We start from the raw sequence: 230,686 nt of genomic DNA, 5'->3' as shown, positions 1-230,686 counted from the left end.
CGGGGCGCAGCTGCGCGGCCAGCGACGCCACCAGCGCCGGCTCGATCACCCGCCGCTTGTGGTGACTCTTCTTGACCCACGGGTCGGGGAACAGCAGGTGGAAGCGGTCGACGCTGGCCGGCGCGAACACCACGTCGATGTCGACGTTGAGGTTGACGTAGCCGAACAGCAGGTTGGACAGGCGCTCTTCGGCGGCGCGCACGCGGTTGCGGGCCAGGCAGGGCTCGCGGATGTCGAGCCCGACCATCAGCATGTCCGGGCGAGCGGCCGCGCGGGCGAAGCTGAACTCGGCGTCGGCGCAGCCGAGCTCGACCTCGATCGGGCAGCCGGGCGCGAGCTCTGGCGGGCGCGCGACCGGCTGGGCGCGCGTCACCATGAAGTGCGCGCTCAGCGGGTTGACGTGCTGGCGGATCTTCCGCATGTCCTTACCAGCATGTCCTCAAGGACAGGCGCTCAGCTCTTCTTGGCCGCCGGGATCTTGGCGGCGTCGGCGAGGAAGCGGGCCAGACCGGCGTCGGTCAGCGGGTGCTTGATCAGCTGGTGGATGACCTTGAACGGCAGCGTCGCCACGTGCGCGCCGATCCGGATCGTCTCGAGCACGTGCAGCGGCGAGCGCACCGACGCGACCAGGACCTCGGTCTTGTAGCCGTAGTTGGCGTACGCCTCGACGATCTGGGCCACGAGCTCCATGCCCTCGTGGCCGATGTCGTCGAGCCGGCCGACGAACGGCGAGATGTACGTCGCGCCGGCCTTGGCCGCCAGCACCGCCTGGATCGGCGAGAAGCACAGCGTCACGTTGGTCTTGATGCCCTCGCCGGTCAGCGCCTTGACGGCGCGCAGGCCGTCCTCGATGAGCGGCACCTTGACGACGATGTTGGGCGCGATCGCGGCGAGGTCGTGGGCCTCGTCCATGATCTCCTTGAACGTCGTCGCCAGCACCTCGCCGCTGACCGGGCCGTCGACGATGCCGCAGATCTCCTGAAGCACCGACCGCATGTCGCGCCCGGTCGCCGCCACGAGGGACGGGTTGGTGGTCACGCCGTCGAGGAGGCCCATGGCCGCCGCCTCGCGGATTTCCTTCACGTCCGCCGTATCGATGAAGAGCTTCACCCGGCGCCCCATAGCACACAGCGGGCCGCGCTTGTATATGCCTCGCGTCCGCACTAGCCTCCGGCCGCCATGCCCCGCCTCGGTGTCATCCTTCAGGACGAGCACGCCCTCCGCGCCGCGCGTCCCGCCCGGCCCGATCCTTCTGACGAGGCCGGCGACGAGGCCGTCGATCCGGTCCAGCTCGTCGTCCTGCGCTCGACCCTGCTGAACCCGCCGCGCGCCGCGGCCGCGCGGGCGCTCGCCGAGCACGTGCGCAGCGTCCATCCGAACGCCGTGTTGGTGCCGTACGTGTGGCACCTCGTCAGTCACAGCAGCAGCGATGGTCTGCGCGAGGCTGCCACGCGCACGCTGCCCGGCGAGGCGCGGCGGTTCGGCCACCTGCAGGACACGCCCGAGGTCCAGAGCGCGTGGGACATCACGCTGCGCTGCGCCAAGGAGATGGGCGCCGACACCGTCATCCTGCGCACCCCGCCGAGCTTCACGCCCGGCTCGGTGAACCAGGCCCGCCTGGCCGCCTTCACCGAGGCGCGCGCCGCCGAGGGTCTGCGCGTGGTGTGGGAGCTCGACGGGCTGTGGGAGGCGGCGGCGACCCTGGCGCTGGCGCGCAAGCTGTCGCTCGACACGCTGGTGCCCGCGTTCGAGGGCACGGGTCGCCCGGTCCAGCAGACCTACGAGCGCCGGTGGCTGCGCGTCGACAGCGCGGGCGCGACCGAGCGGCTGCGCGGCGCGCTCGCCGAGAGCCTGGTGTTCGCGCTCGCCAACGCCGACGCGCTCGAGGACACGACCATCCTCTTCAGCGGGGCCCGCGCGCACGCCAACTTGCGCTCTTTCGTCCGCTCGCTCGACGCCGCCGACCTGTAGGGACGCGCCGGGCGCACGCGGCGAAACCCCGAGTTTGGCCGCGGGCGGCGTTTCCTGCGCATTTCGGGGCGCATGCGCGCGGGCGGGCGAGGTCGCGCGAGCGCGCGCATCGGAGCTCGATCTTGCGCGTGAACCAATGAAAATCGCCGCGACCTGGGCAGGTTCGCGGCGATTTTCGTGCGAATCGGGGCTCGGTCTGCCCCAAAAAGCACAGCTTACGCGGCGGAAGCGCGCTTGCTGGTCTTCTTGCCCGCCTTCTTCGCGGTCTTCTTCGCACCGGCCTTGGCGGTCTTCTTGCCAGTCTTCTTGGCGGCCTTCTTTGCACCGGTCTTCTTGGCGGCCTTCTTGCCCGCCTTCTTCGCGGTCTTCTTGGCGCCGGTCTTCTTGGCGGCCTTCTTGCCGGTCTTCTTGGCGGCGCCGGCCTTGGCGGCCTTCTTCGCGCCCGCCTTCTTGGCGGCCTTCTTGCCCGCCTTCTTCTTGGCGGTCTTGCGCTTGGAGGCCTTCTTGCCCTCCTCGGGCGCAGCGTTCGTGTTGGTATCGTCGGTGAGCATCGAGTGGTCCCTCCTTCAGGGGCTACGTACTCAAAACGCTACATATAAAGAGCATGTAGTGTCAACGCCAATTAACATCTTTTTTACTCAATTATAGGAAGGTGAACGATCTTTGTAACACCTTAGGGGTTCAGGTGTTCGGTTCGCCGGAAATTTTGCGTGCAATCGCGCGTATGGCGTGGTTTTTGCGAGTTGCTCCGTGAGTCCCCTCCGGTGCCCCGATCGGCTTGCGGCGGGCACGGCGGTGGGGGACAACAGCCGACATGCTCAGCATCGAGTGGACTTCTCAGGAGGGGGCGGGCGCCGGCCATCACCTGCTGGCGGTGGCGGTCGCCAGCAACGACTCGGGCCCCGCGATCGAACGCCGTTTCGGCGCCGTGTTGGCGCGGGCCGCCCACGCTGCGCGGTTCCGCGGCGAGCCGGGGGAGAAGTTCACCTTCTTACGCGAGCACCAGGGGGAACCACAGCAGGTGCTGCTGCTCGGGACCGGCGCGAGCGCGCCCGCGGCCGGCGCGGTGCGGACGCTCGCGTTCGACGCCGTGCGCGCGGGTTCGGCGGCGGGCGTCACCGAGGTCGTCCTCGATCTGCGCGCGCTCGGCTCCACGGGCGAACCGGCGCACTTCGGCGAGCTCGTGGCGCAGGGCCTCCAGCTCGGCGCCTACCGCTACGATCGCTGGCTCAGCGAAGCCAAGCGCAAACCCACGACCGTGAAGCGCGTGCGCGTGCTCGGCGAGGCCGCTGCCGGCGAGGGCATCGCGCGCGGCCAGATCGTCGCGGCGAGCGTGACGCGGGCGCGTGACCTGGTCAATGGGCCAGCCAACCTCGTGACCCCGACCCACCTCGCCGACGTGGCGCGCGAGATCGCCGACAACCTCGCCGATCGCGGCGTGCGGGTCACCGTGCTCGAGCGCGAGGACTGCGAGAAGCTCGGCATGGGCTGCTACCTCGCGGTCGCCCGCGGCAGCGCTCAGCGGCCCAAGTTCATCCATCTCCAGTACACGCCCAAGGGCGCCGCCAAGGGTCGCGTGTGCCTGGTCGGCAAGGGCGTGACGTTCGACTCGGGCGGTCTGTCGCTCAAGCCGAGCGACGCGATGATGGACATGAAGATGGACATGGGCGGCGCGGCGGCGGTGCTCTCGGCGCTCGAGGGCGCGGCCAAGCTCGGCGTGCCGTGGGAGGTCCACGCGATCGTCGCGGCCACCGAGAACATGATCGGCGGCGACGCCTATCGCCTCGGCGACGTGCTGACGGCCAGCAACGGCAAGACCATCGAGATCGACAACACCGACGCGGAGGGCCGGCTGACGCTGGCCGACGCGCTGGTCTACGCCGGCAAGCTGCAGCCGACCTACCTGTTCGACTTCGCGACCCTGACCGGCGCCTGTATCGTCGCCCTCGGGCCGCGCTGCGCTGGCGTGATGTCCCGCGACGACGCGCTCGTCGACCTGTGGACCGGCGCCAGCGAGCGCGTGGGCGAGGAGATGTGGCGGCTGCCGCTGCCCGAGGCGCTCAAGGAGCAGCTCAAGAGCCCGATCGCCGACATGCGCAACACCGGCGACCGCTACGGCGGCGCCATCACGGCCGGCCTGTTCCTCTCGGAGTTCACCGCCGGCCAGCGGTGGGTCCACGTCGACATCGCCGGCCCGGCGATGGTCCGCAAGCCGTTCGGCATCTGCGACGAGGGCGGCTCCGGCTTCCCGGTGGCGACGATCCTCGAGTTCCTCGGCCGGCTCTGAACCTGTCCCGCGAGACAGGTCGACGCGCGAGCGATTCTGGTCTTCGGGGCAGCTTCACCTGTCCCGAAGACCAGGCAGTTCAGTTGAGGTACTTGACCTCGGTGATGAGGCCGTTCTCGACCGCGACCTCGACTTCGCTGGACGTGCCGTCGCAGGCGAGGTTGCTGGCGACCCAGCGACCGACGCGCGGCCCGCTCGTGCAGCGGATGAAGGTGTGGAAGCGGACGCTGCGCTCCGGCGTCTTGCTCTCCTGCGTGTCGGCCGGGGCGCCCCACGCCATCAGCGCGGTGAACTCCTTGTAACCAGCCTTGACCTCGCCGCGCTGAGCCGCCTCGCGCTCTGCGGGCGGCAGCTCCATCCACCGGGTCCACAGGCCCTTCTGCTCGAGGAACGGCTTGCGCTCGGTCTCCTTGAGCTTGAGGAACTTGGCCTTGTCGTCGGCGGAAGGCAGCGTGTAATAAAATTGGCGGTCAGGCGGGGGCAATCGATCGGGGGTCATCGCGCACGCCAGCGGGCCGAGAAACGCGAGGCCAAGGAGGAGCCGGGCCGCGGCCCGCTGAAGGCGCGGGCGCAGAGAGGGGCGCGAGGTGGTGCGCGGTGACATGGGGCGCATCATAGGAGAGCGGCGTTTGGGTTCAAGAATGCGGCGATCGATCTGCCCCAGCGGGCTCATCTTGTGGATTTCCTCACGCTTTCAGCGAGGTCATCCGGGCGCAGCGGCCGCCACATGCGTCATCTCGTTCGGTCTCCACTCGAAGGTTGACAAAACTGCGCCTTTTTGTCATTGTTTCGCCGCTTTTGGGCTGGGAAGGGCCGTCTTTGAAGGCGCTCCATGAGCGAGTTCAACATCGGTGACAAGGTCGTCTACCCCGCCCACGGAGTCGCGGAGGTCACTGGCGTCGACAAGCGAGAAATCGCCGGGTCCGCCATGGAATTCTACGTCCTCCGGGTGCTGGAGAATGACATGAAGGTCATGGTCCCGAAGAAGAACGCGGGCTCGGTGGGCCTGCGTCCGATCGTGGACGACGTGCAGGTCCAGGAGGTCTACGAGGTCCTGGCCCGCCGGGGAGAGAAGATCTCGACGGCGACCTGGAACCGGCGCTACCGCGAGTACATGGAGAAGATCAAGACGGGGTCGCTCCTCGAGATCGCCAGCGTCCTCCGCGACCTCTCCATCCTTCGCGCCGACAAGGACCTGTCGTTCGGCGAGAAGAAGATGCTCGACACGGCGCGCACCCTGCTCGTGCAGGAGCTCGCGCTCGCCAAGGGCGTCGAGGGCATCGACGTGCTCCGCGAGCTCGACGAGATGTTCCCCGCCCACGCCTGAGGGCGCGGGAGAATCACCCGCGAGCGACTCGCGCGAGGAGAGCCGGTGGCGCTCCAGCGCGGGTCGCGTACGTCACGCGGTGGACGTGCATGTCCGAAAGGACATGTCACCCGGACGATCGCCGCGCCTCACAGGTCGGCGGTGCGCATGAACATCGGCTGGGCCAGCAGCCACAGGCTGAGCAGGCTCATGAGGATCATGCCGGCCATCATCACCAGGTGGACGCGCAGGGCGGCCTTGCGGTCGTCGGCGTAGAGGCGGTTCGACTCGCGCTGGGCGACGTAGATGCCGTAGATGTGGCCGATGACGATCAGCGCCACCTGGACGTACCAGATCGTCTCCGGCGACCACAACGCGGTCAGCGGCGCGCGGGCGGTGCCGAACAGGTCGTGACCCCAGCCGAGCGGATCGCTGACGAGGCGCCGCAGCTTGGACCACTCCCAGAACACGTGCACGGCGTTGTGCGCCAGGTGATAGAAGAGCGCGATCGGCAGCAGCGTGTAGCTGAACTTGACGAACAGCTTGCGCGTGGTGATGTCGCGGCGGCCGCTGGCGAGGCGCATCAACCAGCACAGCGCGACGTAGATGGCCGCGGGGCCGAGGATGCAGGCGAGCATCATCAGCGTGAAGGTCATCGTGCCGCCGTGGCTGCCGGCGAAGCCGAGCACGTCGGCGCCGAGCAGCGCGGTCTGGCCGTCGATGATCGCGGTCCGCAGCGCGTTCTCCCACTCCATCCACAGCGGGATCATGGCCGCGCCGTGGAAGGCGCTGACGATGAAGATCAGCAGCGCCATGTAGGCCTCGTCCGAGCGCGAGCGGTGGGCGTGCAGCACGTCCTCGCCGCTCGGCCGCAGGTTGAGGGCGATGTTGTCGTGCGGGCAGCTCTTGACGCACTCGGTGCACAGCGTGCAGTACTGATTCTCGTTCATGGCCCCCATGAACTCGTGGGTCGGGCAGGCGTAGCCGCGCGGGCTGCCGCGGTAACAGTCTTTGGTGGCGCAGTGGCGGCAGACTTCGTTGTCGCGCCGACGTAGCTCGAGCATCCCCATCATCGCGTACTGACCGGAGACGCGGCCGACGTAGCAGACGTAGCGGCACATCGCCTTGCGCTCGTACACCACCAGCAACACCCAGCTCAGGAGGATCATGAAGATCCCCAGCACCGACGTCAGCCACGGGCGGTTGGCCGCGTCGTACACGATCTCGAGCCAGGTGATGAACGCGAACAGCACGATCGCCGGCCACATCCACAGCTTGAGCCGCGGGTACTTCTTCGCCAGCGAGGCGATCGGGCGCACCTTGGTGAAGCTGCGGCGCATGATCCAGTCGGGGATCGCGGTCCACGGGCACATGAAGCACCACAGGTTGCCGAACAGCAGCACCATGAAGATGAGGCCGATCCACCAGATGTTCCAGGTGAGCACCGGCGCGAGGTTGCGGCCCGGCTCCTGCGAGCCGACGAGGCCGACGACGATCACGCCGAGGAACGCGAGCACGACGGGGATCTGGACGGCCGGCTGAAACCACCGGCTCTTGATCGCGCGCCGTAGCCAGGGGAACTTCGTCAGCTCGAGGTGCCAGTAGTTGCGCGCCCGCTTGTCGCGGCTGCCGTGGCGCTCGAACAGGCTGAACGACAGCAGCAGGATCAGGACGACGCCGGCGAAGAACGCCTCGTTGGGGATCCCCGGCATCAGGTGGACGTAGGCCTTCTTCTTGACGGTCTTGACGTCGTCGAAGGCCGTCGGATCGAAGAAGCCGCCGCTGGCGATCGCCTGCCGCTGCTGCGTCGGCAAGCCGAGTGACTCGTCGGGCTCGCCCTCCTCGAGCACGAGCGCACCAGTGCCGGTGCGCTTGCGGCCGAACTCGTCGACGGTCTCGCCGGGCTTGCGCGGCGGCGTGATGTCCTCGACCGGTGGCGGCGGCGGTGTGCGAGCCGGCGTGATGTCCTCGACCGGAGGTCGCGGCGGCGTGATGTCCTCGACGGGCGGCTGCGGCGGCGTGCGAGCCGGCGTGATGTCTTCGACCGGAGGTCGCGGCGGCGTGATGTCCTCGATCGGCGGCTGCGGCGGGGCCTGCAGGGCAGTGTGGACGAGGACCACGGAGTCGGCGGTGTCGCGGGCCTCGACGCGTTCGCTGACGATCCAGACCAGGCCGATCACCGCCAGCGACGCCGCGAACCAGCGGGCGAAGCGGCCGCCGCGGAGGAGCTCGAGCGGGTCTTCGTCGCCGCCCTCGAGTCGGGGTTGCAAGATCGGGAGACGCCGCCGCGTCATCACGAGCCTCCGAGCTCGGCGATGTGCAGCAGGTTCGGCGCGCGCACCCAGGTGCGCGGGTCGGTCGCCACGAATGTCCCTTCGGTCAGGTCGACCACGTCGGTGGCCGCGACCGCGCAGCTGTCGAGCTCCGAGACGTCGAGGGTCGCCCACAGCACCTGGCCGCGCCCCTCGGCGAACGGTGGGTTGCTGACGGGGCCGGCGCCGATCGCCAGGCGCGTGCGCGTGGCGTCGAGCGTGAGCGCGAACGGGGCGTTCTCCGCGGTGTCGATCGCATCGAGGCCGCTGACCTGGCCGCACACCGTCGGCGAACCGCCACCGCGCACGATCAGCACGCCCGGCGCTGGCGTCTCGCTGGCGAGCAGCCACATCGCCGGCTGGCCACCGCTGGCGGGGCGCAGCAGGACCGGCTCGCGGACGACGCGGACGGCGGCGAGCTCGGGCGGGAGCTCGTCGCCAGGGGCGCCGCCGATCCCACAGTTGCCGTTGATGCTCCACAGCCGGGGCGGCTCGAGGATCTGCGACTGCACGGCGAGCAGGCCGCCGGCGCCGTCGGGGGCGACGAACTGGGTGCTGATCGTGCCGCTCGCCAGCGGCGTGCTGCAGGCGCTCATGCCCGCGGCGGCGTCGGCCGGGGCGAGTTCGGCGAAATCACCGGGCAGGCTGACCACCGCGATCGCGTCGTTGCCGTCGCAGGCGACCGCGACGCGCGAGACATCGTCGTCGAGGGCGGTGAGCTTCCAGCCGCCGTTGCACGGGGTGGTGTCGAGGTCGAGGCTGAACGCGCCGATGGCCTCGGGGCGCAGGTCGGCCGGGTCGACGACGAGCAGCTCGCTCGGCTCGGGCCAGCTGGCGGCGCGGAGGTCGTTGGCGAACACGCCGACGAGGATCCGGCCGCTCGGGTGCGGCACGAGGAAGATGGCCTCCTGCCGTCCGAAGGGCAGGTCGAGCACGCCGGCCGAGAACTTGCTGGCCGCGAAGTACTGCGACTCGGCGAACGTCCCGCCCTGGGTGACGTCGGCGAAGGCCGCGTGGGGAAAGGCCAGCAGCGAGCCGCGGTCGGTGTCGGGGTAGTGACCGATCGCGGCCCAGAGATAGTTGTCGTCGAGGATGAGGCCGTAGGGCTCGTCGAGCAGGTTGCCCTGGGTCTGCTCGCCGGAGGGGTCGGGCTTGAGGTCGGTGCCGATCCGTCCGCGCAAGAACGGGGTGGCGGTGACGTCGTAGATGTCGATGCGATCGTCGAGGGTCTGACTGACGACCAGCACGGTGCAGGGCGGGGCGGCGCAGGCGAGCAGGCCGTCCTCGGCGCCAGCAGTGGTATCACCGGTGGCCGCGGTAGGATCGTCGGTGCCCTGCGAGTCGGTCGGCTCGATCGGGTTTTCCTCGAGGCATCCGGTCGTCAGCACGGAGCTCGTCGAGCAGAGCACGAGGCCGAGGCTGCGGAGACGGAGCGCGCGGGACGATGCCATCGCCCGACACGCTAGCACAGTCGAGCGCAGCGGTTCAGCCGTCGCGCCGCCCCAGCGCGACCTTCATCAGCAGCAGCGCCTCGCGGGCGGCGTTGCCGACCAGCTGGCTCTCTTCGGGCTCGCCGGACACGGCGACGAGGCCGCCGGTGCCCATCTTGAAGTTGGAGTTCAGCTCGCGGCCGCGGAGCTGGTTGAGGAACGCGTCCTGAGCGAGGGCGAGGTTGCCGCGGTAGTCGTAGACCTTGATGCGGTTGATCTTGCCCTCGGCGTTGACACCGATCCCGACTTCGAGAGTCAAAATGCCGCCATCGAGGATCTTCGGCTTGGTGCGCGGGTCGATGAAGATGGCGACGCCGAGGAACTTGCCCTGCGCGTCCGAGGCGATGAAGAACTCGGGCTGCTTGTCCTCGGGGTAGAGCTCGAAGCCCAGCTCGGCCTCGAGCTGCTTCACTTCGCTGTCCGAGTACTGATAACGCTTGATCCGCCAGCCGTTGGGCTCCGCCTCCGGGAACAACTTCATCAAGTTCCGGTGGGTGATTTCCCAGCTGCCCCACTTCGCCAGGTGCGCCTCGGACTGCTGCGGCGCGAGCGAGAGGCAGAAGAGCAGTCCCAAACAGACCTTGGCGACGAAGCGTGGAAGGCGGGTCATGGGCGTCCTGCGGGGCTTCAAGGTGAAGCATCCCCGCGTGATGGGCGGGACGTCAAGGCGCCCGAAAAGCTTCAGCGAACCGAACCGCTGCACCGGGGCCCCTGTGCGGGCTCGCACGGGCGCCCGCGGCGCTAGAAGTCGGCCACGGCTTGCAGGCTGAAGGCGTCGTTGAACACGCGGTTGCTGCGCCCGCCTTCTTCGCGCACGAACATGTATTCGCCCTTGAGGTTGAAGCGCGGCAGCACCGGGAAGCGCATGCCGACCACGTGCGCCTGCAACGCCTCGTCGAACAGGTAGCGGTCGGCGAAGTCGGACAGGACGACGCCATTCTTGGTGCGGCCCGGGACGTTGCGGTCGGGGTCGGCGAAGTCGAACCGGTATTGCACGATGAGGCCAGGAAGCCGCGTCTTCTTGCGCCGCCACAGCGGCTGCGCGATCTGGGCGTAGCCGCCGAGCATGCGGCGGTCGGCGAGCGCTTGATCGCCGAGCATCATCGCCTGGGCCCTGCCGACGCTGTCGACGCCGTACACGACCTCACCGCGCAGGTGCGGCAAGGGGAAGCGGCTGGCGACGACCTCGTCGAGGTTGAGGTCGAGGTGCCCACCGACGCGCCAGGTCGGCGCCTGCACGGTGTCGGGATAGCCCTTGCCCATGTACTGCGGCGAGGGAAACTGACTCTGCGGGTGCGTGCCCCAGATGTACGAGCCGCCGAAGTTGAGCGCCGGCACCGGACGGATCTGCAGGCGAGCGAGCAGCGACTTGTTGCCGTTGTTGTCGGGCGTGATGCCGAGGACAAACCCATCACCCCGCGGGACCTCGACCTCGCGCAGCTGCCGTTCACACGGCGGCACCGACTGACCCACCGGCTGATAGCGATAGAGCGCGTCCATCGTGCGGGTCTGCGTGCAGGCGTCGCCGTTGACGACGCCGAGGTCGATCTCGAGCGGGCGGATCGGGCGAGCGCCGCCGAAGGTCGGCTTCCACTTGATGGTGACGCCCATGTCGATCCACGAGCCGGGATAGACGCGTCCGCTGCTCATCGCCAGCGGCCGCGTGACCCACCAGCGCACCGGGGCGTCGTGCTCCTCGTCCTCGAGGCCGAACGGGACGATGAAGACGCCGCCCGAGATCTTGAAGCCCTCGGCGAACCATCGCGGGCCCTTCTTGGCCCACGCGAACGGGTTCACCTCGAGCACCGCGGCCTCCATGAGCACGATCGGGGCGTAGTTCGGGGTGACGTCCGGCGCGACGGGGCTGGCGCGCGGGATCGAGATGAACTCGAAGGCGATGCGGGCGTAGACGACGTCGCTGTAGATCGGGGCGCCGACGTAGAGGTTGGCCGCGCCGCCGCCGAAGTACGGCAAGGTCTTGAGCCGCGGGAAGGTGCCGGTCTCGGGGTCGCGCGCGCTGAGGTCGGTCCGCTGGGCGACGGTGAAGTTGAAGCCGAGATAGCCGCGGATCTGGATGCCGCCACCGCCGCCCGGGCCGGTGTCGTCGAGCTTGCCGGGGTCGAAGAAGCCGACGCCGCCGCCGCTGATCGGCTTGCGATCCTTGGGCCCGAACAGGGCCGCGATGCCAGGTTTCTTGGCGGGCTGAGGCGAGCGCGAGGGGAGCTCCTCGATCTCCGGCATCGGCGGGGCCTGGCTCGGACCCTCGCTCGCGGGTCCTGGCGCAGGCGTTGCCGGGACGACGTCGCCGGCGAAGAAACCACCACCGCTCGCCGCGGGCTTGCTCGGCTCGCCGCTCGGTGCTTCGCCGCCGCCCGCGTCCGGCGACTCGGCGGAGCGGCCGCCGGCGGGTTCGCTTGCGAGCGGGACCTCTTCCGGTAAACGTGCGCTGGAGGCCGTCTCCGGCGGCGCCGGTGCGAGCCAGAGGAGGAGGACGGGCGCGAGCATGAGCCGGCCGGACTCTACCGCAAGGTCCACGCATGTGGTACGCCGGTAACGTGCCGAGGCGCATCCTGCTCCTGTTCACTGCCGCCGTGGCCTGTAGCAGCGAGGCCGGCAAGCCCGCCCCGGCGGCGCCGACGACGATCGTGGAGCCCTACGTGGCGATCCAGGAGACGCTGGCGAACGACCGCCTCGACCAGCTGCCCGAGCTTTCGGCGCAGGTGGTGGTCACCGCGGAGCCGCTGCAAAAAGAGGCGGGCATCCCCGAGGTCGTCGCCGGCGCAGGCCGCGTCGCCGCGAAGGACATCGACACCGCCCGCGCGGGCTTCGAGAAGATGAGCATGGGCCTCATCGCGTACCTCAAGCAGCACAGCGACCAGCGCGCCGGCTACGAGGTCGTCTTCTGTCCGATGGCCTTCAACAACAAGGGCGCCTACTGGGTCCAGAAGACGGGCGAGATCGTCAACCCGTACCACGGGATGATGATGCTCCACTGCGGGGACAAGGTGGCGTGGGAGAAGGCGCCGGGCTGATCCGGCTGGCCTTCGGGACAGCCGATCGTCGGCGTCCATGACGACGAAAGGACATGTCCTTTCGGGCATGTCCTTTGTCTTTCGCTCTTTCGGGCATGTCCTTTCGGACATGCCCGAGAGGGCGACCTCAGATGTCGAGGTTGCGGGCGTCGAGCGCGTTCTGGGTGATGAACTCGCGGCGCGGCTCGACGTTGTCGCCCATGAGCACGGCGAACACGTTGTCGGCCTCGAGGTTGTTGCCGACGCTGACCTTGAGGAGCGCGCGGCGGCTCTTGTCCATCGTCGTGTCCCACAGCTGCTCGGCGTTCATCTCGCCGAGGCCCTTGTAGCGCTGGATCTGCACACCGCTGCGGCCGAGCTCGCCGATGTGGTGGACGATGTCGAGCAGGCGCTTCGGGCTGGCGATGACCTCGTCCTTGCGGCGCAGGGCCAGGTCGCCGGTGCCGTAGTCGACAAGCTGGCGGCGGATCTTGAGCAGCTCGGTCAGCTGGTAGCCGCCGAGCAGCTCGACGTTGACGAGCTCGTCGTGGCGCACGCCGTCGACCAGAATGTGCACGCGGAGCTGCTTGCGCGCGGGGTCGGTCGGGTCGGCCTCGATCGAGACCTCGATGCTCGGGTTGTTCGGGATCCGCGGGGCGACCTCGGTCTTGAGCGCGGCGCCGAGGGCGGCCACCGCCGCCTCGTCGGTGAAGCTCGCGGCCAGGTTGGCGTCGGCCTCGAGCTTCTCGACCAGGAACTCGACCACCTGCGCCCGGTGCTCGCGCGCGAGCGACTCGACCAACTGCTTGTAGCGCGCGCCCTGGCGGGCGATCGCGGCGAACACCTCGCCGGAGACGGCGTGGTTGCCGATGACGAGCTCGAGGTCGCCGACGGCGTTGTTGATGATGAACTCGTCGAGCGCGGCCTCGTTCTTCAGGTAGGTCTCGACCTTGCCGACCTTGACCTTGTAGAGCGGCGGCTGAGCGATGTAGAGGTGCTCGCGCTCGATGATGTCGGGGAAGTGGCGGTAGAAGAACGTCAGCAGCAGCGTGCGGATGTGCGAGCCGTCGACATCGGCGTCCGTCATGATGATGATGGTGTGGTACCGCAGCTTGTTGATGTCGTAGCTGTCGGGGCCGATGCCGGTGCCGAGCGCGGTGATGAGGGTGATGATCGCCTCGCTGGAGAGCATCTTGTCGACGCGCGCCTTCTCGACGTTGAGGATCTTGCCGCGCAGCGGCAGGATCGCCTGGGTCCGGCGATCGCGGCCCTGCTTGGCCGAGCCGCCGGCGCTGTCACCCTCGACGATGAAGATTTCGGCGTGCTCGGGGGCCTTCTCCTGGCAGTCGGCGAGCTTGCCCGGCAGCGAGAGGCCGTCGAGGATGCCCTTGCGGGTGATGGTCTCGCGGGCCTTGCGGGCGGCCGCACGGGCGCGGGCAGCGAGGATGGCCCGATCGACGACGAGCTTGGCCGAGCGCGGGTTCTCCTCGAGGTACTTGGCGAGCTCCTCGTTGACGACGGTCGAGACCAGGCTGGTGACCTCGCCGGAGACCAGCTTGTCCTTGATCTGCGAGCTGAACTTGGGGTCGGGGTGGCGGATCGAGACGATGGCGACGAGGCCCTCGCGCACCTCCTCGCCAGCCAGGTTGGTCTTGTGGGCCTTGAGCTGGCCGCTGCTGTCGGCGTAGGCGTTGACGACCTTGGTCAGCGCGGTGCGGAAGCCGGTGAGGTGGGTGCCGCCGTCACGGTTGGCGATGTTGTTGGTGAAGCAGAGGATCGTCTCCTGGTAGGCGTCGGTCCACTGCATCGCCACCTGGACGCCGAGCGTCTTCTGCTCGCCCTCGTACTCGAAGTCGATGTCGCGGTTGAAGGCGACGAGGTCGCCGACGACCTCCTTGTGCTGCGTCAGCAGCTTGACGAAGCTGGGGATGCCGCCCTCGCCGTCGAACACCCGCTCGCGGCCGCTCCGGAGGTCGCGCAGGTGCATCCGCACGCCCTGGTTGAGGAAGCTGAGCTCGCGGAAGCGGCTGGCCAGGATCTCGAAGTCGATCTCGGTGGTGCTGAAGACGAGCGGGTCGGGATGGAAATGGACCCGCGTGCCGCGTCGCTCGGTGGGGCCCGCAGGCTCGACGCCGGTGACCGCGTCGCCGCGCTCGAAGCGGACGTTGTGGATCTTGCCGTCGCGCCAGATCTCGAGCTTCAGCCAGTCGGACAGGGCGTTGACGACCGAGACGCCGACGCCGTGGAGGCCGCCGGAGACCTTGTAGTTGTTGTTGTTGAACTTGCCGCCGGCGTGGAGGACCGTGAGGATCACGATCGCGGCGTCGAGCATCTTGCCGCTGACTTCCATCGGGCCGACGGGGATCCCGCGGCCGTCGTCGTCGACGCTGACGGAGTTGTCAGGATGGATGGTGACATCGATGTTCTTGCACCAACCAGCGAGCGCTTCGTCGATCGAGTTGTCGACGACCTCGAAGACCATCTTGTGGAGGCCGGAGCCGTCGCTGGTGTCGCCGATGTACATGCCGGGCCGCTTGCGCACGGCTTCCAGACCCTCGAGCACGGAGATCGAGTCGGCGTTGTAATCGGCGGCGGGAGCTTGCGTCTTGTCGACTTCTGACATGGGACTTCCGAGGGCGCGGGCGACGGCCCTGCGGCTGAAAACAGCGCCCGGATCCTACCACCCGAAGGTCGCGCGTGCCACGCCCAAACGGGCGTTTTTCCGGGTTTTGAGCCGGTTACGGGCCGCTGTCGCCGCCGAGTTTGATGTGACCCTTGTCGACTTCGATGTAGCGGCAATCGGCGCCCGCCGGCAGGCCGATGAAGTGCGGGGCAGTGGTCGTGAGGACACACTGGCCAGCCTCGCGCAAAAGCGCCTCGAACAGCTGGGCGGAGCGCTGTGGGTCGAGTTCGCTCGAGACGTCGTCGAGCAGCAGGACAGGAGCCTCTCCAGCGCGGGCGCGGGCGTCCTGCAGCTCGGCGATCTTGAAGGCGAGGATGAGCGCGCGAGCCTGACCCTGCGAGGCGAAGGCGCCCGCGTCCTGGCCGTCGAGCCGCACCTCGAAGTCGTCGCGGTGCGGGCCGACGGTGGTGGTGCCACGCACGAGGTCGTGCCGCCGCGCGCCGCGCAAGGCGTCGGCGAGGCGCGCCTGCGGGTCGGCCGCAGCCACCCCGGGCTCACCGGCGAGCTTGCTGAGGTACTCCAGGGTGACGCCGAGGTGGCGGCCGTGGATCTGGGCGAAGGCCTCGGCAAAGGCGCCGCGCAGGTCGGTGAGCAGCCGCTCGCGGCGGACCCATATGCGGGCCCCTGCGGCGGCCAGGCCGGCGTCGTAGGCGTCGAGGAGGCCGTCCTGCTGCCCGCGGGCGATGCCGGCGTCCTCGCCCCGCAGGACGCGGTTCCGCGAGCGCAGGAGCTTGTCGTAGTCGGCGATGTCGGCGATGTGGGCGCGATCGCGCGCGAACAGAGCCCGATCGAGAAATTGGCGCCGCCCGGTCGGTGAACCGCGCAGGACGCCGAGGTCCTCGGGGGTGAAGAGAATGGCGCGCAGGCGGCCGTAGAAGTCGGGGCCGGAGCGCACGGTCTTGCCGTCGGCGATGGCGAGTCGGCGCGTCTGGCGGGCGGTGCGGGCGAGGTGGACGGCGAGGCGGGTGCCGAGGTCGAGCTGGCGGTCGTGGCCGCTGACCTCGACCCGGGCCTCGGCGGCGCCGTGGCGCACGAGCGGGCCGAGGTCGGCCGAGCGAAACGAGCGCAAGGTGGCGACCAGGTAGAGCGCCTCGAGGATGTTGGTCTTGCCGACCCCGTTGGGGCCGTGCAGGACGGTGAAGCGGGCGCCGAAGTCGAGGTCGCCCGCGGCGAAGTTGCGGAACTCGCGGAGACTCAGGTGTTGCAGCAGCACGCGCGGGTACCGAGACCTGTCCCGAAGGTCAGATGCGCATCGGCATGACGACGCCTAGGAGGTCGACGTCGCCGACCGGACGGACGACGCAGGGGTCGAGCTCGCCCTGGAAGTCGAGGTGGACCTCCTTGGCGTCGATGGCCTCGAGGACCTCAATCAAGTAGCGAGCGTTGAACCCGGCGACCAGCGGCTCGCCCTCGAAGTCGATCTCGAGCTCCTGATGGGCGACGCCGAGGTCGGGGTTGTCGGCGGTGAGGTGCAAGGTGCCCTTGTCGAGCTGGACGCGCACGGTGGCGGTCTTTTCGGGGGCCATGACCTCGGCCCGCTTGAGGGCGTCGGTGAGCTCGTCACGGGCCGCCGTGACGCGCCGCTTGTGCTCGCCCGGGATGACCTTCTCGTAGGGCGGGAAGACGACGTTGTTGAGCTTGACCGAGAGGGTGAGGTCGGCGGCCTGGACGAAGATGTGCTGGCCGTCGACGGCGAGGCCGACCTCGCCCTGGACGCGGTCGAGGACGCGCTTGATCTCCATCATGCCCTTGCGCGGGATGATGATGCCGCGCTCGAGCTTGGGGCCGGCGAGCGGGAGGCTGTACTTGGTGAGGCGGTGGCCGTCGGTCGACACCATGGTGCCGGTGACGCCGTCACACTCGAAGAGGACGCCGTTGAGGTTGACCCGCGCTTCGTCGGTTGACACGCTGAACTGGGTCTTCTGGATCAGGTCCGAGAAGGCGTGGCCGGGGATGGTGATGAAGCGCTGACCCTTGGTGTCGGGCAGCTCGGGGAAGTCGGTGTGGACCTGCCCCATGAGCTTGAAAGAGCTGCGCGCGACCGCCAGCTCGGCCCAGTGGTTCTCGGCCGACTTCACCCGGATCGGCTTGTTCGGCAGGGTGCGGACGACGCTGTGAAGGGAGCGAACGCCGAGGGTGAGCGCTCCCGGGGTCTTCACCTCGACGGGGATGCTCTCGGTGATCGAGATCAACATGTCGGTCGCGCTGCAGACGAGGCGGTTGTCCTTGGTCGTGCGCAGCAGGACGTTCGCCAGGATCGGCATGTTGTTGCTGCGCTTGTCGGCGACGGTCTGCGCGAGCGCGAGTGCGGAGAGGAACCTTGCTTGATCGATCTCGAATTCCATCGAGGCCTCGGGAGGATGTGGGCTGTAGATCTGTTAAGGGTTAAAGGGCAATTTTAAAAGCTCGTCCTCGTGATCGTCGCTGTGAGTCGGGGGCAGAGGCGGCGATCGGTCCGAGATGATTGGCGGATCGAGGAAAACGGCGGGGGTGAAAGAGCGGGGAGAGAAGCCAGAGTTACCCCCGACGCCGGGGCGAGGCAAGAGTCCCCAGGTAGTTCGCAGGCTACTCCACAGGTCGTTGTGGAAAGTGTACCCGGGGCCGAGAAAGCAAAAAAGCCGGGCCGCACGGGGCGGCTCGGCTGAGGTCGAGGCGGCGGCGATGCCGGCGGCCTTGGCGTGACGGCGAGGAGGTCGCGCTGAAGCGGGCCGTGCTGGCGTTCGGGTCGGCGCGGCCAGGCGGGGCGACGAGGTCGTGGCGAGGCTCGCAGGCAGCTTCCGGTGGGAGCGTGCCGAGCCACGGGCCGATCGATCACGCAGGGTCGAGGTCGCAGACCGTTCACCCGCGGCTCCAAAATCTTGGGCGCTCGAGTCGGAGGTTGGTCGCCTCACTTCGACGGTGAGGGCGCCGGACGACGGCGGCCGCCAGCAGCATGATCGTCGCCCCGGTCGACGGCCAAGCGTCGCCGGAGCGGAGCACAGCAGCTTCGTCGGGGCGTCGATCAGGACGGCAGCGGAGCGGCGTGGACCGGCTCGTGGGCGAGGAGCTGACGCAGGGCGGCGACCGTCTCGCGGAGCTCGCTGTCCTCGCTCTGGATGCTCTCGATGCGCTTGCAGGCGTTGATGACGGTCGAGTGGTCCTTGCCACCGAAGCGCAGGCCGATCTCGGGGAAGCTGGCGCCGGTGAGCTGCCGGCTGAGGTACATCGCGATCATCCGCGGGCGGGAGATGCCCTGGTGCCGACGGGGGCCCTTGAGGTCGGCGATGCGGACGGAGAAATGGCTGGCGACGACCTTCTGGACGTTCTCGATGCTGATGGGCGCCGGCTGCGCGGGAGCGCTCGAGATGCCGAGGGCCTCGCTCACGAACTCGCGGCTCAGCGGCTGGTTCTTGAGCGCGGCGAAGGTGGAGACGCGGACGAGCGAGCCCTCGAGCTCGCGCACGTTGCTGCGGACGTGGGTGGCGAGGTGGAGCGCGACGTCGTCGGGCAGGTCGATGCGATCGACGTCGGCCTTCTGCTTGAGGATGGCGACGCGGGTCTCGAGGTCGGGGGCCTTGATGTCGGCGACGAGGCCCCAGTTGAGGCGGGAGATCAGGCGGTCTTCCATGCCCTGCATCTCGGAGGGCATGCGATCGGCGGTGACGACGATCTGCTTCTCGGCCTCGTAGAGGGCGTTGAAGACGTGGAAGAACTCGTCCATCGTGCGGTCGCGGCCGGCGATGAATTGGATGTCGTCGATCAGCAGGACATCGCACTGCTCGCGGTAGCGGGCCCGGAACTGGTCGAACTGATTGAAGCGCACGGCCGAGATGAACTCGTTCATGAACCGCTCGGCGCTCTGATAGACGATGCGGAGGTGCGGCCGGTGGACGTGGATGTGGTGGCCGATCGCGTGCAGCAAGTGGGTCTTGCCGAGGCCGACGCCGCCGTAGATGAAGAAGGGGTTGAAGCGGGCGCCGGGGTCCTGCGCGGCCGACCAGGCGGCGGAGGCGGCGAGCTCGTTGGAGCTGCCCTTGATGAAGTTGGAGAAGCGGTAGCGACTCGACAACCCGATCGGGGGCAGCGCGGGCAGGGGCGGCAGGGGCGGAGGCGGCGGTTCCGGGCTCGCCTGGGGCCCGGCAGCAGCGGCGTTGGGGGCGGCCTCGGCGGTGGCCGAGACATCGATCTCGATGTGGTAATCCTGCGCTGTGCGCGCGCGAAGCTCGGCGAGGACGACGTCGCGGTAGTGGTTCTCGAACCACTCCTTCATGAACCGGTTGGGAGCCGTGAGAAGAAGGCGCTGTCCTTGAACCTGGCGCAATTCGAGCGGCCGGATCCAGAGGTCGTAGGTCTGTGCGCCGAGCCGCGGCTGCAGTCCTTGAATCGCCTCGCTCCAGATATTGGTCATGAAGCCTCCGTCCACAGGTTGAAAAGACCTGTGGATTGCGTGAAAAGCCCAATAGTCTCGGATAGATCGCCGAATGAGTTCGGCGATTCTCCACATCTGTGAATTTTTAAGGGCCGCGCGGGGGCGGCGAGAAAAATTCAGGGCCCGGGGGCCGAATTTCGGCCTACCGGGCCGGAGACAAGGGGCTGACTGTCCGGTCTGGGGGGTGACCGTGGAGCAACTGTCCGGCGTTATCGCCGTCGCTCCGGTCGCTGAGGTTCCGCCGCGGCGCCGGGCGACGCGGGAGGGCTCTTTTACTCGGGGCTCGGAGCGAGGGGCAAGGGTGGAGGGGCCGGAAAGTGTAAGTGGCCAAGATCGTTCGGGAAGGGAGGCGCGCGCCGCGCGGTAACAGCGCGGTATCGATCTGCCGCGGGAGCCAGGTCGACCCTGGCACGCACCCTTGGCGGAGCGTAATCCGGTGCTGTGGGGGAGGGTGGTAAAGCGGCTCTCCAGGCAAGCGGCTTTGCGTGCAGCCGGGCGCGGAAGTTGGCTTGTGGAGCCGACGAGAGGGCCGCACTGAAAGTCGCGTCTCGCTGCCGGAGCGGTCGCGGAGCTAGCGCGGGCGCCGTGTGGGGACTGAACAGATGAGGCGTGGGCCGCTGTTCTACGCCCATCTGGTGAGATGCACTACTGAAGAGGCAAAAGCGCCGGCCGCGGGAGCGACTTGCGATGGACCGCGGCGACATGAGAGGGATCGCAGGGCTGCGGACGGGCCGCCGGCCAGGCGGGCGTTTGACAGGAGGGAGGTCCGCTGGTATCGATCCGGCCCCTTGTTCACAGGCGCTCGTCCGGGGCAATTTCCGCCTCCGCGTCGACGCAGCCGCCGAATCACCCAGGGAACGTCCCGATGTCGAAGCGCACCTACCAGCCCCACAACGTCAGCCGCGCCCGTACGCACGGCTTCCGCGCCCGTATGTCCACCCGCGGCGGTCGTCAGGTCATCGCGGCTCGTCGCCGCCGCGGCCGCAAGCGCCTCGCCGTCCAGCTCAGCGGCAAGTGAGCCGCGCTGGTTCTGGACCGTCAAATGAAGCCTGAAGGGTTCCCTGCGATCTTCCGCTTGCGGAAGCGCAGGGACTTCTTGCGGGTCCAGAACGGCGGCGGAAAGCACCACACGCGACATTTCCTGGTGTTCGTGGCGCCGCCCGGTCAGATTCCGGCGAGCGAACAGCAGAATGGCGTCGAAGAGCTCGCTGCGATGGTTCGCCTCGGCATCACGGTCACGCGAAAGGTCGGCCCGGCCGTCGTGCGAAATCGCATAAAGCGCCTCGTACGCGAGGCTTTCCGGCGGAAACGCAGCCAGTTCGCATTGCCGTGCGATATGGTCTGGGTCGCCAAACAGAGCGCGTCGACCGTGCGCTATGCTGAAGTCGTGGCGGCGATGGACGCCATGTCTCGGAGAATCTCTCCACGGCCCCCCGGGCCTGGACCTCTGCCAGGGTCGTCTGCGTGCTAGGGCGCATCATCATCGCGTTGATCCGCGGCTACCAGGTGGCAATCTCGCCGCTGCTCGGGCCGTGCTGCCGTTTCACGCCGAGCTGTTCGCGCTACGCCTGCGCGTGCATCGCCGATCACGGAGTGCTACGCGGCAGCTGGTTGACCGCGCGGCGGCTGCTCCGCTGTCACCCGTGGCATCCCGGCGGCGTCGATCTTCCGCCGGCGGCCCTACCACCCGAAAGCTGCTGAGCCGTGGATTTACAGCGTCGTACCCTGTTGGCGATCGTCTCGTGCGTCGTAATCTGGCTGGTCTACGAGCGCTTCTTCGCGCCGCCGCTGCCCGAGCCCTCGGTGCAGCAGCAGCAGCAAGTGGAGAGCGCCCGGAAGGAAGCCGACGCCAAGGCCGCCGAAGAGCGGGCTGAGGAGCGCACGGCCGCCGCTGCGGCCCCCAAGGTCCCCGTCGCCGAGCACCGCCTCAAGTCGGAGCTGCTGGCGCTCGACGTGACCAACCACCGCGGCCTCATCCGCGGCACGGAGCTGCTCAGCAAGCACTTCATCAACCCGGACGGCAAGGGCGAAGACTTCCTGAAGCTCGACGGGACGCGCAGCCTGGTGATCGGCTTCGACGGCTCGGAGACCGACTTCAAGTTCCCGCGCGACCCGGCGTGGGAGCCGACCGGCCAGAGCGACACCGACTGGTCCGTCGCGTTCAAGAACGCCGACGTCGAGGTCAAGAGCACGCTGCAGCTGACGAGCGGCTACGAGGGCCGGCTGACGGTCGACGTCGCCAACCGCTCGGCCGAGCCGCAGCAGCACCGACTGACGCTGCAGAACGCGTTCGGCATCGGCGCGGAGAACAGCTACGACGTCCATCGTGGCGTGTGCGCGACGGCCGACGACTGGGAGGCCTACACGCCCAGCGACGTGAAGGACAGCTCGGGCGAGGTCCGCGGTCGCATCCGCTGGGCGGCGCTCGACAGCAAGTACTTCGCGACCGCGGTCGTCCCGACCCCGGAGGTCGCGGTCCAGTCGTGCCGCGTCGGTCAGAGCACCGACGGCAAGGCGCTGACGACGACGCTGTCGGTCGAGCCGGTGACGCTCGCGGCCGGTGAGTCGCGTCAGTACGTGTTCGGCGTCTACTTCGGGACGAAGGAGCTCGAGCGGCTCGACAAGTTCGCCGTCGTGCCCGGCGCCCACCTCGAGGACGTGATCGACTGGGGCTGGTTCGGCGGCCTCAATCGCATCCTCGGCGAGTGGATGATCTGGCTGCTCCGCGCCTTCTACAACCTCACCGGCATCTGGGGCGTCGCGATCATCCTGCTGACGGTCGTGGTCAAGCTGATCACCCTGCCGCTGACGTTCAAGCAGATGCGGTCGATGAAGAAGATGCGCGAGATCCAGCCGGAGCTCGAGGACATCAAGAAGAAGTACGGCGAGGACCGCGTCCGCCAGGCCCAGGAGATGCAGGCGCTGTTCCAGCGCGCCGGCGTCAATCCGCTGGCCGGCTGCCTGCCGATGCTTATCCAGCTCCCGGTGTGGATCGCGCTCTACGCGACCCTCAATACGGCCGTCGAGCTGTACCGCGTGCCGTTCTTGTGGCTGCCCGATCTGACCCAGCAGGACCCGTACTACATCCTGCCGCTGGCGATGGGCGCCCTCATGTACATCCAGATGAAGGCCACCCCGTCCGGCGTGGACAACGAGCAGGCGCGAATGATGGCGTGGATGATGCCGATCATCTTCACCGTCATGATGCTCTTCCTCCCGTCCGGCCTCGGGGTTTATATCTTCGCCAACGTGTTGCTGTCGCTCATCCAGACCCTCATCCAGGTCCGACCGACACAGACCGCGGCCGTGAAGAAGTCCTAGGAGGCGATCCCAGCATGCCCGAAGCCAACGCCAACGATGCGCAGCTCAGCGCCGACGAACGCTACGCAAAAGCCGTCCCCGTCGTCCGCTCCTTCCTCGAGTCCGTCCTCGGTCTCCTCGGCGTCGAAGTCGAGGTCGACATCGATGTCGAGGAGGACGGTCTCCACTGTGACCTCAACACGTCGGAAGAGGACGGCGGCCTGCTCATCGGCCGCCACGGCGCGACCCTCGACGCGCTGCAGTACCTGACGCTCCGCGTGCTCCAAGCCGAAGGCTTCGAGCGCATGCGGATCACCCTCGACGTGGGCGGCTACCGCATGCGCCGCGAGAAGAGCCTCCGCGAGCTCGCTCAAGGCATCGGTCAGAAGGTGCTCAGCACCGGCAAGCCGTATCACTTCGACCCGATGAGCGCGATGGAACGCCGCGTCGTCCACCTCGCCCTCGTCGAAGTCAACGGCCTGCGCACCGAGTCCGAAGGCGAAGGCCGCTTCCGCCACGTGGTCGTGTTCCCCGCGCGCGACGGCGATCCGCCGCGCCGCGGCGGCAACGACTACGACGACGCCCGCGCTTGACCCGGCCGCGCGCCTCGCAGAGCCCCGATTCGACGATCGTCGGCGTCGCCACCGGTACCCCCGACGGCGGCGTGGCGATCGTTCGCGTCAGCGGGCCCGAGGCGCGTACGTTCGTCGAGGCGCTGGTCGACAGCCTGCCGCCGCCGCGAGTGCTCGCGCGTCGTCGCGTGCGTGACGGCGAAGGCGCGGGAGACGACGCGCTGGTGGCCTGGATGCCCGGACCGAACTCGTTCACCGGCGAGGACGTGGTCGAGCTGCATGTGCACGCCGGCGCTCGCAACGTCGGACGCGTGGTGGCTGCGCTGCAAGAACGAGGGGCTCGCGCGGCGGGTCCCGGCGAGTTCACGCGCCGGGCCTTCGAGCATGGCCGCTTGAGCCTGGAGCAGGCGGAGGGGATCGCGGCGCTGATCGCCGCGCGCACGTCGGCGGCGATCGATCAAGCGCGACGCCTGGTCGCCGGCGAGCTCGGTCGCACGGTGGAATCCCTGCGCAGCGCGGTCGGAGATCTGCGCGCGGAGATCGAAGCAAACCTGGATTTCCCCGAGGACGTCGCGGACGGCGATGTGAGTCGCTGGCGCGCGGCGCTGTTGCAGCAAGAGGCGACGACGCGGTCATGGCTGGGGAGCTTCGCGGCCGGCCAGCGCGCGCGTGAACGTGCGCGCGTGGTGATCGCAGGGCCGCCCAACGCCGGCAAGAGCGCGCTGTTCAACGCGCTGCTCGGCCGCTCGCGGGCGATCGTGTCGCCGACGCCAGGGACGACCCGCGATTATGTGGAGGCGGAGCTGCAGCTCGAGGGGATCGAGCTGGTGGTGGTCGATACGGCCGGGCTGCGCCAGGCGACCGACGATTCGATCGAGCACGAGGGGATCGGTCGCAGTCGCGAGCAGATCGCGGGGGCCGAGGTGGTGCTGTGGCTGGAGCCCGCCGACGCCGAGCCGAGCGAGTCAGTGTTTCCGGCGGCGCTGCAGGTGGAGAGCAAGCGCGACCTGGGAACGCGCCGCCCCGAGTGGATCGGCGTGAGCGCGCAGACCGGCGAAGGTTTGATGGGGCTGCGCGCCGAGCTTCTGAAAGTGGTGCGCGGGGACGAGAGTGCCCCGTGGATCGGGCTGGCACGTCACCGCGACCGGGCGTCCGAAGCAGCAGCGGCGTTGTCCTCGGCGCTGGCGCTGCTGGAGCGCATGGCGCCGCTCGAGCTGGTGGCGTTCGAGCTCGGGGTGGCGGAACGTCAGCTGGCGGAGATCACCGGCCGCGATGCGCTGGGCCCGATCGGCGAGGACGTGCTCGGGCGGATCTTCAGCCAGTTCTGCATCGGCAAGTGAGGCCTGGCGCCGGGATCGCCGGGTAGGGCAGGTCGCCTGTCAGCGGCACCACAGGTGCGCAGCTGGTCGGCCAGGGGAGCGGGGCTCGTGCTGAGGGCCAGGCTGCGGCTCGGTCTCACTTGAACGGCGGTGACGGATGTGTCCTTGGGGACAGTCGTCAGCGCAGGCCGCTGGGCTCGGCTGTTTCGATCCGCCGTCGTCGGAGCTGTCCCAAGAGACAGATGATTCTGGGCGACGAGCGAGTTGTGGCGGTGACCCCGCTGCAACATGGCTCAAAGACCAGGTGGATATGTGCCTCGGCATGTCTTTAGAGACATGTCCCGAGGGACAGCGAAAGGGCGCTCAGCGCGGGTCGGTAAGCGGCTGGGTGTCGGCGAGCGAGAGGCCGTGCCGCTGCAGAAGGGTGCGGAGATCGGCGACGAGGCCGTGGATTTGCGCTTCGTCGTGATCGGCGGTGACGGTGAGTCGCAGGCGGGCAGTGCCGACCGGGACGGTGGGCGGGCGGATCGCCTGGACATGCCAGCCGCGTTCGCGCAGCGCATGACTGATCGTCACGGCGAGCTGGTTGGCGCCGATGAGCACGGGGAAGATGGGGGAGACCGGCGGGGTGCGCTCGAGGGCGGCGGCCAGGAGCCGGGCGTTGTTCCACAGGCGGGCGCGGCGCTCGTCGCCGTCGGGACCGGTCAGCAGAGTCGCAGCGAGCCGGGCCTGTTCGGCGAGCGCGGGCGGGTTGCCGGTGCTGAACACGAAGCTGCGGGCGCGGGTGCGGATCCACGTGCAGACTTCGCGGCTGCCGGCGGCGAAGGCCCCGGCCAGACCGAACGCTTTGCCGAGGCCACCCATGAGCACCGAGGTACGAATGCCGTGGTGACGGGCGAAGCCTGCGCCGCCAGGGAAGAGGCCGAGGCTGTGGGCCTCGTCCAGGTAGAGCATGCCGCCGCGCTCGCTGAACTCGCGCAGGCGAGCGGGCTCGGCGGTGTCGCCGTCCATAGAGAAGATCGATTCGGTCACCCACCAGCGCGGGGTGGCGATCGGCGGTGGAGCGGTGCGATGCGGGAGGATCGTCGGACGGGCGCGGGCAAGGCGTAGTCCGTCGATGAGGCTGGCGTGGTTGAGCGCGTCGCTAAAAACGGTGTCGTCCGGCTCGATCAGAGCGGGCAGCACGCCGACGTTGAGCTGGAAACCGCTGGGGAACAGGACGGCGTCGTCCGAGCCAGCCAGGGCGGCGAGGGCCTGCTCGGCGGCGCGGTGCGCGGGAAGGTCGCCGGCGACGAGTCGGGAAGCGGTGGCACCAGCCGCGTCACCCGACGCGAGCGTGGCGAAGTTCGAGGGGCGCAGGCGCGGGTGGTTGGCAAGACCGAGGTAGTCGTTGCTGCAGAAGCCGGTGACCCAGGCGCCGTCGAGCTGGTAGCGGACTCCGTCACGCTGACCGATCTGCGGCAGCTCGCGCGCGAGGCCTTCGGCATGCAGCGCGGCGAGGTGGCGACGGAGTCGCTGGTTCAACAGCTCGGACATGCTGCTTGACAGAAGGGAGGGCTCTTCTTACTCCGCGAGCGTGCAGGGGAGCAATGTCGATATTGGCGGTGAGCTCGAGGCGGCGGCGACGCGCTTCGGGTTCAACCTCGAGGCCGCAGCAGTGGACCGGCTGCGGCTGCTGCTGGGGCTGTGGCAGCGCTTCGGTCGTGCGTTCAACCTGAGCGGGGCAACCGATGAGGCAGGTCTTTTGGGACATGTCCTCGAGGGCCTGCAGGTGGTCGGCCTGGCGCACAAAATCGGGACACGACCCGAGCAGCGCTGGCTCGATGTCGGCTCGGGTGCCGGCTTTCCTGCGCTGGTGGTTGCTGCCTGTCTCGAGGTGCAGGTGACGCTGATCGAGCCGCGGGAACGGCGGGCGTCCTTTCTCGACATGGCGGTGCACCAGATCGGGCGGCGAGATTGCGGGGTGCTGCGCGGACACGTCGAGGGGGCGTCTTGGCGGCCGGTCAAGAATGGTGGGGAGCTGGTAACGCCGGGGAGCTTCGACTGGGCCAGCGCGAGGGCGGTGTTCAGCCCCGAGGTTTGGGTGGAAGTGGGCCGGCAGTGGGTCAAGCCGGGCGGGGTGGTCGTCGCCCATGTGCGGGCGGAGACGGGGGTCTTCGCGGGCGAGGTGGGGCGGGTGGATGATGCCCGGTGGTCGATCCGCGGGGTGGCGCGGGGGTGAGCGTTTCACGTGGAACGGTGAAGGGGTGCTCCATCGGTGGCGGAGATTCCTGCGTGGGTTCCGTGCTGGGTCAGCAGATCGCTGAAGTCAGGCAACTCCGCGGCCGCGCTGCGAACGAGCTGAGCGCGGAGCGGGATACTCGGTGACGTCGGCGAGGTGTGCTCGAGGGAGACACGAGGGGGCCTCGTGTCTCTCCGCTGCTCAGGCCGAGCCTCGTGTCTCTCCGCTGCTCAGGCCGTCAGCCCGCGGCAAGAGTCAGGTTGGGCTCTTCCTTCAACGCTGGCTCCGCTCATGACAAATTGGGTTTGAGGCGGGAGGTACCCGAGGAGCCTGGGCGGCGAATGGGAAAGTCGCCGCCCAGGTCCAGAAGGCAGAATCGATCGCCTGGTGAGCGGCGGAAACCGATGCTTGAGTTCGACCCTGGTGGGCGTAGTGATCGGCGGGAGAGCTCATCCCTCTTCCGGGAGCGAGCGCCCCGAGGACTTGATTGGCCCGGGCGGGGACCGGCACCGCGGTCCGGGCAAGTGGGTGGCGGAAAGAGCTTCTTTTCAACTAGCTGGAGCGGGACAGTCGACGCTCCTTCAGCCCCGCTACAAACAGGTTTCACTTAGACTTCTGGAGAAGCGGCTAGAGCGCGGAGTCGGCCTGTCTGGGCTCAGGGCCAATTCTTCAGGCCCCAGGTTCACGTGAAACACGGGAAGGCAGCCCTGAGCGCGAAGAAGCTATCCAGGCTCAGGGCTCATTTGAGCGCCTGGCAGCGGTGGAGAGTCGTCACGTGCTTATCTCGGGCGATGTAGCGAACGCCCAGGAAGGCAGGACTTAGTGATCGCTTGGGCGCGAGCCGGGGGCAGGCAGTAGCAGAGCCAGGAGTTCCCTCGAGGCGCTGCAACTGGTCATGAGTTCCACGTGGAAACCTTTGGTCCTTGGTCCCGGCTTGGGGAAGGATCCCTCAGAGGCCGCAAGCAGAGAGCTTCGCGCGGACCGGCTGAGGTCATGAGGCGGGAGAGAACGCTCCGCAGGCGGCCTGTGCATTCGGGGCGGCATTTCTGAAGCAGATTTCGAGCTAGGCTCGACGCCAGCGCTCGAATCGACTCGGCCTGAACTTGGAGGGATGGTACGCCGCCGATAGGCTGCAGGGACCCCAGAGGCGGCGTCGGAGCCGAGTTCGGTCTGCCGGCGCTGGGACTGCAGTTCCAGGTCCTCGACAATGAATGCCCCATGCTGCTGCGGGACTATCTCCGGGCGGGTCGTCGACCCGACCATGGCCGCGCGGGTCGCTGTGAAAGCACTCGATAGACGAGACCCAGCGAGAGTGGACGAAACTCCTCCGAGGCCAGATAGCCGGCTAGCGTGCATGACTGGTCGCTACAGTCGCAGGTTACAGGCGACCCCTCGGCGACCGCATTTGGCGATTCGCTCGCCAGTAGCTTCAGACCGAGGTCACCGCAGCCGGCCTTTGGGAACGCGCCCATGCGGCGCCCGCCGGGCAGCGATGACTGTCAGAAGGGCCCAGTCATCAAGCCGTTGGGCGCAGCGGAAGCTGGCGTCGTTCACGTGGAACATCAGGCTGTGCGAGCCTGAGGTGCTGGCCTCTTGCTAGGCCTGTTGAACGAGCTGGTTTCGGAGTGTTTCACGTGGAACACTCCGGGGACGGCCTGCGATCCGGCGGCGGCGTACTCCAAACCCGCGAAGAGAGTCAGAGGGACTGAGTCCAGCACCGTGTGGGCTACGGGCGGCGGCCCGTATGAGCTACATGCGACCGGTACCTCCGCCTGGCCGGAAATCGTCATGTTTCACGTGGAACATCAGGCCATGCGAAGTCTGAAGACCGTCTTGCTGGGCCTGGCGAAGACCGGGCTCAGAGTGTTTCACGTGGAACACCCGCGGCCGAAATGCAGGCCGCGAGGTGCGCGGCAAGCTCGCCACGTTTCACGTGGAACATCAGGCTGTGCGGGCTGAAGAAGCCCGGCTCTCGCTCGGCGATGAGCCGGCTCAGAGTGTTTCACGTGGAACACTCGGCGCCGCGGCCGAGGCGCAGCCTGCGAGGTGCTCGTCGACTTCCGGGAAGCGCTCGCTCGCTAACCAGGCGGCCGCTTGGAGCGCGTGGGTGCCGGCGGCCGGATGACCTTGGCGGCACCAGATCCATCCGAGGGTATCGAGGTAACTCGGATTGAGGTGGTTCGTGGCGAGGGCGGCGAGGGAGAGGGACTCGGCGCGGTCGAGCTCGACGCCGTCGACGGCCAGTTGGTAGGCGACGGCGTTGCGGAAGCTGGCGTTGTCGGGGTCGAGCTCGAGCCCTCTATTAAAGAGGATAAGGGCGTCGGCGGGGCGGTCGTCGGCGAGCTGGCGGAAGCCGAGGATGGCGTAGTAGTTGGTGCGGTGGGTGGGGCGGGCGCCGAGCCAGGCGAGGCCGCCGAGCAGGAGGGCGAGCGCGAGGGAGAGGGCGAATTTCCCGGCGCGCCTGCCGGTGACCCAGGCGCCGCCGAGGAGAAGGCCGGCGGCGAGACCTCCGAGGTGGCCAGCCTGAGCGATGCCGGGGACGAGGAGACCAACGCCGAGGCAGATGACGATCAAGATCGCCAGGCTGGTGGCGGAGATCGGCGCGAGCTTGTCCTGCAGGATGGGCGAGCCCCAGCGGCGAGCGAGCCAGATAGCACCGGCCTGGCCGAGGATCCCCGCCGAGGCGCCGAGCACGATCGGGGACTCGCACCACGCGAGCGAGGCGAGGGCGCCGCCGATGCTCGCCAGCGTGAACAGCGCGAGCGTGCGAAAATGGCCCCAGGCTTGCTCGACCCACTCACCGACCGAGAGCAGGGCGATGCTGTTGAGCACCAGGTGCAGCAAGCTGCCGTGAAGCAGGCCGGTGGTAGCGACGCGCCACCACTCGCCGTCCAGCCACACGCGCGAGAGCTCGAGGGCGCCGAGCTGACGGAAGATGTCGGTGCTGTCGGTGAGGCTCAGGCTCCATACGCTGCGCATCGCCACGTCCAGCGGGTCGGGGGCCTGCGCGAGGGTGGCGATGAAGGTGATCGCGTAGAGGACGATGCACACGCCGAGCAGCGCGGCGGTGACGGGCGCCTGGCGGAGGCGGACGCGAAGCGTCTCGGGCGGCAGGGGGAGCGCGGAGGGCGGGGAATCGGCGTGCATCGACCGGGTGTCTCGCGGCGACGGCTCACAGAGTTCGATCGGTCACGAGGACCCCGGGCAGCCGTGGGCGTCCCGGGGGAACTGCGCACGGAAGCACGATCGGCGAGGACGAGCGCACCAAGGATCGGTGGAGCTTCGCCTCGGCCGCGCTCCAGGTCGACGGTGACCTCGGCGAACCGGCTCGGTCTGGGCGTCGATGACGCGGGTCGCTGGCCAGGCGAGCAGCAGGAAGTCGGGCTAGCGGCCGCCGTCGAGGTCGTCGCGGCCCACGTCGGTTACGGATGATCCCCGAGGCATGTACGCGTCGGCAGCGAGTGACGGCTGCAGGCGTGGTCTCGAAGGGATGGAACGGCACGCCGACCACTCGGGCAAGCTAGCAGAGAAACGCGGAGCACGGAAAACACGAGCGCGCGCTAATGTCCATGGTCGCTGGGACATGTGGATGGTAGCGGCGATGTCTCGGCGTCCGCCGGGAAGCGGAGCTCGATCGACGGCCACGACGGTGCAGTGGGACCCCACTGGAATTGGTGAGCTTCTGCTGGGCTTGGCGGGGGAACGCGGCCGCTTGTCGCTCAATCACGGGGCCGCCCTCGGGCGACGAGCCATGGGGAGGCGCGCTAACGTCCGTGGCCTTTGGGACATGTTGGGCCGCCTGCGCGCGGCAGCTTGCGCTCGCAGCCACGTCAACCGAGCGGCACGACGAGCCATGGAAGGCGCGTTAACGTCCAAGGCCTTTGAGACATGTTGGCCGCCGGCAACGTGGCTGCTCGCCGCTCGGTTGACGGGCTGCGAGCGGTCGACGAGCCTTGGGGAGGCGCGCAAGCGTCCATGGCCTTCGGGACATGTTGGGCCGGCAGCTCGCCGCTCGGTTGACGGGGCTGCGAGCGCACGACCATGGGGAGGCGCGTTAACGTCCATGGCCTTTGGGGCATGTGAGCCGCCGGCGGCGCGGCCGCTCGCCGCACGGTTGATGGGGCTGCGATTGAACGACGAGCCACGGGGAAGAGGCGCGTTAACGTCCATGGCCTTTGAGACATGTTGGTCGCCAGCGGCGCGGCCGCTCGCCGCTCGGTTGCCGGGGCTGCGATTGCACGACGAGCCGCGGGGAAGAAGCGCACTAACGTCCATGGCCTTTGGGACATGTTGGCCGCCAGCGCGCGGCGCGGCCGCTTGCCGCCCGGTTGACCGGGTTGCTATCGTTTTACGAGCCGTGGGGAATTCCGGGGGAGCAGGCGCGTCGTGGAGCCGGGGAGCCGGGGGCTCCCCCGCAGGTGAGGGCACATGGCCCGGCAAAACCTGCTGATCGTCGACGCGGACGCCCGGACGCGGCGGGTGCTCGAGGTCAGCCTCCGCAAGGCCGGCTACAGCATCACCGCGGCCGAGAACATGCTGCAGGCGCTGCAGTTCCTCGATCTGACGGATCCTGAGCTGATCGTGTCGGATACGCGGCTACCCGACGGCAGCGGCTTCGAGTTCTGCCGGATCGTCAAGAGCCACGCCAAGTGGGGCCAGATCCCCTTCATCTTCCTGACCTCGGCCACCGAGCTGGAAGACAAGGTCCACGGGCTCGAGCTCGGCGTCGACGACTACCTGACGCGGCCGATCTACGTCAAAGAGATCATGGTCCGCGTGAAGATGCTGCTGCAACGAAAGCAGCAGGAGCGGATCGGCAAGAAGGACGCGCGTACGAAGTTCAGCGGGCAGCTCGCCGACATGGCGATCGTGGACCTGATGCAGACGATCGAGATCTCGCGCAAGAGCGGGACGATCGAGTTCGAGACGGACCTGGGGCGGGCGGCGGTGTGGTTCCGCGACGGGCGGCTGATCGACGCGGAGATGGGGCGGCTGCAAGCGGACGCGGCGGTGTTCCGGCTGCTGGGGCTCAGCGACGGCCGGTTCGAGGTCGAGTTCAAGGCGATCAGCCGGGTGCCGACGATCGAGGAGTCGACGCAGAGCCTGTTGATGGAGGGGATGCGGCGGGTCGACGAGTGGGGCCGCCTGCTCGAGGGGCTGCCGCCGCTCGACCACGTGCTCATCATCGACACGAGCCTGGCGGCGAAGTCGGACCCGGAGCTGACGCCACAGGAGCAGACGATCCTGCGCCGCTTCAACGCCCGGCGGACGATCATCCAGGCGATCGACGACTCGGGCCTCGACGACCTGCAGGCGCTCGAGCACGTCAGCGAGCTCTACTTCAAGGGGCTGCTGCTCGAGCCGCACGAGTCGGCGCTGGAGCAGTCGCAAGAGACGCCGGTCGAGGGCAACCTGGAGCTGTGGGACCTCCACAAGGCGACTTCGATGGCGATCCAGGTGCCGCCGCCCGAGCTCACGCCGCCGGCCCAGGCGGCGGCCGATCTGCCGCCGATGCCGAGTTACCCGCAGCCGTTCCCGGGCTCCGGCGGGGCGGAGCACGACGATGTGCTGGTCGGCGGGATTCCGGACGAGTCTCACGGGCCAGGTGACTCGCCAGAGGTGACCCCGGTGGGTCATCCTGATCGCGTGACCGATCGCCTGGGCCCGTTCACGATCGCGTCGCCGATGGGAGCGCCGAGCGCGGAGGCCGTCGGCGAGCTGGTGATGCCGCGCGACGTGCCGACGCCGCGGGCGCGTCCATCCTCTTCGGTGATCGTGCGCAGGCGCGAACACAGCGGCGCGATCCCGACGATCAGCGCGTTCGAGTCGTCGCCAGGCGACGGGCAGCCGCTGCTCTCGGAGAGCGCGGCGGACCTCGGTCGCCTCAACGAGCTGGTGGCGCAGACGCTGGCGATGAACTCGGGAGTGACGCCGGCGCCGTCGCAGGTGTCGGCGGCGAACTTCGCGGTGGCGGCCGAAGAGGCGCCGCGGCGACGCTCGCTGTGGCCGTGGGGGTTGATGGCGGTGGGCGCCGCGGCGGTGGCAGCGCTGCTGTGGCGGCCGACTTCGGCAGATGTCCCAAGGGACAGGTTGCTGGCGGGGGCGAGCAAGCAGGCGGTCGAGCCGGTGGCGGGGGCCCAGCCGGAGCCGGAGCCGCAGAAGGTCGAGCCGGCGAGGGTCGAGCCGGCGAAGACGGAGCCGACGACGCCCGAGAAGGTCGCGGTGATCGAACCTGCGCCCGAGCCGCCGCCAGCGACGGAGCCCACGAACGCGGTGGCGCCGCCGCCGGGGACGCCGATCTCGCCGGAGCAGCAGGCGAAGCTCGAGGCGGCGCAGAAGCAATACAAGAACGGCAAGGCGAAGGACGCCGAGGCGACGCTGGTCGAGCTGGTGACGGAGGCGCCGGGCTACGCGGAGGCGCAGGCGCTGCTGGCCAATGCGCGGCTCGATCAGGGCAAGTTCGCGGAGGCCCTGCCGGCCGCCAAGGCGGCGGTCGAGGCCGATGCGGGGCTGGCCGACGCGCAGCTGGCCCTCGGGGTGATCGCGCAAGAGCTCGGCGAGGTCGCGACCGCGGTCCACGCATACGAGCGCTATCTTGAACTCGACCCCAAGGCGCGCTACGCCACCACGGTCCGCGCGCAGTTGCGCTCGCTCCAGCGCAAGCTCCCTGCGCCGTGACCGAAAGGTCGATGGCCGGTCCCCGCATCCTCGCGCTCGAGTCGTCGTGTGACGAGACGGCCTGCGCCGTGGTCGAGGGGCTGCATGTGCGCGTGAGCGTGATCGCCTCGCAGGTCGAGCTGCACGCGCAGTTCGGCGGGGTGGTGCCGGAGCTGGCGAGTCGCCATCACCTGACGGCGGCGGTGCCGGTGGTCCGCGAGGCGCTGGCACGCGCGGGGGTCGGCTTCGAGTGGTTCGACGCGATCGGGGTGACCGAGGGGCCAGGGCTGGTGGGGGCGCTGCTGGTGGCGGTGCAGCTGGCGCGCGGGCTGTCCCTTGCGACAGGTCTGCCGCTGGTCGGGGTGCACCACATGGAAGGTCACCTGGTGTCGCCGTTCCTCGGGGACGACGAGGTACCGCCGGCCGAGTTCACGCCGCACCTGGCGCTGTCGGTGTCAGGCGGGCACAGCGAGCTGGTGCACGTGCAAGGGCTCGGCCGCTACGAGGTGCTCGGCAGCACGCGCGACGACGCGGCGGGGGAGGCGTTCGACAAGGCGGCGAAGCTGCTCGGGCTCGGCTACCCCGGCGGGCCGGTGATCGATCGACTGGCGGCGGAGGGCGACCCGACGGCGGTGGCGTTCCCGCGGGCGATGCTGGGGTCGCGCGAGAACCTCGAGTTCTCGTTCTCGGGGCTCAAGACGGCGGTGGCGGTGTACGTCGATCAACACGGGCAACCGTCGTCGCGGCAGGCGCTGGCCGATGTGTGCGCGTCGTTCCAGGCGGCGGTGGTGGCGGTGCTGGTGGCGAAACTGCGCGTGGCCCGCAAACGGGTGGGCGCGAAGCTGGTGACGATCGTCGGCGGGGTGTCGGCGAACGGCGGGCTGCGGGCGGCGCTGGCCGAGGCGGCGAGCCGCGAGGGGTTCGTGCTGCGGGCGCCGCCGCTGCGCTACTGCGGCGACAATGCGGCGATGATCGGCGGGGCGGCTGCGCTGCGCTGGGCGGCCGGCCGGCGCCGTGAGCCGCCGGTCGAGGTCTACGCGAGCCTGGCGCTGGACGAAGGGCGGGCCCGCGAGTGATGTGGCCGCAGGGACAGGTCGACGCGCGCGAGGCGATATGTCCCGAGGGACAGGTCATTCGCGGCGCGAGGTCGGGAATCAGATGTCCTGAGGGACAGGTCGAGGTGCGAGCATGACGATCGATTCGCCAGGGGCGCTGCTCCGCCGCTACGGGCTGCAGGCGCGCCACAGCTGGGGGCAGAACTTTCTCATCGCGGCCGAGGTGCACACGGCGATCGCGGTGGCGAGCGAGGCGCGACCGGGCCGAAGGGTCATCGAGATCGGCGCAGGCCTGGGGACGCTGACGGACCGGCTGCTGGCGACCGGGGCGGAGGTGTGGGCGATCGAGCGCGACCGCGATCTGTGCGCGGTGCTGCGGGCGGAGCTCGGCGAGCGGCCGAACTTCGTGCTGCACGAGGCCGACGCGGTGCGCTTCGACTACGCGGCCGCGATCGCGGAGCAGGCGGAGCCGGTGGCGATCGTCGGCAACCTGCCGTACCAGCTGACAGGGCCGCTGCTGTTCGCGCTGCTCGAGCAGGTGCCGACCGGCGGGCCGTGGGTGGTGATGGTGCAGAAGGAGGTCGCGGACCGACTTTGCGCGCGACCGGGCGAAGAGGACTACGGCGGGGTGACGGCGGTGCTGTCGCGGGTGCGGGCGATCTCGCGGGTGCGCAATGTGCCGCGTGGCTGCTTCCTGCCGGCGCCGCGGGTCGATTCGGCGGTGATCAAGCTCGAGGCCCGGCCGGAGCCGCTGGGCGCGGTGGGCGACGAGGCAGGGCTGCGTCACCTGGTGCGGGCGGCGTTCCAGCAGCGTCGCAAGGTGCTGATCAACTCGCTGGCGTCGCTCGGCAGCCGGGCCGAGGCGCAGGCGTGGTGCGCGGCGGCGGGCATCGATCCAGGCGTGCGGCCCGAGACGCTGGGGCCGGAGCAGTTCGCGGCGCTACAGCGGGCGCGGGAGGCGGCCGGTGCCGGAGCTGCCTGAGGTCGAGTCGGTCCGCCGCGGGCTGCAGGCGGCGCAGCTGCGCGCGCCGGTGGTCGAGGTGTGGCGCAGCGCGTTCAAGCTGCGGGTCGGCAAGAGCTGGGCGGAGGAGAATCTCGCCTGTCTGAAGGACAATGTCCCGAAGGACATCCGCAGACGCGGCAAGTACATCGTGTGGGAGTTCGCAGATCCGGACGGGGAGACCAACGGGCTGGTGATCCACCTGGGGATGAGCGGGCGCTGCGGCGTGACGACGACGGCCCAGCCGAAGGTGGCGCACACCCACTTCGCGCTGCGTCTGGGCGACGACCGCGAGGTCCGGCTGGTGGACCCGCGCCGCTTCGGCGGGCTGCGGGCGGGGCGGCTGCAGGATCTGATGGCGAGCGAGCCGCTGGGGACGCTGGGGCCGGAGCCGCTCGAGAAGGGGTTCGGCGGCGCGGTGCTGGCCGAGCGGCTGGGATCGTCGCGCCGGCCGATCCGCGACGCGCTGCTCGACCAGGAGGCGATCGCCGGGCTCGGCAATATCTACGCGGTCGAGGCGCTGTTCGCGGCGGGGATCTTCCCCATGGTGGAGGCGCAGCGGCTGCACGCGAGCGCGTGGGAGCGACTGGCGGGCACGATCGTGGCTGTGCTGCAGCGGGGGATCGACAACGGCGGGACGACGCTGAAGGACTTCCGCAACGTGGAGGGCGAAGTGGGCCGCAATCAGGACGATCTGCGCGTCTACGGCCGCGCCGAGGAGCCGTGCCCGCGCTGCGGCCAGGCGCTGGTCGGTTTCGTGTCCGGCGGCCGCAGCGGGGCGTTTTGCCCGCGCTGCCAGCCGCGACCCCGCACCCGACTGGTCCGCTGAGGCGGCCGGCGGGCGCTTTGGCCTGAGTCTTGCCAGAGCGCAGGCGGTGGGCGCACACTGAGGGCCGCCATCGAAGGCATGGACGACCCGCACCGCAACGGCCGCCCGCCCGAGCCGCGCAGCGACGAGGCGCTGATGCTGAGCTTCCGCGACGGCGACGCGCGGGCGTTCGAAGAGCTGGTCGCGCGCCACCGCCGCGGGCTGTTCAACTTCCTGCTGCGCAGCGTGCAGAACCGCAGCCGCGCAGAAGAGCTGCTGCAGGAGGTGTTCCTCCGGGTGGTCCGCTCGAAGGACCGCTACGAGCGCACGGCCAAGCTGACGACCTGGCTCTACACGATCGCCCGCAACCTGTGCGTCGACGAGAGCCGCCGCGCGAAGTTCCGCCGCACGACGTCGCTCGATACGCCCCGCCGCGGGGTCGACGACGAGGGGCCGGCGATGGTCGAGACGGTGGCCGCCGACGAGGTGCCCACCGACGAGCGCGCAGCAGCGCCGCAGATCCGCCAGCGGATCGCTCGCGCGATCGACCTGCTCCCGGAAGACCAGCGCGAGGTGTTCCTGATGCGCCAGATCAACGGGCTTTCTTTCAAGGAGATCGGCGACGTCGTCGGGGCGCCGGAGAATACCGTGAAGAGTCGCATGCGCTACGCGCTCGAGAAGCTCCGGCAAGATCTGGCCGACTTCAAGGGCGAGTAGAGGATGGCGAAAGGGACATGTCCTCGGCGGCATGTCGCGAGAGACATGTGGCAGAGAGCATGATGTCTGGGACATGTGCTCTTGAGCATGTCTCGTGAGACATGAGTGCCTGTCTCATGGGACAGCTCGATTCATCGCTCACGTCGGTGAAATGAGCTGTCTCGAGAGACAGGCCGGCCGCGAGCGGTGCTGTCCCGGGGGACAGGTCACTCGGCCATCAGCGAGAGCTGGGCGCTGGTGTCGACCTTCTCGGCGCCCCAGCTCTTGCGGGCCTCGGGCGGGAGGCGGGCGTGGACCTTGTTGTAGGCGTCGAGGAAGCGGCGAGTGGCGGCGTTGAGGTAGCCGCCGCCGGCGATCGGGCCGAAATCGGCGGCGTAGCGGGCGGCGATGGCGGCGAAGGCCTCGTCGCGCGCGTGCTTGGCGATGATGGAGGCGGCGGCGACGGCGATGTGGGCCGACTCGCCCTTGTCGACGGCGCACAGGCGCGGGAAGCTGCGCTGCAGCGGAGTGAAGATCCGGCAGCCGTCGGCGATGATGTGGGCGTCTTCGGGGGTGCCAGCGTCGATGAGCAGCTGCAGGGCGGTGCGCTGCTCGAGCACGTTGAGCTGCCCGCGGAAGGTGTGCTCGTCGATGATGTCGACGTGGATCTCGACGCAGACGCAGACGCGGGCGAGGCGGCGGATCTCGACGGTCAGGTTGGCGCGTAGCTCCTGGGCCTTGGCCCCGGTGCCGAAGCGCTTGCTGTCCTGAACTCCGAGAGCGCGCAGCTCGGCGGCGGCTTCGACGTCGAGGGCCACCAGCGCCAGGGTCATGGGGCCGAGGATCGGGCCGCGACCGGCCTCATCGAGGCCCCAGGCGGGCCAAGTGTGTTCAAGGCTCATGCTCGAGGACGGACAATAGCGCATCGGCGCGGGGGCGGAACAGGTCGGGGCGAGCGGGGACGGGAGGCGCACCACGCCGCGCCCGGCGACCCTGCACACAGGTCCGGGCGTCAGAGGAGCCTGGCTCTCCGTGCCCTCACAGCGCTGAACGCGGCGGCCGCGAGCCGCGGCCGCCGGCGCAAGAGAATGGAGACGAGGAGCCCTCCAGCGGTCCGAAGGAATCGGTCCGCCGCGATGGGCTCACGCGGGTCGCGTCAGGGGGCGACCTGCTCGAGGCCCGAGAGCAGCGCGTCGACGCCGGCGAGGGTGGTGGCGCGCAGGCGCAGGGCTTCGGCGCTGGGGGCGGAGGTGGTGCGGTGCTGCATCTGCGCGATGCTCTGGCGGATCGCCCGGACCTGCCCGCGGATGAACTTGCGCCAGCTGGCGGCGACCGGGGCGAGGGCGCTGCGGTAGCGCTCGCGCAGGGCCGCCTCGCCCTTGGCGACGCCGTGGCCGTGCTCGTGGATCAGCGAAGCGATGAAGCCCGACGACTCGAGGCTGTCGAGGTAACCCTGGGCCCACGGGACCAGGCGCGCGGCGAGGATGTCGGAGAAGGCGTCGGAGTCTGGCTCTTGGGACAGCTCGCCGAGGTCGGCCTGAAGGGCGCGCAGGATGCTGTCCCGAAGGACAGCCGTCAGGTAGGTGACGTCCTGGTCGGTGACGAGGATCTTGCCGCCGGCGCCGGCCCGCAGGACGCCGAGGGCGAGGCACTCGCGGGTGAGCAGATCGTCGAGGGCGAGCAGCTGGCCGTAGACCTTGTCGCCGAGCGCGACGAGGCGACCCTCGAGGTGCACGGGGTCGGAGCCGACGGGGCCGCTCTGGATGGCCTTGGCCTCGAGGCCGGCGATCGCGTGGCGGACGGCGGCGCCGGTGCCGGCGAGGGCGTCGCCGAGGCGACGGGCGGCGAGCGAACGCTTGAGCTCGCGGGCGTGGGCGAGGAAATGCTTCTCGAGCGCGTCCTCGACGGCGCGGAACGGATCGTCGTGGCGCGCCGACGGATCGGCCGCGCCGGTGCGCAGCTCGAGGGCATCACTCGCGCACACCGGGATGATGTCGAGCAGGACGTCGCCGAACTGCTGCTTGAGATAGTCGGTGAGCTCGGCGCGCTCCTCGGGGTCGAGGGTGTCGACCTTGTTGAGGACGCCGAGGACCTGGCGGCCGTCGGCGCGCATGCTCTTGAGCACGCCCGCCTCCGATGCCGCGCCGCCGCGCGTCGCCGAGAAGATCCAGATGATCGCGTCGGCCTCGTCGACGAACTCGCGGGCGACCCGCTCGTGAAAGCCGTCGAGCGCGTTGAGGCCCGGCGTGTCGACCACCGCCGCCTCGCCCATCCGCGCCGAGGTGCGCTCGATCTCCATGTGCCGCACCCGGCTCGCCGCCACGTCGTCGAGGCCGCGCAGGAAGGTGTGCACCTCGCCGCGCGCGACCGTGCTGATGCTGCCGTCGCGGTAGTGCACGCGCGCGCCGCCAGTCGGGCCGCGGCGGAAGAAGTTGATCGTGGTGGTGGTAGGCAGCACGCCCATCGGCGCGACGACCTCGCCGAGCAGCGCGTTGACGAAGGTGCTCTTGCCGGACGAGAACTCGCCCATGACGGCGATCGTCAGCGGCCGGGCCAGGCGCTCGCGGGCCGCGATCACGCCGGAGAGCGCGTCGGCGACGCCGGTGATCGGGACGCCGAGGACGCGGCTGGGGATCGCGGCGAGCAGGGCGGTGGCCGCCGCGAGCAGATCTTCGAGGCGGTTGCTCTGCAGCGGCTGGGCGAGCTGGGCGAGCAGGGCCCGCGCCCGGACGTGCTCGGGGGCCTCGGTGAGGACCTCGACGAGGTACTCCTGCGCGGCCTCGTTCAGGTTGACGGGCTGGCTGTCCTCGAGGACATGGCTCTTGAGGCAGAACTCGGCGGACGCAAGGGCCCGCTGGCTCCGCAGGACGCCGAGGCGCTGGCTGGCGTCGCGTAGCGGGGAGATCTCGTCGGGGCCGAAGGGGCCGCCGAGGTCGGGCTGGCTGCGGAAGCGCGGCGGCGGGCCGGGCAGAAAATCCTCGGCCGCGCGCTCGTCGTTGTCGTGCAGGCGCCGACGCGCGTGCACGAGCCGCAGCTCCTCGGGCGCCGAGACGGCCCCGTCCTGCAGTCGCTTGCGGATCAGCGCGACTGTCCCATCGGACAGGAGGTCGGCGCGCAGGGCGACGTGGGCGAGCTCGTGGAGGTACCGCTCCTGGCGCTCACCGGCGGCCGAGGCGGCGGCGTCGACGAGGGCGTCGAGCACGGTCGAGCGGATCGCGGGCGTAGCGTCCGAGCCGCCGACCGGCCAGGCAGCGACCTCGCACAGGGCCCACAGCCGCTTCCGCCGCGGGTTCTGCGGGTCCTGCTGGAGGTGGCGGAGGGCGAGGGTGCGCGCCTCGGCACCTGTCCCGAGGAGCAGGTGGATGCGGACGAGGTGCTCCTCCCACTCGGACCGGGCGGCGATCTTGCTGCGCACGGCCTCGGCGCCGATGCGGTCGCCCTTGGCGGCGAGGGCGACGGCGAGGTAGGCCCGCGCGGCGGCGGTGCCCTGTTCGACCTCGGCAACACCGCCGCCGAGGTCGGCCTCGCCGGTGAGCCAGGCGATCGCCTCGTCGAGGTGATCTTCGGCGAGGAGCAGCTGCGCGCCCTCGCGGACGAGCAGCGCGCGCAGGGGACCACGTGTCCCTTCGGGCAGGCGCGCGCGGGCCCGCTGAAACTCGAGCAGGCCGCGCTCGAAGCGGCCGCGGCGGACCTGAAGCAGCGTGGTGAGCAGGTTGAGGAGGAAGCGACCGTCGAGCACGGCGGGCTCGGAGGCGTCTTCGATCAGCTTGCGGCCGCGGCGGAGCTGGTCGAGCGCGGGGTCGAACTCGTCGCGCAGGAGCAGCCGCGTGGCCTCGGCGAGGGTCTCGGGCAGGGCCCGCTCGCCGCGCTTGTTGGCCGGCTCGGCGAGCTCGAGCAGGACGCTCAGGTGGGCGTTGCCGGTGAGGACCTGGGAGACGCGGGTGATCGCCAGCGCGAGCTTGAGGTAGGGGTCCGCGGGGCGCTGCGTCAGCGGCTCGCGCAGGCGGGCGGCGGCGCCGGCATAATCGCCGCCGAGGCTGAGCTCGCGCGCCTGGCCGATCGCTCGCGCGACCTCCTCGGGCGGGCCTTGCTGGGTGACCTCGCTGAGGATCGTGCCCACGCGCTTGGCCCACCCGCCGAGGGCGGTGCCCATCGAGCGCAGCGGGTTCTTGTCGTCGTCCTTGGGCTTGCGGGTGTCGTCGCTGCTCATCGGGCGTGCTCGATCGGGACCGCGGCGATCTGCGCGCGGAGCTCGGCGAGCCGGGGCTCGAGCGCGCGGAGCTCGGCGGCTGCGGTCTTGCGCGCCTCGCTGGCTGAAGAGACAGGTTGCGGGACGGGCTCGTTCGCGGCGGCCTGCGGCGGATCTGCGGCGGGCAGCGCGGGCTGGTCGTCGAGGTCGAGGACGCGCTGCAGCAGGGACTGCAGCTGATCGCCGAGCTGGCCGTGGGCGAGCACGAGGATCTCCTCGAGGGTGGCGACGTGGTCGTCGATGGCGCGGACGAGCGCGGACTCGAGGTCACCGAAGGCGAGGGCCAGCGCCGGGGGGACGCTGGCGCGCGCGGCGTCGCGGACCTCGCGGACCGAGCGCTCGCGCAGCACCATGGTGGCGAGCGGGGCGGCGACGGTCATCACCAGGCCGGTGACGATGTTGCCGAAGTACATCACCGCAGTGCCGGCGATGCCGACGACCAGAGTGCCGGCCTCGACGAACACCGAGGGCGGGCGGATGTGGATGACCGGGCCGCGCAGGCCGAGGCCGAGCATGGCGGCCGCCAGGCGCCGCTGGGCCTGCTCGCCGGCGGTGTGCAGGACGTCGCGGGTGAGGGCCTCGAGCGCGAGCCGCAGGCGCTCGGCTTCGCTGTAGACGAAGTGCATCAGCGCGTCTTGCGAGGCGGTCGGCAGCAGCTCGGCGGAGATGCGCAGGTCGGGGCGCTCGAGCTGCTTGAAGATCGCGGCCTCGAGCTCGCCGCGGAAGTTGGCCAGGTGCTCGCGCGTGCGAGCGACGATCTCGGTCCGCTGAGCGGCGATCGTGGCGCGCTGTTGTTCGACGTCGAGCTGTTGCTCGACGAAGGCCTTGCGCACGGCGTCCAGCTCCTCGCGCACGGCCGCGTGCTCGAGCCGCAGGGCGCGGGCCAGAGTGGCGGCGTGGTGGGCGAGCAGGTCGGCGTTGCGCAGCAGGTAGGTGCGCGCGCGCGGCGGTGAGAGGTCGCGGGTCCGGCCGGCGAGCTGCTTGAGGCGCTCGCGCAGGCGCAGCACCTCGCGCACGCCGAGGCTGTCCTTGGCCGGATCTTTGACGGCGGTGCGCGCGTCGGTCTGGAAGATCTCGAGCGGGCCGGGGATCATGCTAGCGAGCTGGGCCTCGATATGCGACATGACCGCGGGGCGCTCGGCCTCGGGGATCAGGTCGACGCGGTTGAGCGCCAGCAGCAAGGTCGCTCCGCTGTCGCCGAGGCCGCCCACGGCGATCAGGGCGTCGCGCAGGAAGGCCAGCTCGGTGCGCTTGAGCACCTGCGTGGCGTCGAGGACGAGCAGCAGGACGTCGCCGCGCGGCAGCTCGCCGCGGCTGATGAGCGTGCGCAGGCGGAGGATGTCGTTGATACCGGGGGTGTCGATCAGCTCGAGCTCGGCCGGCAGCTGCTCGCTCGTGGTGGTGACCACCAGCGAGCCCTCGATCGGCGACTTGCCGCGCGCGAGCTCGGTGAAGCGCTCGGGCGCGAGGACCTCGGCGCCGGCGGGGCCGAGGAGGCGGCGCTCGGTGACTTCACCGCGGACCAGCTGCACGACTGCGCCAGTGGTGGGCGTGACGCCGGTGGGCAGCAAGGCCTCGCCGAGGAGCGCGTTGATGAGAGTGCTCTTGCCCTGCTTGATCTCGCCGAGCACGAGCACGCGCAGGCGCGACTCGGTGAGCCGGCGAGAGGTCTCTTGCGCGACCTGGGCGCCGAGCCGCGGCAGGCCGAGCTGATCGGCGACCTGGCGCAGGTGGTCGGCGAAGGAGAGGAGGGCAGAGGAAGCGGGATCCGGAGGGGAGCTCGTCATCACAGGAGCCTCAGTCGCGTGGTGAGGCGCTGATCACAGCGCGCGAGCGGCCAGGCGTCGGCCGGGACCTCGGCGGCGGGTGCGTCCGCCGGCTGCGCAGCGGCGCCGGGGACCTCGCCGCTCTCGAGCGCCGCGACGATCTCCTCGGGTGGGATTCGCTCGCGGCGGTGGCGTTGTTGCGAGCGAATGCGCGCGACGACGCGGCTGCGCTCGAACTCTCGTAAGGCGCGCTCGCGCTCGGCTCGCGGCGAGAACGTGGGCAGCCAGTCGGGCTGCGGCCTGCCGCGTCGATCGAGGGCGAGCAACGCGGGTTCGAGCTCGCCCGCGGCGAGCAGGCCGGCGCGGTCGGCCGAGAAAACGGCGACCTGACTCCACGAGCGGAGCAAGGCGCGGACGAGGCCGTGCGTGACGCGGTCGCGCGCGCTCATGAGATGCGCCATGAACAGGCCACCGTGGCCGCATTGCAGATGAGCGAGGCCCTGCGCGAGGAAGAAAGCGCGGACCTCCGGGGCCTCTGCTTGCAGGCGGTCGTGGTCGAGGACGAGCCAAGCGTCGCCACCGCGAGAGTTGGAGAGCGGCGCCACGAGCGGCCACATACCCGACGCGCGGGCCTTCGCAGAGACGAAGCGGATGCCGGGTAAACCGGCTCGCAGGAGCTCGGCGATCCCGATGAGCTCTTGCAGAATCGGGAGACTCTCGGCACCTTCGGGGTACTGTAGGTCCCCTGCGGTCATCAGCGACGTCGCATGTTCACTCCACCGCAATTCGAGCGCGCGCATGGCGGTTTGGGCCGCCAGCGATTGGCTGAGCCACTGGAAGCGGCGAAGATCGACACCGTAGGCGTAGCTGCCGCGGGCGAGGTCCTGTTCGTAGCCGCGGAGCTGACGGCGCTGGACGAAGCGGCCGAGGTCGAGTGGGGAGCTCACCGGAGCGATTCTAGCAGGCGTGCCACGCGATCTGTCGCCGGTCCGCCCGAAAAGCCGGCGCGGGCGCAAACTAGCTTGCAGGGCTGCGCCGATCTAGGTATGCCCGGCTGCGGATAACTCATGGCAGGTCCCAAACACAGCGAGCTCCCGGCCGTCGTGGTCCCGCAGCATCTCTGGCTGCGGAGCCCCCGCCCCGTCCAGGGGAAGGTCGTGCAGTGGGCCGTGCCGGGGGTCCTCGTCCTGATCGGGCTGCTGATGTCGACGACGCCGACGCGCGTCAGCTTCGTGCTCGCGGGCTTCGGTGTGTTCCTGCTGCTGCCGGGCCTGGTGACGGGCCGACTCGAAGCGCTCGGCCGCGAGGTGCTGGCCGCCGATCGCTCTCGCGCGAGCGAGCTGATCACGGAGTTGCCCACGCGGCCGATCGTCCGCCTGTTCGCGCCGGCCGCGTGGCGCACGCTGCAGCTCGCGCTGCTCAACCTCAAGCTGGGCGACGGCCACGCGGCCGCAGCCGGCTTCGCCGAGACGGCCGAGCTGTGTGGCCAGCCCGAGGCGGTGATGTTGATCAGCGCGCAGGCCCACGCGCACGTGCTCGCCGGTGAGCGCGGCAAGGCCCGCGACCTGTTGCAGAAGCTGACGACGGCGGGCCTGCTCGGGCCGCGCGACCAGCTCGATCTCGGCATCGTCCTGGCGATCGAGAGCAAGAAGTTCAAGCAGGCGCTGGCCTACGTCGAGGCGGCGCGCAAGACGATCGGCGACAACCCGCGGATCCTCGCCGCGCAGGCGCTCGCGCTGCAGAAGCTCGAGCGCATCGACGAGGCGTCGGTGCTGCTCGAGCAGGTGCAGATCGCTATCAAGGACGCGGCGGTCGACCCGGTGACCGACGACCTGATCAAGCGCGCTCGCAAGGGTCTGCAGGACTACCTCGAGGCGCAGCTGCGTCGCGAGCGTCGCGCCCGTTCGCGGCGCACGACGATCGTGGTCTCGAGCGAGGCGGCGGCCAGCGAGATCGTGTCGGGCGAGATCGGCAGCGGCGGCGAGCCGACGGCCACCGAGACGGCCCTGAACGACGCGCGCTCCGAGATCGCCGAGCCGACGCGGCGGTTCGTGGCGGCCGAGACCGGGCCGATGGCGTCCGCGCCGGTGCCCGCCGCGGCGCCGCCGAAGCCCACGGCGCCGATCGAGCGCGACCCCGACGCGCCGCATCCGGGCCTCGAGATCGATCTGTTCTCGATGCCGCACACGTCGGCGCCGCCGCTGTCGGAGCTGCTCCGCGATCGCAACAGCGACGACTCGAAGCCCCGCATCGACTCGGTGGCCGCCGCGCTGTCTTCCGAGGTGCCCGCGGGTCCGATGGCGCCGCCCAGCCTCATCATGCCGGACATCGGCCACACGCCGCTGCCTGTGGCGCCGCCGATCATCGGGGTGCCGCGCGTCGGCGGGACGATGCCGTTCACGCCGGGGGCCGCGCCCGAGCTGAAGTCCGAGAGGCCGGCCGCTCCCGCCGCGGTGCCGCCGGCCCCGGCTCCGCGCGCCACTTCGCTGTTCATGGCCGGGCCGGTGACGCCGGCCGCGAGCGCGCCCGAGGCCAAGCCTGACAGCGACGCGCCGATGGTGCGCCGGCGTCAGACGCTGCTGGGCGTGTTGCCGACCAACGAGCCGAGCAAGCCGCCAGCGCCGAGCTTGCCGTCGCTCAACAACGTCAGCACTCCGCCGCATGGCACTGCGTTGCCCCGCACGGGCCTGCCCACGCGCGGGACGACGCGGCTCGATCTGCCGGCGATCGGCTCGACGCCCTCGACGGGCCCCTCTCCGGTGTTCCGCGCGCCGCCGAAGCCGAAGAGCGACGAGAAGTGAGCGGTTCGCTGTCGCTTCGGTGACGCACGCGAGCGTCGCCGTGAGCGAGGCGCGGCTCTTCGCTCGACGGCAGGTGGTGACGCGACGCGGACTCGCGGACCGATGTCTGCCAGGTCAAAGAGAGCTGGAGGCATGCGGGCCGAAATCCGATGCCCGTCCTCTGACGCGACGATCTTGAGACGAGGTTCGAGGCAGCCCTGACGAGCGACGCGCGAGGTATGACGCGCTCGTGGTGGCACGATCGCCGCCGACCGAGGACCCGATCGAAGCGTTCATCGGTCCCCAGGCACAGCCAGTAATCGCTCTCCAGATGTGCGAAGGGCCATGTCGCAAGCGACATGGCCCTTGAGGCAGGCACGGGAAGGAGGCTCAGCGGATGCCGGCCAGCGGGTCGTCGGTCGACTCGATCTTCGTGGCCTTGTCTTCCTTCTTCTTCTTCGGCTCGGTCGACGAGGGCGCGGTGTTGCTGCTGCCGCCGCCGCTGCCACCGCTGGGACGGCGGTCCGTCTCCTTGATGTGGGCGCCGTGGGTCGCGTCGATTTCGCCGCCCTTGGCGGTGCGCGGGCCCTGCGTGTCGGGCGGGACCTCGCCGCTCTTGATCACCTTGATCTCGGTGGGAGCGACCTGCGGGGCCGGCTCCTCGGCGGGTTTGCGGCCGAGGGCGAAGTACGCACCGGCGCCGCCGATCACGAGGACGAGGCCGATGATGATGCCGATCTTGCTGCCCGAGCCGCTGCTCTCGACATCGTCGCCGGCGTCGAACGAGGCCGCGGGCGACGGGGAGAACGCGGGGATTTCGGCGGGGGCCGAGGCGAACGGGGCCGCGGCGGGCACTTCGCCGAACGGCGAGACCGGTGCCGAGTCGAACGATGCCGCCGCGGGCGCAGCGGAGCCGAACGGAGAGGTTGCGGGCGCGGCGGAGCCGAACGGAGAGGCCGCGGGCGCGGCGGAGCCGAACGGAGAAGCCGTGGGCGCAGCGGCCGGCGCGGGAGCGGGACGGGCGGGCGCGGCACGAACGGGCACCGGCTCGGGCGCGGCGTCGAGGTCGTCGTCGCTGTCGGCGACATCGGCATCGTCGTCGGAGTCGTCACCACCATCCTGAGCGGCGACGGCTTCGAGCTCGGCGTAGAGCGCCCGGATCTTCACCTCGAGGCGCTCGACGGCCTGCGTGTGCATGCGGAGCGTGGCGGGATCGCTGGCAGTCTCCAGCGCGTCCTCGTGCTTCTTCCGCTCCTCTTCGAGGCTCTCGAGCCGCGCGAGGGACTCCTGAATCCATTCTTCCGTGGCCATGATGGGGCTTCCGCTTCGGTCAGGCGGCTCGCGCGAGGCTGCGCGACCACACGAGGGGATAATACACAGCGTTAGAGGCGCTCCAACTGATTAATTCGGCCTCTCGCGCCCGTAAGGCGGAGAACGCGTCGAGCGAGCGGCCGGTGTCCCGCGGTGGAGAGCGTCACCGCCTGCAGTCGCGTCTCCATGAACCGTGACTTTAATCTCCACGCGGACATGCCACGCGACCGGCGCCGGCGATCACCACAAGCGGCTGTCGCAAGGGACCTGTCCGTTGCAACATGTCCGGAAATACAGCAGAGAGCGAGCTGCGCTCGCGCTGGATCAGGTGCCCTTGCGCAGCTCGGCGAGCACTTGCTTGGCGAGCGCCTTGAGCGTGTCGAACACGCCCTGACCGTTCGGTGCGATGGCCTCGAACTCGGGGACGCGAGTCGGGTTGAGCGTGGAGGACAGCTCCTCGATCGTCATCGCGTTCGGGAGGTCGCGCTTGTTGTACTGCATCACGTACGGCAGCTTATCGAGGTCGTAGCCCTGCTCCTGGAGGTTGATCCGCAGGTTCTCGAGGCTCTCGATGTTGGCGTCGTAGCGGGCGTCTTGCGAGTCGGCGACGAAGCACACGCCGTCGACGCCCTTGAGGATCAGCTTGCGGCTCGCGTCGTAGAACACCTGGCCCGGGACGGTGTACAGGTGGAAGCGCGTCTTGAAGCCGCGGATCTCGCCGAGGCTGAGGGGCAGGAAGTCGAAGAACAAGGTCCGCTCGGTCTCGGTGGCGAGCGAGATCATCTTGCCCTTCGCCTCCGGACGCGTCTTGTTGTAGATGTACTGCAGGTTCGTCGTCTTGCCGCAGAGTCCTGGCCCGTAATAGACGAGCTTGCAGTTGATCTCGCGCGAGCTGTAGTTGATGAACGACATCGGTTCTCGCTAGTCGTTGAACAGGTTGTCGATGTCCTGGTCGGTGATCTCCGTCCCGAACGGGCTGGACGGCTGCGTCGTCGCCAGCTTCGCCAACTCTTCGAAGATCGGGACCAACTCGTCCTGAGCTTTCTTGACGCGGAGGCGCACCAAGCCCTGCGTGGTGTTCTTGTCGAACAGCACGACCAGGATGATCCGCCGACCCACCAGCGACATGTGGATCGACATGCCCTTGCCCTCGTGGAACTGGGCGGTGAACTCGTCCTCGCGCAGCAGTTGGGCGATGCCACCGGTGGCGGCGACGTTGCCGGCGACCAGAGAGCTCAACGAGGTCGTGTCGAGGGCGGCGCTGTCGCCTGCGGCGGCGACGAGCTGTCCGTTCTTGTCGATGAGGAGAATCGTTCTCGCTCGCGAGTCCTGATGCAGACGCTCAGCGACCACCTGGATCTGCTTCTGCTGCACTTCATACATCACGAGCTGGGGATTCAGCGGGTTCAAGGGTGAGACTCCTGATGCTCGACGTGGGGACCCGGACCTATGTCCATGGGCGCCAAAACCGTAACAAAGTCATCCGGGCAAGTCCATCACGGATGGCAGCCTTCGACGACGATGGCGTAAAGCGTCTCCGTGACCATGGCCCGACCTTCAAGGTCACACGAGCGCGCGGCGCTTCGACCGCGTGCCGCGGCCATGGCGCGCGTGGGCATCGAGACCCCCGACTTCGCGACGAGTCGTTCCGCGCGCCCTCGGGCCCTACAGCGCGCGCCGATCCGCGAGCGCCCGATTCAAGGTGTTCATGTCGGCGTACTCGAGCTCTCCACCAACGGCGACCCCGCTGGCGATCCGCGAGACCTGAACCCCCAGCGGGCGCAGCAGCTTCGCCAGATACACCGCGGTGGCGTCACCCTCGACGTTGGGGCTCGTGGCGACGATGACCTCGCGGACACCGTCGCCCTGCAGCCGCCGCAGCAGCTCCTTGACCCGCAGCTCGTCGGGGCCGATGCCGCCGAGCGGGTCGAGTACCCCGTGGAGCACGTGGTAAAGCCCGTGATACGCGCCGGTGCGCTCGATGGCCATCCGGTCCTGCGGCTGCGCCACGACGCAGATGATGCCGGTGTCGCGGCGCCTGTCGCGGCAGCGCTCGCAGATCCCGCCGCTGCACAGGTCGAAGCAGACCTCGCACAGCCCGACCTGACGATGCACGCCCGCGATCGCGTCGGCCAGCGCCGTCACGTAGTCGCCATCGGCCTTGACCAGCGACAGCGCCAGGCGCATCGCGGTCTTTTCGCCGATCCCTGGCAAGCGGGTCAGCAGCGCCGCCAGGCGCTGCAGGGGGTTTTGCGCGTCGTCGCCGGTCACAGGCCGGGGAAGCCGCCGGGGCCCATCATGCCCGGAGGGATCAAGTGGCCGACCCGTTGCTGCTGCAGCGACTTGGCCTTGTCGAGCGCGTTGTTGACCGCGGCGACGATCAGGTCCTGCACCATCTCGCGGTCCTCGGTCATCGCCGCCGGGGCGAGCTCGATGCTGATGAGCCGCTGCGTCCCCGAGGCCTTGGCCTTGACCAGGCCGCTGCCCGCGCTGCCCTCGACCACCTCGTGGTCGAGGTTCTGCTGCATGCTCTCGAGCTGCTGGCGCAAAACCTGCGCCTGCCGCATCATTGCTCCGAGGTCAAACTCGCTCATGAGCCTCATCCTACTCCGGAAAGCGCCGGGGCACAGGTCCAAAAGGCTCGGTGGCCCCGCCTGAGCGCCCTTGCCTGGCTCCGGTCGCTCACTTGGCCTGCGGCGCTCCCAGCGGCCGGACCTGCTTGAGCTGCCCCTCGAATTGGGCCAGGAGCGCCTGGATCTGCGGGTGCGTGCGCGCCTCCTGCAGCACCTCGGCCTGTAGCGCCTCCTGCCGCTGGCGCTCGATCTGGCGCAGGCTCGGCGTCTCCGGCAGCACTGGCTCGCCCTCGACCAGCTCGAGGCGGAACGGCATCCCCATGTGCAGATGCAGCGCCTCGTCGATCTGCCCCCGGTGTTGCTGGAGCATGTCGCGATAATAGGTACTGCCGATCAGCCGGACGACCCCCTCGCCGAGGCCCAGGAGCCCGAACTCGGCCAGCAGGGCGAAGATCGCCATCTCTTCGCGGCGCACCCGGTTCAGGAACTCCTCCCACGCCACGAACGGCGGCAGGCTGGCCCAGGCGATCGCCATGCCGGTGGCCTCGCGCGGGCTGCCTGGGCACACGGCGCACGCCTCGGCCGCCGCGGCTGCGACGGCTGCCGCTTGCGGCGGAGGCGGTGCCGGAGGTGGCGGCGAGGGCTCCGGGCGGCGTACGGGCGTCGGAGCGGGGGGCGCAGCGGCTCGCGGGACCGACTCCCGCGGTGGGTCTGGCGGCCGCTGCGGCGGAGGGCTTGCCGGTTGCGGCGGAGGACTCACCGATTGCGGCGGCGCGCTCGCAGCCGCGCTCATGGGCGGCTTCAGGTTGGCGAGGAAGCTGTCGATCGAGTCCCCGCCGCTCGCGCGCTGCGGGGGCCGCGGCGGAAAATCTGGGGCCTGTCGCTGAGGTCTGGGTGCCTCACCCGAACCGCGAGACGGCGGCCCTCCGGGCGCGAACCCGCCGCCGCCGCCGCCGCCCGGACCCGGACCCGGGGCCGAGATCTGCTCCAGGCGATCGAGGAGATCGCCGAGCGGCATGAGCGGTTCGGTGTGGACCAGGTCGAGCAGACCCATCTCGAGCACGAGCCGCGGTACGCGCGTGCGCTGCAGGGCGTCGACGACCCGGGTGAAGCGGTCGAACAGCTGCGACAGCGCGGTGGCCTCGACGTCGGCGGCCTGGCGGCCGAGGTGCTCGAACTCCTGGTCGGAGGCGTCGAGCAGGACGTCGCGGCTGCCGGTCAGCTTGACGACGGTGAGGTCGCGGAGGTGCTTGAGGAGCTCGAGGGCGAGGGCCAGGAGATCTTGCCCGGAGGTGAAGATCTCGTCGAAGCGCCGCAAGGTGAGGGTGGCGTCGCGGGCCAGCACCGCCTCGACGAGGCCGGCGACCGCGAGCGTGCTCGGGACCCCGAGCACGACCCGGACCTCCTCGGCGCTGACCTTCCCGGTGTCGCTGGCGAAGGCGATGACCTTGTCGAGCAGCGTCAGCGAGTCGCGCACCGAGCCGTCACCGGCGCGGGCGACCGTGTAGAGCCCGGCCTCCTCGACGCTGACGCCCTCGCGGGCGAGGATCGACTTGAGGTGACCGACGAGCTGCGCGCTCGACAGCCGGCGGAAATCGAAGCGCGACACTCGCGAGAGGATCGTCGCCGGCAGCTCGTGGACCTCGGTGGTGGCGAAGATGAAGGTGACGTGCGGCGGCGGCTCCTCGAGCGTCTTCAACAGCGCGTTGAAGGCCGAGCCGGTCAGCATGTGCACCTCGTCGATGATGTAGATCTTGCGGCGGGCGGTCTGCGGCAGGTAGCGGACCTGCTCGCGGATGTTGCGAACGTCCTCGACGCGGTTGTTGCTGGCGCCGTCGATCTCGATGACGTCGACCGAGCGGCCCTCGGTGACCGCGACGCACTCGCTGCAGACGTTGCACGGGTCGATCGTCGGGCCCTCGACGCACACCAGGCACTTGGCGAGCAGCCGCGCGGCCGTGGTCTTGCCGAGGCCGCGCGCGCCGCAGAAGAGGTAAGCGTGGTGGACCCGGTCGTGGGCGATCGCGTTCGCCAGCGTGCGCGTCACGTGCTCCTGGCCGACGAGGTCGGCGAAGCGCTGCGGGCGGTACTTGCGGGCGAGGACGACGTAGGCCACGGGGGCTCGAACCCTAGCACGGCGGGGTCGCCGGCGGGCTGGCGAGCCTCCGCCGCCCGTGTTAATCAGGTGGGCGTGAACTCGGCGGTCCGCCCGTGCCCGGCCTGCGACGGCCCTCACGCCGACTTCGCGTTCCGCGTCCGCGACTTCGACCACGCCCGCTGCCGCCGCTGCGGCACCGTGTTCGTCACGCCGCTGCCCGACCCGCAGGCGCTCGAGACCCTCTACCTCGCGCCCGACTACCACGACAGCGCGGAGGGTCAGGAGTCACGCATGCGAGCCGAGGGCGACGCGCGCGCCGCCATCCTCCGCCGCTTCGGCGTGCGCTCGGTGCTCGAGGTCGGCTGCGGCCCGGGTCATTTCCTCGACGCCTGCCGCGACCTCGGCATGCAGGTCGAGGGCGTCGACCGCGCTCGCACGGCCGAGGGCCCGCGCCGCCGCGGTCACGTCGTGCACGAGCTGTGGTTCTCCGACTTCGGCCCGCCGGCGCCGCGCTTCGACGCGGTGGCGCTGTGGGAGGTCGTCGAGCACGTGGCTGTCCCCAAGGACATCTTGCTGCAGGCCCGCAAGTGGCTGCGTCCTGGCGGCTTTTTGGCGCTCTCGACCCCGTCGAGCTCGGGCCTGCCGGCGCGCGCGCTCGGGCCCCGCTTCCCGATGGTGATCCCGCCCGACCACCTGTCGCTGTTCAGCCGCCGCGGCCTGCAGACCCTGCTCGGCGCCGCCGATTTCGACCCGGTCCGCTGGACCAGCTTCTCCGGCCTCGACCGCGCGGCCCTCAGCCGCGGCTTCCAGCGCTTCGCCCTCGGCAGCTCGCTGCCCGCCCGCGCGGTGTCGGCGGGCCTCGCTCTCGCCGCCGAACCGGTCGCCCGCCTGGTCGACCGCGCCGGCCTCGGCACCGGCTTCGAGGTCTACGCGGTGGCCCGCTAGAAACCTCGGCGCTTCGTGGTGGGCCCGGGCGTCGCGCTGGCAGACGCTGCGGCGCCACGCACCGTCAGCCGCGCGACGTACGTCGCCGTGAGAGTCACTCGCCCTTGCGTCGCGGCCCGTGCCACCACGCGCCGAGCTGCACCGCTTCGGCGAAGGCCAGCCCGATCGGCGACGCGACCAGCCCCACGAGGCTCGCGCCGAACCCGAGGATGAGCGCGCGACCGGCGATCCCGCCGAGGTCCCACGCCAGCAGCCCGCGCGGGTCGGCGGCGACCTGTGACTGCCTGCCGATCGTGTTGGCGAGGCGCAGCCCGGCGAACGGCGCGCTCCACAGGATCAGCAAGCCCGTCTGTGCCGCCACGTCCCAGCCGATCGCCCGATCGACCACCGTCGCCGCCGGCTGCCACGTGAACAGCAGCCCCACCGCCGCGACCGCCCCTGCGCCGGTGAACCCGCCGAGCACCGCCCAGCGCCGCAGCGCCGCGTGGGCGCGTGCCGGGTCGCCGGCCGAGGCCCGCAACGCCACCACCGTCGCCGCGGCCGACGGCACCATGATCGCGGCGTTGACGAACAGGTAGGCGTAGTTCAGCCGCGCGAACCCGCCGACCACGAACAGGTGCGACAGCGCCGCGTCGAGCAGCCCGAGGTTGGCGTACACCAGGGCGTCGATCAGCAGCGCCCGCGTCCGCCCGGGTGTCTCATGGGGCATGTCCTTTGTGTCATGTCCTCCGGGACAGCGCGCAGCAGGCCACACCCCCGCGACGCCGACCGCCAGCCCCGCGACCAGCCCGAGCGAAGGTCCCAGCGCCCCGCCCGGCAGCAGCGTCGCCCCGGCGATGGTCCCGAGCGGGATGCCCCACTCGAGCGCGAACCCGCGGCGCTCCCGTCCGGCCCGCTCGGCCAGGGCGCGCAGCGCCGAGCCGTGGACCGCGAGGCCCACGCCGACCGCGAACACCCACACGGTGGGGTCGGCCCACGCGTGCGGCCCGACGATCGCCAGCAGCGCGGCCACGCCGGCCGCGGCCATCGCCAGGCTGACCCATCGCTCCTGTCGCAGGAGCGCGGTCCCGAGCAGCTCGCGCGGCGCGGGGAACCACCGCGACCGATACAGCGACAGGCCGACCATGCGGGCCGCCGAGATCGCGACCAGGCCGCGGAAGAACAGGTCGGCCGCGCCGCTGGCCCGCAGCTCGCGGGCGATCAGGAACTCGCGCGTGGCCCCGAGCAGCAGCGTCACGACCGACAGCCCGGCCATCCACGCGAACGCCGACCTGTGCCCGCGCGGAGCCGGCTGTCGCCGCTCGCTCACCGCGCGCCGCTCGCTCGCTCGCCCACTACCGCACCCTCTCGAAGGCCACGCGCGCGAGGATCGAGTCGCAGCCGACCAGGCGGAAGCCCCACTCCGGGTGCGTCGCCCAGAACTCCTCGAACGCGCGCAGCTCGTGGTTGCGGTCGGCGAACTCGTCGAAGATCAAATATGTCCCGACGGACATGTGCGGCTCGAACGCCTGCAGGGCCGTGCGCGTCGAGCTGTAGAGGTCGGCGTCGAAGTGCAGCACCAGCCGCTCGTGCGGCGGCACTTCGAAGGCCGGCAGCGTCGCGTCGAACCAGCCCTTGACGAACGACACCCGCGGGTCGCTCAACGCCGGCGCCGCGCCCCCGGTCGAGAACGTGCCCTTGCGGTCGATCGCGGTCCAGTCCTCGGGCAGGCCCTCGAAGCTGTCGAAGCCGACCAGCCGGCAACCTGGACCCTGGAGCAGCTCGGACCAGCGCGCGATCGACTCGCCGCGGTGCACGCCGAACTCGAGGTAGAGCACCCGCGCCTCGCCGAGCTCGCGCGCGATCTGCTCGTAGATCTCGAAGCGGTGGGCCGCGCGGCGCGACGTGTCGAACCCGCGGGCCGCCATCCACCGCCCGACCTCGACGTAGTTGAGCGCCGCGTTGAATTTGTGAACTGTCCGCGAGGACAGGCGCGCGCCGATCCGCGTCAGCAGCCCCTTGAAGAAGCGCGCCGCCACTACGCGTCCTCCCCGCCCCAGCGAGGCGCGAACTCCTCGTCGAGCTTGCCGGCCCGGCGCAGCAGCTCCTCGTGGATCAGCAGGTCGATCAGCATCGGGTACCACAGCGCGTGCATGCCGGCGTGCAGGACCCCGGGGATCCCGTCGCGCCAGGCGCCGAGGCCCATGGCCCGGCTGAAGTTGATGAACGGCCGCACGAACAGCGGCAGCTTGTTGTAGACCCGCCGCAGCACCGCCACCCGCCCGGCCTTGGTGCGCAGGTGCAGCTCGGCGAGCCGCTGCTGCTGGCTCAGGCCGTCGACGTAGACCCTGGCCTCGCGCGCGGCGTAGCCGACGTGCTTGCGGAACAGCTCGGACATCGGCTTGGCGTCGCGGTGGATCATGCGCGCCTTGAGCACGGTGATCCGCAGGTCCTTGTCGTCGACGCGCTCGTTGATCCCGCGGCTGAAGCGGGCCACCTTGGGCCGCATCAGCCGCAGCATCATCGCGTGGGTGAACTCGCCGTGCTTGAGCTTGCGGCCGAGGATGCGCACGTCCCAGCGGACATAGGCGCCGTCGAGGTCGTCGCGCCGGATCGTCGCCTGGACCTCGTCCCACAGCGCCGGCGTGAACTCCTCGTCGGCGTCGAGGAAGTAGATCCACTCGAACCGGTCCTCGACCTGCTCCAGCGCCCAGTTGCGCTGCTTCGAGTAGTCCTCGAACTTGTGGACCACGAACTCGGCCTTGTACTCGCCCGCGACCGCCTCGGTGCGGTCGACCGAGTTCGAGTCGACGATCAGCACCGGGCAGCGGCCCGCGATCGACGCCAGCGCCTTCGGCAGGTTGAGCTCCTCGTCACGCGTGAGGATGACGACGGCGAACGGTGTCATGAGCTGGCCTTCGAGACATGTTGTTGCCGCGCCGGCAGCGAGACCTGCAGCGCCGCGCCGACCACGATGCCGACCATCGGCACGAGGATGTAGCTCTTGTACGACGCGGCCGTGACCACGTACAGCATCACGGCCGCCGCCCCGGCGAAGATCGTCGCGCGCAGGTGCTGCGGCGCCCGCATCGCCTGGCGCGCCAGCGAGAACACCGGCAGGGCGAACAGCGCCGAGCCGACCAGCCCGAACTTCCACAGGTGGTACGCGACCATGTTGTGCACGTAACTGGCATGATGGCCGTCGACCTCGAGTTCCGCCCCGAGGCCGGCGCCGAAGATCGGGTTCTCGGCGAAGATGTGCAGGCACTCCTCGATCTCTCGCACCCGCGCGTCGACCGTGCCCTGCTGCCCCAGGCGCAGGTACGTCACCGCGAAGTCCGACAGCACCGTGGCGAACACCACCGCCCCGATCACCCCGAGCCCGACCACCAGCGCGCCCTTTCGCGGCGAGCGGACCGTCAGGCTCGTCAACCAACCGAGCGTCATGCCGAGCACCATGCCGCGGCTCACCGTGGCGACGACGACGACGATCAGCACCGCGTGCGAAAGCGAACAGACCCGCCGCAGGGTCCGGTTGCGCACGAAATGCAGCAGGAACGCGGCGCAGAACAGCCCGACCAGCGGGTGCCCGATCGCCATCTTAAAGTAGTTGTAGACCGAGCGGTAACGGCTGAGGTCCCACGTCGGCATCAAGTACAGCGAGGCCACGCCGTCGACCACCGCGACCAGCAGCACCGCCGCGAACAGCCACAGCGGCCGGTACGCGGCTCGCCCGGCGCACAGCCCGAGCGCGAACAGCACGTACGAGAGGGCGTCCTCCAGCGACTGCCCGAGCGAGTTGCCGCCGATCGTGCCGACGGCGAGGCCGACGATCAGCGCCAGCACCCACGGCAGCAGCAGGGTGACCTGCGCCCGGGCCGCGGACGAGCGCAGGAACCCGCCGAAGCCCGCCAGCACCACCAGCAGCAGGTACATCGTGATCGGGATCGTCAGGCCCTGCGGGAAGGGCGGCAGGGCCAGGGTCAGGACCATGGCGGCCGCGGCGAAGACCGTCGTGAACACCCGGTCCTCACGCTACCACGCCGACCCCGCCGGACACCGACCCCGACAGGCGTGAGGGGCCGTCACGAGGCCGCGGACGGGCCTGTCAAATTTTCGGCGATTTTCGCCGGGGCCACGCAGCGCCGCGAATTTCCGGCGATCGGCCGCAGTACCCGCCCGCTCTGCCCCTCCCGGGGCACGTGGTGGATCTAGCAATCCCCACGGCCCGCTCGAGCGATCTCCGGCGCGCCGCGGGCCTTGCATGGCCCCTTTTCGTTTCGTAGGTTGCCTGTCTCCGCGAGCGGCCCATGCAGCGTCAATGGTTGGACTGGCAAGGGCCGCTGCTCCCCGCGGCCGCCGCCTGGCTCATCGAGCGCCACGCCGAAGGTCGTCGCTGCGACCTGCGGGCGGTCCGCTGCGTGCTGCCTGGCGCCCGCGCCGGCCGGGTCCTGCTGCACCTGCTGCTCCGCCAGTGCGCCGAGCGCGGCCTCCGCCTGGTCCCGCCGCAGGTCCTGACCCCTGGGGCCCTCGCCGAGCTGCTGGTCCCCGGCGACGCCCGCACCGCTTCGCCCCTGGAGTGCACCCTCGCGTGGATGCACGTGCTGCGGGAGGCCCGCCCCGAGCACATCTCGCCGCTGCTGCCGACCCGCCCCGACTTCTACGACTGGCCGGCCTGGCACGAGCTCGCGGGCACCGTCGCCGGCGTCGTCGACGAGCTGTCGGCCGAGCTGCTGGCGCTCCGCGACGTCGCCCGCGTCGCCGCCCGCATGAGCATGGACCGCGAGGCCGAGCGCTGGGCCGTGCTCGAGCGCCTCGAGGGCCGCTACCGCGAGCGCCTCGGCCGCGAGGACCGCGTCTGCCCGCACGAGCGCCGGCGCGAGGTCATCGCCGCCCTCGTCGACGGCGCCACCCCGGTCGACCCGGACCACCAGCTCGTGCTCGTCGGCGTCGTCGACCTCGCCCGGGTCCACCGCGCCATCGTCCGCGCCTACGGCGACCGCGCCACCGCCCTGATCCACGCCCCCGAGCAGCTCTATTCCGGCTTCGACGCCGACGGCTGCGTCGAGCGCAACTTCTGGTCCGGTCGCCCGATCGAGATCCCCGACGACCAGCTCATCATCGCCGACCGCCCCGCCGACCAGGCCCAGGCCGTCATCCGCTGCCTCGCCGACCTCGGCGGCGCCTACCGCCCCGAAGAGGTCACGATCGGCCTCGGCGACGAGAAGCTCGCGCCGACCATGACCCAGGCCGGGCAGTGGGCCGACATCGGCGTGCACGACCCGCGCGGCCTCCTGGCCCTCCACGGCCGCCCGTTCCGCCTGCTGCAGGCCGGGCTCGAGTGGGTCCGCGACTCGCGGTTCTTCCCGTTCGCCGCGCTGATCCGCCACCCCGACGTCGAGGGCTTCGTCCGCCGCCTGCTCGGCAAGGCCAAGCCGCCGGCCGGCCCCGCGCCCGAGTGGGCCGAGGCCAAGCCCGCCGAACAGGTCCCCGAGGACGTGCCCTTCAGCGCAGGTCTCGAAGGACAGGTCCCAAAGGACAGCAAGGACGACGTCGCCGCCGACGACCACACGATCGTCGAGTGGTTGACGGTGCTCGACCGCTATCACACCGAGCACCTGCAGGACAACCTCGGTAGCGCGTGGCTCGGCGACGAGAAGGTCGCGCGGCGGATGCAGATCCTCCACGACATCGTCGCCAAGCTGTACTCGCCGCTGGTGGGCGACCGCCGGCCGCTGACGCAGTGGTTCGAGCCGATCCTCGAGGTCCTGCGCAACGCCTACGGCCACCTCGACGTCCACGCGCGGGCGATCAGCGACCAGCGGGTCGCCAACACCTGCATCGAGATCGCCAAGAACCTCGGCAACCTGACCGGCGCCGCGCCCGGGCTCCAGCCCGACGTCGACGGCCCGACCGCGCTGCGCCTCGTGCTCGCGCAGCTTGCCGGCCTGCGCGTGCCCGAGGACCCGCGCTCGGGCCAGATCGAGATGCTCGGCTGGCTCGAGCTGCACCACGATCCGGCGCCGGTGCTGGTGCTCGCCGGTTGCAACGACGGCGCCGTGCCGCAGGCCGTCACCGCCGACGCGTTCCTGCCCGACGGCCTGCGTGAGCACCTCGGCGTGCTCAGCAACGGCCGCCGCTACGCCCGCGACGCCTACCTCATCGAGGCGATCCGCCGCAGCCGCGTCAAGTGCACCTTCATCGCCGGGCGCCAGGCCGCCGACGGCGAGCCGCTCACGCCTTCGCGCTTGCTGCTCGCCGGCGACCTCGAGCTGCTGCCGGCGCGGATCCTCCGGCTCTGCGATCCGAACCATGCCCGCCGCTGGGCCCTGCCGTACGGCGCCCCGCCCTCTAGCGCGACCTCCGGCTTCCGGATCCCCGAACCCGGCCCGCCGATCGAGCCGCCGGCCATGACGGTCACCGAGTTCGGCCTCTACCTGCGCTGCCCGTTCCGCTACTACCTCAAGTACGTCCGCCGCCTGCGCCTGATCGACGACAGCGCCGTCGAGCTCGACGCGCTGCAGTTCGGCAACCTGACCCACGACGTCCTGCAGCGCTTCGGCGAGGACCCGGCGATCGCCGACAGCGTCGACCCCGAGGCGATCGCCAAGTACCTCGACGGCGTGCTCGACGACCGCGCGCGCGAGACCTTCGGCGCCCGCCCGCTGCCGGCGATCCGGATCCAGATCTCGCGCCTCCGCCAGCGCCTCGCCTCGTTCGCGCCGCACCAGGCCCGCCGCCGCGCCGACGGCTGGAAGATCCGCCGCTGCGAGTTCGAGCTGCCCGAGGAGACCTACCTGCAAATTCCCGATCAGCCGAAGATGCGGATCAAGGGGAAGATCGATCGCATCGATCAAAACGTCCGCGACGGCTCGTGGATGATCATCGACTACAAGACCAGCGAGTCGGGCCACAGCCCCGACAAGACGCACCGGGCGGCCCGGGGTTCGGCGAGCCAGTGGAGCGACCTGCAGCTGCCGCTCTACCACCACCTCGCGGCCCAGCACGGCTACTCCGGGCCGGTCCAGCTGGCTTACATGAACTTGCCGAAGAAGCCGGAGCAGGAGGCGCTGCACATCGCCCGCTGGACCCCGGCCGACCTCGATGACGCCGTCGGCACCGCGCGGGACATCGTCCGCAGCATCCGCGCCGGCCGCTTCGACATCATGGGCGACTTCGCCGCCCGCTACCAGGACGACTTCGCCAACATCTGCCAGACCCGCGTGTTCGGCGGCGCCGACGACCTGGAGGCCGAGGCGTGAGCGACCCCGAGAAGCCGCCGCGCCCGGAGTCGCTGTGGCTGTTCGGCGAGCCCGATGCCGCGGCGGCGCCACCACCTGTCCGCAAGGCCAGGCGCAACCGCACCGCCCCGCGTCAGGTCGCCCGCCCCGCGCGCGACCTTTTCAACGCGGTCGCCGGCGCCTTCGCCCGCAGCGCCGAAGCAGCCGCGCGCCCGGCCCCGCAACCGGAGCCCGCCGCCGAGCCGCGCCGGCGCGGCCGCAAGGGCGACCGCGGCGAGCCGCCGACGATCTCGAAAGCCGGCGGTGCGAGCGAGACCGAAGCGGGCGGACCTGTCCCGACGGACAGGAGAGCCCGCGACACCGGCGACCGGATGGGCGAGGCGTCCTCTACTCCTTCGAACAGGAGGCCCGGCGGCGCGAGCGAGACGCAGGCGGGCGGACCTGTCCCCACGGACAGGAAGCCTCGCAGCGCGAGCGAGCCGCCGACGAGAGAACCTGGCCCTGCGGACAGGAAGCCTCGCGGCGCGAGTGAGGCGCAGGCGAGCGGACCTGTCCCGACGGACAGGAGGTCCCGTGGTGTGAGCGAGCCGCCGACGAGAGAACCTGGCCTCGCGGACAGGAAGCCTCGCAGCGCGAGTGAGCCGCCGACGAGCGGTGAGGCGCGCGGTGAGGCGCGCGGTGCGAGTGAGCCACAGGCGGGAAGACCTGTCCCGAAGGACATGGCGCGCGGCGCGAGTGAGCCGCGGGCAGGCGCGCCTGTCCCGTCGGTCAGGACATCTCGCCACGCGAACGATGCCCTGTCCGATGAGCCTGTCCTCGAGAGCGACGCCGCCGCCGAGGAGCAGAGACAGAGCGTGAGCTCGGTACATGTCTCTTCGGACAGGACGTTCCATGTCCTGGACGGGGAAGCGCCAGCGCGCGTCGCCGAAGTCGAGGCCTCCGTCGCTTCGAGCAGGCGCGCGCGCGCCGTCAGCGACCGTGCGCGCGACGAATCGCCTGTCCTTTCGGACGGTGGCCCGGACGACCGCGAAGGAGCCGACCGCGCGGGCGCGACGGGCCGCAACGCCCCCGGCGAGCCCTCGCGTCGCGCAGAGACCCTCGTCGAGCGACCTGTCCGCGAGGACAGCCGCGACCAAGTCCCGTCCGAGCCTGTTCAAGAGGACATCTCGCCCGCCGACGCCGAGTGGCTCGAGCCCGGGGACGGCGAGCTGCACGCGAGCCAGGTCGCCGTCGAGCCGCCACGGACCCGGCGCTTCGTCCCGGACGAGATCGACGCCCTCGCGCACGCCACCGATCTCCCGGGCCCGGCCGACAACCTCGCCGACGCGATCGCCCTCGCCGAGGCCGTCGTGCTCGACCCGCCGCACGCGCGCAAGCGACCTGGTGCCAAGGTCAGGTCGTATGTCCCCGAGGACATGCCGCCCGCCCCGCGGCAGGACGTCCTCGCCGTGATCGCCGAGGCCGAGCGGGTCGCCGAGGCCGCGTTCGACCTCCCGCCCGACCCGCGGCTCACCGGCGGGCACCGGCTCGAGCACATGCGGATCCTGGCCTCGGCCGGCTCGGGCAAGACCTACCAGCTCACCAACCGCTACTTGCAGATCTTGAGTCGGGGCGCCTTCCCCTACTCGATCCTCGCCAGCACCTTCACCCGCGCCGCTGCCGGCGAGATCCGCGACCGAATCTTGCGCACCCTCGCCGAGGCCGCCGACGACGGCGCCAAGCGCGAGGAGCTCGGCCACCGGCTCCACCGCGACCTCGCGCGCACCCGCGTGCTCGACCTCCTGGCCAGCCTGGCCAACAACCTCCACCGCCTGCAGATCCGCACGCTCGACAGCTTCTTCGGCACGATCGTGCGCTGCTTCTCGCTCGAGCTCGGGCTGCCGACCGACGCCCGGATCGTCGACGAGGACGAGGCCTTCCGCCTGCGCCGCGAGGCGATCGGGCTCATGCTCGAGGAGGGCGACACCGAGGCGATCATCGAGCTGCTGGCGTCGCTGACCGAGGGCAGCTCCGAGCGGGCCGTCACCGACACCATCGACAACACCGTCAGCTCGCTCTACGACCTCTACCGCGAGGCCCACGACACCTCCGCGTGGGAGGCGATCGCGCCCGAGCCGACGCTCGGCGAGCAGGAGCTCGACGACGCGATCGCGACCCTGCGCTTCGCCGTGCCGACCGACCTCGGCAAGCGCGGCATCGAGGCCCACCAGAAGGACTGTCAGCGCGCCGAGCAGTGCCGCGGCGGCAGCTCCGACGACTGGATGGAGTTCTTCACCACCGGTCTGGCCAAGAAGGTCGCCGAGAACGAGCTCGTCTACTACAACAAGCCGATCGCGCCGGGCACCGTGTTCGCCTACCGGCGCCTGCTCGGCCACGCGCGCGGGGTGTTCCGCCGCCGCGTCATCGAGCAGACCCGGGCCACCTGCACCCTGCTGCAGCTGTTCGACAGCTGTTATCGCCGGGTCAAGCGCGAGCACAAGGTCATCACCTTCGCCGACCTCACCGTCGCGCTGGCGCAGGCCGACCTCTCCGGCCACCTCGACGAGATCTGCTTCCGCATCGACGCCCGCCTGCGCCACGTCCTGCTCGACGAGATGCAGGACACCAGCATCCAGCAGTGGAACGCCCTGCGGCCGATCGTCGACGAGACCGTGTCGTACTCGACCGACGAGCGCAGCTTCTTCTGCGTCGGCGACGTCAAGCAGTCGATCTACGGCTGGCGCAACGCCTGCCCCGAGATCCTCTCGCGTCTCGACGACCTGCTCCATCGGCCAGGTGGTCAGGTGCTGCACAAGGAGACCCTCGCCACCAGCTACCGCTCGTCGCCGGCGGTGATCGAGGTCGTCAACAAGATCTTCACCAACCTCAAGGACAACCCGACGCTGCTGCGCTACCCGTACGCCGCGCGCCGCTGGGACTCCGAGTTCGAGCAGCACACCACCACCCGCAAGCTGCCCGGCTACGTGCAGGTGCGCGCGGTCGGCCGCTGCGAGGACCAGGGCAAGCGGCAGCAGCTGCGCCTGCAGGAGGCCGCGGCGCTGGTCGCCGAGCTGTACCACCGCCACCCCGGCAAGACGATCGGCGTGCTGCTGCGGACCAACGGCGCCGTCGGCCGCGTCCTCTACGAGCTCGGCCCGACCCGCCTCAAGATCCCCGCGACCGGCCGCGGCGGCGGCCCGCTCACCGACGCCCCCGCGGTCAACGCGATCCTCGACCTGCTGCGCCTCGCCGACCACCCCGATCACTCGATCGCCGGCTTCAACGTGTTCGCCAGTCCTTTGGGACAGGTGGTCGGCTTCGACAAGGACGACCGCAACCTGCAGCGCCGCGTCGCCGCGCGGGTGCGGCGGCAGATCGCCAGCGACGGCCTGGCGCCGACCCTGCAGCAGTGGGTGCGGGCGATCGCCGGCCAGGTCGACGAGCGGCAGTACCGGCGCTGCATGCAGCTCATCCAGCTGGCGCAGGTGTGGGACGAGCGGCGGACCCTCCGCTGCGACCAGTTCGTCGCCATGGTCGAGACGCGGCCCGTCGCCGACCCGGCCGCCTCCGCGGTCCAGGTGATGACGGTCCACCAGTCGAAGGGCCTCGAGTTCGACATCGTCATCCTGCCCGAGCTCGAGACCGAGCTGGCCTCGACGCGCACGCTCAAGGTCGTCTACGAGCGCGACGGCGACGCCGGCCCGGTGATCCGGATCGCCCGCCATGTCTCGAAGGACATGTGGCAGCAGTTCGACGACCTGCGCCCGATCTTCGAGCAGCACATCGACCGGCTGGCGCACGAGAGCCTGTGCCTCCTCTACGTCGCCGTCACGCGCGCGCGCGAGGGCCTGTTCATCCTCGTCGACCCGCCGAGCGAGGGCAGCCGCGGCGCGCCGGCCAAGGCCGCGGCGCTGGTGATCCACGCGCTGCACGAGGGCCCGGTCGAGCCCGACAGCGTGCTGTTCGAGCACGGCGACCGCAGCTGGCTGGCGCCGCACGCCTACGTCGAGCCCGGCCCCGTCGACCCCTCGGCGCCGCACCTCGAGTCGGCGCCGGCGGGAGCGGGTGAGCGGCCGGCGGCGGTGCCGGTGAGCGAGCCGACGAGCCTCAGCTTCTTGCCCTCGCAGGGCCCGCTGGTGCGCGCCGCCGTGCTCGCGCAGGACCCGGGCCGCACCGTCGCCGACCACATGCACCTGGCGGACACGCCGCTGTCGCACTGGGGCGCGGCGATGCGGGCCCTGTTCGCCGAGATCGCCTGGTTCGAGGAGTTCAACCCGAGCACCCCGAGCCTCGAGGCGATCGTGCGGGCCGCCGCGCCGAGCCGCGACGAGACGTGGGTGCGGGCGCGGGTGCAGGAGTTCTTGCGCGTGCTCGAGGGCCCCAACCTGCGCGCCGCGCTGAGTCGCGGCGCGCGCGACCCGTCCGCGACGCGGGTCGAGCGGCAGGTCCCGTTCGCCCGCCTCGACGGCAGCGGCGCCCTCCAGACCGGCGAGATCGCCCGGCTCGTGCTCGACCTCGACCCCAACCTCGAGCTCGGCCTCGACGAGGTCGATGCGACAGGTCTCGAGGGCCATGTGCAAAAGGCCGTCGTCTACGGCCTCTGCCTCGACAACATCGAGAAGCAGTCCGAGGCCGAGGAGCGGGCCCGCCTCTACCGCGACGCGGTGACCGCCTGGCGCGCGGCCGCGGCCGAGCAGGCCGGCCTCGAGCGCAAGCAGGTCGAGGCGGTGCTGCTGTTCCCCGCGGCCGACGTCGTGCTGGCGGTGTGACGCGCTCGCGCGGCGGATGCGGGGGCATGCCCGAAGGGACATGCCTCGAAGGCCAGGCGGCAAGCGTCAGGGTCCATGTCGATCTCCGCGGCTGGCGGCGCGAAGCTCGAGCCGCAGCGACCGAGCGTCAGCAGCCGATCGAGCAGGTCGAAGCGGTGCTGCTGCCCGCGGTCGACGTCGTGCTGGGGGCGGCCGAGCGCAGCATGAAGCCGGGCACCCAGTCCGCTGGCGTCTCTCCGTCAGCACGACAGCAACCGCTGGAGACCGGCTGCAGGACGCGTCCGACGCGGCGAGCCGCGAGGTCGTACCTGCGGATGCGACGGCGCAACGTCTATGGGACATGTTGTGAAGGGCATGTCGAATCAGACATGTCTTTAAAGACATGATTCTTTAAACATGTCTATCGGGCCCTGCGAGCGAGCGTGACAAACTTTTAAAGGGGCTCTGCGATCGCCGAGCTGCCGGGGCGTCAGTCTCGGCGTGGCGCTGCGGCCTCGTCCGCGCGCGCGATGAGGAGATCTCCTTCTCCGGCCGGTTCTGTGGTGTTCAGGGCGATCGTGCTCAGCCCGCGAGACTTGCGCTCGACTGCGCCGACGGCGACCGCCGTCGTCAACATCGAAGCACGATCTTGGTTGCGGCCGTGGGAGCGGTCCCCGAGTCTTCGCTGGAAGTCAGGGAGCGCCTGGACCTGGTAGTGCCAGCGCGGATCGCCCTCGCCGGCGCTCTCCCACGTCGGGAAGCGGTCGTGGATCGTCCGCAGCAGCGCGCTGCGCGGGGAGCTCGGCAGCGCTGCCACGTTGGCGGCGAAGCGGTCGGTGTAGAACAGATAGTCTTCGGCGTTGCTGAGGTAGAGGACCGTCACCGGCAACGCGAGCGCGCGAGTCGCCGCGGCGATGTCGGCCATCGTCGTTTTGCCGGTGAGGTTGCCCTGGAGCACGCGGATCCGTCCGGCCGCGAACATCTCGCGGACATAGGTGTATGCCGCGGGATCGGCCAGCCACGAGCCGATCTGTTGGTCGCGCACCCGTTGCAGGTACACCGCCAGCGCCGCGCGTTCGCCCGCGAACAGCGCCTGCACGCGGCCCTGCTGGTCGCGAGGCTGGTGCGCCAGCCCGGCCGCGATCGCCTGGCGCGCGGCCTCGCCGGCTCCGGGCTCGAACAGCGCCAGGAACCCCGCGGGCTCGGGGGCCGCGGCGATCAGCGCCGCGTAGATCTGGTGGAGGTCGACGACCTTGCGGTCGATGTCGACGATGAACGCGACCTCGCTGCGGGCCGCCGCCAGCAGCGTGTAGTTCTGGTCGGAGGCCACGCCGACGTAGGCCCCGCCGAGCCCTTGCACGAACGGGAACCACAGCGCGTGGCGGTATTCGTTGCTGGCCGTGAAGTGCAGGGGCGGGGTGACGAAGATCCGCTCGGCCCGCACCCGCTCCAGCGTCGCCCGCTGCTCGGGTGACAGCGGCGCGGGCCCGGTGGGGGCTGGCGGCTGGCCCCGATCGGTGTCTGCGGACGCCCCGCCGTCCGGTGTAGCTGCAACCCGCAAGGACGCCGGAGGCCCCGCGGACGCGACCCGGGGCGGCTGCTCGGCAGCGCGCGCGCGAGGGCCCGCAGAGGCGTCGCAGCCGGCGTTCACCAGCCATCCGCCGGCCACCAGGGTCAACAGTCCACGCACCGACAAGCGGCGAGGATAACCCGTGGCCCATGGGCCGGACGCCGCGCTTTCTCGCTCCTCGCGGCGGCGGTAGCATGCTGCGAGCGTTATGAACCGCAAGCTGTTGCGCGGCGAGCACGTGGTCTCCACCTGGCGGGACATCACGCTGACATCCCACCGGGTCTGGCAGAGCGCGCGCGAGGGCTCGTCGGCGGCGCTGACTTCGATCCCCGTCGCCGCGGTGCAGTGGGTCCGATTGGGACGTCACCATCTGCCGTGGCTGCTGTGGCTCGCGGCCGTGACCGCGGTGCTCGGGATCGCCGCCCTCGAGTACGACCGCACGATCACGTATGGGCTGTTCGGCGTGGCGCTGCTGCTCATGCTGCTCTACGGCACCTCGCGCCGGCTCGTGCTCGAGATCGGGGCGGGGACTGGCACGATCGTGGTGCAGGTCGTGGGCGAGGGGGCCAGCGTCGACGCAGCGGTCGAGTTCCTGTACCAGGTCGAGGACAGGCGGCTGGTGCACGGGCCCGACGCCGACGCCCGCAGCGGAGCCTCCGCGAGCGGCGCATGACCGGGGCGGACGGGGCCGTGGGACGAACGACCGGGCCGCGGCGCGCCCCCTCCGCCGTATATACTTGCGGCCATCCAGGAGACGATAAAAGGAGGGGTCGACGCGGGAATGATGTCGGCCGGCGGCGAATGGACCCTTCCACAACAGTTCGATGAGTACCGCCTCGTCCGCGGGCTCGGCAGCGGCAGCATGGGCGTCGTGTTCCTGGGTCACGACACGATCCTGGACCGGCCGGTAGCGATCAAGTTCATCAACGCCCGCGACGCGAATCCGCGCACGCGCGAGCGGTTCGTCACCGAGGCCCGCGCCGCGGCCCGGATCGCCCACCCGAACGTGATGGCGATCCACCGCATCGGCGAGCTCGAGGGGCGGCTCTACATCATCTCCGAGTACGTCCGCGGCCAGCCGCTGTCGGACATCAAGAGCGCCTTGCCGTGGCAGGAGGCGCTGACGATCGGCGTCGGCCTCGCCCGCGGGCTGGCGGCGGCGCACCGCCAGGGCGTGCTGCACCGCGACATCAAGCTCGCCAACGTGGTCCGCAACGAGCTCGGCGAGGTCAAGCTGCTCGACTTCGGGCTGGCCAAGCTGGTGCCGCAGGGGGCCGCGCGGCGGCCCGACATCAAGACGCCGGCGCCGGTGATGCTCGGGGTCGACAACCATATCGGCGACACGGCCGAGTTCGGGATCCCGCGCGTCGACATCGTCGCGCCGCTCGACAGCACGATGGCGGGCCGGGCGTCGGGAGAGGACGCCGACGACGAGGTGATCGTCGGCACGCCGTATTACATGGCGCCCGAGCTGTGGCGCGCCGAGCCGGCCACCCGCAGCTCCGACATCTACGCCCTCGGCGCGCTGCTCTACATCCTCTGCGCCGGGCATCCGCCGCTCGAGGCGACCAGCACGCTCGAGCTGGCCCGCCTGTCCCAAGAGACATCTCCGCGGCCGCTGCAGGAGGTCGCGCCCGCGGTCGACAGCCGGTTCGCGGCGCTGATCGACCGCTGCCTGCAGCGCGCGTCCTCGGCCCGGTTCGCCTCGGCCGACGAGCTGTGCACCGCGCTCGAGCTGCTGCTGACCACCGGACCGATCGCCGAGGTCATCCACGGCAACCCGTACCGCGGCCTGCAGGCGTTCGAGGCCCGCCACCGCGCCGTGTTCTTCGGCCGGGTCGCGGAGATCCGCACCGTCGTCGATCGCCTGCGCGTGCAGTCGTTCGTGCTGGTGGCCGGCGACTCGGGCGTCGGCAAGTCGTCGCTGTGCCGCGCCGGCGTGCTGCCGCAGGCGAGCCAACCTCCCGGGGTCGGCGGCCGCACGTGGAGCAGCCTGGCGATGATCCCCGGCCGGCGCCCGCTGCAGACCCTGGTGTCCGCGCTCGCTTCGCACTTCACGCTCAAGGAGGAGGCCCTGCGCACCCTGCTCATGGGCGAGCCCGAGGGCCTGGTGCGCCTGCTCGCGCGCCGCCAGGGCAAGGACCGCGGGTTCGTCCTGTTCATCGACCAGCTCGAGGAGCTCGTCACCCTCAGCGAGGCGCCGCAGGTCGAGCCGTTCGGCCGCTTCCTCACCGCCTTCGCCTCCGGCGTGCCGAGCCTGCGCCTGCTCGCCAGCGTGCGCGGCGACTTCTTGACCCGCGCGGCCGCGCTGCCGCAGCTCGGGCCGTTCATCAACCCCGCCGTCTACCTGCTCACGCCGCTCACGCGCGAGGGCATGCGCGAGGCGATCGTCGGCCCGGCGGCGCTGCAGGGCGTGCACTTCGGCTCGGAGGGCCTCGTCGACGAGCTGATCCAGGCCGGCGTCGAGGGCAGCCTGCCGCTCTTGCAGTTCGCGCTGGCCGAGCTGTGGGAGGCGCGCGAGGCCGGCAGCAAGATCATCACCGCCGCCGATCTCGAGCGGATCGGTCGCGTCACCGGGGCGCTCGCGCGCCACGCCGACAACGTCGTCGCCGGCCTGCCGCCGTCGCAGCGGATCGCCGTGCGCCGGCTGCTGATGCGCCTCGTCACCATCGAGGACACGCGCGCGAGCCTGCCGGTCGAGGACCTCGTCAGCGGCGACCCGGCCAGCGAAGCCGCGCTCGAGGCCCTGGTCCGCGGCCGCCTCGTGGTCGCGCGCGAGGCCCAGGACGGCACCGTCCACGAGATCGCCCACGAGGCGCTGATCCGCAACTGGAGCGCCCTGCAGCGGTGGATCAACGAGGAGCGCGAGTCGCGGGAGATCCGTCATCGCCTCGAGCAGGCGGCGGTCGAGTGGCAGCGCCTCGGGCAGGGCCAGGTGGGCCTGTGGACGGCCGAACAGCTGGTCGAGTCCGACAAGCTCGAGGCCGCGAGCCTGCGGGCGCGCGAGCGCGAGTTCCTGGCCGCCAGCGCGGCCGAGCTGCGGCGCCGTCGCTGGCTGCGCGGGGTGGCGATCGCGACCCTGCCGCTGGTCGCCGGGCTCGCGTTCGCCGGGGTGAAGGTCCAGGAGGCGCGAGCGCTGGCGGGCAAGGTCGACGACCAGCTCACGCGCGCGCGCGAGGCGTTCGCGGCCGCCCACGCGCACGACCAGGAGGCGCGGACCAGCCGGGCCCACGCGCTGCGCAAGTTCGACGGCCGCGACGTCCCGGGCGGCGAGGAGGAGTGGGCGCGCACGCTGCACCGCTTCGACGAGGCCGACCGCACCTACAAGGAGGCGATCTCGGCCTCGGAGGTGGCTCTCGGCTTCGACCCCGCGCACCCCGAGGCCAAGCAGCTGATCGCCGACGCGCTGTACGAGCGGGCCGCGCTGGCCGAGGTGCGCTACAGGCCCGAGCTGGCCGAGGAGCTGGTCGCGCGCGTGAGGCTCTACGACGACGGCACGCGCCAGGCTCGCTGGAGCGCCCCGGCGACGCTCTCGGTCGCGGTCGGGCCCGACGCCGCCACGGTCAAGCTGGCCCGCTACGAGCGCGACGACGACCACCGCTACGCTCTGGTCGAGCCGCGCGAGCTCGGCCTCGCCCCGGTCGCGCCGCTCGAGCTGGCGCCCGGCTCGTACTTGCTCGAGCTCGCGATCGACGGTCGCGAGCCGATCTTCTATCCCGTGCTGCTGGGGCGCGGCGAGGCGAAGCAGCTCGCGCTCGACATCCCCCTGGCCTCGTCGATCCCGCCCGGCTTCGCGTTCGTGGCCGCCGGCGCCGCGCTGTTCGGCAGCGCCGACGAGGACACGATCCGCCGCAAGTTCTTCTTCGCCGCCCCGCAGCACGAGGTCACCACCGGCAGCTACGCGATCGCCCGGCGCGAGACCACCTGGCGCGAATGGATCGCCTTCCTCGACGACCTGCCCGCGGCCGAGCGCGCGCTGAGGACCCCCGGCGTCGAGGCCGACAAGTTCCACGTCGGCGTCCGCCTCGAGCCGGTCGAGCGCGGCTGGCGGCTGGTGATGAAGGCCGGCGAGGCCACCTACGCCGCGCGCATGGGCGAGCCGCTGCGCTACGCCGGGCGCGACGCGCTGGCCGAGCAGGACTGGCTCGACATGCCGGTCTCGGCCATCTCGTGGGACGACGCGAACGCGTACCTCCGCTGGCTCGATCGCTCCGGGCGGGTCCCGGGCGCCCGGCTTTGCTCCGAATGGGAGTGGGAGCGAGCGGCCCGCGGCGCCGATGCCCGCAACTTCCCCCACGCCGACTCGATCACGCGCGCCGACGCCAACTACGACGAGACCTACGCCCGCGTCCCCGAGCACGGCGGGCCTGACGTCGGCGGCGCCCACCCGGCCTCGCGCAGCCCGTTCGGCGTCGACGATCTGGTCGGCAACGTCTGGGAGTGGACGACTTCGTCCCTCGCGCCGAACGAGGGCATCATCCGCGGCGGGGCTTATTATTACGACGAGGTGACCTGTCGCTCCGTGAACCGCTATCCGTGGTCGCCGGACACCCGTGATTCGACGCTGGGGTTGCGTGTTTGCGCCTCGGTCGCGCCCGCGAGGCCGACCGGCGGATCGTGAAGAGGCCGTCAGTCGTCAGTCGCGGAGCGGCGATTCGCAGACCACACGCGCGGGCGGGCGCCGGGCGGGCGCCCGACGGCGACTGCGAATATTTCGCGGTGTGCTGTCACTCGTAAAATCGGATCACCCGCGATATGAAAGATGGTGAGGCCGGTTTTTCGGCCCTTGGAGGGGGAAGCCATGTTTTCGGTTCATAAGCATACTTTGGTGGTCGCGGCTTTGAGCATCGGGCTCGTCGGATGTGACGAGGTGGCCGAGCACGCCCAGGTCGGCACGCCGATCGACGACGGCGTCACGTTTCGCACCGTCATCGACAACGGCGTCCAGGTCAACGGACCGCTCGTCAACGGCATGCGGATGAACGGCATGCGGATGAACGGCGAGGTGATGAACGGGATGCGCATGAACGGGATGCGCATGAACACCTCCGAGCTCGACAGCTTCGCCATCACGTCGGGCAGCCTCATCACTGCGCTGCTCGACTCGATCCAGCGCTCGGGCGCCGAGCTCGTCGACGCCGAGTACGAGTTCGACTACGAGATCTCGCCCGGCAGCTTCGAGAACAAGCGGCTCAAGATCTTCAGCGTCGTGCAGAGCGGCTCCGACGACGACATCTACTTCAACGACGTGCGCTACCAGGTCGACGCCACCACCTGGGAGTATCTGTGCCGCGACGGCGCCAGCAACCCGACCGAGGCGATCGCCCTCAACTTCGCCTGGGACGAGCGCACCGGCTCGCGCATCGAGTACGCCGACGCGTTCACCTGGGCCTGTCGCGGCGCCGCCCTGGCCAAGGCGGTCGAGTGGGGCTACGCGCCGTGGCGCAGCGTCGGCGCGACCTCGCTGAAGGACGCCCACCAGGCCGCGGTGCGCATGATCCGGGCCGACTACTGCGGCACGGGCGCGAGCCACACCGTCAACGGCAACCCGATCGACGTGAGCGACAAGTGGGGCATCCAGCAGCCCGGGACCGCCTGGCCGGTCGAGGCCAAGTGGGGCCCCGACGGCGCGGTCTGCCTCAACACTCCGCGCCGGCTGTCGTGGACGCGCGCCGCGGTGATCGCCGAGTGTGTGGCCGCCGGCAAGGGCGTCCTGCCGACCTGCAGCACCACCAGCCCGTCCGAGAACGGCGGCCTGTTGATGACCCAGACCCAGGCGCTCTGACCCGCGCCGCCGCCCGCGCCCCCCTTGCACCCGGCGCGGGCGGGCTGCTAGCAGGGTAGGGCCGTGCGCACTCCCCTCGTCGCGACGCTCACCCTGCTGGCCGCCTGCGCCCCCCCGAGGGCGGCCAAACCGTATCCGAACAGCGAGCCGCCCGCGGGCGCGGCCAAGCCCGAGGCCGAGGTCGGCGTGGTCCGCTATTTCGACCGCGCCGTCGACCTCGCGCCGTTCCTCACCGGCTTCCCGTATACGCAATGGATGCCGAGCCTGCGCACCGGCAAGCTGTTCGTGCTGAAGACCGGCGAGCGCTACGAGCTGCAGGTGCTCGACCTCGCCGACGACTCGATCCGCGACCCGATCCAGGCCACCAAGGTCTCGGACGTCGATTGGTCCCAGCGCAGCCTGTGGCGCCTGCACCACCACGCCGCCAGCGCGACGCTGTGGCTGCACGCCGATGCTCGCAATGACGAGCGCATGAATCTATGGACCCTGAATCTCAAGACAGGGGCGCTCGAGCAGGTCACCGACCACGATTACGTCTACGGATTCGGCCTCGACGACGCTGAATCGCAGATCGCCTACCTCCCGCGCGCCGGTGAGGCGCCGCCGTACCGCACCTGCCTGCGCGTCCTGGACATCGCCAGCAAGGCGGCGCGCGAGGTCGTCTGCGACACGCCGGCCCTGACCTTCACGTGGTCGTCGCCGCGGTTCTCACCCGACGGCCGCGAGGTGTTCTTCGCCGCCCAGGTCGACGGCGATCGCAACCGGACCCAGCTCGTCGCGGTCGACCTCACGGCCGCGCGCCCGGTCGTCCGCGTGCTCACCGACCCCAAGGTCACGCGCACCGACGCCGAGCTGCTCGAGGGCTGGCTCGACGCCGACACCGCGCTGCTGCTCGCCAACGACGACGGCTACCGCAACCTCTACAGCCTGTCCCGCAAGACAGGTGCGATCAAGCAGCTCACGCGCTTCACCGAGGACCTGACCTCGGCCTTCATCACCGCCATCGGCGTGGTCGGCGTGCACCGCAGCCCGCTCGGCTCGTCGCTGGCGGTGATCGATCCGCGCACCGGCAAGGTCCTGGCCGCGCGCCCGCTGCCGGGCGCGGCCGACGTGCTCGAGGGCCGCGACGGCCGGGTGATCTGGACCCACGAGGCGCCCGACCAGTACTTCGAGCTCAACGTCCAGCCGGTCCACGCCGACGCCCAGGGCCCCGCGTTCGGCCCCGGCTTCAGCCTCGGGCCCGCGCCCGCCGTGCGCGAGGCCGTCGCCCAGTGCCGCGCCGAGCGGGTCAAGATCCCGACCTTCGACCGCGACAAGGCCACCGGCAAGCCGCGCGAGCTGCACGCCTTTGTCCTCACCCCGCGCCGTCCGCCCGCGGACCCCGGCCACCGGCTCGCCCTCGTCGAGGCGTTCTACGGCGGCGAGAACCACTACAGCACCTTCGCCAACGTCATGTGCGCGGCCGGCCTGACCGTCGTGTCGCCGACGGTGCGCGGCGGCGACGGCTTCGGCAAGGCGTTCGCGGCCCTCAACGACCGCGACCTCGGCGGCGACGAGATCGTCGACCTGTTCCACGTCGCCCGCTGGACCGAGCGCACGCTCGGCCTGAAGCCGGCGCAGATCGGCGTGTTCGGCGGCAGCCACGGCGGCTACGCGACCATGCGGGCTCTGACCTTTCCGCCAGGTACCAAGGGACATGCCGAGCGCTACGAGTTCGGCTTCGGCCTGGCCCACGCCGGCTTCTCCGACATCAAGAGCTTCCACGACCAGTGCAACATCCCCGACTGGGTGGTGCTGGAGAGCGGCGATCCGAGCCGCCCCGAGGACCTGGCGCGCATGAAGGATCGCAGTCCGCTCTCGCACGTCGACCTGCTCGCCGCCCCGCTGCTCCTCACCCACGGCAGCAACGACTGGCGCGTGCCGGTCGGCGAGTCGCGCGCTTTCCACGACAGGGCGCGCGCGCTCGGCAAGCCGGTCACGCTCGTCGAATTCGCCGGCCAGGGCCATCACATCGAGGGCCTGGGGCGGATCGCCGAGCTCTATCAGGCGCGCTTCGACCTGCTGCAACAGGTGGCCGCGAGCGCGGCCGGGCCTTGATTCACGGGCCCGCTATTTCGTTGTGGAGCGCGTCACTGTGGGGCGCGCGCATGGGCCTTTCCGCCCGTTTCTGGCCCACCGGTCGGGGGGGCGTGTTAGGGTGCGGCGGAAAGGGCGCGCGGCGCCCCATCAGGAGGCACTGACCTATGATTCGCAACTTCTTCTTCAGCTCGATGACGGCCCTCGGCCTGCTCTCGCTCGGCGCTTGCGGCGACGACGGCAAGACCAGCGAGACCAACGTCCAGGCGACCGAGGCGACCACCGACACCGGCACCTCGAACGGCTCCACCGAGCCCGCCACGACCGACACCACCGAGGGCACCGGCACCTCGATCACCAGCGACGACCCGACGACCACGACGCCGGCGACGACGACGACCACGACTTCGACGACGACGACCGAGGGCCCGATCGACACGACCACCGAGCCCGAGACCACCGAGAACCCGGGCACGACGTCGACGACCGACCCCGGCACGACGACCGAGGACACCAGCACCACCGATCCCGGCACCACCACCGACGACCCGCTGATGCAGTGCCTCGACAGCGTCAACCCGGGCGACCCGTGTGGCGAGTGCGCCTGCACCGAGTGCCTCGAGGAGCTGCAGATCTGCGCGGCGGATGCCGGCTGCCAGGCGATCCGCGACTGCGCGCAGGAGTCCGGCTGCGGCGGCATCGACTGCCTCGGGCCGTGCGGCACCGTCATCCAGATGAACGGCGGCCCGTTCGGCCCCGCCGGCATGAAGGCCCAGGCCATCGGCACCTGCGTCGACACGCAGTGCCAGGGCCAGTGCTGAGCCCCGACCCGCACGCCTCGCACCGGCCCTGAACCCACCGGTGCTCCACGCCGGCGCAGCCCCTGCGTCGGCGTCTTCGCGACCTGCCGCCGGGAACAGGCGTCGGTCGCAGCCGCTGCGAGGGGGGCTCCGCGACGGACGCCTGGGGCGGGCCCGCACCGCTCCGCGCCGGCATCGTCGCGATCGCGAGTCCAGCTTGCGGACCCCGGGCGAGGTCACATTCGCGCCTGCTGCGCGATTTTGACCGGCGCGCAAGCGAGCGGCTATCGTCGGCGCCATGCCCCGCCTCCCCCCTGCGGTCCTCGCCTCGGTGCTCGCTCTGGCCGCCTGCGGCGATGGTGGAGGCGGCGCGACGGCCGATGTCGCCAGCACCACCAGCGCCGTCACCAGCGCCGCGCCCGACACCACCGGCAGCTCGACTTCGAGCAGCACCAGCAGCACGGGCAGCAGCGGCGACCCGACGACGACCACCACGACGGGCGAGCCGTCCACGAGCACGACGTCGAGCAGCACGACGTCGACGACGACGACGACGGGCGAGACGACGACCGGCGATGCGAGCAGCACGACCGCGCCCGACCCGATCGAGGCGTGCCTGGCCGAGGTCGACCCCGGCAACGAGTGCGCCGCCTGCATCTGCACCGACTGCATGGCGCTGTGGGACGCCTGCCACGCCGACGAGGGCTGCGCGGCGATCCAGCAGTGCGCGCAGTCCAGCCTCTGCTACGGCCTCGACTGCCAGGCCCCGTGCGAGTCCGTCATCAACCTCTACGGCCTGATGGGCGGCCCGTCGTGGAACCTGTGGAAGCCGATGTCCGACTGCCTCGCCGCGACCTGCCGCCCGCTGTGCGCGTGGGGCTGAAAGCTGACCCTTCGGACAGGTAAAGGCCCCTCGCATCACCTGTCCCCGAGGACACCTTATTAAACCGTCCCGAGGGACATGCTGCGATCACGGGTCGTAGGCGCAGCGGAAGCCGAGGTCGGGCCGCCGGTCCTTCACGTCGCGCAGGCGTCGGGCCGTGGTGCGCACGTCGTTGTCGTCGGTCGAGAGGAAGCCGCCACCGCGAGTGGCGCGGCGGCCGGTGTCAGGCCCGCCCCAGCCGACGTTCTGCTCCTCGCCGGTCTGATACGAGATCTCCTGGCTCGCGGTCCACTCCCACACGTTGCCCGCCAGGTCGGCGACCTGCCCGCGGCCGCGCCCGGCGGCGTAGCTGCCGACCCGCGCCGTGCCGACCTCGCCGTCGCTCTTGCCGTGCAACTTGAGCCATGTCTCCGGGGGCATGTCCTGAAGGCCATGTTTGAGCGCCGGCTGCAGCCGGGCCCGCGCCCGCGCGCACTCCTCCCCGCAGGCGTTGACCAGCCGCGGCCCCGGCTCCTGCTCGCCCCACGCGTAGGTCCGCTCCTGCTCGCCGCCGCGGGCCGCCCACTCCCACTCGACCTCGGTCGGCAGGCGCCCGCCGGCCCACTGGCAGTAGGCCGCGGCCTGGTTCCAGCTGATGCAGTTGATCGGGTGGCGCCGCCGGCCGGCGCGGTCGCCGTTGCACTGCCCGTTGGCCCACGCGAGCTCCTCGTCCGCGCCCTTGTAGCGGGCGCTCGTGGCCGCCTCGGAGCACGGCCCCTTGGCCGCGCAGGCGGCGTAGTCGGCCACCCGTACCTCTTCGCGGTCGAGGCAGAAATCGGCCAGCTCGACCTGACCGCCGACGCTGGCGCGGAAGCGGCCGCCCTCGACCAGCGCCGCGTCGCGCGGGCACACCTGGCGAGCCCGCGCCGCCGCCACCTCCGCCGGCTCGCGGATCGCCGTGACCTCGACCCGCAGCAGCGCGCGGCAGCGGTGCGGCGGGCCGTCGCCGCCGGCGTCGCCGCAGGCCGCGAGGTCGCCGTCGCTGCGCACCAGCCCGCGCGCCGCAGATGATCCGGCCCCGGCGCCCACCTGCATCCACCCGACCTCGCCGCGGATCTCCGCACCTGCCTCGGAGGACAGGCGGAACGCCCCGACCGACAGCCCCGAGATCACGTGCGTCGCCTGATCGCAGTCGCCGCGCAGATCGATCCGCGCCGGCCGCCCGTGGCCGCCCTGCCAGCGGCCCACCACCGTCATGCCGAGCGTCAGCGCGCCGTGGCGCTCGAGCTCCGCCTCGAGGTTGGCCGCGCCGAGCGGGATCTTGGCGTAGAGGTCGTCGGCCCGCTTGAACACGTAGTCCTCGCGCTTCGGCTGCACGCCCTGGTAGCGGTAGCTGCCGGCGGCCGAGCAGCCGCGCAGCAGCTCCATCTCGCAGCCGGCGAAGCGGACCGCGATCATGCGCTCGCCCTCGGCCACCAGCGTCTCGAGCTCGCTGCGGTCGTGCGCCGGCCACTCGATGATCAGCGGCCGCGCGTGGCTGCGCGCGACGCCGCAGCGGGTCTGGCCCTCGGGCTCGTAGCTCGGCGTCTGGGCCATGACGCTGGCGAGGTTGGCGTTGCGGCAACCTGTCTCTGCGGACAGGAGCGCGGCGAACCCGAGCGCGAGCGCGGCCGGACGGGGGGCGGTCACCCTGCCAGAGTACCTCAATCGCGCGCGCGGCGGATGGCCTCGACGGCGCGGTCCATCGCCCCGACGCCGTCGCCGGGGAGCGAGCGCCAGCGGACCCGCCCGCCGCGGTCCAAAACGAGGGTCGCGGGGATCTTGTCGACGCGAAAGCGGGCGGTGAGCACGAGGCCGCTGTCGTGCACGACCGGGAATCCGACCCCGAGCGCGCGCACCATCGCCAGGGTGTCGCCCGCGAACTCGTCGGCGCCGATGCCGATGACCACGACGTCGCGCTGCCGCGCGGCCCAGCGCTGGACCTTCGGCAGGTGCTTCCAGCACGGCTCGCAGTAGCGGGCGAAGAACTCGACCACCACGACCCGGTCGCGCAGCGCCGCGAGGTCGACGGTGCGCCCGTCGAGGCCCCGCCGCGAGAACTGCGGCGCAGCCTCGCCGAGCAGGCTGGTGGGCGCCGACGGCGGCAGCTCCGGCGGCCGACAGCCGGCGGCCACCGCCACCAGCCCCAGCACCCGCCGCCTGCTCCAAGGCACGCTCTCCTCTACCGCGAACCCGCCCGGCCGCGATAGTCGAGGCGACGGCGGATCCGCCTCGGCGAGATGTCTCTCGGGACAGCTCCCGGGCGGCCGTGCCCGATCTCGAGCGCCCGCCGGATTCCCCGGCCCAGGCCGCGCCAGTAGCCTCTAGATCGCCAGTCACGCAAAATATGCGCGTGGCCCGCGGGCGCTGAGGAAGGTCTGCGCCGTGCTAGTGTCGGCGGCCTCACCCGCATGTTGGCACCCGAGGCGCTCGACTTCAGCCGCGTCCCCCCCGAGCTCGGCAGCCACGTCGGCTGGCTCTGTCTGGCGGTGGTGGTGGCGACGCTGGCGTGGGCGGCCACGCGGATGGAGTCGGTGCGGCGCAGCCTGCTCGCGCTCGAGGACCCGCGCATGTTCGCGACCCTGCGCATCGGCACCGCGCTGATGACGATCCAGTGCTTCTGGAACCTGCACCCGTACTGGCGCATGTTGTGGAGCGACGAGGGCCTCTACGACCTCGACGAGACGCGCTCGCGGTTCGGCAGCTCGGCGCTGATGGGCTGGACCCCGGAGGACGGCTTCCTCGATCATTGGGGCGTCTTCAAGTTCCTGTGGGGCAAGCACTCGCTGTTCTACTTCTGGTCGGCGCCCGACGGCGTCGAGTGGGTGATGTACGCGATCTTCGGCGTGCTGCTGCTGTACGCCGCCGGGGTGTTCTCGCGGCTCACCGGCGTGCTCTCGTGGCTGCTGGTGTGCAGCGTCTACAACCACAACGGGCTCTACCTCGAGGGCACCGACACGGTGTACCGCACGCTGTGGTGGGTGCTGATCTTCGCCCGCACCGGCGACGCGTGGAGCTTCGACAACTGGGTCCGCTGCAAGCTGCTGCGCCGCGCCGGCAAGCTGCAGGAGGTCGGTGAGCCGGCCCAGCCGGGCAAGCAGCCGGTCTATCGCCTGATCCCGAGCTGGCCGCGCTACCTCATCATGGCCCAGCTGGCGGCGATCTACACCGCCACCGGGATCGTCAAGACCGGCAACGTGTGGATGCAGGGCGACGCGCTGTACTACGCCCTCAACATGGACCACTTCTACCGCTTCGAGGACTGGACCCAGCAGGTCTCGGCGGTGTTCGGCACCAACCTGTTCCGGTTGATGACGTGGGTGACGCGCTGGTGGGAGGAGCACTTCGCGATCGCGATCCTCGGCGCGATCCTCGGGTTCCAGCTGCGCCACCGCGACCAGCCGTGGTTCATCGCCCAGGACCGCCCGTGGCGCCGCTGGCTCGGCCGCCTGGCCCTGCTGCTCGGCTACGCCGCGCTCTACCGCGTCAGCGTGCTCGCGTATCCGTACGTGGTCGAGCTGCCGAAGAACCAGCCGGAGCAGGCGCGGGCGCTGGTCGCCACCGGCGTCGGCCACGTGCACCTCGTGCTGGGCGTGATCGTGCCGCTGCTCATCGTCGCCTGGTTCGCGCTCGGGCGCTGGCCGCTGCGGGTGCGCGGGTGGACGATCGATCAGTCGTTCGTGCAGCGGTGGCTGCTCGGGCGCCGGCTGTGGCTCGGCCTCGGGCTGCTCTTCCACGGCTTCCTGATCCTGTTCATGAACATCGGCATGTTCCCGTTCATCATGCTGATGGTCTACGTCGCCTGGCTGCGCGGCGAGGAGATCGCCGCGGCGCTGCACTGGCTGTGGCGGCAGGCCCGGCGCACCGGCCTGCGGCGGGTCTTGCCGGCCGGCGGCGAGCGCCTGTTCGGCCCGGCCCAGCGGCCCGAGGACCTGCCCGCGCGCGGCCGGACCATCCCCGACGCGATCGTCGTGGTCCTCGGCGCGCTGCTGCTCGCCATCATCTACAAGCGCATCGGCGGCGACCGCGACGTCGGCGGCCTCGTCTACGCCTGGCTCGGCCTGGTCGCCGCGGTCGCGCTGGTGTTTCGTCTGTTCACAAGGCCCTTGAGACATGTCTTCAAGGGCATGTCCGGAGTGCCAGCCGACGCCGCACCCGGGGGCACGCCGGGGCTGGCTGGCGGGGCGCTGTTCCGGGCGGTCGTGCTCGGCCTCATAACGTGGCACTTCAGCGCCGTCGCGCTGGCGCTGTTCCCCAGCAGCAACGTGTTCAGCCAGTGGCGGTCGGCCGCGCGCGGGGTGTTCGGCAGCTACCTCACCGTCACCGGCACCTCGCAGAGCTGGAACATGTTCGCGCCCAACCCGCCGCGGGCCAACACCTTCATGAAGACGGTGGTGGTCTTGCCCGACGGGACCCGCTGGGACATCGGCTACAACAGCTACAGCTACCGGCCGTTCCCGTGGATCTACAACGACCGCATGCGCAAGATGCATCGGCGCATGATCGGCAAGGGCAAGTCGTACCTGCGGCCGTGGTCGTTCTTCGTCTGTCGCAACTGGTTCATCGAGTACGGCGAGCCCGCGGCCAAGGTCGAGACCTGGCGGATCACCACGAAGATCCCCACGCCCGAGCAGGTCCGCGACAAGGGCTGGTACCGCCCGGCCGACCTCAAGGCCACCTACGAGCTGCTCGAGACCCATAGCTGCCTCAAGCAGGGCCAGCTGCCCGCCTTCATGAAGCAGCGCTACGGGGTCCCGCTCGACGAGGCCGACCAGCGCGAGCTCGAGGCGGCCGCGGAGAAGCAGGCCCGCCAGGCCGACCAGCGCCGCCGCAGCTGGGCCACCCGCCGCGACTGGGGCGGCAACCCGCAGCCGCGCGCCGCCAGCGTCACCTCGCCGCGCCCCGCCGCGGCGCCCGAGCCCGCGGCCGAGCCGGCGCGCGGGGCCGAGGACGAGGGAGGCGGCGATGGCGAGTAGACCGCGGCTGGCCCCGCACGGCGCCGGGCCGCCGGGGCCGTCCGGCGTGGGAACCTCGTTATCTTTGAAGCTGGCGCATGGGACATGTCATGAGGGACACGTGGGGTGCCTTGTATTGATGGCCAAAGCGACATGTCCCGAGGAGCATGTCCCGTGAGTCGGCCATCCCACGACGGCACGACGAGGCTGGCCGACGCGCTGCTGCGGGCGCCGCCGGCCGAGGACGTGGGCGACGGGCCGTGGGCCTACCGCGGGTGGGCGGCGCTGCTGGTCAGCCTGTTCGTCCTCTATCACACGGTCGCGCTGCTGCAGCACACCACCCCGGCGAGCGGGCTGTCGGAGCGGTTCAACCGCCGGCTGGCCGAGCTGCTGCGCTCCGGCGCCTACATGCGGGCCACCTCGAGCGTGCAGAGCTGGGCGATGTTCGCCCCCAACCCGCACCGCACCAACATGTTCTTGCAGGTGCGGGTGGTGACGCAGGCCGGCGAGGAGATCGACCTGCTGCACGACATCTACGGCCGGCGCGACTACCCGTACTTCTTCTACGACCGCATGGGCAAGATCAACCGGCGGCTGCTCGAGCAGGAGCGCTACCAGTCGCCGTACGCCGCGTGGGTCTGCCGCGAGTGGGCGCGCACCCACGGCGGCGAGCCGCCGGTGCGGGTCAACTTCACGAAGATGTGGACGAAGGTGCCGCACCCGTCGAAGGCGATCGAGACCATGGGCTTCGACCCGTTCGAGCTCAAGCTCTACAAGGAGGACCTCAAGGGCTTCGACTGCGCGACCACCCCGCACGCGCAGCTTCCCGACCAGATCCGCGCCCGCTACGGGTTCGCGCCGCTGCCGGCCGGCAGCTTCGTCGAGGTCGACACCACGAGCTGGCGCGAGCGGGCCGCGGCGCGGGCCAAGATCCTCGAGCGGCGACGGGCCGTCGACGGCAAGCGCAAGCGCGACGTGGCCCCGGTCGAGGACGGCGACGAGCCGGCGCTGCCGGCCGAGGGCGGCGGCAACGAGGGCGGGGCCGAGGTCGGCGGGGCCGACGGGGGGGGTGATTGATGCTGGCCGCGCTGCTCGCTCCGGCCGCCAAGGGGCCCGCGATCGACCTCTCGGCGCACATGTCCCTTGCGACAGGTGCGCTGTGGCTCGGCCTCGGCTGCGCGCTCGCGTTCTTCTTGGTGCGCCCCGAGCTGTGGCGGCGACTGTGGCTCGAGCGGGTCGACCCGCGGCCGGCGGGGCTGCTGCGCATCGTCTACGGCGTGGTCGTGCTGTGGACGCTGCTCGACCTGATCCCGCTGCTGCGGTTCTTGTTCACCGACGAGGGCCTGTGGCTGCCGGCGATGGCGCGCAAGAACTACGGCGGCGAGCTGCGGCGGCTGTGGGACCCGGAGCACGGCTTCGAGAGCTGGTGGAGCGTGGTCCAGGCGCTGTGGGCCAAGTTCTCGCTGTTCCACCTGCGCGCCGACCCGGCCTTCGTGTGGGCGGTGTTCGGCCTGACCTGCGCCAGCGTCACGGCGATGATCCTCGGGATCAAGACGCGCCTCAGCACCCTGCTGAGCTGGTTCCTCGTCAACACCTTCTACAGCTACAGCCCCGTCTTCTACAGCGGCGGCGACACGGTCCTGCGGGTGTTCCTGTTCCTCGGCGTCTTGACCCGCTGGGGCGAGGCCTACGCGCTCGACACCTGGTGGCGACGGCGGCGCGAGCTGCTGGCCGGCAGCGTCGTCGTGCCCGCGCTGCGGCAGATCCCCGCGTGGCCGCTGCGGCTGATGATGCTGCAGCTCGCCATCATCTACTGCGCCACCGGGGCGCTCAAGAGCGGCCTGACGTGGTTCGACGGCACCGCGCTGTTCTACGCGCTCAGCCTCGACCACTTCTACCGCCACCCGTTCCAGATCCAGGTCGCCACGTTCCTGCACATGATCGGCTTCCTGCCGCTCTCGACGTGGGTCACCAAGGCGTGGGAGACCCTGTTCCCGCTGGCGCTGGTCGGGCTGGCGCTGCGCCGGTGCGAGCGCGAGCTGTCCGAAGGGACATGGCCGAAAGTGCAGGCGTGGCGGCGCTGGAGCTCGTACGCGCTGATCGCCGCGATCGTCGGCGCGCTGGCCTACGTCGGCGGCCTGACCGCCTGGTACTACTACAGCCCGGGCGAGGGCCCGGTGCAGCTGTCGCGCGCGCAGGCGCAGGCGCTCGTGGTCGCCGGCGTGCTGGCGTTCCCGGCCCTGCTGGTGGGCTCGTACCTGTGGCTGCGGGCCCGCCGTCCGCGCGCGCACGCGTGGGTGCTGCGGTGGCTGTGCGGCAAGCGGCTGTGGCTCGGCGTCGGCGTGATCATGCACCTGGTGATCGACGTGGCGATGAACGTCGGCACGTTCGTGCAGGTGATGCTGGCGGTCTACATCGCGTGGCTGTCGGGCGCCGAGGTCGAGGCGGTGTGGCGGACGCTGATGTCGCGCCCGCTGGCAGAAGGCGAGGGCGCCCGGCCGCGGCGCAAGCCGGGGTGGAAGGCGTCGCTGCTGCGCCCGCTCGACCGCCTGCGCTACCGCGGGCCGCGAGCGCCGTACGTCGTGCACCACGCGGCCGACGAGGCGTCGATCCGCCGGGTGGCCCTGCTTCGCATGTGGGACCTCGGCGCGCGCCTGCAATTCGCGGCCGATCCGTCGGTGCCCGCGGGGGCGCTGGTCGTGACCGCGCCGGGCGATGCGACGCGTCACGCCGGGGCCGCGGCCGGTCGGGCGCTGGTGCCGATCCTGCCGGGCTTCTGGTGGCTGTACCCGTGGTGCCTGGCGCCCGGGCTGCGCACGCTCGCGGGGCGAGCGGTGCTGCGGACCTTCGAATTGCGCTGAGCCGTGCGCCGACCCAGCGAGCTCCTCCCTCGCGGCCGGGGGAGGAGCGAGTCGCCCATCACTGCGGGATCGTGCAGAAGTTCTGCGGCGACAGCCACGCGAGGATGTTGACCCAGAACTGCTTGATCTGCGGGATCTGCTGCCACTCCGAGTCGAACTCGATCCACTCGTCGCCGAAGATGAAGAGCTTGCCGTCGAGGCGGGTCTGGCCGACCGCGACGGGGCCCTGCGGCAGCGTGCCGATCACCTCGTTGAGCGCGACGCCGTCCTCGACGATGTCGACGTAGAGGCCGCCGTAGAACGACACCGAGGTGATGCCCTCGGTGATCGGGTGCGGCGTCCACTGCGTCACCGGCCCGCCGAAGAAGCCCTTGCTCTGGTTGTAGGCCAGGCCCATCGGCGCGATGATCGAGTTGGGGCGATCGACGACGGTGTTGTTGTTGGTGTGGCCGGTCATCGACATCAGACCGCCGCCGCCCTCGACCCAGGTCCTGATCGTCGCGGCCTCCTCGGCGCTGTAGTTGCGGACCAGCCAGTCGAGGATGACGATGTCGTACTTCTCGAGGGTGACGGCGTCGATCGGGGTGCCGTCGAGGGAGATCCGGTCGACCTGGGTGCCCTGGGCTTCGAGCCAGCCCTGGAACTCGGCGGAGGGGTTGGCGCCCTCGTTGCCGAAGATGGCGATGTTGAGACAGTCGCAGATGCCGTCGCCGCCGACGTCGACGTCGTCGACGATGCCGTTGCAGTCGTCGTCGAGGTCGTTGCAGATCTCTTCGGTGGGGATGCAGTCGGGGCCGGTCGTGCTGCTGTCGGTGGTGCTCGAGGTCTCCGGATCGAGGGTGGTGCCGGGGCCGACGGTGGTGTCGGTGTCGGTGGCGCCCGAGTCGGTGACGGGGCTGGTCGTCGCGGTGGCCTCGGTGTCGGCGGTCGTCGACGAGGTCGCCGAGCCGTTGCTGGTCGAGGTCGGCTCGCCGGTGGTCGGCAACGAGGTCATGCTGGCCGAGCCGGTGCCGTCGGTCTCGCCGCTGTCGCTGTCGCTGCCGCCCGCGGTGACCGTGCCGTCGGTGGCGGTGACGCCGGTGGCGGAGGTCGAGTCGCTGTCGCTGTCGCCGTTCGACGCGCTGACGTTATTGGAGGGCGGGTCACCGCAGCCCAGGGTGGCGAGGACGAGCGAGCCGAGCAGCGCGGAGGAGAGACCAAACCAGGTTGTCATGCGCATCGATGGTAGCGAGTGTGTCGCCGCGTTGCGATCGATGCGCTGGCGCGTCGGCGCGCGCTCACCTCGTGGGAGGAGGTTGCACCGCGGCGTCGCGCACAGGTTTTCGCGTGACGATCGCCGGTGGACGTGGACCCAGGGCGGCGGCTGAACGCTTGTCTCACGCGCGGCGGTAGCGACGGTCGTCGAGGGTATTACATGTACTTCGGGACAGGCGGAGACAACAATCGAGTTCGCGCGACGGCGAGGGTCATGCGACACCCTCGGTGCAGAACAGGGCGATGCCGAGGTGACGTCGCGGTGGACGTCGTCCGGCGAAGCAGAGGTGGCGCCGGGGCGGCCCTCGCGTCGCTCAGCCGAGGTCGCGCAGGACGATCTGCGCCGCGTTGTAGCCGCACATGCCGTGCACACCCGCGCCCGGATGTGCGTAGCTCGAGCACAGGTAGAGACCCTCGACCGGCATGCGGTGGCGGAAGTAGGGGAACAGCGGGCGGAAGATGAGCTGGCGGTGCCAGGCATTCGAGCCGCCGCCAAGGTCGCCGCCGACGAGGTTGGCGTCCATGGCCTCGAGGTCAGGTGGGGCGACGACCCGGCGCGCGAGCACGGTGCTGCGGAAGCCGGGCGCGAGGCCCTCGATGCGGGCGTCGACGCGGTCGGCGAAGGCCGCGGCGTGGGCCGACCAGCCGCCCGCGGGCCGGCTCGGCACGCGCGAGTACGCCCACAGCGTGTGCTGGCCGGCCGGGGCGCGCGTCGGGTCGAACAGGCTCTGTTGACCGATGACCAGATACGGGTTGTCGGGCAGCTCGCCGCGGCGGACCTGGGCGGTGAAGCGCTCGAGGTCGTCGAGGCTGTCGCCGGCGTGCACGACCGCGGCGCGCCTGGCCTCGGGGACAGCCCACGGGACCGGCGCCGACAGGGCCCAGTCGACCTTGAAGGTGCCCCAACCCTGCGGGAACTTCTCCATGAAGCGGACCACGCGGCGGGGCACGAGGTCGCGCGCGACGAGGTCGAGCATCAGCGAGGCGACGGCGGTGTCGGCGATCACGGCGCGGCGAGCGGCGCGCAGCTCGGTGCCGTCGGCGAGGCGGACGCCGACGGCGCGGCGACCTTCCGTGAGGATCCGTTCGACGCGGCTGGCGAGGCGGATCTCGCCGCCATGACGGCGCAGGTCGGCGACCATGGCGTCGGCCAGCACCTGCGCCCCGCCGCGCGGGATCGAGTAACCGCCGGTGGTCGCGGTCATGCCGAGCATGAAGCCCAGCGCCGCGCCGAGCGGGTCGCGCGGGCCGACGTCGACGTGCAGCGCCAGCCCCGGCATGACGCGCCGGGCCGCCTCGCCGCGGAACAGCCGGCGCGACAGACCTGCCCCCGAGGACAGCAAGATCCGCGCGAGCTTGAAGATCCCGAACGGCAGCAGCTTCAGGACCGGCGCGAGCGTCGGCAGCGTGTTGAGGAGGATCCCCAGCACCGCCGGCTCGACGCCGCGGTACCAGCGGGCCAGCGCGGCGAAGGTCTCGCCGTCGCGCGGGTCGCCGAAGTGACGCGAGGCGAGCTCGAGGTCGCGGCTGATGCACGCGACCGAACCGTCGGGCGCGGGGTGACAGCTGTCGAACTCGGCGAAGCACAGCTCGACGCCCTGCTTCTCGAGGTCGAGCGCGCGGAAGGCCGGGCTGATGCGCGGGAACGGGAACAGCGCGGCGCCGACGTCGTGGACGAAGCCGGGCAGGGTCGCCTCCTCCGAGCCGAGCGCGCCGCCCCAGCGCCGCGGGTTCGCCTCGCACACGAGCACGCGCATGCCGGCGCGCGCGAGCATGCAGGCGGCCACGAGGCCGTTGGGGCCGGAGCCGATGACGATCGCGTCGGGGTCGCCGGCCATGGTGTCCTCACTGATCCCAGGTGGCAGCGCTCGGGGTCTCGAGCAGCGCCTCGACGTCTTCGATCGTCAGCTTCTTGCCGGCGGTCACGTCGCGGCCGAGCGCGCTCTCGGCGACCTCGCGCTTGCGGGCCCCGAGCTCGACCATCTTCTGCTCGACGGTGTCCTCGCAGACCAGCCGGTAGACCATGACGGGCTTGTCCTGGCCGATGCGGTGGGCGCGGTCGGTGGCCTGGTCCTCGACGGCGGGGTTCCACCACGGGTCGAAGTGGACGACGGTGTCCGCTTCGGTGAGGGTGAGGCCGGAGCCGCCGGCCTTGAGCGAGATGAGGAACACGGGCGGGCCGGACTTGGTCTGGAACTGCAGGACCAGCTCCTCGCGGTTCTTGGTCCCGCCGTGCAGCCAGAGGTAGGGGATCTTCAGCTCGTTGAGGGCGTCGCCGAGCAGCTTCTGCATCTCGACGAACTGTGAGAACACCAGGACCTTGCGGCCCGAGCCGACGCAGTCGGCCATGAGCTCCTTGAAGGCCTCGAGCTTGGCCGACGGCGGCAAGGTCGAGGCGTCGGGCAGGCCGAGCAGGCGCGGGTCGCAGCAGACCTGGCGCAGGCGCGTGAGCGCGGCGAGGATCGTCATCTGCGACTTCTCGAGCCCGACCTCCTCGATGCGGCCCTTGATCTCGTCCTTGGCGGTCTTGAGGATCCGGTTGTAGAGGCCGAGCTGGCTGCGGCTGAACTGCACGAACAGCGTCTGCTCGGTCTTCGGCGGCAGCTCCTGGGCCACGTCCTCTTTCTTGCGGCGCATGACGAACGGCCGGATGCGCGCGCGCAGGGCCTCGAGCGTCTTGCCGTCGTTCTCCTCGATCGGGCGGACGTAGTTCTTCTGGAAGTCGGACAGCTTGCCGAGGAAGTTGGGCGCGAGGAAATCGAAGATGGCCCACAGGTCGGCCAGGTGATTCTCGACCGGGGTGCCCGACAGCGCGAGGCGGTGGTCGGCGGTCAGCTGCTTGGCGCTCTTGGCGGTGGTGGTGGCCCAGTTCTTGATGTACTGCGCCTCGTCGAGGATGGCGTAGCGCCAGCGGATCTTGCTCAGCTCGTCGATGTCGCGGCGCAAGATGGCGTAGGTGGTGACGACGATGTCCGCCTTCTTGAGCATGCGCCGGTTCTCGGCCCGGTCAGCGCCGTGCCAGGTGGTGAGGCGCAGGCTCGGGGCCCACTTCTCGACCTCCTGCTTCCACACGCTGAGCACCGAGGTCGGGCAGACGATCAGCGTCGGCTGGTCGCCCTCCTCCTCCTTGGCCTTCGTCAGCAGCGCCAGCGCCTGGACCGTCTTTCCGAGGCCCATGTCGTCGGCCAGGATGCCGGTCATCTGGTTCTCGTGGAGCTGCCACAACCACGCGAAGCCGGAGCGCTGGTACTCGCGCAGCTTGGCGGTGAGCGTCTTGGCCCGCTTGGGCGCCTTGGCCGAGCGCTCGCCGGTCATGTTCTCCATCAGGCGCTTGACCTCCTTGGCGACGTCGGCCGAGGGCACGGCGCCGAGCAGGCGGGTCAAGGTGCCGAGCTCGAGCGTGCTGATCTCGGCGTGGCCCTTCTTGTCGAACTCGATCGCGCCGGCGGCGTCGGCGATCGGCTGGAGGATCTGCGGGTCGAGCTTGGCGACCGAGCCGTCGGCGAGGGTGATCCACCGCCGACCCTCGTGCAGCCAGCGCAGGAGGTCGCGGAAGGAGATCAGGTCGTCCTCGCCCTCGACGTCGACGATCGCGTCGAGGTCGAGCACGCTGCCCTCCTTGCTGCGCACGGCCAGCCGCGGGGTCGGCGACTTGCTGCGCACGCGCGGGAGCTGCGGCACGCGCTTCTCCCAGGTCTCGGGCAGCAGCGGGATGCCGACGATCGTAAACTCGACGGCGGCGTCGCCGGTGGCGATGAAGCCGTCGGCGTCGGGGTTGTACTTGAGGTTGAGGTCGGTCAGCGTCTTGCGCGCGGCGGCCTCGCCCTCGAGGTCGCGGTAGAAGCTGAGCGGCTGGTCGCCGAGGTTGATGGTGTAGCGGGCCGACTCGGGCTCGCTGCCGGTGATGCCGATGGTGGCGTTGCCGTAGCGGGCGGCCAGCGCGACCTTGATCTGCGTGGCATCGCCCTCGACGGTGGCGATGATGGCGTCGATCTTGCGCGAGTCGGAGGCGAGGGCGAACAGGTCCTGGTGGGGGACGCCGGCGGTCTTGAGCGACTCGCTGAGGTCGTCCATGGCCTGGGCGCTGACGCGGGCGTCCATGACGATGCGCGGCTGCTTGGCGACGGCCTCGAGCACCCACGGCGGAGTGTCGGGGACGAGGAAGACCTCGGCGGTCTCGTGCAGGAGGAACCAGGTCGGCGCGCCGACGATGACGCGACCGGAAGGGACCTCGAGGTCGCGGCCGGTGCTGCGCTGCTCGAGGAAGGCGTGGAGGACGACGCTGTTGTCGCCGGGGCGCGGCTCGGCGCGCACGCGCAGGGTCAGCGGCTCGGCGGCGAACTGCAGCTTGCCGACGCCCTTGAGGCTGACGGTGCTGCCGCCGCGGGCGAAGTAGAGGAGGCCCGAGAGCGCCATGTCGTCGATGACGTGGCCGCCGTCGTCGGCGTCGTCGACCTCCTGCGAGAGGTAATGATGGATGACGCGGTCGGCCGGGCTCATGCCCTCGTAGCGGCGCCGGCTGACGACGGGCGTGCCGCCGCCGCGGAAGGCCATGACGTGCCAATTGCCGCGCCGGGCCTCGATGGTGTAGCGCTGCGCGTTGGCGCCGGTGCCCGCGACGTCGGCGGTCCACGGGTTCTGCGTCAGCGTGATCTCGCCGCCGGCCTGGTACTGCTTGCGCAGCGCGAGCGCCAGCGCGACCGCGTGGTGGCAGAACCTCTCCCAGCCGTCCGTGAAGGTCGGGCAGTCACAAACGGCCTCGACCGCGCCCGACTCGAGCAGCTTGATGGTGGCCGCGTGCGGCTGCGAGTGCGTGCCCTTGATCTTGCCCTTGAGACAGTTGCCGGCGAACACGATGTCGCTGACGGCCTTGGCCTCGAACAGCTCGACGCCGGCGGCGTAGGCCTTCTTGCTGGCAATTTTCGCCAGCGACTCCGGCTCGAACAGGGGGAGGAACGCTTCGAGTGTGGACACGCAGATCCTGGGACGATGACGGGGCAGACACGGTCGGCCACGCCTCGGTAGCCGGACCCGCGCGACAACCCGCGGAAGGGGGTCGCCGAGAGCTCCAACAAGCACATGGGCCCCACGACGACCGCGGCGAATACACGCCAGGCCGGCGGAGGGTCCGCAGGTGCTTTAACACGGGGCGTTTCGCGGGTCCACCCCCAATCGCGCAATCGGCCGGATTTGCCAGGGAGCCCGCGATCAATGACGACCGCAGGCGCCGGCAACGGTCCTTCAAGGGCCGCTCCAGGGCCGTTTCGTGAGGGGCGCGGTCGGGCGTGCGCTGACGCGGGCGAAGCCCGGGACGACGCGCATCACATGAGCTGAATTGCGCGCCAGGCGCCCCGCTGTTATCCCTCCGCGCCGTGCAGGGCGAGAACCTCTTTAATCCCTCGGACCCGGGCGTGCGCCTGCTCGCCCAGGCAGTTCAAGACCTGCCGCCGCAAGCGCTGGCGCTGGTGTACGGCGGGCCGCTGCCCGGTCTGCGCCCGGGGGCGACGCGCTGGGCCCTCGATGTCCGCGAGCAGTCTGCGGAAGAACCGGCGGCGCTCGTCGCACCGTGGGCGGTCGACATCACGCCGCGCTTCCGCGCCGCCGTGGTGTGGCCGCGCGCGCACCTCGGCAAGGACTTCTCCGAGGCCTGCCTGGCCCTCGCAGCTTCGGTGCTGCTGCCCGGCGGACGCCTGCTGTGCGCCGTCCGCAAGGACAAAGGCGCGGCCTCGCTGGCCCGCACGATCGCGGCGCTGCTCGGCTCGTGCGAGACGGTGGAGCGCGACCGCGGCTACCACCTGCTGGCGGCCGAGAAGACCGAGCGGTTCGACGCGCAGGCAGCCGCCGAGCTGCTGGCAGTGCGCCACGAGATCGCCGAACCACTGCTCGGCGAGGTGCCGCTGGTCTCGGCGCCGGGGGTGTTCTGCCGCAAACACCTCGACGACGGCACGCGCGCGCTGCTGACGGCGCTGGCGGCGGCCGAACCAGCGATGCCGCGCCGGGTGCTCGACCTCGGAGCAGGCATCGGTCCGCTGGGGCTGTGGGCGGCCAAGACCTGGCCGAAAGCGCATGTGCTGGCGGTCGAGAGCAACGTGATCGCGGCGGACCTGGTCCGCGAGAACGCGAGGCGCCTCGGCTGCGAGCGCGTGGAGGCGCTGGTGTCGGACGGGCTGCCGGCGAGTCACCCGTGGCGCGGGACGGTCGAGCTGGCGCTGGTCAATCCGCCGACGCACGCGCCGCCCGAGGCGTTCGCGGCGCTGGTGAAGCCGCTGCCGCACTGGCTGCGCCCGGGCGGAGAGGCGTGGTTCGTGGTCAACCGCTCGGGTCGGCTGGTGCAGGTGCTGAAGGACATGCGCGCGCAGATCGAGACGCACGAGGTGCCAGGGTTCTGGATCGTGCGAGCCCGCTGGGGCTGATGCGCGCGACCTGTGCTCGGGACGCTTATAAAAAGGCGCACCAAAGAGGTCTGCCTGTCCTCGAGGTTGATGACTTCGCCGGAGCAGGGTGGACGTCGCCCAGAGCGGTGATCCACGTGTATGTCTCTGGGGACAGGTAAGGCGAAAGGCAGGTCATCGCCGAGCGATCGATGAGCCTGTCCTCGGGGGCAGGTCGTGCGCGGACCGATGGTGATCGAAGTAAGAGCGTCGCGGCCTGACCTTCGGGACAGGTGGTGCGGCGCTCCCGGCGAGTCAGTCGTCGCCGAAGAGGGAGCGCTGCCGGGGCCTGACCTTGGGGACAGGTTCGGCGCGCATGGTGGCCTGGGCCGGCATCTGCGGCGGATCGATATTAAAACCGAGGCGGCGGGCGTGGACCGTGAACAGCTGCTCGATGGCCTGCCAGCGCGGGCCCTCGCCCTGCATGCGCTGGCCGAACTGGGCGCTGTTCATGGCGCCGCGGCGGACGTCGCGGATGGCCGAGAGCACATGGGCGTGACGCAGCGGCTCGGCCTCTTTGAGGCGAGCGTCGAACACCGGCAAGACCTCGGCCGGGAGGCGCAGCAGGGTGAGGAAGGCGTTCTGCGCGCCGCACTCGCGGGCGCGCGCGAGGATCTGGGGGATCTGGCTGTCGTTGAGGCCGGGGATCACGGGGGCGACGCCGACGCCGGTGCGGATCCCGGCAGCGCTCAGGGTGGCGAGCGCCTGGAGTCGCTTCGACGGCCGCGCGACCGAGGGCTCGATCCGCCGGGCCATGGCGTCGTCGATGAAGGGGATGCTGATCGTGACCGAGACGCTGGCGCGGCGGTTCAGCTCGACGAGGAGGTCGACGTCGCGGGCGACCAGCGGGCCCTTGGTGATGATGCCGACCGGGTTGGCGAACTCGAGGCAAGCCTCGAGGCAGCCGCGGGTGAGGCCGTAGTGGGCCTCGAGCGGTTGATAACAGTCGGTGACGCCGCTGAAGGCGAGCAGGTCGCGGTTCCATTTGGGGCGGGCGAGGAACTGCCGCAGCAGGGTAGGGGCGTTGACCTTGACGACGATCTTGCGCTCGAAGTCGGTGCCGGCGCCCCAGCCGAGGTACTGGTGCGAGGGCCGGGCGTAACAATAGGCGCAGCCGTGATAGCAGCCACGGTAAGGGTTGACGCTGTGGCGAAACGGGATGTCCGGGCTGTCGTTGCTGGCGACGACGCTGCGCGCTTCCTCCTCGAACACCTCGAGGCCCGCAGGCGGGGGCTCGCCGAAGTACTCGACGTGGGTCGATAGCCACGGGTTCGGCGGGTTGTCGACGGGACGCGGCACGGGCGAGGAGCCTAGCAGGCGAAGGCCGGTGCGGCAGGAGGAGACGGGGCGGCGCGCGGACCGCCGCTGCCGTGAGCGCACCCCCGGAGGGTTGATGCCGATGAACGTGCTCGGCTTGCGAGACCCGATGCGAGTGAGGCGACTGCTCGATGCAGAGCGGACGATCCGCGCTTGCGAGGACGCGGAATCATCGCTGGCAAGAGATGTCCCGAAGGACAGATGATGGCGTGGCGAATGTGTAACAAGTCTCGCACCGACTCAGGCGCTGGCGAGGACCAGCCGGGCCAGCTCGCGGGGCAGGTGCGAGAGGCCGAGGTCGCCGAGCACGCTGAGCTTGCCCTGATGGTGCCAGTAGAGCAGAGGGGAGATCGGGCCGGGGAGGGTGCGATAGGCGTCGCGGGCCCAGCCGGCCATGAAGCGGAGGGTGTCGCCGACGCTGACCGGGGCGGCCTCGGGCTCGGCGCACCAGAACTGTCGCAGGCCCCAGGCGACCAGCGAGCGCCGCAGGCGGCGGGCGCCAGGGGCGATGAACAGGGCGGTGCCGCGGGCGGGGAAGGCGACGACGGTGCCCACCGGCCCAGGCGGCTGTCCGAGCAGCGCCTCGAGCTCGAGCACGGCGGCGGCGGTGTCGACCCGACCTGGCCCTCCGAGCATGTACGCATGGACACCTTCGGAGGGAGCCGCGAGCGCGAACTCGAGGCGCTCGCTGCAGGTGCCGAGGCGCGCGCGATGAAACAGACCGGCAGGACCGAGCCCGGTGGCGGCGAGGTCACGGCGATCGGCGATCTCGCAGCGACCGTCCGGCGCGATACAGGCGACGAGCTCGCACAACCCGGGGGCGAGCTCGCGGGCGAGAGCGCCAGGATGACGGGCACACTGGCCAGGATCGACGAGCAAGGCGCGCAAGGCCGGGACGGCGCAGTCGGGCCTGGCGGGCCGCGACCGCACGCCGGCGAGGCGCGTTGGCGGGGCGGCGACGCCGGGATGCGTCGATGAGAGCAAGCCGGTGGGAGGCGTGGTGTTGGCGGCAGGCGAGGCGCTCGAGAGGCGAGCAGGTCGCGAGCGCGAGGCGGGAGAGCTGGCGAGTGGTGATTTCGCGTCGGCCCGTTCTGTGACGGCACGCGCGGAGGCGACGCGCGCGGGGGCGGCAGCGAGGCATCGAGCCGAGGTCGTGGCTCGCGTCGAGGCGCCCGCGGCAGACCGTCGCGCGTGGACGAGCGAGCGCGCAGCGAGCCGTCGCGCGCGGGAGGTCGAGGTCGCTGCGAGGCCGGCCGATCTCCGCGAGGCCGGGGCCGAGGCTCGCGCCTCCGGCGGCGCGGGCAGAGGGCCGACTGCGAGCGAGGAGGGGCCGGCGGCAGGTGCGGGCGAACGGGTCGAGAGCGACGCCGACCGGCGCGGGCGTGAGGCAAGATCAGGCGGGACGTGCGACATGGTCCCCCTGAGGTCGATGCGAGCCGGCCTTCTTTTGCACGGCGGGCAAAAAAATTCGCACGCCTGCGCGAGGCGGTCGCGTCGCGCTATGGTGAAGAGGTGCGAGGCGCGTGGTTCTTCCTGCCGACCCTGGTGCTGCTGCCCGGCTGCTCCGGCGAGGTCACGGCGATCGCGGCGCTGGTGTTCAGCATGTCGCTCGGCGCGTGGCTGGTGGGGCGCGACCGGCGACGGCGAGCGATGCTGGAGGCGGAGGTGCTGCGGCGCGCGATCGCTACCGGGCGGCACCGAGAGATCGAGCAACACCTGCGGCGCGAGCTCGCGCTGGCGGCCGCGGGCGAGGCGGTGAGCGTGGAGCGGCAGTGGCTGGCGCGGGCGCAGCTCGGCGGGCTGCTGGTGGCCGAGTGGCGGCTCGAAGAAGCCGGTGCGCTCTACGACGACAGCTCGACCAAGCTGTCGCCGCATCTGCAGGCGCTCGCGGCGTTCGGTCGGCACGAGATCGCCTGCGTCGCCGAACCGGCCTCGGCCGAGTTGTTGGCGAAGATCCGCGGCGACCGCGACGCCTGCCTGCGCTTCGTCCCGCCGGCCTACCAGCCGACCGTGGCCCAGGCCTGGAACGCGCTCGAGGGCCTGTGCCTGGCCCGCATGGGTCGGGCCGGCGAGGCGGCGGCGCTGCTCGAGCACGGGCTCGAGTCGCTCGGCTACAACCCTGCGCGCGTGGTCTACCTGTTCCACCTCGGGCAGGCGTACGAGCAGGTGGGCGAGCGCAAGCAGGCGGTCGCGCGCTACGAGCAGGCGATGCAGTCGTTCCCGGGCACGCGCCTGGCCAGTGAGGCGCGCGCCCGCTGCCTGGCGCTCGGGACCGGCGGGCGCGACGAGGTGTTCCGCGGCATGCTGCCCGAGTCGCCGACGCCCGCGCTGGCCCTGTCGCGCCCCGATCGCTCGCGCTGAGCCCGAGCGGCGGACACGTGTACGACCTCCGCGCGCGGCGCCGAGTCTTGCGGTCCGGCCCCCTCGTGCTGCTAAGGTAGGAAGCAGTGGCGAAGCGACAGCGAGGGATGATCCAGCACGCGACGGAGACGATCAGCCACGGCTTTGGCTACGCGCGTCACCTCCTGCGCGGCAATCGGGTCGCCGGAGACATGTCCTGGGTCGAGCCCGGCAGCCGGCCGGTGGTGCTGGTGCACGGGTTCCTCGGCACGCGCGGGACGATGTTGCCGCTGACCCGGCGCCTGCAGTCGGACGGCAAGGTGGTGTTCAGCTACCACCACGGGATGTTGCAGCTCGGTTCGCTGACGCGGTCGGCCGAGGAGCTGGCGGTCAAGCTGCGCGGGCTGACGGAGAGCCTCGAGATCGATCGCGTCGACGTGGTCGGCTTCAGCATGGGTGGGCTGGTCTCGCTGCACGCGGTCAAGTTCCTGCAAGCGCACCGGCACGTGCGCCGGCTGGCGTTGATGGGCACGCCGCTCGGCGGGACGTGGATGTCGCTCGCGGGCATGGCGACGATCGGGCTCGTCAGCGCTTCGGTGTGGCAGGTCCGTCCCGGCAGCCGGTTCCTCAAGGACCTGCGCGGGGCCCCGCTGCCGGCGGGCGTGCGGCTGCGGCAGATCCACGCCGACGCCGACGCGCTGTGCCCTGACCCCGGGCCGATCGAGGGCGTCGACCGCGAGAACGATTACGTCGTGTTACCGGGCGGTCACTCTTCGCTGGTCATCGCCCAGCCGTTCTATGCCGCGGTCCGCGAGTTCCTCGACGAACCGGACGAGCCGGCGCGCGCCGTCGTTTCGCGCTGAACCACTCGCAAGCCGGCGAGCCGCCGGGCGCAAAGACCATGTCGTCATGGTCAGGCGATCCTCGTGAAACGTGGTTCGCTCGCTCGCCGACCCGCGTGAGCCGCGCGCGGAATGTGTGCGAAATCGCGCTGCGGGTGGGGCCTGAAGACGGCAGCAGTTTTGCCGCGCGCGACGCGATCTGCGTATAGTAGAGCCCATGCGTCGCTCTGCTCTTGCTGTCGCTTGTCTTTTTGCGTTGACGCCACAGCTCGCCCTCGCAAACCCGTACGCGCGCGCGAGTTCGCTGTGGGCGCAAGCGGCAGCGACGCAACCGGCGACGGCGACGACGACGACGACGACGACGACGACCACGCAGGAGACGACGACCACGACGCAGCCTGCGGGGGACCAGTGGCAGCCGACCAGCTCGAAGGCGCCGAAGAGCACCGATCTCGAGGAGCCGGCGCAGCCGGAGCCGCCGCCCGAGGTGAAGCCGGAGCCGACGCCCGAGCCCGAGCCGCCGCCGCCCGAGCCGGAGAAGCCGAAGTGGACGCGCCACGGCTTCGGTATCCGCGGCGGCATCTCGATCATCCCGACCTGGGCGGTCCGCGGCTACGTGCAGAGCCTGACCAACTCGCTGTGTCGCGGTGACTCGATCCCCGGCGGCAAGTTCGGTGCCGGGTTGACCCGCGTCGACGGCTGCAACTTCTACATCGGCGGCGAGTACATCTACCGCTTCTCCAAGAACTTCGACATCGTCCCGGCCGTCGCCTACCACCGCCTCAAGGCGCCCGACGGCCTGTGGCTCGACGACAGCGAGCGCGACGCGAACGGCAACCCGAACCTGGGCGCGGCCGACTACACGCAGGTCAACTTCAGCTTCGTCGCGCTGCAGGTCGACTTCATCGGCCGCGGCACGGTCGTCGAGACCCCCGACTTCGCGTTCCAGCTCGGCGGCGGCGGCGGTATCGGCCTCGGCATCATCACCGGCAAGGGCCTGTGGCAGACGCCGCTCGGCAACCCGCCGGGCGGGACGACCGACGGCACCCCCCAGGCCTCGTGCAACTCGGTCTCCGACTACTCCGACTTCACCAAGTGCACGCCCCACTGGGCGCCCGACCCGGACAACCCGGGCGCGCCGCCGCCGGCCCAGGGCAGCCTGGCGCTCGACCAGAACAGCGCGAACCCGGGCCGCTTCGCCAAGTGCACCAAGGACGGCTGCAACGAGGCCGACCTCAATGTGCTCGGCCGTGAGAAGGGCGTCAACCTGCCGGTCATCCCGATCGTCAACCTGCTGGTGACCGCCCGCTTCCTCATCAAGGACACGTTCGGCATCAACCTCACCGGCGGCTGGAACACGGGCTTCTACTTCGGCGGCAGCCTGCAGTACTTCTTCGGCTCGCGGTAATGGCCGAAGGGACATGCTCCGAAGGACATGCCCTTCGGAGCATGCGCCGAGAGACAGCTCGCGGGGCTACCCCTTGATCGGGCCGCGGGTCGGCTAGCGGCAGATTTCGTCGCGCGGGGCCAGACCGGCGCCGTCGAGGGTGAATTGCGGGGGCGCGATCGGCAGCGAGCCGGTCCCGGGTCGGCTAGCGGCAGAGTTCGCCGCGCGGCGCCAGATCGGCGCCGTCGAGGCTGAACTGCGGGGCGTGATCAGGTAGCGAGCCGGCCGCGGGTCGGCTAGCGGCAGAGTTCGCCGCGCGGCGCCAGACCGGCGCCGTCGAGGGTGAACTGCGGGGGGATCGCTGCATCGCTGGGCGGTGATGGCGGAGTCGCGGAGGTGTCCCCGGGGACAGGTGCTTCGTCGCCGTCGCCATCGCCGGGCGGACTGGCGGTGTCCTCGTCCTCCCAGCCGGCCTCGTCGTCGCCGGCCACGGCCGCGCTGCCACCCAGGTCGGGATCGACGGCCTGGGCGCCGTAGGTGATGATGACGAGGTCCTGGCGGCGGGTGCTGGGACCGGCGAGGCGGGTGCGACGCGGCAGCACCGTGCCGTCGACGGGGCGCAGCTCCTCGTGCAGGAGCGACCACATGCGCGCCAGCTGGCCGTCGGCGCGGCGCTGCCACAGCGTGCCGCCCGCGGACCACCACACGCCGTCGACGAAGGCGAACCGCAGCTCTTGCTCGTAGCCGGGGGCGCGCAGGCGCAAGACCTCGTGGCCGTGGCGTGGATCCCAGCTCTGCGCCACGACCTCGTACGGCGGGGCGAGCACCGGAGCGCCGCCCAGCACCAGCGACACCAGCTCGCGCGCGGCGAACGGGACCCCGAGCAGCCGCTGGATCGCGCAGTCAGCCGGGGGCCCGGCGAAGAAGCCGGCCGGGAGGTTGTCGGCGGCGACGTTGCGCAGGGTGTAGCCGCGCTCGTTGAAGGCGAGCGACACGAACTCGTGGCCGGCGATCTGGATCTGGCCGGAGAATCGACCTGGCTTTTGGGCCAGGAACATGAGGTTGCCGCTCGGCGCGCGACCGATGCGGATCTTGGCGACCGGGACCTGAAGGGCGGAGATCTTCGGCGCCGCCGCGCCGAGCAAGGCGTCGGACCTGGGCGCCTGCCCCGTCGCGTAGGGCGGGAGGATCTCGGGCGGTCGGCATCCGGCCGCAGCAGCGGCGAGGAGCGCAGCGAAGACGGGAACGAGGAGACGCGAGCGCACGCCCCGGAACCTTAACCCGTCCCGGCGGGACGTGCACGGGAGAAGCGCAGGTGGGCGACGGGCGAGCAGCGCGTGGGCTTCGAGGGGTTCCAGCACATTGATGGCTCGCAAACAAAAGTGGTGATGATGCTGCGAAATGCTCGGAGGACCGCGGGCCGGCGCTTCGTGACGTCGGGGCGAGGTGAAGGAGGGACGCTCACCGATCGCTGCGCGCCGGTCGCGGCCTCCGAGGCGAGAGGGGAACCAAGGCTCACCGGGGAGCCCACTTTTCTTTAAAGTGTTCTTCGGGACATGTCGCGAAGGACATTGCTCCGGCCGGTCGGAGCACGAGCACGAGCGCGACGAGCGTCATCGTGGTGGAGTGCAGACCGTCGCGATGAGCGGGCCACGGAGAATCCCTCGCCCGTCACGCCCGTGCTCGTGCCCCGGCTGGCCAGAGCGAGCGGCTCAGGGCTGCTTGGTGGCCAACTCGTCCTTCGGGACTTCGCGCAGGTTGGTCTCGCCCTTGAGCACGAGGTACTGCTTGAGCTTGGCGAAGGTCTTGGGCCCGATGCCCTTGATCCGGACGAGGTGGTTGGTCTCCTGGAACGGCTTGCTGGCGCGGTAGTCGACGATCTTCTTGGCCATCGCCGGACCGATGCCCGGGAGCAGCTCGAGCTGCTCGACGGTCGCGGTGTTGAGGTTGACCTGGCCCTCGAGGGTCGGCGCGGCGAAGGCCGGCGTGGCCGTCAACAGCGCGGCCGCGAGGGTGGACAGGGACAGGAAGGTACGGATCTGCTTGAACATGGGTGACTCCGTTCGGCGCTCTCGCCGATGAATCCCATTGAGCAAGCGGAGCGCCGCGGCGCCGTTCGAAGCTTTTCAAGCACTTGCGGACATGGCCCCGGCGCCAGGTGGCCCGCCGGCGGGACGCCCGGCCAGCCCGCGGGACAGCGAGGGCGCTCGATGGTCGATCGTGGCATGTCCAGAAGGACAGGTGAGCACGGGGCGCGCCACGATAATATATCTCGAAGGACAGGTGACTCTCGACGCCTGGCGAGAGAGCGTTTGCCTCGGAGCAGTGGTGAAGCTGTCCCGAGAGACAGCCACCTGCGCGCGCGTCGACGATGCATGCGCGCTGCCGCGCCGGGGATCGGCCCGGAGATCTACTCGCCGGCCTTGGGCTCGATCGGCATGCAGATGCGCTCGATCGGCAGCGAGTCCGGGTTCGTCGGCGAGAACGCCACGTAGACGCCGTTGCCGCCGGTCTCGCGGCACTCGTAGCCGTCACGGCAGCCGCGGTCGCTGTTGCACTCTTTGCGGCAGGAGATCCGCGCGCTGAAGAGGTCGGCGCACAGACCCTCGGGCAGGCACAGCTCCTGGTCGGTGCAGCGGTTGTAGACCGTGGGGTCGTCGAGCTCGCGGCACTTGTACTGGGGGTCGTCGGGCGACAGCTTGTCGTCGGCGCCGACCGGGCGCCGGTCTTCGCAGTCGGGTTCGCACGCCACGCTCAGGAACTCGGTGTTGAAGACCTGAATGCAGGCGCCCTCTTTTGGGCACGAGCCGGGCGTGCAGCCCTCGATGGTGCATTCGCCCTTGCCGTTGGGGTCGGGGTTGCCGCTGCTGTCGACGAGGTACGAGAGGTCGCAGATTCGCTCGCCGCGGAAGCTGCAGTCGGTGCTCACCCGGCACGCGCTGCCGATCTTTCGCTGACAAGCGCCGAGCGCGAGGGCTTGCGCAAGCAGCGCAACGACGATCAGGAGGCGGCTGGAGGCCATGGGCGCGCGCGGAGCATACACGGCCCGCTACTTTGGGTCACGCCGCGATCCGTGGCACCCTCGTAGACCGTGCATCCGACCCTCGACGAACTGCTGGCCCAGTTCCGCGGGCTCCTCGACGCCCACCGCGCCGAGATCGCACCGAGCCGCGCCGGCGATGGCAACCTCCGCTGCGACGGCTGCCTCGATTGCAACCGCTGCCGCTTCTGCGTCCAGTGCGTGCGCTGCAACGACTGCAGCAACTGCGAGCTGTGCCACGACTGCCGCGCCTGCACCCGCTCGCGGTTCAGCCGCTCGTGCGTCCGCTCGGGCCACCTCGAATTCTGCGAAGGTTGTGAGGATTCGCAGTACCTCGTGCTCTGCGTCGACTGCTTCGGCTGCACGCAGTGCTTCGCCTGCGTCGGCCTCAAGAACGAAGAGTTCTGCGTGCTCAATCAGCGCTACTCGCGCAAGGACTACTTCCCGGCCGTGCAGGCGCTCAAGCGGCGGCTCGAGGAGGCGATCGCCGGCGGCCACGTGTTGGGGGAGATCGCGGCGATCGGCCGCGGGATCTGGCCGCCCCGCGGATCGGACGTCCCGAAGGAGATGCTGGTGACGGCGATCTCCGCGCCGATGGAGGCCGCGGCGCCGCGAGAGGTCGACGCGATGGCGATCGAAGACGACGTCGATCCGTGGACGGACGACGCCGATCCGAGCCGCGAGCCGGGCGAGCCCGTCGATCGCGAGCCCGTCGCGGTGTCGTGGGTGTACCAGCCGTCCCGCCCGATTTGAGGCGCGAGCCCGCGGCCTGTGGTAAGCGCCGGCCCATGCTGCTGGCAGGGCGGACTCTGGCGATCATCGGCTGCGGGACCATGGGCGAGGCGATCGCCGCCGGCCTGCTGCGCGCGGGGCTGCTCGCGCCGACGCAGATCGTGGCGACCACGCGCAGGCACGAGGCCGCCGAGGCCGTCCGTCAGCGTCATGGCGTCCGCATCGCCGCCGACAACCTGCAGGCGATGCGCGAGGCCGACGCGGTGCTGCTCGCGGTCAAGCCCCAGCGCGTCAGCAAGGTGCTGCACGAGGACGGGGTGCAGGCGGCGCTGGTCGACAAGCCGGTCATCAGCATCGCCGCCGGGGTCACGCTCGCCCAGCTGCAGGGATGGTTGCCGGCGAGCCCTGTCATTCGGGCCATGCCCAATACGCCATGTCTCATCGGACAGGGCATGACGGTGCTGGCGCGCGGCCAGCGAGCGGGCGACGCCGAGGTCGGCCTGGCGAAACAGCTGTTCGACACCGTGGGCCTGTGCCTCGAGGTCGAGGACAAATTGATGGACGCGGTGACGAGCCTCGGCGCCAGCGGCCCGGCGTTCGTCTACGTGATGATCGAGGCGATGGCCGACGGCGGCGTGATGATGGGCCTGCCGCGCCCGGTGGCGCTGCAGATGGCGGCACAGGTGTTCCAGGGCGCGGCGCGCATGGTGCTGTCGACCGGCTTCCACCCGGCCGCCCTCAAGGATCAAGTCACCACGCCGGCCGGTTGCACGATCGCCGGCATCCTGACCATGGAGGACGGCAGGATCCGCTCCGTCCTCGCCCGCACGATCCAGGAGGCCGCCAAGGTCGCCTCCGAGCTCGGACGCGACAGCAGCGCGGAGAAGTGACGGCGCGCCCGGTGGGCGCGCGGCGCCGCCGGTCAAAAATTTGCCTCGGCGCGCGGCGGGCTCGAAGATCGCGCGCGCGCGCCTCGGGAGGCTCGCGCGCCCGGCTTCATGCGCACCCTGCTCAGCCTCGTGTTCCTGGTGGCGGTCCTGTGGGCGAGCTGCACGGTCAAGCTCGGCGCGTTCACGCTGTCGGAGCACGTCGACCGGATCGGTGAGACGCCGCAAGCGAAGGACCTGCTCGACGGGACGCGCGGGCGGATCTCGCCGATGCTCGAGGACATGAAGCAGCGGATCTTCGGCGAGTACGTCGAGGCGCCGACGCGCGCGACGACCACGAAGGAGCCGCCGGGCGAGCGGCGCAAATCACTGCCGCGACCGTCACACGCGGCGATGCGCACCGCCCCGCCCGTCGAGCCGTCGGGCGAGCGGCGCAAATCACTGCCGCGACCGTCACCCGCGGCGATGCGCACCGCCCCGCCCGCCGAGCCGCCGGGCGAGCGGCGCAAATCACTGCCGCGACCGTCGCCAGCGGCCCCGCCCGCCGAGCCGGCCACGGAGCGGATGACGACGCCGCGTCGCGGTCCCTCGAGCGCCGACGATGCTCGCCTGCCGGGCGCGCGCCGGGCCGCGATGCGCCGCGACGGGGCCTGAGCATCGAGGTCTTTCGAGCTCGCGCGCATTCGCGACCTCGACGCCACGGACCTCCGATATCCTGGGCGCGTGGTGCTCGCTCTCCTCCTCGCGCTCGCGCCAGCGTCGGTGCCGGCGAGCGCGTCGAACGAGACAGCCGAGGCCACGACCGTCGCGCCCGCGCGGCTCGGGCGAGCGCGCCTGCGCGGTCGGGTGATGGCGTACGGCAGCCGCGATCCAGTGGCAGGCGCGCGTCTGCTCGGCGACGACAACTCGACCGAGACCGACAAGACCGGGCACTTCGAGCTGTGGCTGCCGCCCGGCGAGCACAAGCTGCTCATCCGCGCGGCTGGCTTTCAGGACCTGTCCGTGAGTATCAAGCTCGAAGATCGGCAAGACCTGGTCTACGAGTACCGCCTCGCGCCCGATGTCGCCGGCAACCCGTACCGCACGGTGGTCCGGCAGCAACGCGAGGTGGCGGTGTCGAGCACGACGCTGCGCGACGAGGAGATCCGCGCAGTGCCGGGGACCTTCGGCGATCCGTTCCGCGTGGTCGGGAGCCTGCCCGGGGTGTCGCAGCTGGCCGGCTTCCTGCCGTACGTGGTGGTCCGCGGCGCGGCGCCCGGCAACACCGGTTACTACCTCGACGGCGTGCGCGTGCCGATCCTGTTCCACGTCGCGCTCGGGCCGTCCGTCATCCACCCGTACTTCATCGACCAGGTCGACTTTTATGCCAGCGGCGCGCCGGTGCGGCTCGGACGCTACGCCAGCGGCATCATCGAGGGCCGCACGCGCGCCGCTCGCCGCGACCGCGCCTACGGGGAGTTCGACATCCGCCTCACGGACGCCGGCGGCCTCGTCGAGATCCCGCTCAACTACAAGCACGATCGGTCATGTCTCGCAGAACAGCGAAAAAAGGCCAGGTCTAAAAGGACAGGTCGGATCAAGCGCGAGGACTGTCGGCGCGGGCCGGCGCGCGGCTCGCTGACGCTGGCGGGGCGCTACAGCTACACCGCGGGCGTGCTGACGCTGGTCCAGGCCAACCTCAAGCTGCGCTTCTGGGACTACCAGGCCCGCTTCGACCACGCGCTCGGCAAGCGCGCCACGTACACCGCGTTCGCCCTCGGCAGCTTCGACGAGCTGGGTGAGAAGTCGAACCCGACCCCGTTCGTGCGCTTCGAGTTCTACCGGCTGGTGCAGAAGATCCGCCACGAGCTGCCGCGCGGCGGCGTCGCAACCTACAGCCTCGGCCTCGGCCTCGATCGCACGGGTGTGTCGCGCACGCGCAGCAACGAATGGTTGATCGCGCCGCGCGTCGACGTGCGCGTGCCCGTCGGTGAGAGCGGCAACGCGGAGCTCGGGGTCGGCATCGATCAGGAGGTCCAGATCTTCCGCGGCACGACGGGGGCCACGGCGGGCGAGGGCTGGCAGCTCGAGAGCCTCACGCAGCTGTTCAGCGACCGCGTGGTCTCGGCCACGGGCCTCTACGCCGAGCTGCTGTGGCGCAAGGGTCGGTTCGACATCCGCCCCGGCGTGCGCGGCGATCTCTACACCCAGGTCGGTCACTCGCCGGTGCTGCCGCAGGCGCGCACGCTGACCCACGCGTTCGGCATCGACCCGCGGATCCTCGTGCGCGAGAAGGTCGGCGAGCGCTGGACGCTGCGCCAGAACATCGGCGTCTACCACCAGCCGCCGAGCTTCCCCGTGCCGGTCCCGGGGCTCGAGAGCTTCGGCTTCGAGCGCGGCCTGCAGCGCAACATTCAGGGTAGCGCCGGCTACGAGCTGGTGCTCGGCAACAAGCTGGCGATCACCCAAGACGTCTACCTCGGCCGCCTTTCGAATCTGCAGGACTACGACCTCGCGTCGCTGTCGTCGGGCAAGCTGCAGGAGATCGACGACGTCGTGATCTCGGCCAAAGGTTGGTCGTACGGCATCGAGACGATGGCGCGCCTGCTGCCCGGTCAGCGTGCGTACGGGTGGGCCGCGTACACGCTGTCGCGCTCGACCCGCGAGTACGAGTACGGCGGCCGCGCCCCCTCGAGCTGGGATCAGCGTCACATCGTCAACGTCGTGCTCGGCTATCGCATCAGCGATCGCTGGAGCTTCGGCGGTCGCCTGCACTTTCATTCAGGTCGCCCGTACACCGTCCAAATCGGCGATCAGACCGCTTCTGAGGCACTTCTCTACAACCGTAACAACCGTCGCTTGCCCGCTTACTTCCAGCTCGACCTGCGCGCCGAACGAACTTGGCGCTTCCGCTCTTGGAGCCTGCACTTCGTCGCAGACGTGCTCAACTCCACGTATTCGAGCGAAGTCATCGCTTGCGTGCTCCAAGGAAATTCGGATGCAGCGATGTCGGGAGCAGGCTCGATCGTCAGCAACACGACGTGCGGCTCGCGTGGCCTAAGATACATTTTACCCTCCCTGGGCCTTCGTGGAGCGTTTTAGACGGGGCTCACAAGCCCCGAAGGACAAGTCCTATGAGACAGCCCGTGTGAGCATCCGCAACGGCGGACTGTTCGAAGCGCCAGGTAACTTGTGTCATGATGCGGCTCGGGACATCCGACCGAGGAGCTCAAGATGAACGAAGTTGCACAGGAAATCGGACGACGGATCAGGCTGTGGCGCACCGCGACTCCGCCGCCCAAGACCCGCCGCAAGCGTGAGGGCGAGACCGGTTGGCGGCCGCACCTGACGATCGAAGAGCTGGCCAAACAGACAGGTCTGACGGTCACCACGGTCAACAAGCTCGAGCTCGGCTACAAGGCTCCGCGCATCGAGTCGCTGCTCCTCCTCGCGCAAGCGTTCGGCTGTGAGCCGACCGACCTGCTGCCCCGCACCAAGGCGAAGAGCGGTCCCAAGGGCGAGCTGCTCGACGAGCTCTACGCGGTCTCGGCCCAGTTGTCGCCCAAGCAGATCCGCGACCTCGTCAAGGTCGCGCGCACGCTCGAAGGCGGTTGAGTCCCACGCGGCCCGTCGGTCCAGGCCGCGGACCGAGTCGCAAGTTGGCAACGGTTCCCAAGCGCCGTTGCCATTTTTTCTTGGGTCCCCGCGCTCCCGTCCCCCTCGTGCCCCCGTAGCTCCTCGACATCGCGCTGGCCCACGACGTGCAAGACGTTCGGCACCATGCGCCTCCGCTCTCGCCCAGCCCTCTTCACCCGCGTATTCGTCGATGCCGTCACCACCCGCCCGCTGCTGCGAGAGTTGCTGGAGCAGCGCCGCGCGGCCGAGCCCGTGACGCGCGAGCAGGCCGCGCCGGCGGAGCTGCCGCGGGCTGCCTGACGCAGCAGACGACCTATTCGCGCCCGGACGGGAACCAACCTGGATCCTCGCGCGTCTTTCGGCCACGATGAACCGCGTGTCCCGCTGGCGCTCGTTCCTGGCCTTCTCGCTCGGCGCCGCGGCAATGTGGTGCGTCCAGTCGGCGCTCCCGAGCGCGCAGGCGGGCAACAACCTCGGCACCGACGCCTATGGCAAGGCGCTCCGCACCGTCCTCGATCGCTATGTCGACCCGGTGGAGCCCAGCCGCGTACTGGCAGAGTCGCTGAAGCGGATCGTCAGCGGGCTCGATCGTCACAGTCACTATCTCACCGCCGACGAGCGCACGCTGCTCAAGCAACGCAGCCGCGGTGGCACGACCGGGATGATCGTCGATCTCCAGCGCGCCGAGCCGGGCTCGCGCAAGCCGGCGCGGCTCGAGGTCTCGGCCGTGTTGCCTGGATCGCCGGCCGAGAAGATCGGTCTCCAATCCGGCGACTCGATCTTGAAGATTCGCGATCAGGACGTCGCCTTCATGCTGTCGCGTGCCGAGGTCGACGTGTTGCTGCTCGGCGGCGACGGCGAGACGATCGACCTGACCGTGCAGCGGCGCAGCGATCCGGCCCCGACGGCGCACCGCCTGGTGCTCTCGGGGCAGTCGCTCCCGGTCGTCAGCGGCGCGCTCCTCGAGCACGCCGGCCGCAAGTTCGCCCATGTACGGATCCGTGCGTTCCGCTCGGGCGTCGCCGACAGCGTGCGCAACACGTTGAAGGAGCTGCGCCGCTCGGCCGGCGCCGGTGGCATCGGCGGCGTGGTGCTCGACGTGCGCGGCAATCCGGGCGGTGACGTCGGCGAGGCGGTGCTGATCGCCGACACGTTCGTCGGCGAGGGCGTGCTGGTGCGGACGCGCGGGCGCGGCGGGCAGATCCTCCGCGAGGAGCGAGCGACGCTGGCGGCCACCGACGACGCGACGAAGGTCGTGGTGCTGCAAGACCACCGCTCGGCCTCGGCATCGGAGCTGCTGGCGAGCGCGCTGCAGGACCACGGACGCGCGAAGGTGGTCGGCGAGCGCAGCTACGGCAAGGGCACCGTGCAAGATGTCATCGGCCTCGACGACGGCTCGGTGCTGACGCTGACGATCGCGCGCTACTTCTCGCCGAAGGACCGCCTGATCGACGGCGCCGGCGTCGAGCCGGACGTCGCGGTCGCGGACATGACGACGCAACCGGAGGCCGCGCTGCGCGCGGCGCTCACGGCCCTGTAGTTCAAAATAAGAAGTCCGAGAGGGCAGGGTCTTTCGGCCCTGTCGTTCAAGACATGTTCTAAAGATAATTCAATCCGCGGTTCACCCCTCGCGCCGGCCGACGATTTGCGGGGCGCGAGCGACGCGGCGCGAGCGAGGGGTGGAGGCCACCCGGCCGTCGCGCTAGCTGAGGAGGATCCGCCGGGCAGCGCTGGCGGTGGAGGCGAGCTCGCGCTCGCGGGCGCCGAACTTGCCGCCGAGGCAGGCGACGTAGAGGGTCTCGCCGAGGACCTCGATCGTCTTGACGCTGAGACCACGCTCCTGGCCGTCGCGCTTGACGGTGGCGCGCGCACGACCGCGACCGATGAGCGGAGCGACGGCGGCGAGCATGGTGAGGTCGAGATCGGTCGTGCTCTGGGAGACGACGAAGCCGCTCTCGTCAGCGACGATGATGAGGTCGAGCTCGCCGCGGTTGACCGCGCCGTCGAAGGCCGCGATCAGCGCCGACCCGGTGTCGGTGAAGCGGGTGCGGCGGCGCTCGTAGAGGGGCTTGCCGGGGCGCGGGAGGGGGGGCAGGCGCAGGGGGCGCTTCTCGATCTGCTGGGTTTCCATGGGTGGCTCCGTTCTCTGGCGCGGGGTGGTAAGTGGTGGCGAGTTTATGTCCTACATGTGTGCCGTCCTAAAAATCGGCGAACTCGGGCCCCACGAGGCGTTGCGCCAGGTACGCAAAACCGCTGACGGCCCCGGATGAACTCACTCCGGACCAAATGAGAGACTCATCATGAGCGCAAAACGGCTACACTTGCGCCATGCCGATCGAGGGCGCGGAAGTCGAACAAGTCCGCCAGGCGCTGCTGCGCTACGCCGGTTGGGACCAGGTCCCCGAAGAGACCATGACCGAGCTATGTCTCGGCGCGAACCTCGTCGAGGTGAAGCGCAAACGCTCAGTCTTCCGCCGTGGTGAGCCAGGTCCCGGCTTGTTCGTGGTGAAGTCGGGCGAATTCAAGCTGAGCCTCATCTCCTCCGAGGGGCGCGAGCAGATCCTCTATCTCGCGGAGCCCGGGAAGCTGATCGGCGAGGGTTTCTTGCCGCGGGACGTCCAGTGCGCCGCCTCGGCCTTCGCCATGCTCGACTCGGAGGCCTGGCAGTTCGAGACGGACCCGGTGATCAACCTTATAGGGCGTTCTCAGCCGCTGGCGTTCGCGCTGATGCGGCACATGGCCTTCCGGGCCAACCGCCTGATCGACCTCGTACTCGACCTGTCCCTTCGGTCAGTCGAACGCCGGCTCGCGTCCTTCCTGCTGTCGCTGGCGATGCGCGCCGGCGCCGAGGCGGGCAAGCCGTGCGTGATCCCCCGCCAGCTCGACATGAACACCGTTGCTGCGCGTCTGGGGACCGTGCGCGAGGAGATCTCGCGCGCGCTCAACCGGATGCAACGCGAGGGGATCCTGAGCCTCAGCCGCCAGGAGATCGTGGTCCTCGACCTCAACGCCCTCGAGCGCGTGACCTACGAGTGAGCCGATGCGCTTCCCCAGGTCGGTGAGCGCCGCATGCGTGGCGCTCGTCTGCGCGTGTGGCCAGTCGGCGCCGTCGGAGAAGACGGCGCCGACAGCCGAGGCCAGCCCCGCGGCCCCACAGGCGAGTGACGCGCCCGCCGCGAGGCCGGCCGGCGACACCTGCCGCAGCTGGGCGGACCTCGACCCGGCGACGCTGCCGCCGCTGCCCGAGACGCCGTACTCGGCGACCTTCGAGCGCGTGTGGCGGACGGTGCTGGAGAAGCACTTCGACCCGACGCTGGCCTGCAAGGACTGGCCGGCGCTGCGGGCCGAGTACGGCGCCAAGCTCACGGCGGTCGCCGACGGGCCGGCGGCCTACAAGGTGATGAACGACCTGCTCGAGACGCTCGGGCAGAGCCACTTCAAGGTGGTGCCGCCGTTCAGCGGGGCCGAGCCGGAGGAGCGCAGCGGCGGGCCCGCGCGCGTGCCGGTGGGCGTGCGCATGATCGGCGAGCAGCTGGTGGTCGTCGACCCGGCGCTCGGCGGGGCCGTCAGCGGCGTGCCAGCGGGTGCGGCGCTGGTGAAGTTGGGCGACCGGACCGCCGAGTCTCTGATCGCCCGCGCCCGCAGCGAGGCGATGCGCCCCGGCGAGGTCGCCTATCACGCGGCCTTCGAGGCGGGCCGGGCGCTGTCGTGTCAACCTGGCCAAAAGGTCAGCTTGACCTTCCTCGATCCGGGCGCCGGCGACGCCGAGGTGACGAAGGATGTCGCCTGCGTCACGCCGCCCGGCGAGCTGGTGTCGCTCGGCAACCTGCGCGACCTGCCGACCACGGTCGAGCACCGCATGCTGGAGCGTGAGGGCAGCGGCCCGAAGATCGGCTACATCGCGTTCAACTACTGGATGTTGCCGATGGTCGAGCGCGTGAAGGCGGCGATGACCGACCTGCGCGGCCAGGGCATGGAGGCGCTGGTGCTCGACCTGCGCGGCAACCCGGGCGGCGTGGGGGCGATGTCGATCCCGGTCGCGCGCCTGCTGCTCCGAGAGTCGGGCAGCCTCGGCAAGCTGCAGTTCCGCGAGTTCGCCCAGGAGTTCAACGTGGCCGGCGATCCCGGGGCGTTCGCGGGGCCGGTGATCGTGCTGGTCGACGAGGGCACGGCGAGCACTTCGGAGATCTTCGCGGCGGGCCTGCGCGACCTCGGGCGCGTGCGGGTGGCCGGGGCGCGCGCCTCGGCCGGTGCGGCGCTGCCGTCGCTGCTCGAGCGGCTCGACAACGGCGCGCTGCTGCAATACGTCGTCGGCGACTACCACTCGGCCAAGGGCACGGTCGCCGAGGGCGACGGCGTCAGCCCCGACATCACCGCGGTCGAGACGCGGGCCGATTTCGTCGCCGGGCGCGACCCGGTGCTGGCCGCCGCGGTCGCGGCCTTCGACAGCAAGAGTCCCTGAGAACATGTCCCAAGGAGCTACCCGCATGCGACGCCTGCAAGTCCTGTGTCTGACCGCCCTGATGGCCCTCGGCGGGTGCGACGGCGGCGAGGCGAAGAAGGCCGAGGCGGCCAAGGCCACGCCGGCGACCGAGGCGAAGCCGGCCGAGGCGGCGGCGCCGGCGGCGAACGCCCTGCCCGACGCGGCGGAGCTGCTGGCGAAGGTGGTCGAGGCGGGCGGCGGCGCGGCCAAGCTCGACGAGATCAAGAGCTTCTATCAGGAGATGCAGGTCGAGATCCTCGGCGCGGGGATCTCCGGCGTCGGCAAGACCTGGTCGAAGGGCGATGATTTTTATCTGGAGATCACGCTGCCGGGCGTGGGCGTGAGCACCGGCGGCGGCAAGGCGGGCAAGCTGTGGACGCTCGACCCGATCCAGGGCCTGCGCGAGCTGACGGGCAAAGAGGCCGCGATGGCCGAGATGGGCACGTCGCTGAACATCGCCCACGACTGGAAGCGCTTCTTCGACAAGGCCGAGACGACCAAGGTCGAGGAGGTCGGTGGCAAGAAGTTCGCCGAGGTCGTGCTTACCGCCAGCAAGTCGGGCAACTCCGTGACGCTGCGCATCGACCTCGCCGACCACCGCCTGGTGGCGCAGCGGCTCAAGCAGTTCAGCTCGATGGGCGAGATCCCCGTCGAGGTGACGCTGTCCGACTATCGCGAGCAGAACGGGGTGTGGTTCGCGTTCGAGCAGGTCGCCGACATGAAGCTGCAGAAGCTGAAGACGACGACCACCAAGCTCGAGCTCAACGTGCCGGTCGACGAGACCAAGTTCGCCGTGCCGGGCTCCGAGCCGCCCGCGGAGGCGAAGCCGGCCGATGCGAAGGCCGAGGCGCCGGCGGACGCCAAGCGCCCGGCCGACGCGAAGAAGTGAGCGCTGCCCGCGAGGCCGCGGCGAAGCGCGAGGGCTGTCCCGAAGGCCAGCCGCTCGCTCAATAGAGGCTGTCCGTGAGGACAGGTCGGCGAAGTGCGAGGGCTGTCCCGGAGGTCCGCCGCTCGCTCGATAGAGGCTGTCCGCGAGGACAGGTCGGCGAAACGCGAGGGCTGTCCCGAAGGTCCGCCGCTCGCTCGGTTGAGGCTGTCCGCGAGGACAGGTCGGCGAAGCGCGAGGGCTGTCCCGAAGGTCAGCCGCTCGCTCGATAGAGACTCTGTCCGTAGAGCAGGTCGGGGCGGGACAGCGGCCGCGTCCCGGCTCGCGGCGGCTGGCCGCGAGAGACGAGCATCGCGGGGCGTTCAGAGCTGCTGGGCGCAGTACATCGGCTCGCCGAGGGCCTGGATCAGGCCGAGCTGAGTCTCGAGCCAGTCGACGTGCTCTTCCTCGGAGATCAGCATGCGCTCGAGCAGCTCGCGGGTGGCGTTGTCGCCGAGGTCGCGACACATGGCGATGCCATTGTTGAAGCGCTGCACGGCGTCGTACTCGAGCTTGAGGTCGAGCTCGAACTGCTCTTTGACCGACTCGCCGACGTTGACCTTGTTGTAGCGCTGGACGTTCGGGATGCCCTCGAGGAACAGGATGCGCTCGATGAGGTCGTCCGCGTGCTTCATCTCGTCGATCGACTCGGCGCGGATCTTCGAGGCGATCTTGCTATAGCCCCAGTTCTTACACATCTTCGCGTGGATGAAGTACTGATTGATCGCCGTCAGCTCGGCTGTCAGTACTTCATTGAGCGCGTTGAGGATCTTGTCGTTGCCCTTCATCGTGGGCGCACGCTAGCACGGGCCCACGCGCACCGCCGGCAGCAGCGCCGCGGTGAAAAAGACGTTCAACTTCGACGCGGCGCTTCAGGTCGCTTCGCCGCTGCCGACGCTGCTGCTGTGATGCTCGTGCCGGGCCGGCGCGGCGCTCTCGAGCAGCTGCCGGATCTGCTGGACGCACGCCCCGCAGCCGGTGCCCGCCTGACAGGTCTGCCGGATCTGCTTCAGCGTGCAGGCCCCCCGGCGAGCCTCGGCGAGGATCGTGCGACACGAAACACCCTTGCACAGACAGACGATCATGATGACTACGCGTCCCGAGTCCTGAGGATGGCGATGAAAATCATTGTCAAAATGACTCCTTCAGGGTGCCCAGCTCGAGGTCGGATCGCAAGGAGTTTGAAAGTGATTTTCAGGATTGATCCCGCGCGCGCGGCCTGCGCGCCGGTTCACGCGTCCGTGCGCAGGGGGCGCAATGGCGGTCAGGGCCTTTCAGCGGGCTGTTGGGCGGGTGGACGAGTCCGCCCCGAGAGACCGAGATCCTGGCTCACGCCACGCGCAACCGGACGGATCGTGGCGCGCGGAGCGGGCGGATGCGAGCGATGCCTGTTCGTGAACGTGCATCGCTGCGCGCTCGCGCGGCGTGCCGGTCGCGTGTGATGACATGTCCTCCGGGACAGGTCGAAGGGTTGCGGCGATTCGGGGGCGCTCTCAGCCATGCTTCGTCCTCCGATGGGTCTCGCCGAAGCGAGGAGGTAGCGAGCTGCTTCGAACAGTTCTGGCCGTCGTCCACAGCACGAAGAGGCGTGCATCACACGGCGACGAGGAACGGGGTCGCGTTCGCGTCGTGGCCTGACCGCGAGGCTCACGCCGGCGCGTGACCGCCCGGGGCCCTGAAAGAGCTCCCAGTGCATGCGACTTCGGCGGGCGATGCGGGGCGTTCGTGGCTCACGCGTGCTCCGGGCGTATGCAGCTTCCGCGAGCGACGTGGCCGGCGCGTGTCGGCGCGAGAAACAGCGAAGCCCGCGCAGGCGTGGGCCGGCGCGGGCTTGGGGTGCGGGCGAGCTCGCCGATCACATCCGCGAGACGCGGGGGGCGAGCGCGAGGGCCACGAGGGCGTGCCACGGGGACGAAGAACGGGGTCGCGTTCGCGTCGTGGTCTGACCCGCGAGGCTCACGCCGGCGCGTGGCGTTTGAGTCGTGCGGGGCCCTGAAAGAGCTCCCAGCGCATGCGGCTTCAGCGGGCGATGCGAGGCGTTCGTGGCTCACGCGTGCTCCGGGCGCATGCAGCTTCCGCGAGCGACGTGGCCGACGCGAGTCGGTGCGAGAAACAGCGAAGCCCGCGCGGGCGTGGGCCGGCGCGGGCTCGGGGTGCGGGCGAGCTCGTGGATCACATCCGCGAGACGCGGCGGGCGAGCGCGAGGGCCACGAGGGCGTGCGCCGCGAGCCACAGGCGGTCGATCGTCGGGCCGCCGGGGAGGCCGTTGAGCAGCGTCGGCAGGACGATCGCGCCGTGCAGGAGCAGGGCGGCGTAGCCGAGGTTGAGGCCGACGAGGATGCTGCGGAGCGGGCGGAAGCCGACCAGCAGCAGGGTCGCCAGGACCGGCAGCAGCGCCGACAGGAACAGCGGCGAGCCGATCGCGGTCGCACCGGCGAGATCGGCCGCGGCGTAGGCGATCGGCGTCAGGCCGAACGCGCCCGCGGCGAGACCTGCCCCGAGCACCATGCTGCCGAGCGCAGCCACGCGCGCGCGCCGACCGGCGAGGCCGGCGAGGCCGAGGCCCGCGAGGCCGCCGAGCCCGAGCAGGCCGAGCAGGCCGCCGCGCTCGGCCTGGTAGCTCTCGATCGAGGCGTCGACGGCGGCCACGGCGTCGATGACACCGGCGCCGTACTCCTTGTCCCACTCGATGTTGTTGGGGTGCTTCGCGGTCTTCTTCAAGATCCGCTCGACCTCGGGCGGGTTGTTGACGCCGCGCGAGACGACCAGGGCGGCGACGCCGGCGGCGTGCGGCGAGGCCATCGAGGTGCCCTGCAGCCACATGTAATCGCTCTTCATCGGATCCTGCAGGAGGATCGTGTTCTGCAGCACGCCGTCGGGGTAGCCGTCGCCGTTCTTGTCGACGCGGGTGTCGCCGCCGGGGGCCGAGACGTCGAGGTCCTTGCCCCAATTCGAGTACCAGGTGCGCACGCCCATCGCGTCGACCGCCGCGACCGCGACCGAGCCGTTGTTGGAGGCGGGCCAGCCGACGCGGCCGCGGCTCTCGTTGCCGGCGGCGCAGACGACGGTGGTGCCCTTGCTGTTGGCGTAGTCGATCGCCTTGGCGAGCACGCTCGAGGGCATCGGCCCGCCGAGGCTCATGTTGATGACCTGGGCGCCGTTGTCGGCGGCGTAGCGGATGGCGTTGGCGATCCAGGGGATCTGCCCGCGGCCGTCACCGCTCAGCACCTTGAGCGGCATGATCGTGCTCTTGAAGGCGACGCCGGTCACGCCGAGCGCGTTGTGGGTGGTCTGGGCGATCGTGCCGGCGACGTGGGTGCCGTGCAGGTGATCGTCGAGGCCATCGGGCAGCGAGTTGGGGACGAAGCTGACGCCCTGGGTGAAGGCGGTGCCGGCCAGGTCGGGCGCCTGCTTGGCGACGCCGGGCAGGTCCTTCCAGGCGACGCCGGTGTCGATGACGGCGACGACGACGCCCTCGCCCTTGGTGACGCCCCACGCCTCGGGGGTGTGGATCATCTGCATGTGCCACTGGCGGGCGTACATCGGGTCGTCGGGCTCGAAGCGCGGGCGGCGTTCCTTGCTCGGCTCGAGCTCGTCGGCGGGCTCGATGGCGACGTCGCCGACGAGCGAGTAGACGAGCTCGGGCTCGACGACCTCGACGAGCGGGTTGCCGGCGAGCGTGGTCTGCAGCTCGGCGAGCTGGTCGGGCTCGCCGACGACGCGGAAGAGGTGCTCGCCCTCGCTGTAGAAGCCGGCCGGCTCCCAGGCGAGGCCGAGGCCGTCGAGCAGCGCGCGCAGCTCGGCTTCGCTGCCGCCCTCGCCGTCCTCGGGTTCGACGAGGTCGAGCAGCAGGGCGCCGGTGCTGTCGGCGAGATCGAGGTCGGTGATGGCGACGGGCGTGATGTCCGCGGCCCGCACGCCGTCGTCGCCGGGGCGGTGTTCGACGGCCAACCAAACGCTGGCAGCGGCGAGGCCTGAGGCCGAGAGGAGGGTGCGGTGACGCGAGAGGGCCGAGACGAGACGCATGGGTGCTCCTGGGAGGGCCTGAGGCCGGCGGTCAGTTCGTCCGTCATTATAAAAGGCCGGCATGGCCCATGCACGGCGCGCTGTGCGTGCGCTTTTCGCCCGGGGCGAGTTCGGGTATCCTGGCCGGGCCGCGTTCGTAGCTCAGCTGGATAGAGCATCGGGCTTCGAACCCGAGGGTCGCAGGTTCGAATCCTGCCGAGCGCATCACCTGCGAGGCCCCGGCCTCGCGCCCCCCGGGGTCCGTTTTCCCGAGAAAATCAGTCGCCCGGGACGGAGCCGAAGGACCGCGGCCCGCGCGCCGGGCGACCGCGTGAGCGGCGGCTCGCTCGACGACCGCGCGGTCGAGGCCGGTGGCCCGCTGCGGGAGGCTGGCCGAAGGGGCAGGCCGCGACGGACGCTCGAGGGAGGCAGGCCGCGGATCGAGCCCATGGCCTGGCTGAAGGGACAGGTCGACGCGCGGCACGCGAGCGAGCTCTCTGAAACGGCGGGCTCGCGGCGACGCATGACGCCTGGCCGAATGGACATGCCCCGAAGGGCAGGCGGAATGACGGCTCGCGGCGACGCACGACGCCTGGCCGAATAGACATGCCCCGAAGGACATGCCGAACGGCGGTCTCGCGGCGACGAATGACACACGTCCGAAGGGACATGCCCCGAAGGGCAGGCGGAGCGGCGGTCTCGCGGCGCATGACACCTGGCTGAAGGGACATGCCCCGAAGGGCAGGCGGTCTCGCGGCGACGCATGGCGCCTGTCCGAAGGGATAGGCCCCGAAGGGCAGGGACTCAGCGGCGGCGGCGGCGGACCAGGGCGAGCAGACCGAGGGCGAGCAGGCCGCCAGGGCCCGGCGAACGCTGGCGACAGCCGCAGCCGCCGTCGTCGTCGATGCCGCTGGTGTCCCCGGTGCTGGCGGTGTCGTCGCTGCCCGTGGCGTCAGTGGTGCCGCCGTCGCCCGTGGTCGTGCCGGGGCCGCCGGTGGTCGGGTCGTCGCCGGTGGTCGGGGCCTCGGTGGTGCCGGAGTCGTTGGTGGTGTTGACGCCGTCGTCGGTGTCGGTCTCGCCGGGGTCCTCGCCGAACTCCACGCAGGTCTCGTTGCCCGCGGCATCGACGGCGCACAGCTGGCCGAACGGCTCGCGCGGGGCGCCGCGCCACAGCGCCTCGCCGTACCACTGCATCGGGACCTCGGTGCCGTCGGCGACCAGCACGACCGACTGGAAATCGTGCGGCATGACGGGGGTCTTGTTGTCGTGGATCCGCGCGACCACGCCGCCGTCTACCAGGGTGACGAGGGAGATCTTCGGGGCGGCGGTGTCGACCGCGATGTCGACGCCGAGGAACACGCGGTCGGCGTTGTCGGGGATCTCGCCCTCGGCGAGCACGACGTCGATCTTCCTGTCGCCGTCGAGGTCGGCGACGGCGAGGCCGAGGGTGCCCATCGACTTGGCGGGCTTGAAGGCGTCGACGACCTCGAGGTGGCCGTCGCCGCTGTTGAGCATCAGGCGGTCGTCGCTGCCGAACAGGCCGGCGATCACGAAGTCGGCGTCACCGTCGCTGTCGTAGTCGAGGAAGGCGAGCATGTTGTCGTCGCCAGGGAGGTTTTCGAAGTCGGGCCAGAGGTCGGCGGTGGCGTCGACGAAGCCGCCAGCGCCGTCGTTGACGAAGATGTGCTCGCGACCACCAGGCCCGTCGTTGATCGTGACGAGGTCGAGCCAGCCGTCGCCGGTCAGATCGATCGCCTCGAAGTCGTAGTTGTTGCCGTACTGCGGCAGCTTGTCGGAGGCGTCGGTGAACACGCCGGCGCCGTCGTTGACGAACATGTACGAGCCCGAGCACGCCTTGCACGAGACGAGCAGGTCGAGGTCGAGGTCGTTGTCGACGTCGGCGAACTCGAGCTCCCACGACCAGGCGACCAGAGCGTCGGGCATGTGGGTGGTGGTGACGTCGGTGAAGACGCCGCCGTCGTTGCGCCACAAACGAGTGACGCCCGAGCTCTGACCGGCGTCGCCGGGGCCCCAGTCGGCGAGCACGGCGTCGAGGTCGCCGTCGCCGTCGACGTCGCCGAGCTCGACGTCGCCGAAGCTGTGCGGAGCCTGCGGGAGGTCGTCGCTGGCCTCGACGAAGCCGCCCTGGCCGTCGCCGAGGTAGAGCCGGCTCCGAGTCTCGAAGGTGTTGGCGACCAGGATGTCGGGGTCGCCGTCGCCGTCGAGGTCGCGCACCTTGATCGCGCGGGTGAAGTCAGGCTCGGGGCCGAAGACCTCTTCGCTGACGTCGACGAACGGCATGCCGGGGCCCCGGTTGAGGAAGGCCCGGTTCGGCTCGGGATCGTCGGGCGAGGCGTAGCCGGCCCCGTTGGCGAACAGGATGTCGACCAGCCCGTCGCCGTCGATGTCGGCGAGCTCGACCTTGTTGGTCCACTCGGCCGTGGTACCGATCGTGAGCGCCGTGGCGTCCTCCCACGGGGCGGCGCTCACGGGCGCGGCGAGCAGGGCGGCAGCGGCGGCGAGGAGGTAGAGGCTGTTCTTCAGGACATGTCCCGAAGAACTACTCACTCGAGCACGATGCCTCGTTCTGCGCATACCGACACCATCTGCTTCTGGCGGTTGGGGTCGGTCAGCTTCTTGAAGGCCGACTTGGCCTTGGCCTGATCGCCCATCTTGCACGCGGAGGCGCCCATCAGCGCCAGAGCGTTCGAGCCCTTGTCGATCTCGTAGCTCTTCTTGGCCAGGTCGTAGGCCTGCGTGGCGTTGCCGGCGAGGTTGGCCTTGCGCGCGTCCTCGAGGAGCTGCACCGGGTCACCCTTGGGCACGGGCGGCTTGTCGGTCTTGGTCACCGGCGGCTTGACGACCTTCTCGCCCTTGGGCACCGCAGGCACGGCGGGCTTGTCGGTCTTGGTCGGCAGCGGATTTTCAGGCGGCGGCTCCTCGGGCGGAGCGCCGGTCACCCCGGGCACCGGATCGTTGGGCAGCGGCGGGTCTACAGGCGGCGCCTGCTCGGGCGCCTTCGCCTCGGGCTTGGGCTCGGGCGGCGGCGGCTCCTCGGTCTTCGCCGGCGGATCGACCTTCGGAGCCTTCGGCGTCTCGGCGCCGGCACCCTTGCCCAACGTGAACTGATAGGCGACGAGTCCGCCACCGATCAGGAACACCGCGAGCAACGCGAACAACAAGCCGCGACCCTTGTTCTCGGCGGGCTGATCCGTGTGACGATCGTCGTCGCGGTCGCGCGAGTGATCGGGCAGCGGCGGCGGCGGAGCGATCATCACCACCGCTTCGCTGGCGGGGATCCGCGGCAGATCCATGCTGGGGGCGGCGCGCATCGGATCGGTGCCCGCGATGCCTCCCTGGCGATCGATGTTGAGGGTCGTCTGCTCGGCGTTGTTGGTGATGGCGAGGTGGTAATCGCCGATCTGCACCACGTCGCCCTCGTTGAGGTTGACCGTGCCCTCGATGAGGACTCCGTTCACCCGGACCCCGTTGTAACTGTCGAGGTCCTCGATCACCCACCCATCCGAACCTGGGGTGAGTCGCGCGTGCTGCCGGGAGACGTTCTGCTCGGTGAGCTGGATGGTGTTCCCTGGCTCCCGACCGATCGTGATCTCCTCTTCTCCGAGCGGCACGATCGTGGTCGCGCCCTCTTCGTCCTCGATGATCAGTCGCAGGGCCATCCGTGTGAGCTTCAGGGTAGGAAGTTCAGCGAATTACTGTCAAGCGAGGCCGCGGCGCCGCGGCTCCGCATCCGCACGTTCGGAGCCAGCCAACCCAGCCGTTGCTGCCGCTTTCGGCAATAACAACGTTCACTCCCGCACTTTGTCGAGGCCGCGACGCGCGAGGATCTCGCGCAGCGGATAGATGCCGATCCCGTCCCGGTGCAGTCGCGGAAGCTCGGTCCGCAGGGCCTCCACGACCTCCTGCGAAGGATGGGCAATGACGACGGTCGGGGCCTCGCGCGCGCGGGCAGCTGCCTGCCGAAGCTGGGCCAAAATCGCTTCGGGGCGCGGATCGTGGTCCAAAAACACGTCGCGCCCGAGCGTGGGGACCCCCGCGGCGTCCGCGGCGGCGAGGCCCTGGCTGTGCGCGGTCGTCCGCGAGTCGAGGAAGAAGAGGCCGCGCGCCCACAGCTCGGGCATCAGCGCGTCCATGGCGGCCCGGTCGGCAGTGAGCCGCGAGCCCATGTGATTGTTGACGCCGACAGCCGTGGGGACCCGCTCCAGCGCCGCTCGCAGCGCCGCGCGCAGGTCGTCGGCCGAGGCGCCCACGCGGAGGAATTGCTCCCGCGCTTCGGGACCGGCGGTCATCTTGTCTGGGTCGAGCGGCTCGCTCGGGAGATGAAGGAGGATCTCCCGCGGCCGGCGACGGTCGCCGCACAGCCGGAGCTGCGCGCCGACGGCGTAGACGCCGCCCGGGACGACGCTGAAGGTCAAAGGGAAGCGCAGCGCGAGCAGCCGATCGAAGTGGTGGAGCTCGCGGCCGATGTCGTCGATGACGATCGCAAGGTGGCCGCGCGCCTGGTGCCAGGGGATCGTCAGGTCGCCGCGCGAGTCCTGCCAGCGACGCGTGCGCGCGACGGTCTCGTCGAGCTGGCGCTGGAAGATCGCCTCGTCCTCGGCGGCCGCGAGCGGAGCGGGCGGCGGCGCCGGTGCGAGCCAAAACAGCAGCGCCGCGAGCACCCACCAGGCGATCAAGGAGACGCGAGCCCACCGCGGCATCGCAGCGGGCCGAAGCAGCCGATCGCCGGTCGGGTCCAGAGTCACCTCCGACGACCGCCGCGCGCGGGCACCCGCACGAGGCCGCGCAGGTGCTGCACGGCGACGCGCAGCTGGGCGTCCTCGGCAGCGCCGCGCACGGCCTCGCTGTCGTCGGTCAGCGGGACGGCGGGGTAGCCGAATTCCTCGGGCTTGAGGTGCCGCGGCTGGGCGCGCTCGGGCTCGAGCTCGGGCTGGCTGTCCTTGTAAGGCCGGAAGTCGGCGCCTACGACGACGTCGGGCTGGATCCCGCTGGCCTGGATGAGACGATCGTTGGGAGTGTAGTAGAGGGCGATGGTCAGCTTGAGCAGCGAGCCGTCGCCGAGCTCGAACGGGGCCTGCACGGAGCCCTTGCCGTAGGTGCGCTCGCCGACGATGAGGGCGCGCCGGTGATCTTGCAGCGCACCGGCGACGATCTCGGAGGCGGAGGCGGAGGACTTGTTGACGAGGACGACGATCGGGAGCTTGGACCAGGCCGAGCCAGGGACGGCGCGGGCTTCGTCGAGCAGCTCGCCGCGGCGGCCGCGGGTGCGGACGATCGAGCCCTCGTTGACGAACAGGTCGACGATGGCGATCGCCTGGTCGAGCAGGCCGCCGCCGTTGTCGCGCAGGTCGAGGACGACGCCGCTGAGGCCGTCGCGCGATTGGTCGCGCAAGCTGGCGAGCGCGGCCGACAGCTCGCGCCCGCTGGTCTCGGAGAAGTCGCGCAGGCGCACGTGACCGAGGCCCTCGCCGAGCATGCGGCTGGTGACGGCGGGGCTGTCGATGTACTCGCGGGTGACGACGAGGCTGCGCACGCTCGGCTTGCCGGGCTTGCCGTCGACCTTGGGGGCAGGACGCTCGAGGGTGAAGCTGACCTTCGTGCCAGGTGCGCCGCGCATCGCCATGATGGCGCGCCGAAGGTCGAAGAAGTGGCTGATCGGCTTGCCCTCGATCGAGGGGATGAGGTCGCCGACGACCACGCCGGCGCGCTCGGCCGGGCCCTTGGCGACGACCTCGCGGACCTCGAGGACGTAGCGCGCCTGCGGCTGGGTCTCCTGGCGGAGGATGACGACCATGCCGACGCCGCCGAAGCTGCCCTCGATGTCCTCGCGGAGCAGGCGAGCCTCGCGCGGGGGGAGGAACTCGCTGTGCGGGTCGAGCTCGGCGACGAGCCCGGCGATCGCGCCGTAGATGAGCTTCTCGCTGTCGACGGGGCGGACGTAGTGATTCTCGAGGATGGTCAGCGCCCGCGCGAACATGTCGAGCTTGCGGTAGCGCGAGTAGTCGGCCGGGGCCGACTGGGCGACCTGCGCGCCAGGCTGGGCGATGGCCGATTGGACATATCCCGAGAGACCTGCCCCAAAGAGCATGCCCACCCCGACCAACGCGACGGCGCGGAGCTTGGCTGTCATGGTGTGTCCCTACGCGGCGACCCGGCCATCATCATCGGCCAAGAGTACCGCCGGGCACCCGGCGAGCAACAGTGGTGCAGCGAGGCGAGGCGCGGATCCCGCTTGGAAGGCAAGATCCGCGCGCCGCCGGTCGTTCACGAGCAGCCGCTGGTGGCGCCGCAGCTGACGCACTTCAGGCAGGAGCCGTTGCGGACCATCGTGAAGCTGCCGCACGAGCCGCAAGCGTCGCCTTCGTAGCCGGACATGCGGGCGACGCGGACCTGCTCGCTGACGCTGGGGGCGGCAGCGGCGGCGGCCGGGCGCGGCTTGGCGGCGCGGGCCGGTTCGGCGGCGGCGGTGCGGTCCTCGACCTCGATCGCGTGGCGCTTCTGGCTGGGCACCGGGCCGCGCGGGAGGTTGGCGCTGAGCTTGAGCGGGCCGGGGGTGACGATGCGCTCCGAGACGACCTCTTCGTCCTGGAACTCGACGGCCTCGTTCTGGCTCTGGTCGCCGAGCGTGTCGGGCTCGAGGTCCTCGGGGTTGACGTGGGCCAGCTCGTTGCGGTCGAGGTAGGTGACGGCGAGCTCGCGGAAGATGTAGTCGATGATCGAGGTCGACATCTTGATCCGCGAGTTGCCGACCACCGGGCCGGCGGGCTCGAAGCGGCTGAACACGAAGGCGTCGACGTACTCCTCGAGCGGGACGCCGTACTGCAGGCCGAGGCTGATGGCGATGGCGAAGCAGTTCATCAGGCTGCGGAAGGCGGCGCCCTCCTTGTGCATGCCGATGAAGATCTCGCCGAGCGAACCATCCTGGTACTCGCCGGTGTGGATGTAGACCTTGTGGCCGCCGATGGTCGCCTTCTGCGTGTAACCACCGCGGCGGTCCGGCATGCGCCGGCGCTTGGCGAGGTAGCGGTGGACGATCCGCTCGGTGACCTTCTCGATCACCTGCGGCTGCGTGGTCGCCAGCGCGTCGCCCATGTCGTCCTCGGCCTCGACCGCGAGCGCGGACGACAGCGGCTGGCTCAGCTTGCTGCCGTCGCGGTAGAGGGCGTTGGCCTTGAGCGCGTACTTCCACGAGGCGAGGTAGACGCTCTCGACCTCGCGCACGGTGGCGTCGCTCGGCATGTTGATCGTCTTGCTGATCGCGCCGGACAGGAACGGCTGGGCGGCGGCCATCATGCGCACGTGCGCCATCGGGGCGATGTAGCGGGTGCCGTAGCGGCCGCACTTGTTGGCGCAGTCGAACACCGGCAGGTGCTGGGCGCGCAGGTGCGGGGCGCCCTCGACGGTCATGGTGCCGCACACGAAGTCGTTGGCGCGCTGGATGTCCTCGACGGAGAAGCCGAGGCCCTCGAGGATGTTGAAGCCCGGGTCGTTGAGCTGGGCGTCGCTGAACTTGAGGACGTCGCGGCAGAAGTCGTCGCCGAGGACGTAGCGGTTGAAGACGAAGCCGATCTCGAAGGCGCCGGCCAGCTCCGACTCGATGCGCGCGAGCACCTCGTCGGTGAAGCCCTTGCGCTTGAGGTCGGTGTGGGAGATCCGCGGGCTGCCGACGAGGGTGCCGGCGCCCTTGCAGTAGCGGACGATGTCGGTGATCTGCGTCTCGGAGTAGCCGAGAGTGCCGAGGGCGGCGGGCACCGACTGGTTGATGATTTTGAAGTAGCCGCCACCGGCGAGCTTCTTGAACTTCACGAGGGCGAAGTCAGGCTCGATGCCGGTGGTGTCGCAGTCCATCAGCAGGCCGATGGTGCCGGTCGGGGCGATGACGGTGACCTGGGCGTTGCGGTAGCCGTGCTGCTCGCCGAGGTGCAGGGCGGCGTCCCACTCGGCCTGGGCGGCCTTGAGCAGGTAGCTCGGGCACACGTGCTGGGCGATGCCCATCGGCGCGATCGACAGGCCCTCGTACTCGGCGCGCGAGGCGTTGTAGGCGGCGCGGCGGTGGTTGCGGATGACCCGCAGCATCGGCTCGCGGTTGGCGGCGTAGCCGGGGAAGGGGCCGTGCTCGCGCGCCAGCTCGGCGCTGGTGCTGTAGCAGGCCGCGGTCATCAGGGCCGTGACGCCGCCGCAGATCGCCACCGCCAGCTCGCTGTCGTAGGCGATGCCGCGCAGCATGAAGTAGGTGCCGAGGTTGGCGTAGCCGAGGCCGAGGGTGCGGTACTTGTAGCTGCGGACCGCGATCGCCTCGCTCGGGAACTGGGCCATCAGGACCGAGACCTCGAGCACGATCGTCCACAGCTTGCAGGCGTGACGCACGGCCTCGACGTCGAGGTCGAGGTCGGCGGCGCCGCTGGTGCGGGTGAGGAACTTGGCCAGGTTCAGCGACGCCAGGTTGCAGGCCGTGTCGTCGAGGAACATGTACTCGGAGCACGGGTTCGACCCGTTGATCCGGCCGTCGTTCGGGCAGGTGTGCCACTCGTTGATGGTGGTGTCGAACTGCAGGCCGGGGTCGGCGCAGGCCCACGCGGAGAAGGTGACCTTGTCCCACAGCTCGCGCGCCCGCACGGTGCGGTGGACCTTGCGGTCGCTGCGGCGGATGAGGTCCCAGCTGTTGTCCTCCTCGACGGCGCGCAGGAACTCGTCGGTGACGCGCACCGAGTTGTTCGAGTTCTGGCCGGAGACGGTGCCGTAGGCCTCGCTGTCCCAGTTGGTGTCGTACTCGGTGAACTCGATCTCGCGGGCGCCCTGCTTGGCGAGGGCGATCGCCCGCTGCACGTAGCTCTCGGGGATCTCGGCGGCGCGGGCGCTGCGGATCGCCGCGCGCAGGCCCTTGTTCTTGCGCGGGTCGAAGCGGTCGTCGCCGGTGAGGGCGACGTCGTGGCACGCCCCGAGGACCAGGTTGAGGTGGCGGTTGCACAGGCGGCTGCCGGCGACCAGCGCGGCGACCTTCTGCTCCTCGATGACCTTCCAGTCGATGAACTTCTCGACGTCGGGGTGGTCGACGTCGACGATGACCATCTTGGCGGCGCGCCGGGTGGTGCCGCCGCTCTTGATCGCCCCGGCGGCGCGGTCGCCGATCTTCAGGAAGCTCATCAGGCCGCTGCTGCGACCGCCGCCCGACAGCGGCTCGCCCTCGCCGCGGAGGGTGGAGAAGTTGGTGCCGGTGCCCGAGCCGTACTTGAAGAGGCGAGCCTCGCGGACCCACAGGTCCATGATGCCGCCCTGGCCGACGAGGTCGTCGCTGACCGAGGAGATGAAGCAGGCGTGCGGCTGCGGGCGCTCGTAGGCGTTGTTCGACAGGCCGAGCTCACCGGTGACCGGGTCGCAGTAGCTGTGACCCTGGGCCGGGCCGGTGATGCCGTAGGCCCAGTGCAGGCCGGTGTTGAACCACTGCGGGCTGTTCGGCGCGACCGCCTGATCGGCGAGCATGGTGGTCAGCTCGTCGTAAAAGGCGCGGGCCGAGTCCTCGTCGCTGAAGTAGCCGTGCTTGAAGCCCCAGTAGGTCCAGCAGCCGGCGAGGCGGTGGAACAGCTGGCGGCTGTCGGCCTCGCCGACCGAGCGCTGCTCGGGCGGGAGGGCGGCCAGCGCGTCGGTGTCGGCCTCGCTGCGCCACAGCCACTCGGGCACGCCGTCCTCGGCGACCTTGCGCAGGCGAGCGGGCACGCCGGCCTTGCGGAAGTACTTCTGCGCCATGATGTCGACCGCGACCTGCGACCAACCCTTGGGGACCTGGATGTTGCTCGCCTCGAACACCACAGTCCCGTCAGGGTTGGTGATCCGCGAGCTCCGGCGCTCGAACTCGATGCCGGAGAAAGGTCGGGGTTGATCGGTGGTGAACAGCCGGGACAGCTTCATAGCGGGGCGACTCCGGGGGCAGGAGGCTCGTTGACGGGGGGGGGGGCGTGAAATGCGCGACCGGCCTTGCGAAAGCAAGACCCGGCCAGCCGCGACCAGGCTCCGCGCGGACCCCAGGTGCGGGGCGAGCGAAGACGAGCAGCAGGGGCGGAATTGTGAAGTCGGGCAGAAATGGACCGAGGAGCACCCGGATGCAAGCCGGACAGAAGCGCCCCTCGACCCCCACATCTTGTGGGTGAGGGGCCTTGTAGCACGACATGTTGGGGCAGAGAACTTCCGCGCTCCGCGCTGTTTGCCCGTCGGCAGGCTCTAGGGCGGGGGCTTGCGCCCCTTCCGCATCCACAGGAATTCCGCTGTGACGCTCGCCTGTCCCGCGCGAATCCGGAATGCCGTTCAGGCGCGCATCGAGGTGGCTCGACGGGTTCGCGCGGTCCGCACAAGGCGGGGGGCTCGCCGAATAGCGGAATCCGCGCCAAAGCTGTCCACAACCGCTCTGGGGTTACCAGGACTCGTACCTGTAGGGGCGCTTACGTACACTCAGGGGCGCGGGTTCACGCACACGTGCGGCGGCGGTGAAGAGATCTCTCCAAGCATCGGTGATTCCCCGAGTGGGTCCGAGCAATCCCTCCCGAGGACCCGGCCGATCGCGGCTTGCGCGGGCCGATCGGATGAGCAATACCCGCCGAAGCGCGTAGCGCCGTCAGAACGGCCGCAGCGCCCCGATCTGGAACATCCATGACACGTGAAGCCAGTGCCATTTTCCGCGCCGAGAGCGGCGCGCTCGAGCGGCTGAGCGCGCTCGAGACGCTCAAGGGCCTCAAGAACCGCGACACGGTGTCGCTGGGGGACCTGGTCCAATTCCTCGAGGCTCGTGGCCTGTGGGCGCAGTTCGGGAAGATCACCCTCGGCGACCTGCGCGACGGCTTCGGTGCCCCGGCCGAGCCGGTGGCTGTCGAGCCCGAGCCGACCGGTCGCAAGAAGAAGCGCCGGATCCTCGAGGAGGAGCTGGCCGAGGTCGAGGCCGAGGCCAAGGCGCTGAAGAAGGAGAAGGAAGAGGTGCCCGAGGACGGCGGGCTGTCCACCGACGAGGTCGCGCGCCAGGTGCTGCCCTTCATCGAGGGCAACGGCGACGTGACGATCGAGGACATCGCCGAGTACTCGCGCATCGATCGCAAGGTGCTGCGGCACCACCTCGGGGCGCTGGTGAAGCAGGGCCGGCTCGAGCGCATCGGCGTCGGCCGGCACGCGGTCTACTCGACGCTCTGAGGTCCGCGGACCGGGAGGCTGGGCGCTCGGTCCGGGCGTCGGCCTCGGCCTCGCGGTGCGAGGCTGGTGCGACGCGTCCGGGCCGTGTGGCGCGTCCGGGCCGTGTGGCGCGTCCGGGCCGTGTGGCGCGTCCGGGCCGTGTGGCGACCAAAACACAAAGCCCCGAAACCGGTTGGTTTCGGGGCTTCGCTACTCTGGCGGGGCGGACGGGACTCGAACCCGCGACCTCCGACGTGACAGGCCGGCGTTATAACCGACTTAACTACCACCCCCGAGCCCCAGCGCCTTTCGGTGCGAGGGGCCAGGAAGATGCTCCGGTTCGACGCGGAAGTCAAGCAAGATCCGAGGGTCCCGACACCCGAAAAGAGGGGGGCAAAGCCCCGGGGATGGAGGGGCTTTTTGCTGCCGCGTCAGGCGGCGTGGGCCCGGGCGACGACCACGAGGTTCGCACCCCAGCTGCAGTGGGCTCCGAACACGCCTTCGAGCCACGGGCCGAGCGCGCTGCCGAGGGTGTCGAGGCCGCGGACGACCAGAGGTCCGGCGAGGCGCTGCCATCGCCGGCCCTGGTTCGAGGACTGGAGGCGCTTGCCGGCGACGCCGGCGACCGCGGGCGCCTGGGCGGAGCGGCCGAGGCGGCGGCGGAGGCCCAGGGCGAGGTCGGCGGCAGTGAGCAAACTCGGCGCCAGCGAAGTGCCGAGCTGCGGGGCGCTCCACAAGATCTCGGGCTCGAGACCAGCGCGGGTCAGGGCGGCGGTGAAGGTGGCGCGCTCGAAGAAGCTGATGTGGTCGCCGAGCTCGAGCGGACGGAAGCTGCGGCCCCACAGCGGTCGCAGGAGATCGCCCCAGTTGGGGACCTCGATCACGGCCAGGCCGCCCGGGGCCAGGTGGCGGCGGATCCACACCAGGCCGCGCACCGGCTCGCGCAGGTGCTCGAGCACGTGGGTCATGGTGATGAGGTCGAAGCGGCCGAGGCCGAGGTCGGTCGCCTCGATGTCGAGGGCGTGGACCTCGTGGCCGGCGGCCTGGGCCTGGGTCCCGGCGGGCGAGCGCTCGATGCCCTCGGTGTGGTAGCCGAGCTCGCGCAGGACATCGAGCAGGAGGCCGGTGTCGCAGCCGATGTCGAGGGCGCGGGCGCCGGCGCGGGGGTGACCGAGGCGGCCGCCGCTGAGGCGATCGTAGAGCTCGACGTTGCGGCGCTTGCGGCCGCTGACTCGCGCGGCCGGGCGCGTCGACGACTCGCGCTGCCGGGCGCGCGCGGCGTAGTAGGACTCGCTGAGGTAGGTGGCGGCGTAGTGGCCGGTGGCGTGGACCAGGTCGCAGGCGCGGCAGCGGACGACGCCGATCGCGTGGACCTCGGGGAGCAGGGGGCGGCGGTCGTGGGCGCCGCAGACCGGGCAGGCTTCGACGGGTTCGACGGTGGGGGCGTCGGTGGGGGCGTCGGTCGCGGCGGTCATGATGAGGGCGGCTTCAGGCGGGCCGGGCCATAGTATGCCAAGCTCGCCGTGGATGGCGCCCTGGGGACCCGAATCTGGCCGACGCGCGCGCATGGTGGGGGGTCGGCTCTGATGTGCGGCATCGCCGGCATGGTCGGGGCGAGCGACGCGGCGCTGGTGGCCAGCATGACCGCGGCGCTGCAGCATCGCGGACCCGACGGCGAGGGTGTGCATCTCGAGCCGGAGGTCGGGCTCGGGCACCGTCGTCTGGCGATCCTCGACCTCGCCGGCAGCCCCCAGCCGATGGCCGACGCCAGCGGCGACCTCGTCATCGTCTACAACGGCGAGATCTACAACTTCGCGGCCCTGCGCGCCGAACTGCTGGCCGCCGGCGTCCCGCTGCGCACGCGCGGCGACACCGAGGTGATCCTCGAGCTGTGGCGACGCGAGGGGCCGGCGGCACTGCAGCGGCTGCGGGGCATGTTCGCGTTCGCGTTGTGGGACCGGCGGACCCGCGAGCTGCACCTGGTGCGCGACCGGCTGGGGCAGAAGCCGCTCTATTACGCCGAGCTGGCGGGCGGGGTGCTGCTGTTCGCGTCGGAGCCGAAGGCGCTGCTGCGCTGCCCGGCGGTCGACCGCTCGCTCGACCTCGCGGCGCTCGATGCCTACCTCGAGCTCTACTATGTCCCGGCGCCGCGAACGATCTTCGCCGGGGTGCGGCAGCTGCTGCCGGGGCACCGCATGACCTGGCGTGAAGGACAGGTGACGATCTCGCAGTGGTGGGACTGCGAGCCGCGGTCGCCGGACCCGCGGCTGCAGAGCGTCGAGGCGTGGGCCGAGGCGGTGGCGCCGACGCTGGCCGAGGCGATCGAGCTGCACACGGTGGCGGACGTGCCGGTGGGGGCGTTCCTGTCGGGCGGGCTCGACTCGTCGACGATCGTCGCGGCGCTGGCGAGCCGGGGCGCGGCGCTGCAGACGTTCTGCGTCGGCTACGGGCCGGAGGGGGCCAGCTACGAGGAGCGGCACCACGCGCGGGCGGTGGCGCGGCACTTCGGGCTGTCGCACCACGAGCTCGAGCTGAAGATCGACATCCTCGACGACCTGGCGGCGATGGTCGAAGGCTTCGACGAGCCGTTCGGGTCGTGGACGGCGCTGCTGGCCTATCACCTGTCACGGTTCGCGCGTCAGCGGGTGACGGTGGCGCTGGCGGGCGACGGCGGCGACGAGGTGTTCGGCGGCTACCCGCGCTACCGCGGGCTGCGGATCTCCGAGCACCTGGGGCGGGTGCCGCCGGGGGCGATCGCGCTGGCCGGGCGGGCGCTGCGGGTGCTGGGCGAGCCGACGACGGCGCTGAGCATGCGCCGCTGGGGCCGGCAATTCCTCGACAGCCTGACGCTGCCGCCGGGCGAGCGCTACGCGGCGTGGGTCGGCAAGGGCGCCGACACGGCCCGCGACCGGCCCTACGCGCCCGAGACGGCGCGGCGGATCGCGGCGGTGCGCGGGCCGAACTTCATCGCCGCGACGTTCGACCGCCCTGCCGTCGGGGACCTGGTCGCAAGGGCCTGGTACGCCGACATCCACGGGTTTCTGCCCGAGAACGTGCTGCGCTCGACCGACCGCATGAGCATGGCCCACGGGCTCGAGGTGCGGGTGCCGTTCTGCGACCACGTGCTGCTCGAGCAGATGGCGGCGGCGCCGTCGTCGATGCGGGTGACGGCGCTGGCGTCGAAGCGAGTGCTGCGCAAGATCGCCGGCGAGTGGCTGCCGCCCGAGGTGCTGAAGCGCAAGAAGCTCGGGTTCTCGGCGCCGTTCGGGGCCTGGCTCAAGGCGGCCGAGGCGCGCATCGTCGCCGACTGGCTGCACCCGGACGTGATCCGCCGGCGCGGGCTGTTCGACGTCAACGGGGTGGCGCGCATCGTCGGCGAGCACCGCCGCGGCACCCGCGACCACGCGCTGCGGATCTGGTCGCTCATCGTGCTCGAGCAGTGGCAGCGCATGTACTCTGATTAGCGGGTGCCCTCTTGGACATGTCCAAGAGGGCATGTCCTAGGGAGCATGCGCCGAAGGGCATGTCCGAAGTGACATGTCGCTCAGGCGTCGGCGGCGCGGGCGGCGGTGGCGGCGGGCGGACCGGGGAGCTCGACGATCTGCAGGGCGGCGCCGGTGTCGGTGGTCTGGCGCGCGAGGTGCATCAGGTGGCGGTGGCAGGTGAGGAACAGGATCTGGGTGGTGCGGGCGACGTCGCGGAGGGCCTGCAGGGTGGTGGCGGCCCGGTCCTCGTCGAAGTTGACGAGCACGTCGTCCATGACCAGCGGGAGCGGCTCGTTGCGGTCGCAGTAGTCGAGGACGTAGGCGAGGCGGAGGGCCAGGAACAGCTGCTCGCGGGTCCCGAGAGACAGCTCGCCCGGGAGCCGCAATCGGCCCTCGCGGCCGAGGGCGGCGAGAGTGCCGGCCTCGGGCTGGGGGACGACGCGGAGGTGGCGGCCGCCGGTGATGGTGGCCAGCAGATCGGAGGTGTAGTGAAGGAGGGCGGGCTGGTTCTCGCGGGCGTAGCGGTCGGTGACGCGGGCGAGCACCTGCTGGGCCAGCTGGACCAGGACGTAGCGGTCGACGTGCTGGGTGAGGTCGGCGTGGAGGGCCTCGCACTCGGCGTTGAGGCGCGCGGCGCGGTCGCCCCCGAGGTGCTGGAGCTGGTTGTCGAGCTTGCCGCGCTGCTCGACGGCGCCGGTGCGGCGGCGGTCGAGGTCGGAGATCCGCCTGGCGAGCTCGTCGCGCTCGGCGAGCAGGGCCTCGCGGCGGGCGCCCTGGAGCTCGGCGTCGTAGCTGTCGCGGGCGGGGCCGTCGCCGAGAGCGCGGGCCAGTCGCAGGGCGAGCTCGCTCTGGCGCTTGTGCAGGCGGGCGCGCTGGAGCGCTCGTTCGGACATGTCCAAAAGTTCAGCCGTGTCGCGGGCGCGGGCGCGGGCGGCGAGGGCGGCGAGCTCGGTGACGGCGGCGGCGCGAGTCTCGGCGAGGGCGTCGCGCTCCTGCTGCTTGGCGTCGGCCTGCTCGCGGGCCTGAGCGGCGGCGGCGGCGGCGGTGCGGGCCTCGGCGAGGCGGCGGCTGAGGCGGTCGACGGTGTGCTCGGGGGCGGCGTCGTCGGCCGGGCGGCCGAGACGGGCGAGCAGGGCGGTGAACTCGGCGTCGAAGCCGGCGAGCAGGGCCTCGCCGCGGTGCAAGGCCTCGCGGCGAGCCTCGAGGTTGGCTAGCTTTTGGGACATGTCCTCGAGGGCATCGATGCGGGCGAGCGCGGCGTCGGGCTCGAGGTCGGCGGGCAGGCCGAGGGTGATGAGCAGGGCGGAGAGGCTGGCGCGCAGGTCGGCGAGCTCGCGCGAGAGCGCGGCGTCGGCGGCGTGACCGCGGGCGACGGCGCTCTCGAGGCCGGCGAGGCGGGCGGAGGCGGCCTCGAGGCGGGCGCGGGCGGCCAGGGCGGTGCGCTCGCGCTCGCGCAGGCCCTGGGCGAGCGCGGGCAGGCTGGCGCCGGGCCAGGTGAGGCGGCGCTGCAGACGGGCGGTGAACTCGTCGATCGCGGGGCGCAGGCGGCGGACGACCTCCTCGCGGCGGACCAGGTCGGCGGCGTGCTCGCGCAGGTCGGCGGCGTCGCGGCACCACGGGATCATCGCCGCGGGCGGGCCAGGGATGATTTTGGTCGGGCGCCACACGGCGGCCCAGTCGGCGGCCCAGCGCGCTTCGGTGCGGCCGGCCGCGGCGACCCGCTCCTCGGCGCGCGCGACGTCCTGCTCGGCGCCGTCGATCTGCCGCAAGAGACCTGTCTTTTTGGCCAGCAAGTCGGCGGCGTCGCGCAGGCGGTCGGCGAGGTCGTCGGCGTCGGCGAGGGCGCGCTCGAAGCGGCGGGTGAGCTGCTTGCGGGCGGCGGCGGTGTCGGGCCCGAGGTCGGCCCCGTCGGCGCCGGCGAACAGGGCGCCGAAGCCCTCGTGGCTGTGGAGCCGGCGGCGCACGTCCTGCCAGACCTCGTCGCGGCGGGCGCGAGCGGCAGCGAGGGCGTCCAGGTCGGGCAAGTCGGCGCCGGCGAGGGCGGCGAGCTCGGCGCGGGCGCGGGCGAGGTCGGCTTGCTCTCGGGACAGGTCCGAAAGGGCAGCCCGGCGCTCGCGCTCGAGGTCGAGGCTGCGGGCGTGATGGTCGTCGAGGTCGGCGGGGCGCGGGAGCGGGACGGCGGCGAGGTCGGCGGCGGGCAGCGGGGGGTGCAGGCGCAGGAGGCCGAGGTCGAGGTCGGCGCGCAGGCGGGCGACGGCCAGCTCCTCGCGGTCGAGCTCGGCCTTGCGCGCGAGGGCGTCCTCGAGCTCGGCGAGCAGGGCGCTGTCCTCGAAGTCCGGGGCGGCGGCGGCCAGCTCGGCGACGCTGGCGCGCAAGGCCGACAGCTCGGCCTCGTCGTCGGCGAGGCCGCGGGCCGACAACATGAGCTCCTGGCGGGCGCGCTGCCAGCGGGTGGCGAGGGCGCGCAGGCGGTCGAGCTCGTGCGGCTGGATGACCCATCGGACATGGTCTTCGGGACGTGTCCCGGGGGACATGGTCGCAAGGACAGATTGTAGGGCGTCGGTCTCGCGGGCCAGGCGCTCGCGCTCGCGCGGGACGACGAGCCGCTGCTCGGCGACGGTCTCGACGCGGCGGACGAGCCGCTCGACGGCGCCGGCCTCGGCGAGCAGGGCGGGGTCGGCGGCGGGCTGGTCGGCGCGGGCGAGCAGGCGGGCGAGCTCGGCGTCGAGGGCCCGCAGCTGGTTGTCGGCGGCCTGGAACTCGGCGTGGCGCTGGCGCGCCCGCTCGGCGGCAGGCTCGTCGAGGTCGGTGCGCAGCGACGGATCGGCGAGGGCGCGGACGAGGCCGAGGTGCTCGTGAAAGTCCTCGAACACGCCGAGCAAGGTGCGCAGCCGGGCCTCGCGCTCGCGCAGGCGGGCGAGCTCGGACTCGGCAGCGTCGGCGTCGTGGCGGGCGACGGCGAGGTTGGTGGTGAGCGCGGCGTACTGCGGCTGGGCGAACATGGCGTCGCGCAGGGCGTGCTTGGCGTCGCGCAGCTGGGTGAGGCCGCGGTTGATGGCGGGGTTCTTGCCCTTGGCCTTGAAGAGGTTCTCGCCCTCGCCCTGGAGGCCGGCGAGGGCGCCACGGATCTTCTCGGCGCTGCCGCCGAGGGCGCCGCCGCCGAGGATCTCGGAGAGGCCGGCGACCTGAAGGACGTCGGAGCCCTGCTGGAGGTCGGCGTGGGTGAAGCCGAAGATGGCGCGGTAGAGCTCTTCGGTGATGGCGCCGAAGTAACGGGCGAAGCGAGCGCCGTCGAGGGGGACTTCGCCAGCTTCGCTGTGAAGGCTGCCGACGAGCGAGTCCTTGCGCTTCTTGAGGCGAGTGACGTGGAGGCGCTGGCCGGCGCTGTCGCGCAGGACGGCGCGCAAGGCGATGGCGCGGTAGTCGTACTCGAAGGCGTAAGGGGTGCGCTCGTCGACGCCGAAGAGGAGGCCGTGGAGAGCCCGCAAGAGGGTGGTCTTGCCAGCCTCGTTGGGGCCGTAAAGGACGACGAGACCTGGCCCTCCGGGCAGGTCGATGTCGAGCGATTCGAAGTGGCCGAAGCGCTCGACGGTCAGGCGTTCAAAGCGCATGCGTGACTCGAAGAGCGGGGGCTGGTCGGAGGATGCGGGCCGATCCGAGGGCGTATGACTTTACGGACATGTCGCAAGAGACATGCGCGTGACGGTCGGGCGCTCGAACGGCGGCGGGGCTCGCCGGGGGTGCGGGCGAGCGGTGGGGCCGAGGGCGCCGGGTCATTGGACCTCGGGGTGCTTGCTCGCGCGGGGGGGCGGCGGGTCCTGGGCGGGGACGTGGGCGGGCGGGCGCGGGTGCGGGTAGTCGGGGGCGAGGAGGCCGAGGAGGAGGGCTTCGACCTCGGGGAGGCGGGCGGCGAGGCGCTCGGGGTCGTCGGGGCGGGTGCCGAGGAAGGGGGCGACGAGGGCGCCGAGCGGGGCGAGGGTGGGGCCGTATTCGGCGAGGCGCTGGGGGTCGGCGGCGAGGGCCTCGAGCTCGTCGCGCAGGGCCTGGTGGAGGGCGAGCAGCTCGCCGTGCTCCGTCTCGGCGGGCGGGCGGGTGCGGAAGCGGACTTGCTCGATCCACACGTCGCCGAGGTCGGCGGCGATCGCCCGCGCCTGGGCGGCGAAGGGCTCGGGGTGGGCGGCGAGGCGGGCGTGCAAGTGGGTGGCGCCGTCGACGAGGACGCGCGCGAGCACGGGCCTGCCGCCGGCCTCGAAGACGATCTGTTGCAGGCGCAGGCGCAGGCTGCCGAGCAGGTCGTCGGTGTCGGCGGCGGCGGCGGCGGCGAGCGAGATCTCGGCCCAGCGCAGGACGTCGAGGTCGCGGTGGGCGACGCTGCGGATCTTCAGGTTGTCGATGTCGAGGACGGTGCAGCCGCGCGGGCCGGTCTCGTGGGCGTGACGACCCTGCAGGTTGCCGGGGTAGACGACCCACGGGTCGGCGTTGAGGACGATGCGCTTGTGTACGTGCCCGAGGGCCCAGTAGTCGTAGCCGCGGCGCACGAGCTGCTGGACGGTGCAGGGGGCGTAGTTGCTGTGCTCGGCGGAGCCGATGGCGTTGGTGTGGAGGACGCCGATGTTGACGAGGTCGCGCCGGCGGTCGGGGTAAAACTCGGCGAGGTTGTCCTCGACGCTGCGGTTGCCGTAGCTCTGGCCGTGCACGGCGAGGCCGAGCGCGGGCAGCTCGAGGGTGCCGGCGGCCTCGGCGGGGAAGGTGTGGACGTGCTCGGGCAGGGGGATGTGGCGGGCGAGCACGGACTCGGCGTCGTGGTTGCCGCGGACCATGACGACGCGGGTGCCGACGTCGCGCAGGCGGGCGAGCTCGCGGACGAAGAAGAGGCCGGTGTTGAAGTCGCGCCACTCGCCGTCGAAGACGTCGCCGGCGAGGATCAAGAGGGCGGCCTGGTCTTCGAGACAGGTGTCGACGAGGCGGCTGAAGGCGCGACGGGTGGCCAGGCGGATGTCGTCGACAGGCGCGCCCTCGATGCGACCGAGCCCGCGTAGCGGGCTGTCGATGTGCAGGTCGGCGGCGTGGATGACCTTCATCCCCGGTGACGGTGGCACCTTTGATCGCTCGGTGCCAGCGCACCGCCCGGGGCGGGGCCGCCGCGGTCATGGATCGAAGCCGAGCGAAGTGGGGGCCAGCGCTCCCTGGGCCGGCGTCGCGGGCAGGCGGTGCGATCGACGAGACCTTTCTTCGCAAGACGGCGGTGGAATTCCCCGCGGCCCGGGTGCGGCGCGGATGCCGTGAGAGGGGCCGGCGAGGCCGCGACGAAGAGCCGCCGATCGCCGGCGGTTCGTGAGATCGTGGGCCCCTGCTCCTGCGTATGCGCTCCGACCGGAACATCCGCGGGTTCGTGGGCGTTGCGGGAAAATCACATGTCCTGACGGACACGTCGCCAAGACGAGACGCGCGCGTGCAAGGGGCCGAGATTTCACGGGGGAGACGGTTCGCGGGGCCGGCCGGCGAGGTTCGGCGGCGGCCCGCAGCGGTGCGTGATGCGGCCGGGCGCGAGGGTCGAGGCGTGATGCGAGACCGCGGGGTGAGCGGGTCCGCGCGGGCCTGGGCGACGGACGGGTCGCCCACGGCGTGGCGGATCGGGCTCGGCTGGCGCGTGTCCACGAGCGCGCGCGAGGGGCGGTCGCTGTGATGGCCTCGCTGGCGCCCCGAGGTTGGCTGCCGGTGCGGGCCCGGGACCTCCGTGGCGCGAGGGAGTATTTGCCCGGGCTCGTGACGGCGCTCCGCGGCGTCGGGTCGCGGCATCATGCGCGGGGCATGGACGCTGCGGTCCGCGGGGGCCGGAATGCGACGGCCGGGGCGCCGGTAGAGCGGCGCCTCGACGTGCACGCGGGCGCGAGGCGGTGGGCGAGGGCGAGGCAGGTGGAGCGGGTCTGCAGGTCTTGGGTACATGTCGTAATGAACATGTCTGAAAGGATAGGTCGAGCGTGAGCAAGCAAGACGAGGCGCGAGGGACAGGGCCGGTATGGCTGGTGATCGCGGGGCTGGCCGGGGCGGCGGCGCTGTGGTGGTGGCGCAGCGGGGCCGAGAGCGCGGCGCTGCCGGCGGCGGAGGAGCAGGCCCTGGCGCCGGCGCAGGCGATCGTGGCGAGCCTGCCGGAGCTGCGACCGACGCTGACGCTGAACCCGAGCCTCGCCGAGCGGGCCGCGATCGCGGGGACGGTGCGCGACCCGAACGGGCAGCCGGTGGCGGGCGCACAGGTGTGCGCGGTGACCCATTCGAACCTGCTGGCGACGAAGGACACGGAGCGGCCGAGCTGCGCGAAGACCGAGCGCGACGGTCACTACCGGATCGAGGGGCTGTATCCGGTGCGCTACACGGTGCTGGCGAGCGGGGCAGGCTTCGCGCCGGGGACGTATTACCAGGGCGAGGGGGCGAGCCGGCGCAGCTGGCTCGACCTGCGACCGAAGATGGAGGTGCTCGACGTCGACATCACGCTCGAGGACGGCGGGGTGGAGATCCACGGGTTCGTGAAGGACCTGAGCGGCGGGCCGGTCGAGGGGGCGCAGGTCGCCGCCGACGCGACGTTCACGTGGACGGCGGCCGACGGGTCGTTCTCGGCGTGGGTGAAGGAAGGGCCGCTGTGGATCATCGCGCGGGCCGAGGGCTACGCGCTGGGCACGGAAGAGGGCGTGGCGCCGGGTCACGAGTTCGAGCTGTTCCTGACGCCGGAGGCGGTGCTGATCGGGAAGGTGGTGCGCGCGGGCGAGGGCGGCGGGCCGGTCGAGGGGGCACAGGTGACGGCGATGACGGGCGGCTGGGGCTTCATGCCGAAGTCGGCCTACACCGATTCGAGCGGCGAGTTCCGCATCGATGGGCTCGAGCCCGGGGCCTACAAGGCGCGGGCGGAGGCCGACGACGCGCTCGGGGTGGCGAAGGAGCAGGTGATCCTCGGGCTCGGCGAGACCTCGGCGCCGATCGTGATCGAGGCGCACCCGGCGTTCCTCATCGAGGGCAAGATCGTGACCGAGGGCGGGGCGAGCTGCGTCGACGGCTCGGTCAGCCTCGAGGACGCGGCGCAGGGCCGCGACATGTGGATGTCGGTCGAGAGCGACGGGACGGTGCGCCAGCGCGGGGCGCTGCCGGGTGATTATCAGGTCCACGTCCGCTGCAACGGGTTCGTGTCGGCCGAGCGCTACGAGCGGATCAAGGTGGTCGACAAGAGCGTGACGGGGCTGCGCTGGGACGTGGCGAAGGGGCAATCGATCCGCGGGGTGGTGGTCGACGCGAGCGGCAAGCCGGCGTCGCACGTGAACCTCGACGCGTCGCTCAAGCCGGACCCGAGCCAGCCGCGCGGGCACCAGACGACCAACGTGTGGGGCCCCGAGACCGACGCGCAGGGCCGCTTCGAGCTGGCGGGGCTGCTGCCCGGGACGTACGAGCTGTCGCTGAACACGTGGCGCAAGCCGCGGGCGACGCCGGCGAAGCCGACGCTGGTGGAGGTGACGAAGGGGAAGGACGTGACGGGCTTGCGGATCGAGCTGCCGCCGTCCGGCGAGCTGCAGGGGTCGGTGCGCGATCCGAAAGGGCAGCCGATCGCCTCGGCGAAGGTCAACGTCAGCGACGGGGTGCACTGGCAGTCGACGACCTCGAAGGACGACGGGAGCTTCCACTTCGAGAGCCTGGTCGGCGGCGACTATCGCGTGACGGCGCGGCTCGGCTGGTGGGGCGACGCGATGCGGGCGCCGGGGACCAGTGACGACGACGTGCAGGGCGAGCGGGTCGAGGTGCGCGAGGGCAAGGTGGCGACGGTGAAGCTGGTGGTCGAGAGCGCGTCGGGGCGGATCTCGGGGACCGTGCGCGACGAGGACGGCGAGGTGGTGGCCGACGCGTTCATCGAGGCGACGCGCGAGTCGGACAGCGCGACGAAGGCGGCGGGGGCGGGGATCCGTCAGGGCCGCTGGGGTGAGTTCTTCGAGAAGCCGAACCTGACCGATCAGGACGGGAAGTTCACGCTCGAGCAATTGCCGACCGGGAAGCACACGCTGCGGGCGCATCGCAAGGGCGGAGGCGAGGGGATCGTCGAGCACGTGGAGCTCGGCAGCGATGTGGTGGTGACGATCGCGTCGGCGGGGCGGATGTCCGGGATGGTGAACGTGCGCGGCGGGACGTCGCCGGAGGAGTTCACGATCGTGGCGATCGACGAGGCGACCGGCTATCGCCGCACCGACCAGTTCTTCCGCACGGGCGGGTCATGGAGCCTGTCGGAGCTGCCGGCCGGGAACTACAAGGTGTCGGTGACGGCAGGGCCGGGCACGGCGGAGGTGCAGGCGGCGATGAGCGCGGGCAAGGACACCAGCGGGGTCCGCATCGAGCTGGCGCCGAAGGTGACGGTCCGCGGGTCGGTGGTCGACACCGAGGGCAAGCCGCTCGCCGGGATGGAGGTGTACGTCAGCGCGCCGGGCACCTGGTCGGGCGGCGGCGGCGACGAGGAGAAGCGCAACGTGACCGACGAGGGCGGTCGCTACGAGGTGACGAACGCGCCGAGCGGGAAGGTGCAAGTCTCGGTGCACCCGCGCAGCTGGGGCAGCAACGAGTACGCGTGGACGAACATGCCGGCGGTGTTGTCGTCGGAGGCGTCGGTGACGAACTTGCCGCCGATCAAGGTGGCCCGCCGCCGGGTGAAGGACGGCGACGCGTCCGGCTACTTCGGCCTCAAATTCAAGGAGTCGGAGCCGGGCGCCGATCCGCTGGCGCGGCAGCTGACGGTGGCCCACGTGCAGCCGAACAGCCCGGCGGCGCTCGCCGGGCTGCAGATCGGCGACACCATCACGAGCGTCGACGGGCAGGACGTGACGGGGGCGAACGCATACCTCTATCATGGGCTGACGGCGGTGCTCGAGGGGACGGCGGTGACGTTCGGGACGCTGAGCGGGAAGAGCGTGGCGGTGACGGCCGGCAAGACGCCGTGAGGAATCAAATGTCTCGAGGGACAGGTCGACACGGGTGTCCCAAAGACCAGGTTGATGCGTGAGGACGGAGTCGATGCGCAGGGAGATCGTCGCGGGTGTGGTTCTGGGAGCGATCGGGCTGTTGCTGTGGTGGCTGGGCGAGGGCAGCGAGCTGCCGGCGCCGACGACGGGCGGGCGCGCAGAGGCGCCGGTGCAGGCAGGGCTGTCGAGTGGTCAAGGGGAGCCGTCGCTGCCGGCCTTCGATCCGCGGCTGGGAGCTCGAGCGTCGGTCGCGGGGTTCGTGCGCGACGTGAAGGGCTCGCCGGTCGCGGGGGCGCGGGTGTGCGCGACGACGGACTCCCAGCGGCTGACGGCGGAGGAGCGGTTCCAGTTGACCTGCGCGACGAGCGAGCGCGACGGGCACTACCGGATCGAGGGGCTGTTCGGTCTGCGTCACGAGGTGGTGGCGACGGCGCCGGGGTTCATCCCGACGTTGCATGCGCACGGAGAAGGCGCGAGCCGGCGGGAGTGGGTCGAGCTGCGGCCGGGGCTGGAGCTGCTGGGCGTCGACATCGCGCTCGAGGAGGGCGGGGTCGAGGTGCGCGGGGTGGTGCGAGACCTGAGCGGCGGACCGATCGAGGGCGCGAGGGTGGCAGGGCACCGACAGTCGTCGACGTTCACGGGCCCCGAGGGCGAGTTCTCGATGTGGGTGCGACCGGGCGGGCTCGGGCTGGCAGGCTCCGCCGAGGGTTACGTGACGAACAACGACAGGGGCGTGGCGCCGGGGCACTTCTTCGAGATCTTCCTGACGCCCGAGGCGGTGCTGGTCGGCAAGGTGGTGCGCGCGGGCAGCGGGGAGCCGTTGGCGGACGTGCGCGTGGCGGCCGGGGAGAGCTGGACGCTGACCGACGCGCAGGGGCAGTTCCGGCTCGATCGGCTGTCACCGGGGGCCTACAAGCCGAGCGCGGAGTCCGACGAGCTCTACGGGCTGGCGGAGGAGCAGGTGATGCTGGGGCTCGGAGAGACTTCGGAGCCGGTGGTGATCACGGCGCACCCGGCGTTCTTCGTCGAGGGGAAGGTGGCGATCGAGGGCGGCAGCAGCTGCGACGTCGGATGGGTGGAGCTGCGCGACGGGGCGGGCGCTCGCCAGGTGCGCGGAGTCATCGAGGCGGACGGGGTGGTGCGGCTGCGGGGGATGCGACCGGGCGAGTACAAGGTCGAGGTGCGGTGCGAAGGACATGTCTCGGAGGACATGTACGAAAAGGTGAAGGTGGACGGCCGCAGCGTGTCCGGGATCGCGTGGAAGGTGACGCGCGGGCAGGCGATCCGCGGGACCGTGGTCGACGCCGGCGGACGGCCGGTGGCGAAGCTGATGGTGGGGGCCAACCCGCGGCCAGATCCGTCGCGACCGCACGCGCAGCAGTCGCGGTCGTGGAACGCTCGCACCGACACGAGCGGGCGCTTCGAGGTGACGGGGTTGCTCCCGGGGCCCTATGGTGTGCAGGTGTCGGCGTGGGATCCGCCGCGCGCAACGCCGAAGCCGATGGAAGTAACCTTGCCGAAGGGACAGGATCTCGAGGGCCTGCGGATCGAGCTGCCGACGGTCGGAGAGGTGCGCGGGTCGGTGCGTGACGCGAAGGGGCAGCCGGTGCGCGGGGCGTCGGTGGGGCTGAGCGGGGCTCAGGGGATCGGCGGGGTGGTGGCGGACGACGGGACCTTCCGCATCGAGAACGTGGGCGTCGGCGAGTACCGAATCCAGGCGGAGAAGAACTGGGAGAGGCTGCGAGCGCCGGGGACCAGCGACGACGACCTTCAGGGTGAGAAGATCGAGGTGCGGGCCGACGCGGTGACGACGGTGAACCTGGTGGTGGCGACCGTTTCGGGGCAGATCTCGGGGGTGGTGCGCGACGAACACGGGGCGGTGGTGAGCGACGCGTTCGTCGAGGCGGCGCGCGAGTCGGACAGCGCTTCGGCGGCGGAGGGCAACGGCTCGCGCGACACGCGGTGGACCCTCGGCAAGCGGCCGAACCTCACCGACGCCGAGGGACGGTTCACGCTGACGGACCTGAACGAAGGCAAGCACACGCTGCGGGCGCATCGTCGCGGCGGCGGGGAGGCGATCGTCGAGCACGTGGCGCTCGGCAGCGAGGTGACGCTGACGCTGGCGCCGGCGAGTCGATTGGCAGGGACGGTGGTGCTGGCGGGCGGCGGGGCGCCGGAGGAGTTCGTGGTGCGGCTGTCCGACGAGACGACGGGGTTCCGCCGCTCCGACCAGTTCTACCGCACGAACGGGGCCTGGAGCTTCACCGAGGTGCCGGGCGGCGAGCTCAAGGTGATGGTGAGCGCGGGAGCAGGAGCCGCGGAGATGCGGGTGAAGGTCGCGGCTGGCGAGGAGACCAGCGGCGTGCGCATCGAGTTGATGCCGAAGGTGACGGTGCGCGGGACGGTGGTCGACCTCGAGGGCAAGCCGGCGCCTGGGCTCACGGTGACGGTGACGGGCTCGGGGACCGGGGTGAGCGCGCAGGACGGCAAGGCCAACGTGACGGACGCGGAGGGCCGGTTCGAGTTCCACAACGCGCCCACCGGGCAGGTCCTGGTGAGCGTGTCGCCGATGGTCCAGGACAGCGAGTTCGGCGGGTCGTCGATCCCGGTGACGCTGTCGGCCGCGGCGACGACCGTGGAGCTGGCGCCGATCCGCTTGGCGCGGCGGCGGGTCGCGCCGCGAGAGACCGGAGGTGACCTGGGCTTCGCGATCCGCGAGCCGGCGCCCGGCGACGAGCCGGCGAAGCGGCGGCTGGTGGTGGCGCACGTGCGACCGGGCGGGCCGGGAGCGTCGGCAGGAGTGGTGGCGGGCGACGAGATCGTCAACGTCGATGGGCAAGACGTGCGAGGGCCGAACAGCTACCTGTTCTGGGCGCTGACGCGGGCGCCGGAGAAGACGACGCTGACGCTGGGGCTGGCGCGCGGGGCCAGCGTGCAGCTGACGGTCGGCGGCAAGCCGTGAGACCGCGGATGGCCCCCGGGACAGGTCGAAAGATGTAGATGTCCTTCGGGACAGATGGGGAGCCGTCGCGCTGTCCTTGAGACATGTCGAGAATGGCGCGGTGACCCAACAAAAAGACCCCGGGCGGACACGCTCGGGGTCTTCTCAGAGAAACCTGGCCCGAGGGCCAGACTCTAAAAATTATTAAACCTGGTCGGGGAGGGCGGCGTCGAGGGCGTCGCGGAGGTCGGCGGTCGAGTCGGTGGTCGCGGTCGCGGGGCCCTTGCGGCGGCCCTCGGCGAGGATGGTCTCGGGGACAGGTCGAAGGTCCCAGATCAGGCCGACCCAGCTCATGGCCTTGAGGATGTAGTAGGTGATGTCGATCTCCCACCAGTAGAAGCCCTGGCGGGTCGAGCCCATGTAGTGGTGGTGGTTGTTGTGCCAGCCCTCACCGAGGGTGATCAGCGCCAGCAGCCAGTTGTTGCGGCTGGTGTCGGCGGTCTCGAAGCGGCGCTTGCCGAACACGTGGGCGAGCGAGTTGATGGTGAAGGTGCCGTGCCACAGCAGGGTGGTGCTGAGGGCGAAGGCGATGAAGAGGCCCGAGGCGCCCATGGTCAGGTAGACGAGGACGCCGAGCACGGTCGGCGGGACGAACCAGTTCTTGTCGAGCCAGCGCAGCTCGGGGTACTTGGCCAGGTCGCGGACCTTGTTGTAGTCGCACTTGCCGGCGTTCTTCTCGTAGATCCAGCCGATGTGCGAGTACCAGAAGCCGCGCTGGATCGGCGAGTGGGTGTCCCACGGCAGATCGCTGAACTTGTGGTGGTTGCGGTGGTGGGCGGCCCACCACAGCACGCCGCGCTGCGAGGCGGTCTGGGTCAGGAAGGCGGCGATGAACTGGACGATCCGGCTGGTCTTGAAGGTGCGGTGCGAGAAGTAGCGGTGGTACCAACCAGTGACGAAGAACATGCGCCCGAAGTAGAGGGCGAAGCACATGGCCCAGTCCTGCCAGCGCGTGCCCGTCCAGATGGCGGCGAGCGGGAGCAGATGGATGATCGCCACCGGTCCGACACTCCACAAGTCGAAGCCCGGGCGCTCCGGCGGCGGGAGGTCGCGGAACTTTTCGGGGATCGGGATCGGCGAGTCGATCTGCACGCCCGCTCAAGGTGCCGGAGATGCCCGAACGCCGCCTGTCTCCGAGGCGTCAATCCGTGTCACGGTTTGGTCACCGCGGTCGGGACGACGAATTTGTAACCCGTTCCACGTACGGAGACGAAATACACGGGATTGACCGGGTCGGGTTCGAAGTGGCGCCGGAGGCGCATGATGAAGTTGTCGACCATCCGCGTGTTGGGGTAGTTCGCCAGCTTCCACACCTGCTCCTGCAGCTCCTGGCGCGAGAGCACGCGCCCGGGGTTGCTCGCGAAGTAGCGCACGAGGTCGAACTCGAGGCGGGTGAGCTTGACCTCCAGATCGCCCATGCGCGCCTCGCCGCGCTCGACGTCGATGACGGCGTCGCCGAAGCGAATCGGGGCGACGATGATGATGCTCGCGTCCTGCAGAGGTTGCTCCTGCGGCACGCGTTGCTCGCGCTCCCACGAGCGCCTGCGCAACAGCGAGCGCACCCGGGCGAGCAGCTCGCTGAGCTCGAACGGCTTGACGAGGTAGTCGTCGGCGCCGACCTCGAGGCCGCGCACGCGATCGTCGGTGGCGTCGCGCGCGGTGAGCATGAGGACGGGGCTGAAGTTGCCGCCGTCGCGCAACTTCTTGCACAGCTCGAAGCCGTCGGTGTCGGGGAGCATGACGTCGAGGACGATGACGTCATAGCGCGCCCCGAGCAGGAGCTCGGCGGCCCGCCGCGCGGTGCTGGCGAGGTCGACGGCGTAGCCCTCGAGCTCGAAGTTCAACTTGAGCCCGGCGGCGAGGTGCTGCTCGTCCTCGACGAGGAGGAGGCGGGGAGAGGTGGTCAATCCGCTTGCTCCTCAGGATGGTTCAGCGGAGCGGGCGGCGCTCCGGAAATCTTCGCGCAGCTGCAAAACATGATGATGCGCCTTCGGCTCCGAAAACGTTCAGGCCGAGCGCAGGCGCATGGGGAGGATGATGCGGAGGGTGGTGCCCTGACCGGGGCCGGGGGACAGAGCTTCAGCGCGGCCGCCGAGGGAGCGGACCAGAGCGGAGACGACGTAGAGGCCGAGGCCGGTGCCGCGGCGCTCGCGGACGGCCTCTTCGGGGACGCGATAGAAGCGCTCGAAGACGCGGCGCAGGTGGGTGCGAGGGATGCCGATCCCGCGGTCGCGGACCTCGAGGGCGACCTGGCCGCGAGCGTCGACGGGGCCGGCGCTGACGACGACCTCGACGTCGTCGCCGCTGTACTTGATGGCGTTGTCGATGAGGTTCTCGAGCACGGCGGCGAGGGCGACCTCGTCGGTGACGATCCGCAGATCGGGGCCGATGTCGACGCGCACGACGTCGTCGGCGAGGTGGGCCCGGCGAGTGACGCCAGCGGCGCAGCGGCGCGCGAGCTCGGCGAGCGAGATGTCGGTGAGGTGCTGCGAGGGCCGGACCTCGCCGGCGAGCCGGGTGGCGGTGAGCACCCGGTCGATGAAGGCGGTGAGCCGCTCGACGTCGTCGTGCATCATCCGCCGCAGCCGCTCGTGCTGGGCGCCGGGCAGGTCGGGCCGGGCGAGCGTCTCGAGGCACAGCTTGAGCGCGGCGAGCGGGCTCTTGAGCTCGTGGGTGACCGAGTCGATGAAGCTGGTCTGGCGCCGGACCTCGCGGATCTCACGGATCAGGAAGACCGTGAAGAGGAGGATGACGAACATGATCACCACCAGCGAGCCGATGCCGGCGGCCAGGAACCACCAGTTGCCGCGCAGGTCGGCCACCAGCTCGGGGTTCTGCAGGACGATGTAGCTCCAGCCGACCAGCAGCGCCAGGCACACGGCGACGGCGACGGAGGCGAGGATGATCGGCAGGGAGATCGACCGCGTCATGCGGGCGATCGCCATGGTGGGTGTCCTTCGGGTCATGGCGTAAAGCTCATGTCCCGGAGGACATGTGCGAAAGTTGGAGCGAGCCGGCGGCGCTGAGGCTGCCGCTGCGATCGCGGGCGGCGCCGTCGTCGAGCTCGATCCGCTCGATCGCGGCGCCGACAGGGGTGCAGTAGTCGAGGACGTTGTCGTCCTCGGGGTCGCACGCGGGCGCGGGCTCGGCGAGGCGCTGCTCGGGGGCGCAGGCGACGTCGGCGACGGCGACCGGCGGGAGGGCGCGGCCGTCGGCGAGCAAGAGACGGACGCCGCCGGCACCCGCGGCCACCGGGGCGCTCCACCACACGCGCACGCCGGCGGGCGCGGCGGGGGGGCAGTCGGTGCCCACGGACACGAGCTCGGCGGCGACGGGCCAGGGGGCGGCGTCGGCGGGGACGACGTCGGCGGACTGGCCTTCGATGTCGCGGCCGTCGGCGTCGAACAACTGGCCGGCGACGGTGACGCTGACGAGCTCGCGCTGGGGGGCGGGGATGACGAGCTCGAGCGCGCGGAGCTCGTCGCGCTCGCTGGAGGGGGCGAGGCTGGCGGCGATCGGGACGCGGCGGGTGCCGTCGCGGGCCAGCACGACGAAGCGGCCGGGGATCAGGGCGGCGGGGTCGAGCGGGCGGGAGAAGACGACGTAGAGGAGGGTGCCGACCGGGACGCCGAAGTACTCGCGCTGGCCGCCGTCGGCCGGTAGCTGGGCGTGGGCGGCGAGGATCCGGGTGGGGGCGCCGTGCGAGCGCGCGACCGGGGGCGCGCTGGCAGGCGGCTGCGGGGGCATGTCGCGCGGGGGGACGGCGCAAGCGGCGAACGCGAGGGCAGCCGCGACGCGAAACAGGGCAGGCACGCGAGCGCCAGGGTACACTGCCGTCGCCGATGCTGCACCTGGCCGCGCCGACCGACCAGAGCTGGGCCGCGCGAGCGCGCGAGCACCTGCCCGAGATCCTCCTCGACCACGCGCACTGCGAGAAGAAGGCGGCGTCGACGGCGTTGTCGCTGATCTTCCGCTATCCGGAGCGGCCGGCGCTGGTGGTGCCGCTGTCGCGGCTGGCGCGCGAGGAGCTGGCCCACTTCGAGGAGGTGGTGGCGGTGATGCGCGCGCGTGGGCTCGAGTTCCGCCGCCAGAAGCCGAGCCCGTACGCGGCGAAGTTGATGGCGGCCGCCCGCACGCACGAGCCGATGCGGCTGCTCGACACGCTGCTGTGCTGCGCGCTGATCGAGGCCCGCAGCTGCGAGCGGATGCGGCTGCTGGCGGAGACGCTGGAGGACCCGGGGCTGGTGAAGCTGTACCGCGGGCTGCTGGCGTGTGAGGCGCGACACTTCCACAGCTACGTCGAGCTGGCGCGAGAGATGGGGCTGGTGACGGAGCAGGAGCTGGCCGCGCGGCTCGAGGCGCTGGCGCTGCACGAGGCCGAGGTGCTGGCGGGCGACCCGGGCGAGCCGCGGCTGCACAGCGCGGTCGCGGCTTGCGCTACAGTCGGCGCGGCATGACCAGCGAACACCGCCCGTTCCGCGTCCTCGGGGTCCAGCAAATCGCAGTCGGCGGCCGCGACAAGGCGGCGCTCCGGCACCTGTGGTCCGACCTGCTCGGCCTGCCGATCGTCGGCAGCTTCCGCAGCGAGCGCGAGAACGTCGACGAGGACATCGCGGTCGCCGGCACGGGCCCGTGGCAGGTCGAGGTCGATCTGATGCAGCCGCTCGACCCCGACAAGCGGCCGCGCGTGCACGAGCCGGCGCTCAACCACGTCGGCCTGTGGGTCGATGACCTGGCGGCGGCGGTGACCTGGCTCTCGGGACAGGGGGTCCGCTTCGCCCCGGGCGGGATCCGCCGCGGCGCGTCCGGCCACGACGTGTGCTTCATCCACCCGCGCGGCGACGAGGGCAGCGCGCCGCTCGGCGGCGAGGGCGTGCTGATCGAGCTGGTGCAGGCGCCGCCCGAGCTGATCGCGGCCGGGCGGTGAGGCAGTGACCTGTCCGCGAGGACAGGTCGATTCTCACGGCTTGCAGTCGCGCGAGATCATCGACTCGGCGACGCCGCGCGAGACCGGGCGCGAGAAGAAGTAGCCCTGGCCGAACTCGCAGCCCATCTCGGCCAGGAGGTCGAGCTGGGCCCGGGTCTCGACGCCCTCGGCGATGACGCTCATCCCGAGGTTGTGGGCCAGCGTGACGATCGTGCGCACGATCTCCGCGTTCTCGCCGTCGGGCCCGATGTTGCTGATGAAGGAGCGGTCGATCTTCAGCGCCGACATCGGGAAGCGGTGCAGGTAGCTGAGCGAGGAGTAGCCGGTGCCGAAGTCGTCGACGTAGGAGTGGACCTGCTCGCGCCGGAGCTGCTCGATCAGCTCGGAGGCGGTCTTCGGATCTTCCATGATCACGCTCTCGGTGATCTCGAGCTTGAGGCTCGAGGGGACGAGCATGCTCTCGTGCAGGGCCTTGGCGATCAGGGCCGGCTGGGCGAACTGCTTGCCCGAGAGGTTGACGCTGATCGACAGCGCCTCGCGGTGGGGGTACTTGGCGTGCCAGCGCTGCATCTGGCCGCACGCCTCGCGCAGGACCCACTCGCCGATCGGGATGATGAGGCCGGTCTCCTCGGCGCAGCCGATGAACTCGCCCGGGAGCACGAGGCCGCGGGTCGGGTGGTTCCAGCGCAGGAGCGCCTCGAAGCCGCTGATCTGGCCGCTGACGAGGTCGATGACGGGCTGGTAGTAGACCTCGAACTCGACGCGCTCGATGGCCCGCCGCAGGTCGCTCTCGAGCGTCAGCTGGGCGACGGCCTCGGCGTGCATGTCGGCGTCGAACAGCTCGTAGCGGCTCTTGCCGCGCCGCTTGGCCCGGTGCATCGCGGTGTCGGCGTCGCGCAGGATGTCTTCGGTGCGCTCGTAGCCGAGGGCGCTCCAGGTGATGCCGACGCTGATCGAGGTGTAGACCTCTTGATCGCGCAGCGACAGCGGGCGCTTGAGCTGGGCGAGGATGCGGTCGGCGACGCGGATGGCGTCGCTGGCGTCCTGGACGTTGGGCAAGAGGACCCCGAACTCGTCGCCGGACAGGCGCGCGAGCAGGTCGTCGGGGCCGACGCAGTCCTGCAACAGCCGCGCGAACGAGATCAGCAGGCGATCGCCGGTCGAGTGGCCGAGGCTGTCGTTGACGTTCTTGAAGCGGTCGAGGTCGAGGCACAGCACCGCGAAGGCGGGCCGGCCCTGGCGCACGGCCTGGAGCGCCGTCTCGAGCTTCTCCATGAAGGCCTGGCGGTTGGGCAGGCGCGTCAGCGGGTCGTGCAGCGAGTCGTGACGCGAGCGCTCCTCGCGGGCGCGCAGGGCGATCTCGGCGCGGCGGCGGCGGGTGATGTCGCGGGCGACGACCTGGACGCCAGTGACCTGGCCGTCGAAGTCGCGCAGCGGCACGACGGTCGACGAGAACCACCCGGTCTTGCCGCGGACCTCGATCATCTCCTCGACCGAGACGCCGATGCCGCCCTCCATGACCTGGGCGAAGCGGGCCAGGTAGGCCTCGGCCAGCTCGGGCAAGTCGGGCGCGAGGTCGCCGAGGCTCTTGCCGATCAGGTCGTCGACGGTGCTGGAGAAGAGGCCGGCGATCAGCGCGTTGGCGTGGAAGATGAAGCCGTCGCGGTCGAAGCAGAGCAGGAAGACGTCGCTGGCCTCGACCAGCAGCTGGTACTTGATCTCGCTCTCCTGCAGGGCGCGCTCGATCTTGCGGCGCTCGCCGATGTCGACCAGCGTGACCATGATCGCGGCGCCGTGGTCGTCGTCCGCGAGCGGGACGGCGGCGAGGCTGGTCCACAGCAGCTCGCCCCTGGCGGTGCGGAGGCCGACGGTGAGCGGGGGCTGCGGCTTGTGCTGCTCGAGGCAGCGCCGCAGCGGTGAGCCGGGGGCGAGCGGCTGGCCGTCGTCGCGCAGGGCGCCGCGCTCGAGGTCGTCGATCGTCAGGCCGGCGAGCGCCTCGGGGCCGTGGCCGAGCAGCCGCTGCGCGGTGGTGTTCGACATGACGATCGCGCCGCGGGCGTCGAGCTGGAGGATGCCGGTCGGGACGGCGTCGATGAGGCGCAGCAGCGCGGGCGCGACCAGCGGGCGGGCGCCGACGGCCGGGTCGCCGAAGTGACGCGCGAGCCCGGGCGCCTCGCGCAGCAACCATGCGTGGGTCTCGACCAGCGGCGGGTCGATCCGCTGGGCCAGGTCGGGGTGCAGCTCGAACCAGGCCGCGCGGCCGCGGGCGTAGGCGGCCAGCGCGGTCCAGCGGGTGTACAGCGCCGGCGTCAACGCGGCGGCCAGCGCAGCGCGACCGTCGGCGCCGCCTTGCGGGTCGGCGGCGAAGGCCAGGCCGCAGCGCATGAGCATGTCGCGAAGGACAGGGTCTTCAGGCCATGTCTCAAGGTGCAGGTGCTGCTCGCGGAGCACATCGCGGGCGGCCGCCAGCTGATCGACAAAGGCGCGCGGCTCGTCGAGGGCGCTCAGCACGGCCGCGGGCGCGAGGCCCAGGCGGGTGAGGGCGAGCGCGTGCTCGACGAGGCCGGCGCCGGCGCGGCGGAGGGCCAGCAGGAGGGTCAGCTCCTTGAACACCGCCGGCAGCGGGCAATCGAGGTAGGCGTGTCTGGCGGCGTGCCACAGGTCGGCGAGGGTGTCCGGGCAGGCGAAGGCCGGCTCGAAGAACGCCGGCAAGTAGCCGAAACGCTGCTCGATCTGCGCGCGCAGGGCCGCCAGCCGGCTGCCCGCCCCGGCCTCCCCCTGGGGTTCGAGCCCGCTCTCGGCGGGCGCTCCGGCGTGTGGGTGCGAGTCCGTGATCGCAGTTCTCCGCGGGAAAACCGTGTCAAAAGAGCGTTACAGGGGCCCGCGAGGGGTGTCAATTGCAGGACGCGTGAGGAGGCGGTCAGGACATGGTTCTGTCGCGTTTTTCCGGGTCGGGCCGGCGCGAATTCCTGGCGATCGGGGCGCGGACGGACGCGCAAATCCGCGGACGGACGACCGCGGCGTGCCCCGAGGACATGACTTTAAGGACAGACGCGAGCGCGTCGTCGGTCGTGGGCCTGCGAGCCGGCACCACGGAGGTGCGGCGAGGCGCCGACGGGCGACGACGCTGCGTGCGAAGCGGTCGAGGCTCAGCCGGCCCGGCTGTCGCTGGGATCGCCGGAGCCGCCCTCGGGGTCGGGCACGAAGCGGTTGATCTTCGAGAGCAGCCGTCGCAGGTCGATCGGCTTGGTGTCGTAGTCGTCGCAGCCGGCCTCGAGGGCCTTCTCGCGGTCGCCGGACATGGCGTGCGCGGTGAGGGCGATGACAGGGATATTCGCGGTCGCCTCGTGCTCCTTCAGCACCCGCGTGGCGTACCAGCCGTCCATGTCGGGGAGGCTCAAGTCCATCAGCACGATGTCGGGCTTCTCCTTCTTCACCATGGCGACGCCCTCGCCGCCGTCGACGGCGACGAGCACCTCGTAGCCCTTGCGGCGCAGTCGCCTCGAGAGCATGTCCCGGCTGAGTTCGTTGTCCTCGACGATCAAGACCTTGGGCATAACCGGGTCCATCCTAACACCAGCGGCCGGCGAAGGGCGACCGCGCGACGCGCCGGGCGAGTGCGCGCCGGTGTACTCGCGTCTGGTAAGCGCGTGTACGGCGGCGCGCCCGGTCAGGTCAGGACGAACTGACTGTCGGGCTCGCGGCGGACCCGGCCCTCGGCCTCGAGCTTGCGCAGGTGGGCGTCCAGGGACCGCTCGGCCAGCCACCAGATCTCACGCGGGGTGTCGCCGTAGGCGCCGGCCAGCAGCTCGGGCATCCGCGTGGCGCCGGCGTGCAGGGCGGCGAGCACCCGGCCCTCGCGCTGTCTGCGATGGGTGATGTAGCGCTCGAGGCACTCCTGCGGCGCCGCGATCACGGGGCCGTGGGCGGGGACGAGGGCCGAGGGTCGCTCGGCGCCCAGGCGGGCGAGCGAATCGAGGTAGGCCGACATGTCCCCCCCATCGGCCGGGTCGATGAGGATCGTCCCGATGCCGGCGACGAGGTCACCGGCGTAGGCGATCCCCGTGCGCTCCTCGCAGTACACGAGGTGGCCCGGCGCGTGACCCGGCGTGAACAGGGCTCGCAGGGCGTAGCCGTCGCCGAGCTCGAGCCGCTCGCCGTCCTCGAGCGCGATGTCGACGGGGAAATCGAGCCGGGCCGCGGTGAGGCGATGGGCGTAGATCGGCGCGCCCAGCCGCCGCGCGAGCTCGAACGCGTAGCCGACGTGGTCGCCGTGGTGGTGGGTGACGAGCACGGCCACGACCTCCGCGCCGGCGGCGGCTCGCTCCGCCAGCAGTCCGTCGAGCGCGGCCCGCTCAGTGGCAAACGGCGTGGCCGGCTCGATGACCGCCAGCCGGCGCGTGCCGACGATCAAAGTATTGGTCGCCGTCGCCGGCGGGAGCGTCGGCGTCGCGTACGGGACCCGCCAGACGCCGGGGTCCAGGACTTCAGGCTCGGCCATGGCAGGCGATTGTAGTGCCCAGGCGGCCCAGTACAACTCGGATGGCGCGCCTCGCGGCGGTCAGGACCCGTATACTGAACGATGATGCGCTGGCGCCCTCGCTTGCTCGCGGCCGACCCGCCGGAGCTGCTCGTGTACGACGAGGCGACCGTCTGCCCCTATCTTCAGGGCCGCGACGCCCGCATGCCGCTGCGTGTACCGACGCGGATGCTCACCCCGCAGGAGTTCGCCGAGCGCCTGCGGGTCGGCGACCGCCGCCAGGGCGTGCTGCTCTACCGCACGTCGTGCCCGAGCTGCCAGGCGTGCGAGCCGATCCGCATCGACGTCGAGCGCTTCGCGGCCGACAAGACCCAGCGCCGCGTGTACAAGCGCGGCCTGTCCCGCATCGAGGTCGAGATCGGGCCGCCGGAGCTGACGCCCGAGAAGGTCGCGCTCTACAACCGCCACAAGGCCGAGCGCGACCTCAACGCCGACGGCCACGACATCGACGAGGTCGGCTACCGCGCCTTCCTCGTCGACACCTGCTGCGAGTCGTTCGAGCTGCGCTACCGCGTCGACGGCCGCCTGGTCGGCGTCGCCGTGGTCGACCGCGCCGAGGACGCCCTGTCCGCCGTCTACTTCTACTTCGACCCCGACTTCGAGCCGCTGTCGCCCGGGGTGTTCTCGATCATGAAGCAGCTCGAGCTGTGCCGCGCCTGGGGCCTCCGCTACCTGTACCTCGGCCTGTACATCCGCGAGTGCCCGTCGATGGCCTACAAGGCCCGCTACCTGCCGCACGAGCGCCGCATCGCCGGCCGCTGGCGCTGCATCGAGCGCGTCGGCGCGGCCGTCGAGCCTGAGTCCGAAGAGACATGACGTAAGGGACATGATCCGAAGACCAGGCAGGTCTTCGCCGGTCCCACGTCCTCTTCGCATCACCCGCGGAATCACCGGCCGCGCGCCGCTCGCGTCGGCCGAGTCCGGCAACGGCGGGAGATTCGGCAATGCCGCGGCCGGCGCGCAGGGGCGCGACTGCACTGGTATGACCAGTTGACCATCGAATCTCGGCATGACATGCTGACTGCAACAGGTCGCCCATGCGCCTCAAGCCGGTAGCCCGAAAGTCCCTGTCCGACGCTGTGTTCGAGCAGCTATCCCAGGAGATCGTGCACGGTCGGATGCGCCCGGGGGCGCCGCTGCCGAGCGAGCGCGCGCTTTGCGACGTGCTGCGGGTCAACCGCGGCGCCGTGCGCGAGGCGCTCAAGCGGCTGTCGCAGGCGGGGCTGATCTCGATTCAGCACGGCGGCGGCACGCGCGTGCTCGACTTCAAGCAGACCGCCAGCCTCGACCTCCTCGATCGCCTCCTCTTTCACCACGACGGCACGGTCGACCTCCGCGTCGCGCGCAGCGTGATGGAGATGCGCGCCGCGATGGCCCCCGACATCGCCCGCCTCGCGGCCCTGCGCCGCAGCCCCGGGCAGGTGCTGCAGCTCGACGAGATGGTCGCCGCCATGGCCGCGCAAGAGCAGGACTTGCTGGCGCTGCAGGTGCTGGCGCTGCAGTTCTGGGACCTGCTCACGGTCTGCAGCGAAAACATCGCCTATCAGCTGGCCTTCAACGGCCTGCGCCACAGCTACGAGGGCATGCGCGAGGCGCTGGTCGAGGTCATGGGCGAGGAGCTGCGCGACCTCGCGGCCTATCGCCGGATCGCCGACGCCGTGCGCCGCCGCGACAGCGACGGCGCCGCGGCCAGCGCTCAGGCGCTGATGCAGCACGGCTCGCGCGGCATCTTGCAGCTGCTCGCCGTGCTCGAGAATTCCGACGAAGACGGTCAGGCCACTGGAGAGGAGGACGACGATGACCAGCCATGAGCACGAACCCATGGGCGGCCGCGACGGCAAGAACCCCACGCTGGGACAGGCCGCGCGCGCCTTCTTCACCTTCCACAGCCCGCGGATCTTCGCGGTGATGTGGCCGCTGCTGGTGGCCACGCGGGTGGCCGCCGGCGATTTCGGATGGGCCGACCTGCTGGTCGTGCCGATCCTCCTCGCGGTGCAGCCGTTCGCCGAGTGGCTGATCCACGTCTACATCCTCCACTTCAAGCCGACCACGCTGTTCGGCCGCGCCTTCGATCTGCAGATCGCCAAGTTCCACCGCGCCCACCACCGCGACCCGTGGCGGCTCGAGCTGGTGTTCATCCCGCGGCGCGCCGGCTGGCTCGGCCTGGCGATGTTCGCGGCGGTGTGGTTCTTGCTCGCGCCCACGCCGCAGGTGGCCCTCACCGGCGTGCTCGGCTCGGTGACGATGGCCTTCCTCTACGAGTGGACGCACTACCTGACCCACACCGGCTACAAGCCCCAGGGCGAGTTCTACCGCCGGATCTGGCGTTACCACCGCCTGCACCACTTCAAGAACGAGCACTACTGGCAGGGCGTCACCACCCACCTCGGCGACCGCATCCTCGGCACCATGCCCGACCACACCGGCGTCGCCAACTCGCCCACGTGCCGCACGCTCGGGGTCGAGGCGCCGACCGACCTGCCCGGCCCGCCGTGAGCGACCTGTCCTTCGGGACAGCCTCGGCCTCTTGCCCCCGGGCGCGCCGGTGAGGCACCCTCGCCCGGTGTCGCGTCTGTCGCCCGGGGTCCACTGGTTCTCGCCCACGCTGCCGATCCACGTCTTCGACGCCGCCGAGCCGGGCCCGGTCGCGCTGATTCAGGCCGGCATTCACGGCGACGAGGTCGCCGGCGTGCACGCGCTGCAAGAGATGCTCGAGGAGCACCTGCGGCCCAGCCGCGGGCGGCTGATCGTGGTCCCGGTGATGAACCCGCCGGCCTATCGCGCCCGCCAGCGCAGCGCCCCCGGCGGCCTCGACCTCAACCGCTGCTTCCCCGGCGACGTCGACGCGCCCGAGCGCGAGCGCCAGCTGGCCCGCCGCTTCATGGACCTCGTGCTGGCCGAGCGGCCGACGCTGATGGCGACCCTTCACGAGAGCCACAAGCGCTACCACCCCGACGTGAAGCCGTCGTTCGGGCAGACGCTGGTCTACGGCGTCGAGCCGATGCCCGCGATCATCGCCCGCACGATCGACCGCCTCAACGCGCGGATCGCCGGCGAGGACGAGCGCTGGGCCCCGCAGTACTACCCTGTCGCGACGTCGTCCACCGAGGTCATCGTCGAGGCCACCGGCTGCGTGGGGATCTGCGTCGAGACGTGGATGGGCCTGCCGGAGTCCCGGCGGATCGAGCTCCAGCGCCTCGTGGTCGAGCTGCTGCTCGACGACCTCGGTGTGCGTCCGATGGCCTGAGGCGGCCGCTCCGCGCGCGTTCTGCCCCAGCGTCGGCCCCGCTGCCACAGGCCTTGCGCGGGGGTGCCTCACGTCGGTTTTGTCGTGCCCCGCGCGGGTCTGCGGTAGATTTTTGCCAGTGCTCGCGTCCGCCACCGAGACCCTCACCGCCCCGGCCGCCCCCTCGTTGCCCACGAGCCCGCTCGCCGCCCACGCGGAGGAGGTCTTCGAGGCCACGAGCCCCTACGACGGCGACGGCTTCCGCAACCACTGCCGGCGCCTGTTCCTGTTCACCGAGATGCTGCTGGCGAAGGAGGGCACCCCGCTCGCGCGCGACCTCGCCTACGCGATCGCCATGTGCCACGACCTCGGGATCGTCAGCCGTGGTGACACCGGCCGCACCTACCTCGAGCGCAGCCGCAGCCTGTTCGAGCGCGAGATGGCCGGCTTCCGTCTCACGGCCGCGCAAGACGTGGTCGACGAGTGCCTGGTCTACAACCACCGCCTGCTGCCGGTGCCGAACCTGTCGCCGCAGGCGGACGCGTTCCGCCGCGCGGTCCAGATCGAGCACACCCACGGGCTGCTGCGCTTCGGCCTGCCGAAGGCCCCGGTGGCCGCCGTGTTCGCCGCTCACCCGCGCGACAACTTCGACCGGGTGCTGCTCGACTTCACCTGGCGGACCTTGCGCCACGAGCCGCTGACCCTCGTGAACGGCATCTTCTTCTAGGCCCCTGCGCGCCTGGCCGTTGCGCTGTGTTCTTTACGACATGGCCGCCAGGACATGCACGAAGAACCCTGTACGAGAGGACATGTCATGACGAGCGAGCGCTTGACCCCGGAGCAGACCGAGCAACTCGAGGCGGCCGCGTTCCGCAGCCTGGTGGCGCACCTGCGCGAGCGGACCGACGTGCAGAACCTCGACCTGATGAACCTGGCGGGGTTCTGCCGCAACTGCCTGTCGCGCTGGTACCAGGAGGCCGCAGCGGAGCGGAGCATCCCGCTGACCCAGGACGAGGCGCGCGAGATCGTCTACGGCATGACCTACGCCGAGTGGAAGGCGAACCACCAGAAATGACGCTGTCGCTCGAGTCCCACGAGCTCGAGGTCGCCACTCGCGGCCGCGGCCTCGTCGACGTCACCGCCGAGGTGCAGGCGTTCGTGCGCGACAGCAAGCTGCGCCACGGCCTCGTCACCGTGTTCATCCACCACACCAGCGCCTCGCTGCTGATCACCGAGAACGCCGACCCCGAGGTCCACCGCGACCTCGAGCGCCTGTTCCACCGCCTCGCGCCCGACGGCGACCCGCTGTTCCGCCACGACGCCGAGGGCCCCGACGACATGCCGGCCCACGTCCGCAGCGCGCTGACCCAGACCTCGCTGTCGATCCCCGTGCAGGCCGGCCGCTGCGCGCTCGGCACCTGGCAGGGCATCTATCTCTGGGAGCACCGCCACGCCGGTCACCGGCGCCGCCTCACCCTCACCATCATCGGCTCGTGACCGACTCGAACGACAACTTCCTCGCCCCGGGCGGCCGCTCCCCGCAGCGGCGCACGCTCGCGCGCGCGATGGTCAAGACGATCGCCAGCTACGACCTGATCGGCGCCGGCGACCGCGTGATGGTGGCGGTGTCCGGCGGCAAGGACAGCTATACGCTGCTCGACCTGCTGTGGGAGGCGCGGGCGCGGGCGCCGTTCCGCTTCGACGTGGTGGCGGTGCACCTCGACCAGGTCCAGCCCGGCTACGACGGGGCGCCGCTGCGCCGCTGGCTCGAGCGCTTCGGGGCGCCCTTCGAGATCTTGCGCGAGGACACGTACACGCCGGTGGTGGCCCACACGCCCGCGGGCAAGGCGTTCTGCTCGATGTGCTCGCGGCTGCGGCGGGGGATCCTCTACACCGCGGCGGAGCGGCTCGGCTGCAACAAGATCGCCCTCGGCCACCACCGCGACGACAGCCTCGAGACGCTGCTGCTCAACCTGTTCTACGCCGGCCGCCTGCAGGCGATGCCCGCCGGCTACACCACCGACGACGGCCGCTTCCGCGTGATCCGCCCGCTCGTCGAGTGCGCCGAGGCCGACATCGCCGCCCACGCAGCTGCGGCCGGCTACCCGATCTTGCCGTGCAACCTGTGCGGCTCGCAGGACAACCTCCGCCGCGACAAGATGTCGGCGCTCATCACCCAGCTCGAGCAAGACAACCCCGACGTCCGCTCGGTGATGCTGAGCGCGCTCAAGAACGTGGCGCCGTCGCACCTGCTCGACGCGCGCCTGCACGCGCGCGGCGAGCCCGACGAGGTCGCCGTGCCCGACCTGCCCCAGCCGGCCAAGCCGGGCCCGCGCCGCCTGACCGTGCTGCCCTGAGCTCGGCTGTCCCGCGGGGCAGGTCCGATCATCGAGCCTGGCGCGACTGCGCGCCAGCTCACGCACGGCGCCCGAAGCCAGCGGTCTTTCTAGACATGTCCCAAAGGCCCTGGCGCGTGGGACATGTCCCTCACGCCAGGCCCTCGGACCTACGAGACCCGGGTGCGGGCCTCAGAACGGGATGTCGTCGTCGCCCGGGTCGGACGGCATGTAGTTGTTGTCGTACGGCTCGCTGCCGCCGCCACCAGCACCACCGCCGCCGCTGCCGTCGTCTTCGAAGCCGCCGCCGCCACCGCCGAAGCCGCCACCACCGCCACCGCCGCGGTTGTAGCCACCACCGCCGCCGCCGCGACTGCCGCCAGCGGCACCGCCACCAGCGCCGCCGCGGTTGTAGCCGCCACCGCCGCCGCCGCCGCGGCTCCCACCGCCGCCGCCGCCACTGTAGCCGCTACCACCCCCGGCGCCGCCGCCTTCGGCACCACCGCCGCCGCCTTCACCGCGGCCGCCGATGAACTGCACCGTGTCGGCCACGATCTCGGTCGTGTAGTGCTTCTGGCCCTCTTTCTCGTACGAGGAGGTGCGCAGGCGGCCTTCGACGTAGACCTCGCGGCCCTTGGTGAGGAAGTTGTTGCAGTGCTCGGCCTGCTTGCCCCACACCGTGATCCGGTGCCACTCGGTCTCCTCGACCATCTCGTTGTTCTTGTTCTGGTACTTGCGCGAAGTAGCGACGTTGAGCTTGCAGACCGGCTGCCCGTTCTGCATGTACCGAAGCTCCGGGTCGCGGCCGAGGCGGCCGAGGACGATGGCTTTATTGACGCCAGCCATGAGAATGCTCTGGTTCTTCTTTGTGGTCGCGCGAGCCCGTGAGGGGCATTCACGAGCGGCGCGCGGATGATACGCGAAACTGCCCCCGCGGGGAGGTCGCTCGCAGCGGCTGCTGCTTTGCAGGCCCGGCGAAAATAATCGGGCCCCCGAGTCGCTCTGTGCGCGGTCCCTCAGGGCGTGGCTGCGAAGGGCCGCCGAGCGCTTGAGCTTGCGCACGGTGCCTTGCCACGGTCGAGGCCGCCGAGATCGTCGCGGCGCGGGCCGTCACTTGGCTCGGAGGACGGCCCGAGCCTTCGAGTGGAGATGCGGAATTCCCTCAGCCGTCCTCGGGCGCTCCGGCCGTCAGACGGTGATTAGTTGACGATGAGCGGCGTTCGCTACTATTACCGGGCATAGTGAGGGAGTACTCCCCCACGCACGCCGCCATGCAATTGTCGCTCAGCGTCATCCTCTTGCTGCGGAACCGTGAACCGGCCGTGACCCAGATGGTGCGGCGTTCGGTGGAGGCCGTGCGGGGCCTCGGGGCCAAGGCCAAGCCGTTCGAGGTGTTGGCGGTCGACCAGACCTCCGTCGACAACACGCTCAGCCTGCTCAGCGTCCTGCACGCGCGCCAGCCCGAGCTGCGGATCCTCCAGGACGTGCGTCAGGGCATGGCCGTGATCGAGGCGGCGCGGGCGGCCCGCGGCGAGCGGTGGTTGCTGGTCGACCGCGTCGTCGACCCCCAGCTCATGACCTGGGGTTTGAATCAGCTCGAGAGCGGCAAGCGAGCCGCGCTCGTGCCGGGGGAGATCCTCGCGGTCGAGGCCCGGCTCGGCGCGCAGGTGCTCGGCAACCTGGCCGGCGGGCTCGTTTCGGCCCAGCAGGCCGTCGAACACGAGCTGGCAGCTCGCGGCCAGCGGGCGGCGTGGAGCCCCGCGCCCGACCGCGGCGTCGCCGAACGCGCCGCGCTGTTCGTGCGCAAGCGCCTCGGCTGGGTCGGTTTGAGCCAGCTCGACCGCCCGCTCGGGACCTGAGCTCGCCCGCTGCTATAGTCCCGCGGTGGCCACCCTCCTCGCGATCGTCGCGCTCTCGCTTTTAATCATCGTTCACGAGTTCGGGCACTACATCTGCGCCGTCGCGACCGGCATGAAGGTCGACCGCTTCAGCGTGTTCGGCATCGGTCCGGTGGTCGCGCGGCTGGGCGTGTGGCGCGGCACCGAGTTCGTCCTCAGCGCCATCCCGTTCGGCGCTTATGTCCACATCGTCGGCATGGAGGCGGACGACGCCCCCTCGATCGCGGTGGCCGAGGGCGGGCGCCCCGGCGAGGTCCCCGAGCACGACCCCAACGATCCCACGCTCTATCGCAATCGCCCGATCTGGGCCCGCATGCTCGCCATCCTCGGCGGCCCGCTCGCCAACTATCTCACCGCGATGGTGCTCGGCTTCGTCGCGTTGACGATGGTCGGCAACGAGGTCCCGCTGTCGATGCGGGTCGACAACGTGATCGAGCCGGCGGCCCAGACCGCGGGCCTCCTGGCCGGCGACGAGCTGGTCAAGATCGCCGGCGACGACATCACCGGCCGCGGCACCCAGGACAAGATCCTCGCCACCACCGCCGCGCACAAGGGCGAGACCGTCGAGACGGTCGTGCGCCGCGACGGCCAGGAGGTCGCGCTGCAGTTGCCGCTGACCGCCGAGGGCAAGATCGGCATCCAGATGTCGCCCGGCGAGGTCACCCGCGAGACTCACCCGGTCGGCGTCGCCGCCAAGACCGCCGTCCTGTTCCCGATCAAGTTCAGCGCCTTCCAGCTCGACGCGCTCGGCAAGTGGGTCACCGGCCGCATCGAGGGCAAGATGAGCGGCCCCGTCGGCATCGTCCGCGAAATCGCCAAGTCGGCCGAGCGCGGCGTCGAGGCCTTCCTCGAGATCGCCATCAAGATGAGCACCCTGCTCGGCCTGTTCAACCTGCTCCCGCTGCCGGCCCTCGACGGCGGCCGCTTCGTGTTCCTGCTGTGGGAGGCCGTGACCCGCCGGCGCGTCACCCCGCGCATCGAGGAGACCGTGCACGGCATCGGCATGCTGGCCCTGCTCGGCCTCATCCTCTGGGTCACGATCCGCAACGACCTGTTCTCGCACCTCTTCGGCTGAGATGGCCCATGGCCGCGCGTCAAGGACGACCCCCGAATAGCCCCGAAGCCCCGCCCGCTGCGCCGCCCGCCGCCTCCGCTGTGACCAGTCCTTCGGGACATGCCCCTGAGGGCATGTCCCCGGGGACACATGTCGAAGACGCCGCGGAGCCCGCGAGCGCCGGGCCGGCGCCCGCGAGCGCCTCCGGGCCGGCGCCCGCGAGCGCCCCCCAGCCGGCGCCCGCGAGCGCCTCCCAGCCGGCGCCCGCGAGGCCGTCCCGGGGCGGCCGCAAGGCATCGGCGGCCGGCGCTTCAGGACATGTCCCCGAGGGCATGTCCCAAAAGCCATATCCGGACGACGCCCCGAAGCCGCCCTCGACCGAGGCGTACGCGCCGGAGACCGAGGACGTGCTCGAGAGCTTCGAGGTCGCCGACGGCGGCGCCGCCGACCTCGACGCGCCGGGCCGGTTCGCCGGTTCGGCCAAGACCGAGGCGCTGGCGGCGATCCAGGCCGACGCGGTGTGGCAGCCGCGCGCCGGCACGGCCGAGGAGCTGGCGGAGATCGTCGAGCGCCTGCCCGACCTGCCCGGCGTCTACATCATGCGCGACCGCAAGGGCGACGTGGTCTACGTCGGCAAGGCCAAGCGGCTGCGCGCGCGCGTGCGCCAGTACTTCAACGGCACCGACCCGCGGCTGTTCGTGCCGTACCTGGCGCACACGCTCGGCGACATCGAGACGGTGGTGACCTCCAACGACAAGGAGGCGCTGCTGCTCGAGAATAATCTCATCAAGAAGTACAAGCCGCGCTTCAACGTCAAGCTGCGCGACGACAAGCAGTTCCTGGTCCTGCGCCTCGACCCCAAGGCCAAATGGCCGCGGCTCGAGCTGGTCCGGCGCATGCGTCAGGACGGCGCCCGCTACTTCGGCCCGTATCACTCGGCCCAGAGCGCCCGCCACACGCTGAAGGTCGTCAACCGCTACTTCAAGCTGCGCACCTGCACCGACTACACCCTGACGCACCGCAAGCGCCCGTGCCTGCAGCACCAGATCGGCCGCTGCCCGGCGCCGTGCGTCTATCCGGTCGACCGCGACGCCTACGGCCAGCAGGTCAAGGGCGTCGGCCTGTTCCTCGAGGGCCGCCACAAGGAGCTGGTCGCCGGCCTCACCACGCAGATGGAGGACGCCGCCGGCGCGCTCGAGTTCGAGACGGCGGCCCGCCTGCGCGACCAGCTCTCGGCGATCAGCACCAGCCTCGAGCGGCAGCAGGTGGTCGGCTCGGTCACGCTCGACCAGGACGTCGTCGGCATGTACCGCGAGGGCGGCCAGGTCGAGTTCGTGGTCATGCACGTGCGCCAGGGCAAGCTGATGGGTACGCGCACGTTCTCGGCCCGCGGCATGGAGCTGCCCGACCCAGACGTGCTCGGCAGCTTCCTCGTCGCCTACTACGACGACGCGCCGACGATCCCCGACGAGGTGCTCCTGCCGTCCGAGCTGCTCGACGACGACGAGGCGCCGCTCAAGTCGTGGCTGCGCGAGCACAGCGGCCGCAAGGTCGCGCTGCTGGTGCCCGAGCGCGGCGACCGCAAGAAGCTCTCGATCCTGGCCCAGCGCAACGCCGCCTCCAACTTCAACTCGCGCCGCAACCGCGCCGAGGACAGCGAGCAGGCCCTGCGCACCCTGCAGCAGCGCCTCGGCCTGTCGCGCCTGCCGCGGGTGATCGAGTGCTACGACATCAGCCACATCCAGGGCCAGGACACGGTCGCCTCGATGGTGGTGTTCGTCGACGGCGCGGCCGCCAAGCGGCGCTACCGCAGCTTCAAGATCCGGGGCCTGGGCGGCCTGGCCCAGGGCGACCGCCAGAACGACGACTTCCGCAGCATGTACGAGGTGCTCGGCCGCCGGCTCAAGCGCGCGAATGTCGGCGAGGACATGTCCGAAGAGACAGATGATTCGACCGAGGCCGAGGCCGAGGTCGCGATCGGCGCGGCCGACGAGGTCGTCGAGAACACCTGGGCGCTGCCCGACCTGCTGGTGATCGACGGCGGCAAGGGCCAGCTCGGGCGGGTGATCGCGGCGCTGAACGACCTCGGGGTCCCGATCGGCGAGGGCGGGGTCGACGTCGTCTCGCTGGCCAAGGAGCGGCGCCAGGGCCTCGGGCGCGGCAAGGCGGCGCTGCAGCGGCTGCGCACGTTCAAGACCTACGCCGACGCCACGGCCGGGATCGACGCCGAGAGCTCGCTCAAGGCCGAGGACGCGCCCGCGCCGGCGGAGCCCGACGACGACGCGTCGCAGCGGCCAGGCCAGAGCTACCAGGACTACGTGGTGCGCACGCCCGACGACGAGCCCGAGGAGTGGGAGGTCAAACCGGAACGCGTGTTCGTACCCGGAGCCAAGGACGCGATCCGCCTGCGCCCCGGCAGCTCCGAGCTGTACTTGATGACGCAGATCCGCGACGAGGCCCACCGCTTCGCCATCACGCACCACCGCAAGCGCCGCGGCAAACGAGCGCTGCACAGCGCGCTCGACGACATCCCGGGCGTCGGCCCTTCGCTGAAGAAGGCGCTGATCCAGCACTTCGGCACGGTCGCGGAGATCCGCGCCGCGGCGCCGGCGCGCCTCACCGAGGTGAAAGGTGTCGGCGCAGCGCTGGCGCAGCGGATCCACGAGGCCCTGGGCGACGGCGGAACGGCCTCGAGTGCGCCCCCGCGCGGCGAGTCGTAGTACCGTCCCTGCGCATGGCCGTCATCAGCCTCGACTGCCCCAACTGCGGCGCCAAGCTGCAGCCCGACGACAGCAAGCGCAGCGCTCGCTGCCAGTACTGCGGCGCCTCCTTCCAGCTGCCGCGCGCCACCGTCGTGCAGCCGCACAACGCCCAGGCCGGCGCGCTGCCCAACATCCAGGCCGTGCGGCCGCACAACGTCCACGCCGGCGCGCAGCCCAAGGTCGTGGGCGCGCTGGTCACCGGCGTGGCGACGATGGTGGCGATCGGCGGCGCCGCCGGGTACCTGATGATGGCGCCCGCGACCTCGACCCCGTATCTGCAGGCGCTCGTGCCGGGCACCCCGAGCGCGCCCGCCGAGGCGCCGACGGTCGGCGGTCCGCCGGTCAAGGCCGACCCGATGCGCAACACGGCCGACTTCATGTGGGACGAGGTCGGCGGCCGGGCGATCGTCGTGCCCATCGACGGCAAGGAGCACGTGATCGGCCGCCTGCGCGTGCGCCCCGACGACCAACTCCACGTCGGCGTGTTCGCGGCCGAGACCGGGGCCCTGCGCTACCGCGTCGGCCCGTTCGGCAGCTACGGCGAGGCCTACCGCGCGACCTTCTTCAGCGTCGTCGACGAGCGGCTGCTCATGACCGACTTCCGCGGCAAGCTCAAGGTGTACGAGCTCGCCGACGGCAAGCCGGTGCAGGACATCGCGCTGACCGATCGCGCCGATCGTTTCTGCCTGGCCGAAAAGACAGGTGAGAAGCCGCGGCTCTACCTCGCGCTGGTCGACCGCCGCCAGTTCCTGGTCGACCCGGCCACGCCGGCCCTCAAGGACGAGAAGCTGCCGGGCTCGTGCGACAAGCAGGGCGGGTGGAGCCCGCGCGGCGGCGACCCGGCGCTGACGACCAGCGAGCGGCTGCGTCGCGCGCCCAAGGTCGAGGGCATCGAGGTCTCCGGCGTGCACCTGGGCGACGACCTCGGGGTCGCGCGCGGCGTCAAGTCGCCGGGCACCGCCTACCCGATGGCGTTCGGCTTCGACCCGGCCAACCGCGCCGTCCGCTGGAAGAGCCCCGTGCCCGCGGTCGACCTCGCCTCGGTGCGCGAGCGCGACAACGAGCAGGACATCATGGCCGGGGGCCGCTACTTCGCCACCTACGGCGAGGGCTCCGAACACTGGCACCTCGTCGGCTTCGACGCCAAAACCGGCGATCGCCTGTGGGACAACAAGCTCCGCAGCATCTTCGCGGTCGACTGGTTGCGCGGCATCGAGGCCACGGCGAACCATGTCTTCCTGGTGCGCATGAGCTCCGTCGAGGTGTACGACGCCGCGACGGGTGCGCTCAAAGCCACCATCGGTGACGAGAGCTACGACGGATAGGTCGGCTGTCGCAAAGGCCACGTGAGGTCCGGCGACACCTTGTCGCGGCCACGCGTGGTCGCTAGCCTCGAGAGACGCGCAGCAGACCGCGCGAAGTAGATAGCCGAGGGACGGACACTGCGGGGGCCCGTGCGGGCGCAGGAGCCAGTCCAGCGCCCACGCCCGGCCCGAGGCCCACAAGGACATATGGACATGTCCTTGTGGGCAGCGAAGTCTCCGCGGCCCGCGCTACGGCTGGCCTTCGACGAACTTCTTGATGTCCTTCTCGGCGGTGCGCACCGCGAGGAAGCAGCACGCCGCCGCGAGGATCAGCGTCGACGACGTGACGAGGAACGTCTGCTGCGCGCCGTACACGTCGGCGACCTGGCCGAACAGCGGCGGGGCCGCCATGTCGCCGAGGAAGTGGAGGATGAACACCGCCAGCGCGTAGGCCATCGCTCGCTGCGCGCCGGGCACGACGTTGGCGATCTGGGTGTTGACCGCGGGCATGCAGACGAACAGGCAGGTCGCGCCGACGCCCAGGGCCGGCAGGAAGATCGCCCGGCTCTCCACGGAGAAGCCGATGAAGAAGGCCGGCAGCGCCAGCGCGTAGGCGATGCCGGCCAGCAGCGCGTAGGCCCCGCGGCTGCGGCGGGCCAGGCGGTCGCCGAGCAGGCCGGCCAGGCCCGAGCCGATGAGGCCGCCGACCAGGCCGATCACCCCGAGCGCCAGCGAGGCCTCGACCTTGGTCATGCCGCGCTCCTTCTGGAAGAACTCGATGCTGTAGTGGAGGACCGGCACCAGGATCATCACCGCGAACGCCTGCGCGAGGATGATCAGCATCAGCGTCTTGTTGCGCAGCAGGGCCAGGTACGACCTGGCCCCCTGGACATGTTCTTCGGGACCTGTCCCCGAGGACCCGGGGCGGGGCGGCTCGGCCAGCAGCGCGATCAGGACCGCGACCACCAGCCCGGGCGCGCCGGCCACGTAAAACGCGTTCTGCCAGCTGCCGGAGTAGTGGGTGACGAGCCCGCCGATCAGGTAACCGGCGGTCCCGCCGAGCGGCATGCCGAGGAAGAACAGCGCCAGCGCGCGGCCGCGGACCTGGTCGGAGAAGTAATCCGCGACCAGCGTCGGGCCGATGACCAGGCAGCCGGCCTCGCCGACGCCGATCAAGAAGCGCGACACGAACAGCCCGGTCTTGCCGGTCGCCATGCCCGAGCCGATCGTCGCCAGCGACCAGATGAACACGCACGCGGCGAAGATCATGGTCCGGCGGTAGCGCCCGGCCCAGTAGCCGATCAGCGGCGCGAACACCATGTAGCCGAGCGTGAAGGCCGACCACAGCATGCCGAACTCCGCCTTGGTCATGGCGAAGGCGCTCTTGATCTCGACCTCGAGCGCGCTCACCACCTGACGGTCGGCGTAGTTGAGGAAGTTGGCGAAGAACACGACCGCGAGCGCGTACGCCAGATAGCGGGAGGAAAAGCGGGGGCGCTCGGCCATGGACCGCGGGAGCATAGCGCCGGACGGCAGCGGCACCGACGCCGACCTGCCGGGCGCGCGTGCACCGGCTCACGCGCGGACGTGCGCGGTGCTGGACTATCCTGCGCCGCATCATGGACCTGCGGGGCAGATCGATCCGGACCCTCGCCTGGCTCGGCGACGCCGAGTTCGAGCGAGAGGTTCGGCTCCGGCTGGCGCGGCGCGGCGACTATCCGACCGACCGGCTCCACGCCATGAAGGCCCGCATCGTCTGCGCCGAGGCCCAGGCCGAGCTGCTCGCGGCCATCGAGTCCGAGCTCGACGCGGACGAGGCCGGCGTCGTGCGGCGCGGGCGTAACGTCAATCTGAAGGCCTCCGGACGCGGCGTACGGGACGTGCGGGCTTACCGCGCGGCGACCGGCCTCGAGGCCCTGGTGGCCTACTGGTGCTTCGGCGAGCCCGCGGTGCAGGCCCGCTTCGAGGCGCTGGTGGTGCCGCGCCTGGAGGCAGCGATCGACGCGGTGTTGGCGGCGCAGGCGGGCGCCCGCAGGTCTTCGTAGCGAGGCGGCGGGGGCGATGATAATTTGAGGTGGGGCGGCCGTGGCCGGCCTCGGAGGCGATGTACATGCATGCGCTGGCGCGCACGGCCGCGGCGGGGTTCGTCGCTGCGAACCTGTCCTGTCGGACATCCGAGAACCCGGCCGCGACCGAGGCCACCAGCGGCACCAGCACGGGCGCGCCCGACGACGGCTCGCGGGCCACGCTGGTGCACACCTTCGGCCTGACGACCCTCGCCCCCTTCGAGGAGACCGAGCCGTGCGTGCAGTGGACGCTCCACAACGACCAGCCGCTCTACGTCAACGCCGTCACCATGGTCAACGACGGCGGCTTCCACCACAGCAACTGGCTGACGGTCCCCGAGGACAAATTCGCCGGTGAAGATGGTTTCTTCCGCTGCTCCGACCGCGGCTACACCGAGCTCGACGCCGCGCTCTCGGGCACCGTCGTGTTCGCCCAGTCGACCCAGTCGCGCAGCGAAGTCCAGCAGCTGCCCCCGGGCGTCGTCATCAAGATCCCCCCGCGGCACAAGATCATCGCCGGCGTCCACCTCCTCAACCTCGCCAGCGTCGCCGTCGAGACCGAGCTGCGCATGGCCCTCGACATCATCCACCCGCGCGACGTCGAGGTCCTGGTCGCGCCGTTCCGCCTGTCCTACTTCGACCTCGAGATCCCGCCCGAGCGCCGCAGCCGCTTCACCGGCGCCTGCAAGCTGCGTGGGCCCTACCTCGGCGCCGTCGCCGGCGAGTTCGACCTCAAGCTCTACCACGTCCTGCCGCACACCCATTACCTCGGCGACTACTTCCGCCTCGAGACGTTCGACGCCGACGGCGACAGCCGGGTCGTGTTCGAGAAGACCGGCTTCAACGCCGACGCCGGCGGCAAAGCGTTCGACCCGCCGCTCGACCTCGGCGGCAGCGAGGGCCTGCGCTTCTCGTGCGGCTTCGACAACTGGCGCGACGTCCCGATCGGCTGGGGCATCGGCGACCAGGAGATGTGCGTCATGCTCGGCCTCGCCGACAGCCGGGCGATCATGGACATCAGCGTGCTCACCGGCTCGAAGCCGGTCGGCGTCGAGGGCGACGTGCTGCTCCACGAGGGCCCGTGCCAGGTGCTCGCCTTCCCCGAGAACGGCGCCCAGACCGAGCCGACCGCCGAGGAGCAGGCCGCGCCGCTGTACGTCCCGCCGGGCGACCCCGGCGACGTCGACCTCGAGCCGCAGAAGCAGTGCGTCGACGCCGACGCGACGGTGCCCGCGAAGGGCCCGCCGAGCCTGCAGCGCCTCCACAGCGCCATCTTCGCCCCGGGCTGCGTGTTCTCGTCGTGCCACGACGCCAAGCAGCCGGCCGCGGGCCTCGATTTGCAGTCGCCGGGGCTCCACGAGCGCTTGCTCGCGCACAAAGTCGCGGCCCGCGTCGAGGCCCCGCTGGTCGCGCCCGGCGACGCCGAGGGCAGCTGGCTGTACCAGATCGTCTCGCGCTGTGACCCGACCGACAGCGACGGCCGGGCCGTCCGCCACATGCCCTACAACGCGCCCACCCTGCTGACCGACGGCACCGTCGCGCTGATCCGCGCGTGGATCAACGCCGGCGCCGAGAATAATTGAGTAACGCCATGGCCCATCGCTCGCTCGTCTCCGTCCTCGCCCTCGCGTGCGCCTGCCCCGGATCTGGCTCTTCGGACAGCGAGGGCACGACCACCGGCGTCGCCACCACCGAGGCCGCGACGACCGGGGCTTCCGCCACGACCGCGCCGACCACCGGCGAGCCCGGGACCGAGGTCGCCTCGGTGGTCCACAGCTTCGGCAACTACTTGATGACGCCGTACCTCGAGATCGAGCCGTGCGTGCAGTGGACGCTGCACAACGACGAGCCGATCTACGTCAACGCGGTGACGCTGGTCAACGACGGCGGGTTTCACCACAGCAACTGGTTCGCGGTGCCGGAGGAGGTGTTCGCCGGCGAGGACGGGTTCTGGGACTGCAGCTCGCGCGAGTACAACGAGATCACCGCCGCGGTCGAGGGCACGGTGCTGTTCGCCCAGTCGACCCAGTCGCGCCAGGAGGCCATGCAACTGCCGGCGGGCGCGGTCATCAAGATCCCCGCGCGGCACAAGATCGTCGCCGGCGTCCACCTGCTCAACCTCGGCAGCACCGACCTCGACTCCGAGCTGCGCATGGCGCTCGACATCATCCACCCGCGCGACATCGAGGCCGTGCTCGCGGCGATGCACCTCGACTACCGCGACCTGGCGATCCCCGCGGGCAAGCACAGCCGCTTCACCGGCAACTGCTCGTTCCGCCACGACGTCGAGAAGGCGACCGGCAAGCCGCTCGACGTCAAGCTCTACTACGTGCTGCCGCACTACCACTACCTCGGCGAGTTCTTCGGCCTGCAGGTGATGGGTGGTTCGCGCGACGGCGAGGTCCTGTTCCAGCTCGACGGCTTCAACGGCGGCGCCAACGGGGCCGCGTTCGACCCGCCGGTCGACCTCTCCGACGCCGACGGCCTGCGCTTCTCCTGCGGCTTCAACAACTGGCTCAACAAGGAGGTCGGCTACGGCATCGGCGACCAGGAGATGTGCATGATGCTCGGGCTCATCGACGCCCGGGTGATGATCGAGTCGCGCGTCAGCCAGAACTCGCAGCTGGTCGGCGTCGACGACGGCAAGGTGATGCACGAGGCCGAGTGCGACAACTACGCCCTGTTCAAGAACCCGGCCCAGGGCCCGCCGGCGCCGGAGGAGCTCGCCCGGCCGCTCTACGTGCCGCCGGCCGACCCGGGCGACGTCGACCTCGAGCCGACCAAGAGCTGCTTCGACAGCGCGCCGACGGCCGCGCCCGATGCACCGGTCACGCTGACCAGCGTGCGCGACTCGATCTTCACCCCGAGCTGCACCTTCTCGTCGTGCCACGACGACGGCGCGCCGGCGGCCGGCCTCGACCTGCAGACCGCGGACGGCCTGGCCGACCGCCTCCTCAACCACGACGTCGCCGCCGACACGCCCGACGCGCTCGTCACCCCCGGCGACCCGCAGGCGAGCTGGCTGTACCGGCTGGTCGCCGAGTGCGAGCCGCAGAACGGCGAGGGCGCGGTCGTGCGGCACATGCCGTTCAACGCCCCGACGCTGCTGCCCGATCCGCTGGTCGCCAAGCTGCGCGCGTGGATCGAGGCCGGCGCGCTCGACGATTGAGCCTGGTCGGACGGACATGCCCGATCGGGCATGTCCTCTTGAGCATGTCTCAAGGGGCCTGTACGAGCGGACAGAGCGTGGCCCGGGTCGCGCGCACGTAGCCGTCGGGGTGCAGCACGATCTGAAGCCCGCGCGTGCCCGCCGACACGGCGATCTGCTCGAACAGGATCGCCGTCTCGTCGAGGTACACCGGGTAGTCCTTCTTGCCGGCCAGGGCCGTGACGCCGCCGCGCACGTAGCCGGTCAGCGGCGTCACCTCGCGCAGGGCGACCAGCTCGATGCGTCGGTCGCCGCTGGCGCGCGCGAGCGCCTTGAGGTCGAGGTGGCCGTCGCCCGGCACGACCGCGAGGCACACCCCGTTGCGGTCGCCGCGGGCGATGAGCGTCTTGAACACCTGCTCGGGCGGCAGGCCGACCAGAGCCGCGACCTCGGCCGCCTTGAGGTGCTCGGCATCGACGGGGTACGGGCGGAGCTCGTAGTCGATGCCGAGGTTGTCGAGGATCCTGGCGGCGTTGGTCTTCACTGCGGGTTCACTGCGGGGCGACCCGCAGGATCTTGCCGTCGACGGGGGCGTTGAACGCGTCGAGCTCGACGACCGTGAACAGCACGTCGCCGAAGCCGTTGCTGCCCGAGCCGAGCACGCGGTCCTCCTGGCTGGCGACCATGCCGAGCAGCTCGACGGCGGTGCCGTCCCAGTTGAGGCCGTAGATGCCGCCGGAGCAGTAGTCGCCGTAGAAGTAAGTGCCGTCCCACTCGGGCACTTCGCAGCTGCGATAGACGGTGCCGCCGGTGATCGAGCAACCCTCGCCGTGGTTGTACTCGGCGATCGGGGTGGTCATGCCCTGGTCGTTGACCTCGTTGACGCCCTTGCCGTCGTCACAGCCGCCGTTGAAGCAGTGGTTGCCCTCCATCAGGCTCCAGCCGTAGTCGGCGCCGCCGGCGACCACGCTGACCTCCTCCCACTGGTTCTGGCCGACATCGGCGGCGTAGAGCGTGCCGTCCTCGTCGAAGTTGAAGCGCCACGGGTTGCGGAAGCCCCACGCGTAGACCTCCGGCGCGAACTCGGGGTCGTTCACGAACGGGTTGTCGGCCGGGATCGTGTAGTCGAAGCCGTCGAGCAGCTCGCACTGGCCGCACGGCTCGTTCATGTCGGGCGTGCCGTCGGGCTCGACGTCGATGCGCAGGATCTTGGCGTGCAGCGACAGCTTGTCGCGACCGGTGTCGAACTGGTCGTCGCCGCCGCCGCCGTCGCCCATGCCGATGTAGAGCATGCCGTCGGGACCGAACTCGATCATGCCGCCGTTGTGGTTGCTGGCCGGCTGCGAGATGGCGATGACGATCCGCTCGGACGCCGGGTCGACCTTGTCGGGGTCGTTGGCGTCGAGCTTGAACTCGGACACGTAGGTCGGCCCGGGGCCCTGCCACATGCCCGGGTTGTAGTTGACGTAGATCCGCGGGTCGTCGGGGAAGTTGGGGTGGAAATCGAAGCCGAGCAGGCCCTGCTCGGGGCCGATCTGGCTCGGGTTCTTGTTCTTGACGTCGATGTCGAGGAAGTTGGCGTCCGGCGCGGAAGTCTCGCCGGGCTCGAGGATCTTGATGCGACCGCCCTGCTCGAGCACGAACAGGCGCGCGGGGTCGCGGGGGTCGGCGCGGACCATCAGCGGGCGGTCGAAGCCGTTGGCGACGACCTCGAGCGTGAAGCCGGGGCGACCGGCGACCGGCGTGTAGGGACACACGGGCTCGCCGGTGGTCGTCGAGGTGCCGTCGGTGGTCGGGTCGTCGACGGTCGTCGAGGTCGGCGGGGTCTCGGTGGTCGGCCCGGCGGTGGTCGGCGTGACCGTGGTCGAGGTGCCGTCGGTGCTCGTGCCCGTCGTCGCCGTGGTGTCGGTGGTGCCGGTGCCGTCGGTGGTGGGGCCGGCGGACGTCGAGGCGGTCGAGTCGGTGGCGTTGCCGTCGTCACCGCACGCGAGCAGCGTGACGCAAGGGAGAAGGGTGAGGCGGACGAAGTTCTGCCAAGACATGGCCGGCAGCCTAACACACGCCTGGGCGCGCCTGCGCGCGCCTGCACCGCGAGTTACTTGAGCGCCACGCAGGTGACGTCGATCTTCGGCGTGTTGGCGGCGACCTCTTCGACCGCGCCGGTGTTGGTGTCGACGACCTTCACTCGCCCCGCGCTCATCTCGCTGGTCCACACCTTGCGGTTGGCGAGCTTGGGGTTCTTGCGGAACTTGAGCACCTCGCCGCTCTTCGGCAGACGCCAGGTCTTGAGCCCGGCCTCGCGCGAGTCGTCGCAGTACTGCTTGGCCTTCTCCCACAGCATCTTGCCGGGCAGGCGCAGACCGGGGACGTCGGCGTCGCTGATCAGCTCCTTCGGCTTGGGCGTCGGCTTCTTGGGGTCGTCTTTCTTGTCGTCCTTGGGGTCGGGCGGCGGCGTCTCGACCTTGGTGTCGGGCGGCGTCTCGACCTTGGTGTCGGGCGGCGGCGTCTCGACCTTGGTGTCGGGCGGCGGCGTCTCGACCTTGGTGTCGGGCGGCGGCGTCTCGACCTTGGTCTCGGGCGCGGCCGTGCCAGCGGCGACCGACTCGGGCGGTGGCGGCGGCGTCACGGTCGCCTTCGGCTTCATCACGAAGAACACGGTCGTCGCGGCGGCGCCGAGCACGAGCAGCACCACGAGGATGAGCATGCCCTTGCCGCCGCCGCTGCGCGTCGGCATCGGCGGCTGGGTGCTGGTCCCCTCGCCGCGGCCGAGCGACCACGACTCCTCGGCGATGTTGCCCTTGCCGAGCTCCCCGGTCCACGTCGGCTTGTTGGTGGCGATCGGCGGCTGCGAGATCGGCGGCCCGCCGGTGATCATCGTCGCCACCGGCGGCGCGAAGCCGGGGTTCGAAGTCGGCGGCGGCCCGCCGGTGATCACGGTCGAGGCCTGCGGCGGCGGCACGGACGACGGCGGGCCGGTCATCGGCATCGCGGTCATCGGCGGCGCGTGGGTGTGCGAGGCCATCGCAGGCAGCGGCGCGCCGAGCTGCTCGAACGGGGCCAGCGCGGCCGACAGCTCGGAGCACGAGGCGAAGCGGTCGCCGGCCTCCTTGGCGAGGCAGCGCTCGACGACCGCGACCAGGCCGGGCGGCACGTGCGGCGCGAGCTGGGCGATCGGGGTCGGCTGCTTGGTCGAGACGGCGACCAGGATCGCGGCCATCGTCGCCCCGTGGAACGCGTCGGCGCCGGTCAGCGCCTTGTACAGGATGGCGCCCATCGCCCAGATGTCGGTGCGGTGGTCGACCCCGGCCGCGCCCTCGGTCTGCTCGGGCGACATGTACTCGGGCGTGCCCATCAGCACGCCGGCGCTGGTGCGGCCGCCGCCCTCGGAGCCGGCCTGCGAGAACTTCGAGATGCCGAAGTCCATCAGCTTGACGAGCAGGTGCCCGGGCGAGGGCTCGTGGAGGAAGATGTTCTCGGGCTTGAGGTCGCGGTGGACGATGCCGACCGCGTGCGCGGCGTCGAGGCCGATGAGCGCCTGGCGGATGATGAGCACCGCGAGGCCGGGGTCGACCTGACCTGTCTGTTGGACCAGCTCACCGACCGAGCGGCCGTTGAGCATCTCGAGCACGATGTAGGGCCCGAGCACGCTCTGGCCGAAGTCGTAGATGTCGCAGATGTGCGAGTTGCCGATCTGCCCGGCCGCGGTGGCCTCGTTCTTGAAGCGGTCGAGGATGCCCGGATTGCCCGCGAACTCCGGGTGCATCAGCTTGATCGCCACCGCCTTGCGCACGCGGATGTTCTGCGCCCGCCACACGGCCCCCATGCCGCCGGCCCCGAGCAGTTTCGTGAACCTGAATTTGCCGTCCAGCAGCCTCCCTTCGAGCGGCAGGACCTTCCCGGCGGTCGGGCACACGAACATGTCTTCCGGGTGCGCCTGCTGGCAGAAGGGGCATGGGGCTGGCGCGGCGGCACCGTTCATGGTCGGCAAGGTATATCACGGCGCGGGCGAAACCCCGCCTGCGCGGCTTCGGCCTGCACATAAATGCAGCCTCGCGGCGGTCAGCGGGTGCAGCGGGCCCTTGCGGACGCCGGCCGGGCGCCTAAAACAGAGCCCAGCCATGGCCGCCTCCCGCCGAACTTTGCTGTCTTCGTCCCTGGTCCTCCTCGGCTGCCTCACGGTGTTGCCGGGCATGACCGAGTGCCAAGCTGCAGCGCCGCCGTCGCCCCAGACCGAGACGGTGGCTGTGACCGCCTCCGCGCCGCGAGAGATCGCCCCCGACGTGGGCGCGCACGCGACGCTGACGGGGCTCGCAGCCGCACCGGCGCAGTCGCACGCGACGCCGGAGGTCAAGGCCCCGTCGCCCGCCGCGCGCCTCGAAGCCGAGCAGAACGTCATCGACGTGTTCCGCGCCGCCGCGCCCGCGACCGTGTTCGTGACGCAGAAGCGGCTGGTCCGCGACTACTCGATGCGCGCGCTCGAGGTCCCCGCCGGCTCGGGCACCGGCTTCGTCTGGGACACGCAGGGCCACATCGTCACCAACTACCACGTCGTCGACGCCGGCCGCGCGCGCGGCACCTACAGCGTCACGCTCTACAGCCAGAAGACCTACGACGCCCAGCTGCTCGGCGGCGATCCCAACAAGGACATCGCCGTGCTCAAGCTGATCAACTGCGACGAGCCGCTGACGCCGATCCGCGTGCTGCCGCAGGGCGGCCCGCTCGAGGTCGGTCAGACCGCGGTCGCCATCGGCAACCCGTTCGGCCTCGACCACACGCTCACCACCGGCGTGGTCTCGGCGATCGGCCGCGAGGTCCAGGGTTACGGCGGCGTCACCATCCGCGACATGATCCAGACCGACGCCTCGATCAACCCCGGCAACTCCGGCGGCCCGCTGCTCGACAGCGGCGCGCACCTCATCGGCATGAACACGATGATCTTCAGCAAGACCGGCAGCAGCGCCGGCATCGGGTTCGCGGTGCCGGTGGCGACGGTGCGCCGGGTGGTCCCGCAGATCATCGACAAGGGCCGCGTCGAGCACCCGGGCCTCGGCATCGAGCCGCTACCCGACGCCTACGCCGCGCGCGTCGGCGTCAAGGGCGTCGTCATCACCCGCACGGTCACCGGCGGCCCCGCCGCCAAGGCGGGCATCCGCGGGCTGTCGCAGGACCGCACCGGCGAGATCTTGCTCGGCGACATCATCGTCGGCATCAACGATCACAAGGTGAAGAACTACGACGACCTCTACAACGCCCTCGACCGCTACAAGGTCGGCGACGAGGTCGAGGTCAAGCTGGTCCGCGGCGGCGCCACCACCAGCGTGCGCCTCAACCTGATCGACCTGCCCTGAGCGGCGCGCTACCCTCTCGCCGTGGACGTGCTCCTCCGCGCCATCGCCGCTGCGCCCGACTCCGCCTCGCCCGAACAGGCGGCGATGCGCGCGCTCGCGGCCGTCACCACCGACCTGGTCCAGGAGTCGTGCCGGCGCCACGGCATCCGCGGGCTCGAGGCGATCGCGCTCGGGCGGGCGCTGACGGCCGGGTGCCTGCTGACGACGCTGACGAAGTCGCCGGTCGAGCGCCTGCGGGTCGACGCGCGCAGCGTCCTGGACTCGCGCGGCCCGGGCGGCGGCGAGGGCGAGGCCGGCGGGTTCCTGCTCGACGCCCACGGCGACGGCACGGTGCGCGGCTGCCTGCGCCGCGGCTTCGGCGACACGCCGCTGCGGGCCACGCTCGAGCGCGCGTCGGGTCGCCTGCCGCTGTCGCCGTTCCTCGGCCGGCGCGGCGTGCTCACCGTGACCCGCGATTTTGACATGTCCGCAGGGACAGATTCTCGCTACCAGGGCACCGTCGAGCTGGTGGCCGGCGAGGTCGACGTCGACCTCGAGCACTACCTCAACGCCAGCGAGCAGGTGCCGTCGCTGCTGCGCTGCGAGGTGCTGCTCGACGCCAACGGCGACGTGCTGCGGGCCGGCGGCCTGCTGGTCCAGACCCTGCCCGGCAGCGACGGCGAGGTGCTGGCCCCCCTGCGCCAGCGGGTGGGCGGCGAGGCCCTGGCGTCGCTGCTGATGCTGCCGCGCGAGCCGGCCGACCTGCTGCGCCTCGCCCTCGCGGACGGCCCGTTCGAGGTCGTCGGCGAGACCCCGCTGGCGTTCCGCTGCAACTGCGGCCCGGCGGTGGCCCGCGACATCGTCGCCATGCTCGGCGCCGACGACGTCGAGGCCCTCGCCGGCGAGCGCGAGATCACCGAGGTCCGCTGCTCGTACTGCGGCGAGCGCTACCACGTCACCGCGGCCGAGCTGCGCGAGCTGGCCGCCGAGCTGCGCCTCAAGCGTTCGTGATCGTATGTCCCCCAGGCCGTGTCGCCCCGAGCATGACCCGAAGCTTCCATGGTCGTCGCGCGGTCTATGTCCCGAAGGGCATGTCCCATCGGGCATGTCCCGCAGGGCATGGCGTAGCGAGCATGTCCCGATGAGCAGGTCCGTATGAGCAGCGCCGACCAGCCGAGCCAGCCCGAGGCCGCGGAGGCCCGCGTGCGCGTGCGCGTGATCTCGATGGAGGACGGCATGACCCTGCGCCAGCTGCTCGGGCGCCGGCTCGGCCTCGGGGTCGCGCCGGCGTCCGAGCTCATCCGCGCCGGCGGCGTCTACATCGGCACCGTGCGCAGCTGCATCCCGACCCTGCGCGTGCGCGAGGGTGAGCGGGTCACGATCTACCGCGGCGCGTCCAGCGTCGCGCCGCTCGCCCCCGACAGCCTGGTCGTCGTGCACCGCGACGCCCACTGCGTCATCGTCGACAAGCCACACGGCGTGCCGGCGGCGGCCACCCGCGAGGGCAGCCGCGGCGCGGTCAGCCCGGCGCTGGTCCAGCGGCTCGCGCGCGAGGGCGTCCTGCGGCCCTACGTCGGCCTCGTCCACGCCCTCGACCCGGCGGCCGCCGGCCTGGCGCTGTTCACCTTCCGCGGCCAGGACACTTCCAGCTTCCTGCCGAAGTTCGCCGAGCTCGACGCGCTGCGCGTCTACCGAGCCAGGCTTTCAGGACATGTCCCCGGGGACATGGTCTGTGAGACACCCCTGATCAAGGCGACCGGCGCGGTCCGCCTCGCGCGCCCCGACGAGCGCGAGGCGGTGCCGGCGCGCACCGAGTTCCGGCGGCTGGCCGAGCGGGACGGCGCGACGCTGGTCGAGGTCGAGCTGCGCCGGGCGCCGACCGAGCAGATCTCGCTGCACGCGCAGGCGCTGGGGCTGTCGGTCGTCGGGCGCGCGGGCGCCGGTGAGGTGCTCGAGCTGGCCTGCGTGCGGCTCGCGTTCACGCATCCGATGACGGGCGTCGCCGTCGACGTGCGCGCCGAGCTGCCGCCGTGGGCCGACCCTGGCGCGCTTTGAGGCGGCTTTCGCCGCCTGAGCCCGCTGGGCGACGGCCAGCGTCGTCATCCCGCGCGGCGGCTGGTACCCTGCGAGCAAGGACGAAAGACTGATGGACCTGAAGACGATCACCGCCACCCTCGCTCTCCTCGGACTCGGCGCGGGCGGGTGCGACGGCGAGGCCAAGAAGGACGCCAAGGAAGCCGCCCCCGTCAAGGCGGCCGACCCGACGCCCGCCGACGTGAAGCCGGTCGACGCCAAGCCGGTCGACGCCAAGCCGGTCGACGCCAAGTCGGGCGAGGGCAAGTGCGGCGAGGGCAAGTGCGGCGAGGGCAAGTGCGGCGGCGAGAAGCACGACCACGAGAAGGCGGCCGACGGCAAGGCGATCCCGGTCGACGGCGCCCCGGCGGCCGGCGGCGCCGCTCCGGCCGACGCGAAGGCCGAAGACGGCAAGAAGAGCTGAGCCGGCGAGCCGAGCTGTCCCGCGGGACATCGCCTGAGCGCGGCTCGCCCCAAAGGCCGGCCGCCCGTGAGAACGAAGCTGTCCTGCGGGACAGCTCGCCAGCGGCCCTGTGATGCTGTCCCGAAGGACAGCCGGCCCCGCGAGCTCGCTCAGTCCTGCGATGCTGTCCCGAAGGACAGCCGGCACTGCGCGCCCAGCAGCCTGTGCTGCCCCGAAGGACAGCCTACGTTGCCGGCCCCGCGAGCTCGGTCAGCAGCCCGCGCTCGCGTACGATCTGCACATAGTACTCGGCGGCCTGTCCGGCCTCGATCTCGCCGGCCTCGCACATCGCCGACAGCCGGTTGCGCAGCAGGCCGATGATCTTGCCGGGGGCCAGGCCGAGCTCGCGGATCAGCACGTCGCCCACGCCCGAGGGCAGCGGGGGCACGCGGGCGTCGAGGGCCGCGATCTCGCGGATCCTTCGACTCAGCTCGCTGATGGAGAACAGGCAGCGCTGGCGCTTGCCGGGCCGCTTGCTGGTCACGTCGGCGCGCGACAGGTCGAGCAGGTCGGTCAGCAGCGGGCCCATCTCGTGGGCGAAGCGCCGCACCGCCGCGTCGGTCCAGCCGTCGTCGTACTGGCCCGGACGCAGGTGATGCAGGATGAGCAGCTCGACTTGCTCGCGCAGCTCGGGCGGGAAGCCGATCCGGCGAGCCGGGCCGCGGCGGAACATGCGAACGCCCTCCTCCGCGTGGCCGTGGAAGGTGACCTTGCCCGGGCCGACGAAGCGGCGCGTCGTGACCTTGCCGATGTCGTGCAGCACCGCGGCCCAGCGCACGGCCGGGCGCGGCACCGACTGGCGCACCACCGCCTTCGTGTGCTCCCAGACATCCTTGTGCCGGCGCCCGCCCTCCTGCGAGAACGCGACCGTCGCGTCGAGCTCGGGCAGCAGGTGGACCAGCAGTCCGGCGTCGCGGAGCCACTGCATCGCAACCTCTGGGTGGCGGCCGCAGAACGCCTCGCTGAGGCGCTCGAACACCTCGCGTGGCTCGAGCGCCGCCACTTTTTCGGCGCACGCGGCGACCTGCGCGGTGAGCGCTGGTTCGGGGATCTCCCCCGTTTGACCGGCCTGGACGGCCGGTGCGAGCAAATCGGCAGGGGAGGAGGGGAGCTGAACGACGGCTGCAGACACGGGACTTCGCGGCCCGACGATGTCGGGTGCCGCAGCATAGCAGGAGCCCTCGCCGCCGTAGTTGCGGGACATTTATGGGAATGGCTCGCCCGCAAAGTACAGTTGGGCTTGCGGTGCGCGTAAAACGCCGGCAACCTAGTCCGGCACGCTCCCGCGAGCAGCACCATGGCGGCCAACCAGTCCCCCCAGCTCGGTTACAACCATAACATCCCGCACCGGGGGCGGCTCTATCACGTGCAAACCGAGGATTCGGGGCTCCAGAAGGCCCACATCTTCACGCACGTGTTTTACGACGGCACCATCATCGCCTCCAACAAGGTCGACTACCGCGACAAGTTGGAGAGCGAGAACCTCGACGCCGTGATCGTCGCGGCGATGCAGGACTCGCACAAGTCGATGATCCGCCAGCTGCGCAGCGGGTCGTTCGACGAGCGGATCGTCAAGTACATCGGCGCCCACCCCGAGGCCTCCAACAAGCCCGAGGTCGCGGCCCCGGTGGTGCAGGAGAAGGCCCCGGCCAAGCGCCCCGATCGCCGGCCGCCGCCCGAGCCGCGCGAGGTCGTGCCCCAGGGTCCGCCGCTGGCCGCGGGTGAGCCCGGCCCGACCCTCGATCCCACGCTCGGCCACGTCGTGTTCACCGCCCCCGAGGCGCAAGCGCAGGTGGCCGCGTCCGCCGCGGGTCAGGGTCCGCCGCGTCCGAGCCGCGGGCCGAGCCGTGTCGGTCGGCGCCCGATCGGCGGCATCGGCGGGCAGGGCGTCACCGCCGGCACGCCCATCGCTCAGCGGCGCGACGTCATCGTCGGCAAGTTTGCCAGCGAGCACCAGCACAAGCTCGACGACGAGATCCTCGCCCTGCTCGCCGAGGACTGATTCTCTGCTACACCCTCGGCGAGAACCGCCATGGGAGTCGCCGGGGCCATCACTGAGTTCAAGACGCCGGACCAAGTCGGCGTCGATGTCGTGTTGTACGTGACCGATACGTGCGGGTACTGCCGCATGGCCGAGTCCTTGCTGAGGCGGCGCGATATCGCGTTCGTCGCCGTCGATGTGTCCGACCTGCCCGAGGCGCGGGGCTGGCTGATCGAGAGCACCGGCCGGCGCACGGTGCCGCAGATCTTCATCAAGAATCAGAGCATCGGCGGCTTCACGGAGCTGGCGGCGATGGATCGCAGCGGCGCCCTGGCGACGGCCCTGGCCGGCTGAGCGCGCGGGTTTTGCACGTGCTTTCGCTCCGGCGCGCGGGGCAGGGGCCGGAATCTTGGGGTTCATAGTCCCCGTCGCGGGCTGTGCTACCCTGCGAGCCGACCGCCATGACCAAGACACCGCGCAACTACCTCCTTCGACGCTTGACGCTCCCCTCGGCGTTCGCGCTGGCCGCGCTCAGCAGCACCGTGGCTTACGCGGGCGAGGTGAAGGTCGGCGCCACACCGATCGAGATCGACGGCACCGGCAAGATCACCGCCAAGGGCAAGTCGGCCGTCGTCGACACGCTCGACGAAGTCCCCGGCGAGGATCGCTGGATCGCCTACGTCCACGCCAAGCTCGAGAACCCGGCCCCCGGCCCGCTCTACGTCGAGTTCTTCCAGGAGCTCGACGGCAACAGATCGTCCGTCTGGCGCCACGACGAGAACGACTTCGCCGGCGACAAGTGGTTCTACGGCGAGCTCGAGCTCGACGGCCGCAAGGGCTTCAACAAGAACCGCACCTACGACATCAAGGTCACGCAGGTCAACGCCAAGGGCAAGGAGCTCACGCTCGCCTCCGGCAAGATCAAGCTGATCAAGAGCGGCAAGAAGCCCGAGGCGCCCAAGGAGGACGAGAGCGCCGAGGACAAGGCCGCGGCCGAGCAGGACGCGCACGACTCCCTCGGCGGCGGTGACGGCAACGACGGCAGCGGCGGCGGCGGCTCCTCCTCCACCCCTGACTCCGCCAACGAAGGCCCGCCCCCGGTCGAGAAGAAGAAGGGCTGCTCCGTCGACGCCGACGGCAACGCCTGGAACGGCGCGATGGTCCTCATGGCCCTCGGCGCCGGCTTCATCCTCCGCCGCCGCCGCTAGGCCGCGCGCACGGACCTGAACCGAGGGCACCCTGGCCCTCGGGACAGGTCCGTCGGAGCGTCACAGGAACAGCGAGCGACCTGGCCCTCGGGTCAGGTCCTGGTAGCTCGCCGTCGTAGATCCTGCGGGCGATGAAAGTCGGTCGATGTGCTTCAGGACATGTTCTTTGCGACATGTCCTGAGGGCCTTTTCACGAGGTCGGCGCGCGGCGGAAAGCGCCCGGGCCGACGCCGACGTGGCGCTTGAAGGCCTTGCTGAAGGCGGCCTCCGAGGCGTAGCCGACCTGTTCGGCGATCTGCGCCAGCGACGGGTCCGCGTCGCGTAGCAGGGTCATCGCCCGGGCGACCCGGCAGCGCGTCAGGTAGCGCGCGGGGGACTCGCCGACCAAGATGCCGAAGCGCTCGGTGAACACGGTGCGCGACAGACCGACCCTGGCCGCGATGCTCGTCACTGTCCACGGTCGGGCGCACTCACGATGGAGCAGCGCCACCGCGGCGCCGATCTGCGGATCGCGCAACGCGTCGAGCCAGCCAGGCGGGGCGCTCGTCGGCGCCTGAAAGTGGGCCCGCACGGCCTGCACGAACAGGATGTCGAGCAGTCGATCGAGCAGCAGCCGCCGGCCCGGGTTGTCGGTGTGGACCTCGTGCTCGAGCAGCACTAGAGTCGCGCGCAGCCAGGCCGTGTGCGGGTCGGGGGGACCGTCGTGCGCTCGCACCAGCAGCACCGGTGGCAACGCGTCGAGCAGGGCCCGCGCGCTCTCGTCGTCGAAGAAGAACGCGCCGCACAGCAGCGTCGTCACGGGCCCGTCGCCGCCGTGCGAGAGCCGGCCTTCGGAATCCACCGGCGACACCGCGAGCAGCTCCTCGAGCGTCGGCGTCGGCGAGCCCGGGCCGTCGTTTACCGTGTAGGGGTTGCCGCCGGGGACGATCGCCAGATCGCCGGGACCCAGGCTCAACGGCTCCGCGACGCCCTTCAGCTCGAGCCGCGCGCAGCCGTCGACCACCATATTGAAACTGGCCGGGCTGCGACCTTCGACGCGGAAGCCCCACGGCGCGCGCATCGTCGACTGACAGAAGAGGCGGCTGCGCAGGCGCACGGCCTTCAACACGTCGCTGAGCGGATCGATCGTCATGACCGCGAGGCGTCAGTTTGCCCGAGTCGGCGGCGGGAGGGCGACGAACGGACAGGGATCGCGGACGAACGAGCATGGCGCGGGCCGGGCGGCGACGGCAACCTTCGCGGCATGAACAGTGAAATGAAGGCGACGAAGAGCGCGAAGGAGATCGTGATCGAGTTCGAGGCCGCGTGGCTGCTCGGCGACTACGCGACGGTGCGGCGGCTGCTGGCCGACGAGGTGACCTTCGCCGGCCCGTTCGAGGCGGTGCACGACGCCGACGCCTACGTCGCTTCTCTGGAGCGGGCCGGCGAGCGTCTCGAGCGCATGGAGATCCGGAAGATCTTCGCCGCCGACGATGACGTGGCCGTCTTCTGCGACCTGGTGATGAAGGCGCCGCTCCCGACAAGCTTCGTCGCCCGCTGGTACACCGTCGAGGATGGCAAGATCCGCGCGGCCCGGGTCGTGTTCGACGGGCGGCCGTTCGCCTCCGCCGCACCGCCAGCGCGCTCCTGAATCTCCGGCCCAGGCATCGGGCCGGCCAGCGGAGGTCGACGTTTGCCCCGCTAGGTCGCGCTCTTCGGCCGCGTATCGGCCAGCCAGTGCGCCAGCGTCGGCTCGATCTTCGCAGCCTCGAGGCGCTCGATCGCCTGCTTCATCTCCTCGCTCGAATTGCCCTCGGCGTCGAGCAGCATCAGCAGCGGGTACGAGCCGGTCTGACCGACCCAGCGGCGGCGCAGCTCGTTGAACTCGTCCATCCGGGCCGCCGCGCTCCAGTCCTCCTCCTTGAGCTCGAGGAACCGGACATCGCCGATCTCCGCGGCCGGGTGGCGGTTGCCGAGCTCCTGCTCGAGCTCGCGGCAGGGCTCGCACCAGTCGGCGCTGAACAGCACGGCCACGCGCTTGCCGTCGGCCAGCGCCTGGGCGCGCAGGCGCTCGAACATGGCGGCGAGCGTCTCCTCGTCGCGCGGCCGCAGGCGCCGCAGGTCGTAGCCGACCGGCGCGTCAGCGGCGGACGCGGCGGGCTTGGCGGCGGGCTTCGCCGGGGCGGCCGGGGCGGCCGGTGGCGAGCTGCACCCGGAGACATGTGCGAAAAGACATGTGCAAACGGACAGGCTCAGGAACAGATCGCGCATCGTCGCACCTTTACGAGACGGAGCCGCTCGCGGGGTCCGGCGTCAGCTCGCCGGCGAGGTCTTGCTGCATGCGCGAGCGGACGGTCGCCGGCGGCAGGCCGGCGGCGAGCAGGCAGTAGAGCTTGGTGAGGGCCGCCTCGGGGGTCATGTCGAAGCCGGACAGCACGCCGGCGCGGGCCAGCGCGGCGCCGGTGCTGTAGGTGGTCTGGCGGACCGAGCCGCCGTGGCACTGCGAGCAGTTGACGATCACCGCCTCGCGCGGCGGCGCGGCGGCGCGGGCGATCGTCGAGAGCAGCGCCTGGTCGCGGCTCGGCGCGTTGCCGACCCCGTAGGTCTCGAGCACGAGGCCCTCGAGCGGGGGCTCGAGCAGCTTGGCCATCATCGCCGCGCCGATGCCAGGGAACAGGCGCACGGCGGCGACCTCGGGCCGGCGCACGAGGGGGATCATCGTCAGGCCGGCGGCGCCGGCAGAACCTGGCTTTCGGACCAGGTGACGGGCGACCTCGATGCCGACGCCGAGGGTGGCGAGCGGGGGCAGGTTGCCGCTGTCGAAGGCGACGAAGTCGAGGTTGTGGACCTTCTGCGCCCGGTTGCCGCGGAGGAGGCGCGAGGCGAAGTAGATGCACACTTCGGGGATCTCGCAGGTGCCGGCGAGCAAGAGGGCGGTGATGATGTGCTCGCGGCCGTCGCTGCGGACGTGGGTGAGGCTGAGCTGCGAGCCGGTGAGGATGACGGGCTTGGCCAGGCCGGGCAGCAAGAAGCTCAGCGCCGAGGCGGTGTAGGCCATCGTGTCGGTGCCGTGGACCACGACGAAGCCGGTGTAGTCGGCGTAGCGAGCGGCGATGGCCTCGGCGATGCGGACCCAGTCGTCGGGCGCCATGTCGGCCGAGTCGAGCAGCGGCTCGAGCGAGATGACGTCGAAGGCCGGCAGCTCCGAGCGCTGCAGCTCGGGCATCGCGGCCATGTACTCGCCGAGGAAGCCCGGCTGCGGCGCGTAACCGGTCTCGGTGCGGACCATGCCGATGGTGCCGCCGACGTGAAGGACGCAGACTCGCGGGCGCGTGCGCACGCGCGGATGATAGCAAAAGGAGGCGAGGACCCACGCGACGACCTGCGCCGCGTAGGTCCCCGCCTGGGCCCGAGGTCACCAAGACTTCAAGCCCGTAAGGCCAGCACCGGCCCCGGGGCGATGAAGTCACCCACCCAGTTCGTCCCCCGTCGACCTCGAGGAGGAGCTTGCCACGGGCGCTTGATCCGCGGCAGACAACGCGGCGCTCACGCCTGCGCGATATGCAAGCGGTCGAGGAAGGCGCGCGCGTCGCTGACGACCTCTTCGCGCAGCTCGGCCGGCTCGATCGACTCGAGGCCGTCGACGATCGTGAACAGCCGCCGCGCGAACTCGCGGCACGAGTGGTACGGCACCTTGCGCTCGAGCAGCTCGCCAGGCTCGATCCACTTGTCCTCCTGGCCGGGGTCCCACACGAGGTTGGCGATCCACCGGGCCACGCCGCCGCGCACGCGCAAGGTGGCGACGCCGGGGCGGTCGCTGTCGATGCCGTAGCCCGGCTCCGAACCACCCCACAGGTTGTTCTTGGTCGGCACGGCCTCGCGCGGGGTCTGACCCGGGAGCACGCGCGCGTGGACGATCTGCGCGACCCGGAAGCTGCGCGCGTCGCCGGTCGTCCGCGAGAACGCGCGCATGTACATCACGCCGTCGTGGAGCCGCAGCTGCCACGGCTCGACGTCATGGGTCTTGCGCGTGCCCGACCACGGGCTGTCGTACTCGATGCGGACCACGCCGGAGCCGACGGCCTGCAGCAGCTTCGACACCAGGCGCGAGTCGACCCGCGTGCCGGTGGTCATCGTCGCGGTCACGCTCTTCGGCCGCACCTTGGACGCGCTCTTCTGCGTCTCCTCGATCGCGGCGTCCATCTGCTCGACCAGCCGCTTGACGCGGGCGTTGAGCTCGGCGTCGGCGACCGGCTGCAGCAGCGCCGAAGCGAACACGACCGCAGCGAGATCCTCGGGGTCGGGGTCGGTCAGCGGCAGCGTGAACTTGTCGTCGAGCAGCTTCCACACCTTGCTCGCGTGCACGAACTCGAGCGGCGCGTCCCACTCCTCGCGCATGTACTTGAGCGCCCGCTGCACCGTCACGCCGGCCACGCCGGCCTTGGTGGACAGCGTCTCCTTGGTGGCGCCCTCGCCGTTCTCCCGCAGGTAGCGGAGGATGAAGCGCGCGGTCTCCTGGACGGTCCTCGACGAGTCTGGCTTCGCTTCGCGGGTCACGGTCGGCTCCGTCGCTCATCCTACAGGCTCGCGGGGCCGGGCGGCGCGGGCCGCTCGCAAGGCCCGTGGCGGCCCCGCGAGGCCCCGGGCCCGGGCCCCGGCGGCGGTCCCGCCCGGTTTCGCCGCCACCGACCGATCCCCGCAGCGTTCCAGGCGCCGCGTCGCGGGCCGCCCCGGGTCGCGGCCGCGAGCCAGCGCACACCGGGACGAGGGTAATCACTCCCTGGCCGCGAGCTCGCGGGGCCGGGCCCGGAGGTGCCCGTAGGAACATGTCCCACGGGACATGTGACGCGCTGGCGTCGAGCATGTCCCGAAGGACAGCTGCGTCAGCTCCGCCGGTCGCGGGCGAGTCACGCTCCGGCGGCGACGGGGCCTCGCGGCCGAGGAGCTGCGACGCGCGGGCGCGTGGGCTTGCGCGAGCCCGGGCGGGCGGGCAGAGTCAGGACGGAGCGAGCGGCGATGAACGAGGGCCCGGTCACCAAGGGGAGGCGCTTCTTCAAGCTCGCCGGCATGACCGCACAGGTCGCGGGCAGCTACGCGAAGACGCGGATCAAGGGGATGTTCCAGTCGGACGAGGACGCCGAGCGCGACCGCAACGCCGCCCACGAGCTCAACGGCGGGCGCATCGCCCGGACCCTCGGCGAGCTCAAGGGCGCGGTGATGAAGGTCGGGCAGATGGCGTCGATCGCCGGTGACCTGTTGCCGAAGGAGCTGTCCGAGGCGCTGCGCTCGCTGCAGCGGGAGGCGCCGCCGGTCGACTTCGCGGTGATCGCCCGCCAGATCGAGAGCGAGCTCGGCGCGGCGCCGGAGGTGCTGTTCAGGCGCTTCGAGGTCGAGCCGTTCGCGGCGGCCTCGATCGGCCAGGTCCACCGCGCGACCACCGACGACGGCCGCGAGGTCGTGGTCAAGGTGCAGTACCCGGGCGTCGACGGCGCCGTCGACTCCGACCTGGCGCAGCTCAAGTTCGCCCTCAAGGCCGGCGGCTTCGTCAAGCGCGCGGCCGGCCTCGCCGACGTCAAGCAGCAGAGCCTGGACGATGTGTTCGCCGAGATCCGCGCCCGCCTGGTCGAGGAGCTCGACTACTGCAACGAGGCCGACAACGTCCGCCGCTTCGGCGAGATCCACCGCGGCGACGACCACGTGATCGTGCCCGAGGTGGTCGGCGAGCGCTCGTCGCAGCGGGTGCTGACCCTGACCTTCGAGCCAGGGGACCGCATCGAGGAGCTCGACGCCCGCGGCTACTCGCAGGCGGTGCGCGACCGGATCGGCGAGAACCTGTTCGGCGCGCTGGCGGCCCAGCTGTTCGAGCACCGGCTGATCCACGCCGATCCCAACCCCGGCAACCTGGCGTTCCGCCCGAACGGCGACGTCGTGCTCTACGACTTCGGCTGCGTGAAGCAGGTCCCGCCCGAGATCGCCGCGGCCTACGCCAGGACGATCCGCTGCGGGATCGCCGAGGACTGGGACGGCGTCGACGAGGCCCTGCGCGCGCTCGGGGTGCGCAACCCCGACGGGCCGCCGGTCGAGCCGGCCTTTTACAAGCAGTGGCGCGACATCCTGGCGCTGCCGTTCCTCACCGGCGAGCCGTTCGACTACGCCCGCGCGACCCTGCACGACGACGTGATCCGCATGATCCCGGCCGCCCTCAAGCGCATGGCGTCGTTCCAGCCGCCGCGCGAGATCATCTTCGTCGACCGGGCGATCGCCGGGCACTACGGCAACCTCCGCCGTGTCCGCGCCCGCGGGCACGTGCTAGGGCTGATCCAGCCCTACCTCGACATCGCTCTGGCCCACGCGCAGGGCTGAGCGGCGGGCTCCGGGGACATGTCGAATCGGACATGTCCCCGGGATCATGCCCTAATGAACATGTCCTCGAGGTTCGCCGCGCGGGCGCGTCGGCCGGCCGCGCGAGCTAGCTCCACGCCGGCTGCTCGCCGCCGTTGCGGTTGAGCAGGGCGGGCGGGCGCAGGGCGCTGAGGCCGACGACGGCCCCGTGGACGGCGAGCCAGCGGGAGATCAGCCGCGGCGTGTTCAGGCCCTGGGTCCGGCGCTCGGCGGCGGTGCTGCGGCAGTGCTCGCGGGCGGCCTCGAAGGCGGCGTAGTAGCGGGCGATGCTGCGGTCCGGGTCGGCGCGCTCGCGGGCGTGCCGGGCTGCCTCTTCGGACATGCCCCGAAGGGCAGCCTCGTCGCGCAGCAGGGCGACCACGCGGGCGCCGAACTCGGCGTCGGCGGCGTCGGCGTCGGGCCCGGGCTCGACGAGCCAGCCGTCGCGGCCGTCGCGGATCTGCTGCGACACGCCCATGCCGTCGGCGAACGCCACCGCCGCGAGCCCGCACCACATCGCCTCGCTGACGACCTGGCCGTAGGTCTCGGACAGCGATGTGTAGACGAACAGGTCGGCGTGCCGGTAGTAGTTCGGGACCTCGGTGACGGGCACCTCGCCGACGAACTGCGCGCGGCCCCCGAGTCCGAGGCGCTCGGCGAGGGCGCGGAAGGCGTCGTGGTCGGGGCCGTCGCCGACGAGGGTCAGCGTCGCCTGCGGGCACGCGGGGGCGACGTGGCGGGCGAACAGCTTGAGCAGCCGCTCGACGCCCTTCTCGCGCGAGTGACGACAGACCACGAGGAGCCGCTGACCGGCGGGCGCGCTGGCGGGGAACGGGTCGTCGCCGACCGGGGCGTCGAAGATGTGCGGGGCGACGGCCCGCGGGATCACGTGGATCGGCACGGTCACGCCGCGCTCCCGCCAGTAGTCGACGAGGCCCTCGGCGAGGACGATGAGGCCGTCGCCGAGGTTGTAGACCTCGGCGGAGTGATGCTCGAGCCACGGCATCAAGCGGTCCTGGAACAGGCCGTTGATGGTCCGGTTCTTGCGCATGCGATCGGACAGGACCACGCCGTAGACGCTCGGCAGGTGCAGGGTGTTGACGCACAGCAGCGGCACGTCGTGCTTGAACCGCAGCCACACGCCGAGGTCGCACAGATCGTGGTTGCTCTGGCTGAGCACGAAGTCGAATTTGGCCGCGGCCGCGGCCCGGAAGCTGCGCGCCGAGGGGAACGGCATGTACACCCCCGGGTGATTGCGCAGCGGCAGCGAGGGCAGCAAGATCCGCCGCGGCGGCAGCTGGTCGGGCCGCGCGTGCGGGTCGTTCGGGCCGATGACGGTGACCTCCTGCCCGCGCGCGGCGAACTCGCGCCGCAGCATCTGCGAGGCGAACGAGGAGCCGTTGGCGTAGGGGACCCGCGCGTAGTCGTTGAGGATGGCCACACGCTGCAGCCACGGCGGCGGCGTGGCGCGAGTGCTGGGCTCGGTGCTCGTCACGTGCGGCGAGTATGATCGAAGCGCCAGGCCCGGCCCAGGCGCGCCGGTGTGCGAGGCCTCGCGCGGCATGGCGGCAGAGACGGGCCGAGCGGAGGGTCTGCGGCGATCCGTCGCGGGATGTGGATCGCCGACGTGGTGGGCGCTGACAGGAGGCTATCGCCTGTCGGCTCGGGATGGTCGTGTCGTTCAGGACAGCAGGGGCGCCGCTCCGCGGAGGGCTGTCTCTCGGGACATCTCAGGGAGGGTTCTGGACCTCACATGTCCCTCAGGACAGCAGGGGCGTCGCTCGGGAGAAGCTGACTGTCCCGCGAGACAGCCAATCATCGAATAAGCTGTCCTTCGGGACAGCTCAGTCTTCGGGCTTGTCGCGCGGCTGGGCGGCGTGTCGGGCGGCGGCCTCGGCGGCGGCGCGGACCTCCTGGGCGCGCTCGAGCGGGCACACGAGGATCCGTCCACCGGCGGAGATCACCGCGATGCCGTCGAGGCCGACGATCGCCACGTCGGCGCCGTCGGTCCACACCAGGCCGTCGTGGCCGTCGACCACGTGGACGGCTGCGCCGTTCTCGGCGTGCACGGCGAAGCCGTCGGCGTCGCGCGGCAGGGCCTCGCGGATGGCCGCCCACGAGCCGAGGTCGGTCCACGCGACATCACTGGCGGCGACCCGCAGGTCGGCGAGCTGCTCGAGGATCGCCACGTCGATCGAGGCCGGCTGGATCGACGCATAGGCGGCGGCGGTGCGCGTGCGGGCCAGCTCGGCCTCGCCCTCGCGCAGGGCGGCGATCACCGGCGCGAACGCCTGCCACAGCGTCGGCGCGTGGCGCTGGTACTCGGCGAGCAGGCGACCGATGGGCGTGATGCACACGCCGGCGTTCCACAGGAACCGGCCGCTGGCCAGGAACTCGCGCGCGCGGGCGAGGTTCGGCTTCTCGACGAAGCGCACCGCCGAGTAGAGGGTCAGCGTGGCGCAGGCGGTGTCGCACGGCGAGGTCTGCGGCACGCGGTCGCGCTCGATGTAGCCGTAGCCGGTCTCGGGCCGCGTCGGCGTGACGCCGAGCACGACCACGTCGCGGGTCTCCGCCGCGCAGTCGCAGGCGCGCGCGAGCAGGTCGGCGAAGCGGTCCTCATCGCCGACGTGATGGTCGGACGGCAGCACCATCAGCGCGGTCTCGTCGATCTGTGCTTCGGACCAGCCGCGCGCGCGCAGCCGCTCGACGATGTGCACCAGCGACAGCGCCACGCATGGCGCGGTGCTGCGCGGGCACGGCTCTTCGATCACCTGCTCGGGCCCGAGCTGCGGCGCCGCGGCGCGGACGGCGGCGGTCAGGCCGTGGGTGGTGACGAGGAAGGTGCAGTCGGCGCCCGCGACCGCCGCCGCGCGATCGACCGCGGCCGCGAGCAGGCTCTGTCGCCTGTCGTCGCGCAGGGCCATGAACTGCTTGGGCCGCTCCGGGGTCGAGGCGGGCCAGAGCCGCGAGCCGCCGCCGCCGGCCATCACGAGGGCGATCCGCATGCTGCCCTCAATGTAGCGGCTTTGCCCCACAGCGGGCCAGTGTGCGCGCTTGCGCGCGCGACCAAATCATGCAGCGCTTCGCGCGGACGCGCGGCCGGTGCGGCGGCGGCCGGCGGGACGGCGGGGCGCGGCGCCGGGCGGTCATCTGGCGTTTGGGACATGTCGAAAGGGACCTCTCATTCGCCGCGCCGGACCCGCGACCACTCGCCGAGGCGCAGGCAAGCGGGCACGAGCGTGAGCGACGCGAGCAGGCAGAAGGTCATGCCGACGACGGCGGTCCAGCCGAGCGAGCGCACGCCGATGTGGTCGACGAACAGCATGCTCGAGAAGCCGATGACGGTGGTGACGGTGGTGAGGGCCACGGCGCCGCCGGTCTCGCGCATGGTGTGCGCCAGCCGGCCGGGGCCCTCCTCGCGGAAGCGGTGGATGATGTGCAGCGAGTCGTCCTGGCCCATGCCGACGAGCAGCGGCAACGCGACCAGGTTGAACAGGTTGAGCGTCCAGCCCATCGCCACGAACACCCCGGCCAGCCAGCCGAGCGCCGAGCCGACGGTCGCGAGCACGATCGCCGCGTGGGCGACGCTGCGGAACATCACCAGCGCGGTGACGGTCAGCACGCCGAACACGGCGGTCATCACCAGCGGGCCGTCGCCGCGGATGGCGTCGACGACCTCGGGCACGACGAAGTGCGAGCCGACCGCGGGCGCGGGGCCCAGCGGCGTCTCGATGGTGTCGAAGGCGTCGTGGATCCGCTTGGCGTGGGCGTACTCGGACTTGGGCCCGCGCTGCCAGCAGGCGACGAACCGCCCGAGCTCGCCGTGCATGTCGGTGAACTGGACCTTGACCCACTGCGGCAGGTCTTCCGGGCCGATCGGCGCGTCGACCTGCAGGTAGCGCTCCCACGACTTCAACTTCTCGAGCTCGGCGGCGGAGAACGAGCCGCGCTTGTTGTCAATGCGCGTGCGGATGTCGCGGATGATCTCGAGCTTCTCGGCCTGCAGCTCGGGCACGAAGGTGTAGATCGACAGCACGCTGCTCAGCAGGTCGTCCATCTCGCGCAGGCGCTCGGGCGGGTACTGCTTCAGCTGCTCGCGCACCGCAGGGTCGACCGTGCCGTGGGCGCGCGCGAGCTCGGCGAGGCGGACGAACTTCGCATCGTCGGGCTCGATTGCTTCGTCGTCCTCGTCGTCCTCGTCCGCGGCGGGCTTCGGCGCCGGCGCGGGCTTCGGCTCGGGCTTCGGCTTGCGCGGGGTGTCGGCGTACGGCTCCAGGCCCGTGATCTCGGCGATCTGCTCCGGCTCGAGGTCGAGGATCGCTTGCAGCTGGCGGTTGACGGCCTCGGTGTGGGCGAGGTTGTCGGTCAGCACGATCGTCGGGTCGCTCGACTGCGTGCGGCCGACGGCGTCGCGGTACTGGTTGGCCCGCTGCTGCTCCTCGGGGCTGGTGCGGTCGGGCGGACCCAGCTTGCTGAGGTTGTATTCGAAGCCGATCTGCGGCAGCAGGGTGACGCCGTAGACGCCGCCGCCGAGGCACACCAAAACTGTCCCGAGAGCCAGCCAGGGGAACCGGCGTGGGATGTACCGGGCGCCCGGGGCCGTGCTGGCCGTCGGCGCCGGCACGCGCCAGGGGACCACGCGGTCGAGCACCAGCACCAGCGCGGGCAGGACCACCAGCGCGGCGACAAAGGCGATCATGATGCCGAGGCTGCCGATCACCCCGAACTGCGAGAAGCCGCGGAACTCGGCCAGGACCAGGAACAGGAACGCGAACGCGGTGCTCATCGCGCCGCCGGCGGTCGAGACGCCGGTGGTGGCGATGGTGGTCGAGATCGCCTGGAGCTGATCGAGGCCGCGGCGCCGCTCGTCGCGGTAACGCGAGAGGATGTGGGTGCCGAAGTCGATGCCGAGGCCGAGCGTGACGGCGAAGATGAAGGCGCTGACGAGGTTGAGCTCGCGGTAGAAGACCCAGCCGATCGCCAGCGTCGTGACCACGGCGACCAGCAGCGGCACGAGCACCAGCGGCACCGCCCGCAGGCCGCGGAAGTAGATCGCCACCACCAGCAGGAGCAGGCCGAACGCGAACGCGGTGCCGGAGATGATGTCGCGCTCGAGGCTGCTGGCCTGAGCGGTGTGCTCGGCGTAGCTGCCGTCGATCGTGACCTCGATGTCGGGGTGGTAGCGCCTGGGTTCGAGGCCGTCGATCGCGGCCTTGAGCTCGCGCGAGAGCCCGCGCGCGAACGAGATGTCGGTGTTGGCCCGGGTCGGCCGCGCGCGCACGACGACCAGCCGGCCCTCGTCGCGCTCGAAGTACTCCGAGGGTTCACTGTCGAGGCCGTAGCGCTCGCGCAGGGCCTTCTCGTCGAGGTCGAGATCGTCGTCGCCGGCGCCCGCGGCCCGATCCTCGGGGAACATGCTGAGCTCGCGGCGGACGCGGGTCTGGATCGCGTCGATGACCCGCTGCCGCAGGTCGAGCAGGTCCTGCAGCCCGGCGTAGAACAGCAGGTGATCGCGGAAGAACGCGGGGTCGCGGCGGAACAGGACGTAGCGGATGTCGTCGCGCCCGGCGAGGTCGTCGGCGATCGCGGCCCCGAGCGCGAGGTTGGCCTCGCGCGAGGGGCCGCGGATCGTGACGTAGAGGTCGGACTGATTGCCGAGCCGATCGCTGACGGCGTCGAGGCGCGTGACGCTGGGCGCGTCGTCGGGCAGCAGCGCGCGCAGCTCCTGGTCGATGCCGAGCCGACGCGTGCCGAAGTAACCGAGCACGCCGAGGATCAGCGCGATGACGACGATCGCCAGCGGGCGGCGCACGACGAGCGCGGCGAGGCCGGTGGCGCGGGGCAGGTCGGACATGCGCGTGGGCCTTATACCAGGAGCGCCGCGACGGCGCTGACGACCACCTCGGACACCGGCGGCATGGCGGTCATGAGGTCGGGCGCGGCGAACTCACCGCCGCGCACCCGGGTCAAAAACTCACCGACGTCCCGCGCCCGCAGGTCCTCGAAGCTGCGCCCGAGCGCGACGCCGGCGTGCTCGGCGAGCCGGGCGTTGAGGGCCTGCTCGGCGTCGCCGCGGTGGTGCAGCGCCAGGGCCGGCTTGCGCAGCATGACGCACTCGGCCAGCACGTTGCTGCCGGCCGAGGTGATGACGCCGTCGCAGCGCCGCAGGTGGTCGGCGAAGCCGGCGCGGTCCGAGCGATGAAACCGCAAGCCGGGCAGCTGCGGGTCGCGCTCGCCGAAGCAGACGATATCGGCGCCAGCGGCGAGGGCGAGGGCGAGGGCGTCGCGGCCGTTGTCGTCGCGGAAGTAGGCCAGCAAGAAGCCCTCGCGCGTGACGGGCCCGCGCAGGTCGTCGCGCAGGTCGGGCCGGGCGACGGCGACGCGCGAATCGGTGGCCACGAACGGCAGGAAATGGACGGCGACGAGGCGGCCGCCCAGCGCCAGCGGGGCGTTGTTGAGCCGCTCGTACAGCCGCATCCACGCGGGCGGGCGGATCGGCAGGCGGCCGTGGGTGAGGGCGAGGCCGTGATCGACGGCGACGCTGCCGATCCGGCGCCGGCGCGCGACCACGAGGCTGGGCTGATCGCCGTCGCTGACGATGCACTCCGGCGCCGCGGCGGCGAACCGCTCGGCGTCGCTCGCCAGCCGCCGCAACCACCCCGTCGCGGCGCCGAGGCCGGGCCGGACGATCGGGATGGATGTCACTTCGGACATGTCCTTGAGGGCATGTTCCGCGTCGCCGCCGGCGAACACGTGGAGGGCGTGACCGGCGTCGCGCAGGGCGTGGGCGCAGGCGACGGCCCGGCTGGCGTGACCGCGACCGCGGCCGTGCACGACGAGGCTGATCCGGGCCATGGCTCAGGCCTCGACGAGGGCGCGCGCGGGCACGACGGCGTCGCCGACGGCCCAGCGGAGGAGGTCGTGGATCTCCTTGCGCAGCACGGCGTGGCGCATGTCGGCCGGGTGGATCGCCACGCGCGTGGGTAAAAATCGCCGGGCCGGACGGGCGAGCCGGCAATAAAGGAGGCTCGACCACAGCCGCGCCGGCGTGCGGCTGGCGTAGTTGAGGACCAGGCTGGCGCGCCGGGTGCCCGTGGCCGGGTCGTACACGTGCAGGTGGTCTTCGGTGTAGCGGTAGCCGCGTTCGCGCAGGACGGCGTGCATCCACGGCGGCATCGACCAGGCGGGGGCGATGAAGCCGTCGAGCTGCTCGAGGCCGGCGCGGCGCAGCACGGCCTCGCCGTCGTCGAGGCGGCGACGCGCCTCGGCCTCGCCCACGTCGCTGAACTCGGCCTCGCCGCCCGACACGACCTTCTGGGCCCACAGCCGCCGCAGCCCGCGAGGCGCCGCGTGACCGGTCGCAGCCGCGGTGCGCGGACCGGCGCCGGTCAGGTGGTAGTAGCCGTGGAGGAAGATCTCGTGGCCCGCGGCCTGCCACCCGCGCAGGCGCTCGGCGTAGTCGGGGTGGTCGTCGAGCGGCCAGGCGCCGTGATAATTCGGGATGACCAAAAGGCCAGGCTTGATGCCGACCTCGGCGCACGCATGCAAGGCAGCGTCGACCTCCGCGGCCCAGGCGGGGGTGACGTCGTGGATCGATACGTGGACCGGCACGCGCGGATGCTGTCACGCCGGGCGGGCGCTCGCAATCAACGCGCGAGCAGCTCGCGGTAGCGGCCGAACAGGGCGTCGAAGTGATCGACGACGCTGGGGACCCGGCGGGCCGCCGTGGCGGCGCGGGCCCGCAGCTCGGCCGGGTCGACGGCCAGCAGCGCCTCCGCGGCGGCCACGCAGGCGTCCACGTCTCCGGCGGAGTACTGCGCCGCGCTCTCGGGGGGCGCCTGCTCGGACGCGCCGCCGGCGTCGGGCACCACCACCGGCAGGCCGCTGGCGATCGCCTCGGCGACCCCGAGGCCGAAGGTCTCGAACGGGCAGCCGTGGAGCAGCAGGTCGCCGCTGGCGAGCGTCACCGCCAGGCGGTCGCGGTCGCGCTCGAACCCGAGGACGCGGACGTCGGCGCGCTCGCCGAGCCTGTCCTTGAAGACATGTCTCTCGGGACCGTCGCCGAACACCGCCAGCACCGCCCCGGGGTGGCGCTCGGCGAGCCGGGCGTAGGCGTCGACGACCACGTCCCAGCGCTTCTCGACGGCGAACCTGCCGATGGCGACGATCAGCGGCCCCGCGCGCCCGGCCAGCAGCTCCTGGCGGCGGGCCTCGCTGCGCCGCTCGGGGGCGAAGCGCCCGGGCTCGATGCCGAACGGGATGTGCTCGACGCGGGCGACGCCGTGCTGCTCGAGCTTGTGCCGCTGCCAGCGCGAGCCGACGACGGTCATGGCGCAGGCGTCGGCGATCCGGCGCACGTGGGCCCACAGCGGCTCGACGACGCGATCTGCGGCCCGCGCGGCGCGGCCGCGGAACAGCAGCGCGAGGCGCCGCTCGAGCCCGCCGCGCAGGTAGGTGTCGATGAAGTCGGAGTGCCAGACGAAGGTGCGCACGCCGAACTCGCCCGGCCGCAGCCCCAGCGCCGCGATCGCGGCGACGTACGGCGAGTGGATCTCGAGCACGTCGGGCCGCTCGGCCCGCAGCATCCGCCGGGCCGCGCCGATCCGCCACAGCAGGTGATAGGTCGGGTCGTACGGCAGCGAGGGGCCGGGGATGTAGCGCACGCCCGGGTCGGCGGCGTGGCGCGGACCAGGCGCGAAGACCAGGTGCTCGTGCCCGCGACGCGCGGCCGCGGCGGCCTTCTCCGTCAGGTGCGTGCGCACCCCGCCGCCGCGCTGGGAGTAGAACTCGGTCACGTCGACGAGCTTCATGCCGCGGGCGCCGGTTCTACGCGGGCGGCGACGAGGCCGTCAAGCAGTCCCGGAGGACATGTCCGAAGAGACATCTCGAAGGCGAGGGCCGACCGGCGCCTCTGCGCTCGCGGCTGCTCCTCGTCGGCGCGATCTTCGAGGCGGGACGACCGCCTCTCGGTCCTGGCGACGCGGGCGGCCCCTGCGCGGCGGTCGCGAGCGCGCTCGCCGATCCATGGTTCATCTGTCCTCGGGGACAGATCACAGGCCGTTGCGTCGGGGTCGGGCGGAGCGCGACCGCCTGCGCGCGTGCGCAGGGGGGTGCGCAGCCGGTCCTGTGATCCCCAGCACGGTCTGAATGCGCCGCTTTGTGGAATTTCCCCGGGGTCTGAAGTCTCCTGAACACATGCTGACCCTGCCCGAGCGACTCGCCCGCCGTGTCCTCAACGTCTCCGGCCTGAAGAGCCGCCAGGTGGCCACCGGCGCTGGCGACATTCACGTGCTGGACGGGGCGGGCAGCGGCGGTCTGCCGCCGATCGTCGTGCTGCACGGGCTCGCCGCCCACGCGGTGTGTTACGCCGGGCTGCTCAAGCGCTTCCAGCCGCACGTCCGCCGGGTCGTCGCCCCCGACATGCCGGGCCACGGCTTCTCGGCGCCGCTGCGGTCGGGCGACGCGCCCACGGTGCTGCTCGACGCGGTGGTCGAGACGCTCGACAAGGTCCTCGACCAGCCGGCGATCATCCTCGGCAACTCGATGGGCGGCCTGGTGGCGATCCGCTACGCGCTCGCCCGTCCGCACATGGTCCGCGGTCTGGCGCTGGTCTCGCCCGGCGGCGCGCCGCTGCCCCCGGCCCAGCACGCGGCGTTCCTCGACCGCTTCCGCATCGACTCCTACGGCCAGGCGCTCGAATTCGTCGACGACGTGTTCGCCAAGGTGCCGCCCCTCATGCGTCACCCGATCGCGCACAACCTCCGCCGGCGCTTCAACCATCCCCAGCTGCGCCAGCTGCTCGGAGAGATCTCCCCCTCCGTGCTGCTCACGCCAGCCGAGCTGGCGAGCCTCCACATGCCCGTGCTCTTCGTGTGGGGGCGCGAGGAGCGGATCTTGCCGCGCGCGCACTACCGCTTCTTCGCCCAGAACCTGCCCGCGCACGCCGAAATGGCCGAATTCACCGATTTCGGACACATCGGGTTCATGGAGCAACCGACGGCGTTGACCGAACGTGTGCTTGATTTCGCGCGGCGCTTGCCTGCGCAGGATGTTTCACAGCGCGGCTCGACGTGTGCCGCAGGTCATGACACTTTTCGAGCATCCGCCTAGCAAGACCATACCCGCTCGAGGGCTTCGCGCCGCAGGCTGAGGGAACGCCCCCCCCACCGCTGCGTGCCGCCCCTCCCGTGGAATCAGCGGCACCCTCCGGCGTTCTCGCAGGCGTGTGCCGTTCGGCGCTGCGGTCGGCGGTGGCCGGCTTCAACATGCTGGCCCGCTACCACCGCTGCGAGGTGCGCGGGGTCGACAAGATGCCCGAGGGTCCGGCGCTGATCGTCGCCAACCACAACGGCGGCCTCAATCCGGTCGATGGCCTGTTCCTGGTCGAGTACTACCGCCAGCGCGGCTACGACCAGCCGGTCTTCGTGCTCGCCCACGACATCCTGTTCCGCGTCAAGCGGGTGGCGCAGATGCTCGAGTCGGTCGGCATCATCCGCGCCCGCAAGGGCCAGGCCCGCTCGCTGCTCGAGGCGGGCCACAAGGTCCTGGTGTTCCCGGGCGGCGACGTCGAGTCGATGCGCCCGTTCCGCGACCGCCGGCGGATCGTCCTGGCCCAGCGCCAGGGCTTCGCGCGCCTGGCTCTTCGGGCAGGTGTGCCGATCGTCCCGGTCGTCAGCGCCGGCAGCCACGAGACGATGATCGTGCTGACCCGCGGCCACCGGCTCGCGCGCCTGATGCAGACCCAGAAGTGGGCGAGGATCAGCTCCCTGCCGATCATCCTCGCCGCCCCCTGGGGCCTGATGCTCGGCCCGACCTGCGCGCTGCCCTACCTGCCGCTGCCGTCGAAGATCACGTTCCAGGTCGGCGACCCGCTGGCGCACGACGGCAACGCCTGCTGCGAGGTCGAGGCGGCCGAGCGCGCGCCGACCGTCTACGAGCGGGTCGAGCAGACGATGCAGTCGATGCTCGACTCGCTCTACGAAGAGCGCATGCTGCCCATCTTCGGCTGACGCGGTCCTTCGGGACAGCCTCGGGATGAACCTGTCCTCCGGGACATGCCGGGACTCACAGGAGGTCGGCTGTCCGAAGGGACATGTCACTCGCGCGGCATGGACATGTCCGTGGGGACATGTCGAGCGAGGCGCCGCCGGCCTCGAGCAGCGCGGGGAGCAGACGCCCGCGACGACGCGTCCCGGACATGAACAAAAGGCCATGTGCGACGATCGCCGCCCGCTCGGTACCCGCAGCCCGGGCGCGCCGCTGGTCGGCGAACCCGAATGTGCCGATCGCCCGGAACGCGAGCCCGCAGACCCTGCGTGACCGCCGCTGCCGCCGAGGCGGCCTCCGCGGACGCCTCGGGTCGGCCCCGGCCCCGGTCCGGCGGCGAACTTGCGGCCCGCGCGGCCGTTGGCCTACGATGGCCCCAGCATGTCCTCGGAGACAGCCTTCACCGCGGCGCTCGCCCAGCACCGCGCGGTCGCCATCATGCGCGCGACCAGCCGCGACCACGCCGCCGCGGCGATGTGGGCGGCCGTCGAGGCCGGCTTCCGGGTGCTCGAGTTCACGGTGACGACGCCCGGGGCGATGAGCCTCGTCGCCGAGTTCGCCCGTGACGCCCGCCTGACGGTCGGCGCGGGCACGGTGATGGACCCTGAGACCGCCGGCGAGGCGGTCCGGGCTGGGGCCCGGTTCCTGGTGTCGCCGGTGCTGGACGAGCGCGTGGTGGCCTGCGCGCGCGCGCTCGGGGCGGCGGCGGTGCCCGGCTGCTTCACGCCGACGGAGCTGTGGCGCGCGCACACGGCCGGGGCGGCGGCGCAAAAGTTGTTCCCCGCGCCCGGCGACGTCGCCGCGTTCGTGCGCGCGGTGCTGGGGCCGATGCCGGCCCTGAACCTGGTGCCGACCAACGGGGTCGACGCCGCGAACGCCGCTCCGGTGCTGCAAGCCGGCGCGGCAGGGGTGGGCTTCACCACGCCGCTGTTCCCCCCGGCGCTCGTACAAGCCGGAGATCTCACAGCCATCGGCGAGCGCGCGACGACGCTGCTGGCCGCCGTGCGGAGCGCCGCCGCATGAATCACGAAAGCGTGACGACACGTCGGGAAGTGAAGGCAATGCGCCGCCCTTGTCGACTCCGCGCGCCTTGCGCTATCGTCGAAGTGTTGCCCGCCGAGCCCACGCGCCGCGTTGACTGAGGAGCCGTCGATGCCTGCGCGTCGTTTGCCGAAGACTCTGGCTCCGTGGCGTGAAGTGCTCGACTCCGCCGAGCGCGAGTCGTGGTTCCCGCTGATCTTCGATCGCTCCGTCCCCGCCGAAGCCGAGGCGATGGACGAGCTGATGAACGACGGCGAGGTCATGTACATCCACGACATGCTCGAGGCCCAGCTGAAGGACCTCGTGCGCTCGCGGACGCCGAGCAAGAACTACACCGACGACGAGGTCGCGCAGGAGATCGAGCGCACGCTCGCCGGCCAGACGCCGCAGGACTACGGGCGCTGGGCTTTCTATCCGTGGTCGCGGCGCATGGTCCACCTGCTGCCGCCCGACCCGTTCATCGAGCTGCGCTCCGATCGCAACCGCAACAAGATCACGAGCGAAGAGCAGATCCGGCTGCGCAAGATCAAGATCGCCCTGGCCGGCCTCAGCGTCGGCAACGCGGTCGCAGTCACGCTCGCGCTCGAGGGCGTGTTCGGCGAGCTCCGCCTCGCCGACTTCGACACCCTCGACCTGTCGAACATGAACCGCATCCGCTGCGCGGTGCATCACCTCGGGCTCAACAAGGCGATCATCGCGGCGCGCCAGATCTACGAGCAGAACCCGTACGCCAACCTGGTCCTGTTCACCGACGGCGTCACGCCCGAGAACATCGGCGAGTTCATCGACGGCACCGGTCCGGGCGACCGCGCCGACATCGTCATCGACGAGTGCGACAGCATCCAGATCAAGCTCAAGCTGCGCGAGGAGGCGCGGGCCCGTCGGCTGCCGGTGCTGATGGAGACCAGCGACCGCGGCATGCTCGACATCGAACGCTTCGACCTCGAGCCCGAGCGCCCGATCCTCCACGGCCTCGTCGGTAACGTGACCTCCGACCAGGTCAACACGCTGCCGCCGCCGGCCCGCCTCGGCCTCATCCTGCAGATCGCCGGCCTGCACACCATCTCGCCCCGCCTGGCCGCGTCGCTGCTCGAGCTCAACCTCACGCTCAAGGGCTTCTCGCAGCTCGGCTCCGACGTGACCCTCGGCGGCGCGACCACGACGACCGCGGTCCGCCGCCTCGCCCTCGGCATGCCGCTCGCCTCGGGCCGCGTCTACATCGATGTCAGCGGTCAGCTCGCCGAGGTCACCTCGCCGCCGCTGCCCGACCTCAGCCACCCGCGTCGACTCCGCGACATCACCGAAGTCCGCGAATTGGTGCAGTACGCGATCATGGCGCCGTCGCACGGCAACGACCAGCCGTGGCGATTCGAGTACGGCGACAGCGTTTTGCGGGTGTTCCACGACACCGAGCGCGCGGCCGGGCGCGAGGAGATCGGCCGTCATTGGGCGCTGGTGGCCATCGGCGGGGCGCTGGCCAATTTGCAGATCGCGGCCGGGGTGAAGGGTCGCGAGGCCACGATTCAGCTGTTCCCGGGCAAGCAAGACCCGTCCCTGGTCGCAGAGGTGCGATTCGCACTGCGCGCCGGCGGACCGGCCGACGACCCGCTATTCGAGGAGATCCCGCGGCGCAACACCAACCGCGCGCTGGGCACCCGTGCGCACCTGTCGCCGGTGCATGTGCAAGCGTTGTCGGCCGCCGCCCGCGACAGCGGGGCCAAGCTGCAACTATGTACGGACCGCGGCCTGCTCGGCGAGCTCGGCCAACTGCTGGGTGAGGCCGAACGACTGCGGCTGCTGACCCCGACGCTGCACGGCCCCACGATGCGCCAGATCCGCTGGTCGGAGGCCGAGGCCCACGACACCCAGGACGGCATTCGCGTCGAGGCACTGGCAGTGACACCGATGGACTTCGCGGCGTTTCAGCTGCTCCGCTCCACCGATGTCGCCAAGGTGCTGCGAGACACGAATGGTGGGCGCTTGCTGATGATGTCGTCGGTCCAGGCCCTAGCCTCATCCGCAGCGGTCGGCCTGCTGACGATTCCCGGCCAATCACCGACCGCGCTGGTCCGCGGGGGCCAGGCGATGCAACAGCTGTGGCTCACCGCCAGCGCCCTCGGCGTCGCCATCCATCCGATCAACACGCTGATTGATATGTTCGCCCGGGTCGAGCGGTTCCACGGCGCCGGCTTCGACAAACGCGAGATTCAGCGTTTCCTCGAGATGCGGGAGCGCTTCACTCGCGCTTTCACCGTCGCGCTCGCCGATGTCGAGATCCTGCTGTTTCGCCTCTCCTACGCAGACCCCGCGCCCTTGCGGACCTTACGCAGACCGGTCGACGACGTGTTCTCTGCGCCGCTTCCCGACAAGAAATCGCCTTGATCGACACTGTCGTCCCGATGAGACAAGAACACGACGTCTTGCCTCGTGGCGGGGCCCAAAGGCCGCAAACTCGTTGCAATTTGTGTATCGCAGCACACATTTGCTGCATGTGCAAGAAAGCAGCGCGTCTTGACACTGCCAGGTGATTCCCGTACTCTCGACCGAACATGCGGTGGCGGGAGGCAAACAGGGTTTTGCGTGCTTGTGAGGGTTGCCGCGCCCTTTCCACACATGGACGGTGGTACCACACATGCTCTCGCTCTCCCTCGTGAACCCGCATCTCGAGCCGTCTGTAGTGGACGAGTTCTCGCAGGCCCAGCGGGCTTGCTATGAGGAGTTCTCGGCGGAAGCGGCCGTCATCGAGGTCAATCAAGAAGACCTGTTGAGCGGCCGCGTGGTGTATTTCGTGGCCCGCGACGAGTCGGGGGCGATGGTCGGGGGGCTGCGGCTGCACCTCAGCTTTCCGGGCACCAAGTTGCCGGTCGAGCACACGCTCTCGCAACTGTCACAGCTCGCGCGATTGCTGGAGAGCCGGCGGCAACACGGGGTCGCCGAGGTGTGCGGCCTGTGGGCCTATTCGCGGTATCGCGGGACCAAGCTGAGCAATGCGCTGGTGCGCACGGCCGTGGCCGCTGCGCCGCTGTGCGAGACCAACCTGCTGATCGCGCTCTCGCACCACTATGTGGTGAACCACTGGGCTCCCATCGGATTCGCCGCCGAGCCGCGCCTCGGCGTGCATTCGTACCCCGACGCCCGCTACTTCTCGAAGGTCATCCTGCTCGACCCGGTCCGCCTCGCCACCGCCGAGCCGGAGCACAAGTGGCGCATCCTCGGCCTCCGCCAGGCGCTCCGCATGCACTGCCCGATCTTCTGGTCGCCCGAGACCGAAGAGCACGTGCCCGTGCAACCCGGCGAGCACGCCCCGGTGGCCCCGTCCGAACACGCCGCCGGCGGCATCGCCCAGGCCGAACACTCGGCCTGACGCCGCGTCGCACGAGCGCGTCGTGAGCCCGTCGCCGCGAGTGACGCGATTGACGCGTGCTCGGCCGCGACGACGCGAGTGACACAGGCGAGCCGCGAACGGTGACGGCGGCCGGCCCACGCGTGCCCCCGGGCCGCGCAAGGGCGACTGGCACAGGCAGGTGGGACGCGTCGGAGCGTCGCTAGGTCATCGCGCTCGAGATGCCGACCTTGTCGCGCAGCCGCTTGATCTCGGCCATCAGGCGCTCGTGGTGGGGCCTGGGGATCTCGAGGTACTCGATGGCCGCGGGGATCTGCACGGTGGTGAACGCCTTGACGTTCGGGTTGAACCAGCTGAGCGCGGTGACGATGCCGCGGACGAGCCGGTTGAGCGTCACCACCGAGACCTTGCCCTTGAAGCCGTTGGCCTCGAGCAGGTCGTTCATCGCCCCGCGCTGGGTCGCGTTGGGGCCCCCGCCCTCGGAGATGACGAGCGAGCTGGTGTAGTTGCCCATCTGCTTGCGCCCGAAGTCGACGTAGCCGCTCCACTCCTCGTCGGTCGGGTTGTCCTTCGTGTGCACGGCCACCAGCACCGAGTGGTAGAGCGAGTAGGCCATCGTGGGGGCGGACATGGGCGCGCTTCTCGGGGCGTGGCGGCGGCGGTGCGGACCCCGCTGAGCCAGCGAGAGTATAGACCAAGAGCGTCGGACCGGTGCTGCCGAGCGTGCGCGAAAACGCCCAAAGAAGCCTTGCGCGGGATTTGCGCATGGCTGCGCTCGCTGCGAACGTCAAGCTGTTTTTTGGAACATGTCCTTCACAACATGCCGTAAAGAACATGTGCCGAGGACGCGGCAGATCGGCGCCCCGGAGCGTTACCGCCCGCAGGCGGGTCGCGGCTCCAGGTTCCGCGCCCGTGGCGCCCGACGAGCGTGATCGAGCGCGCGTGCTGCGGTGGATCGACGCGACGAGCCCGGCCTATCATGGCGGGAGAACGGCCGCGCAGGCGCGACGGGCAGCGGCGGGAGAGCACGTGGACACAGGGGACCGACTGGGCAAGAGGCTGCTGGAGGCGCGTTACGAGAGCGAGGCGTGGCGACCTCAGCTCTTCCGCCTGGCCGTCGCCGAGGACCGGCGCGCGCTGTCGACGTTGCTCGACGAGGTGCCTGGCCTGCAGGTGTACGACGCCCTCGAGGAGCAGCTCATCGACCTGATCCGCACTCGCAACCCGAGCGAGCGGATCAGCGACCCCGCTGCGCGCGAGCGGGTGCGGCTGTACCTCGGCGAGACGCCGCCCGAAGAGTACGGCGTATGGGTCTACTACTCGTGGGCCGCACGCCTGGTGCACCTGCTCGACGAGGCCGAGTTCGTCGAGCTGCGGACCAACCGCAACAAGTACAAGCTGACGCCCGAGGAGCAGGCGCGGCTGGCGACCAAGCGCGTCGGCGTGATCGGCCTGTCGGTCGGTCAGACGGTGGCGACGACGATGGCGCTCGAGCGCAGCGTCGGCGAGATCCGGCTGGCCGACTTCGACCGCCTCGACCTCTCCAACCTCAATCGCATCCGCAGCTCGGTCCACAACCTCGGCGTCTCCAAGGTCCTGATCACGGCCCGTGACATCGCCGAGATCGACCCGTTCCTCAAGGTCGTGCTCTACCCGGTCGGCGTCCACGACGACAACCTCAGCGCGTTCCTCCTCCGCGGCGGCAAGCTCGACGTGCTGATCGACGAGTGCGACAGCATCGACATCAAGCTCAAGCTGCGCGTCACCGCCCGGCTGCACAAGATCCCGGTGCTGATGGAGACCAGCGACCGCGCGCTCATCGACGTCGAGCGCTTCGACCTCGAGCCGGCGCGGCCGATCTTCCACGGCCTCGTCGGCAACATCGAGCCCGAGCGGATCGCCAACCTCTCGACCGAGGAGAAGATCCCGTACGTGCTCAAGATCATCGGCGAGGGCACCATGTCGAGCCGCATGGTCACGTCGATGATCGAGATCGAGTCGACGATCAAGACCTGGCCGCAGCTCGGCTCGTGCGTCGTCTACGGCGGCGGCGCGGCGGCCGACATCGTCCGGCGCATGAACCTCGGGCAGATGAATTACTCGGGGCGCTTCATCGCCGACATCGAGAGCATCGTGCCCAACGATCCCGCGCCCGACGGCCCGGTCGAGCTGCCGCACGTGCCGGCGTGGACCGCCGAGGCGATGGAGCGCGCCGCCGACCGCGGGACGCACGGGCGCCCGGCCGCGCTGGCGTGGAGCACCGAGCAGGCGCGTGAGCTGGTCGAGCTGGCCGCGCGCGCGCCGTCGGGCGGCAACACCCAGCCGTGGCGCTGGCTGCTGCGCGGCGGTCGGCTGTTCCTGTTCCACGAGCGCGCCCGCTCCGAGAGCCTGGCCGACTTCCGCGCCATGGGCGGCGTCGCGGCCCTCGGCGCCGCGGCCGAGAGCCTGCGACTGGCCGCTCACGCGCGCGGGCTCGAGCTGGCCCAGCAGGTGTTCCCCAGCGCCGACGAGCCCGACCTCGCGGCCGTGTTCGAACGCCTCGCCGGGCCCGGCCCGGACGCGCTGCCGCACTGGCACGACGAGCTCGCCGGCGCGCTCGGGGCCCGAAACACCAACCGCAAAGCCTCGCCCCGTGAACCGCTGGACCTGGCCCATCATGACGCGCTGCGTGACGCCACCTGCTCGATCTCCGGCGCCCGCCTGCAGTTCGTCGCCGGCGACGCCGACCTGGCCGAGATCGCCGACCTGATCGGCATCGGCGACCAGCAGCGCATCATCGACGACCGGCTCAACCGCGAGATGTTCCGCGAGGTCCGCTGGACCCCCGAGGAGGCCGAGGCCACCCGCGACGGCATCACCATCGACTCGCTCGAGCTCAGCGCGGCCGACCGCGCCGGCCTCTCGATGTGCCGAAGGCAGGACGCGCTGCCGCTGCTACGCGCCCTCGGCGGCGGCAAGGGCCTGCGCAAGTCGGCCGCCAAGGCGATCGCGTCGGCCTCGGCGGTCGGCCTCTTGACGATGCCGCGCATCGGCGCCGAGCAGTTCTTCCGCGGCGGCCAGGCGCTGCAGCGCATGTGGCTGGTCGCCCACGCGCTGGGGCTGGCGATCTACCCGATGTCGACGCTGCCGTACCTGTTCCTGCGCGTGCGCCACGGCGGCGAGGGCCTGAGCGAGGCGGCCGTGGCGGCGCTCGCAGAGGCCCGCCCGCGCTTCACCCGGCTGTTCCCGGGCGAGCCCGAGCAGGCCGAGGTGCTGCTGTTCCGGGTCTCACGCGCGGAGGCATTGACGCAGTCGTCGCTGCGCCGACCGGTCGCGGAGATCTTGCACGTCAGCGGGTCATGACATTGTCCGCGGGACGTCGTCGCAACATTCGCGCTCACGGCGAGCAGCGCTGGCAGGCCTCGGCGGCCTGCCGGCAATCCTCGTCGGCGCGGCGGCACAGGTCGCCGTAGCGCGGGTCGTCGGCGTGCTTGGCCGCGAGGTCGCAGATCTTGCTCTCGAGCTCGCAGGTCGAAGCAGACAGATCGCAGATGTTCTGGCAACGACCCGCTGACGTCGGCTCGTCGTCGGCCGGCGGGGCGGCGTAGCCGGACTGGCTCGTCGTCGGCTTGGGGTTCGGGTCGTACTGGACCTTCTTCTCGCGCGTGGCGCTGTCCTTCGGCCGGGGCGGAGGCGCTGGCGGAGGGGCGGCCTCGTGCTTGCCCGAAGCGTCCGGCGACGGGCTGTCGCCCTTGGTCGGCCGCCTGGACTTGGCCGTGGCGACCCGACCCTCACCGACCGCCCCGCCCATCACTCCGCCGGGAGCCGATGGAGCCGCGGGCGCGACCGCGGGCGGCGCGAGCCCGCGGTCTCGCTCGGCGATGGCGTCGTCGAGCGACGGCCCGCGCGCGGCCAGCAACACGCCGGCGGCGCGCAGCCGCGTCTCCTTGTCGGCGAGCAGGCGCTCGTACTCGGCCAGGCCGAGCTCGTCGTCCTGGTTGCCGCGCTCGGCCTCTTCCTGCGGAGCGGCCTGCGGAGCGGCCTGCGGCGCCGGGGCGTCGAGTGGAGACGGCGAGGCGAGGCGGTCCTGCGGGGCGCAGGCGGTGGCCAGCATCACCAGCGCGGCGCCGGTGCGCTCACGAGCACGCATGGCAGGCCTCCGTGGCGAATTCGCAGTCGGTAGTCGCGCGCTCGCACGCCCGCTGGTAGCGCGGCTCGTCGTCGTGGCGCGGCGCGAGGTCGCAGATGTGGTCGCGCAGCTGGCAGATCGAGGTCGTGATGTCGCAGACCGACTCGCAGCGGCGGGGCGAGGTGCCGGGTTGGGTCGGTGCGGACGACGGCGCCGGGCCGTGGGCCGTCTGCGCCTCCGTCTTCGTCTTCGCATCACCGGCGCCGGCGAGGGCGTCGCCATCCTCGTGCTCGGCCCGCTTGGCCGCCTCCATGCGCATCTCCGGCGGAGGGGCCCCGAGCGCCCGCAGCTGGTCCTCACGCGCGGCCAGCTGGGCCTCGAGGGCGTCGATGTCCTCCGGCCCCGCGGCGACGTCGGCGGCCGTCTCGGGCGGCGCCGACTCGGTGTCGGCCTTCTTGGCGCAGGCGGTCAGGGCCAGCCCGGCGAGCGCGAGCGAGAGTGTTCGCAGGGACATGTGCATTGCGACAGGTCTGAAACGCAAGGTACGAAAGAACAGGTCTGAACGGACAGGTCCGGACACCCCGGTCATGGCGAGCTCCCCAGGGCCTGGTGGAGCAGGGCGCGGTTCATGTCGAGGGCCTCTTCGTAGGCGACGAGGGCGTCGCCGTCGCGGCCCTGCTTCTCGGCGATCTCGCCGCGCAGGCCGACGAGGCGGGCGGTGAACGCGTTGGTGGCGATCGCCTTGTAGTCGGCGCCGAGCCCCTCGCCGACGAGCTCGGCCAGCGCGTCAGGAGTCTTCGGGTCGACCTCGGGGTGGTCGAGGCGGAGGCGGACCAGGCGGCCGTAGACGTCGTGGCGCAGCACCGCGGCGGCGTCGCCGGCGACCGCCGCCTCGGGCCAGGCGACGGTCCGCATCTGCTCGAGCGCCGCGATCGCGCCGGCGTAGTCGCGCCGCTTGAGCAGCAGGTCGACCCGCCGGTGCTCGGCGTCGACGGTCTGGGCGAGGGTGACGAGGACCTCGGGCCGTGGCGCCGGCGCCAGCCGCCCGGCCTGGGCCAGGCCGGCCAGCATCACGCCTGCGCCGACGACGACGCCGAGGAGCGTGGCGATCCACGTGTGGCGCGTCATGGCTTGTCTCCGATTGACATGTCTCGAAGGACATGTCGAAGGACGACGCGTCGGAGCGCGACGTCGCGGTTGCGCGGCCTGGCGATCCGGCGCGTCATGGCTTGTCTCCGAGCGACATGGCCAGGAGGTCCTGGCGGAGGAGGCCGCGGTCGTCGTCGACGCGGTCGTCGAGGTCGCGGCGGGCGTCGTGCTCGAGCTGGGCGAACTGCTGGGCGAGCAGCTGCGCGGTGCTCGGCCCCGCGGTCGCGGTCGCGGTCGCGGGCTGCAGCAGCCCCGGCTCCATCGGCGCCGCGGCCGCCGTCACGCTGGCCTGGGGCTGCGGTTCGGGCCCGCGGATCACCACCATCACGACCGCCGCGGTGGCCACCGCGGGCACGGCGCCCCACAACCAGCGGCGACGCCACCACGGCGTCGGCGTCAGCGCCGGGGCGAGCTCGCCCGACCACAACTTGTCGAGCTCGCCGGCCGTCAGCGCCTCGGGCGCTCTGGCGTGGCGCAGCAGACGGAGCATCGCCAGCTCGGGCTCGATCGACCCGGTCTCGCCCTCGGCCTCCTGGCCGCGCCGCAGCTCGTCCTCCCACGCCGGGTCGAGGACGCCGCGCGCGGCAGCGCGGTCGATTTCGGGCTTGGGGGCGTTGGCGGACGGATCAGACCCGGTCATGCGAGCCTCCTGAAGGCGCGGTCTGTGGCTGAACGAGGGCTGCCGGAAAAAGCTTACGCGAGGCCATGGGTCATAACTCGGCGGTGACGGGCAGGCCGCGTTTTTCGCACGCGGCCCGGAAGGCTTTGCACGCGCGGAAGAGGAGCACGTCGAGCGTGCCGATCTTCACATCGAGGGCCTGGGCGCACTCCTCGCGCGGACGATCCTCGAGCAGACGCAGGCGCAGCACCAGGGCGTAGCGCGGGTTCAGCTCGGCCATCACGGCCTCGATGCGGACCCGCAGGGCGTCGCGCTGCAGCTCCTCCTCGGCGGGGTTCTTCGGCTCGGTCGCGCCGGCGTTGCCGAGGTGCTCCTCGAACGCGCCGCGCAGCCGCTGACGCCGGCCCGAGGCCCGCAGCAGGTCGCGCGCCTTGTTCTTCGCCATCGTCTTCAGCCACGGGTAGACCCCGGCCTCTTGCCACACGAAGGTGGGCAAGTGGCGATACGCCGAGAGGAAGGTCTCGCGCAGGCAGTCGTTGGCGTCGTCGCGGTCGCCGAGCATCGGCACCAGCACGTACGAGAAAAGCGTCGGCGCGTAGGCCCGGTAGATCCGCTCGAAGGCGCGGCGGTCCCCGGCGGCGGCCTTCTCGACCACGCTGCGTTCGTCGGGGAGCGGCTCGGGGCGACCCACGCGCCGCGAGACTATCGCGCTTTTCGTCGGTGTGGCGAGCGCAGCGAGGTTAGGCTTCGGGGGTGCCGCGGCTCGACCTCCTCATCGCTCACAACCTCAACCTGTCGCGCGGGCAGGTCACCCGGGCTGTCCGTTTCGGGCGGGTGCGGACGCCCGAGGGCGAGCCGCTGCGCGACCCTGGGCTGAAGATCGCGCCGAGCGCCCTGCCGCAGACGGTGCTGTTCGACCACCAGCCGCTGACGCTGCGGGTCCGCTATCACCTGCTGCAGCACAAGCCCGTCGGGGTGGTCACGGCGCTGCGCGACGATCGCCACCAGACCGCCTACGACCTCGTCCGCGAGGCCCCGCTCGGGCGCGATCTCCGGGCCGTCGGGCGCCTCGACCTCGACACCTCCGGCCTCCTGCTGTGGACCACCGAGGGGGCCCTGCTGCACCGGCTGACCCATCCGCGCTACGCCGTGCGCCGCACCTACCAGGCGGCCCTGACCGGCCCCTGGCGCGCGCCGCCGCCCGACCTCGAGCTCGACGACGGCCACCGCCCCGAGATCCTCGACCTCCTGCCGCTCGCCGAGGGCGAGGCTCACCCCGGTCTTCAGGTGCCTCGAGGGACAGGTGCGCTGGCGAGCATCACGATCGCCTCCGGCAAGTTCCACGAGGTCCGCCGGATCTTCGCCGCCCTCGGCGCCGAGGTGCTCGGCCTGTGCCGCGTCTCGTTCGGCCCGCTCGAGCTGCCGCGCGACCTGCCGGCCGGCGAGCACCGGGAGCTCGATCTCCACGCCCTGTTCGCCGGCACGCTCCACCCGGCCCCGCTCGCCGCGGACGACGACGACGCCCCCGAGGATTTGCCGGCGCCGCTGGACGAGTGACATGAGCGGAAAGCCAGGCGACCGCGCGCAGGTCGAGCCGAGCGAGCGAGCCGCTGCGACGGGGCCCGACGCGAGCGACATGTCCGCAGGGACATGTGATTCGGCGACGGGCTCGGCTCACGGCGAGACGCCGCGGCTCGAAGCGAAAAACATGTCCGCAGGGACATGTGATTCCGCGACGGATTCGGGGCAAGTCGAGACGCCGCGGCGAACCGCGAGGAAGCTGTCCGCAGGGACATGTGATTCCGCGACGGCGCCGCGGCGAACCGCGAGGAAGCTGTCCGCAGGGACATGTGATTCTGCGACGGACCCGCAGGCCCTCGCCGCGAACGCGAGGCCCGTCGGGACATGGGACTCGCTCGCCTCGCCGGTGACGCTCCGGGTCGCCGCCAGGGTCGCCTGCACCGAGGCCGAGGGCCCCGGCCTGCGGTTCGCCGTTTGGGTACAGGGCTGCACCCTGCGCTGCCCCGGCTGCTGCAACCCCGAGCTGTTCGCCCGCGACGGCGGCGAAGCCCTCGCCATCACCACGCTCGTCGACGAGCTGCGCGCCGCTCGCGACCTCCACGCGATCACCGGCCTCACCGTGCTGGGCGGCGAACCGAGCGAGCAACCCGAGGCCGTCGCCGCGCTGTGCCGGGCCGCCCGCGAGCTCGGCCTCGGCACCCTCGTGTTCACCGGCCGCACCCACGCCGAGCTGCAGGCCATGCCCGGGGCGCGCGCCCTGCTCGACGCCGCCGACACCCTCGTCGACGGCCGCTTCGACGCCCGCCGCCGCGAACCCGCCGCGGGCCGCCGGTGGATCGGCTCGACCAACCAGCAGATCGTCCACCTCACCCCGCGCCACGCCGACCCGGCGCTGTGGCGCGGCCGCGATCACGTCGAGCTGCAGATCGACGCCTCGGGCCGCCTCACCGCCCACGGCGCGCCGGACCTCCTGCGACGTGTCCTCAAGGACATGTCCTGAAGACTCGGGGCGCGTTTCGAGCGACGATGCCGCGGAGCTCGCCCGCCCGTCGACCGTTCGTCCCGATCACAGCGACATCGTCGCCGTGCCCCAGCCCCACAGCTTCTTGATCTTCGGGCAGCGCCGGCGCAGCTCGAGCATCGCCGCCTCGTTGCCGCCGTAATTCGGAAAGATGTCGACGAGCGCCACGTCGGCCGCCAGCGTCGGCAGCACCGCGAACGCGTCGCCCACGATCACCGTCAGGCGCTTCTTCACGTGCGGGCGGATCTTCGGCAGGTAGAAATCGACCAGCTCCTGGCTGCGCTCGACCAGCACCACCTCCTTGACCTGCAGCCGGCGCGACGCCTCGATCAGCTGATGGCCGAGGCCGAGGCCCGCGATCACCGTTCGACCCTTCGCCTGGCGCGTGCCCTCGCGCAGCGTCATCAGCTCGGCCGGCGTCAGCGACATCCACGGCGTCTCGCTCCACACCCCGGGCTCGCCCTCGAGGCACTGGAAGATCGCCGGGATCGGCACATCGCTGTCAAAGATCACCGAGCCCGTCTCCGGCCCCCACCACGTCTGCAGCCTGCGGCCAGCGCGGTGCAAGCGGATGCAGTAGCGGAACAGCTTGTTCGGCGAGTCGGCGTGCTCGGCCGGGTTCAGCTCGGCCACCGGCGCGTCGCTCGGCGCCAGCTCGGGGAAGGCGATGAGCGGCCGGTACGACGTGCCCACGAGGTTGAGCTCCGGTGCCCACTTCATCGCCGCGTCCCATGGCACGCAGCTGCGCATGCGTCGCTGGTACTCCTCGAAGATCTCCAGCTTCTGCGCCGGCGTCAGCTCGATCTTGCTCATGCCGCGCCCAGTGTATCAGCGCGCAGCCAGCGGCACGCCGCGGCCGCGACGGGGACGTAGAGGAGCACGAGCAGCTCGCCGTAGACGCGCGGCTCGTAGATGTTGGCGACCAGCATCAGGCCGAGGAACCACGCCAGGGCGACCAGCGCGAGGCGGCGGTGGTCGGCGGAGATCCACCTCCACAGCAGCGCCCACGCCACCGGCAGCAGCGCGAAGTACATCGGCAGCCACAGCCAGTGCACCGGCTCCGCCAGCCACTCGAGGTTGTGCAGCCAACGCGGCGTGTTCTTGCCGATGGCGAAGTGCAGCGCCGCCCCGAGGTTGTCGGGCAGCGCCAGCATCACCGCCGCGCGCGCCGCCACCACCGCGGCCGTCATCGCCAGGACCGGGCCCGTCACTGCTCGGATGTCCCGAAGGACATGTCTTGAAAAGCCGACGTGCAGCGCCAGCGCGGCCGCTGGGATCAGCGCCGCGCTCTCGCGGTTCAGCGCCGCCACGAAGCACAGCCCGGTCGCCGCCGCGAACCTGCGGCTCGCCACCAGCGCCAGCCCGGCCGCCGTGAACGCCATCGCCGGCGTGTCCCACGGGTAGAACACCGCCCACTTGTGCTTGAGCAGCAGCGGGAACGCCAGCAGCGCGAAGAAACATGTCGCAAAGAACATGTCCCAACGGGCACCCACGAGCGGACGCAGCGCCGCTCGCAGCGCGAGCCACAGCCCGAGCGCCGCTGCGGCCTCGAGCGCGCCCCACACCAGCGCCAGCGGCCAGTCCGTCGCCGCCCGCAGCGGCCAGGCCGCCAGCGACATCAGCGGCCGGTGACCGAACGGCAGCGGCGCGGTGAACTCGGCGATCTGGGCCCAGGTCGCGCCCTTGTACTCGCCGTTCATCTGCAGGCGGAGGGCCGCCCAGCCGCAGGCCAGGACGACCAGCGCGCCGCCGCGACATGCTCTTCGGAGCATGTCCCCGGGGACAGCTACTTCTTCGCCGCCGCGCGCTTCCACAGCGCCTTGCCCATGTCGACGAGCCCGCGCGCGCGGCCGGCCAGGCTCGTGCTGTAGAGGATGTGGAGGATCGCCTTGCCCTGCTCGTAGTTGCCGGGGCGGACCGGGTACATCTCGACCGCGGCGTGGATCGGCAGGCGGTCGGTGATCACCGCCTTGACGTTGCACAGCCCGCGTAGGCCCTCGGGGCCGTTGAGGCGGCCGAAGCCCGACCCGCGCACGCCGCCGAACGGCAGCTCGTGGGCCATGTAGTGCATGGCGAAATCGTTGATCACCGTCGAGCCGGAGACGATCTGGCGGGCGATCCGCTCGGCGCGGGCGCGGTCGCGCGAGAACACCGACGACGACAGCCCGTAGGTCGAGTCGTTGGCCAGGCGGATCGCCTCCTCGTCCGAGCGCACGCGCATGATCGCGATCACCGGCCCGAAGGTCTCCTCGCGCATGATCTTCATCTCGTGGTCGACATCGACCAGCACCGTCGGCTCGAAGTACTGCCCGCCGGGGCCGCGCTTGCCGCCGGCGAGGATCCGCGCGCCGCGGTGGACGGCATCGGCGACCAGGCGCTCGACGATGTCGACCTGGCCCGGCATCGTCATCGCGCCGACATCGACCACGCCCCCGCCGAGCGGCGGGCCCTGGCGCAGGCTGCCGACGATGCGGGCGATCGCCGCCACGAACTCGTCGTACACCGCGTCGAACACGTAGATCCGCTCGGCCGCCATGCACAGCTGGCCGGCCGACGTCAGCGTCCCGATCAGCGCGTTGTGGACCGCCTGATGCACGTCGGCGTCGTCGCACACGATCATCGGGTCCTTGCCGCCGAGCTCGAGGATCACCGGCGTCAGCGTCTCGGCCGCGGTCTGCAGCACGCGCTTGCCGTTGGCCATCGAACCGGTGAAGATCACCTTGTCGACGCCTGCACCGACCAGCGCCGCCCCGGTCTCGGCGTAGCCGGTGATCAGCTGCACGAGGTCGGTCGAGTGGCCCTCGGCACGCAGCGCCTCGTCGAAGATCTGCTGGATCCGCGGCGCCGACCACGAGGTCCACTCCGACACCTTGATCATCGCCGCGTTGCCGGCCAGGATCGCCGGGATCGCTGGCGCGAGCACGTTCTGCAGCGGGAAGTTCCACGGGCAGATCGCCGCGATCACCCCCAGCGGGTGGTACTCGATGCGCGCCGACTTGTGCATGAGCACGCCGGACGAGACCTTCTGCGGCTTCAGCGCCTGCTCGGCGTGGGCCAGGTTCCAGCGCAGCATCTCGCAGATCGGCCACATCTCGACGGTCGCGTTCTCGAGCGTCTTGCCGCTGTCGCGGCTGATCAGGCGGCAGAGTTCGTCGGTGTGGTCGAGCAGGTGCTGAAGGATCCGCCGGACCACCCGGCGGCGCTGGGCGAAGCTCGTCTTCGCCCACGCGGCCTGCGCAGTCCGGGCCCGGTCGAGGCGGGCCAGCACTTCGGCGCGGTCCATCGCCGGCACTTCGCCGAGCGCCTGGCCGGTCGCCGGGTCGGAGCAGGGGATCGTCGGGCGCGCGGCGGCGAGGCTCTTCGGCGAGGCGGCGTGGTCCATGGCGCGGGGACCCTACCCCAAAGCACCGCTGGCCCGCGCGTGATCCGCCCCACTCTGGCGGCTCGTGATCCGCCCCATGCGGGCCCGCCGGCCGAAATGACACTTTGGCAGCCCGGGGCACTTGAGCGCGCCATCGTGTCCGATTAGCTTGGAGGTATGCGGGTCGCGTCCACGCTCCTCGGCCTCTCGTTGCTTGCTGCGTGTACCAGCGAGTTCACCTTCTCGGATTCGGTCAACAGCCGGCTCTACGAGTTCAAGCCGCGCGCCGAGTACGGTGACGAGCTGAGCACTCCGTACGTGCTCGGGGCGCAGTTCGAGGTGTTCGTCGAGGACAACGACCAGGAGACCGATTTCCTCGGTTGGAAGGTCGAGAGCATGGATCCCAAGGTCGTGCAGCTGCGCGCCGATCCATACAAGATGAGCCCGCACATCCTCGTCGTCGAGGTCGGGGCGATCGGCGAGGGCGTCACCGAACTGCTGCTCAAGGACACCTCGGGCGCGGTGCGTGGCGGCGCCACCGTCGAGGTCAAGCGACCGACCCGCGCCAAGCTGTTCGCCGCGCCGATCTACGCCCTCGACAACCCCGACTTCCGCGGCGAGACCCCGAACCCGCGCATCCTCGCCGGCGGCACCGCGACCTTCGCCATCGAGTACCTCCACGAGGACATCCGCCTGCAGGGATCGACGTCGATCGTGGCGAGCGGCAGCTCGGCGATCGACGCCACCGTCAAGCACTCCGAGTTGGTCGACAACCGCAACTGGTTGCAGGTGAGCGTCGGCGCCCAGGGTCGGCACAGCGCCGAGCTGTGGCTCGGCGACTCGCTCGTCGAGCAGATCGACATCTTCGGCGTGCCCAGCAGCATGATCGCGGGCGTCGAGCTCATCGACGGCGACGCCAACGATCCGGCCGAGCTCGCCGGCGAGTGGTTGCTGGTCGCGCAGGCGGTCTCCGAGGACAAGGAGCCGATCTACGGCGTCGATTTCGAGTGGGCGCTGCCCGATCGCGGCTTCACCGAGCCGGGTGACGTGTTCATCTACGAGCACGACCCCGAGCAGGAGTTCCGGAAGATCACCGCGCGGGCCTACGGGGTCGAGTCGGGGATCTCCGTGCGCGTCGCGGCCGGCGAGCCGGCCTCGTCGAACGACACCTCGCTGACCTGCAGCGTCGCCGGCGGTCCGCCGCCGTGGGCCTTCGGTCTGTTGCTGCTGGGCCTGCGTCGGCGTCGGCGCGCCTGAGCGAGATTTCGCGCTCGGCGAGCCCCGGAGCTCCCCGCGGGCCGAGAGGTGGATCCCCGCTTCTCGTGACGAGAATTCCCCCTGCTGTGCTAGCGTACGGCAGCGGGGATTATCCATGAGAAACGAGCTCAAAACCCTTATCGCCGCGTCGGTGGTGTTCGCCTGCGGGGACAACGGCGGACGCGACGACGGCGGTGCGTCGGCCACGTTGACGCCTCCGACCACGACCCCGAGCACGGCGACCGTGACCGAAGCTGGCACCGTGTCCGAGACGGCGGGGCCGACCAGCGAAGCGCCGACGATGGGGACCGGCAGCGAGAGCAACGCGACCACCCAGACCCCGACCGATCCGACTGAGGGCGTCACGGGCACCTCGGTCACCGCCAGCGGCGGCCCCAAGTTCGACCTCGGCATCACCCCCGACGGCGGCATGGCCTGCAGCGGCGGCGGCATGGGCGGTGAACCTGACTTTTCGTACATCTGGATCGCCAACAGCGGCCAGGGCACGATGAGCAAGATCAACACCGAGACTCTGATCGAGGAGGGTCGCTACATCGTGCGCCCCGACTCGGCAGGCAGCCCGTCGCGCACCTCGGTCAACCTCTCGGGCGACGTCGTGATCGCCAACCGCAACGGCGGCCTGACGAAGGTGTACGCGCAGTCCGAGCGGTGCGGCGACACCAACGGGACGCCGGGCATCCAGACCGCGGTCGACGCCAACTACCTGCCGTGGGGGGCCGACGAGTGCGTCGCCTGGTACACGCCGATGAGCTACATCAGCCAGCGGCCGGTCGCGTGGACGCAGGGCAACTTCAACAAGGCGACCTGCCAGTGGGAGAACCAGAAGGTCTGGACCTCCGGCAACAACGACGACTTCGTCAACGCCGACAACCAGCTCGACGTCCTGCTCGTCAACGGCGACACCGGCGCGGTCGAGGCCACCGTCAACGTGGTCGGCGTCAACCCCGACTACTACGGCATCTACGGCGCGGCGGTCGACGGTAACGGCAACTTCTGGGGCTCGCAGCTCGGCGTCGGCCAGCTGGTGTTCATCGACCGTCAGACGCTGCAGTACAAGCTGTGGCCGATGGCGATGTCGGGCTACGGCATGACCGTCGACTCGAAGGGCTACGTGTGGACCTGCAGCGGCAGCGGCGCGGCCCGCTTCGACCCGATGACCGAGACCTGGCAGACCGTCGTGGTCTCCGGCGGCGGCGGCTGCATGGAGGACGGCAACGGCACCCTCTACATGTCGGGCAACCCCAACCTCATCATCGCCGTCGACACCGAGACGATGACGCAGAAGGACGTCCTGAACGTCCCCAGCTACGTCCACGGCATCAGCATCGACTTCTACGGCTACGTGTGGGGCGTGACGCTGTCGGAGCCCTACGCCTACCGCGTGCACCCGGCGACCAAGATGGTCGATACCTTCACCGGCCTGACCGCGCCCTACACCTACAGCGACATGACCGGCTTCGCGCTCAGCAACGCCGGCTCGCCGTCCGGCTAGCGGACGCGCGAAGGGCCATGTCCTCGCGGACATGGCCCTTCGGGCATGAGCGTTGCGACATGTCCTGACGAGCAGGACGCGCGCGGCTCAGCTGTTCTGGATCTTCACGCCCGAGGCGGTGAGCACGTACTCGGTGCGCTCGCCCGAGGCGGCGGCCGGGTCCTTGCCGGCGTCCTTCTCGAGGTGCTTGACCTGGGCCTCGGTGAAGGTGCGGGCCTCGAGGGTGCCCTCGACGAACACGGGCTTGCCCTTGGTGTCCATCGGCACGGTGAAGCCGTGGTCCTTCATGAGGATGCGGGCCTCCTGGTCGCCGTCCTTCACGACCATCCAGCAGCCCTTCTTCTGGCACACGCTGTCGACGGTGCCGCTGATCTGGACGGCGTCCTTGGGCAGGGCGTCCTTGCCGGCGGCGAGGATCGGGCCGAGCGGCTTGGCGTCCTTGAGCGCGAACGCGGCGCCGAAGTGGCCCGGCTCGCCGGAGTTAGGGGTGCCCTCGGCGCCGCCGTGCGGGCAGTCGGCCTCGTCGTCGTGGCCTTCCTTGTGCTGGCCGGCGTAGACGCAGCCCTCTTCGGCCTCGTGCTTGTCGGCGACGGCGACCTTGTCTTCGGCCTTCGGCGGCTCGGCGGTCTTGGCCGGGTCGGCGACCTTCGCCGCCTCGGCGGCGGGCTGGGCGGCGGGGGCAGCGGCGCCGCCCTGACAGGCGACGACGGTGCATCCGAGGAGCGAGGCGAGGATCGCGTGACGGACGTGCATGGCGCGGAGTGTGAAAGGGCGACCTGGGGCTGTCAATCGGTGCCTGGCTCACACCTGGACCCTGACCGCGAACGGGCGTAGATCTGCCGCCGCATGTCCGCAGCGAAACTCTCGTGGACCGTCGCCCTCGCCCTGCTCGCGGCGTGTACGCGCGAATCGGGCAGCGACGCGAAAGTTCACGCGCCCGAGGCCCCCCGGGGCGAGTCACGGCCGCGTCTGGTGGTCCTGCTGGTCGTCGACCAGATGCGCGCCGACTACCTGTCGCGCTACGCCGACCTCTATACCGGCGGCCTGGCCCGCTTGCGCCAGCAGGGCGCGCTGTTCGAAGAGGGGCACCTGCAGCACGCGCTGACCTTCACCGCGCCCGGCCACGCCAGCGCGGCGACCGCGACCCACCCGAGCCGCCACGGCATCATCGAGAACGAGTGGTACGACCGCTCCGTCCGCAAGAAGGCCTACGCCGCCGACGACAAGGACGCGCGCATCACCGCCTCGGGCCCGCGCGCGGGCTCGCCCGACGGCCGCTCGCCGGAGCAGCTGATGCGCCCGGCGATCGGCGACTGGCTCAAGGGACAGGTCCCGAAGGCCAGGGTGTTCTCGGTCGCCTTCAAGGACCGCGCGAGCGTGATGATGGGCGGGCAGCACCCCGACCGCGCCTACTGGTTCGACCCGGCGGCGGCCGGCTACGTGTCGTCGAGCTGGTACGGCGAGGCGCTGCCGGCGTGGGTGGCCGAGTTCAACGGCGAGACCAATGTGTTCCGCCGGTTCGCCGAGGGCTGGCAGCGGCTGCGCGAGCCCGACGTGTACGCCCGCTCGGGCGCCGACAAGGTCGAGTTCGAGGCCGACCGCGTGCACACCGAATTGCCGCACGTGTTCGACGACGGCGGCCCACAGGCGCGCGAGGCCTTCCTCAAGGAGCTGCAGTGGACCCCGTTCGGCGACGAGCTGACGCTGGCGTTCGCCCAGCGCCTGCTCGAAGAGGAGCAGCTCGGCGTCGACGCCGACCCCGACATCTTGCTCGTCAGCTGCTCGAGCGCCGACTACGTCGGTCACCGCTACGGGCCGATGAGCCACGAGGCCCAGGACTACTACATGCGCCTCGACGGCTACCTCGACGTGTTCCTGCGCGCGCTCGACAAACACGTCGGCGCCGGCAATTACGTGCTCGCCCTCACCGCCGATCACGGCGCGATCCCCATCCCCGAGCTGCTGGTCCAGTCGGGCCAGCAGAAGGACGCCCGCCGCGTCGTCATGGCCGACTATAAGGCCCAGGTCACGCGCCAGGTCGGCCTCGCCACCAAGGCGCTCGGCCTGCCGCCCGAGGTCCTGCTCGACATCGGCGAGACCGGGGTGTGGCTCGACGTCGCCGCTGCCGAGGCCAAGGGGATCGCGGCCCCCGAGCTGCGCGCGGCGGTGGGCAAGCAGCTGGCCGGACTCGATTTTGTCGCCGAGGTGTTCACCGCCGACCTGCTGTCCGGCACCGCCCCCGACACCGGCGCGTCCGAGTTCCTCGAACGCTATCGCCGCAGCTTCTTCCCCGCGCGCAGCCCCGACGTGACCCTGCGCTTCAAGGAGTGGACGCTGGCCGCGAGCTACCCGACGGGCACCAGCCACGGCTCGCCGTACCGCTACGACACGCACGTGCCGGTGCTGTTCTTCGGCGGCCCGGTGGTGGCGAAGACGCTCGCCGAGCCGGTCGGCACCGTCGACGTCGCGCCGACGCTGGCCGAGCTCCTCGGTATCACGCCGCCGCAGGTCGACGGCCGCAGTCTGGCGAGCCTGGTCACGACGCGATAGCGTGCGGGCCATGGCCTCGCGCGCACCTACCCTTGCGATCTCGCTGACCCTCGCGTCGTTCGTCCCCGCCTGCGGCGACAACGGCAGCCAGACCACCGCGGACACCACCTCGACGACCGATCCGACCACCACGGACGCGACTTCGACCACCGACACGACGTCGACCACCGACACGACCACCGGGACCTCGGAGGACACCACCGGCGATCCGCCGACGACCTCGCTCACGACCACCGAGGCGACGACTTCGACGACCGAGCCCGGGACCTCGTCGACGACCAGCGAAGAGACGACCGGCGAGGAGCTCGACTGCGTGACGATCGCGCCCGGGCCGTTCGCGCCCGAGCTGGTCGCCGAGGGCTTCGACGGCAGCGAGGACCTCGGGTTCGACGGCGCCGGCGGGCTCGCGCTCAAGCGCGACGACGCGGTGGTGATCGTCACCGCGGAGCTGCTCGAGACGGAGCTTGCGAGCGGCTTCCCGCAGATCTACGGCACGCGCTTCGCCCCCGGCGGCGCGCTGCTGGTGGCGCTGCCGCAGTCGGGTGATCTGCAGACGATCGCCAGCGACGGCACGGTCGACGACGCCGCCGGCGGCCTCGCCAGCCCCAACGGCCTCTACGTCGATCCGACCGGCCGCGTGTGGCTCACCGAGTTCGGCGGCGGCCGGGTGGTCCGCTTCGACGGTCGCTTCACCAAGACCACCGTCTACGAGGGGCCGATGGCCTCGACCGCCAACGGCGTGGTGCTCGACGCGGCGCGCGGCCTGCTGTTCTTCACCAACTACGGCGCCGGCCGGGTGCTGAAGCTCGCCGTCGACGACGCCGGCGACGCGGCCGGTGAGCCGTCCGAGGTCCTCACCGTCCCGGGGGCCGCGCTCGACGGCCTGGTGCTCGACAAGTGCGGCAACGTCTACGCCGTCGACCAGGGCAACAGCCGCCTGTTCCGCGGGATCCTCGACGCCGACGCCGCGCTCGTCGGCGCGCCCGAGCAACTGGCCGAGTTCGACAGCAACGTCGCCAACGCGCAGTTCGGCTGGGGCGCCGGCTGGGACCCCGAGAGCCTGTACCTGTCGGGTAACCCGGGCGACCTCTACCGCCTCCCGGTCGGCATCAGCGGCGCGCCGATTGGCCTGCCCTGAGTGGCATGCTCCATCGAACATGTTCTGAAGGACATGCTCTGGAGAGCATGCCCTTCGGGACACATTATTTGAATGTGATGCGGAATTGCTGCGAGGTACAGGTCTTGATCGCCTTGCCCTCGACCATGAACGGGCGGAACCGCCAGGTCTTGATCGTCGAGCGGATCACCTCGTCGACGCCCGGGTCGCCGGGGAACGCCTTGATCGTGCGGATCTCCGTGGTGCGTCCGGTGGCGTCGACGCAGAACGCGGTCTCGTTCTCGCCGGGGCGCTTGTCGAACATGCCGGCGCGAGTGGCCGCGAGCCGCTCCTGGGCCGGGTTCGGGTTGTAGACGGCCTGGGCGCGCACGGCGTCGAGCGGCACCGGGGCTCGCTGCTCGCCCTTCGGTTGGCGCGGGGCGGCGAGGGTGGGAGTGGCGAAGCCGGGCGGGAGGCCGGTGACGCCGGGGATCCCGTTGCTCACGCCGGGCACACCGATGGGCGCGGTGCCGGTGGCCGTGGGCGCGCCGTTGCCCACCGGACCAGGTCGCGGCCGGGGCGGCGGGAGCAGCTCGGTGAAGTCCTCGGGCGGCTGGTCGTCGGGCTTCGGCTCCTCCGGCACGACCTTGTCCTCGGGCTCGGCGCGGGCGGGCGCGGGCGGCAGCGGAGGCGGCGGCAGCGGGGTGTCGAGCGTCATCTGCACGAGCACGAAGTTGGCGTTCGGCGGCGCGACCTGAGCGATCTGCAGCTTGCCCATGAGCCAGGTGAAGCCGAGCGCCCCGACGGTGGCGAGCGCCGCGAGGTGAGCCGCCACCACCAGGCGCAGACGACGACGACGATCGGGGGCGTGTTGGTGCAGATAGTGCTCGAACATGGTCTCAAGTTAACGGCACCCGACCTCGCACGGACCGGACGCGCTTCAGAACCAAAGACCTTGTGTCAATGAACGAGCGAGCCTCGCTCGCGCCGATTATTCATTCACGCGACCCGACCTCGAGCAGACGCGATGTACGGAGGTCGGAAGTCGGGGCTCGGGCTTCGCCTCGGATGCGAACCCGTGCGCGAGGCCGGATTTCGCCCCTCCCGGCCGATGGGCTCGCTGTGGCATCCTCGGGTCGTGGACGTGGGACGCATCCTCGTGCGGGCGGCCGTCGGCGGGTATCGCCTGGGTTCGTACGTCATGCTCGCGTTCATCGGCGCGGTCTTGTTGATCGCGCCGTGGTGGGCGTTGTCGGGGATCCCCGTGATGGCCGTGTTGTTCGCGGCCCTCGGCGTGTGGTTCGACGTCGGCGCGCTGGATGATCTTTTCGCGTGGACGCCAGCGAGGCTGCGATGGGTGATCGTGCGACTCGCCATCCTCTCGCACCTCGTCGCCGGCGTCTGGGGCGTCGTCGCCTGGGCGCGTCCGATCGATCCGTCGTGGACCTTGCTGGCGGGCAGCGAGGAGTGGAATAGTCCGCGGATCGTCTTCTCGTCGGTCGACGGCTTCGTCGTGCAAGCTGGCGGCGGCAACGTGTGGGCTCACGGCGACGACGGTTGGCGTGACCTCGGCGGCCCCCCTGGCGGGGACGCCTGGGAGTTTTGTGCCGCGCCCGACGGCACGCTATGGACCGCCCCGCGCGGCACGGCGCGGCTCGATCAGCGCGATCCGGCCACGGGGCGGTGGCGCTCGCTCGGCCGGCCGCCCGGCGAGCTGAGGAGCCTGGCCGTCGGCGCGAGCGAGCTCTTCGCGGTCGTCGACGGCGCGCTGCACCGTCTCGACATGGCCAAAGGGACATGGTCCGAAGAACAGTTCGAAGGCCGGGTCCACACCGTCGCGCTCGGCGGAGGGACCGCCGTGGCGCTCGGCACGGCGTGGTGGTCGCGCGAAGGCGAAGCGGGGGAGTGGCTCTCGGAGCCGGCGCCCGAAGCGATCGTATATTTCTACGGGGCCGTCGCTGGCGGCTGGCGCTACGCGCGTCACGGCAACATCTGGTCGACCGATCTCCGGGTCGCGCCGCCCGGTCGGCTGTTCGAGCCGAGGACGCCGCCGGTGTCGGACATGCGGGTGATGGTCCCCGATCCCGCTGATGGGTCGCGGGTGATCGCCGGGTCCTGGGGAGAGGGTATCTGGGCCAGCGACGACGGCGGCGCGACGTGGACTGCGCTGGGATTGGAGCGGGTTCAGGCGGGCGGCCTCGCCGTCGACTGGCGCAGCGGCGTCGTCTGCGTCGCCTCGCACAACACGATCTGGGATCGTGGTGTGTACTGCCGCCGCCTCCCACTCGGACACCCGTCCGCTGGATCAGAGCTGATGGCGCCGACGGGTAGCCCCTGACGGTCGGCGCGCCGCGCCGAATTTTGCGATCTGGGATACACCGATTCTCGGCCTCGACCTGGCGCGATGGATGGATCGCGCCTTCCGGCCCATAGTAAGATTTTCGTCCCCCCCTGGCGGAACACCTGGAGTTCGGTGTCGTGATCGCTAACAACCCTCGCCGTTACACGCATCTGGTCAACCTGATCGCGCAGCGCAGCAGCGCCTTGTTGACGCGCGATCCCAACTGTTCGCACGACTACATGACGTGGGTGCGATCGCTCGAGCAGACCTTCGGCGTCAGCATTGAGGTGCAGACCGTCATGGACCCCGAGGGTCGACCCGCGGCGATCGGCGGCACGATCTGCGAGCGCGAGCGGCCCGACTGTCGGCTCGTCTTCAGGGTCGACGGTGAAGAGACCCGCTGCGCGCTCCGCTACACGTAGCGTCGGTCGCCGCCGTTTTTTCGCATGGCGCATGGGCCATGTGACGGCGTGACGTCGCGTTGGTGGTGAACGCGGTTGATCGAGGACGAGGCCGTGCAGCGCTCGAACGCGGGCGGATCTGCGCGAACGAGGGCGATCCGGCGGGCCCGACCGGCTGCGCCCGTCGAACAGTTGATACGCCCGCGCCGATGGTCTAGGCTGCCTTTCTAGCCACAGGACGCGCTCGGAGCCCCGCGTCGTCTTCCTAGCCCTTCGAGTCATGATGCGGAAGTCGCCCACGCCGCTCGCGTTGCCCGAGATCGTACGGATCGTCGGAGCCGACGCGGCCTATCTGTACTTCTACTCGGAGAGCACCGAGCGGCTGCACCTCAAGTCGGCGCGCGACGCCGAGGGCAAGGAGGCCGACCTGGCGCTGGCGAGCGGGGCCGTGCTCGAGCGGGTCCGCCTCAGCCGCGAGCCGTTTGCGACCTCCGGCGACCCCGCCGGCGCGGAGCAGCTCGACGGCAGCCCGCTGCCGGCGCGGCACATGCTGGCCGCGCCGCTGCTGCTCGGCCATCGCTTCTTCGGCGTCATCTACCTGGTCCGGCCGCTCACCCGCGGGCCGTTCACGCAGGACGACGTCGACATCTTGCTGGCGATCGCCGACCACCTGGCGCTCGCGCTCGAGACGGCCCACACCGAGCGGCTCGAGCTCGAGCGCAACACACTCGAGCGTCGGGCCCAGCGGCTGGCCCGCTCCAACGAGGAGGCGCTCGACGCCTCGCGGGCCAAGAGCGCCTTCATCGCCCATATGAGCCACGAGCTGCGCACCCCGCTGACGGCCATCATCGGCTACAGCGAGCTGCTCGAGGACGAGTTCAACGATGTCGTCCAGGCGGGGAGCTTCATCCCCGACATGCAGAAGATCCAGGCGGCCTCCAAGCACCTCCTGTCGCTGATCAACAACATGCTCGATCTGTCGAAGATCGAGGCCGGCAAGATGGAGCTCTTCCTCGAGGACTTCGACCTCGCGGAGGTCATCGACGAGGTGTCGATGACCGCGCGTCCGCTCATCGAGAAGAACCGCAACACCTTCGTGTCCCGCTGCGAGGAGGCCCTCGGCCCGGTCCGCCTCGACCGCGTCAAGGTCCGCCAGGTCCTGCTCAACCTGCTCAGCAACGCCGCCAAGTTCACCAGCAGCGGCGAGGTCGCGCTGGCCGCCCACCGCCGGGCCACCGACCACGGCGAGCAGCTCGTGTTCACGGTGTCCGACTCCGGCATCGGCATGTCGCCGAGCCAGATCAAGCGCATCTTCCAGGAGTTCGCGCAGGGCAGCGCGGCGACGACCCGCCGCTACGGCGGCACCGGCCTCGGCCTCGCCATCAGCCGCAACTTCTGCCAGCTGATGCGCGGCGACGTCGAGGTCGAGAGCGCGCTCGGACGCGGCACGACGTTCACCGTGCGCCTGCCCGTGCGCCTCGCCGAGGCCGACCTCGAGCCGCCTGGCGAGGTCGAAGCCGCCGCCACCAGCATGGAAGGCGAAGAAGAGCCCATGGAAGAGGGCTCCACGCGCTCCGGGGTCTACCCCTGGACCGTGTGAGCCCGCCGCCCCGCCGCTGAACGGCGTCAGGCCGTCGCGGCGCCGCGAACGAGCCGCCGGGTTACGGCGTACGGCTGCACCCGCGGTCATGCCCGCGAAGAGGAGCCGCGGCGAGCGAGGGTGACGTCCGATCGACGAGCGACGCCCCGCGGGAGCGACGGCGCGCGCGTCGAGCGACGCCGCATGCTCTGAGCCAGATCGACAAGAGCCCCGCGCTCCGTGGCAAACTGCTGCGGTCACAGAAAGCTGCCTCGAGGTCGAGGGAGCTCTGGGGAGGAGGAGCGATGGCTACGTCATATCGGAAGAAGGCAACGAAGAAGACCGCGAGCAAGAAGATCGCCAAGAAGGCCGCGCCAAAGAAGGCAGCGAAGAAGGCCGTGGCGAAGAAGACGACGGCGAAGAAGGCCGCCGCGAAGAAGCCGGCTGCGAAGAAGCCGGCGGCGAAGAAGACCGCGGTGAAGAAGACCGCGGCGAAGAAGACCGCGGCGAAGAAGACCGCGGCGAAGAAGACCGCGAGCAAGCGGACGACGCAGGTCGCGGCGCCGGCGGCCGCGGCTCCGAGCGGCACGGGGTCGAGCGGCGGGACGGCGGCGACGGCCGAGGCGTCGTCGGGCAGCTCCGACTCGGAGGAGGAACCTGCCAGCGACACCGAGGATGATTTAAAGGACATGTCCGAAGAGACCGAGCCCTCGGAGCTGGAGATCAGCCGACGCCTCAGCGCCGACCTCGACGCGATCGACGACGAGGTCGACGTGGAGGAGGAGAGCCCGACCGAGCCGTCGCTGGCGCCCGGCTCGGGGCCGCCGCCCGACGACGACGTGCTGTCCCGGCTCGGTGACCTCGACGACGACGACGACGACGACCTCGATTGAGCGGGCGTCCGCGACTCGCTGGCGCCGCCGCTCGTTGCTTCTACAAGGGTCGGAGCAGTTCCGCGCGCGTTGCGCGCGCTAACAGATCTTGCGACGACCCTTCGTTCTGTTACAACTTGGAGTCATGGATGTTACGCGCGACCGAGATTTCCCGATGCTGTTCGAAGAAATCTCCCCCCAGGGCCCGCTCGCCCTGGCGCGGCTGCGCCGGCTCCGAAGTGACCTCTGCTGCCTGTTCGTCGCCGGCGGCGTGATCAGCGCGGTGATCCGCCTGGCCCTGATGGGCTGACCGAAGGTGACAGCCTCGCGACGTGCACGTTACGTCGCGGGCGCGCGATTCCATCCGCGAGGCCCGGTAAAAATCCGTGATCCGTCAGGACCCGAGCCGACGCTCATTGATCGAGTCATCGGTCTGTGTCCTCGACCGGTCACGGCGCACCTGGGCCTCGGTGTCCAGGGTTCTGGTCCAGATGCGCCGTGGCCGGTCGATATTTTTTAAGCCTTCGCCGCGGTCGGTCAGTGTCACACGCCCGGCGGCGGGAGCACCGGCGGAAGGACCACCGGCGGCGGCGGCAGGTCCGGCGGCGGGATCGTCGGCCGACCGGTCCCGGTCTTGAGCGACGCCTCCGGGTGCAGGAAGGCGTCGAACAGCGCCAGCGCGATGGCGAGGATCACTGGCCCGAGGAACAGGCCGACGATCCCGAACAACTGCAGCCCGCCGAGCACGGCGAAGAAGATGAAGAGCTCGTGCAGCTTGGCCTTCTCGCCGACCAACTTCGGCCGCAAGAAGTTGTCGACGAGGCCGATCACCACCGTGCCCCACAGCGTCAGGCCGATCGCGGCGCCCCATGAGCCGATCGCCGCGAGGTAGATCGCCGCCGGGACCCACACCACGAACGCGCCCGCCAGCGGGATCAGCGACATGAAGACCATCACCAGCCCCCACACGACGGCGGAGGGCAGGCCGATGACCCAGAACGCGAGGCCGCCGAGCGTGCCCTGCAGCAAGGCGATCACGAACACGCCGTAGACGCTGGCGCTGATGACCTCGCGGACGCGCACGATCATCTGATTCATGGTCCGCCCGCGCAGCGGCAGCGCGTTGGCGAGGGCCGCCCATAGCTTGGCCCCGTCGCGGAACAGATAGAACATGGTGAAGAAGACGAAGAAGGCCTCGATGATGACGCCGGCGATCCCGCCGAGGATGCCGCCCACGTAGCCGATCGAGTTGGTGGTCACCTCGCCCATGGCGGCCTGCGCCTGCCCGATCGCCTGCTGCTTCACGGCCGCGATGTCGACGCCGCGCTCCGACAGCCACTGGGCGAGCTTGCCGATCACGGGCGAGTCCGGATCGAGCAAGCTCGAGATCATGGCCTTCAAGGTCTCAAAGGCCGGGGCGAGCTCGCGGACGAGGGCGAAGCCGATGAGCGCGGTGGGCACGCCGATCGTCAACATGACGGCGAAGCACGACACGATGGCGGCGACGTCCTCGTTCTTGATCCGCGCGCGGATCTTCTTGTGCACCGGGCCGAACGCCGAGGTGAGGACGAGGCCCCAAAGCAGCACCCGGACGAAGGGCTGCAGCATCAACCAGCAGAGGTAAAAGGCGAGCGCGACTCCGCTCAGGAGGATCAGCCAGCGGACCTTCTCGCGCCTGTCTTCCGCTCGTTCTTCCACGAATTACCCCTTCAGCGGCGGGTCAGAAAAAAATCGCATGGGCCCCTCATCCAAATCGGTGAGACGTGCACTTCATGATCACGCGGGTTCGCTGGTCCGCAGTCAGCGGGCCCGTCGCCAACTGAGGCCGTCCCCCCTCAACGCTATCGAAGTCGATCCCCACCTGATATCGCTATGCCAGGTGGGGTTTCGTATTTGGGTCGCCCGCAGCGTCGGCGGGCTCGACCTCGAGGAGCGGGTCGCCCTGGGCGACGTCCGACTCGTCGGCCTGGCACACCCGGACGACGCGCGCGCGGGCGGGTAACTGGTCGCCGCCGTAGAGGACGCGGCTGAAGGTCTTCATGACCTCGATGAGACCGACGGTCTGGCCGGGCTCGAGGACGGCGCCGACGCTGACAAAGGCGGGCTTGCCGGGGCCCGAGCGGACATAGAAACGACCGCTGGTCGGCGCGCGCAGGACGGCGGCACCGCTGACAGCGGCACCGGCGGCCGGACCGGCCTGATTGGCGGCGCTCTCGCTCCGCGTGGCGCTCGGGTCGAGGGTGAGGAGGAGGTCGTCGAAGCCGACCGGCCTGCGCGCAGGAGCGAGCCCGCGAGGCGCCTCTTCGGCGGCGACGACGAGGCCGCTGGCGCCGGCGGGGGCGAGCACGTGATGCACGACGCCGAGGATCTCGAGGATGCCGATCGGTTGATCGGGACCGACGAGCATGCCCGGGTCCGGCGCGCCGCGGAACATGCCGACGCCGGGCGCGAGCAAGCGCTGGCGACCGTCAGGCCCGGCAGCGAGCCGGGCGCGGAGCACCGGCGGAGTGAGGCGGGCGTCGAGGACGAAGTTCTTCACGGGCATGGTCAGCGGATCCCTCCGGTGAGCACCGCGAGGTCGTGCATGGTCCAGATCCGCGGGTTCTTGACCCGCCGATAACCTGCGTACTGGTAGCTCATCTCGACGAGCGCGCAAAGGTAACTGCGGAGCTCGCTGACGCCGACGATCTCGTCGGTGTCCATCTGCCGGGCCGCGACGTACGGATCCATGTCGGCCTCGATGCGCTGCTCCACCGAGCGCATGCCGGTCTCGATGGCTCGCCGTTCATCGGGATCCTTGGCGAGGATCTCGAAGTCATCGTCGAGCTTGGTGTTGTAGGTGGCGATCGCCAGCGTGCGGCCCTCCATCACCGAGAGCCGGGTGAGGCAGGTCGAGAGCTGCACCACCGGGTCGTAGGGCAGGCCGGCCATGGCGTAGTAACCGGCGCCGGAGGCCTTGCGCAGCAGCACCGTGAACATCGGCGTGGTGTTGGTGCTGTTGGTGTAGATGAGGTTGGAGCCGTACGAGAGCAGGCCCTGGCGCTCGGCCTCGACGCCGATGTCGAAGCCGGAGATGTCCTGCAACCAGATGATCGGCAGGCCGTCGCTGTCGCAGGCGCGCGAGAAGGCGGAGATCTTGGCGATGCCGGCGCGATAGAGGGTGCCGCCGGGGCGTCGCGCGCCGGGGCGCTCGGGGTCGCCGACGAGGCCCTGACGATTGATGATGAAGCCGGCGTAGAGGCCGCCGACACGGCCCACGCCGCAGATCATCTCCTCGCCGGCGTCGGGCATGAGCTCCCAGAACAGGCTCTGGTCGCACAGGCGCGCGAGCACTTGATAGGCGTCGTAGCCCTCGCGGTGGTCGACGGGCATGAGGCCGCACAGCTCGTGCGCGGGGAACAGCGGGTCGATCGCGCCGGCGTCGCCGCGGTAGAAATCAGCGCCCGAGCTCGGCAGCTTGCGGACCTCGCGGCGCAGGCAGTCGATCAAGACCTCGTCGTTGGGCACGCGCCGGTCGGCGCAGCCGCTGAGGTGGACGTGGACCTCGGGGCCGCCGATGTCGAGGCTGGTCAGCTTCTGACTCTTGGCGCCCTTGATCAGCGCGGCGCCGGCGATCACCATGTACGCCTGCTCGGTCATGTAGACGCGGTCGCTGATGATCGGCATGTAGCCGCCGCCGGCGATGCAGTCGCCGAACACGCCGGCCAGCTGCGGCACGCCGCTCGCCGACAGCAGGCTGTTCATCTTGAAGATGTGGCCCGCACCGGTGCCGCCGGGGAAGCTCTTCGACTGCTCGGGCAAGAACAACCCGGAGCAGTCGACGAGGTAGATCGTCGGCAGCCGCAGGCGTAGCGCCATCGTCTGCGCGCGCTCGATCTTCTCCGGCGTGCGCGGCCACCACGAGCCCGAGGCGACCGTGTTGTCGTTGGCGATGACCATGCACCACCGACCCTCGACGCGGCAAAAGGCGGTGATCACCCCGGCCGCCGGCGAGGTCAGCTTGTCGCCGAACACCAGGCCGTCGTTGACGAAGGTGCCGACCTCGAACGGGCGCGTGCCGGGGTCGATGAGCAAGGCGACGCGCTCGCGCGCGGTCAGCTTGCCCTTGGCGTGGACGCGGGCGACGTAGGTGTCACCCCAGCCGGCGTGCACGGCGGCGCGGCGCGAGGCGAGCGTGGCCTCGAGGTCGCCCAGCGCCTGGCGGTGCTCGTCGAAGGTGCGGGAGTCGGCGGCCTGCTCGCGCGGGGCGCCGATCGGGACCAAAGGGACATGTGCCATCGGACAGGTTCCTGGCGCGGCGATCGTCAGAGGCCGGGGATCGCGCGGGTGTCGTAGTGATTGGTGCGGAAGGCGGACGAGCGGAGGATCTGCAGGTGCAGCGGGACGGTGGTCGGCACGCCCTCGCACACGAGCTCGCCGAGCGCGGCGAGCATGCGGGCGATGGCCTCGTCACGGGTGGCGCCGGCGGTGATGACCTTGCACAGCAAGCTGTCGTAGTGCGGCGGGACCTCGTAGCCGCTGTCGACGTGGGTGTCGACGCGCACGCCGTCGCCGGTCGGGCTGTGCCAGCGGACGATCTTGCCGGGCGCGGGCTTGAAGTTGGCGCTCGGGTCCTCGGCGTTGATCCGGCACTCGATCGCGTGGCCGGTGAGGACGACGTCTTCTTGCCGGAAGGACAGGGGGTGGCCGGCGGCGACCCGGATCTGCTCGACCACGAGGTCGCGGCCGCTGCGGACCTCGCTGACGCTGTGCTCGACCTGCAGGCGGGTGTTCATCTCCATGAAGCGGAGGGTGCCGTGGTCGAGCAGGAACTCCATGGTGCCGGCGCCGACATAGCCGATGCTGGCGGCGGCCCGCACGGCGGCGGCGAGGGTCTTCTCGCGCTCGTCGGGCGACAGCGATGGCGAGGGTGACTCTTCGAGCAGCTTCTGATGGTTGCGCTGGACGGTGCAGTCGCGCTCGCCGAGGTGGACGACGTGGCCGTAGCGGTCGGCCATGATCTGGATCTCGACGTGGCGGCCGCCCTCGATCAGGCGCTCGAGGTAGAGGCGGCCGTCGCCGAAGGCGGCGATCGCTTCGGCCTGCGCGTCCGCGTACGCCGAGGCGACCTCGTCGGGGCCGCGGGCGATCCGCATGCCGCGGCCGCCGCCGCCGCTCTCGGCCTTGAGGAGGACGGGGTAGCCGACGCGGTCGGCGACCTCGCGCGCTTGCTCGGCGCTGTCGAGGATGCCGTCGCTGCCGGGGATCAGCGCCAGACCGGCGGCCCGCATGGCGGACTTGGCCGGGGTCTTCTTGCCCATGAGGTGCATGGCGCGCGCGGGCGGGCCGATGAAAGTGACGCCGTGGGCCTCGCACAGGGCCGCGAACACGGGGTTCTCCGAGAGAAATCCCCAGCCCGGGTGCAGCGCCGTGCACTCGCTCTGGCGCGCGGCCTGGACGATCGCCTGCATATTCAAGTAACTCTGCGGCGAGCGAGCGGCGCCGATGCACACGGTTTCGCGCCCGCGCAAGTAACCGGCGTCGCGGTCCGCCGTCGAGGTGGCAAACACCGGCGTGATACCGAGGAGGTCGCAAGCCCT

General features: G+C 70.9%; 181 protein-coding genes and 2 tRNA genes (2 of these 183 cut by a window edge). 93 read left to right on the top strand and 90 right to left on the bottom strand.

Annotated features, from left to right (window positions below):
* Both trmB and fsa read right to left on the bottom strand, forming a co-directional pair.
* On the bottom strand, positions 1–421 hold the 5' portion of the coding sequence (gene trmB, locus POL25_RS17070; protein ID WP_272087103.1) for a tRNA (guanine(46)-N(7))-methyltransferase TrmB. The gene continues 236 nt to the left of window position 1, outside the view; 421 of the gene's 657 nt are visible here — the first part of the coding sequence; the start codon lies at positions 419–421; the stop codon falls past the left edge of the window.
* A 32-nt stretch (positions 422–453) separates the two neighbouring features.
* Positions 454–1,110 carry a fructose-6-phosphate aldolase gene (fsa, locus tag POL25_RS17065; protein WP_272087102.1) on the bottom strand — a complete coding sequence of 219 codons (657 nt, stop codon included), beginning with the start codon at positions 1,108–1,110 and terminating at the stop codon, positions 454–456.
* 69 nt (positions 1,111–1,179) lie between these two features.
* Here fsa and POL25_RS17060 point away from each other — a divergent pair, with 69 nt between their 5' ends.
* On the top strand, positions 1,180–1,971 hold the full coding sequence (locus tag POL25_RS17060) for a hypothetical protein (RefSeq protein WP_272087101.1): 792 nt from the start codon (positions 1,180–1,182) through the stop codon (positions 1,969–1,971).
* A 215-nt stretch (positions 1,972–2,186) separates the two neighbouring features.
* Here the strand turns inward: POL25_RS17060 and POL25_RS17055 are convergent, their stop codons facing one another.
* Positions 2,187–2,522 carry a hypothetical protein gene (locus tag POL25_RS17055; RefSeq protein WP_272087100.1) on the bottom strand — a complete coding sequence of 112 codons (336 nt, stop codon included), beginning with the start codon at positions 2,520–2,522 and terminating at the stop codon, positions 2,187–2,189.
* 263 nt (positions 2,523–2,785) lie between these two features.
* Between POL25_RS17055 and POL25_RS17050 the strand changes: the two genes are divergently transcribed.
* On the top strand, positions 2,786–4,258 hold the full coding sequence (locus tag POL25_RS17050; protein ID WP_272087099.1) for a leucyl aminopeptidase: 1,473 nt from the start codon (positions 2,786–2,788) through the stop codon (positions 4,256–4,258).
* Positions 4,259–4,337: 79 nt separating this feature from the next.
* Here POL25_RS17050 and POL25_RS17045 read toward each other — a convergent pair whose 3' ends face one another.
* A complete protein-coding gene (locus tag POL25_RS17045; protein WP_272087098.1) occupies positions 4,338–4,862 on the bottom strand; it encodes a hypothetical protein in 525 nt (174 codons plus the stop codon).
* Between the two features lie 228 nt (positions 4,863–5,090).
* Here POL25_RS17045 and POL25_RS17040 point away from each other — a divergent pair, with 228 nt between their 5' ends.
* Entirely contained in the window at positions 5,091–5,585 is a 495-nt protein-coding gene (locus POL25_RS17040; RefSeq protein ID WP_272087097.1) for a CarD family transcriptional regulator, read from the top strand.
* 128 nt (positions 5,586–5,713) lie between these two features.
* Here POL25_RS17040 and POL25_RS17035 read toward each other — a convergent pair whose 3' ends face one another.
* The 4 genes from POL25_RS17035 to POL25_RS17020 form a co-directional block, all read right to left on the bottom strand.
* Positions 5,714–7,858 (bottom strand): 4Fe-4S binding protein, encoded by a 2,145-nt coding sequence (locus tag POL25_RS17035; protein WP_272087096.1) that lies wholly within the window; start codon positions 7,856–7,858, stop codon positions 5,714–5,716.
* Positions 7,858–9,327 (bottom strand): hypothetical protein, encoded by a 1,470-nt coding sequence (locus POL25_RS17030; protein ID WP_272087095.1) that lies wholly within the window; start codon positions 9,325–9,327, stop codon positions 7,858–7,860. The genes POL25_RS17035 and POL25_RS17030 overlap by 1 nt, the downstream gene beginning before the upstream one ends.
* A 34-nt stretch (positions 9,328–9,361) precedes the next feature.
* Positions 9,362–9,976, bottom strand: a complete 615-nt coding sequence (locus POL25_RS17025; protein WP_272087094.1) for a hypothetical protein — start codon at positions 9,974–9,976, stop codon at positions 9,362–9,364.
* 131 nt (positions 9,977–10,107) lie between these two features.
* Entirely contained in the window at positions 10,108–11,871 is a 1,764-nt protein-coding gene (locus POL25_RS17020) for a hypothetical protein (protein ID WP_272087093.1), read from the bottom strand.
* A 50-nt stretch (positions 11,872–11,921) separates the two neighbouring features.
* Here POL25_RS17020 and POL25_RS17015 point away from each other — a divergent pair, with 50 nt between their 5' ends.
* Positions 11,922–12,398 carry a hypothetical protein gene (locus tag POL25_RS17015; protein WP_272087092.1) on the top strand — a complete coding sequence of 159 codons (477 nt, stop codon included), beginning with the start codon at positions 11,922–11,924 and terminating at the stop codon, positions 12,396–12,398.
* Between the two features lie 127 nt (positions 12,399–12,525).
* On the opposite strand, the gene gyrB is transcribed toward POL25_RS17015, so the two are convergent.
* The 4 genes from gyrB to dnaA form a co-directional block, all read right to left on the bottom strand.
* Positions 12,526–15,000 (bottom strand): DNA topoisomerase (ATP-hydrolyzing) subunit B, encoded by a 2,475-nt coding sequence (gene gyrB, locus POL25_RS17010; protein WP_272087091.1) that lies wholly within the window; start codon positions 14,998–15,000, stop codon positions 12,526–12,528.
* Positions 15,001–15,115: 115 nt separating this feature from the next.
* Positions 15,116–16,273: a DNA replication/repair protein RecF gene (gene recF, locus POL25_RS17005; protein WP_272087090.1), complete on the bottom strand. Its 1,158-nt coding sequence runs from the start codon at positions 16,271–16,273 to the stop codon at positions 15,116–15,118.
* Between the two features lie 28 nt (positions 16,274–16,301).
* Positions 16,302–17,405 carry a DNA polymerase III subunit beta gene (dnaN, locus tag POL25_RS17000; protein WP_272087089.1) on the bottom strand — a complete coding sequence of 368 codons (1,104 nt, stop codon included), beginning with the start codon at positions 17,403–17,405 and terminating at the stop codon, positions 16,302–16,304.
* 656 nt (positions 17,406–18,061) lie between these two features.
* Entirely contained in the window at positions 18,062–19,447 is a 1,386-nt protein-coding gene (dnaA, locus tag POL25_RS16995; protein ID WP_272087088.1) for a chromosomal replication initiator protein DnaA, read from the bottom strand.
* Positions 19,448–20,333: 886 nt separating this feature from the next.
* On the opposite strand from dnaA, the gene rpmH reads away from it, so the two are divergent.
* Genes rpmH through POL25_RS16970 form a run of 6 tightly spaced genes read left to right on the top strand, consistent with a single transcriptional unit; the run spans position 20,334 to position 24,680 of the window.
* The gene (gene rpmH, locus POL25_RS16990) at positions 20,334–20,486 is read left to right on the top strand and encodes a 50S ribosomal protein L34 (RefSeq protein ID WP_272087087.1); all 153 of its coding nucleotides are present in this window, start codon (positions 20,334–20,336) and stop codon (positions 20,484–20,486) included.
* 24 nt (positions 20,487–20,510) lie between these two features.
* A complete protein-coding gene (rnpA, locus tag POL25_RS44905; RefSeq protein ID WP_373372073.1) occupies positions 20,511–20,939 on the top strand; it encodes a ribonuclease P protein component in 429 nt (142 codons plus the stop codon).
* Positions 20,933–21,169 (top strand): membrane protein insertion efficiency factor YidD, encoded by a 237-nt coding sequence (gene yidD / locus POL25_RS16985; protein WP_272087086.1) that lies wholly within the window; start codon positions 20,933–20,935, stop codon positions 21,167–21,169. The genes rnpA and yidD overlap by 7 nt, the downstream gene beginning before the upstream one ends.
* A gap of 3 nt (positions 21,170–21,172) precedes the next feature.
* Positions 21,173–22,789 (top strand): membrane protein insertase YidC, encoded by a 1,617-nt coding sequence (gene yidC, locus POL25_RS16980; RefSeq protein ID WP_272087085.1) that lies wholly within the window; start codon positions 21,173–21,175, stop codon positions 22,787–22,789.
* 14 nt (positions 22,790–22,803) lie between these two features.
* A complete protein-coding gene (locus POL25_RS16975; RefSeq protein ID WP_272087084.1) occupies positions 22,804–23,361 on the top strand; it encodes a Jag family protein in 558 nt (185 codons plus the stop codon).
* Entirely contained in the window at positions 23,358–24,680 is a 1,323-nt protein-coding gene (locus tag POL25_RS16970; RefSeq protein WP_272087083.1) for a tRNA modification GTPase, read from the top strand. The genes POL25_RS16975 and POL25_RS16970 overlap by 4 nt, the downstream gene beginning before the upstream one ends.
* 342 nt (positions 24,681–25,022) lie before the next feature.
* Here POL25_RS16970 and POL25_RS16965 read toward each other — a convergent pair whose 3' ends face one another.
* Positions 25,023–26,195, bottom strand: coding sequence for an aminotransferase class I/II-fold pyridoxal phosphate-dependent enzyme (locus POL25_RS16965; RefSeq protein ID WP_272087082.1), 1,173 nt, complete (start codon positions 26,193–26,195; stop codon positions 25,023–25,025).
* A 40-nt stretch (positions 26,196–26,235) separates the two neighbouring features.
* Here POL25_RS16965 and POL25_RS16960 point away from each other — a divergent pair, with 40 nt between their 5' ends.
* Positions 26,236–26,880 carry a 16S rRNA (guanine(527)-N(7))-methyltransferase RsmG gene (locus POL25_RS16960; RefSeq protein ID WP_272087081.1) on the top strand — a complete coding sequence of 215 codons (645 nt, stop codon included), beginning with the start codon at positions 26,236–26,238 and terminating at the stop codon, positions 26,878–26,880.
* 1,992 nt (positions 26,881–28,872) lie between these two features.
* On the opposite strand, the gene POL25_RS16955 is transcribed toward POL25_RS16960, so the two are convergent.
* Positions 28,873–30,027 carry a rhomboid family intramembrane serine protease gene (locus tag POL25_RS16955; protein ID WP_272087080.1) on the bottom strand — a complete coding sequence of 385 codons (1,155 nt, stop codon included), beginning with the start codon at positions 30,025–30,027 and terminating at the stop codon, positions 28,873–28,875.
* Positions 30,028–31,308: 1,281 nt separating this feature from the next.
* Here POL25_RS16955 and POL25_RS16950 point away from each other — a divergent pair.
* From POL25_RS16950 to POL25_RS16930, 5 genes are all read left to right on the top strand, one after another.
* Positions 31,309–33,558, top strand: a complete 2,250-nt coding sequence (locus POL25_RS16950; protein ID WP_272087079.1) for a DUF4388 domain-containing protein — start codon at positions 31,309–31,311, stop codon at positions 33,556–33,558.
* An 11-nt stretch (positions 33,559–33,569) separates the two neighbouring features.
* On the top strand, positions 33,570–34,613 hold the full coding sequence (tsaD, locus tag POL25_RS16945; RefSeq protein ID WP_276594135.1) for a tRNA (adenosine(37)-N6)-threonylcarbamoyltransferase complex transferase subunit TsaD: 1,044 nt from the start codon (positions 33,570–33,572) through the stop codon (positions 34,611–34,613).
* Between the two features lie 112 nt (positions 34,614–34,725).
* Positions 34,726–35,574, top strand: a complete 849-nt coding sequence (rsmA, locus tag POL25_RS16940; RefSeq protein ID WP_272087077.1) for a 16S rRNA (adenine(1518)-N(6)/adenine(1519)-N(6))-dimethyltransferase RsmA — start codon at positions 34,726–34,728, stop codon at positions 35,572–35,574.
* Complete coding sequence (gene mutM / locus POL25_RS16935; protein ID WP_272087076.1) at positions 35,558–36,421, top strand: bifunctional DNA-formamidopyrimidine glycosylase/DNA-(apurinic or apyrimidinic site) lyase; 864 nt, start codon at positions 35,558–35,560, stop codon at positions 36,419–36,421. Before rsmA ends, mutM begins: the two co-directional genes overlap by 17 nt.
* A 78-nt stretch (positions 36,422–36,499) precedes the next feature.
* Positions 36,500–37,117, top strand: coding sequence for an RNA polymerase sigma factor (locus POL25_RS16930; protein ID WP_272087075.1), 618 nt, complete (start codon positions 36,500–36,502; stop codon positions 37,115–37,117).
* Positions 37,118–37,323: 206 nt separating this feature from the next.
* On the opposite strand, the gene POL25_RS16925 is transcribed toward POL25_RS16930, so the two are convergent.
* The 4 genes from POL25_RS16925 to POL25_RS16910 all read right to left on the bottom strand — a co-directional run bounded on the left by POL25_RS16925 (position 37,324) and on the right by POL25_RS16910 (position 44,127).
* On the bottom strand, positions 37,324–37,998 hold the full coding sequence (locus POL25_RS16925; RefSeq protein WP_272087074.1) for a ribonuclease H family protein: 675 nt from the start codon (positions 37,996–37,998) through the stop codon (positions 37,324–37,326).
* Between the two features lie 254 nt (positions 37,999–38,252).
* The gene (locus tag POL25_RS16920; protein ID WP_272087073.1) at positions 38,253–41,306 is read right to left on the bottom strand and encodes a dynamin family protein; all 3,054 of its coding nucleotides are present in this window, start codon (positions 41,304–41,306) and stop codon (positions 38,253–38,255) included.
* Positions 41,303–43,132: a dynamin family protein gene (locus POL25_RS16915; RefSeq protein WP_272087072.1), complete on the bottom strand. Its 1,830-nt coding sequence runs from the start codon at positions 43,130–43,132 to the stop codon at positions 41,303–41,305. Before POL25_RS16915 ends, POL25_RS16920 begins: the two co-directional genes overlap by 4 nt.
* A complete protein-coding gene (locus tag POL25_RS16910; RefSeq protein ID WP_272087071.1) occupies positions 43,132–44,127 on the bottom strand; it encodes a M48 family metalloprotease in 996 nt (331 codons plus the stop codon). Before POL25_RS16910 ends, POL25_RS16915 begins: the two co-directional genes overlap by 1 nt.
* 51 nt (positions 44,128–44,178) lie before the next feature.
* Here POL25_RS16910 and POL25_RS16905 point away from each other — a divergent pair, with 51 nt between their 5' ends.
* Positions 44,179–45,912 (top strand): tetratricopeptide repeat protein, encoded by a 1,734-nt coding sequence (locus POL25_RS16905; RefSeq protein WP_272087070.1) that lies wholly within the window; start codon positions 44,179–44,181, stop codon positions 45,910–45,912.
* 369 nt (positions 45,913–46,281) lie between these two features.
* On the opposite strand, the gene POL25_RS16900 is transcribed toward POL25_RS16905, so the two are convergent.
* The 6 genes from POL25_RS16900 to dnaX form a co-directional block, all read right to left on the bottom strand.
* A complete protein-coding gene (locus POL25_RS16900; protein WP_272087069.1) occupies positions 46,282–47,202 on the bottom strand; it encodes a hypothetical protein in 921 nt (306 codons plus the stop codon).
* Positions 47,203–47,526: 324 nt separating this feature from the next.
* Entirely contained in the window at positions 47,527–48,114 is a 588-nt protein-coding gene (locus tag POL25_RS16895; RefSeq protein WP_272087068.1) for a GTP-binding protein, read from the bottom strand.
* A 9-nt stretch (positions 48,115–48,123) separates the two neighbouring features.
* Positions 48,124–48,585: a roadblock/LC7 domain-containing protein gene (locus POL25_RS16890; RefSeq protein WP_373372096.1), complete on the bottom strand. Its 462-nt coding sequence runs from the start codon at positions 48,583–48,585 to the stop codon at positions 48,124–48,126.
* A 282-nt stretch (positions 48,586–48,867) separates the two neighbouring features.
* Complete coding sequence (recR, locus tag POL25_RS16885) at positions 48,868–49,473, bottom strand: recombination mediator RecR (RefSeq protein ID WP_272087066.1); 606 nt, start codon at positions 49,471–49,473, stop codon at positions 48,868–48,870.
* Positions 49,470–49,796, bottom strand: coding sequence for a YbaB/EbfC family nucleoid-associated protein (locus POL25_RS16880; protein ID WP_272087065.1), 327 nt, complete (start codon positions 49,794–49,796; stop codon positions 49,470–49,472). The genes recR and POL25_RS16880 overlap by 4 nt, the downstream gene beginning before the upstream one ends.
* Before the next feature lie 88 nt (positions 49,797–49,884).
* Positions 49,885–51,891 carry a DNA polymerase III subunit gamma/tau gene (dnaX, locus tag POL25_RS16875; RefSeq protein WP_272087064.1) on the bottom strand — a complete coding sequence of 669 codons (2,007 nt, stop codon included), beginning with the start codon at positions 51,889–51,891 and terminating at the stop codon, positions 49,885–49,887.
* Between the two features lie 75 nt (positions 51,892–51,966).
* Between dnaX and POL25_RS16870 the strand changes: the two genes are divergently transcribed.
* Positions 51,967–52,818, top strand: a complete 852-nt coding sequence (locus POL25_RS16870; RefSeq protein ID WP_272087063.1) for a class I SAM-dependent methyltransferase — start codon at positions 51,967–51,969, stop codon at positions 52,816–52,818.
* A gap of 94 nt (positions 52,819–52,912) precedes the next feature.
* Here the strand turns inward: POL25_RS16870 and POL25_RS16865 are convergent, their stop codons facing one another.
* The 4 genes from POL25_RS16865 to POL25_RS44375 form a co-directional block, all read right to left on the bottom strand.
* The gene (locus POL25_RS16865; RefSeq protein WP_272087062.1) at positions 52,913–54,073 is read right to left on the bottom strand and encodes a hypothetical protein; all 1,161 of its coding nucleotides are present in this window, start codon (positions 54,071–54,073) and stop codon (positions 52,913–52,915) included.
* A 79-nt stretch (positions 54,074–54,152) separates the two neighbouring features.
* Positions 54,153–54,836 (bottom strand): TylF/MycF/NovP-related O-methyltransferase, encoded by a 684-nt coding sequence (locus POL25_RS16860; RefSeq protein ID WP_272087061.1) that lies wholly within the window; start codon positions 54,834–54,836, stop codon positions 54,153–54,155.
* Complete coding sequence (locus POL25_RS16855; protein ID WP_272087060.1) at positions 54,836–55,705, bottom strand: glycosyltransferase family 2 protein; 870 nt, start codon at positions 55,703–55,705, stop codon at positions 54,836–54,838. Before POL25_RS16855 ends, POL25_RS16860 begins: the two co-directional genes overlap by 1 nt.
* Positions 55,702–56,820, bottom strand: a complete 1,119-nt coding sequence (locus tag POL25_RS44375) for an O-antigen ligase family protein (RefSeq protein ID WP_272087059.1) — start codon at positions 56,818–56,820, stop codon at positions 55,702–55,704. The genes POL25_RS16855 and POL25_RS44375 overlap by 4 nt, the downstream gene beginning before the upstream one ends.
* Before the next feature lie 287 nt (positions 56,821–57,107).
* Here POL25_RS44375 and POL25_RS16845 point away from each other — a divergent pair, with 287 nt between their 5' ends.
* The 3 genes from POL25_RS16845 to POL25_RS16835 all read left to right on the top strand — a co-directional run bounded on the left by POL25_RS16845 (position 57,108) and on the right by POL25_RS16835 (position 65,172).
* Positions 57,108–60,059 (top strand): PD-(D/E)XK nuclease family protein, encoded by a 2,952-nt coding sequence (locus POL25_RS16845; RefSeq protein WP_272087058.1) that lies wholly within the window; start codon positions 57,108–57,110, stop codon positions 60,057–60,059.
* A gap of 833 nt (positions 60,060–60,892) precedes the next feature.
* Positions 60,893–64,786, top strand: a complete 3,894-nt coding sequence (locus tag POL25_RS16840; RefSeq protein ID WP_272087057.1) for a UvrD-helicase domain-containing protein — start codon at positions 60,893–60,895, stop codon at positions 64,784–64,786.
* Positions 64,787–64,812: 26 nt separating this feature from the next.
* Positions 64,813–65,172 carry a hypothetical protein gene (locus tag POL25_RS16835; protein ID WP_272087056.1) on the top strand — a complete coding sequence of 120 codons (360 nt, stop codon included), beginning with the start codon at positions 64,813–64,815 and terminating at the stop codon, positions 65,170–65,172.
* 83 nt (positions 65,173–65,255) lie between these two features.
* On the opposite strand, the gene POL25_RS16830 is transcribed toward POL25_RS16835, so the two are convergent.
* Positions 65,256–66,455, bottom strand: coding sequence for an LIC_10091 family protein (locus POL25_RS16830; protein WP_444547406.1), 1,200 nt, complete (start codon positions 66,453–66,455; stop codon positions 65,256–65,258).
* 88 nt (positions 66,456–66,543) lie between these two features.
* Between POL25_RS16830 and POL25_RS16825 the strand changes: the two genes are divergently transcribed.
* The 6 genes from POL25_RS16825 (at position 66,544) to POL25_RS16800 (ending at position 75,879) form a co-directional block, all read left to right on the top strand.
* The gene (locus POL25_RS16825) at positions 66,544–67,008 is read left to right on the top strand and encodes a hypothetical protein (protein WP_272087054.1); all 465 of its coding nucleotides are present in this window, start codon (positions 66,544–66,546) and stop codon (positions 67,006–67,008) included.
* Positions 67,009–67,116: 108 nt separating this feature from the next.
* Positions 67,117–70,956 (top strand): nSTAND1 domain-containing NTPase, encoded by a 3,840-nt coding sequence (locus POL25_RS16820; RefSeq protein WP_272087053.1) that lies wholly within the window; start codon positions 67,117–67,119, stop codon positions 70,954–70,956.
* Positions 70,957–71,163: 207 nt separating this feature from the next.
* Entirely contained in the window at positions 71,164–72,120 is a 957-nt protein-coding gene (locus tag POL25_RS16815; RefSeq protein ID WP_272087052.1) for an ADYC domain-containing protein, read from the top strand.
* Positions 72,121–72,183: 63 nt separating this feature from the next.
* Positions 72,184–74,217, top strand: a complete 2,034-nt coding sequence (locus tag POL25_RS16810; protein WP_272087051.1) for a S9 family peptidase — start codon at positions 72,184–72,186, stop codon at positions 74,215–74,217.
* 146 nt (positions 74,218–74,363) lie between these two features.
* Complete coding sequence (locus POL25_RS16805; RefSeq protein WP_272087050.1) at positions 74,364–75,017, top strand: hypothetical protein; 654 nt, start codon at positions 74,364–74,366, stop codon at positions 75,015–75,017.
* Positions 75,018–75,294: 277 nt separating this feature from the next.
* Positions 75,295–75,879: a hypothetical protein gene (locus POL25_RS16800; RefSeq protein ID WP_272087049.1), complete on the top strand. Its 585-nt coding sequence runs from the start codon at positions 75,295–75,297 to the stop codon at positions 75,877–75,879.
* An 87-nt stretch (positions 75,880–75,966) separates the two neighbouring features.
* Here the strand turns inward: POL25_RS16800 and POL25_RS44370 are convergent, their stop codons facing one another.
* Positions 75,967–77,547 (bottom strand): formylglycine-generating enzyme family protein, encoded by a 1,581-nt coding sequence (locus POL25_RS44370; RefSeq protein WP_272087048.1) that lies wholly within the window; start codon positions 77,545–77,547, stop codon positions 75,967–75,969.
* A gap of 14 nt (positions 77,548–77,561) precedes the next feature.
* Positions 77,562–78,071: a TlpA family protein disulfide reductase gene (locus POL25_RS16790; protein WP_272087047.1), complete on the bottom strand. Its 510-nt coding sequence runs from the start codon at positions 78,069–78,071 to the stop codon at positions 77,562–77,564.
* A gap of 237 nt (positions 78,072–78,308) precedes the next feature.
* Between POL25_RS16790 and POL25_RS16785 the strand changes: the two genes are divergently transcribed.
* From POL25_RS16785 to POL25_RS16775, 3 genes are all read left to right on the top strand, one after another.
* Positions 78,309–80,873, top strand: a complete 2,565-nt coding sequence (locus POL25_RS16785; RefSeq protein WP_272087046.1) for an HTTM domain-containing protein — start codon at positions 78,309–78,311, stop codon at positions 80,871–80,873.
* A gap of 153 nt (positions 80,874–81,026) precedes the next feature.
* Complete coding sequence (locus POL25_RS16780) at positions 81,027–81,929, top strand: hypothetical protein (RefSeq protein WP_272087045.1); 903 nt, start codon at positions 81,027–81,029, stop codon at positions 81,927–81,929.
* Entirely contained in the window at positions 81,929–83,713 is a 1,785-nt protein-coding gene (locus tag POL25_RS16775; RefSeq protein WP_272087044.1) for an HTTM domain-containing protein, read from the top strand. The genes POL25_RS16780 and POL25_RS16775 overlap by 1 nt, the downstream gene beginning before the upstream one ends.
* A gap of 58 nt (positions 83,714–83,771) precedes the next feature.
* On the opposite strand, the gene POL25_RS16770 is transcribed toward POL25_RS16775, so the two are convergent.
* The 3 genes from POL25_RS16770 to POL25_RS44365 all read right to left on the bottom strand — a co-directional run bounded on the left by POL25_RS16770 (position 83,772) and on the right by POL25_RS44365 (position 89,941).
* Entirely contained in the window at positions 83,772–84,926 is a 1,155-nt protein-coding gene (locus POL25_RS16770) for a hypothetical protein (RefSeq protein WP_272087043.1), read from the bottom strand.
* Between the two features lie 355 nt (positions 84,927–85,281).
* Entirely contained in the window at positions 85,282–86,805 is a 1,524-nt protein-coding gene (locus POL25_RS16765; protein ID WP_272087042.1) for a phytoene desaturase family protein, read from the bottom strand.
* A 7-nt stretch (positions 86,806–86,812) separates the two neighbouring features.
* On the bottom strand, positions 86,813–89,941 hold the full coding sequence (locus tag POL25_RS44365) for a DEAD/DEAH box helicase (RefSeq protein WP_272087041.1): 3,129 nt from the start codon (positions 89,939–89,941) through the stop codon (positions 86,813–86,815).
* Between the two features lie 398 nt (positions 89,942–90,339).
* Here POL25_RS44365 and POL25_RS44360 point away from each other — a divergent pair, with 398 nt between their 5' ends.
* A complete protein-coding gene (locus POL25_RS44360; RefSeq protein ID WP_272087040.1) occupies positions 90,340–91,380 on the top strand; it encodes a class I SAM-dependent methyltransferase in 1,041 nt (346 codons plus the stop codon).
* Between the two features lie 273 nt (positions 91,381–91,653).
* Here the strand turns inward: POL25_RS44360 and POL25_RS16750 are convergent, their stop codons facing one another.
* Both POL25_RS16750 and POL25_RS16745 read right to left on the bottom strand, forming a co-directional pair.
* Complete coding sequence (locus POL25_RS16750; RefSeq protein ID WP_272087039.1) at positions 91,654–92,697, bottom strand: PA0069 family radical SAM protein; 1,044 nt, start codon at positions 92,695–92,697, stop codon at positions 91,654–91,656.
* A gap of 258 nt (positions 92,698–92,955) precedes the next feature.
* Complete coding sequence (locus tag POL25_RS16745; RefSeq protein WP_272087038.1) at positions 92,956–93,351, bottom strand: hypothetical protein; 396 nt, start codon at positions 93,349–93,351, stop codon at positions 92,956–92,958.
* Between the two features lie 6 nt (positions 93,352–93,357).
* Between POL25_RS16745 and POL25_RS16740 the strand changes: the two genes are divergently transcribed.
* The 4 genes from POL25_RS16740 to POL25_RS16725 all read left to right on the top strand — a co-directional run bounded on the left by POL25_RS16740 (position 93,358) and on the right by POL25_RS16725 (position 97,305).
* Complete coding sequence (locus tag POL25_RS16740) at positions 93,358–93,693, top strand: hypothetical protein (protein ID WP_272087037.1); 336 nt, start codon at positions 93,358–93,360, stop codon at positions 93,691–93,693.
* 534 nt (positions 93,694–94,227) lie between these two features.
* On the top strand, positions 94,228–95,076 hold the full coding sequence (locus POL25_RS16735) for a tetratricopeptide repeat protein (protein ID WP_272087036.1): 849 nt from the start codon (positions 94,228–94,230) through the stop codon (positions 95,074–95,076).
* An 86-nt stretch (positions 95,077–95,162) separates the two neighbouring features.
* Positions 95,163–95,918, top strand: a complete 756-nt coding sequence (locus tag POL25_RS16730) for an alpha/beta fold hydrolase (protein ID WP_272087035.1) — start codon at positions 95,163–95,165, stop codon at positions 95,916–95,918.
* A gap of 235 nt (positions 95,919–96,153) precedes the next feature.
* Positions 96,154–97,305: a hypothetical protein gene (locus tag POL25_RS16725; protein WP_272087034.1), complete on the top strand. Its 1,152-nt coding sequence runs from the start codon at positions 96,154–96,156 to the stop codon at positions 97,303–97,305.
* A gap of 275 nt (positions 97,306–97,580) precedes the next feature.
* Here POL25_RS16725 and POL25_RS16720 read toward each other — a convergent pair whose 3' ends face one another.
* The 3 genes from POL25_RS16720 to POL25_RS16710 all read right to left on the bottom strand — a co-directional run bounded on the left by POL25_RS16720 (position 97,581) and on the right by POL25_RS16710 (position 100,306).
* Positions 97,581–98,549: a hypothetical protein gene (locus POL25_RS16720; protein ID WP_272087033.1), complete on the bottom strand. Its 969-nt coding sequence runs from the start codon at positions 98,547–98,549 to the stop codon at positions 97,581–97,583.
* 447 nt (positions 98,550–98,996) lie between these two features.
* Positions 98,997–99,335 (bottom strand): ComEA family DNA-binding protein, encoded by a 339-nt coding sequence (locus POL25_RS16715; RefSeq protein WP_272087032.1) that lies wholly within the window; start codon positions 99,333–99,335, stop codon positions 98,997–98,999.
* A gap of 359 nt (positions 99,336–99,694) precedes the next feature.
* Complete coding sequence (locus POL25_RS16710) at positions 99,695–100,306, bottom strand: hypothetical protein (protein WP_272087031.1); 612 nt, start codon at positions 100,304–100,306, stop codon at positions 99,695–99,697.
* Between the two features lie 69 nt (positions 100,307–100,375).
* Between POL25_RS16710 and POL25_RS16705 the strand changes: the two genes are divergently transcribed.
* The 7 genes from POL25_RS16705 (at position 100,376) to POL25_RS16675 (ending at position 107,098) form a co-directional block, all read left to right on the top strand.
* On the top strand, positions 100,376–101,077 hold the full coding sequence (locus tag POL25_RS16705; protein WP_272087030.1) for a hypothetical protein: 702 nt from the start codon (positions 100,376–100,378) through the stop codon (positions 101,075–101,077).
* 35 nt (positions 101,078–101,112) lie between these two features.
* Positions 101,113–101,946, top strand: coding sequence for a pyrroline-5-carboxylate reductase (gene proC / locus POL25_RS16700; protein WP_272087029.1), 834 nt, complete (start codon positions 101,113–101,115; stop codon positions 101,944–101,946).
* Between the two features lie 108 nt (positions 101,947–102,054).
* Entirely contained in the window at positions 102,055–102,597 is a 543-nt protein-coding gene (locus tag POL25_RS16695; RefSeq protein ID WP_272087028.1) for a hypothetical protein, read from the top strand.
* Positions 102,598–102,666: 69 nt separating this feature from the next.
* Positions 102,667–105,024: a TonB-dependent receptor gene (locus POL25_RS16690; protein ID WP_272087027.1), complete on the top strand. Its 2,358-nt coding sequence runs from the start codon at positions 102,667–102,669 to the stop codon at positions 105,022–105,024.
* Between the two features lie 132 nt (positions 105,025–105,156).
* Positions 105,157–105,537, top strand: a complete 381-nt coding sequence (locus POL25_RS16685) for a helix-turn-helix domain-containing protein (RefSeq protein WP_272087026.1) — start codon at positions 105,157–105,159, stop codon at positions 105,535–105,537.
* 165 nt (positions 105,538–105,702) lie between these two features.
* Complete coding sequence (locus POL25_RS16680; protein ID WP_272087025.1) at positions 105,703–105,858, top strand: hypothetical protein; 156 nt, start codon at positions 105,703–105,705, stop codon at positions 105,856–105,858.
* 67 nt (positions 105,859–105,925) lie between these two features.
* A complete protein-coding gene (locus POL25_RS16675) occupies positions 105,926–107,098 on the top strand; it encodes a S41 family peptidase (protein ID WP_272087024.1) in 1,173 nt (390 codons plus the stop codon).
* A gap of 162 nt (positions 107,099–107,260) precedes the next feature.
* On the opposite strand, the gene POL25_RS16670 is transcribed toward POL25_RS16675, so the two are convergent.
* Positions 107,261–107,689: a hypothetical protein gene (locus tag POL25_RS16670; RefSeq protein WP_272087023.1), complete on the bottom strand. Its 429-nt coding sequence runs from the start codon at positions 107,687–107,689 to the stop codon at positions 107,261–107,263.
* Between the two features lie 197 nt (positions 107,690–107,886).
* On the opposite strand from POL25_RS16670, the gene POL25_RS16665 reads away from it, so the two are divergent.
* Genes POL25_RS16665 through POL25_RS16655 form a run of 3 tightly spaced genes read left to right on the top strand, consistent with a single transcriptional unit; the run spans position 107,887 to position 110,930 of the window.
* Positions 107,887–108,594 carry a Crp/Fnr family transcriptional regulator gene (locus POL25_RS16665; RefSeq protein WP_272087022.1) on the top strand — a complete coding sequence of 236 codons (708 nt, stop codon included), beginning with the start codon at positions 107,887–107,889 and terminating at the stop codon, positions 108,592–108,594.
* Positions 108,595–108,598: 4 nt separating this feature from the next.
* On the top strand, positions 108,599–110,020 hold the full coding sequence (locus POL25_RS16660) for a S41 family peptidase (protein ID WP_272087021.1): 1,422 nt from the start codon (positions 108,599–108,601) through the stop codon (positions 110,018–110,020).
* A gap of 25 nt (positions 110,021–110,045) precedes the next feature.
* A complete protein-coding gene (locus POL25_RS16655) occupies positions 110,046–110,930 on the top strand; it encodes a hypothetical protein (protein WP_272087020.1) in 885 nt (294 codons plus the stop codon).
* 359 nt (positions 110,931–111,289) lie between these two features.
* Here the strand turns inward: POL25_RS16655 and bfr are convergent, their stop codons facing one another.
* From bfr to POL25_RS16640, 3 genes are all read right to left on the bottom strand, one after another.
* Positions 111,290–111,754 carry a bacterioferritin gene (gene bfr, locus POL25_RS16650; RefSeq protein WP_272087019.1) on the bottom strand — a complete coding sequence of 155 codons (465 nt, stop codon included), beginning with the start codon at positions 111,752–111,754 and terminating at the stop codon, positions 111,290–111,292.
* Between the two features lie 84 nt (positions 111,755–111,838).
* Entirely contained in the window at positions 111,839–112,051 is a 213-nt protein-coding gene (locus POL25_RS16645) for a (2Fe-2S)-binding protein (protein ID WP_272087018.1), read from the bottom strand.
* Between the two features lie 1,087 nt (positions 112,052–113,138).
* On the bottom strand, positions 113,139–114,992 hold the full coding sequence (locus POL25_RS16640; protein WP_272087017.1) for a peptidase S8: 1,854 nt from the start codon (positions 114,990–114,992) through the stop codon (positions 113,139–113,141).
* 130 nt (positions 114,993–115,122) lie between these two features.
* Here POL25_RS16640 and POL25_RS16635 point away from each other — a divergent pair.
* Positions 115,123–115,196, top strand: a tRNA-Arg gene (locus POL25_RS16635).
* A gap of 579 nt (positions 115,197–115,775) precedes the next feature.
* Here the strand turns inward: POL25_RS16635 and POL25_RS16630 are convergent.
* From POL25_RS16630 to POL25_RS16610, 5 genes are all read right to left on the bottom strand, one after another.
* Positions 115,776–117,539, bottom strand: a complete 1,764-nt coding sequence (locus POL25_RS16630; protein ID WP_272087016.1) for an FG-GAP repeat domain-containing protein — start codon at positions 117,537–117,539, stop codon at positions 115,776–115,778.
* Positions 117,536–118,651, bottom strand: coding sequence for an FHA domain-containing protein (locus POL25_RS16625; RefSeq protein WP_272087015.1), 1,116 nt, complete (start codon positions 118,649–118,651; stop codon positions 117,536–117,538). The genes POL25_RS16630 and POL25_RS16625 overlap by 4 nt, the downstream gene beginning before the upstream one ends.
* Positions 118,652–118,780: 129 nt before the next feature.
* Entirely contained in the window at positions 118,781–119,692 is a 912-nt protein-coding gene (locus POL25_RS16620; protein ID WP_272087014.1) for a divergent polysaccharide deacetylase family protein, read from the bottom strand.
* A 41-nt stretch (positions 119,693–119,733) separates the two neighbouring features.
* Entirely contained in the window at positions 119,734–121,122 is a 1,389-nt protein-coding gene (locus POL25_RS16615) for a S41 family peptidase (protein ID WP_272087013.1), read from the bottom strand.
* A 134-nt stretch (positions 121,123–121,256) separates the two neighbouring features.
* Positions 121,257–124,898 (bottom strand): vitamin B12-dependent ribonucleotide reductase, encoded by a 3,642-nt coding sequence (locus POL25_RS16610; protein ID WP_272087012.1) that lies wholly within the window; start codon positions 124,896–124,898, stop codon positions 121,257–121,259.
* 735 nt (positions 124,899–125,633) lie between these two features.
* Here POL25_RS16610 and POL25_RS16605 point away from each other — a divergent pair.
* Positions 125,634–126,164: a hypothetical protein gene (locus tag POL25_RS16605; RefSeq protein WP_272087011.1), complete on the top strand. Its 531-nt coding sequence runs from the start codon at positions 125,634–125,636 to the stop codon at positions 126,162–126,164.
* Between the two features lie 195 nt (positions 126,165–126,359).
* Here POL25_RS16605 and POL25_RS16600 read toward each other — a convergent pair.
* Both POL25_RS16600 and POL25_RS16595 read right to left on the bottom strand, forming a co-directional pair.
* Positions 126,360–126,436, bottom strand: a tRNA-Asp gene (locus POL25_RS16600).
* A gap of 138 nt (positions 126,437–126,574) precedes the next feature.
* Entirely contained in the window at positions 126,575–127,618 is a 1,044-nt protein-coding gene (locus POL25_RS16595; protein ID WP_272087010.1) for a class I SAM-dependent methyltransferase, read from the bottom strand.
* A 111-nt stretch (positions 127,619–127,729) separates the two neighbouring features.
* On the opposite strand from POL25_RS16595, the gene asnB reads away from it, so the two are divergent.
* A complete protein-coding gene (gene asnB, locus POL25_RS16590) occupies positions 127,730–129,607 on the top strand; it encodes an asparagine synthase (glutamine-hydrolyzing) (RefSeq protein WP_272087009.1) in 1,878 nt (625 codons plus the stop codon).
* Positions 129,608–129,687: 80 nt separating this feature from the next.
* Here asnB and POL25_RS16585 read toward each other — a convergent pair whose 3' ends face one another.
* On the bottom strand, positions 129,688–133,239 hold the full coding sequence (locus POL25_RS16585; protein WP_272087008.1) for an AAA family ATPase: 3,552 nt from the start codon (positions 133,237–133,239) through the stop codon (positions 129,688–129,690).
* Between the two features lie 162 nt (positions 133,240–133,401).
* A complete protein-coding gene (locus POL25_RS16580; protein ID WP_272087007.1) occupies positions 133,402–134,709 on the bottom strand; it encodes a metallophosphoesterase family protein in 1,308 nt (435 codons plus the stop codon).
* A gap of 900 nt (positions 134,710–135,609) precedes the next feature.
* Here POL25_RS16580 and POL25_RS16575 point away from each other — a divergent pair.
* Positions 135,610–138,594 carry a carboxypeptidase regulatory-like domain-containing protein gene (locus tag POL25_RS16575; RefSeq protein WP_272087006.1) on the top strand — a complete coding sequence of 995 codons (2,985 nt, stop codon included), beginning with the start codon at positions 135,610–135,612 and terminating at the stop codon, positions 138,592–138,594.
* 97 nt (positions 138,595–138,691) lie between these two features.
* Positions 138,692–141,577: a carboxypeptidase regulatory-like domain-containing protein gene (locus POL25_RS16570; RefSeq protein WP_272087005.1), complete on the top strand. Its 2,886-nt coding sequence runs from the start codon at positions 138,692–138,694 to the stop codon at positions 141,575–141,577.
* Between the two features lie 183 nt (positions 141,578–141,760).
* Here the strand turns inward: POL25_RS16570 and POL25_RS16565 are convergent, their stop codons facing one another.
* From POL25_RS16565 to POL25_RS16550, 4 genes are all read right to left on the bottom strand, one after another.
* Complete coding sequence (locus tag POL25_RS16565) at positions 141,761–142,708, bottom strand: acyl-CoA desaturase (protein WP_272087004.1); 948 nt, start codon at positions 142,706–142,708, stop codon at positions 141,761–141,763.
* Between the two features lie 59 nt (positions 142,709–142,767).
* Positions 142,768–143,523 carry a response regulator transcription factor gene (locus POL25_RS16560; RefSeq protein ID WP_272087003.1) on the bottom strand — a complete coding sequence of 252 codons (756 nt, stop codon included), beginning with the start codon at positions 143,521–143,523 and terminating at the stop codon, positions 142,768–142,770.
* A gap of 99 nt (positions 143,524–143,622) precedes the next feature.
* On the bottom strand, positions 143,623–144,582 hold the full coding sequence (locus POL25_RS16555) for a sensor histidine kinase (protein WP_272087002.1): 960 nt from the start codon (positions 144,580–144,582) through the stop codon (positions 143,623–143,625).
* Positions 144,583–144,592: 10 nt separating this feature from the next.
* The gene (locus tag POL25_RS16550; protein ID WP_272087001.1) at positions 144,593–145,429 is read right to left on the bottom strand and encodes a hypothetical protein; all 837 of its coding nucleotides are present in this window, start codon (positions 145,427–145,429) and stop codon (positions 144,593–144,595) included.
* Positions 145,430–145,458: 29 nt separating this feature from the next.
* On the opposite strand from POL25_RS16550, the gene POL25_RS16545 reads away from it, so the two are divergent.
* Positions 145,459–146,073, top strand: a complete 615-nt coding sequence (locus POL25_RS16545) for a MiaE family protein (protein WP_272087000.1) — start codon at positions 145,459–145,461, stop codon at positions 146,071–146,073.
* On the top strand, positions 146,070–146,543 hold the full coding sequence (locus tag POL25_RS16540; RefSeq protein ID WP_272086999.1) for a VOC family protein: 474 nt from the start codon (positions 146,070–146,072) through the stop codon (positions 146,541–146,543). Before POL25_RS16545 ends, POL25_RS16540 begins: the two co-directional genes overlap by 4 nt.
* A gap of 33 nt (positions 146,544–146,576) precedes the next feature.
* Here the strand turns inward: POL25_RS16540 and POL25_RS16535 are convergent, their stop codons facing one another.
* The 3 genes from POL25_RS16535 to POL25_RS16525 all read right to left on the bottom strand — a co-directional run bounded on the left by POL25_RS16535 (position 146,577) and on the right by POL25_RS16525 (position 151,044).
* Positions 146,577–149,255 carry a putative bifunctional diguanylate cyclase/phosphodiesterase gene (locus POL25_RS16535; RefSeq protein ID WP_272086998.1) on the bottom strand — a complete coding sequence of 893 codons (2,679 nt, stop codon included), beginning with the start codon at positions 149,253–149,255 and terminating at the stop codon, positions 146,577–146,579.
* Between the two features lie 437 nt (positions 149,256–149,692).
* The gene (locus POL25_RS16530) at positions 149,693–150,100 is read right to left on the bottom strand and encodes a response regulator (protein ID WP_272086997.1); all 408 of its coding nucleotides are present in this window, start codon (positions 150,098–150,100) and stop codon (positions 149,693–149,695) included.
* A gap of 113 nt (positions 150,101–150,213) precedes the next feature.
* Positions 150,214–151,044: an MBL fold metallo-hydrolase gene (locus POL25_RS16525; protein ID WP_272086996.1), complete on the bottom strand. Its 831-nt coding sequence runs from the start codon at positions 151,042–151,044 to the stop codon at positions 150,214–150,216.
* Between the two features lie 84 nt (positions 151,045–151,128).
* Between POL25_RS16525 and POL25_RS16520 the strand changes: the two genes are divergently transcribed.
* The 8 genes from POL25_RS16520 to ttcA all read left to right on the top strand — a co-directional run bounded on the left by POL25_RS16520 (position 151,129) and on the right by ttcA (position 156,666).
* Positions 151,129–151,899 (top strand): arginyltransferase, encoded by a 771-nt coding sequence (locus tag POL25_RS16520; protein WP_272086995.1) that lies wholly within the window; start codon positions 151,129–151,131, stop codon positions 151,897–151,899.
* A 221-nt stretch (positions 151,900–152,120) separates the two neighbouring features.
* Entirely contained in the window at positions 152,121–152,894 is a 774-nt protein-coding gene (locus POL25_RS16515; RefSeq protein WP_272086994.1) for a FadR/GntR family transcriptional regulator, read from the top strand.
* On the top strand, positions 152,881–153,579 hold the full coding sequence (locus POL25_RS16510; protein ID WP_272086992.1) for a sterol desaturase family protein: 699 nt from the start codon (positions 152,881–152,883) through the stop codon (positions 153,577–153,579). The genes POL25_RS16515 and POL25_RS16510 overlap by 14 nt, the downstream gene beginning before the upstream one ends.
* 67 nt (positions 153,580–153,646) lie before the next feature.
* The gene (locus POL25_RS16505; RefSeq protein ID WP_272086991.1) at positions 153,647–154,330 is read left to right on the top strand and encodes a succinylglutamate desuccinylase/aspartoacylase domain-containing protein; all 684 of its coding nucleotides are present in this window, start codon (positions 153,647–153,649) and stop codon (positions 154,328–154,330) included.
* A gap of 118 nt (positions 154,331–154,448) precedes the next feature.
* Positions 154,449–155,036, top strand: coding sequence for a hypothetical protein (locus POL25_RS16500; RefSeq protein ID WP_272086990.1), 588 nt, complete (start codon positions 154,449–154,451; stop codon positions 155,034–155,036).
* Positions 155,037–155,138: 102 nt separating this feature from the next.
* Positions 155,139–155,384 (top strand): DUF1244 domain-containing protein, encoded by a 246-nt coding sequence (locus tag POL25_RS16495; protein ID WP_373372095.1) that lies wholly within the window; start codon positions 155,139–155,141, stop codon positions 155,382–155,384.
* Entirely contained in the window at positions 155,381–155,806 is a 426-nt protein-coding gene (locus POL25_RS16490) for a secondary thiamine-phosphate synthase enzyme YjbQ (protein WP_272086988.1), read from the top strand. The genes POL25_RS16495 and POL25_RS16490 overlap by 4 nt, the downstream gene beginning before the upstream one ends.
* A complete protein-coding gene (gene ttcA / locus POL25_RS16485) occupies positions 155,803–156,666 on the top strand; it encodes a tRNA 2-thiocytidine(32) synthetase TtcA (protein ID WP_272086987.1) in 864 nt (287 codons plus the stop codon). Before POL25_RS16490 ends, ttcA begins: the two co-directional genes overlap by 4 nt.
* 171 nt (positions 156,667–156,837) lie before the next feature.
* Here ttcA and POL25_RS16480 read toward each other — a convergent pair whose 3' ends face one another.
* Positions 156,838–157,491, bottom strand: coding sequence for a single-stranded DNA-binding protein (locus tag POL25_RS16480; protein WP_272086986.1), 654 nt, complete (start codon positions 157,489–157,491; stop codon positions 156,838–156,840).
* A gap of 425 nt (positions 157,492–157,916) precedes the next feature.
* Here POL25_RS16480 and POL25_RS16475 point away from each other — a divergent pair, with 425 nt between their 5' ends.
* The 4 genes from POL25_RS16475 (at position 157,917) to POL25_RS16460 (ending at position 163,684) form a co-directional block, all read left to right on the top strand.
* Positions 157,917–158,504 (top strand): glycosyltransferase, encoded by a 588-nt coding sequence (locus tag POL25_RS16475; protein WP_272086985.1) that lies wholly within the window; start codon positions 157,917–157,919, stop codon positions 158,502–158,504.
* A 25-nt stretch (positions 158,505–158,529) separates the two neighbouring features.
* Positions 158,530–159,618 carry a M50 family metallopeptidase gene (locus POL25_RS16470; RefSeq protein WP_272086984.1) on the top strand — a complete coding sequence of 363 codons (1,089 nt, stop codon included), beginning with the start codon at positions 158,530–158,532 and terminating at the stop codon, positions 159,616–159,618.
* A 311-nt stretch (positions 159,619–159,929) separates the two neighbouring features.
* The gene (gene uvrC / locus POL25_RS16465) at positions 159,930–162,317 is read left to right on the top strand and encodes an excinuclease ABC subunit UvrC (RefSeq protein ID WP_272086983.1); all 2,388 of its coding nucleotides are present in this window, start codon (positions 159,930–159,932) and stop codon (positions 162,315–162,317) included.
* 14 nt (positions 162,318–162,331) lie between these two features.
* Positions 162,332–163,684: a hypothetical protein gene (locus POL25_RS16460; RefSeq protein ID WP_272086982.1), complete on the top strand. Its 1,353-nt coding sequence runs from the start codon at positions 162,332–162,334 to the stop codon at positions 163,682–163,684.
* Between the two features lie 228 nt (positions 163,685–163,912).
* Here POL25_RS16460 and POL25_RS16455 read toward each other — a convergent pair whose 3' ends face one another.
* The gene (locus POL25_RS16455; RefSeq protein WP_272086981.1) at positions 163,913–165,169 is read right to left on the bottom strand and encodes a spinster family MFS transporter; all 1,257 of its coding nucleotides are present in this window, start codon (positions 165,167–165,169) and stop codon (positions 163,913–163,915) included.
* Between the two features lie 113 nt (positions 165,170–165,282).
* On the opposite strand from POL25_RS16455, the gene POL25_RS16450 reads away from it, so the two are divergent.
* The 3 genes from POL25_RS16450 (at position 165,283) to POL25_RS16440 (ending at position 168,898) form a co-directional block, all read left to right on the top strand.
* Complete coding sequence (locus POL25_RS16450) at positions 165,283–165,708, top strand: ribonuclease III domain-containing protein (protein ID WP_272086980.1); 426 nt, start codon at positions 165,283–165,285, stop codon at positions 165,706–165,708.
* 65 nt (positions 165,709–165,773) lie between these two features.
* Positions 165,774–167,312, top strand: coding sequence for a hypothetical protein (locus POL25_RS16445; protein ID WP_272086979.1), 1,539 nt, complete (start codon positions 165,774–165,776; stop codon positions 167,310–167,312).
* A gap of 8 nt (positions 167,313–167,320) precedes the next feature.
* Positions 167,321–168,898: a hypothetical protein gene (locus POL25_RS16440; RefSeq protein WP_272086978.1), complete on the top strand. Its 1,578-nt coding sequence runs from the start codon at positions 167,321–167,323 to the stop codon at positions 168,896–168,898.
* Between the two features lie 49 nt (positions 168,899–168,947).
* Here the strand turns inward: POL25_RS16440 and ybaK are convergent, their stop codons facing one another.
* The 3 genes from ybaK to POL25_RS16425 are packed head-to-tail and all read right to left on the bottom strand — an operon-like array spanning position 168,948 to position 172,856.
* A complete protein-coding gene (ybaK, locus tag POL25_RS16435) occupies positions 168,948–169,421 on the bottom strand; it encodes a Cys-tRNA(Pro) deacylase (protein ID WP_272086977.1) in 474 nt (157 codons plus the stop codon).
* A gap of 7 nt (positions 169,422–169,428) precedes the next feature.
* Positions 169,429–170,919 carry a PQQ-dependent sugar dehydrogenase gene (locus POL25_RS16430; RefSeq protein WP_272086976.1) on the bottom strand — a complete coding sequence of 497 codons (1,491 nt, stop codon included), beginning with the start codon at positions 170,917–170,919 and terminating at the stop codon, positions 169,429–169,431.
* Between the two features lie 53 nt (positions 170,920–170,972).
* Positions 170,973–172,856, bottom strand: coding sequence for a serine/threonine protein kinase (locus POL25_RS16425; RefSeq protein ID WP_272086975.1), 1,884 nt, complete (start codon positions 172,854–172,856; stop codon positions 170,973–170,975).
* Between the two features lie 139 nt (positions 172,857–172,995).
* Between POL25_RS16425 and POL25_RS16420 the strand changes: the two genes are divergently transcribed.
* From POL25_RS16420 to POL25_RS16405, 4 genes are all read left to right on the top strand, one after another.
* Positions 172,996–174,225 (top strand): S1C family serine protease, encoded by a 1,230-nt coding sequence (locus tag POL25_RS16420; protein ID WP_272086974.1) that lies wholly within the window; start codon positions 172,996–172,998, stop codon positions 174,223–174,225.
* A gap of 21 nt (positions 174,226–174,246) precedes the next feature.
* Positions 174,247–175,215: an Hsp33 family molecular chaperone HslO gene (locus POL25_RS16415; protein WP_272086973.1), complete on the top strand. Its 969-nt coding sequence runs from the start codon at positions 174,247–174,249 to the stop codon at positions 175,213–175,215.
* Positions 175,216–175,359: 144 nt separating this feature from the next.
* Complete coding sequence (locus POL25_RS16410; protein WP_272086972.1) at positions 175,360–176,259, top strand: pseudouridine synthase; 900 nt, start codon at positions 175,360–175,362, stop codon at positions 176,257–176,259.
* A gap of 91 nt (positions 176,260–176,350) precedes the next feature.
* Positions 176,351–176,701 carry a hypothetical protein gene (locus tag POL25_RS16405; RefSeq protein WP_272086971.1) on the top strand — a complete coding sequence of 117 codons (351 nt, stop codon included), beginning with the start codon at positions 176,351–176,353 and terminating at the stop codon, positions 176,699–176,701.
* A 223-nt stretch (positions 176,702–176,924) separates the two neighbouring features.
* On the opposite strand, the gene POL25_RS16400 is transcribed toward POL25_RS16405, so the two are convergent.
* On the bottom strand, positions 176,925–177,830 hold the full coding sequence (locus tag POL25_RS16400) for an HDIG domain-containing metalloprotein (protein ID WP_272086970.1): 906 nt from the start codon (positions 177,828–177,830) through the stop codon (positions 176,925–176,927).
* 207 nt (positions 177,831–178,037) lie between these two features.
* Here POL25_RS16400 and POL25_RS16395 point away from each other — a divergent pair, with 207 nt between their 5' ends.
* From POL25_RS16395 to POL25_RS16385, 3 genes are all read left to right on the top strand, one after another.
* Entirely contained in the window at positions 178,038–178,742 is a 705-nt protein-coding gene (locus POL25_RS16395; RefSeq protein WP_272086969.1) for a RomY N-terminal domain-containing regulatory protein, read from the top strand.
* 30 nt (positions 178,743–178,772) lie between these two features.
* A complete protein-coding gene (locus POL25_RS16390) occupies positions 178,773–179,075 on the top strand; it encodes a glutaredoxin domain-containing protein (RefSeq protein WP_272086968.1) in 303 nt (100 codons plus the stop codon).
* 107 nt (positions 179,076–179,182) lie between these two features.
* Positions 179,183–179,929, top strand: coding sequence for an MYXO-CTERM sorting domain-containing protein (locus POL25_RS16385; RefSeq protein WP_272086967.1), 747 nt, complete (start codon positions 179,183–179,185; stop codon positions 179,927–179,929).
* Positions 179,930–180,119: 190 nt separating this feature from the next.
* On the opposite strand, the gene POL25_RS16380 is transcribed toward POL25_RS16385, so the two are convergent.
* Complete coding sequence (locus tag POL25_RS16380; protein WP_272086966.1) at positions 180,120–181,061, bottom strand: AraC family transcriptional regulator; 942 nt, start codon at positions 181,059–181,061, stop codon at positions 180,120–180,122.
* Between the two features lie 123 nt (positions 181,062–181,184).
* On the opposite strand from POL25_RS16380, the gene POL25_RS16375 reads away from it, so the two are divergent.
* On the top strand, positions 181,185–181,559 hold the full coding sequence (locus POL25_RS16375; protein WP_272086965.1) for a nuclear transport factor 2 family protein: 375 nt from the start codon (positions 181,185–181,187) through the stop codon (positions 181,557–181,559).
* Positions 181,560–181,609: 50 nt separating this feature from the next.
* On the opposite strand, the gene POL25_RS16370 is transcribed toward POL25_RS16375, so the two are convergent.
* The 3 genes from POL25_RS16370 to POL25_RS44355 all read right to left on the bottom strand — a co-directional run bounded on the left by POL25_RS16370 (position 181,610) and on the right by POL25_RS44355 (position 184,465).
* Complete coding sequence (locus POL25_RS16370; protein WP_272086964.1) at positions 181,610–182,179, bottom strand: TlpA family protein disulfide reductase; 570 nt, start codon at positions 182,177–182,179, stop codon at positions 181,610–181,612.
* Positions 182,180–182,189: 10 nt separating this feature from the next.
* Positions 182,190–183,248, bottom strand: coding sequence for a type I asparaginase (locus POL25_RS16365; protein ID WP_272086963.1), 1,059 nt, complete (start codon positions 183,246–183,248; stop codon positions 182,190–182,192).
* 206 nt (positions 183,249–183,454) lie between these two features.
* Positions 183,455–184,465 (bottom strand): helix-turn-helix transcriptional regulator, encoded by a 1,011-nt coding sequence (locus tag POL25_RS44355; RefSeq protein ID WP_272086962.1) that lies wholly within the window; start codon positions 184,463–184,465, stop codon positions 183,455–183,457.
* 459 nt (positions 184,466–184,924) lie between these two features.
* Here POL25_RS44355 and POL25_RS16355 point away from each other — a divergent pair, with 459 nt between their 5' ends.
* On the top strand, positions 184,925–186,271 hold the full coding sequence (locus tag POL25_RS16355; RefSeq protein WP_272086961.1) for an ABC1 kinase family protein: 1,347 nt from the start codon (positions 184,925–184,927) through the stop codon (positions 186,269–186,271).
* A gap of 106 nt (positions 186,272–186,377) precedes the next feature.
* On the opposite strand, the gene POL25_RS16350 is transcribed toward POL25_RS16355, so the two are convergent.
* The 6 genes from POL25_RS16350 to POL25_RS16325 all read right to left on the bottom strand — a co-directional run bounded on the left by POL25_RS16350 (position 186,378) and on the right by POL25_RS16325 (position 195,099).
* Positions 186,378–187,784 carry a glycosyltransferase gene (locus POL25_RS16350; RefSeq protein ID WP_272086960.1) on the bottom strand — a complete coding sequence of 469 codons (1,407 nt, stop codon included), beginning with the start codon at positions 187,782–187,784 and terminating at the stop codon, positions 186,378–186,380.
* 349 nt (positions 187,785–188,133) lie between these two features.
* Positions 188,134–189,294, bottom strand: a complete 1,161-nt coding sequence (locus tag POL25_RS16345; RefSeq protein ID WP_272086959.1) for a mannose-1-phosphate guanylyltransferase — start codon at positions 189,292–189,294, stop codon at positions 188,134–188,136.
* A gap of 176 nt (positions 189,295–189,470) precedes the next feature.
* The gene (locus POL25_RS16340) at positions 189,471–192,143 is read right to left on the bottom strand and encodes an efflux RND transporter permease subunit (protein ID WP_272086958.1); all 2,673 of its coding nucleotides are present in this window, start codon (positions 192,141–192,143) and stop codon (positions 189,471–189,473) included.
* An 11-nt stretch (positions 192,144–192,154) separates the two neighbouring features.
* Positions 192,155–193,144: a glycosyltransferase family protein gene (locus POL25_RS16335; protein ID WP_272086957.1), complete on the bottom strand. Its 990-nt coding sequence runs from the start codon at positions 193,142–193,144 to the stop codon at positions 192,155–192,157.
* A gap of 3 nt (positions 193,145–193,147) precedes the next feature.
* A complete protein-coding gene (locus POL25_RS16330) occupies positions 193,148–193,900 on the bottom strand; it encodes a DUF2334 domain-containing protein (RefSeq protein ID WP_272086956.1) in 753 nt (250 codons plus the stop codon).
* Positions 193,901–193,935: 35 nt separating this feature from the next.
* Positions 193,936–195,099, bottom strand: coding sequence for a glycosyltransferase (locus tag POL25_RS16325; RefSeq protein ID WP_272086955.1), 1,164 nt, complete (start codon positions 195,097–195,099; stop codon positions 193,936–193,938).
* Between the two features lie 385 nt (positions 195,100–195,484).
* Here POL25_RS16325 and POL25_RS16320 point away from each other — a divergent pair, with 385 nt between their 5' ends.
* The 5 genes from POL25_RS16320 (at position 195,485) to POL25_RS16300 (ending at position 201,740) form a co-directional block, all read left to right on the top strand.
* Positions 195,485–196,399 carry an alpha/beta fold hydrolase gene (locus POL25_RS16320; RefSeq protein ID WP_272086954.1) on the top strand — a complete coding sequence of 305 codons (915 nt, stop codon included), beginning with the start codon at positions 195,485–195,487 and terminating at the stop codon, positions 196,397–196,399.
* Between the two features lie 140 nt (positions 196,400–196,539).
* Positions 196,540–197,298: a lysophospholipid acyltransferase family protein gene (locus POL25_RS16315; protein ID WP_272086953.1), complete on the top strand. Its 759-nt coding sequence runs from the start codon at positions 196,540–196,542 to the stop codon at positions 197,296–197,298.
* A gap of 418 nt (positions 197,299–197,716) precedes the next feature.
* A complete protein-coding gene (locus POL25_RS16310; RefSeq protein ID WP_272086952.1) occupies positions 197,717–198,358 on the top strand; it encodes a bifunctional 4-hydroxy-2-oxoglutarate aldolase/2-dehydro-3-deoxy-phosphogluconate aldolase in 642 nt (213 codons plus the stop codon).
* Positions 198,359–198,487: 129 nt separating this feature from the next.
* On the top strand, positions 198,488–200,758 hold the full coding sequence (locus tag POL25_RS16305) for an Rv1355c family protein (RefSeq protein WP_272086951.1): 2,271 nt from the start codon (positions 198,488–198,490) through the stop codon (positions 200,756–200,758).
* 250 nt (positions 200,759–201,008) lie between these two features.
* Complete coding sequence (locus POL25_RS16300) at positions 201,009–201,740, top strand: CoA transferase family protein (RefSeq protein ID WP_272086950.1); 732 nt, start codon at positions 201,009–201,011, stop codon at positions 201,738–201,740.
* Between the two features lie 181 nt (positions 201,741–201,921).
* On the opposite strand, the gene POL25_RS16295 is transcribed toward POL25_RS16300, so the two are convergent.
* On the bottom strand, positions 201,922–202,350 hold the full coding sequence (locus POL25_RS16295; protein ID WP_272086949.1) for a hypothetical protein: 429 nt from the start codon (positions 202,348–202,350) through the stop codon (positions 201,922–201,924).
* A gap of 398 nt (positions 202,351–202,748) precedes the next feature.
* On the opposite strand from POL25_RS16295, the gene POL25_RS16290 reads away from it, so the two are divergent.
* Positions 202,749–205,061 (top strand): Rv1355c family protein, encoded by a 2,313-nt coding sequence (locus POL25_RS16290; protein WP_272086948.1) that lies wholly within the window; start codon positions 202,749–202,751, stop codon positions 205,059–205,061.
* Positions 205,062–205,095: 34 nt separating this feature from the next.
* Here POL25_RS16290 and POL25_RS16285 read toward each other — a convergent pair whose 3' ends face one another.
* From POL25_RS16285 to POL25_RS16265, 5 genes are all read right to left on the bottom strand, one after another.
* Positions 205,096–205,848: a hypothetical protein gene (locus POL25_RS16285; RefSeq protein ID WP_272086947.1), complete on the bottom strand. Its 753-nt coding sequence runs from the start codon at positions 205,846–205,848 to the stop codon at positions 205,096–205,098.
* A complete protein-coding gene (locus POL25_RS16280) occupies positions 205,835–206,341 on the bottom strand; it encodes a hypothetical protein (RefSeq protein ID WP_272086946.1) in 507 nt (168 codons plus the stop codon). The genes POL25_RS16285 and POL25_RS16280 overlap by 14 nt, the downstream gene beginning before the upstream one ends.
* Before the next feature lie 71 nt (positions 206,342–206,412).
* Positions 206,413–206,955, bottom strand: coding sequence for a YfgM family protein (locus tag POL25_RS16275; RefSeq protein ID WP_272086945.1), 543 nt, complete (start codon positions 206,953–206,955; stop codon positions 206,413–206,415).
* A gap of 94 nt (positions 206,956–207,049) precedes the next feature.
* Positions 207,050–207,616, bottom strand: a complete 567-nt coding sequence (locus tag POL25_RS16270) for a hypothetical protein (RefSeq protein WP_272086944.1) — start codon at positions 207,614–207,616, stop codon at positions 207,050–207,052.
* A gap of 70 nt (positions 207,617–207,686) precedes the next feature.
* Positions 207,687–208,286, bottom strand: coding sequence for an RNA polymerase sigma factor (locus POL25_RS16265; RefSeq protein WP_272086943.1), 600 nt, complete (start codon positions 208,284–208,286; stop codon positions 207,687–207,689).
* A 62-nt stretch (positions 208,287–208,348) separates the two neighbouring features.
* Here POL25_RS16265 and POL25_RS16260 point away from each other — a divergent pair, with 62 nt between their 5' ends.
* Both POL25_RS16260 and POL25_RS16255 read left to right on the top strand, forming a co-directional pair.
* Positions 208,349–209,152: a pseudouridine synthase gene (locus POL25_RS16260; RefSeq protein ID WP_272086942.1), complete on the top strand. Its 804-nt coding sequence runs from the start codon at positions 208,349–208,351 to the stop codon at positions 209,150–209,152.
* Between the two features lies 1 nt (position 209,153).
* Entirely contained in the window at positions 209,154–210,116 is a 963-nt protein-coding gene (locus tag POL25_RS16255; RefSeq protein WP_272086941.1) for a 4Fe-4S single cluster domain-containing protein, read from the top strand.
* Positions 210,117–210,182: 66 nt separating this feature from the next.
* Here the strand turns inward: POL25_RS16255 and POL25_RS16250 are convergent, their stop codons facing one another.
* From POL25_RS16250 to POL25_RS16240, 3 genes are read right to left on the bottom strand one after another with little or no spacing between them, the layout of a single operon-like run.
* Positions 210,183–210,950 (bottom strand): polyamine aminopropyltransferase, encoded by a 768-nt coding sequence (locus tag POL25_RS16250; protein WP_272086940.1) that lies wholly within the window; start codon positions 210,948–210,950, stop codon positions 210,183–210,185.
* Positions 210,947–211,909 carry a hypothetical protein gene (locus POL25_RS16245; RefSeq protein WP_272086939.1) on the bottom strand — a complete coding sequence of 321 codons (963 nt, stop codon included), beginning with the start codon at positions 211,907–211,909 and terminating at the stop codon, positions 210,947–210,949. Before POL25_RS16245 ends, POL25_RS16250 begins: the two co-directional genes overlap by 4 nt.
* 14 nt (positions 211,910–211,923) lie before the next feature.
* Positions 211,924–213,519 carry an aldehyde dehydrogenase family protein gene (locus POL25_RS16240; RefSeq protein ID WP_272086938.1) on the bottom strand — a complete coding sequence of 532 codons (1,596 nt, stop codon included), beginning with the start codon at positions 213,517–213,519 and terminating at the stop codon, positions 211,924–211,926.
* Positions 213,520–213,675: 156 nt separating this feature from the next.
* Here POL25_RS16240 and POL25_RS16235 point away from each other — a divergent pair, with 156 nt between their 5' ends.
* Positions 213,676–214,755, top strand: coding sequence for a hypothetical protein (locus POL25_RS16235; protein WP_272086937.1), 1,080 nt, complete (start codon positions 213,676–213,678; stop codon positions 214,753–214,755).
* 115 nt (positions 214,756–214,870) lie between these two features.
* Positions 214,871–216,268 (top strand): NHL repeat-containing protein, encoded by a 1,398-nt coding sequence (locus POL25_RS16230; protein WP_272086935.1) that lies wholly within the window; start codon positions 214,871–214,873, stop codon positions 216,266–216,268.
* Positions 216,269–216,355: 87 nt separating this feature from the next.
* Here POL25_RS16230 and POL25_RS16225 read toward each other — a convergent pair whose 3' ends face one another.
* Entirely contained in the window at positions 216,356–217,021 is a 666-nt protein-coding gene (locus POL25_RS16225) for a DUF4920 domain-containing protein (RefSeq protein ID WP_272086934.1), read from the bottom strand.
* A gap of 93 nt (positions 217,022–217,114) precedes the next feature.
* On the opposite strand from POL25_RS16225, the gene POL25_RS16220 reads away from it, so the two are divergent.
* Together POL25_RS16220 and POL25_RS16215 are read left to right on the top strand one after the other, a co-directional pair.
* Positions 217,115–218,818 carry an alkaline phosphatase family protein gene (locus POL25_RS16220; RefSeq protein WP_272086933.1) on the top strand — a complete coding sequence of 568 codons (1,704 nt, stop codon included), beginning with the start codon at positions 217,115–217,117 and terminating at the stop codon, positions 218,816–218,818.
* Positions 218,819–218,828: 10 nt separating this feature from the next.
* Positions 218,829–219,956, top strand: coding sequence for an SMP-30/gluconolactonase/LRE family protein (locus tag POL25_RS16215; protein ID WP_272086932.1), 1,128 nt, complete (start codon positions 218,829–218,831; stop codon positions 219,954–219,956).
* Positions 219,957–220,020: 64 nt separating this feature from the next.
* On the opposite strand, the gene POL25_RS16210 is transcribed toward POL25_RS16215, so the two are convergent.
* Entirely contained in the window at positions 220,021–220,809 is a 789-nt protein-coding gene (locus tag POL25_RS16210; RefSeq protein WP_272086931.1) for an energy transducer TonB, read from the bottom strand.
* A gap of 243 nt (positions 220,810–221,052) precedes the next feature.
* Between POL25_RS16210 and POL25_RS16205 the strand changes: the two genes are divergently transcribed.
* The 5 genes from POL25_RS16205 to POL25_RS16185 all read left to right on the top strand — a co-directional run bounded on the left by POL25_RS16205 (position 221,053) and on the right by POL25_RS16185 (position 225,417).
* Positions 221,053–222,252, top strand: coding sequence for a hypothetical protein (locus tag POL25_RS16205; protein WP_272086930.1), 1,200 nt, complete (start codon positions 221,053–221,055; stop codon positions 222,250–222,252).
* A gap of 140 nt (positions 222,253–222,392) precedes the next feature.
* On the top strand, positions 222,393–222,677 hold the full coding sequence (locus POL25_RS16200) for a hypothetical protein (RefSeq protein ID WP_272086928.1): 285 nt from the start codon (positions 222,393–222,395) through the stop codon (positions 222,675–222,677).
* A gap of 259 nt (positions 222,678–222,936) precedes the next feature.
* A complete protein-coding gene (locus tag POL25_RS16195) occupies positions 222,937–224,256 on the top strand; it encodes a sensor histidine kinase (RefSeq protein ID WP_272086927.1) in 1,320 nt (439 codons plus the stop codon).
* 284 nt (positions 224,257–224,540) lie between these two features.
* Positions 224,541–225,128 carry a hypothetical protein gene (locus POL25_RS16190; RefSeq protein ID WP_272086926.1) on the top strand — a complete coding sequence of 196 codons (588 nt, stop codon included), beginning with the start codon at positions 224,541–224,543 and terminating at the stop codon, positions 225,126–225,128.
* 124 nt (positions 225,129–225,252) lie between these two features.
* A complete protein-coding gene (locus POL25_RS16185) occupies positions 225,253–225,417 on the top strand; it encodes a hypothetical protein (RefSeq protein WP_272086925.1) in 165 nt (54 codons plus the stop codon).
* 233 nt (positions 225,418–225,650) lie between these two features.
* Here the strand turns inward: POL25_RS16185 and POL25_RS16180 are convergent, their stop codons facing one another.
* From POL25_RS16180 to POL25_RS16165, 4 genes are all read right to left on the bottom strand, one after another.
* Entirely contained in the window at positions 225,651–226,805 is a 1,155-nt protein-coding gene (locus POL25_RS16180; protein ID WP_272086924.1) for an AI-2E family transporter, read from the bottom strand.
* A gap of 172 nt (positions 226,806–226,977) precedes the next feature.
* A complete protein-coding gene (locus POL25_RS16175; RefSeq protein ID WP_272086923.1) occupies positions 226,978–227,652 on the bottom strand; it encodes an acetyl-CoA carboxylase biotin carboxyl carrier protein in 675 nt (224 codons plus the stop codon).
* A 2-nt stretch (positions 227,653–227,654) separates the two neighbouring features.
* Entirely contained in the window at positions 227,655–229,385 is a 1,731-nt protein-coding gene (locus POL25_RS16170) for an acyl-CoA carboxylase subunit beta (RefSeq protein WP_272086922.1), read from the bottom strand.
* 26 nt (positions 229,386–229,411) lie between these two features.
* Positions 229,412–230,686, bottom strand: partial view of an acetyl-CoA carboxylase biotin carboxylase subunit gene (locus POL25_RS16165; RefSeq protein WP_272086921.1) — the 3' portion only. 90 nt of this gene lie beyond the right edge of the window; the window shows 1,275 of its 1,365 coding nt (coding positions 91–1,365); its start codon lies off the right edge, out of view — the gene reads right to left on this strand; its stop codon occupies positions 229,412–229,414.

This window comes from Nannocystis bainbridge (assembly GCF_028368995.1).
In the GTDB taxonomy this organism is placed as follows: Bacteria; Myxococcota_A; Polyangia; order Nannocystales; family Nannocystaceae; genus Nannocystis; species Nannocystis bainbridge.
The sequence above is the reverse complement of the archived record's forward strand: the minus strand, read 5'-3'. Positions and strand labels throughout refer to the sequence as shown.

Coding starts and splice junctions, on each gene's coding strand:
- POL25_RS16215 (WP_272086932.1), top strand. CDS start 218,829: ATGGCCTCGCGCGCACCTACCCTTGCGATCTCGCTGACCCTCGCGTCG.
- POL25_RS16405 (WP_272086971.1), top strand. CDS start 176,351: ATGGACCTGAAGACGATCACCGCCACCCTCGCTCTCCTCGGACTCGGC.
- POL25_RS16530 (WP_272086997.1), bottom strand. CDS start 150,100: ATGCCCAAGGTCTTGATCGTCGAGGACAACGAACTCAGCCGGGACATG.
- POL25_RS16520 (WP_272086995.1), top strand. CDS start 151,129: ATGCGCTGGCGCCCTCGCTTGCTCGCGGCCGACCCGCCGGAGCTGCTC.
- bfr (WP_272087019.1), bottom strand. CDS start 111,754: ATGAAGGGCAACGACAAGATCCTCAACGCGCTCAATGAAGTACTGACA.
- POL25_RS16585 (WP_272087008.1), bottom strand. CDS start 133,239: ATGCGCTTTGAACGCCTGACCGTCGAGCGCTTCGGCCACTTCGAATCG.
- POL25_RS16475 (WP_272086985.1), top strand. CDS start 157,917: ATGCAATTGTCGCTCAGCGTCATCCTCTTGCTGCGGAACCGTGAACCG.
- POL25_RS17040 (WP_272087097.1), top strand. CDS start 5,091: ATGAGCGAGTTCAACATCGGTGACAAGGTCGTCTACCCCGCCCACGGA.
- POL25_RS16310 (WP_272086952.1), top strand. CDS start 197,717: ATGTCCTCGGAGACAGCCTTCACCGCGGCGCTCGCCCAGCACCGCGCG.
- POL25_RS16805 (WP_272087050.1), top strand. CDS start 74,364: ATGATTCGCAACTTCTTCTTCAGCTCGATGACGGCCCTCGGCCTGCTC.
- POL25_RS16355 (WP_272086961.1), top strand. CDS start 184,925: ATGAACGAGGGCCCGGTCACCAAGGGGAGGCGCTTCTTCAAGCTCGCC.
- POL25_RS16325 (WP_272086955.1), bottom strand. CDS start 195,099: ATGAAGCTCGTCGACGTGACCGAGTTCTACTCCCAGCGCGGCGGCGGG.
- POL25_RS16250 (WP_272086940.1), bottom strand. CDS start 210,950: ATGAGCAAGATCGAGCTGACGCCGGCGCAGAAGCTGGAGATCTTCGAG.
- POL25_RS16605 (WP_272087011.1), top strand. CDS start 125,634: ATGACACGTGAAGCCAGTGCCATTTTCCGCGCCGAGAGCGGCGCGCTC.
- rnpA (WP_373372073.1), top strand. CDS start 20,511: ATGAAGCCTGAAGGGTTCCCTGCGATCTTCCGCTTGCGGAAGCGCAGG.
- uvrC (WP_272086983.1), top strand. CDS start 159,930: ATGTCCCAAAAGCCATATCCGGACGACGCCCCGAAGCCGCCCTCGACC.
- POL25_RS17030 (WP_272087095.1), bottom strand. CDS start 9,327: ATGGCATCGTCCCGCGCGCTCCGTCTCCGCAGCCTCGGCCTCGTGCTC.
- POL25_RS16680 (WP_272087025.1), top strand. CDS start 105,703: ATGCGCCTCCGCTCTCGCCCAGCCCTCTTCACCCGCGTATTCGTCGAT.
- POL25_RS16710 (WP_272087031.1), bottom strand. CDS start 100,306: ATGGCCTCCAGCCGCCTCCTGATCGTCGTTGCGCTGCTTGCGCAAGCC.
- POL25_RS16785 (WP_272087046.1), top strand. CDS start 78,309: ATGTTGGCACCCGAGGCGCTCGACTTCAGCCGCGTCCCCCCCGAGCTC.
- POL25_RS16390 (WP_272086968.1), top strand. CDS start 178,773: ATGGGAGTCGCCGGGGCCATCACTGAGTTCAAGACGCCGGACCAAGTC.
- POL25_RS16210 (WP_272086931.1), bottom strand. CDS start 220,809: ATGTTCGAGCACTATCTGCACCAACACGCCCCCGATCGTCGTCGTCGT.
- POL25_RS16740 (WP_272087037.1), top strand. CDS start 93,358: ATGGACACCTTCGGAGGGAGCCGCGAGCGCGAACTCGAGGCGCTCGCT.
- POL25_RS16335 (WP_272086957.1), bottom strand. CDS start 193,144: ATGGCCCGGATCAGCCTCGTCGTGCACGGCCGCGGTCGCGGTCACGCC.
- POL25_RS16540 (WP_272086999.1), top strand. CDS start 146,070: ATGACCAGCGAACACCGCCCGTTCCGCGTCCTCGGGGTCCAGCAAATC.
- POL25_RS16670 (WP_272087023.1), bottom strand. CDS start 107,689: ATGGAAACCCAGCAGATCGAGAAGCGCCCCCTGCGCCTGCCCCCCCTC.
- POL25_RS16955 (WP_272087080.1), bottom strand. CDS start 30,027: ATGCACGCCGATTCCCCGCCCTCCGCGCTCCCCCTGCCGCCCGAGACG.
- POL25_RS16620 (WP_272087014.1), bottom strand. CDS start 119,692: ATGCCGCGGTGGGCTCGCGTCTCCTTGATCGCCTGGTGGGTGCTCGCG.
- POL25_RS16375 (WP_272086965.1), top strand. CDS start 181,185: ATGAAGGCGACGAAGAGCGCGAAGGAGATCGTGATCGAGTTCGAGGCC.
- POL25_RS16615 (WP_272087013.1), bottom strand. CDS start 121,122: ATGACAGCCAAGCTCCGCGCCGTCGCGTTGGTCGGGGTGGGCATGCTC.
- POL25_RS16480 (WP_272086986.1), bottom strand. CDS start 157,491: ATGGCTGGCGTCAATAAAGCCATCGTCCTCGGCCGCCTCGGCCGCGAC.
- POL25_RS16715 (WP_272087032.1), bottom strand. CDS start 99,335: ATGTTCAAGCAGATCCGTACCTTCCTGTCCCTGTCCACCCTCGCGGCC.
- POL25_RS16345 (WP_272086959.1), bottom strand. CDS start 189,294: ATGCGGATCGCCCTCGTGATGGCCGGCGGCGGCGGCTCGCGGCTCTGG.
- POL25_RS16305 (WP_272086951.1), top strand. CDS start 198,488: ATGCCTGCGCGTCGTTTGCCGAAGACTCTGGCTCCGTGGCGTGAAGTG.
- POL25_RS16370 (WP_272086964.1), bottom strand. CDS start 182,179: ATGCGCGATCTGTTCCTGAGCCTGTCCGTTTGCACATGTCTTTTCGCA.
- POL25_RS16230 (WP_272086935.1), top strand. CDS start 214,871: ATGAGAAACGAGCTCAAAACCCTTATCGCCGCGTCGGTGGTGTTCGCC.
- POL25_RS16880 (WP_272087065.1), bottom strand. CDS start 49,796: ATGAGCGAGTTTGACCTCGGAGCAATGATGCGGCAGGCGCAGGTTTTG.
- POL25_RS16975 (WP_272087084.1), top strand. CDS start 22,804: ATGCCCGAAGCCAACGCCAACGATGCGCAGCTCAGCGCCGACGAACGC.
- POL25_RS16625 (WP_272087015.1), bottom strand. CDS start 118,651: ATGGCCCTGCGACTGATCATCGAGGACGAAGAGGGCGCGACCACGATC.
- POL25_RS16425 (WP_272086975.1), bottom strand. CDS start 172,856: ATGAACGGTGCCGCCGCGCCAGCCCCATGCCCCTTCTGCCAGCAGGCG.
- POL25_RS16525 (WP_272086996.1), bottom strand. CDS start 151,044: ATGGCCGAGCCTGAAGTCCTGGACCCCGGCGTCTGGCGGGTCCCGTAC.
- POL25_RS16950 (WP_272087079.1), top strand. CDS start 31,309: ATGGCCCGGCAAAACCTGCTGATCGTCGACGCGGACGCCCGGACGCGG.
- POL25_RS16220 (WP_272086933.1), top strand. CDS start 217,115: ATGTCCGCAGCGAAACTCTCGTGGACCGTCGCCCTCGCCCTGCTCGCG.
- tsaD (WP_276594135.1), top strand. CDS start 33,570: ATGGCCGGTCCCCGCATCCTCGCGCTCGAGTCGTCGTGTGACGAGACG.
- POL25_RS16695 (WP_272087028.1), top strand. CDS start 102,055: ATGCGCACCCTGCTCAGCCTCGTGTTCCTGGTGGCGGTCCTGTGGGCG.
- POL25_RS17045 (WP_272087098.1), bottom strand. CDS start 4,862: ATGTCACCGCGCACCACCTCGCGCCCCTCTCTGCGCCCGCGCCTTCAG.
- POL25_RS16925 (WP_272087074.1), bottom strand. CDS start 37,998: ATGAGCCTTGAACACACTTGGCCCGCCTGGGGCCTCGATGAGGCCGGT.
- POL25_RS16580 (WP_272087007.1), bottom strand. CDS start 134,709: ATGAAGGTCATCCACGCCGCCGACCTGCACATCGACAGCCCGCTACGC.
- POL25_RS16775 (WP_272087044.1), top strand. CDS start 81,929: ATGCTGGCCGCGCTGCTCGCTCCGGCCGCCAAGGGGCCCGCGATCGAC.
- POL25_RS16770 (WP_272087043.1), bottom strand. CDS start 84,926: ATGACAACCTGGTTTGGTCTCTCCTCCGCGCTGCTCGGCTCGCTCGTC.
- POL25_RS16490 (WP_272086988.1), top strand. CDS start 155,381: ATGACGCTGTCGCTCGAGTCCCACGAGCTCGAGGTCGCCACTCGCGGC.
- POL25_RS16245 (WP_272086939.1), bottom strand. CDS start 211,909: ATGCTCCGAAGAGCATGTCGCGGCGGCGCGCTGGTCGTCCTGGCCTGC.
- POL25_RS16660 (WP_272087021.1), top strand. CDS start 108,599: ATGCGCTTCCCCAGGTCGGTGAGCGCCGCATGCGTGGCGCTCGTCTGC.
- POL25_RS16190 (WP_272086926.1), top strand. CDS start 224,541: ATGGCTACGTCATATCGGAAGAAGGCAACGAAGAAGACCGCGAGCAAG.
- POL25_RS16195 (WP_272086927.1), top strand. CDS start 222,937: ATGATGCGGAAGTCGCCCACGCCGCTCGCGTTGCCCGAGATCGTACGG.
- POL25_RS16915 (WP_272087072.1), bottom strand. CDS start 43,132: ATGACGAGCTCCCCTCCGGATCCCGCTTCCTCTGCCCTCCTCTCCTTC.
- POL25_RS16765 (WP_272087042.1), bottom strand. CDS start 86,805: ATGGCCGGCGACCCCGACGCGATCGTCATCGGCTCCGGCCCCAACGGC.
- POL25_RS16965 (WP_272087082.1), bottom strand. CDS start 26,195: ATGTCCGAGCTGTTGAACCAGCGACTCCGTCGCCACCTCGCCGCGCTG.
- POL25_RS17055 (WP_272087100.1), bottom strand. CDS start 2,522: ATGCTCACCGACGATACCAACACGAACGCTGCGCCCGAGGAGGGCAAG.
- POL25_RS16410 (WP_272086972.1), top strand. CDS start 175,360: ATGAGCAGCGCCGACCAGCCGAGCCAGCCCGAGGCCGCGGAGGCCCGC.
- POL25_RS16865 (WP_272087062.1), bottom strand. CDS start 54,073: ATGGCCGGGCTGTCGGTCGTGACGCTGCTGCTCGGGGCCACGCGCGAG.
- POL25_RS16930 (WP_272087075.1), top strand. CDS start 36,500: ATGGACGACCCGCACCGCAACGGCCGCCCGCCCGAGCCGCGCAGCGAC.
- POL25_RS16610 (WP_272087012.1), bottom strand. CDS start 124,898: ATGAAGCTGTCCCGGCTGTTCACCACCGATCAACCCCGACCTTTCTCC.
- POL25_RS17020 (WP_272087093.1), bottom strand. CDS start 11,871: ATGCTCGCGCCCGTCCTCCTCCTCTGGCTCGCACCGGCGCCGCCGGAG.
- POL25_RS16855 (WP_272087060.1), bottom strand. CDS start 55,705: ATGACACCGTTCGCCGTCGTCATCCTCACGCGTGACGAGGAGCTCAAC.
- POL25_RS16235 (WP_272086937.1), top strand. CDS start 213,676: ATGCGGGTCGCGTCCACGCTCCTCGGCCTCTCGTTGCTTGCTGCGTGT.
- POL25_RS16340 (WP_272086958.1), bottom strand. CDS start 192,143: ATGTCCGACCTGCCCCGCGCCACCGGCCTCGCCGCGCTCGTCGTGCGC.
- POL25_RS16395 (WP_272086969.1), top strand. CDS start 178,038: ATGGCGGCCAACCAGTCCCCCCAGCTCGGTTACAACCATAACATCCCG.
- POL25_RS16430 (WP_272086976.1), bottom strand. CDS start 170,919: ATGTCTTGGCAGAACTTCGTCCGCCTCACCCTTCTCCCTTGCGTCACG.
- POL25_RS16920 (WP_272087073.1), bottom strand. CDS start 41,306: ATGAGCAGCGACGACACCCGCAAGCCCAAGGACGACGACAAGAACCCG.
- POL25_RS16455 (WP_272086981.1), bottom strand. CDS start 165,169: ATGGCCGAGCGCCCCCGCTTTTCCTCCCGCTATCTGGCGTACGCGCTC.
- POL25_RS16745 (WP_272087038.1), bottom strand. CDS start 93,351: ATGCTCGGAGGGCCAGGTCGGGTCGACACCGCCGCCGCCGTGCTCGAG.
- asnB (WP_272087009.1), top strand. CDS start 127,730: ATGTGCGGCATCGCCGGCATGGTCGGGGCGAGCGACGCGGCGCTGGTG.
- POL25_RS16890 (WP_373372096.1), bottom strand. CDS start 48,585: ATGTATGAAGTGCAGCAGAAGCAGATCCAGGTGGTCGCTGAGCGTCTG.
- POL25_RS16225 (WP_272086934.1), bottom strand. CDS start 217,021: ATGCACGTCCGTCACGCGATCCTCGCCTCGCTCCTCGGATGCACCGTC.
- POL25_RS16300 (WP_272086950.1), top strand. CDS start 201,009: ATGCTCTCGCTCTCCCTCGTGAACCCGCATCTCGAGCCGTCTGTAGTG.
- POL25_RS16510 (WP_272086992.1), top strand. CDS start 152,881: ATGACCAGCCATGAGCACGAACCCATGGGCGGCCGCGACGGCAAGAAC.
- POL25_RS16445 (WP_272086979.1), top strand. CDS start 165,774: ATGCATGCGCTGGCGCGCACGGCCGCGGCGGGGTTCGTCGCTGCGAAC.
- POL25_RS16895 (WP_272087068.1), bottom strand. CDS start 48,114: ATGTCGTTCATCAACTACAGCTCGCGCGAGATCAACTGCAAGCTCGTC.
- POL25_RS17060 (WP_272087101.1), top strand. CDS start 1,180: ATGCCCCGCCTCGGTGTCATCCTTCAGGACGAGCACGCCCTCCGCGCC.
- POL25_RS16170 (WP_272086922.1), bottom strand. CDS start 229,385: ATGGCACATGTCCCTTTGGTCCCGATCGGCGCCCCGCGCGAGCAGGCC.
- POL25_RS16900 (WP_272087069.1), bottom strand. CDS start 47,202: ATGGCCACGGAAGAATGGATTCAGGAGTCCCTCGCGCGGCTCGAGAGC.
- POL25_RS16240 (WP_272086938.1), bottom strand. CDS start 213,519: ATGGACCACGCCGCCTCGCCGAAGAGCCTCGCCGCCGCGCGCCCGACG.
- POL25_RS16685 (WP_272087026.1), top strand. CDS start 105,157: ATGAACGAAGTTGCACAGGAAATCGGACGACGGATCAGGCTGTGGCGC.
- gyrB (WP_272087091.1), bottom strand. CDS start 15,000: ATGTCAGAAGTCGACAAGACGCAAGCTCCCGCCGCCGATTACAACGCC.
- dnaN (WP_272087089.1), bottom strand. CDS start 17,405: ATGGAATTCGAGATCGATCAAGCAAGGTTCCTCTCCGCACTCGCGCTC.
- POL25_RS16640 (WP_272087017.1), bottom strand. CDS start 114,992: ATGCGTCTCGTCTCGGCCCTCTCGCGTCACCGCACCCTCCTCTCGGCC.
- POL25_RS16820 (WP_272087053.1), top strand. CDS start 67,117: ATGATGTCGGCCGGCGGCGAATGGACCCTTCCACAACAGTTCGATGAG.
- POL25_RS16380 (WP_272086966.1), bottom strand. CDS start 181,061: ATGACGATCGATCCGCTCAGCGACGTGTTGAAGGCCGTGCGCCTGCGC.
- POL25_RS16655 (WP_272087020.1), top strand. CDS start 110,046: ATGCGACGCCTGCAAGTCCTGTGTCTGACCGCCCTGATGGCCCTCGGC.
- POL25_RS16545 (WP_272087000.1), top strand. CDS start 145,459: ATGCTGCACCTGGCCGCGCCGACCGACCAGAGCTGGGCCGCGCGAGCG.
- POL25_RS16665 (WP_272087022.1), top strand. CDS start 107,887: ATGCCGATCGAGGGCGCGGAAGTCGAACAAGTCCGCCAGGCGCTGCTG.
- proC (WP_272087029.1), top strand. CDS start 101,113: ATGCTGCTGGCAGGGCGGACTCTGGCGATCATCGGCTGCGGGACCATG.
- POL25_RS16320 (WP_272086954.1), top strand. CDS start 195,485: ATGCTGACCCTGCCCGAGCGACTCGCCCGCCGTGTCCTCAACGTCTCC.
- POL25_RS16185 (WP_272086925.1), top strand. CDS start 225,253: ATGGATGTTACGCGCGACCGAGATTTCCCGATGCTGTTCGAAGAAATC.
- POL25_RS16175 (WP_272086923.1), bottom strand. CDS start 227,652: ATGCCCGTGAAGAACTTCGTCCTCGACGCCCGCCTCACTCCGCCGGTG.
- POL25_RS17025 (WP_272087094.1), bottom strand. CDS start 9,976: ATGACCCGCCTTCCACGCTTCGTCGCCAAGGTCTGTTTGGGACTGCTC.
- POL25_RS16645 (WP_272087018.1), bottom strand. CDS start 112,051: ATGATCGTCTGTCTGTGCAAGGGTGTTTCGTGTCGCACGATCCTCGCC.
- POL25_RS16450 (WP_272086980.1), top strand. CDS start 165,283: ATGGACCTGCGGGGCAGATCGATCCGGACCCTCGCCTGGCTCGGCGAC.
- POL25_RS16280 (WP_272086946.1), bottom strand. CDS start 206,341: ATGTCCCTGCGAACACTCTCGCTCGCGCTCGCCGGGCTGGCCCTGACC.
- POL25_RS17035 (WP_272087096.1), bottom strand. CDS start 7,858: ATGACGCGGCGGCGTCTCCCGATCTTGCAACCCCGACTCGAGGGCGGC.
- POL25_RS16595 (WP_272087010.1), bottom strand. CDS start 127,618: ATGACCGCCGCGACCGACGCCCCCACCGACGCCCCCACCGTCGAACCC.
- POL25_RS16905 (WP_272087070.1), top strand. CDS start 44,179: ATGGCAGGTCCCAAACACAGCGAGCTCCCGGCCGTCGTGGTCCCGCAG.
- POL25_RS16675 (WP_272087024.1), top strand. CDS start 105,926: ATGAACCGCGTGTCCCGCTGGCGCTCGTTCCTGGCCTTCTCGCTCGGC.
- rpmH (WP_272087087.1), top strand. CDS start 20,334: ATGTCGAAGCGCACCTACCAGCCCCACAACGTCAGCCGCGCCCGTACG.
- POL25_RS16275 (WP_272086945.1), bottom strand. CDS start 206,955: ATGACGCGCCACACGTGGATCGCCACGCTCCTCGGCGTCGTCGTCGGC.
- POL25_RS16825 (WP_272087054.1), top strand. CDS start 66,544: ATGAACCGCAAGCTGTTGCGCGGCGAGCACGTGGTCTCCACCTGGCGG.
- POL25_RS16385 (WP_272086967.1), top strand. CDS start 179,183: ATGACCAAGACACCGCGCAACTACCTCCTTCGACGCTTGACGCTCCCC.
- POL25_RS16555 (WP_272087002.1), bottom strand. CDS start 144,582: ATGACCCGAAGGACACCCACCATGGCGATCGCCCGCATGACGCGGTCG.
- POL25_RS16440 (WP_272086978.1), top strand. CDS start 167,321: ATGGCCCATCGCTCGCTCGTCTCCGTCCTCGCCCTCGCGTGCGCCTGC.
- POL25_RS16845 (WP_272087058.1), top strand. CDS start 57,108: ATGCAGCGTCAATGGTTGGACTGGCAAGGGCCGCTGCTCCCCGCGGCC.
- POL25_RS16460 (WP_272086982.1), top strand. CDS start 162,332: ATGGCCGTCATCAGCCTCGACTGCCCCAACTGCGGCGCCAAGCTGCAG.
- POL25_RS16420 (WP_272086974.1), top strand. CDS start 172,996: ATGGCCGCCTCCCGCCGAACTTTGCTGTCTTCGTCCCTGGTCCTCCTC.
- POL25_RS16800 (WP_272087049.1), top strand. CDS start 75,295: ATGCCCCGCCTCCCCCCTGCGGTCCTCGCCTCGGTGCTCGCTCTGGCC.
- POL25_RS16255 (WP_272086941.1), top strand. CDS start 209,154: ATGAGCGGAAAGCCAGGCGACCGCGCGCAGGTCGAGCCGAGCGAGCGA.
- POL25_RS17050 (WP_272087099.1), top strand. CDS start 2,786: ATGCTCAGCATCGAGTGGACTTCTCAGGAGGGGGCGGGCGCCGGCCAT.
- POL25_RS16270 (WP_272086944.1), bottom strand. CDS start 207,616: ATGACCGGGTCTGATCCGTCCGCCAACGCCCCCAAGCCCGAAATCGAC.
- dnaA (WP_272087088.1), bottom strand. CDS start 19,447: ATGACCAATATCTGGAGCGAGGCGATTCAAGGACTGCAGCCGCGGCTC.
- POL25_RS16285 (WP_272086947.1), bottom strand. CDS start 205,848: ATGCGTGCTCGTGAGCGCACCGGCGCCGCGCTGGTGATGCTGGCCACC.
- POL25_RS16295 (WP_272086949.1), bottom strand. CDS start 202,350: ATGTCCGCCCCCACGATGGCCTACTCGCTCTACCACTCGGTGCTGGTG.
- POL25_RS16515 (WP_272086994.1), top strand. CDS start 152,121: ATGCGCCTCAAGCCGGTAGCCCGAAAGTCCCTGTCCGACGCTGTGTTC.
- rsmA (WP_272087077.1), top strand. CDS start 34,726: ATGACGATCGATTCGCCAGGGGCGCTGCTCCGCCGCTACGGGCTGCAG.
- POL25_RS16835 (WP_272087056.1), top strand. CDS start 64,813: ATGCCCGAAGGGACATGCCTCGAAGGCCAGGCGGCAAGCGTCAGGGTC.